Annotated in this window: 204 protein-coding genes, 12 tRNA genes and 2 pseudogenes (1 of these 218 only partly in view); 109 read left to right on the forward strand and 109 right to left on the reverse strand. The window is 61.8% G+C overall.

The window, feature by feature from the left end; translation table 11 throughout:
• On the reverse strand, nucleotides 1-125 hold the beginning of the coding sequence (locus CN933_RS04480; protein WP_010969471.1) for an NADP-dependent isocitrate dehydrogenase. The gene continues 1,090 nt to the left of window position 1, outside the view; only the first 125 of its 1,215 coding nucleotides appear in the window; it begins with the start codon at nucleotides 123-125; the stop codon falls past the left edge of the window.
• 308 nt (nucleotides 126-433) lie between these two features.
• Between CN933_RS04480 and CN933_RS04485 the strand changes: the two genes are divergently transcribed.
• From CN933_RS04485 to CN933_RS04525, 9 genes are all read left to right on the forward strand, one after another.
• Nucleotides 434-2,449, forward strand: a complete 2,016-nt coding sequence (locus tag CN933_RS04485) for an FUSC family protein (protein WP_018095099.1) — start codon at nucleotides 434-436, stop codon at nucleotides 2,447-2,449.
• Between the two features lie 50 nt (nucleotides 2,450-2,499).
• Complete coding sequence (locus CN933_RS04490) at nucleotides 2,500-3,330, forward strand: RNA methyltransferase (protein WP_018095098.1); 831 nt, start codon at nucleotides 2,500-2,502, stop codon at nucleotides 3,328-3,330.
• On the forward strand, nucleotides 3,317-4,153 hold the full coding sequence (gene murI / locus CN933_RS04495; RefSeq protein ID WP_018095097.1) for a glutamate racemase: 837 nt from the start codon (nucleotides 3,317-3,319) through the stop codon (nucleotides 4,151-4,153). The genes CN933_RS04490 and murI overlap by 14 nt, the downstream gene beginning before the upstream one ends.
• 167 nt (nucleotides 4,154-4,320) lie before the next feature.
• Nucleotides 4,321-5,835 (forward strand): ATP-binding protein, encoded by a 1,515-nt coding sequence (locus tag CN933_RS04500; RefSeq protein ID WP_018095096.1) that lies wholly within the window; start codon nucleotides 4,321-4,323, stop codon nucleotides 5,833-5,835.
• Nucleotides 5,836-6,088: 253 nt separating this feature from the next.
• Entirely contained in the window at nucleotides 6,089-6,706 is a 618-nt protein-coding gene (gene rpsD, locus CN933_RS04505; protein WP_003533017.1) for a 30S ribosomal protein S4, read from the forward strand.
• 144 nt (nucleotides 6,707-6,850) lie between these two features.
• Nucleotides 6,851-7,798, forward strand: coding sequence for a glutaminase (locus CN933_RS04510; RefSeq protein WP_018095095.1), 948 nt, complete (start codon nucleotides 6,851-6,853; stop codon nucleotides 7,796-7,798).
• 149 nt (nucleotides 7,799-7,947) lie between these two features.
• On the forward strand, nucleotides 7,948-8,832 hold the full coding sequence (gene ttcA, locus CN933_RS04515; RefSeq protein WP_018095094.1) for a tRNA 2-thiocytidine(32) synthetase TtcA: 885 nt from the start codon (nucleotides 7,948-7,950) through the stop codon (nucleotides 8,830-8,832).
• On the forward strand, nucleotides 8,829-9,653 hold the full coding sequence (locus tag CN933_RS04520) for an inositol monophosphatase family protein (RefSeq protein ID WP_018095093.1): 825 nt from the start codon (nucleotides 8,829-8,831) through the stop codon (nucleotides 9,651-9,653). The genes ttcA and CN933_RS04520 overlap by 4 nt, the downstream gene beginning before the upstream one ends.
• Nucleotides 9,654-9,953: 300 nt before the next feature.
• Nucleotides 9,954-10,649, forward strand: coding sequence for a class I SAM-dependent methyltransferase (locus CN933_RS04525; RefSeq protein ID WP_018095092.1), 696 nt, complete (start codon nucleotides 9,954-9,956; stop codon nucleotides 10,647-10,649).
• Between the two features lie 101 nt (nucleotides 10,650-10,750).
• On the opposite strand, the gene CN933_RS04530 is transcribed toward CN933_RS04525, so the two are convergent.
• From CN933_RS04530 to CN933_RS04570, 8 genes are all read right to left on the reverse strand, one after another.
• On the reverse strand, nucleotides 10,751-12,067 hold the full coding sequence (locus CN933_RS04530; protein WP_018095091.1) for a multidrug effflux MFS transporter: 1,317 nt from the start codon (nucleotides 12,065-12,067) through the stop codon (nucleotides 10,751-10,753).
• 57 nt (nucleotides 12,068-12,124) lie between these two features.
• Entirely contained in the window at nucleotides 12,125-13,372 is a 1,248-nt protein-coding gene (locus tag CN933_RS04535; protein WP_018095090.1) for a multidrug effflux MFS transporter, read from the reverse strand.
• A gap of 342 nt (nucleotides 13,373-13,714) precedes the next feature.
• On the reverse strand, nucleotides 13,715-14,050 hold the full coding sequence (gene grxD, locus CN933_RS04545; RefSeq protein WP_018095088.1) for a Grx4 family monothiol glutaredoxin: 336 nt from the start codon (nucleotides 14,048-14,050) through the stop codon (nucleotides 13,715-13,717).
• A gap of 166 nt (nucleotides 14,051-14,216) precedes the next feature.
• Nucleotides 14,217-14,459, reverse strand: a complete 243-nt coding sequence (locus tag CN933_RS04550) for a hypothetical protein (protein WP_018095087.1) — start codon at nucleotides 14,457-14,459, stop codon at nucleotides 14,217-14,219.
• Between the two features lie 7 nt (nucleotides 14,460-14,466).
• Nucleotides 14,467-14,700, reverse strand: coding sequence for a BolA/IbaG family iron-sulfur metabolism protein (locus CN933_RS04555; protein WP_003531391.1), 234 nt, complete (start codon nucleotides 14,698-14,700; stop codon nucleotides 14,467-14,469).
• Nucleotides 14,701-14,823: 123 nt separating this feature from the next.
• Nucleotides 14,824-17,055: a phosphoribosylformylglycinamidine synthase subunit PurL gene (gene purL / locus CN933_RS04560; protein WP_102761313.1), complete on the reverse strand. Its 2,232-nt coding sequence runs from the start codon at nucleotides 17,053-17,055 to the stop codon at nucleotides 14,824-14,826.
• A 182-nt stretch (nucleotides 17,056-17,237) separates the two neighbouring features.
• Complete coding sequence (locus CN933_RS04565; protein ID WP_018095085.1) at nucleotides 17,238-17,825, reverse strand: acyloxyacyl hydrolase; 588 nt, start codon at nucleotides 17,823-17,825, stop codon at nucleotides 17,238-17,240.
• 90 nt (nucleotides 17,826-17,915) lie between these two features.
• Nucleotides 17,916-19,334, reverse strand: a complete 1,419-nt coding sequence (locus CN933_RS04570) for an aminotransferase-like domain-containing protein (RefSeq protein ID WP_018095084.1) — start codon at nucleotides 19,332-19,334, stop codon at nucleotides 17,916-17,918.
• An 82-nt stretch (nucleotides 19,335-19,416) separates the two neighbouring features.
• Between CN933_RS04570 and CN933_RS31775 the strand changes: the two genes are divergently transcribed.
• Nucleotides 19,417-19,659, forward strand: a complete 243-nt coding sequence (locus CN933_RS31775) for a DUF1127 domain-containing protein (protein WP_234841310.1) — start codon at nucleotides 19,417-19,419, stop codon at nucleotides 19,657-19,659.
• Between the two features lie 160 nt (nucleotides 19,660-19,819).
• On the opposite strand, the gene CN933_RS04580 is transcribed toward CN933_RS31775, so the two are convergent.
• The 4 genes from CN933_RS04580 to purC all read right to left on the reverse strand — a co-directional run bounded on the left by CN933_RS04580 (nucleotide 19,820) and on the right by purC (nucleotide 22,111).
• Nucleotides 19,820-20,227 carry a hypothetical protein gene (locus CN933_RS04580; protein WP_018095082.1) on the reverse strand — a complete coding sequence of 136 codons (408 nt, stop codon included), beginning with the start codon at nucleotides 20,225-20,227 and terminating at the stop codon, nucleotides 19,820-19,822.
• Nucleotides 20,228-20,332: 105 nt separating this feature from the next.
• Nucleotides 20,333-21,004 (reverse strand): phosphoribosylformylglycinamidine synthase subunit PurQ, encoded by a 672-nt coding sequence (gene purQ, locus CN933_RS04585; protein WP_018095081.1) that lies wholly within the window; start codon nucleotides 21,002-21,004, stop codon nucleotides 20,333-20,335.
• Between the two features lie 81 nt (nucleotides 21,005-21,085).
• Nucleotides 21,086-21,328, reverse strand: a complete 243-nt coding sequence (gene purS, locus CN933_RS04590) for a phosphoribosylformylglycinamidine synthase subunit PurS (protein ID WP_003531405.1) — start codon at nucleotides 21,326-21,328, stop codon at nucleotides 21,086-21,088.
• 18 nt (nucleotides 21,329-21,346) lie between these two features.
• The gene (gene purC, locus CN933_RS04595; protein WP_003531407.1) at nucleotides 21,347-22,111 is read right to left on the reverse strand and encodes a phosphoribosylaminoimidazolesuccinocarboxamide synthase; all 765 of its coding nucleotides are present in this window, start codon (nucleotides 22,109-22,111) and stop codon (nucleotides 21,347-21,349) included.
• A 229-nt stretch (nucleotides 22,112-22,340) separates the two neighbouring features.
• Between purC and CN933_RS04600 the strand changes: the two genes are divergently transcribed.
• Nucleotides 22,341-22,655 (forward strand): DUF1476 domain-containing protein, encoded by a 315-nt coding sequence (locus CN933_RS04600; protein WP_018095079.1) that lies wholly within the window; start codon nucleotides 22,341-22,343, stop codon nucleotides 22,653-22,655.
• Nucleotides 22,656-22,720: 65 nt separating this feature from the next.
• On the opposite strand, the gene CN933_RS04605 is transcribed toward CN933_RS04600, so the two are convergent.
• Genes CN933_RS04605 through CN933_RS04635 form a run of 7 tightly spaced genes read right to left on the reverse strand, consistent with a single transcriptional unit; the run spans nucleotide 22,721 to nucleotide 29,169 of the window.
• Complete coding sequence (locus CN933_RS04605; protein ID WP_018095078.1) at nucleotides 22,721-23,779, reverse strand: 4-oxalomesaconate tautomerase; 1,059 nt, start codon at nucleotides 23,777-23,779, stop codon at nucleotides 22,721-22,723.
• A 23-nt stretch (nucleotides 23,780-23,802) separates the two neighbouring features.
• Entirely contained in the window at nucleotides 23,803-24,309 is a 507-nt protein-coding gene (locus CN933_RS04610; protein WP_018095077.1) for a tripartite tricarboxylate transporter TctB family protein, read from the reverse strand.
• Nucleotides 24,306-25,295: a tripartite tricarboxylate transporter substrate binding protein gene (locus CN933_RS04615; RefSeq protein ID WP_018095076.1), complete on the reverse strand. Its 990-nt coding sequence runs from the start codon at nucleotides 25,293-25,295 to the stop codon at nucleotides 24,306-24,308. Before CN933_RS04615 ends, CN933_RS04610 begins: the two co-directional genes overlap by 4 nt.
• On the reverse strand, nucleotides 25,292-26,836 hold the full coding sequence (locus CN933_RS04620) for a tripartite tricarboxylate transporter permease (protein WP_018095075.1): 1,545 nt from the start codon (nucleotides 26,834-26,836) through the stop codon (nucleotides 25,292-25,294). The genes CN933_RS04615 and CN933_RS04620 overlap by 4 nt, the downstream gene beginning before the upstream one ends.
• A gap of 1 nt (nucleotide 26,837) precedes the next feature.
• Nucleotides 26,838-27,722 carry an NAD(P)-dependent oxidoreductase gene (locus CN933_RS04625; RefSeq protein ID WP_018095074.1) on the reverse strand — a complete coding sequence of 295 codons (885 nt, stop codon included), beginning with the start codon at nucleotides 27,720-27,722 and terminating at the stop codon, nucleotides 26,838-26,840.
• A gap of 41 nt (nucleotides 27,723-27,763) precedes the next feature.
• Nucleotides 27,764-28,438 (reverse strand): 4-carboxy-4-hydroxy-2-oxoadipate aldolase/oxaloacetate decarboxylase, encoded by a 675-nt coding sequence (locus tag CN933_RS04630; protein WP_018095073.1) that lies wholly within the window; start codon nucleotides 28,436-28,438, stop codon nucleotides 27,764-27,766.
• Nucleotides 28,435-29,169, reverse strand: coding sequence for a PIG-L deacetylase family protein (locus CN933_RS04635; protein ID WP_020487475.1), 735 nt, complete (start codon nucleotides 29,167-29,169; stop codon nucleotides 28,435-28,437). The genes CN933_RS04630 and CN933_RS04635 overlap by 4 nt, the downstream gene beginning before the upstream one ends.
• A 112-nt stretch (nucleotides 29,170-29,281) precedes the next feature.
• Here CN933_RS04635 and CN933_RS04640 point away from each other — a divergent pair, with 112 nt between their 5' ends.
• Complete coding sequence (locus CN933_RS04640; protein ID WP_018095071.1) at nucleotides 29,282-30,520, forward strand: LysR substrate-binding domain-containing protein; 1,239 nt, start codon at nucleotides 29,282-29,284, stop codon at nucleotides 30,518-30,520.
• Between the two features lie 26 nt (nucleotides 30,521-30,546).
• Here CN933_RS04640 and CN933_RS04645 read toward each other — a convergent pair whose 3' ends face one another.
• Nucleotides 30,547-31,101: an RBBP9/YdeN family alpha/beta hydrolase gene (locus CN933_RS04645; RefSeq protein WP_018095070.1), complete on the reverse strand. Its 555-nt coding sequence runs from the start codon at nucleotides 31,099-31,101 to the stop codon at nucleotides 30,547-30,549.
• Nucleotides 31,102-31,265: 164 nt separating this feature from the next.
• Here CN933_RS04645 and CN933_RS04650 point away from each other — a divergent pair, with 164 nt between their 5' ends.
• Nucleotides 31,266-32,078, forward strand: a complete 813-nt coding sequence (locus CN933_RS04650) for a DUF2189 domain-containing protein (RefSeq protein ID WP_018095069.1) — start codon at nucleotides 31,266-31,268, stop codon at nucleotides 32,076-32,078.
• A gap of 63 nt (nucleotides 32,079-32,141) precedes the next feature.
• On the opposite strand, the gene CN933_RS04655 is transcribed toward CN933_RS04650, so the two are convergent.
• The 7 genes from CN933_RS04655 to CN933_RS04685 form a co-directional block, all read right to left on the reverse strand.
• Nucleotides 32,142-32,447 (reverse strand): PilZ domain-containing protein, encoded by a 306-nt coding sequence (locus CN933_RS04655; RefSeq protein WP_018095068.1) that lies wholly within the window; start codon nucleotides 32,445-32,447, stop codon nucleotides 32,142-32,144.
• 150 nt (nucleotides 32,448-32,597) lie between these two features.
• Complete coding sequence (purB, locus tag CN933_RS04660) at nucleotides 32,598-33,905, reverse strand: adenylosuccinate lyase (RefSeq protein ID WP_018095067.1); 1,308 nt, start codon at nucleotides 33,903-33,905, stop codon at nucleotides 32,598-32,600.
• 63 nt (nucleotides 33,906-33,968) lie between these two features.
• Nucleotides 33,969-34,526, reverse strand: coding sequence for a hypothetical protein (locus tag CN933_RS04665; RefSeq protein ID WP_018095066.1), 558 nt, complete (start codon nucleotides 34,524-34,526; stop codon nucleotides 33,969-33,971).
• Nucleotides 34,526-35,263, reverse strand: a complete 738-nt coding sequence (locus CN933_RS04670) for a DUF2259 domain-containing protein (protein ID WP_018095065.1) — start codon at nucleotides 35,261-35,263, stop codon at nucleotides 34,526-34,528. Before CN933_RS04670 ends, CN933_RS04665 begins: the two co-directional genes overlap by 1 nt.
• A complete protein-coding gene (gene rpe, locus CN933_RS04675) occupies nucleotides 35,260-35,940 on the reverse strand; it encodes a ribulose-phosphate 3-epimerase (RefSeq protein WP_018095064.1) in 681 nt (226 codons plus the stop codon). The genes CN933_RS04670 and rpe overlap by 4 nt, the downstream gene beginning before the upstream one ends.
• 62 nt (nucleotides 35,941-36,002) lie before the next feature.
• Nucleotides 36,003-37,010, reverse strand: a complete 1,008-nt coding sequence (locus CN933_RS04680) for a P1 family peptidase (protein WP_018095063.1) — start codon at nucleotides 37,008-37,010, stop codon at nucleotides 36,003-36,005.
• Nucleotides 37,007-38,095, reverse strand: a complete 1,089-nt coding sequence (locus CN933_RS04685) for a branched-chain amino acid ABC transporter substrate-binding protein (RefSeq protein WP_026168606.1) — start codon at nucleotides 38,093-38,095, stop codon at nucleotides 37,007-37,009. Before CN933_RS04685 ends, CN933_RS04680 begins: the two co-directional genes overlap by 4 nt.
• A 159-nt stretch (nucleotides 38,096-38,254) precedes the next feature.
• Here CN933_RS04685 and CN933_RS04690 point away from each other — a divergent pair, with 159 nt between their 5' ends.
• From CN933_RS04690 to CN933_RS04720, 7 genes are read left to right on the forward strand one after another with little or no spacing between them, the layout of a single operon-like run.
• Entirely contained in the window at nucleotides 38,255-38,782 is a 528-nt protein-coding gene (locus CN933_RS04690) for a flavin reductase family protein (protein ID WP_018095061.1), read from the forward strand.
• 24 nt (nucleotides 38,783-38,806) lie between these two features.
• Entirely contained in the window at nucleotides 38,807-39,736 is a 930-nt protein-coding gene (locus CN933_RS04695; protein WP_018095060.1) for an AAA family ATPase, read from the forward strand.
• A gap of 5 nt (nucleotides 39,737-39,741) precedes the next feature.
• On the forward strand, nucleotides 39,742-41,004 hold the full coding sequence (locus CN933_RS04700; protein ID WP_018095059.1) for a vWA domain-containing protein: 1,263 nt from the start codon (nucleotides 39,742-39,744) through the stop codon (nucleotides 41,002-41,004).
• A 55-nt stretch (nucleotides 41,005-41,059) separates the two neighbouring features.
• On the forward strand, nucleotides 41,060-41,392 hold the full coding sequence (locus CN933_RS04705) for an XdhC family protein (RefSeq protein ID WP_018095058.1): 333 nt from the start codon (nucleotides 41,060-41,062) through the stop codon (nucleotides 41,390-41,392).
• Between the two features lie 3 nt (nucleotides 41,393-41,395).
• Entirely contained in the window at nucleotides 41,396-42,103 is a 708-nt protein-coding gene (locus tag CN933_RS04710; protein ID WP_018095057.1) for an XdhC family protein, read from the forward strand.
• The gene (locus tag CN933_RS04715; protein WP_018095056.1) at nucleotides 42,100-43,716 is read left to right on the forward strand and encodes an NTP transferase domain-containing protein; all 1,617 of its coding nucleotides are present in this window, start codon (nucleotides 42,100-42,102) and stop codon (nucleotides 43,714-43,716) included. Before CN933_RS04710 ends, CN933_RS04715 begins: the two co-directional genes overlap by 4 nt.
• 3 nt (nucleotides 43,717-43,719) lie before the next feature.
• A complete protein-coding gene (locus tag CN933_RS04720) occupies nucleotides 43,720-44,037 on the forward strand; it encodes a TfoX/Sxy family protein (protein ID WP_018095055.1) in 318 nt (105 codons plus the stop codon).
• A gap of 15 nt (nucleotides 44,038-44,052) precedes the next feature.
• Here the strand turns inward: CN933_RS04720 and CN933_RS04725 are convergent, their stop codons facing one another.
• The 5 genes from CN933_RS04725 to CN933_RS04745 all read right to left on the reverse strand — a co-directional run bounded on the left by CN933_RS04725 (nucleotide 44,053) and on the right by CN933_RS04745 (nucleotide 48,930).
• Nucleotides 44,053-44,460 (reverse strand): NUDIX hydrolase, encoded by a 408-nt coding sequence (locus CN933_RS04725; protein ID WP_018095054.1) that lies wholly within the window; start codon nucleotides 44,458-44,460, stop codon nucleotides 44,053-44,055.
• A 10-nt stretch (nucleotides 44,461-44,470) separates the two neighbouring features.
• A complete protein-coding gene (locus CN933_RS04730) occupies nucleotides 44,471-45,970 on the reverse strand; it encodes a DEAD/DEAH box helicase (protein WP_018095053.1) in 1,500 nt (499 codons plus the stop codon).
• A gap of 199 nt (nucleotides 45,971-46,169) precedes the next feature.
• Nucleotides 46,170-47,495, reverse strand: a complete 1,326-nt coding sequence (locus CN933_RS04735) for a M23 family metallopeptidase (protein WP_026168605.1) — start codon at nucleotides 47,493-47,495, stop codon at nucleotides 46,170-46,172.
• 122 nt (nucleotides 47,496-47,617) lie between these two features.
• Nucleotides 47,618-48,445: a ferritin-like domain-containing protein gene (locus CN933_RS04740; RefSeq protein WP_026168604.1), complete on the reverse strand. Its 828-nt coding sequence runs from the start codon at nucleotides 48,443-48,445 to the stop codon at nucleotides 47,618-47,620.
• A gap of 17 nt (nucleotides 48,446-48,462) precedes the next feature.
• Nucleotides 48,463-48,930, reverse strand: coding sequence for a peroxiredoxin (locus CN933_RS04745; RefSeq protein WP_018095051.1), 468 nt, complete (start codon nucleotides 48,928-48,930; stop codon nucleotides 48,463-48,465).
• A gap of 385 nt (nucleotides 48,931-49,315) precedes the next feature.
• Here CN933_RS04745 and CN933_RS04750 point away from each other — a divergent pair, with 385 nt between their 5' ends.
• Nucleotides 49,316-52,732: a YhdP family protein gene (locus CN933_RS04750; protein WP_180980692.1), complete on the forward strand. Its 3,417-nt coding sequence runs from the start codon at nucleotides 49,316-49,318 to the stop codon at nucleotides 52,730-52,732.
• A 48-nt stretch (nucleotides 52,733-52,780) separates the two neighbouring features.
• Here the strand turns inward: CN933_RS04750 and tyrS are convergent, their stop codons facing one another.
• The gene (gene tyrS, locus CN933_RS04755) at nucleotides 52,781-54,034 is read right to left on the reverse strand and encodes a tyrosine--tRNA ligase (protein WP_018095049.1); all 1,254 of its coding nucleotides are present in this window, start codon (nucleotides 54,032-54,034) and stop codon (nucleotides 52,781-52,783) included.
• Between the two features lie 144 nt (nucleotides 54,035-54,178).
• Between tyrS and CN933_RS04760 the strand changes: the two genes are divergently transcribed.
• Nucleotides 54,179-55,327, forward strand: a complete 1,149-nt coding sequence (locus CN933_RS04760) for an anhydro-N-acetylmuramic acid kinase (RefSeq protein ID WP_018095048.1) — start codon at nucleotides 54,179-54,181, stop codon at nucleotides 55,325-55,327.
• Nucleotides 55,328-55,414: 87 nt separating this feature from the next.
• Complete coding sequence (locus CN933_RS04765; RefSeq protein ID WP_102761314.1) at nucleotides 55,415-56,611, forward strand: GGDEF domain-containing protein; 1,197 nt, start codon at nucleotides 55,415-55,417, stop codon at nucleotides 56,609-56,611.
• Nucleotides 56,612-57,071: 460 nt separating this feature from the next.
• Here CN933_RS04765 and CN933_RS04775 read toward each other — a convergent pair whose 3' ends face one another.
• A complete protein-coding gene (locus tag CN933_RS04775; RefSeq protein WP_018095045.1) occupies nucleotides 57,072-57,749 on the reverse strand; it encodes an alpha/beta hydrolase in 678 nt (225 codons plus the stop codon).
• 217 nt (nucleotides 57,750-57,966) lie between these two features.
• Between CN933_RS04775 and CN933_RS04780 the strand changes: the two genes are divergently transcribed.
• The 7 genes from CN933_RS04780 to sufA all read left to right on the forward strand — a co-directional run bounded on the left by CN933_RS04780 (nucleotide 57,967) and on the right by sufA (nucleotide 65,025).
• Nucleotides 57,967-59,133, forward strand: a complete 1,167-nt coding sequence (locus tag CN933_RS04780) for a cysteine desulfurase family protein (RefSeq protein WP_026168603.1) — start codon at nucleotides 57,967-57,969, stop codon at nucleotides 59,131-59,133.
• A 154-nt stretch (nucleotides 59,134-59,287) separates the two neighbouring features.
• Entirely contained in the window at nucleotides 59,288-60,757 is a 1,470-nt protein-coding gene (gene sufB, locus CN933_RS04785) for a Fe-S cluster assembly protein SufB (protein ID WP_003531481.1), read from the forward strand.
• A gap of 77 nt (nucleotides 60,758-60,834) precedes the next feature.
• Nucleotides 60,835-61,590: a Fe-S cluster assembly ATPase SufC gene (sufC, locus tag CN933_RS04790; RefSeq protein WP_003531483.1), complete on the forward strand. Its 756-nt coding sequence runs from the start codon at nucleotides 60,835-60,837 to the stop codon at nucleotides 61,588-61,590.
• A gap of 22 nt (nucleotides 61,591-61,612) precedes the next feature.
• Nucleotides 61,613-62,890 carry a Fe-S cluster assembly protein SufD gene (sufD, locus tag CN933_RS04795; RefSeq protein ID WP_018095043.1) on the forward strand — a complete coding sequence of 426 codons (1,278 nt, stop codon included), beginning with the start codon at nucleotides 61,613-61,615 and terminating at the stop codon, nucleotides 62,888-62,890.
• Between the two features lie 12 nt (nucleotides 62,891-62,902).
• Complete coding sequence (locus tag CN933_RS04800) at nucleotides 62,903-64,147, forward strand: cysteine desulfurase (protein WP_018095042.1); 1,245 nt, start codon at nucleotides 62,903-62,905, stop codon at nucleotides 64,145-64,147.
• 10 nt (nucleotides 64,148-64,157) lie between these two features.
• Nucleotides 64,158-64,538 carry an SUF system Fe-S cluster assembly protein gene (locus CN933_RS04805; RefSeq protein WP_018095041.1) on the forward strand — a complete coding sequence of 127 codons (381 nt, stop codon included), beginning with the start codon at nucleotides 64,158-64,160 and terminating at the stop codon, nucleotides 64,536-64,538.
• 94 nt (nucleotides 64,539-64,632) lie between these two features.
• Complete coding sequence (sufA, locus tag CN933_RS04810) at nucleotides 64,633-65,025, forward strand: Fe-S cluster assembly scaffold SufA (protein WP_018095040.1); 393 nt, start codon at nucleotides 64,633-64,635, stop codon at nucleotides 65,023-65,025.
• Between the two features lie 82 nt (nucleotides 65,026-65,107).
• On the opposite strand, the gene sthA is transcribed toward sufA, so the two are convergent.
• From sthA to phaC, 5 genes are all read right to left on the reverse strand, one after another.
• On the reverse strand, nucleotides 65,108-66,511 hold the full coding sequence (gene sthA, locus CN933_RS04815) for a Si-specific NAD(P)(+) transhydrogenase (protein ID WP_018095039.1): 1,404 nt from the start codon (nucleotides 66,509-66,511) through the stop codon (nucleotides 65,108-65,110).
• 141 nt (nucleotides 66,512-66,652) lie between these two features.
• On the reverse strand, nucleotides 66,653-67,441 hold the full coding sequence (gene radC, locus CN933_RS04820) for a RadC family protein (protein WP_018095038.1): 789 nt from the start codon (nucleotides 67,439-67,441) through the stop codon (nucleotides 66,653-66,655).
• Entirely contained in the window at nucleotides 67,438-68,277 is an 840-nt protein-coding gene (map, locus tag CN933_RS04825; protein ID WP_003537051.1) for a type I methionyl aminopeptidase, read from the reverse strand. Before map ends, radC begins: the two co-directional genes overlap by 4 nt.
• 28 nt (nucleotides 68,278-68,305) lie before the next feature.
• A complete protein-coding gene (gene sfsA / locus CN933_RS04830) occupies nucleotides 68,306-69,025 on the reverse strand; it encodes a DNA/RNA nuclease SfsA (protein ID WP_018095037.1) in 720 nt (239 codons plus the stop codon).
• A gap of 20 nt (nucleotides 69,026-69,045) precedes the next feature.
• A complete protein-coding gene (phaC, locus tag CN933_RS04835; protein WP_018095036.1) occupies nucleotides 69,046-70,881 on the reverse strand; it encodes a poly(3-hydroxyalkanoate) polymerase subunit PhaC in 1,836 nt (611 codons plus the stop codon).
• A 211-nt stretch (nucleotides 70,882-71,092) separates the two neighbouring features.
• Here phaC and CN933_RS04840 point away from each other — a divergent pair, with 211 nt between their 5' ends.
• The 4 genes from CN933_RS04840 (at nucleotide 71,093) to recJ (ending at nucleotide 76,074) form a co-directional block, all read left to right on the forward strand.
• A complete protein-coding gene (locus CN933_RS04840; RefSeq protein WP_180980693.1) occupies nucleotides 71,093-71,398 on the forward strand; it encodes an SHOCT domain-containing protein in 306 nt (101 codons plus the stop codon).
• 123 nt (nucleotides 71,399-71,521) lie between these two features.
• Nucleotides 71,522-72,739, forward strand: coding sequence for an LL-diaminopimelate aminotransferase (locus CN933_RS04845; RefSeq protein ID WP_010969423.1), 1,218 nt, complete (start codon nucleotides 71,522-71,524; stop codon nucleotides 72,737-72,739).
• Between the two features lie 80 nt (nucleotides 72,740-72,819).
• The gene (locus CN933_RS04850; protein ID WP_018095034.1) at nucleotides 72,820-74,142 is read left to right on the forward strand and encodes a homoserine dehydrogenase; all 1,323 of its coding nucleotides are present in this window, start codon (nucleotides 72,820-72,822) and stop codon (nucleotides 74,140-74,142) included.
• A 129-nt stretch (nucleotides 74,143-74,271) separates the two neighbouring features.
• Entirely contained in the window at nucleotides 74,272-76,074 is a 1,803-nt protein-coding gene (gene recJ / locus CN933_RS04855) for a single-stranded-DNA-specific exonuclease RecJ (protein ID WP_018095033.1), read from the forward strand.
• A gap of 73 nt (nucleotides 76,075-76,147) precedes the next feature.
• Here recJ and CN933_RS04860 read toward each other — a convergent pair.
• The 6 genes from CN933_RS04860 to CN933_RS04885 form a co-directional block, all read right to left on the reverse strand.
• A tRNA-Glu gene (locus tag CN933_RS04860) sits at nucleotides 76,148-76,223 on the reverse strand.
• Nucleotides 76,224-76,405: 182 nt separating this feature from the next.
• Nucleotides 76,406-76,480, reverse strand: a tRNA-Glu gene (locus tag CN933_RS04865).
• 57 nt (nucleotides 76,481-76,537) lie between these two features.
• Nucleotides 76,538-76,613: transfer RNA gene (locus CN933_RS04870), tRNA-Glu, on the reverse strand.
• 217 nt (nucleotides 76,614-76,830) lie between these two features.
• Nucleotides 76,831-76,906 (reverse strand) — tRNA-Glu (locus CN933_RS04875).
• 161 nt (nucleotides 76,907-77,067) lie between these two features.
• Entirely contained in the window at nucleotides 77,068-78,381 is a 1,314-nt protein-coding gene (locus CN933_RS04880) for a YcbK family protein (RefSeq protein ID WP_018095032.1), read from the reverse strand.
• A gap of 383 nt (nucleotides 78,382-78,764) precedes the next feature.
• The gene (locus CN933_RS04885; RefSeq protein WP_018095031.1) at nucleotides 78,765-79,205 is read right to left on the reverse strand and encodes a VOC family protein; all 441 of its coding nucleotides are present in this window, start codon (nucleotides 79,203-79,205) and stop codon (nucleotides 78,765-78,767) included.
• A gap of 196 nt (nucleotides 79,206-79,401) precedes the next feature.
• Here CN933_RS04885 and CN933_RS04890 point away from each other — a divergent pair, with 196 nt between their 5' ends.
• From CN933_RS04890 to CN933_RS04915, 6 genes are all read left to right on the forward strand, one after another.
• Entirely contained in the window at nucleotides 79,402-79,980 is a 579-nt protein-coding gene (locus CN933_RS04890; RefSeq protein ID WP_003530922.1) for a cold-shock protein, read from the forward strand.
• Nucleotides 79,980-80,471, forward strand: a complete 492-nt coding sequence (locus tag CN933_RS04895; protein ID WP_018095030.1) for a DUF192 domain-containing protein — start codon at nucleotides 79,980-79,982, stop codon at nucleotides 80,469-80,471. Before CN933_RS04890 ends, CN933_RS04895 begins: the two co-directional genes overlap by 1 nt.
• A gap of 80 nt (nucleotides 80,472-80,551) precedes the next feature.
• Nucleotides 80,552-80,628 (forward strand) — tRNA-Pro (locus tag CN933_RS04900).
• A 52-nt stretch (nucleotides 80,629-80,680) separates the two neighbouring features.
• Nucleotides 80,681-80,986 carry an ETC complex I subunit gene (locus CN933_RS04905; RefSeq protein ID WP_003530925.1) on the forward strand — a complete coding sequence of 102 codons (306 nt, stop codon included), beginning with the start codon at nucleotides 80,681-80,683 and terminating at the stop codon, nucleotides 80,984-80,986.
• Between the two features lie 17 nt (nucleotides 80,987-81,003).
• Nucleotides 81,004-81,080, forward strand: a tRNA-Arg gene (locus CN933_RS04910).
• Between the two features lie 365 nt (nucleotides 81,081-81,445).
• Nucleotides 81,446-82,690 carry a calcium-binding protein gene (locus tag CN933_RS04915; protein ID WP_018095028.1) on the forward strand — a complete coding sequence of 415 codons (1,245 nt, stop codon included), beginning with the start codon at nucleotides 81,446-81,448 and terminating at the stop codon, nucleotides 82,688-82,690.
• Nucleotides 82,691-82,860: 170 nt separating this feature from the next.
• Here the strand turns inward: CN933_RS04915 and CN933_RS04920 are convergent, their stop codons facing one another.
• The gene (locus tag CN933_RS04920) at nucleotides 82,861-83,655 is read right to left on the reverse strand and encodes a class I SAM-dependent methyltransferase (RefSeq protein ID WP_018095027.1); all 795 of its coding nucleotides are present in this window, start codon (nucleotides 83,653-83,655) and stop codon (nucleotides 82,861-82,863) included.
• Between the two features lie 95 nt (nucleotides 83,656-83,750).
• On the opposite strand from CN933_RS04920, the gene CN933_RS04925 reads away from it, so the two are divergent.
• A complete protein-coding gene (locus tag CN933_RS04925) occupies nucleotides 83,751-83,915 on the forward strand; it encodes a hypothetical protein (protein WP_018095026.1) in 165 nt (54 codons plus the stop codon).
• 188 nt (nucleotides 83,916-84,103) lie between these two features.
• Nucleotides 84,104-84,544 (forward strand): YybH family protein, encoded by a 441-nt coding sequence (locus CN933_RS04930; protein WP_018095025.1) that lies wholly within the window; start codon nucleotides 84,104-84,106, stop codon nucleotides 84,542-84,544.
• A 545-nt stretch (nucleotides 84,545-85,089) separates the two neighbouring features.
• Here CN933_RS04930 and CN933_RS04940 read toward each other — a convergent pair.
• Nucleotides 85,090-86,256, reverse strand: a complete 1,167-nt coding sequence (locus CN933_RS04940) for a choline transporter (protein WP_018095024.1) — start codon at nucleotides 86,254-86,256, stop codon at nucleotides 85,090-85,092.
• Between the two features lie 181 nt (nucleotides 86,257-86,437).
• Nucleotides 86,438-86,920 carry an Lrp/AsnC family transcriptional regulator gene (locus tag CN933_RS04945; RefSeq protein WP_018095023.1) on the reverse strand — a complete coding sequence of 161 codons (483 nt, stop codon included), beginning with the start codon at nucleotides 86,918-86,920 and terminating at the stop codon, nucleotides 86,438-86,440.
• A 99-nt stretch (nucleotides 86,921-87,019) separates the two neighbouring features.
• Here CN933_RS04945 and CN933_RS04950 point away from each other — a divergent pair, with 99 nt between their 5' ends.
• The 10 genes from CN933_RS04950 to CN933_RS04995 all read left to right on the forward strand — a co-directional run bounded on the left by CN933_RS04950 (nucleotide 87,020) and on the right by CN933_RS04995 (nucleotide 98,920).
• Nucleotides 87,020-88,519, forward strand: coding sequence for an aminotransferase class V-fold PLP-dependent enzyme (locus CN933_RS04950; protein ID WP_026168600.1), 1,500 nt, complete (start codon nucleotides 87,020-87,022; stop codon nucleotides 88,517-88,519).
• On the forward strand, nucleotides 88,506-89,381 hold the full coding sequence (locus tag CN933_RS04955) for an MBL fold metallo-hydrolase (protein WP_018095021.1): 876 nt from the start codon (nucleotides 88,506-88,508) through the stop codon (nucleotides 89,379-89,381). Before CN933_RS04950 ends, CN933_RS04955 begins: the two co-directional genes overlap by 14 nt.
• A gap of 423 nt (nucleotides 89,382-89,804) precedes the next feature.
• A complete protein-coding gene (locus CN933_RS04960; RefSeq protein WP_018095020.1) occupies nucleotides 89,805-91,673 on the forward strand; it encodes a TRAP transporter large permease in 1,869 nt (622 codons plus the stop codon).
• 48 nt (nucleotides 91,674-91,721) lie between these two features.
• Entirely contained in the window at nucleotides 91,722-92,732 is a 1,011-nt protein-coding gene (locus CN933_RS04965; RefSeq protein ID WP_018095019.1) for a TRAP transporter substrate-binding protein, read from the forward strand.
• Nucleotides 92,733-92,840: 108 nt separating this feature from the next.
• Nucleotides 92,841-93,644 carry an SDR family NAD(P)-dependent oxidoreductase gene (locus CN933_RS04970; RefSeq protein ID WP_018095018.1) on the forward strand — a complete coding sequence of 268 codons (804 nt, stop codon included), beginning with the start codon at nucleotides 92,841-92,843 and terminating at the stop codon, nucleotides 93,642-93,644.
• Nucleotides 93,645-93,647: 3 nt separating this feature from the next.
• Nucleotides 93,648-94,496, forward strand: a complete 849-nt coding sequence (locus CN933_RS04975) for an IclR family transcriptional regulator (RefSeq protein WP_018095017.1) — start codon at nucleotides 93,648-93,650, stop codon at nucleotides 94,494-94,496.
• The gene (locus CN933_RS04980; RefSeq protein ID WP_018095016.1) at nucleotides 94,493-95,662 is read left to right on the forward strand and encodes an acetyl-CoA acetyltransferase; all 1,170 of its coding nucleotides are present in this window, start codon (nucleotides 94,493-94,495) and stop codon (nucleotides 95,660-95,662) included. The genes CN933_RS04975 and CN933_RS04980 overlap by 4 nt, the downstream gene beginning before the upstream one ends.
• Nucleotides 95,659-97,308, forward strand: coding sequence for an acyl-CoA synthetase (locus CN933_RS04985; protein ID WP_018095015.1), 1,650 nt, complete (start codon nucleotides 95,659-95,661; stop codon nucleotides 97,306-97,308). The genes CN933_RS04980 and CN933_RS04985 overlap by 4 nt, the downstream gene beginning before the upstream one ends.
• Nucleotides 97,305-98,066, forward strand: coding sequence for an SDR family NAD(P)-dependent oxidoreductase (locus CN933_RS04990; RefSeq protein WP_018095014.1), 762 nt, complete (start codon nucleotides 97,305-97,307; stop codon nucleotides 98,064-98,066). The genes CN933_RS04985 and CN933_RS04990 overlap by 4 nt, the downstream gene beginning before the upstream one ends.
• Nucleotides 98,063-98,920 (forward strand): PCC domain-containing protein, encoded by an 858-nt coding sequence (locus CN933_RS04995; protein ID WP_018095013.1) that lies wholly within the window; start codon nucleotides 98,063-98,065, stop codon nucleotides 98,918-98,920. The genes CN933_RS04990 and CN933_RS04995 overlap by 4 nt, the downstream gene beginning before the upstream one ends.
• A gap of 16 nt (nucleotides 98,921-98,936) precedes the next feature.
• On the opposite strand, the gene CN933_RS05000 is transcribed toward CN933_RS04995, so the two are convergent.
• Together CN933_RS05000 and CN933_RS05005 are read right to left on the reverse strand one after the other, a co-directional pair.
• On the reverse strand, nucleotides 98,937-99,200 hold the full coding sequence (locus CN933_RS05000) for a hypothetical protein (protein WP_018095012.1): 264 nt from the start codon (nucleotides 99,198-99,200) through the stop codon (nucleotides 98,937-98,939).
• A gap of 155 nt (nucleotides 99,201-99,355) precedes the next feature.
• Entirely contained in the window at nucleotides 99,356-100,003 is a 648-nt protein-coding gene (locus tag CN933_RS05005) for an outer membrane protein (protein ID WP_018095011.1), read from the reverse strand.
• Between the two features lie 261 nt (nucleotides 100,004-100,264).
• Between CN933_RS05005 and CN933_RS05010 the strand changes: the two genes are divergently transcribed.
• Nucleotides 100,265-101,266 (forward strand): GlxA family transcriptional regulator, encoded by a 1,002-nt coding sequence (locus CN933_RS05010; RefSeq protein ID WP_018095010.1) that lies wholly within the window; start codon nucleotides 100,265-100,267, stop codon nucleotides 101,264-101,266.
• Nucleotides 101,267-101,480: 214 nt separating this feature from the next.
• On the opposite strand, the gene CN933_RS05020 is transcribed toward CN933_RS05010, so the two are convergent.
• The 3 genes from CN933_RS05020 to CN933_RS05040 all read right to left on the reverse strand — a co-directional run bounded on the left by CN933_RS05020 (nucleotide 101,481) and on the right by CN933_RS05040 (nucleotide 103,831).
• Complete coding sequence (locus CN933_RS05020) at nucleotides 101,481-101,792, reverse strand: hypothetical protein (RefSeq protein WP_018095009.1); 312 nt, start codon at nucleotides 101,790-101,792, stop codon at nucleotides 101,481-101,483.
• Between the two features lie 325 nt (nucleotides 101,793-102,117).
• A complete protein-coding gene (locus tag CN933_RS05030) occupies nucleotides 102,118-102,525 on the reverse strand; it encodes a DUF1236 domain-containing protein (RefSeq protein ID WP_003530981.1) in 408 nt (135 codons plus the stop codon).
• A 904-nt stretch (nucleotides 102,526-103,429) separates the two neighbouring features.
• A complete protein-coding gene (locus CN933_RS05040) occupies nucleotides 103,430-103,831 on the reverse strand; it encodes a DUF1236 domain-containing protein (protein WP_018095005.1) in 402 nt (133 codons plus the stop codon).
• A gap of 217 nt (nucleotides 103,832-104,048) precedes the next feature.
• On the opposite strand from CN933_RS05040, the gene CN933_RS05045 reads away from it, so the two are divergent.
• A complete protein-coding gene (locus CN933_RS05045) occupies nucleotides 104,049-104,348 on the forward strand; it encodes a hypothetical protein (protein ID WP_026168599.1) in 300 nt (99 codons plus the stop codon).
• Nucleotides 104,349-104,421: 73 nt separating this feature from the next.
• Here CN933_RS05045 and CN933_RS32510 read toward each other — a convergent pair whose 3' ends face one another.
• The 6 genes from CN933_RS32510 to CN933_RS05075 form a co-directional block, all read right to left on the reverse strand.
• Nucleotides 104,422-104,661 (reverse strand): hypothetical protein, encoded by a 240-nt coding sequence (locus tag CN933_RS32510; RefSeq protein ID WP_018095003.1) that lies wholly within the window; start codon nucleotides 104,659-104,661, stop codon nucleotides 104,422-104,424.
• Between the two features lie 452 nt (nucleotides 104,662-105,113).
• Nucleotides 105,114-105,377: a hypothetical protein gene (locus tag CN933_RS05055; RefSeq protein WP_018095002.1), complete on the reverse strand. Its 264-nt coding sequence runs from the start codon at nucleotides 105,375-105,377 to the stop codon at nucleotides 105,114-105,116.
• 39 nt (nucleotides 105,378-105,416) lie between these two features.
• On the reverse strand, nucleotides 105,417-105,560 hold the full coding sequence (locus tag CN933_RS05060) for a hypothetical protein (protein WP_164866908.1): 144 nt from the start codon (nucleotides 105,558-105,560) through the stop codon (nucleotides 105,417-105,419).
• Nucleotides 105,561-105,739: 179 nt separating this feature from the next.
• Nucleotides 105,740-105,919: a hypothetical protein gene (locus tag CN933_RS05065; protein WP_018095000.1), complete on the reverse strand. Its 180-nt coding sequence runs from the start codon at nucleotides 105,917-105,919 to the stop codon at nucleotides 105,740-105,742.
• A gap of 19 nt (nucleotides 105,920-105,938) precedes the next feature.
• Nucleotides 105,939-106,244, reverse strand: coding sequence for a hypothetical protein (locus CN933_RS05070; RefSeq protein ID WP_026168598.1), 306 nt, complete (start codon nucleotides 106,242-106,244; stop codon nucleotides 105,939-105,941).
• Between the two features lie 378 nt (nucleotides 106,245-106,622).
• Nucleotides 106,623-106,868 carry a membrane protein gene (locus CN933_RS05075; protein ID WP_018094998.1) on the reverse strand — a complete coding sequence of 82 codons (246 nt, stop codon included), beginning with the start codon at nucleotides 106,866-106,868 and terminating at the stop codon, nucleotides 106,623-106,625.
• Nucleotides 106,869-107,048: 180 nt separating this feature from the next.
• On the opposite strand from CN933_RS05075, the gene CN933_RS05080 reads away from it, so the two are divergent.
• Nucleotides 107,049-107,345 carry a hypothetical protein gene (locus CN933_RS05080; RefSeq protein WP_018094997.1) on the forward strand — a complete coding sequence of 99 codons (297 nt, stop codon included), beginning with the start codon at nucleotides 107,049-107,051 and terminating at the stop codon, nucleotides 107,343-107,345.
• A gap of 124 nt (nucleotides 107,346-107,469) precedes the next feature.
• Here CN933_RS05080 and CN933_RS05085 read toward each other — a convergent pair.
• A tRNA-Lys gene (locus tag CN933_RS05085) sits at nucleotides 107,470-107,545 on the reverse strand.
• A gap of 240 nt (nucleotides 107,546-107,785) precedes the next feature.
• Here CN933_RS05085 and CN933_RS05090 point away from each other — a divergent pair.
• Both CN933_RS05090 and CN933_RS05095 read left to right on the forward strand, forming a co-directional pair.
• Complete coding sequence (locus CN933_RS05090; RefSeq protein ID WP_026168597.1) at nucleotides 107,786-108,529, forward strand: cytochrome c biogenesis CcdA family protein; 744 nt, start codon at nucleotides 107,786-107,788, stop codon at nucleotides 108,527-108,529.
• 198 nt (nucleotides 108,530-108,727) lie between these two features.
• The gene (locus CN933_RS05095; RefSeq protein ID WP_018094996.1) at nucleotides 108,728-109,690 is read left to right on the forward strand and encodes an AEC family transporter; all 963 of its coding nucleotides are present in this window, start codon (nucleotides 108,728-108,730) and stop codon (nucleotides 109,688-109,690) included.
• Here CN933_RS05095 and CN933_RS05100 read toward each other — a convergent pair.
• Complete coding sequence (locus CN933_RS05100; RefSeq protein ID WP_018094995.1) at nucleotides 109,658-110,869, reverse strand: UbiH/UbiF family hydroxylase; 1,212 nt, start codon at nucleotides 110,867-110,869, stop codon at nucleotides 109,658-109,660. The two genes, CN933_RS05095 and CN933_RS05100, sit on opposite strands and share 33 nt — an antisense overlap.
• Before the next feature lie 344 nt (nucleotides 110,870-111,213).
• On the opposite strand from CN933_RS05100, the gene pcsA reads away from it, so the two are divergent.
• The 9 genes from pcsA to CN933_RS05155 all read left to right on the forward strand — a co-directional run bounded on the left by pcsA (nucleotide 111,214) and on the right by CN933_RS05155 (nucleotide 121,185).
• Nucleotides 111,214-111,939: a phosphatidylcholine synthase gene (gene pcsA, locus CN933_RS05110; RefSeq protein ID WP_018094994.1), complete on the forward strand. Its 726-nt coding sequence runs from the start codon at nucleotides 111,214-111,216 to the stop codon at nucleotides 111,937-111,939.
• 53 nt (nucleotides 111,940-111,992) lie between these two features.
• A complete protein-coding gene (locus CN933_RS05115) occupies nucleotides 111,993-112,970 on the forward strand; it encodes a quinone oxidoreductase family protein (protein ID WP_102761316.1) in 978 nt (325 codons plus the stop codon).
• A gap of 144 nt (nucleotides 112,971-113,114) precedes the next feature.
• Nucleotides 113,115-114,701 carry an ABC transporter ATP-binding protein gene (locus CN933_RS05120; RefSeq protein ID WP_102761317.1) on the forward strand — a complete coding sequence of 529 codons (1,587 nt, stop codon included), beginning with the start codon at nucleotides 113,115-113,117 and terminating at the stop codon, nucleotides 114,699-114,701.
• The gene (locus tag CN933_RS05125; protein ID WP_102761318.1) at nucleotides 114,691-115,785 is read left to right on the forward strand and encodes an ABC transporter permease; all 1,095 of its coding nucleotides are present in this window, start codon (nucleotides 114,691-114,693) and stop codon (nucleotides 115,783-115,785) included. Before CN933_RS05120 ends, CN933_RS05125 begins: the two co-directional genes overlap by 11 nt.
• Complete coding sequence (locus tag CN933_RS05130; RefSeq protein WP_018094990.1) at nucleotides 115,785-116,705, forward strand: ABC transporter permease; 921 nt, start codon at nucleotides 115,785-115,787, stop codon at nucleotides 116,703-116,705. The genes CN933_RS05125 and CN933_RS05130 overlap by 1 nt, the downstream gene beginning before the upstream one ends.
• A 46-nt stretch (nucleotides 116,706-116,751) precedes the next feature.
• A complete protein-coding gene (locus CN933_RS05135) occupies nucleotides 116,752-117,822 on the forward strand; it encodes a BMP family ABC transporter substrate-binding protein (protein ID WP_018094989.1) in 1,071 nt (356 codons plus the stop codon).
• Between the two features lie 176 nt (nucleotides 117,823-117,998).
• Nucleotides 117,999-118,748: a FadR/GntR family transcriptional regulator gene (locus tag CN933_RS05140; protein WP_018094988.1), complete on the forward strand. Its 750-nt coding sequence runs from the start codon at nucleotides 117,999-118,001 to the stop codon at nucleotides 118,746-118,748.
• 428 nt (nucleotides 118,749-119,176) lie between these two features.
• Nucleotides 119,177-120,469: a hemolysin family protein gene (locus tag CN933_RS05150; RefSeq protein WP_018094987.1), complete on the forward strand. Its 1,293-nt coding sequence runs from the start codon at nucleotides 119,177-119,179 to the stop codon at nucleotides 120,467-120,469.
• A 125-nt stretch (nucleotides 120,470-120,594) separates the two neighbouring features.
• The gene (locus CN933_RS05155) at nucleotides 120,595-121,185 is read left to right on the forward strand and encodes a hypothetical protein (protein ID WP_018094986.1); all 591 of its coding nucleotides are present in this window, start codon (nucleotides 120,595-120,597) and stop codon (nucleotides 121,183-121,185) included.
• A 59-nt stretch (nucleotides 121,186-121,244) separates the two neighbouring features.
• On the opposite strand, the gene CN933_RS05160 is transcribed toward CN933_RS05155, so the two are convergent.
• Genes CN933_RS05160 through CN933_RS05180 form a run of 5 tightly spaced genes read right to left on the reverse strand, consistent with a single transcriptional unit; the run spans nucleotide 121,245 to nucleotide 126,708 of the window.
• Nucleotides 121,245-122,465, reverse strand: coding sequence for a molybdopterin molybdotransferase MoeA (locus tag CN933_RS05160; RefSeq protein WP_018094985.1), 1,221 nt, complete (start codon nucleotides 122,463-122,465; stop codon nucleotides 121,245-121,247).
• A complete protein-coding gene (gene moaC / locus CN933_RS05165) occupies nucleotides 122,465-122,959 on the reverse strand; it encodes a cyclic pyranopterin monophosphate synthase MoaC (RefSeq protein ID WP_018094984.1) in 495 nt (164 codons plus the stop codon). The genes CN933_RS05160 and moaC overlap by 1 nt, the downstream gene beginning before the upstream one ends.
• Nucleotides 122,959-123,774, reverse strand: a complete 816-nt coding sequence (gene trpC, locus CN933_RS05170; RefSeq protein ID WP_018094983.1) for an indole-3-glycerol phosphate synthase TrpC — start codon at nucleotides 123,772-123,774, stop codon at nucleotides 122,959-122,961. The genes moaC and trpC overlap by 1 nt, the downstream gene beginning before the upstream one ends.
• 9 nt (nucleotides 123,775-123,783) lie before the next feature.
• Nucleotides 123,784-124,797 carry an anthranilate phosphoribosyltransferase gene (trpD, locus tag CN933_RS05175; protein WP_018094982.1) on the reverse strand — a complete coding sequence of 338 codons (1,014 nt, stop codon included), beginning with the start codon at nucleotides 124,795-124,797 and terminating at the stop codon, nucleotides 123,784-123,786.
• 18 nt (nucleotides 124,798-124,815) lie between these two features.
• On the reverse strand, nucleotides 124,816-126,708 hold the full coding sequence (locus CN933_RS05180) for a peptidylprolyl isomerase (protein ID WP_018094981.1): 1,893 nt from the start codon (nucleotides 126,706-126,708) through the stop codon (nucleotides 124,816-124,818).
• A gap of 351 nt (nucleotides 126,709-127,059) precedes the next feature.
• Here CN933_RS05180 and CN933_RS05185 point away from each other — a divergent pair, with 351 nt between their 5' ends.
• The 5 genes from CN933_RS05185 (at nucleotide 127,060) to CN933_RS05205 (ending at nucleotide 133,505) form a co-directional block, all read left to right on the forward strand.
• Complete coding sequence (locus CN933_RS05185) at nucleotides 127,060-128,706, forward strand: Na/Pi cotransporter family protein (protein ID WP_018094980.1); 1,647 nt, start codon at nucleotides 127,060-127,062, stop codon at nucleotides 128,704-128,706.
• Between the two features lie 153 nt (nucleotides 128,707-128,859).
• Nucleotides 128,860-130,230, forward strand: coding sequence for a bifunctional UDP-N-acetylglucosamine diphosphorylase/glucosamine-1-phosphate N-acetyltransferase GlmU (gene glmU / locus CN933_RS05190; protein WP_018094979.1), 1,371 nt, complete (start codon nucleotides 128,860-128,862; stop codon nucleotides 130,228-130,230).
• 243 nt (nucleotides 130,231-130,473) lie between these two features.
• A complete protein-coding gene (glmS, locus tag CN933_RS05195) occupies nucleotides 130,474-132,300 on the forward strand; it encodes a glutamine--fructose-6-phosphate transaminase (isomerizing) (protein WP_018094978.1) in 1,827 nt (608 codons plus the stop codon).
• Complete coding sequence (locus tag CN933_RS05200; RefSeq protein ID WP_018094977.1) at nucleotides 132,297-132,794, forward strand: GNAT family N-acetyltransferase; 498 nt, start codon at nucleotides 132,297-132,299, stop codon at nucleotides 132,792-132,794. Before glmS ends, CN933_RS05200 begins: the two co-directional genes overlap by 4 nt.
• A gap of 18 nt (nucleotides 132,795-132,812) precedes the next feature.
• Complete coding sequence (locus CN933_RS05205) at nucleotides 132,813-133,505, forward strand: DUF502 domain-containing protein (protein WP_018094976.1); 693 nt, start codon at nucleotides 132,813-132,815, stop codon at nucleotides 133,503-133,505.
• A gap of 18 nt (nucleotides 133,506-133,523) precedes the next feature.
• On the opposite strand, the gene recG is transcribed toward CN933_RS05205, so the two are convergent.
• Entirely contained in the window at nucleotides 133,524-135,629 is a 2,106-nt protein-coding gene (gene recG, locus CN933_RS05210; protein WP_018094975.1) for an ATP-dependent DNA helicase RecG, read from the reverse strand.
• Between the two features lie 116 nt (nucleotides 135,630-135,745).
• Here recG and CN933_RS05215 point away from each other — a divergent pair, with 116 nt between their 5' ends.
• Nucleotides 135,746-136,051 (forward strand): FAD assembly factor SdhE, encoded by a 306-nt coding sequence (locus CN933_RS05215; protein WP_003537695.1) that lies wholly within the window; start codon nucleotides 135,746-135,748, stop codon nucleotides 136,049-136,051.
• A 2-nt stretch (nucleotides 136,052-136,053) separates the two neighbouring features.
• The gene (gene mfd / locus CN933_RS05220) at nucleotides 136,054-139,569 is read left to right on the forward strand and encodes a transcription-repair coupling factor (protein ID WP_018094974.1); all 3,516 of its coding nucleotides are present in this window, start codon (nucleotides 136,054-136,056) and stop codon (nucleotides 139,567-139,569) included.
• A 72-nt stretch (nucleotides 139,570-139,641) separates the two neighbouring features.
• Here the strand turns inward: mfd and CN933_RS05225 are convergent, their stop codons facing one another.
• From CN933_RS05225 to CN933_RS05245, 5 genes are all read right to left on the reverse strand, one after another.
• Entirely contained in the window at nucleotides 139,642-139,863 is a 222-nt protein-coding gene (locus tag CN933_RS05225; protein WP_018094973.1) for a hypothetical protein, read from the reverse strand.
• Entirely contained in the window at nucleotides 139,860-140,654 is a 795-nt protein-coding gene (gene xth, locus CN933_RS05230; protein ID WP_102761320.1) for an exodeoxyribonuclease III, read from the reverse strand. Before xth ends, CN933_RS05225 begins: the two co-directional genes overlap by 4 nt.
• 4 nt (nucleotides 140,655-140,658) lie before the next feature.
• Nucleotides 140,659-140,835, reverse strand: a complete 177-nt coding sequence (locus CN933_RS05235; RefSeq protein ID WP_018094971.1) for a hypothetical protein — start codon at nucleotides 140,833-140,835, stop codon at nucleotides 140,659-140,661.
• 176 nt (nucleotides 140,836-141,011) lie between these two features.
• Nucleotides 141,012-142,250 (reverse strand): alpha/beta hydrolase, encoded by a 1,239-nt coding sequence (locus CN933_RS05240; RefSeq protein WP_026168595.1) that lies wholly within the window; start codon nucleotides 142,248-142,250, stop codon nucleotides 141,012-141,014.
• A gap of 100 nt (nucleotides 142,251-142,350) precedes the next feature.
• On the reverse strand, nucleotides 142,351-143,793 hold the full coding sequence (locus CN933_RS05245; RefSeq protein WP_018094969.1) for a DUF1254 domain-containing protein: 1,443 nt from the start codon (nucleotides 143,791-143,793) through the stop codon (nucleotides 142,351-142,353).
• A gap of 258 nt (nucleotides 143,794-144,051) precedes the next feature.
• Between CN933_RS05245 and CN933_RS05250 the strand changes: the two genes are divergently transcribed.
• Nucleotides 144,052-144,981, forward strand: a complete 930-nt coding sequence (locus CN933_RS05250; RefSeq protein ID WP_026168594.1) for an AraC family transcriptional regulator — start codon at nucleotides 144,052-144,054, stop codon at nucleotides 144,979-144,981.
• Nucleotides 144,982-145,069: 88 nt separating this feature from the next.
• On the opposite strand, the gene CN933_RS05255 is transcribed toward CN933_RS05250, so the two are convergent.
• Complete coding sequence (locus CN933_RS05255; protein ID WP_018094967.1) at nucleotides 145,070-145,735, reverse strand: DsbA family oxidoreductase; 666 nt, start codon at nucleotides 145,733-145,735, stop codon at nucleotides 145,070-145,072.
• Nucleotides 145,736-145,817: 82 nt separating this feature from the next.
• Entirely contained in the window at nucleotides 145,818-147,632 is a 1,815-nt protein-coding gene (locus CN933_RS05260; protein WP_018094966.1) for an extracellular solute-binding protein, read from the reverse strand.
• A 319-nt stretch (nucleotides 147,633-147,951) separates the two neighbouring features.
• Between CN933_RS05260 and CN933_RS05265 the strand changes: the two genes are divergently transcribed.
• Nucleotides 147,952-148,581, forward strand: coding sequence for an invasion associated locus B family protein (locus tag CN933_RS05265; RefSeq protein ID WP_018094965.1), 630 nt, complete (start codon nucleotides 147,952-147,954; stop codon nucleotides 148,579-148,581).
• 163 nt (nucleotides 148,582-148,744) lie between these two features.
• Here the strand turns inward: CN933_RS05265 and hspQ are convergent, their stop codons facing one another.
• From hspQ to CN933_RS05280, 3 genes are all read right to left on the reverse strand, one after another.
• Entirely contained in the window at nucleotides 148,745-149,074 is a 330-nt protein-coding gene (gene hspQ, locus CN933_RS05270; RefSeq protein WP_003528052.1) for a heat shock protein HspQ, read from the reverse strand.
• A 180-nt stretch (nucleotides 149,075-149,254) separates the two neighbouring features.
• Nucleotides 149,255-150,664, reverse strand: a complete 1,410-nt coding sequence (gene glnA / locus CN933_RS05275) for a type I glutamate--ammonia ligase (RefSeq protein WP_018094964.1) — start codon at nucleotides 150,662-150,664, stop codon at nucleotides 149,255-149,257.
• An 82-nt stretch (nucleotides 150,665-150,746) separates the two neighbouring features.
• Entirely contained in the window at nucleotides 150,747-151,085 is a 339-nt protein-coding gene (locus tag CN933_RS05280; protein ID WP_003528058.1) for a P-II family nitrogen regulator, read from the reverse strand.
• A 346-nt stretch (nucleotides 151,086-151,431) separates the two neighbouring features.
• Here CN933_RS05280 and CN933_RS05285 point away from each other — a divergent pair, with 346 nt between their 5' ends.
• Nucleotides 151,432-152,916: a bifunctional ADP-dependent NAD(P)H-hydrate dehydratase/NAD(P)H-hydrate epimerase gene (locus tag CN933_RS05285; RefSeq protein ID WP_018094963.1), complete on the forward strand. Its 1,485-nt coding sequence runs from the start codon at nucleotides 151,432-151,434 to the stop codon at nucleotides 152,914-152,916.
• Between the two features lie 121 nt (nucleotides 152,917-153,037).
• Here CN933_RS05285 and gpt read toward each other — a convergent pair whose 3' ends face one another.
• Together gpt and CN933_RS05295 are read right to left on the reverse strand one after the other, a co-directional pair.
• Nucleotides 153,038-153,535, reverse strand: coding sequence for a xanthine phosphoribosyltransferase (gene gpt / locus CN933_RS05290; protein ID WP_015007526.1), 498 nt, complete (start codon nucleotides 153,533-153,535; stop codon nucleotides 153,038-153,040).
• Nucleotides 153,536-153,704: 169 nt separating this feature from the next.
• Nucleotides 153,705-154,466, reverse strand: coding sequence for a competence/damage-inducible protein A (locus CN933_RS05295; RefSeq protein ID WP_018094962.1), 762 nt, complete (start codon nucleotides 154,464-154,466; stop codon nucleotides 153,705-153,707).
• Nucleotides 154,467-154,627: 161 nt separating this feature from the next.
• Here CN933_RS05295 and wrbA point away from each other — a divergent pair, with 161 nt between their 5' ends.
• The 3 genes from wrbA to CN933_RS05310 all read left to right on the forward strand — a co-directional run bounded on the left by wrbA (nucleotide 154,628) and on the right by CN933_RS05310 (nucleotide 156,126).
• The gene (gene wrbA / locus CN933_RS05300; protein ID WP_018094961.1) at nucleotides 154,628-155,227 is read left to right on the forward strand and encodes an NAD(P)H:quinone oxidoreductase type IV; all 600 of its coding nucleotides are present in this window, start codon (nucleotides 154,628-154,630) and stop codon (nucleotides 155,225-155,227) included.
• 355 nt (nucleotides 155,228-155,582) lie between these two features.
• A complete protein-coding gene (locus tag CN933_RS05305) occupies nucleotides 155,583-155,825 on the forward strand; it encodes a DUF2188 domain-containing protein (protein WP_003528075.1) in 243 nt (80 codons plus the stop codon).
• 82 nt (nucleotides 155,826-155,907) lie between these two features.
• Nucleotides 155,908-156,126, forward strand: coding sequence for a hypothetical protein (locus tag CN933_RS05310; RefSeq protein ID WP_018094960.1), 219 nt, complete (start codon nucleotides 155,908-155,910; stop codon nucleotides 156,124-156,126).
• A 44-nt stretch (nucleotides 156,127-156,170) separates the two neighbouring features.
• Here CN933_RS05310 and CN933_RS05315 read toward each other — a convergent pair whose 3' ends face one another.
• A complete protein-coding gene (locus tag CN933_RS05315; protein WP_018094959.1) occupies nucleotides 156,171-156,410 on the reverse strand; it encodes a hypothetical protein in 240 nt (79 codons plus the stop codon).
• Nucleotides 156,411-156,617: 207 nt separating this feature from the next.
• Between CN933_RS05315 and CN933_RS05320 the strand changes: the two genes are divergently transcribed.
• The 4 genes from CN933_RS05320 (at nucleotide 156,618) to CN933_RS05335 (ending at nucleotide 158,287) form a co-directional block, all read left to right on the forward strand.
• A complete protein-coding gene (locus CN933_RS05320; RefSeq protein ID WP_018094958.1) occupies nucleotides 156,618-156,878 on the forward strand; it encodes a hypothetical protein in 261 nt (86 codons plus the stop codon).
• 172 nt (nucleotides 156,879-157,050) lie between these two features.
• The gene (locus tag CN933_RS05325) at nucleotides 157,051-157,440 is read left to right on the forward strand and encodes a YciI family protein (protein ID WP_018094957.1); all 390 of its coding nucleotides are present in this window, start codon (nucleotides 157,051-157,053) and stop codon (nucleotides 157,438-157,440) included.
• A gap of 268 nt (nucleotides 157,441-157,708) precedes the next feature.
• Complete coding sequence (locus CN933_RS31780; RefSeq protein WP_018094956.1) at nucleotides 157,709-158,014, forward strand: hypothetical protein; 306 nt, start codon at nucleotides 157,709-157,711, stop codon at nucleotides 158,012-158,014.
• A gap of 190 nt (nucleotides 158,015-158,204) precedes the next feature.
• Nucleotides 158,205-158,287, forward strand: a tRNA-Leu gene (locus CN933_RS05335).
• 468 nt (nucleotides 158,288-158,755) lie between these two features.
• Here CN933_RS05335 and CN933_RS31785 read toward each other — a convergent pair.
• From CN933_RS31785 to CN933_RS31460, 4 genes and pseudogenes are all read right to left on the reverse strand, one after another.
• Complete coding sequence (locus CN933_RS31785) at nucleotides 158,756-159,004, reverse strand: hypothetical protein (RefSeq protein WP_050563090.1); 249 nt, start codon at nucleotides 159,002-159,004, stop codon at nucleotides 158,756-158,758.
• Nucleotides 159,005-159,173: 169 nt separating this feature from the next.
• A pseudogene (locus CN933_RS32330) lies at nucleotides 159,174-159,662 on the reverse strand (hypothetical protein); the annotation flags it as partial.
• A gap of 4 nt (nucleotides 159,663-159,666) precedes the next feature.
• The gene (locus tag CN933_RS05345; protein ID WP_026168593.1) at nucleotides 159,667-160,308 is read right to left on the reverse strand and encodes an HD domain-containing protein; all 642 of its coding nucleotides are present in this window, start codon (nucleotides 160,306-160,308) and stop codon (nucleotides 159,667-159,669) included.
• Between the two features lie 13 nt (nucleotides 160,309-160,321).
• Nucleotides 160,322-160,630 (reverse strand): hypothetical protein, encoded by a 309-nt coding sequence (locus CN933_RS31460; RefSeq protein ID WP_018094954.1) that lies wholly within the window; start codon nucleotides 160,628-160,630, stop codon nucleotides 160,322-160,324.
• 110 nt (nucleotides 160,631-160,740) lie between these two features.
• Here CN933_RS31460 and CN933_RS32335 point away from each other — a divergent pair, with 110 nt between their 5' ends.
• The gene (locus tag CN933_RS32335; RefSeq protein ID WP_348627588.1) at nucleotides 160,741-161,145 is read left to right on the forward strand and encodes a DJ-1/PfpI family protein; all 405 of its coding nucleotides are present in this window, start codon (nucleotides 160,741-160,743) and stop codon (nucleotides 161,143-161,145) included.
• A gap of 37 nt (nucleotides 161,146-161,182) precedes the next feature.
• Nucleotides 161,183-161,476, forward strand: a complete 294-nt coding sequence (locus CN933_RS32340; protein WP_343203860.1) for a helix-turn-helix domain-containing protein — start codon at nucleotides 161,183-161,185, stop codon at nucleotides 161,474-161,476.
• A gap of 25 nt (nucleotides 161,477-161,501) precedes the next feature.
• Here CN933_RS32340 and pdxR read toward each other — a convergent pair whose 3' ends face one another.
• A complete protein-coding gene (gene pdxR, locus CN933_RS05355) occupies nucleotides 161,502-162,917 on the reverse strand; it encodes a MocR-like pyridoxine biosynthesis transcription factor PdxR (RefSeq protein ID WP_102761321.1) in 1,416 nt (471 codons plus the stop codon).
• 88 nt (nucleotides 162,918-163,005) lie between these two features.
• Between pdxR and CN933_RS05360 the strand changes: the two genes are divergently transcribed.
• From CN933_RS05360 to CN933_RS05370, 3 genes are read left to right on the forward strand one after another with little or no spacing between them, the layout of a single operon-like run.
• Nucleotides 163,006-163,428 (forward strand): cupin domain-containing protein, encoded by a 423-nt coding sequence (locus CN933_RS05360; protein WP_026168592.1) that lies wholly within the window; start codon nucleotides 163,006-163,008, stop codon nucleotides 163,426-163,428.
• A gap of 11 nt (nucleotides 163,429-163,439) precedes the next feature.
• Complete coding sequence (locus CN933_RS05365; RefSeq protein WP_018094951.1) at nucleotides 163,440-163,889, forward strand: carboxymuconolactone decarboxylase family protein; 450 nt, start codon at nucleotides 163,440-163,442, stop codon at nucleotides 163,887-163,889.
• 45 nt (nucleotides 163,890-163,934) lie between these two features.
• Nucleotides 163,935-164,579 carry an HD domain-containing protein gene (locus tag CN933_RS05370; protein ID WP_018094950.1) on the forward strand — a complete coding sequence of 215 codons (645 nt, stop codon included), beginning with the start codon at nucleotides 163,935-163,937 and terminating at the stop codon, nucleotides 164,577-164,579.
• Between the two features lie 322 nt (nucleotides 164,580-164,901).
• On the opposite strand, the gene CN933_RS05375 is transcribed toward CN933_RS05370, so the two are convergent.
• Nucleotides 164,902-165,300: a winged helix-turn-helix transcriptional regulator gene (locus CN933_RS05375; RefSeq protein ID WP_018094949.1), complete on the reverse strand. Its 399-nt coding sequence runs from the start codon at nucleotides 165,298-165,300 to the stop codon at nucleotides 164,902-164,904.
• Nucleotides 165,301-165,387: 87 nt separating this feature from the next.
• Between CN933_RS05375 and CN933_RS05380 the strand changes: the two genes are divergently transcribed.
• Nucleotides 165,388-166,551: an alkene reductase gene (locus CN933_RS05380; RefSeq protein WP_018094948.1), complete on the forward strand. Its 1,164-nt coding sequence runs from the start codon at nucleotides 165,388-165,390 to the stop codon at nucleotides 166,549-166,551.
• A gap of 64 nt (nucleotides 166,552-166,615) precedes the next feature.
• Here CN933_RS05380 and CN933_RS05385 read toward each other — a convergent pair whose 3' ends face one another.
• Nucleotides 166,616-167,524 carry a LysR family transcriptional regulator gene (locus CN933_RS05385; protein ID WP_018094947.1) on the reverse strand — a complete coding sequence of 303 codons (909 nt, stop codon included), beginning with the start codon at nucleotides 167,522-167,524 and terminating at the stop codon, nucleotides 166,616-166,618.
• A gap of 121 nt (nucleotides 167,525-167,645) precedes the next feature.
• On the opposite strand from CN933_RS05385, the gene CN933_RS05390 reads away from it, so the two are divergent.
• From CN933_RS05390 to CN933_RS05400, 3 genes are all read left to right on the forward strand, one after another.
• Nucleotides 167,646-168,410 carry an SDR family oxidoreductase gene (locus CN933_RS05390; protein WP_018094946.1) on the forward strand — a complete coding sequence of 255 codons (765 nt, stop codon included), beginning with the start codon at nucleotides 167,646-167,648 and terminating at the stop codon, nucleotides 168,408-168,410.
• Nucleotides 168,411-168,589: 179 nt separating this feature from the next.
• A complete protein-coding gene (locus tag CN933_RS05395; RefSeq protein ID WP_018094945.1) occupies nucleotides 168,590-169,228 on the forward strand; it encodes a TetR/AcrR family transcriptional regulator in 639 nt (212 codons plus the stop codon).
• Nucleotides 169,229-169,269: 41 nt separating this feature from the next.
• Nucleotides 169,270-169,989 carry an SDR family oxidoreductase gene (locus CN933_RS05400; protein WP_018094944.1) on the forward strand — a complete coding sequence of 240 codons (720 nt, stop codon included), beginning with the start codon at nucleotides 169,270-169,272 and terminating at the stop codon, nucleotides 169,987-169,989.
• Nucleotides 169,990-170,844: 855 nt separating this feature from the next.
• On the opposite strand, the gene CN933_RS05410 is transcribed toward CN933_RS05400, so the two are convergent.
• Nucleotides 170,845-171,435: a hypothetical protein gene (locus tag CN933_RS05410; protein ID WP_018094943.1), complete on the reverse strand. Its 591-nt coding sequence runs from the start codon at nucleotides 171,433-171,435 to the stop codon at nucleotides 170,845-170,847.
• 86 nt (nucleotides 171,436-171,521) lie between these two features.
• Complete coding sequence (locus tag CN933_RS05415) at nucleotides 171,522-172,976, reverse strand: TrkH family potassium uptake protein (protein WP_026168590.1); 1,455 nt, start codon at nucleotides 172,974-172,976, stop codon at nucleotides 171,522-171,524.
• A 160-nt stretch (nucleotides 172,977-173,136) separates the two neighbouring features.
• Here CN933_RS05415 and ilvA point away from each other — a divergent pair, with 160 nt between their 5' ends.
• Both ilvA and CN933_RS05425 read left to right on the forward strand, forming a co-directional pair.
• Entirely contained in the window at nucleotides 173,137-174,384 is a 1,248-nt protein-coding gene (gene ilvA / locus CN933_RS05420; protein WP_018094941.1) for a threonine ammonia-lyase, read from the forward strand.
• Nucleotides 174,385-174,461: 77 nt separating this feature from the next.
• Complete coding sequence (locus tag CN933_RS05425) at nucleotides 174,462-174,782, forward strand: HlyU family transcriptional regulator (protein ID WP_018094940.1); 321 nt, start codon at nucleotides 174,462-174,464, stop codon at nucleotides 174,780-174,782.
• Between the two features lie 94 nt (nucleotides 174,783-174,876).
• On the opposite strand, the gene CN933_RS05430 is transcribed toward CN933_RS05425, so the two are convergent.
• Together CN933_RS05430 and CN933_RS05435 are read right to left on the reverse strand one after the other, a co-directional pair.
• The gene (locus tag CN933_RS05430; RefSeq protein WP_018094939.1) at nucleotides 174,877-176,850 is read right to left on the reverse strand and encodes a bifunctional 2',3'-cyclic-nucleotide 2'-phosphodiesterase/3'-nucleotidase; all 1,974 of its coding nucleotides are present in this window, start codon (nucleotides 176,848-176,850) and stop codon (nucleotides 174,877-174,879) included.
• Nucleotides 176,851-176,969: 119 nt separating this feature from the next.
• Nucleotides 176,970-177,431 (reverse strand): Lrp/AsnC family transcriptional regulator, encoded by a 462-nt coding sequence (locus CN933_RS05435; RefSeq protein ID WP_018094938.1) that lies wholly within the window; start codon nucleotides 177,429-177,431, stop codon nucleotides 176,970-176,972.
• Between the two features lie 156 nt (nucleotides 177,432-177,587).
• Here CN933_RS05435 and ald point away from each other — a divergent pair, with 156 nt between their 5' ends.
• Nucleotides 177,588-178,706 carry an alanine dehydrogenase gene (gene ald / locus CN933_RS05440; protein WP_018094937.1) on the forward strand — a complete coding sequence of 373 codons (1,119 nt, stop codon included), beginning with the start codon at nucleotides 177,588-177,590 and terminating at the stop codon, nucleotides 178,704-178,706.
• Between the two features lie 41 nt (nucleotides 178,707-178,747).
• On the opposite strand, the gene CN933_RS05445 is transcribed toward ald, so the two are convergent.
• From CN933_RS05445 to CN933_RS05465, 5 genes are all read right to left on the reverse strand, one after another.
• Complete coding sequence (locus CN933_RS05445) at nucleotides 178,748-179,215, reverse strand: DUF1203 domain-containing protein (protein ID WP_018094936.1); 468 nt, start codon at nucleotides 179,213-179,215, stop codon at nucleotides 178,748-178,750.
• 102 nt (nucleotides 179,216-179,317) lie between these two features.
• Nucleotides 179,318-179,881: a GNAT family N-acetyltransferase gene (locus CN933_RS05450; RefSeq protein ID WP_018094935.1), complete on the reverse strand. Its 564-nt coding sequence runs from the start codon at nucleotides 179,879-179,881 to the stop codon at nucleotides 179,318-179,320.
• 5 nt (nucleotides 179,882-179,886) lie between these two features.
• The gene (gene sseA, locus CN933_RS05455; protein ID WP_018094934.1) at nucleotides 179,887-180,750 is read right to left on the reverse strand and encodes a 3-mercaptopyruvate sulfurtransferase; all 864 of its coding nucleotides are present in this window, start codon (nucleotides 180,748-180,750) and stop codon (nucleotides 179,887-179,889) included.
• Between the two features lie 52 nt (nucleotides 180,751-180,802).
• Nucleotides 180,803-181,552, reverse strand: coding sequence for an alanyl-tRNA editing protein (locus CN933_RS05460; RefSeq protein WP_018094933.1), 750 nt, complete (start codon nucleotides 181,550-181,552; stop codon nucleotides 180,803-180,805).
• 7 nt (nucleotides 181,553-181,559) lie between these two features.
• Nucleotides 181,560-182,600 carry a cysteine synthase A gene (locus CN933_RS05465; RefSeq protein ID WP_026168589.1) on the reverse strand — a complete coding sequence of 347 codons (1,041 nt, stop codon included), beginning with the start codon at nucleotides 182,598-182,600 and terminating at the stop codon, nucleotides 181,560-181,562.
• 312 nt (nucleotides 182,601-182,912) lie between these two features.
• Between CN933_RS05465 and CN933_RS05475 the strand changes: the two genes are divergently transcribed.
• Nucleotides 182,913-183,794, forward strand: coding sequence for an SDR family NAD(P)-dependent oxidoreductase (locus CN933_RS05475; RefSeq protein WP_018094932.1), 882 nt, complete (start codon nucleotides 182,913-182,915; stop codon nucleotides 183,792-183,794).
• A 32-nt stretch (nucleotides 183,795-183,826) separates the two neighbouring features.
• Nucleotides 183,827-184,009 (forward strand): annotated as a pseudogene (locus tag CN933_RS05480) (VapC toxin family PIN domain ribonuclease); the annotation flags it as partial.
• A 74-nt stretch (nucleotides 184,010-184,083) separates the two neighbouring features.
• On the opposite strand, the gene CN933_RS05485 reads toward CN933_RS05480, so the two are convergent.
• Both CN933_RS05485 and CN933_RS05490 read right to left on the reverse strand, forming a co-directional pair.
• The gene (locus CN933_RS05485; protein ID WP_018094930.1) at nucleotides 184,084-184,410 is read right to left on the reverse strand and encodes an SMR family transporter; all 327 of its coding nucleotides are present in this window, start codon (nucleotides 184,408-184,410) and stop codon (nucleotides 184,084-184,086) included.
• Nucleotides 184,407-184,751: an SMR family transporter gene (locus tag CN933_RS05490; protein WP_026168588.1), complete on the reverse strand. Its 345-nt coding sequence runs from the start codon at nucleotides 184,749-184,751 to the stop codon at nucleotides 184,407-184,409. Before CN933_RS05490 ends, CN933_RS05485 begins: the two co-directional genes overlap by 4 nt.
• A gap of 463 nt (nucleotides 184,752-185,214) precedes the next feature.
• Between CN933_RS05490 and CN933_RS05500 the strand changes: the two genes are divergently transcribed.
• Both CN933_RS05500 and CN933_RS05505 read left to right on the forward strand, forming a co-directional pair.
• Complete coding sequence (locus CN933_RS05500) at nucleotides 185,215-185,598, forward strand: VOC family protein (protein WP_102761322.1); 384 nt, start codon at nucleotides 185,215-185,217, stop codon at nucleotides 185,596-185,598.
• A 162-nt stretch (nucleotides 185,599-185,760) separates the two neighbouring features.
• The gene (locus CN933_RS05505; protein WP_018094927.1) at nucleotides 185,761-186,150 is read left to right on the forward strand and encodes a cupin domain-containing protein; all 390 of its coding nucleotides are present in this window, start codon (nucleotides 185,761-185,763) and stop codon (nucleotides 186,148-186,150) included.
• 74 nt (nucleotides 186,151-186,224) lie between these two features.
• Here the strand turns inward: CN933_RS05505 and CN933_RS05510 are convergent, their stop codons facing one another.
• Nucleotides 186,225-187,145 carry a LysR family transcriptional regulator gene (locus CN933_RS05510; protein WP_102761323.1) on the reverse strand — a complete coding sequence of 307 codons (921 nt, stop codon included), beginning with the start codon at nucleotides 187,143-187,145 and terminating at the stop codon, nucleotides 186,225-186,227.
• Nucleotides 187,146-187,242: 97 nt separating this feature from the next.
• On the opposite strand from CN933_RS05510, the gene CN933_RS05515 reads away from it, so the two are divergent.
• From CN933_RS05515 to CN933_RS05540, 4 genes are all read left to right on the forward strand, one after another.
• On the forward strand, nucleotides 187,243-188,034 hold the full coding sequence (locus CN933_RS05515) for an SDR family NAD(P)-dependent oxidoreductase (protein WP_018094925.1): 792 nt from the start codon (nucleotides 187,243-187,245) through the stop codon (nucleotides 188,032-188,034).
• Between the two features lie 13 nt (nucleotides 188,035-188,047).
• Entirely contained in the window at nucleotides 188,048-188,350 is a 303-nt protein-coding gene (locus CN933_RS05520) for a putative quinol monooxygenase (protein ID WP_018094924.1), read from the forward strand.
• A 54-nt stretch (nucleotides 188,351-188,404) separates the two neighbouring features.
• Nucleotides 188,405-189,247, forward strand: a complete 843-nt coding sequence (locus tag CN933_RS05525; RefSeq protein ID WP_018094923.1) for a type 1 glutamine amidotransferase domain-containing protein — start codon at nucleotides 188,405-188,407, stop codon at nucleotides 189,245-189,247.
• Nucleotides 189,248-189,784: 537 nt separating this feature from the next.
• Nucleotides 189,785-189,958, forward strand: a complete 174-nt coding sequence (locus tag CN933_RS05540; protein WP_018094921.1) for a DUF3606 domain-containing protein — start codon at nucleotides 189,785-189,787, stop codon at nucleotides 189,956-189,958.
• Nucleotides 189,959-190,334: 376 nt separating this feature from the next.
• Here the strand turns inward: CN933_RS05540 and CN933_RS05550 are convergent.
• Nucleotides 190,335-190,409: transfer RNA gene (locus CN933_RS05550), tRNA-Asn, on the reverse strand.
• Between the two features lie 142 nt (nucleotides 190,410-190,551).
• Between CN933_RS05550 and CN933_RS05555 the strand changes: the two genes are divergently transcribed.
• Nucleotides 190,552-190,833, forward strand: coding sequence for a membrane protein (locus CN933_RS05555; RefSeq protein WP_018094919.1), 282 nt, complete (start codon nucleotides 190,552-190,554; stop codon nucleotides 190,831-190,833).
• A 48-nt stretch (nucleotides 190,834-190,881) separates the two neighbouring features.
• On the opposite strand, the gene CN933_RS05560 is transcribed toward CN933_RS05555, so the two are convergent.
• Nucleotides 190,882-191,229 (reverse strand): hypothetical protein, encoded by a 348-nt coding sequence (locus tag CN933_RS05560; protein ID WP_018094918.1) that lies wholly within the window; start codon nucleotides 191,227-191,229, stop codon nucleotides 190,882-190,884.
• Nucleotides 191,230-191,625: 396 nt separating this feature from the next.
• Here CN933_RS05560 and CN933_RS05565 point away from each other — a divergent pair, with 396 nt between their 5' ends.
• Nucleotides 191,626-192,705, forward strand: a complete 1,080-nt coding sequence (locus CN933_RS05565; protein ID WP_018094917.1) for a calcium-binding protein — start codon at nucleotides 191,626-191,628, stop codon at nucleotides 192,703-192,705.
• Between the two features lie 47 nt (nucleotides 192,706-192,752).
• On the opposite strand, the gene CN933_RS05570 is transcribed toward CN933_RS05565, so the two are convergent.
• From CN933_RS05570 to CN933_RS05595, 6 genes are all read right to left on the reverse strand, one after another.
• A tRNA-Cys gene (locus CN933_RS05570) sits at nucleotides 192,753-192,826 on the reverse strand.
• 219 nt (nucleotides 192,827-193,045) lie between these two features.
• Nucleotides 193,046-193,762 carry a transcriptional repressor LexA gene (lexA, locus tag CN933_RS05575; RefSeq protein ID WP_018094916.1) on the reverse strand — a complete coding sequence of 239 codons (717 nt, stop codon included), beginning with the start codon at nucleotides 193,760-193,762 and terminating at the stop codon, nucleotides 193,046-193,048.
• A gap of 222 nt (nucleotides 193,763-193,984) precedes the next feature.
• Complete coding sequence (locus tag CN933_RS05580) at nucleotides 193,985-194,149, reverse strand: hypothetical protein (RefSeq protein ID WP_013844460.1); 165 nt, start codon at nucleotides 194,147-194,149, stop codon at nucleotides 193,985-193,987.
• Between the two features lie 192 nt (nucleotides 194,150-194,341).
• Nucleotides 194,342-194,417 (reverse strand) — tRNA-Ala (locus CN933_RS05585).
• 268 nt (nucleotides 194,418-194,685) lie between these two features.
• Nucleotides 194,686-194,775 (reverse strand) — tRNA-Ser (locus tag CN933_RS05590).
• A 194-nt stretch (nucleotides 194,776-194,969) separates the two neighbouring features.
• On the reverse strand, nucleotides 194,970-195,182 hold the full coding sequence (locus CN933_RS05595) for a hypothetical protein (protein WP_018094915.1): 213 nt from the start codon (nucleotides 195,180-195,182) through the stop codon (nucleotides 194,970-194,972).
• 451 nt (nucleotides 195,183-195,633) lie between these two features.
• On the opposite strand from CN933_RS05595, the gene CN933_RS05600 reads away from it, so the two are divergent.
• Genes CN933_RS05600 through CN933_RS05615 form a run of 4 tightly spaced genes read left to right on the forward strand, consistent with a single transcriptional unit; the run spans nucleotide 195,634 to nucleotide 199,678 of the window.
• Entirely contained in the window at nucleotides 195,634-196,677 is a 1,044-nt protein-coding gene (locus CN933_RS05600) for a septal ring lytic transglycosylase RlpA family protein (RefSeq protein ID WP_026168586.1), read from the forward strand.
• Nucleotides 196,678-196,733: 56 nt separating this feature from the next.
• Nucleotides 196,734-197,888, forward strand: a complete 1,155-nt coding sequence (locus CN933_RS05605) for a D-alanyl-D-alanine carboxypeptidase family protein (protein WP_018094913.1) — start codon at nucleotides 196,734-196,736, stop codon at nucleotides 197,886-197,888.
• Nucleotides 197,889-197,945: 57 nt separating this feature from the next.
• Complete coding sequence (gene tmk, locus CN933_RS05610) at nucleotides 197,946-198,650, forward strand: dTMP kinase (protein WP_018094912.1); 705 nt, start codon at nucleotides 197,946-197,948, stop codon at nucleotides 198,648-198,650.
• Complete coding sequence (locus tag CN933_RS05615; protein ID WP_018094911.1) at nucleotides 198,647-199,678, forward strand: DNA polymerase III subunit delta'; 1,032 nt, start codon at nucleotides 198,647-198,649, stop codon at nucleotides 199,676-199,678. The genes tmk and CN933_RS05615 overlap by 4 nt, the downstream gene beginning before the upstream one ends.
• On the opposite strand, the gene CN933_RS05620 is transcribed toward CN933_RS05615, so the two are convergent.
• Nucleotides 199,673-199,978 carry a pyrophosphohydrolase domain-containing protein gene (locus CN933_RS05620; protein ID WP_018094910.1) on the reverse strand — a complete coding sequence of 102 codons (306 nt, stop codon included), beginning with the start codon at nucleotides 199,976-199,978 and terminating at the stop codon, nucleotides 199,673-199,675. The two genes, CN933_RS05615 and CN933_RS05620, sit on opposite strands and share 6 nt — an antisense overlap.
• Between the last annotated feature and the right edge of the window lie 190 nt (nucleotides 199,979-200,168).

Genomic DNA, 200,168 nt, shown 5'->3' on the forward strand with positions numbered 1-200,168 from the left:
TAATATTCGAGATCGAGGTCGAGATAAGGATGGATCAGCTTGTCCTTGATGAACTGCCAGATGATGCGGGTCATCTCGTCGCCGTCGAGTTCGACGACCGGATTGGCGACCTTGATCTTTGCCATTGATATGCCTCGTAGCTTGCGGAGCACCGCGTGCGGCATTCCGACGGTGGGAGAAATCCAGAGCCCTATAGCACTGTGAGCCAGCAAGGCAAAGCATGCTTGGCCGAAACTTTGGACCAAGGCGGCGAGCCCGGAATCGGCCGGTCGCGCCCGGTCTTCAGACCGGGGGGCCGGTCATCTCACCGCTTTGAAAAGACCGCGCGAAAGGCTATTTCAGAAATCGAGCGGCGGCGTGCTTCAACTGTTTTTTGCGTGTCGCCATCCCAGAAACGCTGCACGCTGCGGGCGTGCGGACAGGCAGAGGCGCCATGACGTTCAGGCTTCGCTTGCGGGACTGGCTGCTGGCCAATGATCCGGCCTTTTCCCGGCTGCGGCAGGCGTCCCGGATAACGGCGACGGTGGTGATCTCGGTCGCTCTGCTGATCGCCTTCCATTTCATCGCCACACCGCTGCCGCCGGCCGCCTATGGGCTTGCGATAACGCTTTCGATCGAAGGCGGCCTGGCGGTTCGCGACCGGACGGCCTCGGAACAACTGGTCACGCGTATTCTGGCGGTCGTCACGGGCGTTGCGATGGTCACGCTCGCCTCTACGCTGGAGCGCTACCGGCACGTTTCCGATCTCGTTTTTCTCGTGGTGATCTTCGTAGCCGTCTATGGCCGCGCCTTCGGTCAGCGGTGGTTCGCCGTCGGCATGTTCGCCTTCATGTCCTATTTCACCGGAGCCTATCTGCGCCCGTCGCTGGATCAGTTGCCGGCGCTCGTTCTCGGTGCCGGAATCTCGGCGGCGACCGCGCATCTTGTGCGAACCGTCCTTCTTCCGGACGACCGCTACCGTGATCTTCTGAGGGCGATCGCGAGCGTCCAGCAGAGGGTGGATGAAATCCTTCATGAGATCGCAGCGGCTGCGCGCAGGCCCATTCTCAAGGCTGCCGATCGCCGCAGGCTGCACGCGCTGGAGGAGAGGTTGAAGGAAGCCGTGTTGATGGCGGAGAGCTTCATTGCGACGGACAACCGCCGCCCGGCGCCGGAACCCGGCGTCGTCTCTGCGGACCTCGCCATCGGGCTCTTCGACATTCACCTTGCGGCCGAGAGCGTGATCGTGCTCAGCCTTCAGGCAATGCCGCCTGCGATAGTTGTCGACGCAGCCCTGGCGAAAAATTCGGGCGAGATAGAACGGGGAATGCAGTCGCTGGGCGAGGCGAATGTCAGGCAGCTCGAGGCGGCCAGGGCTCTGCTTTGGCTTCATACGGTTCGAGATCGCCTCGATCGCAGTCTGGGCGCCCTCAAGGAGGCGGACCTCGACGAACCGCATCCGGTTCCATCTCCTGAGCCCTCGGCGGCAACGGCTCGCTTTTCCATGGCCGACCCGGCTTTACGGAGCGCGATCCAGATTACCCTCGCCTCGGGCATCGCAATGGTGTTCGGCTTGATGCTTTCGCGCGAGCGCTGGTTCTGGGCGGTTCTCGCCGCGTTCCTCGTCTTCACCAATACGCGCTCCCGCGGTGATACCGCAGTGAAGGCCTTGCAGCGGTCGGCCGGCACATTGGCGGGCATCGTCGTCGGACTCGCGGCGGCAAGCGCGATCGGCGGGACTGTCTATATAGTCCTGCCCCTCGGTGCGGCCTGCATCTTTCTGGCCTTCTATTTCCTCCCGGTCTCCTACGCGAGCATGACTTTCTTCGTCTCGGTCGTCCTCTCTCTCGCCTACAGCCTGCTCGGCGTTTTGACGCCGCAGCTTCTGGAGCTGCGTCTCGAGGAGACCCTTGTCGGCTCGGTCGCCGGCGCGGCGGTGGCTTTCGTCGTGTTTCCGACGAAGACCCGCACGACGCTCGATGGGGCGATCAGAAATTGGTGCGACAAGCTCGCCGAATTGCTGGAGGAGGCAAGGAGGGGAACGTCCGGCCTTGATCTCGTCACCCGGTCGCAGGCGCTCGACCGCGCCTACAGGGACCTGGCCGCTGCTGCCAAACCCCTCGGCGTCTCCTGGCAGCTCGTCACCCGCCCGGGGCATGTGCGCCAGACCCTGGCGGTGTTCATGGGCTGCACCTATTGGGCGCGCATATTCGCGCGAAAGATGTCGCAGGCCGCGGAAAGCCCGGATGACTTCGCGGCGCAGATCGCGGAAAATCTGAAGCTCGCAAGCAAGGTGCGCGAAACCGGAGCGGACTATTTCTACCGGTCCCGGAGCGTCGCTGCGCCGGTCGAGCGTCATCTGCCGGTATCGCGCGACGACGCAGGCCTTGGACTGGAGATGGTTGCCGTTTCGCTCGAGCGTCTTCATTCGCCGCGCGTGCGGCCCGCTGGGCAGGAGCGCGGGCTTTAAATCCGCGTCCATATATGCGAGGGAAGCGCCGAACAGAAGGCACACAGGCGATGGCAGGCACAAACAGCGAACGCGAACTTTTGACGGAAGGTCCGGCGATCATTCTCGCCTTTCCCCAGCTCGGCGAGAATATCGGCATGGTGGCGCGCGCCATGGCGAATTTCGGCCTGTCCGAACTGCGCCTCGTCAGCCCGCGCGATGGCTGGCCGAGTGAAAAGGCACGCTCCGCCGCCAGCCGCGCCGATCACGTGATCGACGGCGCCAAGCTCTACGAAACGCTCGAAGAGGCGCTCGCCGACCTCAATTTCGTCTACGCGACCACCGCGCGCGACCGCGACGGCTTCAAACCCGTGCGCTCGCCGATCGTCGCCGCCCGGGAACTCCGTCACCGGTTCAAGGAGGGCGAGAAGGTCGGCATCATTTTCGGCCGCGAGCGCACCGGACTGACCAATGCCGAGGTCGCGCTTGCCGACGAGATCGTGACCTTTCCGGTCAATCCCGCCTTCGCTTCGCTGAACCTCGCCCAGGCAGTGCTGCTCATGTCCTATGAGTGGCTGAAGACCGGCATGACCTCCGAGGACGAGACATCTTTCCAGGCGAGCCAGCAGCGCCCGGCGACGAAGGAGCAGTTGCATGGGCTCTGCGAGCATCTGGAAGAGGCGCTCGACGCGCGCAACTATTTCCGTTCCGCCGACAAAAAGCCGAAATTGGTCGAGAATCTGCGCGCGGTTCTGACCAGACCATCCTTTACCGAATCGGAAATCCAGGTGCTGCGCGGCGTCATTTCTTCGCTCGACCGTTTCACGCGCGAAAATCCGCGTGGCTCCGCAGCTCCGCCCGGGCATAGCAGGAAAGAACAGAGCGGCGGTGACAAAGACTGAGCTGAAGCCCATTCTCGTCTTCGACAGCGGGATCGGTGGCCTGACGGTGCTGCGCGAGGCGCGCGTGCTGATGCCGGAGCGGCATTTCATCTACGTCGCCGACGATGCCGGTTTTCCCTATGGCGGCTGGGAGGAGGGCGCTCTGAAGGAGCGGGTGATCGCTCTATTCGGTGGGCTGCTTGCCGAGCATGATCCGGAAATCTGCATCATCGCCTGCAATACGGCATTCACGCTCGTCGGCGCGGATCTGCGCGCCGCCTATCCGCAGATGACCTTCGTCGGCACCGTTCCGGCCATCAAGCCTGCGGCCGAGCGCACCCGTTCGGGCCTCGTTTCGGTGCTTGCGACTCCGGGCACCGTGAAGCGCGCCTACACCCGCGATCTCATTCAGTCCTTCGCCTCGCAATGTCACGTCAGACTGGTCGGCTCGGAGAACCTCGCGCGCATGGCGGAAGCCTATATTCGCGGCGACGCATTGGGTGATGAGGCGGTTTTCGCCGAGATCGCGCCCTGCTTCGTGGAGGCGGAGGGAAAGAGAACCGATATCGTCGTGCTGGCCTGCACCCACTATCCTTTCATGGCCAATGTTTTCCGCCGGCTGGCGCCCTGGCCGGTAGACTGGCTGGATCCGGCCGAAGCGATCGCGAGGCGGGCGCGTTCGCTGGTGCCGCTGCCGAACGGGTTCGAGCCATTGAACGGCGAGGACCCGGCGATCTTCACATCGGGCAACCCCGATTTCGCGACACGCCGTCTGATGCAAGGCTTCGGCTTGAGAGTTGTTGCGGCTGCCGCAACTGCGGACAGGCGCGAAGCGGTCACCTGAATCGGCGCACGACATTGCTGCGCATGTCCGAGAGCGGCATTCGAGCGCCAACTATTCCCTGTGGGTTTCCATAATCGGCGGCACGTTCGAGCGCGATCCATGCTAGGTGTTGCCCGTTTTGGCGACCCGTCCGCGGCCGCGAATCAACCCGTCAAGAAGAGGTAAGGATGAAAGTCGGCATCGACATGGGAACGACGTCCGAAGGGACCTCGGCCTCGCTCGATATCGAAGAGCTTCTGGCGACGCGTCTTCTCGTGCAGGGCAATTCCGGCTCCGGCAAGTCGCATCTGCTCCGCCGTCTGCTGGAACAATCCGTGCCCTGGGTGCAGCAGTGCATCATCGATCCGGAAGGCGATTTCGTCACGCTTGCCGACAAGTTCGGCCATGTGGTGATCGAGGGGGAGCGTACCGATGCGGAGCTCATCGGCATCGCCACCCGCATCCGCCAATACCGCGTTTCCTGCGTGCTTTCGCTCGAAGGGCTGGATGTCGAGCAGCAGATGCGCAGCGCCGGCGTGTTTCTGAATGCCATGTTCGATGCGGACCGGGAATATTGGTATCCCGTTCTGGTGGTCGTCGACGAGGCGCAGATGTTCGCACCGTCCGTCGGCGGCGACGTTTCGGAGGAAATACGCAAGGTTTCGCTCGGCGCGATGACCAATCTCATGTGCCGCGGCCGCAAGCGCGGGCTTGCCGGCGTCATCGCCACGCAGCGCCTCGCCAAGCTCGCCAAGAACGTGGCGGCAGAGGCCTCGAACTTCCTGATGGGACGCACCTTCCTCGACATCGACATGCTGCGCGCCGCCGATCTGCTCGGCATGGACCGGCGCACCGCCGAGATGTTTCGCGACCTGAAGCGGGGCTCCTTCGTGGCGCTCGGTCCCGCGCTTTCCCGCCGGCCGTTGAGGGTAACGATCGGTTCGGTCGAGACCTCGGCACGGTCGATGAGCCCGAAGCTGATGCCGCTGCCCGAAGCGCCGCAGGACGTGGCGGACCTGATCTTCACGCCCGACCCGGAGGAATTCACCCGCCCGGTCGTCCGCCGCACAGCGCCGCAGCCGCGCCCCGCGAGCGATATTCTCGCGGAGCTGTCGCGGCCAAGGCCCGAGCCCGCAGCGCCCGTGGAGGCCAAGCCGGTGCAACCGGAAATCTCGGCGGAGGAGCGGGATGCGCTGATCGGCAGCCTCTTTGCCGAAATCGTTGCAAATCCGGAAGCCGCGTTCAGGCCCGATGCGGAGCTCTACCAGGACTTTCTCGTGCGCTGCCGCATTCGCCGCGTCCCCGGACCCGCGCTCTCCTTGAGCGCATTCCGCCGCAAGATGGCCGTTGCCCGATCGGGCATCGATGCCGAGACGGCGGAAAGCGAGGATTGGGCCTCGGCGATTGGGCTGGCCGACCGGGTGACGGAAGACCTGCAGGCGGTTTTCCTGATGTTGGCACAGGCGGCCCTGCGCGGGCTGCCTTGTCCGTCGGACGCTATGATCGCCCGTGCCTACGGAACGCATTCGGCCCGTCGCGCACGGCGATTGCTCGGTTATTTCGAAGAGCAGGGGCTCGTCGTGGTGCATGCGGATTTCTCCGGCAAGCGCATCGTCGCTTTCCCCGACCTCGGCAAGGAAACGGCTCCGGGCGACGCCAATGCCCCGGACACGGGCGATTCAACGCGCGCGGCCGCCGAGTGAAATTGCATTCGGAAGTGCGGCTGAATTTGCCATTGTTCCTGTCATATTCCGTTGACAATTCGCCGCCCAGTGCTTAAAGACCCGCTCAACGCCGGGCAGTGATGCCCGGTGTTTCATTTGACATGTCCCGTGGTTTCTCCGGCAGCGTGATCGTGAGAAGCCTGTCAGAGCCCCAAAAATGGGTTCAGAGGAGGGCGTGTTTCCTTGATCCGGTTTGGCAGCAAACCGGTGTAACACTTTGAAAGGAAATGCGATGAGCAAGCGCGAGTCGTCCAAGTACAAAATTGACCGCCGTATGGGCGAAAATATCTGGGGCCGTCCGAAGTCCCCGGTGAACCGTCGCGAATATGGCCCGGGCCAGCACGGCCAGCGCCGCAAGTCCAAGCTTTCCGACTTCGGCGTGCAGCTGCGCGCCAAGCAGAAGCTGAAGGGCTACTACGGCGATATCCGTGAAAAGCAGTTCCGTGCGATCTTCGCCGAAGCATCGCGCCGCAAGGGCGACACCCCGGAGAACCTGGTCGGCCTGCTCGAATCGCGCCTCGACGCGATCGTTTACCGCGCCAAGTTCGTTCCGACCGTTTTCGCCGCGCGCCAGTTCGTCAACCATGGCCACGTCAAGGTCAACGGCGTTCGCGTCAACATCGGTTCCTACCGCTGCAAGCCGGGCGACGTCATCGAAGTCAAAGAAAAATCCAAGCAGCTCGTTACGGTGCTCGAAGCCGTACAGCTCGCCGAGCGTGACGTTCCTGATTACATCGAAGCCGATCACAACAAGATGGTCGCGACCTTCGTTCGCGTTCCCGCGCTCTCGGACGTGCCGTACCCGGTCGTCATGGAGCCGCACCTGGTCGTCGAATTTTATTCGCGTTAATCAGGCCCGCCTGAACGAATTGGAAAGCCGCCCGGAGACGGGCGGTTTTTTTTGTACGAAGTTGCCGGACGAATCCCATAGACTGGAGGCGGGCGCAGGACGGAGTGTCCTGAACGAGACCGCTTCCGAAGTGAGAAGTGCCGTATGCGTGAGCCGAAACCGCAAGAAGACCTCCAGGCGATCATCGACGACATCTTTCTGGAACTGACGCCGCGCCTCGGCGAAGGGAAGGTTGCGGATTATATTCCGCAGCTAGCACGCGTCGATGCCCGCCACTTCGGCATGGCGATCGTCACAACGGGCGGCAAGGTCTATCGCGCCGGCGATGCGGAGATGCCGTTCTCCATTCAGAGCATCTCCAAGGTGTTCACGCTCACGCTGGCGCTGGGCAAACACGGCGAAAACATCTGGAACCGGGTTGGGCGCGAGCCTTCGGGCTCGGCCTTCAATTCGATCGTGCAGCTCGAGCATGAGGGCGGCAAGCCGCGCAACCCCTTCATCAATGCCGGCGCGATCAGGATAAGCGATCTCATTCTCGCCGGCCACACGCCGAAGGAGCTGATCGGGGAGATCGTTCGCTTCGTTCGTTATCTCGCGGATGACGAGGACATCGTGATCGATCATGAAGTCGCACGCTCGGAGACCGCGACCGGTTACCGCAACATAGCGCTTGCGAATTTCATGCGCTCCTTCGGCCGGCTCGATCATCCGGTCGAGCACGTGCTCGGCGTCTATTTCCATCATTGCGCGCTCGCGATGACCTGTAGCCAGCTCGCCAAAGCCGGTCTGTTTCTGGCCGCCGGCGGCACCAACCCGCTGACCGGGCATTCGGTCGTGTCGCGCCAGCGCGCGCGGCGCATCAATGCGCTTATGCTCACCTGCGGCCATTATGACGGCTCCGGGGATTTTGCCTACCGGGTCGGTCTGCCGGGGAAGAGCGGCGTCGGCGGCGGCATCATGGCGGTGGCGCCGGGCAAGGCGTCTATTGCCGTCTGGTCGCCGGGGCTCAACGAATACGGCAATTCGCTGCTGGGGTCGCTGGCGCTCGAAATGCTGGCTGCGCGTACGGGTTGGTCGGTGTTCGGGCCGTAAGCGCGCGGAAAGCCGCCGCCCCTGTACCCTTCACAGGACGCCGGGGGCCCACACGCCCGTTTTTTCTTGATCTTCCCGGCCGGACGGGGCAAGTGCTGCTTCAGAAAACAGAGCGCAACCTGCGCTCTGCACAATCCGAGATTGCCGCCATGGAAGTCGCACAATCCTCCCCCGACGAGACAGGCAGCGTCATTGCCGATGACGCCGCATTCGAAGGTGCGGCCCATCCGCTTTTTTCGCGCATGCCGTCCTCCGTCTCCTTCAACAAGCTGCGCAAGCGCCTGCTCAGGCAGGTGCGCCAGGCGCTCGACGATTTCGGCATGCTCAAGGGCTCCAGACGCTGGCTTGTCGGCGTGTCGGGTGGAAAGGACAGCTACAGCCTGCTGGCGCTGCTGATGGACCTGCAGTGGCGGGGTCTGCTTCCCGTCGAAATCGTCGCCTGCAATCTGGATCAGGGGCAGCCGAATTTTCCGAAGCATGTCCTGCCCGACTATCTCCGGTCCATCGGCGTCGAGCACCGCATCGAATACCGCGACACCTATTCGATAGTGAAAGAGAAGGTGCCGGCGGGCGCGACCTATTGTTCGCTCTGTTCACGGCTTCGGCGCGGCAATCTTTATCGCATCGCCCGGGAGGAGGGCTGCGACGCATTGGTGCTTGGCCATCATCGGGAAGACATCCTCGAGACCTTCTTCATGAACTTTTTCCATGGCGGGCGCCTGGCGTCGATGCCGGCAAAGCTTCTCAACGACGAGGGCGATCTGATGGTCCTGCGGCCGCTTGCCTATGCGGCGGAGGACGATCTGGCGAAGTTCGCCGCGGCCATGGAGTTCCCGATCATCCCCTGCGACCTCTGTGGTTCGCAGGATGGGCTCGAGCGCAACACAATGAAGGCGATGCTTGCGGATATCGAGCGGCGCATGCCGGGCCGCAAGGACACGATGCTGCGCGCGCTCGGACACGTGAACGCCTCGCATCTGCTCGATCCCAAGCTTTTCGACTTCCAATCCCTCTCTCCGGAGCCCAAAGAATGAGCCATTCCGTCGACATCGCCGCACTTGCCAACCTGCTGCAGGAAGCGGCGGTAAAGGAAATCCTCCCGCGCTTTCGCAATCTTGGCTCCGGCGATGTGCGGATGAAATCGGAAGCGATCGACCTGGTGACGGAAGGCGACGAGGCCGCCGAGAGGCTGATCAAGGCGAATATCGACGCGATTGCGCCGGGGGCCGTGTTCATCGGCGAGGAATCCGTCGCCGCCGATCCGGCGCTCCTCGACAAGCTCGCCGGTGCCGATCTCGCGATCGTCGTCGATCCGATCGACGGCACCTTCAATTTCGCGGCCGGCCTGCCGCTCTTCGGCGTGATGGCGAGCGTCGTCGCCGGTGGAGAGACCGTCGCAGGGATCATCTACGATCCGCTCGGCAACGACTGGGTCATCGCCGAGCGAGGCTCCGGCGCGTGGATGTGCCGGCCCGACGGGACGCAGGAGAGACTGTCGGTCACAGCCGGGGTCACCGTCGACAACATGGTGGGCGTCGCATCGGCCGGGTTTTACGCGCAGGCCGAGCGCCGCATTGTCATGGGCAATATGGCGAAGGTCCGGATGGCCACGAGCTATCGCTGCGCGGCGCATGAATACCGAATCTTTGCCGGCGGTCATCTGCACTTCCTGATGTATCAGAAGCTTATGCCCTGGGACCACCTTGCCGGCACCCTGATCGCCGAAGAGGCCGGCGCCTATGCGGCCCGTTTCGACGGTTCGCGTTATCTGCCCGCGCACACGAACGGCGGGCTGCTTCTGGCGACCGACAAGGAGAGCTGGGAGGAGTTGCGGCGCGAGGTCTTCACCGTCTGATCTGAAAAGCCCTTTCGAATGACAGAGGCCGCCCGGTTTTCCGGGCGGCCTCTGTCGTTAGACCCGATGCACGGAAAACCGCTACACGGTATTCGACACCGTGTACAAGCTCTGGCGGATCACCCTGAACAGGAAGGTTGGATACGTCGAAAGGCGCGGAAGAATGCTAGAAGCTCTGCCAGCGAATTTTGAGACTCAATTTGATCAAAGCCGAACGCATGGCCTTGATTGGCGTATCAATGATATCAGAAGCCGATAAGTGATCGTCTTCGGACGAGGTCTTTGGCGCCGGAGTAAACATTGTCTGAGAATGATTATGATGCGTTTGCAGCGGCCTATGACGCTGACAACGAGAACAATGCCTGGAATGCCTATTACGAGCGGCCAGCCATTCTTTCGATGGTTGGAGATGTCACCGGGCTTCGGGTGCTTGACGCAGGGTGCGGCGGCGGAGCCCATGCTGCGGCGCTCCTCGACCGAGGGGCAATCCTAACCGGTATCGACTCAAGTGCCGGACTGCTCGAGATCGCACAACGCCGCCTTGACGGCCGGGCGCGATTGTTGGTGGCGGATCTGAACGAACCGCTGCCCTTCGACGATGGTTGCTTCGATTTGATCCTTGCCTCCCTTGTCATGCACTATCTGCCAGACTGGGCACATCCCCTTTCGGAATTCGCCCGTCTGCTGCCCCAAGGCGGCCGCCTGGTTTTCTCCACGCACCACCCTTTTATGGATCACGAGTTGGCGGGTCGCGAGAACTATTTCGAGACCTATAGCTTCAGCGAAACGTGGCAGCGTGGCGGGAAGGCCATCACAATGCGCTTCTGGCATCGTCCACTTCACGCCATGGTTGATGCATTGAGGGCAGCGGGGTTCCAACTCGAGTCGCTGAACGAACCTCAGCCCGATCCTGGTGCCCACTCACGCTTCCCAGAGGCATATCAGACCCTGGCGACCAAGCCGCGATTTCTCTTCTTTTCGGCGGTGAAAGCGTGAGGGCCACTCTTGTGGGGCAAAGCCAATGTCAATCGCTCGCGAAGCAGACAACAAAAGCAGTGCCCTCCTGGGTGGGCACTGCTTGCCATCAATCGGGGGCTCTAAAGGTGTCCGCCGCCGCCGTGTTCGTGCGTCCCATCGCTGTCGCCCGGATGGGTGAACAGCTTTCCATTTTCCGCCCAGAGCGTTGCGAGGATGGTCAGCACGCCGAACAGGGCGTAACCGCCGAACAGCGGCTGTAGCGTCCCGTTGAAGAGCTGGCCGACGGCACCGCCGATCAGCGCACCGCCGGTGGTGGAGACGAAACCGGTGACGGCGGTTGCCGTGCCCGCCAGATGTCCCATTGGCTCGAGGCTGATGGCGGTGAAGTTGGTGGCGATGACGGCGAAGAACATCAGCAATAACGAAAACAGGAGATAGCTGATGGCGAAGGCCGGAGTGCCCGCGAGCGACAGGACGTAACCGGTCGCAGCAAAGAGGGTGAAGAGGATCATAGCGGCATGCGAGATGCGGCGCATGCCGAAACTGCGCACGAAATACCCGTTGGCGAAGTTCGCGACCGCTATCCCGCCCGCGGTGCCCGCAAAGGCGATAGGCATCCAGTCACTGAGGTTGTAGACCTCGCCGAAGACCTGCTGAACGCTGACGACATAGGCGCAAATGACGGCGGTAAACAGGGTCATTCCGATCATGTAGCCGCAGGTGATGCGGTTCGTGAGCACCGTGCGGAAGCCGGAAAGGACCGCTCCCACCGAAAGCGGCAGACGTTCCTCCTTCGGCAGAGACTCCTTCATCCGGGTCAACGCCCAGACGAACAGGGCGGTGCCGACGACGCCGATCAGGATGAAGATCCAGTGCCAGTCGGCATAGGCGATCACCACTTGGCCAAGTGTCGGAGCGACGATCGGGACGATCATGAAGACGATCATGACATAGGACATGACGCGCGCCATGTCGCGGCCGCCGAAACAGTCGCGGACGATCGCCATGGTCGTGATGCGGACGGCGGCACCGCCGATCCCCTGGATGAAGCGGAGAAGGAGCAGCGTCTCTATGCTTTCGACCCAGGAGGCGGCGAACATCGACAGGCTGAAGAGCGCAAGGCCGCAAAGGAGAACTGACCGGCGCCCGAAGGCATCCGAGAGGCTCCCGAAGAATATCTGGGAGAGGCCGAAGCCGAGGAAGAAGACGCCGATCACGAGTTGCGTATCGTTGGCGTTGGCAACGTTGAGCGTCTGGCCGATGCTTGGCAGAGCCGGCAGCATGCTGTCGATCGCGAGCGCAATGCTCGCGGTCATGACCGCAATGGTGACGATGAATTCGACAAGGCCCATTCCGAGGCGCGCGGCGCCCGAAGCCTGATCGGCATGGCCCGATGATTGTTCACCAAGCGAAGATTGTTGGGAAACCGAAGTCATGTTCAAAACATCCAAAATGGATTGGGAGGAAAAATCGGTATACTGGAGCCGATCCGGCTAGCCTGCCGGATTGTGCGGTTTGAAGAGCTTGCCGCCCTCTGCGATCAGCACGCAGACAAGCGCGACGAGTGCGACCGTGAAGAAGCCGACCGCAAGGGGCGTGACGCTGTTATCGAATGCCTGGCCGATGAACGCGCCGATGATTCCGCCGCCGATCGTCTGCGTGAAGCCGAGAACGGATGAGGCGGTGCCGGCCACGTGGCCGAGCGGCTCCATCGCCATGGCGTTGAAGTTGGCGGCGATCAGCCCGAACTGGAACATGGTGGCTGCATGAAGGAGCATGAAGACCGGCAAAGGCAGCGGCCCGATCAATGAAGCCGACATCCAGATGAAACTTGCCAGAGTGAAGCCGAGAAGCGCGGCATGCGACAATGCCCGCATGCCGAACGTCCGGACAAGTCGCGAATTGGTAAAGGAGGCGACCGCCATCATGCCGGCGAAAGCGGCGAATACTGCCGGAAACCAGACGCCCAGGCCATAGACGCCGACGAGAATCTGTTGCGCCGAGTTGATGAAACCGAAGAGACCGCCGAGAAGGGCCGACGTCGCGAGCGTATAGAACAGCGCCAGCCGGTTCGTCAGCACGATGCGGAAGCCCGCAAGTATGGACGAGGCCGTGAAGGGGCGCCGGTTGGTGGGGGCCAAAGTCTCACGAAGGCGCAAGGCGACCGGAAGCGCTACGGCAACCGCGAACATTGCGATCACGACGAAGATCATGTGCCATTCGGAAAAGAGCATGATCAATTGTCCGATGCTCGGTGCGATGACCGGGACGATCATGAACACCATCATTACCAGCGACATGATCTCGGCCATCTGCCGCCCGCCATAGACGTCGCGCACGATGGAAACGGTGATGACGCGGGTTGCCGCCGCGCCTATGCCCTGGACGAGCCGAAGGAACAGGAGTGTCGTGAAGGTCGGTACGAACACGATCGCGAGGGCGCTGACGCCGTAAAGGGCCAGCCCGCCCAACAAGGGTGCCTTTCGCCCGAAGCGGTCGGACAGGGGGCCGAAGAACAGTTGCGCGAACCCCATGCCGAGCAGGTAGGCGGTTATGACGTATTGCCGATGGTTCTCATCTGCCACGCCGAGGCTCGCGCCGATTTCCTGCAGCCCGGGCAACATGATGTCGATCGAGATCGCATTGATGGACATCAGCATGGCCATCAATGCAATGAACTGGACTTTCGTCAGCCCGGAGAGGGTGGCGGCTTGGTCTATGGGCCTTGTCATTTCATACATCCTGCCGGCTGCCGCTTTCCCGCAGCCGGTTCTTTGCCACGCCGAGCCAGTGCGTGGCATGTTTCGCAATGATTAGGATCTGCTGAATAAATTCAGTCTTTTGTTGTGTCGGATCGAAAAGGACGCAGTACTCGCCGGCGCAAATCGAAGGAGGCCGCACCCCTGGGCAGGGCTGCATACGAGACCGCGCGCCCGGTCGTCCATGACGCCCATGATCGGCGTGAATTTCGCCGCCCGCTCATGAAGCGTATCGAACATTAGGCGCGCGGCATATTGCTTCGGAATCAAAAAAGGCGGTTACCCGCCTTTTCCGATCATCGCAAAGATGCGGTTCGGAGGGTGTCAGGCGGCGCCCTTGACGGAAATACCCTGTCCCTGAAGAAGCGTCTGCAACTCGCCCGCCTGGAACATCTCCCGCACGATGTCGCAACCGCCGACGAACTCGCCCTTTACGTAAAGCTGCGGAATGGTCGGCCAATTGGAATAATCCTTGATGCCCTGACGCAGATCGGCATCGGCGAGCACGTTGATGCCCTTATAGTCGACGCCGACGTAATCCAGGATCTGCACCACCTGGCCGGAGAAACCGCACTGCGGAAACTGCGGCGTTCCCTTCATGAAAAGAACGACGTCGTTGCTCTTGACCTCGTTATCGATGAAATCGTTGATTCCGCTCATCTTGTCTTCCTTCCTGCGCCGGTTTCAAGGACCGGATGTCGATTGGGGTCTAGATAGCACGCATGGACGTGGTTTTCACCACCCAATCGCAAAATTATTGATGGTCCCTCAAAGTTCGGCTTCCGCACCACTATCAGCGGGGGAACGAGGGCTAGGCCATCGGGATCTAGGCCGAGCGGCGGCGCAGTTTGCTCCGGGAAGCCGCGGTCCGGCGACAGCTCACCTGCTTTTTTGCCGGTTTACGCAAGGCCGCCTCGACGATGTCAGCCAGTATGCCGCCAGACTTGGCTTTCCTGCTTCGCCGTTTCGCCCGCTTGGCCGCGGTTCCGGCCGCTCTGGTTTTCTTGAGGATCTCTTTCAACGCGCTGTCAACGACCCCGCTTACGAGCTCCTTGATCAGGTCGGCCATTTCCGTCTTACTCCGGCGCGCTGGTTTGAAGGGCGAGCGCATGCAGAATGCCGCCCATGTTGCCCTTCAAGGCGTTGTAGACCATCTGGTGCTGCTGCACGCGCGTCTTGCCACGAAACGCTTCGGCCACGACTTCGGCGGCATAGTGGTCGCCGTCACCGGCCAGATCACGAATCGTGACCTTTGCGCCGGGAATCCCGGCCTTGATCATGTCTTCGATATCGCCTGGTGCCATGGGCATGATACGCCAACTCCCTTGTAATTTTGCGACGCGGCCGCATTGCCGCCGCCCGCTATGAACTAAAGGGAACACGATTCAGGGGCCGAAGGCAAATGCTGTTTCGGCCGTCTGCCGGCCGGCGGGTCAATTGTCCGGTGCGAGATCGCCACCCATGTAATTGGGGAACCACGCCTCATGTGCGGAACGCAATTCATCGACGGATACGGGCCTGGCGTTTCCGAGGTGCACCGCATTTCCGCCTGTCCTGCCGATCACCGGCAGCGCAACGCCGGCGGCTTTTGCACGCGCGGCCACCGTCTCGGCCGAACTCTCCGCGACGGTTACGACATATCGGCCCTGGTCTTCGCCGTAGAAGACCGGGATCGGGTCGTGTTCCGCAGGTGCATCGATCGTCGCGCCGATGCCGGAAGCGATGGCCATCTCGGCCACGGCGAGCGCAAGTCCGCCCGAGGAGCAGTCGTGCACGGCCGTGACCAGGCCGTCCTCGATCAACCCGCGAACGAAATCGCCGACCTTGCGTTCATGGCCGAGGTCGACATGCGGCGCCGGACCGTCGGTGCGGCCATGAATGTCGCGCATGTAGACCGACTGGCCGATGTGCGTTCCCCAGCTCTGCGGAGCACCGGCGAGGAGGATGGTCTCGTTCGCCGCAGCAAAGCGAATCCGCGCCATCTTCGACCAGTCGCGGACGAGGCCGACGCCTCCGATGGTAGGGGTCGGCAGGATCGCCTGGCCGTTTGTCTCGTTGTAGAGAGAGACGTTGCCGGAGACGATCGGGAAGTCGAGTGCCTGGCAGGCCTCGCCGATGCCTTTGATCGCATGGACGAGCTGGCTCATGATCTCCGGCCGTTCGGGATTGCCGAAGTTCAAATTATCTGTGGCGGCGAGCGGCAGCGCGCCGGTCGCAGTCAGGTTGCGCCAGCACTCGGCAACCGCCTGCTTGCCGCCCTCGAACGGATCGGCTTCGACATAGCGCGGCGTAACGTCCGAAGAAAAGGCAAGTGCCTTGGTCTCATGGCCCTCGACGCGGATTACGCCGGCGTCGCCGCCCGGAAGCTGCAGCGAATTACCCTGGATCAGCGTGTCATACTGCTCATAGACCCAGCGGCGCGAGGAATTGTTGGCGGAACCGACAAGCTTCAGAAGCGCATCGGACACATCAGCCTGCGGAATGTCGTTGGTGGCGAGCGGCGAGGGTGTCCTTGCCGGCGTCCAGGGGCGGTCGTATTCCGGCGCCTCGTCTCCGAGTTCCTTGATCGGCAGGTTCGCGACTTCTTCGCCCTGGTGCAGAATACGGAAGCGCAGGTCGTCGGTGGTCTTGCCGACGATAGCGAAATCGAGGCCCCATTTGACGAAGATGGCCTTGGCTTCCTCTTCTTTTTCCGGGCGCAGCACCATAAGCATGCGCTCCTGACTTTCCGAAAGCATCATCTCATAGGCCGTCATGCGCTCTTCGCGCACCGGCACCTTGTCGAGATCGAGTTCGATGCCGAGATCGCCCTTGGCGCCCATTTCGACGGCCGAGCAGGTGAGGCCGGCAGCGCCCATGTCCTGGATCGCAATGACCGCACCGGTCTGCATCAGCTCCAGGCAGGCTTCGAGCAGGCACTTCTCGGTGAAGGGATCGCCAACCTGAACGGTCGGGCGCTTCTCCTCGATCGACTCGTCGAACTCGGCCGATGCCATCGTCGCGCCCCCGACACCGTCGCGTCCGGTCTTGGCGCCGAGATAGACGACCGGGAGGCCGACGCCTTCCGCCTTCGAGTAGAAGATCGCGTCGGTCTTGGCGAGCCCCGCAGCGAAGGCATTGACGAGAATGTTGCCATTGTAGCGCGCATCGAACTCGACTTCGCCGCCGACCGTCGGCACGCCGAAGGAATTGCCGTAGCCGCCGACGCCTGCGACGACGCCCGAGACGAGGTGGCGGGTCTTCGGGTGATCCGGTGAACCGAAGCGCAGCGCGTTCATCGCCGCTACTGGACGCGCACCCATCGTGAAGACATCACGCAGGATGCCGCCGACGCCCGTTGCCGCTCCCTGGTAGGGCTCGATGTAGGAGGGGTGGTTGTGGCTCTCCATCTTGAAGACGACGCAGTCACCGTCGTCGATGTCGACCACGCCGGCGTTCTCGCCCGGGCCCTGGATGACGCGAGGCCCCTTGGTCGGGAGCGTGCGCAGCCATTTCTTCGAGGATTTGTATGAGCAATGCTCGTTCCACATGGCCGAGAAGATGCCAAGCTCCGTAAAGGTCGGCTCGCGCCCGATCAGGTTCAGGATGCGTTCGTATTCGTCGGGCTTGAGCCCGTGCGAGGCGATCAGGTCCGGGGTGATGGGGCGGGTGTTGGAAATCGTCATCGTCGACCGTCAAATCCTTCGGGCGGCGCGCAACCCTCGCTTCGAAGGGAAGGCGCGTGCGTACCGCAACGTAACAGGGGCGCTTTGCGGCTTCTTTAGCCTATGCTGCGGCGCGGCGCGACAGAAAAATACGGTCGATCAACAGGGCGGCAGCCCGGATTTCAGTCCGTCGGACCGGGACTCTAGAACTGATAGCCGAGCATCAGCCCCGCGCGCGTGAGCCCGTCGTTCGGGCCGTCGCAGAGGTTGGCATTGGACGCATGCTCGACCGTGGCCGAGAGATTCCAGTGATCGTCGAAACGGTAGCCCACGGCTGCATATTCGCGAAACAGCAGCCTGCAGCCGAGTTTCGGTCCGTCCGATCCATCGTCATTGAGATCGCCGTCATGCACCGTGCCGCCGGCGCCGAGCTCGATGAAAAAGCGCTCGGTGATGTCGGCATTCCAACTCAAGCCGGCGTAGATTTCGTTTACGCCGCTGGACGAGGTCGCGACGGACGCGCCGGCATGGATCCGCGGCCGCAGGATTTTCTCGACAAGGCCGCTTGCGCTGCCGGCGCCGAGCGGATCGAAGAACAATGTAGCGGAGGGGAAGACCCCGTCTTCCTGATTTGAGCCATTGCCGATCGAGGTCGTAGCGCCGAACCGCAATTCATCGAAGACACCTTCTGCTGCACCGGCCTGAGAACCGATGAGTGCGCTCGAAAGCGTCAGGGCTGCTGCAACGAATGTAAACGGTCCCCGACCTGCAAACGAGCGGAAATCCTTCATGCCCAAACCTTCCAGTGCGAATCAATTCTGCGGGATAAAAAGCAAGAATAGATTGCCGAGGCTTGTGCGAAAGTCACCTCTAAAAAGTAATCAATCGAAACTGTCGTATCCGGCGCGCCCGCTATCGAGGAGACGGCGCAGTATTTCGAAGCCTCTTCGTACCTCGGATCGTTCGATTGGCGAGGAGAAACCGACGCGGATACGGTGAAAAACCCGGTCGGAGCGTCCGGCCTTGAATTCATCCTCGTCGTCGATGAGCACGCCCTCCTGCAGGGCGGCCTGCTTGAAGGTTCCGGAAAGCCAGGGCTCGGGCAGCTTCAGCCAGAAAAACGGAATCTTCGGATGCGAGTTGAAATCGAAGCCTGTGAAGATCTCGCGCGCCAGAGCTTCGCGTGCGCCTATTTCCTCGACGCCGCGATTGCGCAATACCGACGCCGATCCGGAGAGGACCAGACGGGCGCAAAGCTCCGCGAGAATGAAAGGCAGGCCGCCGCTCACCATCTTGTGGGCTACGCGGATGCGCTGGCTGAAATGCGGCGGGCAGGCGACCCAGCCGCCGCGCACGCCGGCAGCAACGGACTTCGAAAGACCGCCGACGAGGAAGGTTCGCTCGGGCGCAAGCTCCATCAGCAATGGCAGCGGGTCGCCGGTCATGGAACCGTAGAGATTGTCCTCGACCAGCCAGACGCCGTATTTGCGCGCGATGTCGGCGATTGCCTGGCGCCGGTCGAGCGGCATGACCGCCACCGTAGGGTTCTGCGCGCCGGGCATCAGAAAGGCGAGTTTCGGGTGCTGCTGGGCACAGACACGCTCGAAATCTTCCGGCCGCATTCCGAATTCGTCGCTTTCCACCAGCGCGATCCGCCGGCCGATGAGGCCCGCGCTGCGGCTGATCTGGGAATAGGTCAGCGTCTCGAAGGCGATGCGGTCGCCCGGGGAGGTGACGGCCGAGATCACCGCGACGACTGCGGCATGAGCCCCAAGCGTCGGGACGACCGTTTCCGGCCCAGGCCGGAAATTGCCGCGTGCCAGCCATTGAGATCCAGCCTCGAACCAATGATCCGGAAAGTTGCGGGCATAGCTCGCAATGTCCCCGTGATGCTCGCGGCTGATGTCTCCGAGCAATTGCGCCAGGATGTCGCCCTGTCCGATATCAGGAGCGGCGGTGCTGTCGAAGCGGAGCTTGCCGGCTGGAGCTATGAGCGGGCGCGTCCCTGAAAGCGACGTCGTCAGCGGATCCGACTGCTCCGGCGGCCGGCTTTCCGGATGATCGAGAACGTAGGTGCCGCGGCCGACCTCGCCGCTGACCAGGCCACGCTCGCGGACAATGCCGTAGGCGCGCCCGATCGTGCCGATCGTGACCCCTACATCGAAAGCGAGATTGCGCTGGGGCGGCAGCTTCGTACCCGCGGGCAGGGTGCCGTTGCCGATCGCCTCTTCGATCTGGTCGGCAATACGCGCGTAAAGCGGCCCGTGACCTTGTTCAATGTCGGGAAGCCAAGTTGTCATAGTGACAATTCTCTATATTGCGCGACATATCATGTCAATTATCTCAATGGGAACAGATTCAATGTGAGCAATGGTGGTGACAATGGGTGCAATTGATGCAATTCAGCCCCGGGAGTGCAATGCGCGGCCACCGGCCCGCTTCGGCATTGATTCACGAAGTGGCGCGGGAAACCTGTTGTCGCGGCTTTGGCAACTTTATTGCAAACTGGCGTCCAAGAGGCGCAGCCGTCTGGCGCTCGACGAACTGAGCACGCATCTGCTCGACGATATCGGTGTGAGTGAAAAAGAGGCGCGGCGTGAGTCGGCCGTCCCTTTCTGGCGGTAGGTGTCCGGCGATTGCTTCCTCCCTGTCCCGTCACACGAGATGAGAGCGGCGCCGCGTCTGCGGCGCGGAAGAGTCTTTCCAGTCCAATGACTTGGCCTGGCCGGACTCCTCCGTGAGAGCATCGCCCCCGCGGAAGGGCGCGTTGCCGAAGATGGTCGGATCAGCTGCAGCCTTTGCCGCCGGCGGCCCAACGGCGCACGTCCGCGGCGATGCGCGTCCCTACGGGCTCGCTCATCAGCGGGCCGAACGCCTGCAGGCGGGCTGGTTGACCCTCGGCCTCGACCACGGCAAGCGGGCGCGATTCCGGTGATTTGCGCGGGACAATCAGGATGCGCGGGCGTCCGGAGAAGGAGTTGAGTTCGGGGGCGAGGCGATAGGCTTTGAACGCCGCATCGCCAGACTTGAACCAACAGCCATTCGCGCCGAGAGCGATGCGTTCCATGGTCGGCAGCGCGGCGGAACTCGCGGCCGGTGCGGCAGGGCGCCCCGACTGGCAACCGGCGACAAGCGTCAGGCTGGCGGCAACGCAGGCGAGCGCAAGGGAACGTCCGTTAACAATGGATGACATAGGAGGTCTCACGGGAACTGGTGGCGAATGCCGCCTTCCAGCGGCGACCGGAGCAATTTCATAAGTACGAAGCGATTTTCCGCCCGTAGTGCTACATGACAAAACTTAAGCAGCAATTACGTCCAGCGCCGAGGCGAAGAGTCCTCGGCCGTCCGCGCCGCCATGGGCGGACTCGATCAGATTTTCCGGATGCGGCATCATGCCGAGCACATTGCCCTTCGCGTTCAGGACGCCGGCGATGTCGTTGACGGAGCCGTTCGGATTGGTGCCTTCGGCATAGCGGAACACGACCTGGCCGCTGCCTTCGATTGCCTTCAACGTTTCCGCATCGGCGAAATAGTTGCCGTCATGGTGGGCGACAGGGCTGCGGATTACCTGACCCTTGGCGTAGGCGCGGGTGAAAGCGGTGTCGGCGTTGACGACTTCCAGCTTCACCTCGCGGCAGACGAACTTCAGCGAGGCGTTGCGCATCAGCGCGCCGGGCAGGAGGCCCGCTTCGACGAGGATCTGGAAACCGTTGCAGACGCCGAGGACGCGCACGCCTTGCTCCGCCTTGGCCTTGATCGCCTGCATCACCGGCATGCGTGCAGCGATCGCGCCGCAGCGCAGATAGTCCCCATAGGAAAAGCCGCCGGGAATGACGATCAGATCCACATCCGGGATTTCGGTCTCGGTCTGCCAGACGGTGACAGGCGCCTTGCCGGAAATCTTCGTCAGCGCCGCGATCATGTCGCGGTCGCGATTGAGACCAGGAAGCTGAACGACGGCGGACTTCATGACGTACCTATCTTGCCTTTGCACCCGGCATATAAGGATTTCCGGGGCTGTTTCAACGCAGTGCAATGGCCGCCCCCGCCGTCAGGCGAGGGAGATGCTGTAGTTTTCGATAACGGTGTTGGCGAGCAGCTTTTCGCACATGGCCTTGAGGTCGGCTTCAGCCTTGGCCTTGTCGGCGGTTTCGAGCTGCAGATCGAAGACCTTGCCCTGTCGCACCTGGCCGATGCCGTCAAAGCCGAGAGCGCCGAGAGCGCCTTCGATAGCCTTGCCCTGCGGGTCGAGAACACCGTTCTTCAGCGTCACGGTTACGCGTGCCTTGATCACTTTTGCTTATCCCCGAGATTACTTGACCAGCACCGGACCCGAACCGCGCGGCGGCTCGTTTTCATTGATGATGCCGAGGCGGCGGGCCACTTCCTGATAGGCTTCGACAAGTCCGCCCATATCGCGGCGGAACCGGTCCTTGTCCATCTTTTCCTTCGTCTCTATGTCCCAGAGACGGCAGCTGTCGGGGGAAATCTCGTCGGCCAGGACGATGCGCATCATGTCGCCCTCATAGAGGCGGCCGCATTCGACCTTGAAGTCGACCAGCTGGATGCCGACGCCGAGGAAGAGGCCGGAAAGGAAATCGTTGATGCGGATGGCGAGCGCCATGATGTCGTCGAGTTCCTGCGGGCTCGCCCAGCCGAAAGCCGTGATGTGCTCCTCGGAGACCATCGGGTCGTCGAGGGCGTCGGCCTTGTAATAGAATTCGATGATCGAGCGCGGCAGGACGGTGCCTTCCTCGATACCGAGGCGCTTGGCAAGAGAGCCGGCGGCAACATTGCGCACCACGATCTCCAGCGGGATGATCTCCACTTCCTTGATCAACTGCTCGCGCATGTTGAGGCGGCGGATGAAATGGGTCGGGATGCCGATCTTGTTCAGATGCGTGAAGATGTACTCGGAAATGCGGTTGTTGAGTACGCCCTTGCCGTCGATGACGTCATGTTTCTTCTTGTTGAAGGCGGTGGCGTCGTCCTTGAAGAACTGGATCAGCGTGCCCGGTTCCGGACCCTCGTAAAGGATCTTGGCCTTGCCCTCGTAGATACGGCGGCGACGATTCATGGATCTGTCTCTGTGGTTGTTGGCGCTCTTGGGAGGCGCATTGGGAATTTTCTCAGCGGGTCCATATCCGAAAAGAAGACAATTAACAATCGGCGTGTCTTTCCATCCCCGGATTAGATTAGGCTATCATGAAAGTCGCCGAAGGCGAAAAGGCGCATTGCACTTTCGAGAGCCTTTTGGTTTATGGCGATAGTGCTTCGGGCAGCATATTTTTCAGGGAGATCGATTGATGACGACGATGCAGGACCGCGAGAAGGCTTTCGAGGCGAAGTTCGCGTTGGACGAGGAATTGAGGTTCAAGGCCACCGCCCGCCGCAACAAACTGCTTGGCCTTTGGGCCGCCGGTCTTCTCGCCAAGTCCGACCCGGAAGCCTATGCGAGCGAGATCGTTGCCGCGGATTTCGAAGAGGCCGGGCACGAGGACGTCGTGCGCAAGATCAAGGCCGATTTCGACGCGGCTGGCGTTGCAATATCCGAGGACGACATTCGCGTCCGCATGATTGAATTGCTCTCGGAAGCGGTTGCACAGCTACAGAAAAACTAAACGACACCTGCATGCCGCCGCCCGGCAGAGACCGGGCGGTGTTTCTTTGAGCGGCGCCCCCGCTGTCATGCGAAGACGCGACCATCGAAGAGTTTTCGCGCGGTTCGTAGAAACGAGCATTCCTCCACGCTGCCGGCGTTGTCGAGCCGAAGCAGGATTTCCATGCGGCCCGTCGGGTGCTCGACGGCCAGGGTTTTTTCCTCGCCCTCCGGCAAGGTGGCGAGGGACGCTGCGGGACTGTTTGGCAGCAGGCACGCCGTGGCCACGCTGAGCGCGCCAAAGACGCCGATCGAAGCATGCACGCGGTGGGGAATGAGGCTGCGGGTCATGATGGCGCCGCCATTCACCGGAAGGGCGACCAAGGTCATCTTGGGGACCGACTTTTTCGTGACGTCGCCCAAATTCATCAGCGGTCCTGCGGCGAGGCGGATGCGCTCGATACGCGCCTTGACAGCCTCGTTCGCCTCGAGCTCTTCGCGGCTCTCATATCCCGTCAGGCCGAAATCCGCCGCCCGCATGACCACGACCGGCATTCCGTTGTCGATCAGCGTGCAGGCAACACCCTCGATCTCGTTTACGGCCGAGCCGGTCGGCAGCAATGCGCCGCAGCTTGATCCGGCGGCGTCCGTGAAGGTCAGATAGACGGGGGCGGCGGGAGTCGGCACCCCGTCGATCGACGCGTCGCCCGTATAGACGGGTCGGCCTTTCGCGGTGCGGATGCGCGCGACAGCAGACTGGGACGTGTTCTCCATGTAGATGCGGATGGCGGTTTCGCCTTCCGCGGCTTCGACCAGCCCGCGCTCGACGGCAAAAGCGCCGACACCGGCAAGGATATTGCCGCAATTCTGGCTGTCGCTTACCAGTGCCTGATCGACGAAGACCTGGAGAAAGAGAAAATCTACGTCGAAACCGGGCCGAGCCGAGGCGCGGACGACGGCTACTTTGCTTGTCAGCGGATCGGCCCCTCCTATGCCGTCGATCTGGCGCGGGTCGGGCGACCCCATGATGCGCAGCAGGAGCCGGTTGCGCTCTCCAGCGTCGGTCGGAAGATCGTCGGCGAGAAAATAGGCGCCTTTCGACGTGCCGCCTCTCATCATCATGCACGCGATACCGTCTGGCGTCATGTGTTCACTCCTGTCAGGCCGTTTCAAGGAAGAGGAAGCGCGAGCAGCTTGCCGAATACCAGATAGGCGATCGCCCAGAAGCCGGCCCCGGTTGCTGCGGCTCGGACGAGCGGCTTCTCGCCCGGAAAGAGCAGCGTCGCCACGCCCGCGCCGATTCCGAGGCAAAGAGCCAGCCCCATCCAGTTCGCGCCGAGACACACGGCGACGAAGAGGGCCATCAAGCCGCTGACGCGCGCAATGTCGAGCCTGCCGTGCGTTCCGCCGAGATCGACGCCCCTCAGGACCTGAACGAGATAGACGGCCGACACCGCCGTACCGAAGACAGCAACCTGAATGGGCAGCGAACCCGGCCCGACATCGCCTCGTGAATGTCCAGCCGGCAGACCGAGGCTCAACAGCAGGAAGCCCGCGTTCCAGCCGATGCACACAAGAGCCGCGACGAGGTTTTGCCAATAGTGCCCGTGCGGTGCCTCCCCGCCGTGCCCGGCGGAGAGGTCATGTTCCGGAGCACCCGATGCGTGACCGCTCATTCGACGTATCCGTTGGCCTTGAGGAATTCGACCTGGTTGGCGAGATCGCTCTGCGCCCGTTTGGTGAAATCCTCTTCCTTCCAGTCGGGGCTATCCTGGAACTGCTCGGTCTGGAACTTCTTCCAGTCCTCGGATGCAGTCACTTTGTCCACTGCAGCCTGGATGGCGCCGACGGTGTCGTCGGGTGTTCCCGCCTTTACCGCGATACCGCGCCAGACCGCCCCCTCGATGTCGTAGCCCTGCTCTTTAAACGTCGGTACGTGGGGCAGGAATGCGCTACGCTTGTCGGTCGAAACGCCAAGCAGCTTGATTTCGCCGCCTTTGACCTGCGCAAGGCCGGTCGATGGCGTCATCATGGCAGCATCGAGGTGCTTGCCGAGAAGGCCGAGCGTCACCTTGCCCGACGCGTCATGCGGGATCCAGCCGCTTTCGAAGCCGCCCTTCGTCATGAGCTGGTACAGCATGTACTGATGAAAGCCTCCGGGCGCATGGCCGCCGACTTTCAGGCCGTTCGGATTGTCCTTCATGTATCCGATGAAATCGTCGACGGTCTTGAATTGGCTGTCGGAAAGCACCGCAAGCGAAGACGGCTCCGATTGCATGGCCCGAAGCAGGCGGAAATCCTCGAGTTCGAAGGGAATGAGGCCTTGGGCGATGCCGAAGGTCAGTGTCCCGGTGAGGACGAGGATGTTGTAGCCGTCGGCCGGCTGCGTCATGATCTGCGAGACGCCGACGGCGCCGCTGCCGCCCGGCCTGTTGTCCACTTTCACCGTCCACCCTGCCTCCTTTTCCAGGAGTTCGGCGAGCTTGCGGCCGTAAGTGTCGAGCGCTCCCCCGGCACCCGCCCAAACCACCAGCGTCACCGGCTTTTCCGGAAATTCCGCGGCGAGGGAGTTCGCCGGTGCTGCAAATCCCGACAGGACGACGGCCAGCCCCACAGCCGCGCCTGCCATGCGCGCGCCGAACGTTCTTCTTGTAATACTCATGTCTTCTCCTCCAGTTGGATGCTTTCAACGGACAGTGCAGTCCGCGTTTCTTCGGTCCGCGCACTGGCGCGGCGCGCCTGGATCCGTCGCCAAAGCGGCGTCAGCAGGCTGACGAGGCTCAGGATGAGGAAGATCAGGCTGATCGGATCGGTGACGAAGATCGTGTAGTCGCCTTGCGAGGACACGAGCGCGGTACGATAGTTCGACTCCACCAGATAGCCGAGTACCATAGCCAGAATGACGGGGGCGACCGGGAAGCGGAGCTTCTTCATGAGATAGCCGACGACTCCGAAGCCGAGCATCAGGTAGACGTCGAACATCAGGTTGCGGATGGCGAAGGCGCCGAGAACGGCAAAGGCCATGATGCCGACGGCGATCACCGCGTCGGGCAGCCGCATCACCCGGGCCATGAGCGGCAGGAAAAGAGAGCCCGCGGCATATTGCACCAGCGACGCGATGATCGTTCCGAAAAGGATCGCATAGACCAGTGACGGCGCCTCGTTGAAGAGCTGCGGACCGGGATGCAGACCGTGCATGATGAGTGCGCCGACCATGATCGCGGTCGTCGGGGAACCGGGAACACCGAGCGCAAGGAGGGGTACGAGTGCGCCGCCGACTGTGGCGTTGTTGGCGGCTTCAGGTGCCGCGATGCCGTTTGCGGAGCCATTGCCGAACTCTTCGGGATGACGGTCCCGGGCGCGGGCATAATCGCGGGCGACCCAGCACGCGATGTTGCCGCCGACACCGGGAAGAATTCCGAGCACGGTGCCTATGGCCGAACCGGAGAGCATGGAGCGCCAGGTTTCCTTCCACAGCGCCGCTGACATGAAGACGTGGCCGACCTTGTCCTTGATGGACGGCGCCGACACCACGCGGCTCTCGACCATCGCGAGCGCTTCCGACACGGCGAAGAGGCCGATGAGTGCCGCCAGAAACGGTACGCCCTCATAGAGCTGGAAAAGTCCGAAGGTGAAGCGCGGCGTGCCGGCGATCGGATCTATGCCCACCGTCGCCAGCGCAAGACCGAAGGCGGCACAGGCAAGACCCTTGACCAGCGAACCACCGGACAGTGCCGCGACCGAGCTCAGGCCGAACACGCCGACGGCGAAGTACCCGGCCGGTCCGAATTTCAACGCCAGCGAGGCGAGCGGCATGGCCAGCAGCAGCAGCGCAAGCCCGCCGAGAACCCCGCCGACGGTGGAGGCAGTCAGCGAAATCGCGATCGCCTCGTTCGCCTTGCCCTGTCGAGCCATGGAATAGCCGTCGATCGCGGTCGCCGCAGCGGCGGCCGTGCCCGGGGTCGACAGGAGGATAGCGCTGATAGAGCCGCCATATTCGGCTGAGGTATAGAGCGAGATCATCAGCAGCATGCTGAGCTCGGGGCCGAGATTGTAGGTGAACGGGATGAGCAGGCTCAATCCGATCGACGGGCCAAGTCCGGGCAGGGCGCCGATGACGATCCCGAGCAGGGCCCCGGTGACGAGTACGGCAACGCCGGAAAGGCTGAAGATGACGCCGAGCGACTGTAAGATACCGTCCATCTCAACTGTCCTTCGCCAGGCGGCGTGCGAGCACCGGTACGAAACCGCGATAGCCGTCATTTACGGAGAGCCCCTGATCCTTCATCGCCGCATGAGCGGCAGCGATCGTCTCGCAGGCAGCCCGCGACATGGGGGCGCTCAGTCCGAGCGATTCGATCGTCTCGGCTGCTTCGGTCATCTCTGTCACGCGACGGGCGCCGTGCTCGAAGGTCCGGGACAGGTAATAGTCGGCCACATTACGCCAATCGAGGCCGGGAAAGGTCTCCTGGACCGAATCAAGAATGCGCTCGGTAACGCCGGCCCGCTCCGCCGAGGACAGAGCTTCGATCAGCAGGGCCTCGACACCTTTGATCATCACCGAACGGATCATCTTCAGCGACGAAGCCTGGCCAGGGGTATCGCCGACCGCTTCGAGGTTCATGCCGAGCGCGTTCAGGCGCCCCGCCACCTCGACGGCACGCTTGCCCGCAACGAGGATCGGAACCTTCTCGGCATAGGGTGGCACGCGCGCCATGACGGCGCCTTCCACGAAGCTGCCCTTCCCGGTAGCGATCGCGCCGGCTGCGAGGGCCTTGGTGTCCGGCCCGACGGAGTTGAGGTCGATGAAGACCGCCTCGCCGGAAAGATGCGGCGCCGCCGAGGCGGCGACGGCCTTCGTCGCGGCACCGACGACGAGCGACAGCACGACATCCGCGGAAGCAATGCCGGCCACGTCGTCGAGCGGTTCGACACCGAGTTCCGCCGCTCTTGCCCGCAGGGCGTCGGAAGCAGCCGGGTCGTTGAAGCGCAAATCGTAAGCGGCGAGCCGCGCGGCGTTCCGGCCGCCAAGCCCGCCGGCGATGGACTGCGCTGCCTCGCCGAAGCCGATGAATGCAATCGTGGTCATTCGTCCTCCCTGCGGAAGTGGCTCCTGCGCCATCTCCCGCTTCAATCGATGTATTTCAGTCCTTTGGCTGCGAGTGCGCCGCGCATGTCGTAGATGTCCAGTCCCAGTTCGCCGGCGGCCAGCCGCTCACGCGTCTTGCGCTCCTTCTCAAGCCTCGCGCGCGAGGCCGCGACCGCTTGTTCTGCCTGCGCTTTCGGTACGACCATGACCCCGTCGTCGTCGGCGATGACGACATCGCCGGGTGCCACGGCGGCGCCTGCACAGACGATCGGCACGTTGACCGAACCAAGCGTCGCCTTCACCGTTCCCTGTGCCGAGACGAACCGTGACCAGACGGGAAAGCCGATTTCCTCCAATTCACTGACATCCCGTACCCCGGCCTCGATGATCAGACCGCGCACGCCACGCACCATAAGTGAGGTTGCAAGCAATTCGCCGAAATAGCCGGCGTCGCACAGCGAGGTCGGTGCGACCACGAGAATGTCGCCTTCGCGGCACTGCTCGACCGCCACATGGATCATCCAGTTGTCGGCAGGCGGTATCGAGACCGTCACCGCCGTACCCGCCACGCGCGCCCCGCGCCAGATGGGGCGCATATAGGACTGCATCAGGCCGGTGCGGCCCATCGCCTCGTGGACCGTCGCAACGCCGCACTCCGCCAGGGCGTCGACAAGGCTCTGACCGGTCCGCTCGATATTCCGGTGAACGACGCTCATCCCAGCGCTCCATGTCCGAGTGTACCGGTGACATGCGGAAACACGGCCTCGTAGGCCTCTCCATAGGTGATCTTGTAGTCGGAATTGCGCGAGGCCTGGACGCCTCGCTGGAGGGCGACACGGGTATAATATTCCCAGAGATGCTCTTGTCCCTCCATGCACTTGATCGCCGCCAGTTTCTTCTCCCAGACATCGGTGATGTCGAGCAGGAAGTTCGGCTTCCAATTGCATTGTTCCGGCTGGTGCGGCTCGAAGAGATAGACAGGCGGGGCGCCGAGTACGGGCGTGCCGGGCTTGTGCCCATGCGCCTGGGCTATGACACGCGCATGCTGCGCGAACTCGGTCGCCATCGGGTGATCGAAGTTATAAGGGTCCTGCCGCGAGTGCGTCAGCATGAACTCCGGGCGTATTTCGCGGTAGAGGTCCACCAGCCGATCGAAGGCTTCCGGCGTCACCTGCATGGGGTAGTCGCCGAGATCGTAGAACAGGATATCGCGAACGCCGAGCGCCTTCGCGGCGTTTTCCGCCTCGCGCCGACGGTCCGCCTTCACGGCCTCGAGAGTCATTCCCGACTTTTTCCAGAGCTTCGCCGACTCGCCGCGCTCGCCGAAGGACAGGCAAACGACTGTGACTGCATAACCCTGTCTTGCGTGGGCCGCGATCGCGCCGCCAGCCCTCCAGACGAAGTCGGCCGAATGCGCGCTGACGACGAGTCCGGTCTTTTGATGCATATCCATGCTCCTTCATTCTTCGGAGTGGACACTGGCATCCGACAGGGCCCCGGTGCTAATACGAAAGCCGAGCCGAGCTATAGTTTTTTTCGAATCTGCCTCTGGAGCACAGTTGATCGCAATGGATATCAACATCCGGCATCTGCGGGTCTTCATGCAGGTCTGCGAGACGGGCAGCCTCAACCGGGCGGCCGCCGAGCTGCACATTTCACAACCCGCCGTCTCGGTGGCGCTCGCGGGGATCGAGCGCCGCTTCGACGCGAAACTCCTGTCGCGCTATGCTGCCGGCAGTCAGCCGACGGCGGCCGGCGAGGTTCTCTTGACGCGGATACGCCGCATGGAGAACCAGATCGCATTGGCGCTGGCCGAGCTCTTCGGCTTGAGTTCGCAGCGCGATCCGACGCTGGTCGCCAAATGTATCGCGCGAATAACCTTTCGGCAGATAGAGGCGCTGATCGCCCTTGCCGGCAACGGTTCCATCACCGAGGCGGCGCGCGGCGGCGGCGGCTCGCCGGCGGCGCTGCACCGGGCATTGCATGACCTGCAGACCAATATCGGCAGGGCCATCCTCATGCGCAGCCCGGCCGGCGTGGCGCCGAATACACTAGGCCGCCGCCTCGCGATGCGCTGGCAGGTGGCCCTCACCGAACTGGAGCAGGCGCTGGATGAAATCCGCGAAATCGAAGGGCGCATGGAAGGGCGGATCAAGATTGCAAGTCTTCCGCTTGCGCGCACCCTGTTGATTGCGCGCGCCGTCAACCCCCTTATGGCGGAGCACCCGAATGCCCGGGTGGAAGTCGTGGATGGCTCCTACGAGGCTCTGTCGCAGCAGTTGCGCACCGGCGCGAGCGACATTCTGATCGGAGCGCTGCGTTCGGGCAGCGACCTCGAGGGGCTGCGGGCGGAGCCCCTTTTCGAGGACCCCTACGCGGTGGTCGGACGATCCGGGCACCCGCTTCTCAACAGCAGCGGAAAGGGTGCATCACTTGACCAGCTCGCCGCCCAGCAATGGGTCGCCCAGCGTCCCGGCACGCCTATCCGGGCCGCATTCGATGCGCTTTTTGCTGGTTGCGGGGACGCGCCAAGGGCGAGTATCGAGACGAGCTCGCTCGTTCTCACGCGTGCCATCATTCTGGAAAGCGACCGGCTGTCGATGCTCTCTCGCCGCCAGATCGCCATCGAGGAAAGAGAAAATCTCCTTGGTTGCATTCCGGTCGCCGATGAGGTGCGCAGCCGGCTCCGGACGCGGACGATCGGTGTCACCGTTCGGGAGAACTGGCTGCCGAGCAGGCTTCAGAAAACTTTTCTCGAATACCTGCGGGTGGCGGCAGCGGGTCTCGGCCAGGCGTGAGTTGCGATGTCGAACGATAACGTGTCCTACGCCCGCAGGCGGCTCATGAACTGGGCGAAGACCATCGAACCTTCCGGCCAGGGGCCGTGGCCGGATTCCGTATTGATGTGGCCGGCGTCGCCGGCATCGACGAGCAGCGATCCCCAGGCGTTTGCGATATCGCCGGCGTGCTCGTAGGAGCCGAAGGAATCGTTGCGGCTGGCCACCATGATCGACGGGAAGGGCAGGCGATCGCGCGGATAGGGGCCGAAGGTCATCAGGTGCTTCGGCCGGATATTCGGGTTGGCGACGTCCGGCGGGGCAACCAGGAATGCGCCGGCAATCTGCCGCGTGCAATGAGGCAGTGCGTGGATCGCCGTGGCAACGCCGAGCGAATGCGCGACAATGACGACCGGCTTCTCTGCGGCATTGACCTCCTCGATCATGCGCGCCACCCAATCCTCCCGCACCGGCTTCGACCATTCTGCCTGCTCGACGCGGCGCGCGGTCGACAGTTTACGCTCCCATCGGGTCTGCCAATGGTTCGGGCCCGAGTTGGTGTAGCCGGGAACGATGAGGATATGTGTTTCGGAAACCTTCATGATCGTCGCGATTTGAAGTCGAAAAAGGCCGAAGTCAAGGCGGAGGCGACAGAGGCGGCATTTTCTGTATAATCACACTCACAGTCGCGGTTCGACAGCGGCCCATCTTTTAACACCACTGTCGCGGGTCCGTGGCTGCTCTGGTTCGTTGAGGAGTGTGAGCCATGACAACCTTCCATGTTCTGTCGGGGGCAGATCCGACCGTCGCGCATCCCGGCATACGAAAGATTGGCATTGCGGATGTGTTCGACGCGTTGCGTCTCGGGCTGGATGACTTCCGGGAAAAGCCGTCGCATTATGTTTTTCTGTGCCTCATATATCCAATCGCCGGCGTCGTGCTGATGACGTGGAGTGCGGGAGCGAACATGTTGCCGCTGCTCTATCCGCTCGCTTCCGGCTTTGCCCTCATCGGGCCTGTTGCTGCCATCGCCCTCTATGAGGTCAGCAGGCGTCGCGAACTCGGCATGGACGCGCGGTGGCCGCACGCAATGCGGCTGCATCGCCATCCGGCAATCCCGTCGATCCTCGCGGTTGCCGCTGTCCTCTTCGTCATCTTCGTCGTCTGGCTGCTGGTCGCCCAGGGTCTTTATCTAACCATCTTCGGTTCGACGCCTCCGGCTTCGATCTCGGAGTTCTGGACCAGTGTGACCACCACCGAGCAGGGGTGGAATCTGATCCTGGTCGGCAATCTTGTCGGCTTCGTCTTTGCCGTCGTCGTGCTGTCGATAAGCGTCGTCACCTTCCCGCTGCTCCTCGATCGCGACGTCGGTGCGCTGACGGCGATGGAAACATCGGTCAGAGCGACGCTCGCCAATCCGGTGCCGGTGGCCCTGTGGGGCTTGATCATCGCAGCCGGACTGGTGATCGGCTCCATCCCGGTCTTCGTCGGTCTTGCCGTCATCATGCCGATCTTCGGCCACGCGACGTGGCATCTCTACCGCAAGCTGGTGGAACAACCGGCCGGTCCGGCGCGATAGGTCTCCCGCTCGAGCGGGGAGTTGGGAGCGACCGCCTCAACATCCCGCTCGGATCGCCACTGATCAGCGAAAGAACTTGTAATAGGATGAGATCTGGGCTGCCGTGTTCGAGGACAGGTTCAGCTTGATGCCGATCCTGTCGCCGCGGACCCAGCGCACCATGCCGGAGAGAAAGCCGAGCTCCTCGCTCCTGATCGTCACTTCCTGACCGGTCCGCGCGCCGATATCGAAGAGCAGCCTGAAGCAGATGCCTTCGTCGGAAAGATCGACCACAATCCCGTTGGTCGAACCCGTCTTGCAGGTGACGGTCCCGGTTATCTTCGTCTTTTCGCGCGAAGAGGCGCGCTGAAGGCTGTCCTTGTAAACCATGGTTTTCTCGAAACCTGATTGCGACAGCTGTAAGCTTCACATGGAGCACCTAAAGGACCGCTAAAGACTTCGCCCGCATTTGAACGAAGGACGTCAAATGCGGGCATGGAAAAACGTGCGCCATTCCGGGATCAGCGGTTTCCGTCCCACCTAGACGGAACCGAAAACCCGCCGGAAGATCGTGTCGACGTGCTTGGTATGATAGCCGAGGTCGAATTTCTCCCGGATGTCCTCTTCGGAAAGAGCTGCACGGACTTCCGTGTCGGCGAGCAGTTCTTCGAGGAAGTCCTTGCCCTGTTCCCAGACCTTCATGGCATTGCGCTGTACGAGCCGGTAGGCATCCTCGCGCGAAACACCGGCCTGGGTGAGGGCGAGAAGAACACGCTGGGAGTGAACAAGTCCGCGGAACTTGTTCATATTCTTCAACATATTGTCCGGGTAGACGAGAAGCTTGTCGATGACGCCGGTCAGCCGGGCCAGCGCGAAATCGAGCGTGACCGTCGCATCCGGACCGATCATGCGCTCGACCGACGAATGCGAGATATCGCGTTCGTGCCACAGGGCGACGTTTTCCATGGCCGGAACGACGAAGGCGCGGACCATGCGGGAGAGTCCCGTCAGGTTCTCCGTCAGCACCGGATTGCGCTTGTGAGGCATGGCGGAAGAGCCCTTCTGGCCCGGCGAGAAATATTCCTCCGCCTCCAGGACCTCGGTGCGCTGCAAATGCCGGATCTCGGTTGCGAGACGCTCGATGGAGGAGGCGACGACGCCGAGCGTTGCGAAATACATCGCGTGGCGATCGCGCGGGATCACCTGAGTCGAAACGGGTTCAGCCTTGAGGCCGAGTGCTTCTGCCACATGTTCCTCGACGCGGGGATCGATATTGGCGAAGGTGCCGACCGCTCCGGAAATGGCGCAGGTCGCGATCTCCTCGCGTGCAGCGAGAAGGCGCTGTTTGCAGCGGTCGAACTCCGCATAGGCAAGCGCGAGCTTGACGCCGAAGGTCGTCGGCTCGGCGTGAATGCCGTGCGAACGGCCGATGGTCACCGTGTCCTTGTGCTCGAAGGCACGCCGTTTCAGCGCCTCGAGCAGCTTGTCGAGATCGGCGAGCAGGAGATCGGTCGCGCGGACGAGCTGAACGTTGAAGCAGGTGTCCAGCACGTCGGAAGAGGTCATGCCCTGATGGATGAAGCGGCTGTCGGGGCCGACGAATTCCGCAAGATGGGTGAGGAAGGCAATGACATCGTGCTTGGTGACGGCTTCGATCTCATCGATGCGGGCGACGTCGAAGGTTGCCGCGCCGCCCTTTTCCCATATGGTCTTTGCAGCTTCCTTGGGGATCACGCCGATTTCGGCCAAGGCGTCGCAGGCATGCGCCTCGATCTCGAACCAGATGCGGAACTTGGTTTCCGGCGACCAGATGGCCACCATTTCCGGCCGGGAGTAACGGGAGATCATGGGCTTCAAGCTTTCGTCGAGAGTGGAGGATGGCTGTGCCTCTATCAAAGATGGCGGTGAAGCTCAACGCCGTTGCCGCGCGTCCGATCGCGCGAGCAGCAGACTCGTTGCCACGAGCGCGACGGCACCGAGCGGCAGATAAAGGCGAACGCCGAGGACCAGAAACTGGTAGAAGGCGGCCAGCGACGTGAACGCGAACTGGAACATCCAGGTGCGAGTCCCGGTCGTCGCATGCCACTGCGCATAGAAAGCGCGGTAGTCGAGGGCGAACAGGAATGCCGTCGTTCCGATCGTGCCGGCGGTGAGACACAGGAAAAAAGCTGAAAAGCGTGTCTCGACCGGTCGGTTCTGCGACAGGCAACGGGCGGCAAATAGCGAGAGCGGCCATGCGATGAGACCGCCCCACGCGTAAAGCGCGAGGATGCTTTTCAGGTGGAAGGTGGCGTCATTTTCCCGCCACCAAAGTGCAAGCCACGCCGAGAGCGCCATCGCGAAGCCCCAGCAGAGCGCGCCCAGGATCGCTTCCCGCAGGCTCGGAACCGAATGGGAGAGACGGAAGCGCTTGGGCCGGTCCGGGGCTGCGACGAGCACCTTTGCCCGGACCGCGGCCTTCCCCTCCATCAACCGGGAATCCGCACCGGTACCGCGATCCAGCGGCCGTCGGTGGTGCCTTCGAAGCCGAGCGACTCGACCAGGATCATCACTGCATGGACCTCGGAGCCATCGGTCTTGACATGGGTCACGACGCCGCCGATGCGGTAGCCCGTCGGGCAACGTCGGCTCAGTGGGATCCGCTGATCGTCTTCGAGTATTTCCGCTGCGGGTTTTCCGGCCTTCTCGGTCATCGTCAGACGGAAGCCCTTTACCTCTTTCAGAAAGCCCTCGCAAATCCCTTCCGGCTCGAAGACCTTCTCTTCGAGCTTCAGCGTATAAACCTTGCGGAAGGGTGCATCGGCGGGAAATGAGGAATAGGTCAGCGTGCGCGGCTCTGCATCGAGCTCGGTCACAGGATTATAGGCGGCGATCACTCCCGGCGTGTGGTGGAGACGATAGGCATCGATGAGCGGCGCAGAGCGCCTGTGGGCTTCACCGCGCGCCGTGTGCAGATCGGCTCCGTCCTCTTCCGCAACGGCGCGCACGGGCGCGCCTGGCAGGAAGGCGTCGGTATTGGTGTCGAGAACGTAAATCGTAGAATAGGGAAAGCCGGAGCCGTCCTGGATACCGTATTCCTCGAAGGCGAAGACATCGCCATCCGATGAAAAGCCGATCGGTTGAAAGGCGGCATAGTCGCCGACCGCGGCACCCGATGCGGCAAGCATCGCCACCATGATGCCGGCAGTGGCTGCGCGCGCCTTCATCCGCGTGCCTTTTCCGCCTGTGTGCGGAGCACTTCGATGGCGCTTCGATACGCATCGACGGAATCGCCCTTGAAGATGGCGGAGCCGGCGACCAGCACATTGGCGCCCGCTTTCGCTGCGACGCCGGCCGTATCCGGCGCGATACCGCCATCCACCTCGATCTCGATCGGGCGACTGCCGATCATTGACTTGATCCGCCGGATCTTCTCCTCCGTCGCGCCGATGAACTTCTGGCCGCCGAAGCCAGGATTGACCGTCATCACAAGAACGAGATCGACGGTGTCGAGGACATATTCGATGGCGCTTTCCGGCGTCGCCGGATTGATGGAGACGCCGGCTTTCTTTCCGAGCGACCTCACAGTCTGCAGCGAGCGGTGCAAATGCGGGCCTGCTTCGGCATGGACTGTTATGATGTCGCAACCGGCCTTCGCGAAGGCTTCGAGGAAGGGATCGGCCGGCGCGATCATCAGGTGGCAGTCGAAGGTTGCCCGGGTGTGCGGGCGCAGCGACTTGATGACGTCGGGCCCGAAGGTGATGTTCGGCACGAAATGTCCATCCATGACATCGAGATGGATCCAGTCTGCGCCGGCCTCGGCGACGTCGCGAACCTCCTGGCCGAGTTTGGAGAAGTCGGCCGCCAGGATCGACGGGGCAATGCGAATTGGGTGGGTCATCATCGGGCTCCGGCTCTTTCCCGCGCCATAGCATTCTCGGGCCTCCCGAACAACCGGCGCGAAGATCAGGAGCGTGAGGACCAGGCAGGTATCAGATCGTCTCCGGCATCTCGTGCATCATGGACGCCGCGCGCGATCGCACGGGCCATCGTGGCGGCTGCCGCGGCGCTGAGATCGATGAAATCCTGAAGCAGCGGCGTCTTTCCGCTCGTGCCCGTCGAAAGCGCGAAGACCAGATCGCCGTCAAGGGGCGTATGAGACGGCCATAGGGCACGCGAAAAGCCGTCATGGGCCGCGATCGCCAGACGCTTGGCTTCCGCCTTGGTGAGCAGCGCATCGGTGGCTATGACTGCGATGGTCGTGTTCGTCCCCGACGCTTGCCGCTCCCGAAATTTGAAGCGCGGGGTAGCGGCGTCCTGCGGCCAGGGCGTGGGCTGGCCCAGCCCGCCGAACTCGTCGTCCATCTCGAAGGGTGCAGCCCAGAAATGAGGTGTGTCGCCGACGGTCGCGGAGCCGACGGCATTCACGGCCACGAGGGCGCCGACAGTGATCCCATTGGCCAGCACCGTCGACGCGGAGCCGATACCGCCCTTGAAGGTCGCGGTAAGCGCGCCCGTGCCTGCGCCGGTGCTGCCGGTGCCGAAGTCCGCCGATACCGCATGCGCCGCTTCGTAGCCGAGATCGCGATACGGAGCGTAGCGTCCCCAATCCTTGTCGCCGCCATTTGCCAGATCGAAGAGGATCGCCGCGGGCACGATCGGCACACGATGCGGGCCGACGGCGAAACCGCGCCCCATCTCGCGCAGCGCCGCCTGAACGCCCGAGGCGGCATCGAGGCCGAAGGCCGAGCCACCGGAGAGCACGATCGCGTCGACCACCTGGACCGTATTGTGGGGCGCAAGCAGCTCGGTCTCGCGCGTACCGGGAGCGCCACCGAGAACCTGAACGGCGGCCGTCGCCGGCGGATCGCAAAGCACGGCCGTAACCCCGGATTTCAGCCTGACATCCTCGGCATTGCCGACCAGCAATCCGGGCACGTCCGTGATGAGATTTCTGGCCCCTTTCCGCATCATTCCTTATTGTCCGTAGCGGTTGCATCGACGAAACGCCCGTCCTGCCATCGCATCAGCCTGTAAGGGGTTTCGGCAAGCTCGTGCGCATTGTTGAACCCGATCGGCCCGAGCACCGTCGGATAGGGTCCTTTCGTCAGGGCATCGGCAAGCGAGCTGCCGTCTTTTGCCGCCTGGTCCTTTGCCTGCTCGAGGAGCGACACTGCGGCAAAGGCGGGCAGAACATATCCCTCGGGCTCGATCTTGGCGGCGCGCATGGCCTTTGCCACCGCCGCAGCCTCCGACGATCGTGCGGGGTCGGGTATCGTCATGGCAAGGACGCCGTTCTCGAGCGGCACGTCGAGATCGGCAGCGTTCAGCGTGTCGCCGCCAAAAAGGGTTATCGGGACGTTTTCCGCTTTCGCGTCACGCGCAATCACCGCCGTATCGTTGCGATCGCCTCCGGTGAAGACATGCGTTGCACCGCTCTTCGCCAGTCGCCGAACGAGGCTCACCTGCTGCTCCTGCGAGGGGCGGTAGGTGTCGGTGAAAACGGGCGTTATGCCGATCTCGGCCAACCCGTTGCGCACGCTCTCGACAAGCTCGCGGCTGTGGATCGTCCCGTCGTCGATCAGAGCGAGCGGCCTGCTTTTCCAGTTCGCGACGATGGCATCGGTGATCGCCGCCGCTTCCGCCTTGCCGCCCGGCGCCAGGCGATAGAACGGCCACTCCTTCTTGAGTGCGTCCTCCATGAGGATGTCGGAACGGACGCTGACGGTGATCGCCGGAATGCCGGCTTCGGCCAGGGCCGGCAGCGCGGCCTCAAGGCTCTCGGTGCACAGAAAGCCGATCGCCGCTTCGGCGCCGCTCGCAAGCAGGGCCTTCGTCAGCGCCTCGCCGCCGGCAGGATCGCAGGTTTCGCTGATCGGGATCACCTGGCTTCCGCGGTCGCCGGCCTGGAATACTGCCCCGGCAGAAATCTGCCTGCCGAGGGAGGCGAAGGGCCCTTCCTCGGGAGCCACGACCGCGACCTTTACGCCGGCAGCGAAAGCAGGACCGGTCAGGGCAAGTGCAGCGACAAAGAGGCTCGTGGCGATTGATCTAGGCATGTCATTTCCCGCTATCGACCGCCATGTTTTAAGGATGTGGGCGCGCCGGTCAAAGGAAAAGATCGAGGCATAACGAGGCTTTGTCGCCGCATCGATTGCAAGCGCCGCTGATCCGCAAGATTCTCGCATCGCCGGGTTTCATATTTTCCGCGAGAGTCTATGTATGTGCGAGATATCGTTCCGGAGCGAGATGTGTTGGAGAAGACCCGGCTGGACCCGATAACCTACCGTGATGCGATGAGCCGCATGTCGTCGCATGTGCAGCTGATCACGGCGGCCGATGGCAAGGAGCGGCGTGGCGTCACGATCACCGCGTCCTGCTCGGTATCGGACGATCCGCCGACAGTGCTCGCTTGCCTCAACGCAGCCAACCGGCGCAACGACATCTTTTCGCGTGGCGGCAGTTTCGCGCTGAACCTGCTCGGCTCCCAGCATCACGCCCTGGCTCACGCCTTTTCTGGCCGCGACCAGCTCGACATGGAACGACGTTTTGCCCTCGGCCGGTGGACGCAGCGCACGACCGGTGCACCCATCCTCGTCGAGGCGATCGCTGCCTTCGACTGCCGCCTGATCGAAGTCAAGGAAGTGGCCACGCATCTCATCCTTATCGGCGAGGTCGTGGATGTGCAGCTTGGCCCGAAGCAGCCACCGCTCATTTATGTAGACCGCGGATATCACACGCTATAGGTTTTCGTCCACGCGGGAGGAAGCATGGCGAGACAGGTGACAGGAAAGCTGCCTCAGTCCATCGACGAGACGAGGGCGATGCTGGAGGCGCAGGATTATCTCGCCGGAACCGCGCTGGCGACCGTTCTCTTCCTGGCCCTCAGGATGAAGCGCCCGCTATTCCTCGAAGGCGAGGCCGGCGTCGGCAAGACCGAGATCGCCAAGGTGCTGGCGCGCGCCCTCGACCGGCCCCTTATCCGGCTTCAGTGCTACGAGGGACTTGACGTCGCCTCGGCCGTCTACGAGTGGAACTATCCCGCCCAAATGCTGGAAATCCGCCTGTCGGAAGCGGCGGGCACCGTCGACCGCCAGAGAGTGGAAAGCGACATCTTTTCCGAGCGGTTCCTCATAAGACGGCCGGTGCTGCAGGCGATATCAACGACGGCCGGGCGGGCGCCGGTGTTCCTGATCGACGAGCTCGACCGCACCGACGAAGCTTTCGAGGCCTTTCTCCTGGAGGTGCTTTCCGATTTCCAGGTCACAATCCCCGAGCTCGGGACGATCAGGGCCGACGAGCCGCCGATCGTCATCATCACCACCAACCGGACGCGCGAAATCCACGACGCCTTGAAGAGGCGCTGTCTCTATCACTGGGTCGACTACCCCGGGGCGGCGCAGGAACTGGAGATCATCCGCCGCAAGGTCCCGGGCTGCAACGCGGCGCTTTCGCGCGAGATCGTTGCCTATGTTCAGAGGTTGAGGGCGCTCGACCTTTTCAAGAACCCCGGCGTCGCGGAAACGATCGACTGGGCCACGGCACTCACGGAGCTCGACGCGCTGGCGCTCGATCCCGAGACGGTAGCCGATACGCTGGGGACGCTTCTTAAATATCAGGACGACATCGCCCGGATCGAAGGTGCCGAAGGCCGCCGCCTGCTTGCCGAGGTGAAGGCCGAATTGCTGGCGCAGGGCTGAGCAGGATGACCGCGGGAGCCCATGCGAATGATGGAAGGCTCGCCGATAATATCGTCTTCTTCGCCCGTGCCCTCAGGCGGGCGGGACTGCGGATCGGTCCGGCCGCCATCGCCGATGCGATCGGTGCCGTGAAGCTGATCGGCATCGGCTCCCGCGGCGAGTTCTATGCAGCGCTCCAATGCACCTTCGTCAAGCGGCATGAAGACCAGGCCGTATTCGACGAGGCTTTCCGGCTGTTCTGGCGCTCGCCGGATCTGGTGAACAAGATGATCGCGCTCATGTCGCCCATTGCCATGCCCCGCTCCGGGGAGGATCGGCGTCGGCGCGCCGGCGAAGAACGCGTCCGTGATGCGCTTCTTGCCGGCCGGGACGGCGCGCAGCAGCCAAGCGAAGCGCCGGAGGTGGAGGTCGACGCACGCTACACGGTCTCGGGCCGCGAACTCTTCCGCAAGGCGGATTTCGGCCAGATGACGGCCGCGGAGATCGCGGAGGCAAGAAAGGCATTGTCCGCAGTCCTGCTGCCGCTCGACCGGGTACGCACGCGCCGCTATCGACGGTCCCACCGCCCGGTGCGGATCGATCCGCGCTCCACCATGCGAGATGCCATGCGGTTCGGCGGGGACTTCATCCTGCCGCGCTTTCGCGAGCCGCGGCTCGTCCATCCGCCATTGGTCGTGCTTGCGGACATTTCCGGATCGATGAGCAAGTATACCCGGATATTCCTGCACTTTCTGCACGCCCTCACCGAACAGCGCCATCGTGTCCGTACTTTCCTTTTCGGGACGCGGTTGACGAATGTCACGAGGCAGATGCGCAACCGCGACCCCGACGAGGCGCTGGACGACTGCATCGCGGCAGTCAAGGACTGGTCGGGCGGCACGCGTATCGGAGAGACGCTTCACGAGTTCAACCGCCGTTGGTCGCGCCGGGTGCTCGGGCAGGGGGCCGTTGTCCTCTTGATGACCGACGGGCTCGAGCGCGACGATACGGCCGAACTGGAGATCGAGATCGATCGACTGCACCGTTCCTGCCGCCGTCTCGTCTGGCTCAATCCGTTGCTGCGTTTCGACGGTTTCGAGGCGCGCGCCCGAGGTGTCAGGGCCATGCTTCCGCATGTCGACGAGTTCCGCCCGATCCACAACCTCGAATCCGTCGCCGATCTGGTGAAATCGCTGTCCGGGCGCGGAGCGCGCGACGCCGATCCGCGGCGCTTCCTGAACCATGGACGGCCGGCCGTTGACCGCGCGCCGGCGAATGCGTCACAGTGATGTGACTTGATCCGATGCAGGATCATCGCCTGAGTGCAATTTTCGGAGTTGCAGCATGCAGAACGAGCCGAACATCCTCGATCCTCTGGAGGTGGCCGAGACCTGGCACGGTCAAGGTCGCTCCGTGGCTCTCGCGACCGTGATCGAAACCTGGGGTTCCGCGCCCCGTCCCGTCGGCAGCCATCTGGTGATCGACGGCGAAGGCAATTTTCAGGGTTCCGTTTCCGGCGGCTGCGTCGAGGGCGCGGTTATTGCGGAGGCTGCCGAGGTGATTGCGTCCGGTACGCCGCGGGTTCTCGAATTCGGAGTGGCCGATGAGACGGCTTGGCGCGTCGGCCTTTCCTGCGGTGGCCGGATCCGCGTCTATGTCGAACGAATTGACGGCTGAACGATGGAACTGAGCACACTGCAGACACTCAATCTCGCCCGTGCGTCGCGGCGCGCCGCCGTCGTCGTCGGGGATCTTTCGGACGGCAGCAGTCAGGCTTTTGTCGAAGGCGATCGCATTCCCCCCGAATGGGCCGCGCCCGTCTCCGAAGCGCTGCACTCGGGCCGGCCCCGTCTTCTGAAGGTCGAGGAAAGGGCGTTTTTCATCAACGTTCATCTGCCGCCCCCACGTATCGTCGCGATCGGCGCGGTTCACATTTCGCAGGCATTGGCGCATCTGGCGCCGGTCGCAGGTTTCGACATGGCGGTCATCGATCCGCGTACCGCCTTTGCAACGGCCGAGCGTTTCCATGGCGTCGAGCTTCTTGCAGACTGGCCCGAAGACGTTCTGCCCGCTCGACCGCTCGACCGCTATACGGCAGTCGCCGCTCTCACGCATGATCCGAAGATCGATGACTATCCGATCAGGGCGGCGCTGGAAGCGGGATGCTTCTATGTCGGCGCGCTTGGCAGCCGCAAAACCCATGCGGCTCGGACCGAACGCCTGCAGGCGCAAGGGGTGCAGGGGGAGGCGATCGCACGTATAAAGGCCCCGATCGGCCTCGATATAGGTGCCGCGAGCCCGGCCGAGATTGCGGTTGCCGTGCTGGCGGAAATCATCGGGGCGCTGCGGCGTCGCGACGTGAACCTGCCGGTGGAGGGGGCGAAGTGAGGTTCGGACCCGTGCGGCTTGCCGATGCCGAAGGCGCTCTCCTGGGCCATTCGGTAAAGATCGGTACAATGAAACTGGCGAAGGGGCATCGCCTGAGCGCCGACGATGTCGCGGCACTTGCCGAAGCGGATCTTACGGAGGTCATTGTCGCGAGGCTCGAGCCGGACGATCTGGCGGAGGACGAAGCCGCGGCGCGCATAGCTGCGGCGATCGCCCCGGATCATCTGCGATTCTCGCGGGCTGCCACGGGCCGGGTCAACGTCTATGCTACCGTTGCCGGTCTTTTCGTTGCCAATCGCGCCGTCGTCGATCAGCTGAACCGTATAGATCCGGCGATCACGCTCGCCTGTCTTGCCGATCATGTTGCCGTCGACGCAGGCGACATGGTGGCTACGATCAAGATCATCCCGCTGGCCGTCCAGCAAGCGCTCGTGGAGCGAGCGCAGGCGCTGCTTCGGGCGGATCTGGCCTTCGAAGTCAAGCCGTTCACGCCCCGGCGCGCGGCCCTGGTGGCGACCGAGCTGCCTTCGTTGAAGGGCCAGGTGATGGACAAGACGCGCGCCGTTCTCACCGCAAGGCTCCTGCAATCGGGCAGCCGCCTCGATAGCGAGCAACGCGTGGCTCATACCACCGAAGCGGTCGCCGCCGCGATCTCGGACGCTGCCGTTTCGCATGACATGATCATCGTCTTCGGCGCTTCGGCCGTGGCTGATCCGGACGATGTGATCCCTGCCGCCATCCGGCGCGCGGGCGGAGTCGTAGAACACGTCGGGATGCCGGTCGATCCGGGCAATCTGCTCGTGCTCGGGCGGCTAGGGGATATTCCGGTCCTGGGTGCTCCCGGATGTGCACGAAGCCCGCGAGAAAACGGCTTCGACTGGATTCTCGACCGGTTGATCGCGGGCGAGTGGCCGAGCAATGCCGATATTACCGGGCTCGGCGTCGGCGGGTTGCTCAAGGAAATCCCGACGCGTCCGCAGCCCCGGGAAGGCACCGGCGGCAAGCGGCCCGGTCCCGTCGGGATCGTGGTGCTCGCAGCCGGCCAGGCAAGCCGGATGGGGCCGGACGGCCGCCACAAACTGCTTGCGGAGTTCGAAGGCATCCCGCTCGTGCGCCGGTCGGTGGAAACCGCCATCGCCGCGGTTCCGGGCAGAGTGATCGTGGTAACAGGGCATCGGGAGGCGGAGATCCGGGCGGCACTCGCGGGGCTGCAGCCCACATTCGTCTCGAACCCCGATTACCGGAGCGGGATGGCCGCTTCGCTGATTGCCGGTCTCTCCGCCCTCGACGCCGACTCCGGCGGGATGCTCGTCATGCTTGCCGACATGCCGGGCATCACTTCGGCACACCTGGCGAAGTTGATCGCTGCCTTTGAAGCCGAATCCGGCCGTGCCGTGGTGCGTGCCGTCGCCGACGGGCAGCGCGGCAACCCGGTCATTCTGCCGAAGGAGACCTTCCATGCCGTCCGGCAGCTCGTCGGCGACGTCGGGGCGAGGCACATCGTCGAGCGATGCGGCTTGCCGGTGATCGACGTCGAACTCGGTGCTGCGGCGCGTCTTGATCTCGACACGCCGGAGGCGATAGTGGCTGCCGGCGGGCTATTGAGGGATTGAGCGATGGACAATGCGGCAATCGAGGAGATTTTCGAAACACTCGGCCCGGTCAAGATTCGCCGCATGTTCGGCGGCAAGGGCATCTATTTCGACGGCATCATTCTTGCTTTGGAAGTGAACGGCGAAATTCTTTTGAAGGGCGATGCCGAATCGGCGCCGGCGCTCGAGGAAGCAGGCGCGCGGCAGTGGGCCTATGAAGGCAAGGGCAAGCCGGTGAAAATGCCCTATTGGAGCATCCCCGAGCCGGCTTGGGACGACCCGGATGAAATGGCGCGCTGGGTTGGACTTGCCTATGCGGCCGCGCTCAGGGCGAAAAAGTAGGGTGAGTGGCGGGGTTCAGGCGAGCGCCCGCACCGCATCAGCCGCAAAGCGGGATAGAGGCTGGGGCAGGGCGCTCAGGTCGAACCAGCGGATGTCGGAGAGTTTGTCCGGCTCGGTGAGACGCGGCTCGCCGGAGAAATTTTCCGTCACATAGATCAGCGAGATCCAATGTTGCCGATCGGCTTCGATCATCTGTTCGCTGATGCATAGAAAGCGGGTCGAATGGATGGAAAGGCCACTTTCCTCCTCCGCCTCGCGTCGGGCCGCATCCTGCGCGAGCTCCATATGATCGACTTTACCGCCGACGATGCTCCAGTGACCGGCCTCCGGCGCCTTCAGGCGTCGGCAAAGGAGGATCTTTCCATCCCGCAGGATTGCCAGACCGCAGCCGAGACCGGGGAAATCGATGCCGGGCAGTGCCATCAGCGGAGAATCAGGCCTTGCCCATGATCAGCATGAAGGCCGGAATGTCGTCACCGAAACCGACCGGCGTCGGACCGTCGTCATGATCCCGGCGGTTGCGCTGGCGACGGTCGCGATTGTCGTCATTGGCTGCATTCTGCGCGCGGCCGGGACGGTCGCTACGGCCGTTATGACGATCCTTGCTGTCGGCATTGCGTTCGATCTTCACCGCGTCGACCCTTTCCGGGACTGTTTCGAGTTCTTCTGTAATATTGCCTGAAGCCGTGACAGGCTTGCGATCGGCGTGAGCCTTGCCGGGACGCTCCCTCTTCCGATCCTTGCGCCCGTCGCTGCTGCGGTCGCGACGGCTGTCGTGGCTCTCCATCGGCTCGGGCAATTCCGAAAGGTCGCCGTTGTACCATTCGACCTTCTGGCCGATCAGTTTCTCGATGGCATCGGAAAACTTCGTCTCGCGCTTCGTGATGATCGTGAAAGCGGCGCCGGAGCGGCCAGCACGGCCCGTTCGGCCGATGCGGTGGACATAGTCTTCAGCGTGGATCGGCACGTCGAAATTGAAGACATGGCTGACGTCGGGAATGTCGAGCCCTCGCGCCGCGACGTCGGAGGCGACCAGCAGCTTGATGTTGCCGTCCTTGAAATTGGCGAGCATGGCCATGCGTGAACGCTGATCCATGTCGCCGTGCAGCGCGCCGACCGAAAAGCCATGGCGATCGAGCGAGCGGAAGAGTTCGGCGACATCCTTCTTGCGATTGCAGAAGATGATCGCGTTCTTCAGGTCCTCCTGGGACCGAATGAGTTCACGAAGCACCGCGCGCTTCTCGTAATCCTTGCCGTTTGCGGCTACGAAACGCTGCGTAACGGTTATGGCCGTCGAGGACCGGCGCGCCACCTCGAGCCGCTCCGGATTCTGCAGGAAGCGATCCGCAAGCTTCTGGATTTCGGGCGGCATGGTCGCGGAGAAGAACAAGGTCTGGCGCGTGAAGGGAATGAGCTTCGCGATTCGCTCGATGTCGGGAATGAAGCCCATGTCGAGCATGCGGTCGGCTTCGTCGATGACGAGGATTTCGACTCCGGTCATCAGGAGCTTGCCGCGCTCGCAATGGTCGAGCAGGCGGCCGGGCGTGCAGATCAGCACATCGGCGCCACGCTCGAGCTTGCGGTCCTGCTCGTCGAAGGAAACTCCACCGATCAGAAGCGCGATGTTGAGCTTGTGATTCTTGCCGTATTTGTCGAAGTTCTCTGCAACCTGCGCAGCGAGTTCGCGCGTCGGCTCGAGGATCAGCGTACGCGGCATGCGTGCGCGTGCGCGTCCCTTTTCCAGAAGGGTCAGCATCGGCAGCACGAAGGATGCGGTCTTGCCGGTTCCGGTCTGGGCTATGCCGAGAATGTCGCGGCGCTGAAGCGCCGGCGGGATGGCACCAACCTGAATCGGTGTCGGTATCGTGTAGCCCGCATCGGTAACTGCGGAGAGAACTTTCTGGCTCAGGCCAAGGTCAGCGAAATTGGTCAAAGGGGAAACTGTTTCCGTTCCGGTTCTGATGAACTCTGATCGATCGTTGGAAAATGCAACAGCATGTGGCGGCGCTCATACGACCAAAGGCGCCGAAAGTCAAGAAATCCAGCACCTTGAAACACTGGAAGTTGAATCCGCCCGATTCTCATGCTTTTCGCGTCAGGCGCGGGAGAGGTAGCGGCCCGCACGCCCGTTGTCAATCGAGATAGCCGGCGAGCTCCGTTCCGGCCCTCAGGAAGCGCGCCGGATCGACGGCGTGCCCGTTCAGGCGAACCTCGTAGTGAAGATGCGGTCCCGTCGACCGTCCGGTACTTCCCGACTTGGCAATGACCGCGTCTGCCTTCACCACATCGCCGGCATCGACCAGGATGGCCGACAGATGTGCATAGCGGGTCGAGACGCCGTTGCCGTGATCGATTTCGATCATGTTTCCATAGCCGCCCGCAGACCCTGCGGCCGTTACGGTGCCATCGGCGGTCGCGCGGACTCGCGTGCCGGTCGGTGCGCGAAAGTCCGTCCCCGCGTGCAGCGCCGGGCGGCCGAGAAATGGATCCAGCCGATTTCCGAAGCCGCTGGAGACATCGGCTGCAGGCGCCGGGCTGGCGAGAGGAAGTCTTTTTGCTGCCTCACGGGTCTGCTCGAGCTCCAGGAGAGCAGTGTCGAGACCGACCAGGGACCGATCGAATACGTCTCCGTTCTGCGGTTCGACGAAGGGACCGCCGACACCGGCTTCCGCGGCCGTATCCGTGGCGAGCGCTTCGTCGGCTGCGGGAAGCGTGAAACCGGTATCCTCCACGATCGCCCTGATCGTCGCGGACGTCCTTAGTGCGCTGTCCGTCATCTGCCGGAGATGCGCCATCTGTTCGCGCTCCACACCCTTAAGCGAAAGCGTAACATTGGAAAACACCCTGTCGGCCCGGTCGGAAGCGCTTTCGCCATCCACATTCGCGGAAGAGACGGGTGCATAGCCGAGGACGGCGGAGCGGGGAGGCCGATCATCATCCTTGCCGGCAATACCCATGATCGTCTCGATGGCCTTGACGCCGCTCCGAGCTTCTGCGCGCCCGTCATAGGCCAGCGGTTCCGTCGCCGGCAGAGTGTTTTGCTGTCCGGCATGATTAAGGGCCGTACCGTTTTCCGGGAGTGCGCCGAACTGGCCGCTTCTCGAGGTCAGTGCCAGCTGCCGCTGCAGAAGCTTCTCTACCTTCTGCTCGACAACCTGCTGATCCAGCAATTGCCGGCTCGTGACACGGTCAACCTGCGCTCGCAGTGCAGCGATCCGGTCCTCGTATTCATGCTGCATGCGCGCCTGCCGTGCGATCGTTCCGCCGATCAGGTCGTCGCGAAGCACCAGATATGTGGTTGCGGCAAGATATCCTGTGCCGAACATTCCCAGGAAACAGATGGCCAGGGTCGCCATCCATGGGCGGACAGTCATGTGCCGGACCCGGTCGCCGCTCGCCAGGATCAGGACGTGACTTTGCCTGCGTTTCCCGAAGGCGTTTACCGAACCAACAGACACCACATCACCCCCGCCGATGCGCCCCGGTTGCGCGTCAGTAGACGCGCTGCGCCGTAGTTCGCGTTGCTCGACGGCAATTACACTTTGTTAGGGTTAATAAAGCGTGTGTGCGAGGCGCTATCTCAGATGTTGGTGGAGGCGGTCATCGATCGGTAGAAGGAGGGGGTCAATCCCGCTTCCGCCCGGGCAATGTCGTTGAACGGGGGTTTGAGCGGTCCGCGGAAATTCGCCCGCACCAGCGTTTGAAAGGTTGCGGCGGGGTCCTTCTTCTGCCGTGCGCAGAGAAAGCGGAACCATTTCGCTCCGACCGCGACGTGGCCCTTCTCGTCTTCGTAGATGACGTCGAGGACGGCAGCGCTCTCATCGTCGCCGGTCTCCCGCATCTTCGCACGCAGTGCCGGGGTCACATCAAGGCCACGGGCTTCGAGAATCAGCGGAACGACGGCCAGGCGGGCGGTCAGGTCGTTGCGCGTGTCGTGCGCCGCCTGCCAGAGGCCGTCATGGGCGGGAAGGTCGCCATAATCTGCGCCGAGGTCGTTCAGCCGTTGCCGTACCATTCGAAAATGCTTGGCCTCTTCGAAGGCAACCTGCATCCACCCGTCAAAGAAGGAATTCGGCACCGGCTCGGATGCAAAGCGTGCGATGATGTCGAGGGCCAGATCGACCGCGTTCAGTTCGATGTGGGCGATAGCGTGAAGCAGAGCGATGCGCCCTTTCAGCGAGCCGAGCGAGCGCCGCTTGACCTGGGTCGGTGGCGTCAGAACGGGTCTTTCCGGGCGGCCGGGCCGTTCGGGCACGGCGCGGTCCAAGGGCGAGCGCAGGGACAGCGTTCGCGCCTGCCAGCGCCGCGCCGCCTCCTGCGCAAGCTCGGTCTTGACGGCAAGATCGGCGGCGCGGATCGCTTCGACGGCGGCGCCGCGCAGGCTGTGGAATTGCGGAAGTCGCGTCATGGTCTTGCCGTATCCGCTCAAAGCGCCTTTGCGGCGGCCAGAACCTCGTCGGCGTGGCCGGGGACTTTGACCTTTTCCCAGACGCGGCTGATCACGCCCTGCCGATCGATAAGGAAGGTGGTCCGCTCGACGCCCATGTATTTGCGGCCGTACATGCTCTTCTCGACCCAGACGCCGTAGGCGTTTGCCACAGCCTTGTCCTCGTCGGCGCCAAGGGCGACCGTGAGGTCGTGTTTTTTTGTGAAACGATCGTGGCTCTTGGCCGAATCTGGCGATATGCCGACGAGCGCAATCCCCGCTTCCTGGAATTCCTCCTGCAGAGCAGAGAAGGCGATAGCCTCCTCCGTGCAGGCTTTGGTATCGTCCTTCGGATAGAAGAACAGAACGATCGGCTTTCCGCGCAGCGCAGCGAGCGCGATCGAACCGCCGCCATCACGAGGAAGTTCGAACTCCGGGGCGATATCGCCTTGTCCCAATCCTGCCATGATCAAACCTTTCTTACGTCACGTTTTGTGGGCATTCCGCGGTTAATGCATGTCCCAAAATCGTGCAGCGTCTTCGGGATCGAATGCAGCGCGCTTGAGGCATATCGGAGATCGCCGAAGTCCGTCCAGAAGAGTTGTGATAGATTTGACAGGTGCCGGACGGCTTCGTAGCTACTGTATGATCCTTTAACTCGGATTCGAGTGGAGGTGAAATCGTGCTGGCTCAATGCCATAAGCGATCTTGCGCGAAAGGGGAAATGGCTAGTCTTCTCGCTCCCGCGAGAGACGAAGCATGGTGATTTGGTTGGACGAGTATCGATCTAAATGGGGCGAATGAAAGACCCGGCCATCGCTCACGTGGCAGCGGCCCGATGGGAAACACGCAATGGGGCGATCAGGTCGGACGCTCGGGCCGATGACTGAAATCCGCGGCGAAAAAGTCGACTTTCGCAGAGAGGACATCGTCGCGCTGCACGCGTTGCCCTCGGCCCAGGCGCACGACCCGGTCATCGTGCACACGCCGCGCCCGGGCGGGGCGTGGCGCTTCTGCGCACGGCTTTTCCTGTGCTGCTCCCTCCTTGTCTTCATCGCCGTTGCTTCGCTCGTCGCCATCATAGAAAGCGGGGTCGTCGACGGACCGTTGAATGCCCGGGCACGTAATGCGCTCAACGCCGCGCTCGGCCAGGGTTACCGCGCCGATGTCGAAAGCACGGTCATCCGCTTGACGGGCGGCGGCGCAATTGCGCTCAAGGCGCGCGGCGTGACCCTGAAGGAGAGCGGTTCGGGCCGGCACCTCGCCAAGCTCGGTGCGATCTCGATCGCCCTCGATCCCTTCGCGCTGGCGACCGGCCGCATCGACGTCTCGAGGCTCGAAGCGGAGGGAGGCGAACTCGACACCGGCCTCTTGCCGCGCGGCGAGCCGATCGATCTCACCGCCATCCGCATCGCCGATGTGGGTAACGCGCTTGAGGAGCTGTTCGCGCAGGGCGACCGGATGTCACGGTTGACCGCGGGGCGGGCGACGCAGACCGTCGTGCTCTCGGATTTCAGCCTGAAAGTCAGCGGCGCCCGGGGGCGCGTTGTTCCCGTCGATATCAGGACGCTGGAATTCAGCCACGATCCGGACAGCTCGATGCGCGTTGACGGTACGATCGCGGTCGACGGGACAGAGTCGGTGCTGACGGCAAAGGCTCTCGGCAAAAATGGGCGCATTGCTGCCTTCGAGGCCCGCCTCGACGCGCTCTCGCTTTCGCCGTTCCTCTATCACGGAAAATCGGCCAGGGAGGAGGCCTTCGGCATCGAGACCACCGCCGATGTGATGCTCAACGCGTCTCGCGCGACGGACGGCAGGAAGCCTGCACTTACGGCAACGGTCAAGACTTCCAAGGGCTCCTTCCACGCCGGCGGTCTCGTCTCGACTCTCAATTCCTCTGACCTGAACCTCTCCTACGATTTCGAGCGGGCCTCCGTCGAAATTCTGTCGTCGATGATCAGGATCGGCCGTTCGAGCTTCCCTTTTACCGGCGCCCTGATCGATCTCGACAAGATCGCCGGCGCCGATCGCAAGGGCTTTGCGGTCGATCTTCTGCTCAAGAACGCCAGTTCCGATCCCGAAGACATTCAGGAGCGGCCGCTTGCATTTGACGCCAAGGCGAGCGGCCGATTCGAGTCCGACGCGCACCGGCTGATCTTCGATCAGCTGGCAATATCGAGCCCGCTCGGTTCGATGGCGGGCTCGCTCTCGGTCGCCTTCGGCAAGACGTCGCCAAGGATCAGTTTCGCCGCACTCAGCGACAGGCTGCATGCCCGGGCGGTGAAGCAGCTATGGCCATGGTGGCTCGCGAAGGGGGCTCGCCGCTGGGCGATCGGCAATCTCTTCGGCGGGACGGTGAGCGATGCACGCATCGAGGTCTCGATACCAGAGGGGCGCATCGCCAGCAGCGGCGGTGAGTTGAGGCTCGACGAAAAGGAGCTCAACATCAACTTCGCCATCGACGAGACGCGCATCAACATCGCCGGCGAGATCCCGCCGCTGCGCGACACGGCCGGGCACTTCAGCCTGAGCGGCGAGCGCATGTCCGTTGCGGTCCGGAAGGGCGCCGCCTTTTTCCCGTCCGGGCGGTCCGTCGCCTTGAACGGGGGGGATTTCGTTATCGCCGACGTCTATGAGAAGCCGCTGATGGCGGAAATGAAGATCGAGGTCGCCGGACAGGCGGACGCCATAGCGGAGCTCGTTCGCTACAAGCCCATCCAGGCCCTTCAGAAGACGCCCTTCGCGCCGGAGGATTTCGCCGGGCCGATGACGGCACTGGTGGGCGCACGGTTTGGCCTCATATCCGACCAGATGCCGCCGCCGCCGCTGTGGCAGGTGGAGATGCAGCTTGAGGACGTCACGATAAAGCGGCCCATAGCGGGACGATCGATCGCCAATCTCGACGGTAAGATGCGGATCGACAACGAGCGTGCGGTGCTTCAGGCGAATGCCCTCATCGACGGTGCGAAGATGCGTGTCGCGCTCACCGAACCGGTGGACGGCTCGGCCGGTGTGACGAGAACGCGAGAAATCTCGGGGACGCTCGACGATGCGGCGCGGGCGAAAATCGCCCCCGCGCTGTCCGGCATCGTCAAGGGGCCCGTCGGCATCGACGTGTCGCTTGCGGAAGACGGCAGTCAGGCGGTGAAGGCCGACCTCGGCAAGGCCGTCCTGTCGCTTCCCTGGATCGGCTGGAGCAAGGGGGCGGGCATCGCCGCACAGGCGGCGTTCACAATCCGGCCCGTCGGCAGCACCACGGAAATAAACGACCTCCGGCTCACCGGTGAGGGTTTTGGCGGCACCGGCGAATTGCGCGTCGACGAATCGGGTCTTGCAGCGGCGCGGCTGCGCGGCGTGCGCCTCGCAAGCGGAGACGATTTCGCCGTCACGGTCGGGCGCAGCAATGGAGGCTACTCGGTGGACCTGACCGGCACTGCGGCTGACATCCGGCCGGCGCTCGCCCGCGTGAAGAGCGGATCGGGCTCGAAAGGCTCGGGCAATGTGAAGATCAATGCGCGGCTCGATCGGGTTACCGGCTTTAACGGCGAAGTGCTCTCGAATGTAAACCTGGCCTATTCGAGCCGCGGTCAGCAGATCGACGATGTCGATCTTTCTGCGTTGACTGCAAGCGGTCAGGCCGTCGTCGCCAGACTGGTGAAGGCCGGGGCGGACAACACACTGGAACTGACGACAAGCGATGCCGGGGCTTTCGCGCGCTTCATCGATATCTATCGCAATATGCGCGGCGGCCTCCTCAATCTGCGACTGCGTGATCGCGGCGCCAATTCCTGGCGTGGGACCGTGGATATCCGCAAGTTCTCGCTCGTCGGGGAGCAGAGGCTGCAATCGATGGTCTCGACGCCGGCGGGGCAGGACGGGCGCAGCCTCAATGAGGCGGTCAGGCGCGATATCGATGTGAGTACGGCTCAGTTCGAGCGCGGTTACGCGCAACTCCTGCTGGATCAGGGCGCGATCCGCGTCGGCAGCGGGGTCGTCCGCGGCGTCGACGTCGGCGCGACGTTCCAGGGTACCGTCCGCGACTCCAACGGCCGCATGGACATGACGGGAACCTTCATGCCGGCCTATGGATTGAACCGGCTCTTCGGCGAGCTGCCGCTGATCGGTGTCCTCCTCGGAAATGGCCGTGACCGCGGTCTGCTCGGCATCACGTTCAAACTCACCGGTCCGTTCAGTCAGCCGAATCTGACGATCAACCCGCTGTCGATCATAGCGCCGGGCGTCTTCCGCAACATTTTCGAGTTTCAATAAAAAGGCCGGCGCTGCGGCCGGCCAGGTTCCCATTGCCTTGTCACCCGCTCACACGGGCCGAACGAGCAGGTGCTTCTTCTTGCCGAGCGAGAGCTTGATGACGCCGTCGCCGGTCACGTCGCCGCTTCCGATGATGCGGCGTTCGTCGCTGACCTGATCGTCATTGATCCGGACGGCGCCGCCCTGAACATGGCGGCGCGCCTCGCCGTTCGAAGCGGCCAGACCGGCGCGGACCAGAAGCGTCAGCAGGCCAAGCCCCGATTCGAGTTCGGGAGCCGGGACCTCGACCGAGGGCAGGTTCTCGGCAAGCGCACCTTCCTCGAAGGTCTTGCGCGCCGTCTCGGCGGCCTGCTCCGCCGCCGCCCGCCCGTGCAGCATGGCGGTGACCTCGGTTGCCAGAACCTTTTTGACCTCGTTGATCTCGGAACCGCCGAGCTTCGACAGCCGGTCGATTTCGGCCATCGGCAGCGTCGTGTAGAGCTTGAGGAAACGGGCGACGTCGGCGTCCTCGGTGTTTCGCCAGTACTGCCAGAACTCGTAGGGTCCGAGCATATCCGGATTGAGCCAGACGGCACCGCTCAAGGACTTGCCCATTTTCGCGCCGGAGGCAGTGGTCAGCAGCGGCGAGGTGAGGGCGTAGAGCTGCGGCGTTCCCATCCGGTGGCCGAGATCGATGCCATTGACGATGTTGCCCCACTGATCCGAACCGCCCATCTGGAGCCGGCATCCGGTGCGCTCGTAAAGCTCGACGAAGTCGTAGGCCTGCAGGATCATGTAGTTGAATTCAAGGAAGGACAGCGACTGCTCGCGCTCGAGCCGCATCTTGACGCTGTCGAAAGACAGCATGCGGTTCACCGAGAAATGCCGGCCGACGTCGCGCAGAAATTCGAGGTAGTTGATGCCGAGCAGCCAGTCGGCATTGTTGATCATCAGCGCGTCCTTGGGGCCGTCGCCGTATCTCAGGTAGTTCGAAAAGACCGTTTTGATGCTCGCTATGTTGGCGGCGATCGTTTCGGGCGTCATCAATTGCCGCGCCTCGTCCTTGAAGGACGGGTCGCCGACCATGCCCGTGCCGCCGCCCATCAGCGAAATAGGACGGTGTCCGGTCGCCTGCAGCCAGTGCAGCATCATGATCTGGATGAGCCCGCCGGCGTGCAGGCTCGCGGCCGTGGGGTCGAAGCCGATATAGGCGGTCACGGTTTCCGTCCGGAACAGCTGGTCGAGGCCGGCATCATCCGATGTCTGATGGATGAAACCGCGTTCGCTGAGAGTATGAAGGAAATCGGACTTGAACTCGGACATAACCTGTCTCTTTCGGCTGGGTAGAACGTGTGCGCCGGGCCTTTATCACTGTTTCTTCGAAAGTGCACGTTTTTGCTTGGCGGGTGTTTTGCTATGAACGCAGACGCGGGTAGGAAGCGGCGCGCGTTCGGCGGAGGATAATGCATGGGCAAGGTATTGGCGGCGATCGGCCTGATGAGCGGCACGAGCATGGACGGCATAGATATCGCAGTCGTGCGAACGGACGGTGACACCATCGTCGATCGCGGCCCGTCCGCCGGATATGCCTATGATCCGCAGTTCCGGGAGCGCCTGAAACAGGGCCTCGAAGATGCCCGGTCGATTGTCAAACGAGAAGAGCGGCCGGGTACTCTCGCAGACCTTGAGCGCGACCTGACGTTGCGGCACGCAGTGGCCGTCCGGATGTTTCTTCAGGAAAACAATATTTTACCCGATAATGTTGATGTAATAGGTTTTCACGGTCAAACCGTCCTGCATCGCCCTGACCAAGCGTTGACGGTACAGCTTGGCGATGGCGATCTGCTGGCGCGGGAGACCGGGCTCGACGTGGTCTATGACATGCGGGCCAATGACATGGCCCATGGAGGCCAGGGCGCGCCACTCATTCCCGCCTATCACGCCGCCCTGGCGCGCGGTCTCTCCGAGATCGGGGAGTTCGCCACTCCCGTCGTCTTCGTCAATATCGGCGGCATTTCCAATCTCACCTACATAGGCGCAGGCGAAGAAATCGTCGCTTATGACAGCGGACCCGGCAATACGCTGATCGATCAGTGGGTAGAGGCTCACGCCGGCATTCCCTACGATCAGGGCGGCATGATCGCGAGCGAGGGCGGCGTCCTGCCGGAACTCGCCGACCGTTATCTTTCTCACCCGTTCTTCAGTGCTGAGAAACGCCGCTCGCTCGACCGTAACGACTTCGCGCCTCCGGCGGCAAGCGATGCCAGCCTTGAGGATGGCGCGCGTACCCTCGCTCATGTGACGGCTGCCGGCATCGTCCGGTCCGCACGCCATCTTCCGGCAAGTCCGGCAACCTACATTGTCTGCGGCGGCGGCCGCCTGAATTCCGTAATCATGAGCGACCTTCGCGCGCTTGCGGAAGCGGAGGGCGCGCGCGTGCTTGCCGCGGAAGCGGCGGGTCTCAACGGGGATTCGATGGAAGCGGAGGCCTGGGCCTACCTCGCCGTGAGATCGCGGTACGGATTGCCTTTGACCTATCCGGGGACGACCGGCGTCAGCCGCCCGGTAAGCGGAGGTCGGCAGGCCGCAAAACCCGCACAAGCCGAGTCGGCTTAATGATTTCTTCGCGCGCCTTCGCTAACCTACGCCACGACAGCGGAGAGCCGTGGGCTCGTTGACCGCGGAAGGACTTTCGGAACTTCGATGGGTGGTGCACTTTCACTTCTGGCGGTGAATTTCGTCATTGCCCAGATATTCGCGGCGGCTTTTCTCGTCATCGCCGCGAAACGCCGTCCGGGGCGGCCGGCAGCCTGGTGCGCCGCTGGATTTGCCATAGCTTCTCTGGCTGCGATTTGTGAAGCCGTTGTGCCGTTTACGCCTGTACCCAAGCTGTTCGCCGTCGGGGCTTTCGCAAGTGTCCTTGCCGGCTTTTGTCTCCTGCGTTTCGGCCTCGGGCTCTTTTATGGCGTACCGTCAAAGCCGCGGGCCCTTGCGGCTTTCTTCGCCGCTTCGGTAATCCTCGATCTGTTTATCTACGATCTTCCGCGCGGAACGTTGCGGCACGCCTTCTTCTACCAGGCACCGTTCTTCCTCATCCAGGCCTGGACCGCAGCCGCGGTTATCCGTTCCCGGCGCCGCTCCTACGCGGACTGGATCCTAATTGGCTTCCTCGCGATGAATGCGCTCCATTTCCTCGTCAAGATCTATGCGGCCGTCGCCGCGGGGGCGGGCGCCACGGCTTCGGACTATCTTCAGAGCCCCTTCGCCTTGATTTCGCAGGCGTTCGGCGCCGCGCTGATCGTCGGGACCGGCGTCGCGATGTTGGGCGTCATGGTCAAGGACATCGTCGACAAGGCACGCGCCAGCTCCGAGACCGACGCCCTTTCGGGTCTCCTGAACCGGCGCGGCTTCATCGAGCGCGTCGCCCCTTTGCTGCCGACCCGCAACGCCGAGGGTCCGGGCGCGCTGATCCTTACGGATCTCGACCGGTTCAAGGGCGTCAACGACACCTACGGCCACCACACGGGCGACGAGGTAATCCGCCAGTTCGCGCGTGTGCTTCTCGAACTCATGCCCAGCCGTGCTGCGGCGGCACGCCTCGGCGGCGAGGAGTTTGCGGTGTTTCTTCCCGGCGTGGGCCTGAGCGATGCGCGTGTCGTTGCTCAGGGAATGCGTGCCGCCACCGCCTCAACGCCTATCCCCGGGCTCCCGGAGACGGCGACGATCACCGCAAGCTTCGGTGTGGCGGCGATCGAACCGGGAGAGCCGCTGGAAACGGCGCTACAGAGGGCGGATAAGGCGCTGTACGCTGCCAAAGCCGCGGGGCGCAATCGTGTCGAATCCGCAGAGCCGTCCGCGCGTGTCGTGACCCCCGCTGTTTCCCAGTGGATCAGGCATTAGATCGCCACTGCTTACGACGAAGCTTCGCCTAGGGGATAACGAAAGACTAAGGCCTGTAGAGATTCGGGCCACCGCCGCCGCTTGTTTGATTTCCTCATTCCTGTGCTTGTCACAGGAATCCAGCCAGCCCAAGTCCTTGGGCTGAAAGAACGCCTCCCGCGCCGCATACGCGGCGCTGCTGGATCCCTGTGACGAGCACGGGATGAGGCAAAAGGAGAGATTGCAGTCCTCCGATACGCCTCCTACAGCGCCGCGCGTCTTATGAGAAGCGCACGCTCGGTACTCAAGGAATTCAAGCGCATTGCCATGCGTGCCGACAAAACCGACCAGAGCTTCGACGCCATTATCCATCTCGCACCGTCATAAACTCAAAATGAATCTCAACAGGCACTAGACGCACGGCAAGCGACAGCCCGGGAAACGTGCGGGATTCCCGGGCTGCCTCATGGAATGGTGCGGTTCAGCGGATGCGCTTTGCCGCGGGCTCGGGTACCAGTTCGCCGTTGAGCCGGCGGTCGAGATAGTCTTCGCATTCGGCCATGAGGGTCTCGACCTGGCCGTTGAAGAAGTGGTTGGCGCCCGGTACCGTCTTATGCGTGATCAGGATGCCCTTCTGCGTCTTGAGCTTCTCGACGAGCCCATTGACGTCCTTTTCCGGCGCGACCTTGTCGGAATCGCCGTTGATGATCAGACCGGAAGAGGGGCAGGGCGCCAAGAAGGAGAAATCGTAGATGTTCGGCTGCGGTGCCACCGCCATGAAGCCCTCGATTTCCGGACGCCGCATCAGCAGCTGCATGCCGATCCAGGCGCCGAACGAGTAGCCGGCGACCCAGCAGCTCTTGGAATCGGGGTGCAGGCTCTGTACCCAGTCGAGCGCGGACGCGGCATCGGAAAGCTCACCGGCACCATGGTCGAATTCGCCCTGGCTGCGGCCGATGCCCCGAAAATTGAAGCGCAAGGTGGTGAAGCCGCGCTTCTGGAACATGTAGAAGAGCTGGTACACGATCTGATTGTTCATCGTGCCGCCGAACTGCGGGTGCGGATGCAGGATGATCGCAATCGGTGCGCTCTTCTGCTTCGAAGGCTGATAGCGGCCTTCAAGGCGACCGGCCGGTCCGTTGAAAATGATTTCGGGCATTGGCTCTCCGGGAGTGCTTTGGTTCAATTCCGTCGTTCTTGGTGCCGATCTGTCTTGACTAAACCAGTCAGCTTTTCTAGAACCTACTTTAGAACCGTTCAAAACTTGGGTGCGGACCTCCGCATAAGCTTCGTCTCTTAAGGCAAGCGGCGCGGAAAATTCAAGGAAAATGCAACGGGCCGTTCGAAGCGGTCGCAGCAGCCTAGCGAAGGAATCGATGTCGGGATCGCGCATCTACATGGACTGGAACGCCACGGCGCCGCTTCTGCCGGAAGCGCGCGAGGCGCTCCTGTACGCGCTCGATCAGCTCGGCAATCCCTCTTCGGTCCACGGCGAAGGGCGTGCGGTGCGCGCCCTTGTCGAGAGCGCCAGACGCGATGTTGCCACTCTGTGCGGCGCGCAACCCGCAGCGGTCGTCTTTACCAGCGGCGCGACGGAAGCGGCGAACATGGTGCTGACGCCGCAGTTGCGCATGGGGCGCACGCCGCTCAAGGCAGGCAAGCTCTATGTTTCGGCGATCGAGCATCCGGCCGTGCGCGAGGGCGGGCGTTTCGCGCGCGAGGATGTTTGCGAGATACCGGTGACAAATGCCGGGATCGTCGACTGCGCAGCGCTCGACGATCTGCTTCAGGCCCATGACCGTGAGACCGGTCTGCCGATGGTGGCCGTGATGCTTGCCAATAACGAAACCGGCATCATCCAGCCGGTCGCCGAGGTTGCGGCGATCGTGCGCGCACATGGCGGTATCCTGGTCGTCGATGCGGTCCAGGCGGCCGGCCGTCTGCCGCTTTCGATTTCATCGCTCGGTGCTGACTTTCTGATCCTGTCGTCGCACAAGATCGGCGGCCCCAAGGGAGCGGGCGCACTCGTCGTCCGCGGCGAGATCATGATGCCTTCTCCACTGATTCGCGGCGGCGGACAGGAGAGGGGCCACCGTTCGGGGACCGAGAATGCAGCCGCGCTTGCGGGCTTTGCGGCTGCAGCACGCGCCGCGGCTGGGAATATCGACGGGCGCATGGCCGCCATAGCCGCGCTGCGCGACGGCCTCGAGGCGGAAATGCAGTCCTGCGCCCCCGATGTGGTGATCCACGGGCGCGACGAGCCCCGCCTGGCAAATACCTGCTTCTTCACGCTTCCGGGGCTGAAAGCCGAGACCGGGCAAATCGCTTTCGATCTCGAGGGCGTCGCCTTGTCGGCGGGCTCGGCCTGCTCGTCCGGAAAGGTCGGGCAAAGTCACGTCCTGACCGCCATGGGCTACGATCCCCGCCAGGGTGCGCTCAGGATTTCGATCGGCGAGGCGACGACGCAAGCGGAAATCGAGCGCTGCGCGGCAGCATTCGCGAAAGTGGCGGCGCGGCGCCGCTCGGCCGGACAGGCGGCGTGAAGCGGAGAGCATTGAATGAAATTGCGGAAAAGCAATTTTCCGCTTGGCAAATGGGGTGAAAAGCGCCTTTTAGCCATTACATAAGCGGTGCGCGAATACTTGCATCGTATTGACAAGCTGCCGGACCTTGGATCCGGCGAGATTGGAGAACGACATGCCTGCCGTGCAGGAAACCATTGATCAGGTCCGCCAGATCGACGTGGACCAGTATAAATACGGCTTCGAGACGACGATCGAGATGGACCTTGCTCCGAAGGGGCTGTCCGAGGATATCATCCGCCTGATCTCGTCCAAGAAGAACGAACCGGAATGGATGCTCGAATGGCGCCTCGAGGCTTATCGCCGCTGGCAGACCATGGAGGAGCCGACCTGGGCGCGCGTCCGCTACCCGAAGATCGACTTCAACGACATCCATTATTACGCGGCGCCGAAGGGCACGACCGGGCCGAAGTCGCTCGACGAGGTCGACCCGGAACTCCTCAAGGTTTACGAGAAGCTCGGCATTCCGCTGAAGGAACAGGAGATTCTCGCCGGCGTCGAGAAGTCGAAGATCGCCGTCGATGCGGTGTTCGATTCGGTCTCCGTCGTCACCACCTTCAAGGAAGAGCTGAAGAAGGCCGGCGTCATCTTCATGTCGATCTCCGAGGCGATGCGGGAGCATCCGGACCTCGTGCGGAAGTATCTCGGTACGGTCGTGCCGCAGTCGGATAACTTCTATGCGACGCTGAACTCCGCGGTCTTCACCGACGGCTCCTTCGTCTATGTGCCGAAGGGCGTGCGGTGCCCGATGGAGCTTTCGACCTATTTCCGCATCAACGAGAAGAACACGGGCCAGTTCGAGCGTACGCTCATCATCGCCGACGAAGGCGCCTATGTCTCCTATCTCGAAGGCTGCACGGCGCCGCAACGCGACGAGAACCAGCTTCATGCGGCAGTGGTCGAACTGATTGCGCTCGACGATGCCGAAATCAAATATTCGACGGTGCAGAACTGGTATCCGGGCGACAAGCAGGGCAAGGGCGGCATCTATAATTTCGTGACCAAGCGTGGCGATTGCCGCGGCAAGAACTCGAAGATCTCCTGGACCCAGGTCGAGACCGGGTCGGCGATCACCTGGAAATATCCGTCCTGCATCCTGCGCGGCGACGGTTCGCGTGGCGAGTTCTACTCGATCGCGGTTTCCAATGGTCACCAGCAGATCGACTCGGGGACGAAGATGATCCACCTCGGCAAGAACACGTCGAGCCGCATCATCTCCAAGGGCATTGCAGCCGGCGTTTCGGAAAACACCTATCGCGGTCAGGTCTCGGCGCACCGCAAGGCCGAGAACGCCCGCAACTTCACCCAGTGCGATTCGCTTCTGATCGGCGATCGGTGCGGTGCGCACACGGTGCCCTATATCGAGGCGAAGAATTCGACTGCGCAGTTCGAGCACGAGGCGACGACGTCCAAGATTTCCGAGGACCAGCTTTTCTACTGCCTGCAGCGCGGCATTCCGGAAGAGGCGGCGATCGCTCTGATCGTCAACGGCTTCGTCAAGGAAGTTATCCAGGAATTGCCGATGGAATTCGCCGTCGAGGCACAGAAGCTGATCGGCATCTCGCTCGAAGGCTCCGTGGGCTAAGGCCCGTCCGAATACCGAACCGGCGCACGGAATTTGTGCGCGATAGAAGATTTCGTTTCCCAAGAGGACGAACACACATGCTTGAAATCAAGAACCTGCACGCACGCATCGCCGAGGACGGCACAGAGATCATCCGCGGCCTGAACCTGACCGTGAAGGCCGGCGAAGTCGCGGCCATCATGGGGCCGAACGGTTCCGGCAAGTCGACGCTCTCCTACATCCTGTCGGGGCGCGAAGATTATGAAGTGACCGAAGGCGACATTCTTTATAACGGCGAAAGCATCCTGGAGCTCGACGCTTCGGAGCGAGCCGCGAAGGGTATCTTCCTCGCCTTCCAGTATCCGGTCGAGATCCCGGGTGTCGCCACCATGCAGTTCCTGAAGGTGGCGATGAACGAACAGCGCAAATACCGCGGCGAAGAGGAACTGACGACGCCGGAATTCATGCGCCGCGTCAAGGAAGCTGCCGCCGAGCTGAAGATCGCGCCCGAAATGCTGCGCCGTCCGCTCAATGTCGGCTTCTCGGGCGGCGAGAAGAAGCGCGCGGAAATCCTGCAGATGGCTCTGCTCGAGCCGAAGCTCTGCGTTCTCGACGAGACCGACTCCGGCCTCGACATCGATGCGCTGAAGATCGTTGCCGATGGCGTCAACGCACTGCGCTCGCCTGATCGCGCTGTCGTCGTCATTACGCACTACCAGCGCCTGCTCAACTACATCGTTCCGGACACCGTCCACGTGCTCTACAAGGGCCAGGTCATCAAGTCCGGCGACAAGACGCTGGCGCACGAACTCGAGGCCAACGGCTACGCGGATATCATCGAGGCGGCAGCCTGACGCCTGTCGAAGGAGTGTTCGAATGAATATGCAACAGGCCATCAAGATGACGGCGGCCGAAACGGCGCTCGTCGATGCCTATACGGCGCAGATCGGTGATCTGCCGGGCGACGGCTCCGTGCTGTCGCTTCGCGACACGCTGGTCCACGAGTTGAAGACGGCAGGTCTGCCGACGCGCCGCGTCGAAGCCTGGCACTATACCGACCTGCGTACGCTGCTGCGGGCGGTGCCGGCGGCCGATCCGACCGCGTTTGCCGAACGCGTCGAGCCGGTCGTCCCGGGTTCGTCCGTTCTGTCCGTGCGCAACGGCCAGGCGGATATCAAGAGCGTTCCCGAAGAGCTGACGGCGCGCTCCTATACCGAGAGCCTGCTCGATGGCTCGGCGGTAGCCGGGCTCTCAGTGCTCGGCTCGGATGATGCGATCGGCCGAATCAATGGCGGCCTCGTGCGCGGCGGACTGGAAATCACCGTCGCCGCCGGCGCGCAGATCGAAGCTCCGATCGAAATCCAGGTGGTTCAGAGTCATGGTCAGGCGCATACGCGCTTTCCGGTCTCCTTCGGCGCCGGCGCGAAAGCGACCGTAATCGAACGTCATCTTTCGACGAATGCGGAGCCGAGCTTCGTTTCCTCGGTAAGCGACGTGACGCTCGCAGACGGCGCCGACGTGATCTGGATCATCCTGCAGCAGCAGGGTCCGGCGGACACGCATCTCGGCCAGATCCGCTTCGATCTCGGCAAGGACGCGAAGCTGCACCTCTTCGTCATCAACGCCGGCGGCAAGCTGGTCCGTCAGGAACTGCATGGCCGTGCGAGCGGCGAGGGCTCCGACCTGACGCTGCGCGGCATCAACCTGCTCGGCGGGGACAGCCACACGGATCTGACGTTCACGCTGAGCCACAACGTGCCGCACACGACGTCGAGCGAGATCATCCGCAACGTCGTCTTCGATCGGGCGAAGGGCGTGTTTCAAGGCAAGATCCTGGTCGCCCAGGACGCGCAGAAGACCGACGCCAAAATGTCGTGCAACACGCTGCTCTTGTCCGACGACGCCGATTTCTCTGCGAAGCCGGAACTCGAAATCTTTGCAGATGACGTGCAGTGCGGCCACGGTGCAACGGTCATCGATATCGATCACACGCAGCTCTTTTACCTTCTCGCTCGCGGCATTCCGGAAAACAAGGCGCGCGCCATGCTCGTCAATGCTTTCGTCGCCGAGATCGTCGAGGAACTGGAAGACGACGAGGCACTGGTCGAGGCGCTGGAAGGCATAGTCGCGGCCTGGCTCGAAAAGCACGCCTGATTGGATAGAGACATGGAACATCCTGCGCCGCCGGTAGCGGCATACGACGTCGAAGCGGTCAGGAAGGATTTCCCGATCCTGTCACGGACGGTCTATGGCAAGCCGCTCGTCTATCTGGACAACGGCGCGTCGGCGCAGAAGCCGCAGCTCGTCATCGACGCCGTTGCGCATGCCTATTCCAACGAATACGCCAACGTCCATCGCGGCCTGCATTTCCTGTCGAATGCCGCGACGGAAGCCTATGAACAGGCGCGCGAAAAGGTTCGCCGTTTCCTGAATGCGCCGTCGGTCGACAACATCATCTTCACCAAGTCCTCGACGGAGGCGATCAACACGGTCGCCTACGGCTATGGAATGCCGCAGCTCGGCGAGGGGGATGAGATCGTCGTCTCGATCATGGAGCATCACTCCAATATCGTTCCCTGGCACTTTATTCGCGAGCGGCAGGGCGCGAAGCTCGTCTGGGCGCCGATCGACGACGACGGCGCGTTCCACATCGAGGACTTCGTCAAATGCCTGACGGAGCGGACGAAGCTCATCGCCATCACGCACATGTCGAACGCGCTGGGCACCGTGGTCCCGGTCAAGGAGATCTGCCGCATTGCCCGCGAGCGCGGCATTCCGGTGCTTGTCGACGGCAGCCAGGGTGCGGTGCATATGCCCGTCGACGTCCAGGACATCGATTGCGACTGGTATGTGATGACCGGTCACAAGCTCTACGGTCCTTCCGGCATCGGCGTGCTCTATGGCAAGACCGAACGGTTGAAGGAAATGCGCCCCTTCATGGGTGGCGGCGAGATGATCGAGGAAGTGACGGAGGACGGCGTCACCTACAACGATCCGCCGCATCGCTTCGAGGCCGGTACGCCGCCGATCGTCCAGGCGATCGGGCTCGGCTATGCGCTCGATTACATGGAGAAGGTCGGCCGCGAGGCGATCAGGGCTCATGAGGCGAGCCTGACGGCCTATGCCCGCGAGCGCCTGTCCTCGATCAATTCGCTGAGGGTTTTCGGCGACGCACCCGGCAAGGGGAGTATCTTTTCCTTCGAGATCGCCGGCATCCATGCCCATGACGTGTCGATGGTCATCGACCGTGCCGGCATTGCCGTGCGGGCCGGAACGCATTGTGCGCAGCCGCTCTTGAAACGGTTCGGCGTCACCTCCACATGCCGGGCGTCCTTCGGTCTCTACAACACCACGGCCGAAGTCGATGCGCTGGCGGACGCGCTGGAACACGCACGCAAGTTTTTCGCTTAGGGAGACGGACATGGGTCTCGAGCAAACACAAGAAAAAGTCGACGTCCGCGAAGGCATCGTTCATTCGGCCATTCCGCCGGAGGAACTGGCGCGCCTCAGCGACGACATCATCGCGGCACTCAAAACCGTCTATGACCCGGAAATACCCGCGGACATCTTCGAACTCGGTCTCATCTACAAGATCGACATCGAAGACGACCGTATGGTGAAGATCGACATGACGCTGACCGCGCCGGGCTGCCCCGTTGCCGGTGAGATGCCGGGCTGGGTCGAAAATGCCGTAGGCGCCGTCGAGGGCGTTTCGGGCGTCGAAGTGTCGATGACCTTCGATCCGCCGTGGACGCCTGACCGCATGTCGGAAGAGGCGCAGGTTGCGCTCGGCTGGTATTGAGCACCTGCCGATATTGATCCGTCGGCACGCGGGCATTACATTCAGTCTGGAAGCGCCGGGCCTTTAACCCGGCGATACGAAGGAGATGGAGCCTATGGGCTTTGCCGTTATGAGCCTGACCGATGCCGCCGCCAGCCGGGTCCGGTCGATCGTGGAAAATGCCGGAGGCGAGGCCAAAGGCATCCGCGTCAGCATCAAGAAGGGCGGTTGCGCCGGCATGGAATATGCCGTCGATCTCGTGAGCGAACCCAATTCGAAGGACGACCTGGTCGAGCACCAGGGGGCGAAGGTCTGGGTGGCCCCAGAGGCCGTGCTTTACCTTCTGGGCACGCAGATGGATTTCGAGACCACCACGCTGCGCTCGGGCTTCACCTTCAACAACCCTAATCAAACTTCTGCCTGCGGCTGCGGCGAGTCGGTGGAACTGAAGCCGGCCGATCTCGCGGCACTTGCCGAGCGCGGCGACGCGGTGGTCCGCGCCAGCTGATTCCGTACCCTATCAGCCCCTCATCCAGCCTGCCGGCCGCCTTCTCCCCGTTTTGACGGGAAGAAGGGACTTAGTCCCGCCGTCACTCCGTCTTGATCTCTCCCATGCGGTTCCATGCGTCGAGGCCGGCGATCTTGTAGGCTTCGGCCAGGGTAGGGTAGTTGAAGGTATTCTCGACGAAATATTCGACGGTGCCCTTCAGGTTGAGGACGGCTTGGCCGATATGGACGAGTTCGGTCGCACCTTCGCCGATGATGTGGACGCCGAGCAGCCGCCTCGTCCTGAGCGAGAAGATCATCTTCAAGAGTCCCGAATCCAGGCCCATGATGTGCCCGCGCGAAGTCTCACGGAACCGGGCGATGCCGCATTCGTAGGGAATTCCGCGCTCTTTGACCTCTTCCTCGGATAGGCCGCAGGTGGATATTTCCGGCACGGCATAGATGCCGTAGGGGAAATATTTCTGCGGCTCCTTGGCGATTGCGCCGACCGCAACACGGGCCGCGATGCGGCCCTGTTCCATCGAGGTCGAAGCGAGGCTCGGAAAGCCGACGACATCGCCGGCGGCGTAGATATTCGGAACGGTCGTCTGGAACGTTTCCGGATTGACCTTCAGCCGACCGCGGGCGTCGGCCTCGAGACCTGCCGCAGGAAGGTTGAGCGCATCCGTCGCGCCCATCCGGCCGGCCGCGAAAAGCACCATGTCCGTCGTGATCTTGCGGCCGTTGTCGAGGCTAAGCAGCACCTTGCCGTTGTCGAGCCGCTCCACTTTCTCCGCCTTCTGGCCCAAGTTCAGTTTCATCGCGCGGTCGCGCAACTGATAGGTGAAGTCCTCGACGATCTCCCGGTCGATGAAATCGAGCATGGTGGCCTTCGGGTCGATGACCGTTACCTGGATGTCGAGGGCGCTGAAGATGGTGGCGTATTCGATGCCGATGACGCCGGCGCCGATCACCACAAGCGAGCGGGGCAGTTCACGGATGTCAAGCAGTTCGTCACTGTCTACGACTGTCCTGCCGTCGAAAGGCATGTAGTCAGGCCGAAAGGGCTTCGTTCCCACGGCAAGCAGGATACTGGTGCCGGAAACGAGCATGCTCTCGTCGTCATCTTTGGAGATCTCGAGCGTCGTCGGCCCGACGAAGCTCGCCCTGCCACGGATGTGCTGTACGCGGTTTCGCGCGAACTGGTGTTCGAGCACCTCCACCTCGTGGTTGAGCGTTATGATCAGACGACGGCGCAGATCTTCGGCGCTGATCTCCTGCTTGACCCGATAGGAGCGGCCGTAGAAGCCGCGCTCGCGCCAGCCGGTCAGGTTGAGCGCCGTTTCACGCAGCGTTTTCGACGGAATGGTACCGGTGTGGACGGAAACGCCGCCGACCCGTTTTCCCTGTTCGATGACGAGCACCTTCTTGCCAAGCTTCGCGGCCTGGATGGCGCCCCTGCGCCCGGCCGGACCACTGCCGACAACGATGAGATCGTACTGGTTCATGAACGCTTCCCCTGCTCGCGTGAGAATCGTTGTGCGATGCGGTATCTTTCGCGCAGGCACAGCTATATCGTCAATCGCACCGTTTGATGACGTGCAATGCCGCAGCGCCCTGTTCTGGATGCGTCTGCTGCATATTTTCCATCAGAACAATCGAAGCCCTTTGAGGCTGACGTGGCCGTCTTTGCCGATGATGACGTGATCGTGAAGCGCGATGCCGAGCGGCTTGGCGGCTTCGGCGATGAGCTTGGTCATGTCGATGTCGGCGCGTGACGGCGTCGGGTCGCCGGAGGGATGGTTGTGCACCAAAATCAAGGCGGTAGCGGAAAGTTCTAAAGCGCGCCTGACCACCTCGCGGGGATATACGGGCGTGTGGTCGATCGTTCCTTGCTGCTGAACCTCGTCGGCGATCAGCGTGTTGCGCTTGTCGAGGAAAAGGATGCGGAACTGCTCCTTCGTCTCATGCGCCATCGCCGCGTGGCAATAGTCGATCACGGCGCTCCAGGAGGACAGAACCTGTTTGTTGCGCAATTCGCTCCTGAGCATGCGGTGGCTGGCGGTCGCGACGAGCTTGAGATCGAGCGCGACGGACTCTCCGACGCCTTTGACTTCCTGAAGGAGGTGCAAGGGAGCGCCGAAGACGGCCGCCAGCGTGCCGAAGCGGTCGAGCAGCGCCTTGGCGATCGGCTTGGTATCGCGGCGGGGTATGAGGCGGAAGAGGATGAGCTCGAGGAGTTCGTAATCCGCCAGCGCCGCATCACCGTGTTCGCGGTAGCGGGCTCTCAGGCGGTCCCGATGGCCGTGGTAGTGCGTATCGGTTGCCGGCGCCGGCGCGGTTGCGTGGCTCTCGTGGGTCGGCTTCTGCGGGAAAAACCGGCGTTCGTCCGCGGCGTCGAAAAGGTCGTCGGGTTCGGCGGGCGGGGTCTTCGTCACGCGTCGCCCGCGACGTGAATGCCGGGCTTGAAGAGACCGGCCGGTGAGAGCGTGAATATCTCGCAGCCGTCCGCCGTCACGCCCACCGTGTGTTCGTATTGGGCCGACAGGGACCGATCGCGCGTAACCGCCGTCCATCCGTCCGAGAGGACCTTCACATGCGGGCGGCCAAGATTGATCATCGGTTCGATCGTGAAGATCATGCCTTCCTTGAGCTCCGGCCCGTCATTGGCGCTGCCATAGTGAAGGATATTGGGCGCGTCGTGAAAGAGCCGGCCGACGCCGTGACCGCAGAAGTCGCGAACCACCGAACAACGCTCGGCTTCCGCATAGGCTTGGATCGCCTCGCCGATTGCTCCCGTGCGCGCGCCCGGGCGGACCGCCGCTATTCCGCGCATCAGGCATTCATGCGTTACGTCCAGCAGGCGCTCGGCGGCACGCTTTATCTCGCCGACGGGATACATCCGGCTTGAATCGCCGTGCCACCCATCGACCACATAGGTCACGTCGATGTTGACGATGTCCCCTTCGCGCAGCGGCTTGTCGTTGGGGATGCCGTGACAGACCACGTGATTGATCGAGGTGCAGGAGGATTTGGTGTAGCCGCGATAATTGAGGGTTGCGGGGAGTGCGCCGTGGTCCATGCCGAACTCGAAGACGAAGCGGTCGATCTCGTCCGTGGTCACGCCCGGACTCACGCGCGCGACGAGCTCGTCCAGGCAGCGTGCGGTCACCTGACAGGCCTTGCGCATGCCTTCAAACCCCTCCGGCCCGTAAAGTCGAATGACACCGGTGTTCTTGTAGGGAGCCGCGTCGGCCTCGATGTAAGTTACCATTCCAGATTTCCGTTGTTTCAGGCGATTTTCATAAAACAGCAGGGACCGGTTCGTCCACTACGATCGGTCCTGCCGCCAGGATTTGCGCCGGCGATACCGCGCATTTGACCGCATAGGCCTCGACGCCGCGTGCGCTCGCCCTTTCGAAAGCACGAGCATAGACCGGGTCGAGCTCACGGCATATGCGGAAGCGACTGCAATCGCCTCTCTGGATAAGATAGAGCATGATCGCGCGGTGTCCCGCCTCGACCATATCGCCCAGTTCCTCGAGATGTTTCGCACCGCGTTGGGTCGGGCTGTCCGGGAATTCGGCGAGACCGCGGACGCGGCTGAAATGGACGTTCTTCACCTCGACATAGGCGAGGCCCTTTTCCGCATCACTGAGCAGAATATCTATCCTGGAGTTGCGGCCGTATCTCTGCTCGCGCCGGAGCGTGCCGTAGGTGTGAAGATCGCCCACCTGTCCGGCCATGATCGCCTCTTCGGCGATCCGGTTCGGCAATCCGGTGTTGATGCCGACCAGCGTGCCGTCCGCCTCGACGATCTCCAGCATGTGGCGATACTTGCGTGTCGGACTGTCGTGTTCCGAGAGCCAGACCGGCGAGCCCGGTGTGGTCAGGCCACGCATCGAGCCGGTATTCGGGCATGAACCCGTGATTGCCGTTCCATCGGCCAGAATAGCGTCGAACAGGAAGCGTTTGTAACGCTGCACAAGCGTCGCAGGGACGAGCGGGCGAGGGAAATTCAAGGGGATTGCACTCTCTGCGGTCAGGCGCGCACGCGCACGTAGGAGCCGGGCGCTTCTTCGATGGAATTGAGCGGACCTCCGGCCTTGCGCGCCGGGATCCTGCGTTTGTCGAGCCGTTCGACCCAGCCCTGCCAATGCGGCCACCACGACCCGGCCGTTTCCTTCGCCTTACCCATCCAGGTCTCGAAGTCGCCCTTCGGCGCGCCTCCCGTCCAGTATTGATACTTGCTTCGGGCAGGAGGGTTGACGACACCGGCGATGTGCCCGGAGCCGGAGAGCACGAAGGTCACCTTGCCGCCGAAGCTGCTGCTGCCGAGGAAAACCGACTTTGCCGGCGCGATGTGGTCCTCTTTCGTCGCGAGATTGTAGATCGGAATCTTTACGTCGCCGAGGGAGACGCGGCGGCCGGCAAGCACCATCTCGCCCTTGGAGAGCCTGTTCTCGAGATAGCAGTTGCGCAGATAGAAAGAGTGGTTGGCCGCGGGCATTCGCGTTGAATCGGAGTTCCAGTAAAGCAGGTCGAAGGGCAGGGGATCCTGGCCCTTGAGGTAATTGTTGACGAAATAGGGCCAGATCAGTTCCGAAGCCCGGAGCATGTTGAAGGCAGACGCCATCTTCGAGCCTTCGAGGTAGCCGGTGGCGCTCATATTGGCTTCGAGGTGGCGGATCTGGTCGTCGTCCACGAAGACCTTGAGATCGCCGGCGTGGGTGAAATCCACCTGCGTGGTGAAGAGCGTCGCGGAGCGAATGCGGTCGTCGCCTTCCGCGGCATGGAGCGCCAGGGTGGCGGCGAGCAGCGTCCCGCCGACGCAATAGCCGATGGAATTGACTTCGCGTTCGCCGGTTGCCTGTTCGATAATATCAAGCGCGAAGCCTATGCCTTCGCGTGCATAGGCTTCCCAATCCTTGGAGGCATGGCGTTCGTCCGGGTTTACCCAGGAGATGACGAAGACCGTGTGGCCCTGGTCGACCGCCCATTTGATGAAGGACTTCTCCGGGTTGAGGTCCAGCACGTAGAATTTGTTGATCCAGGGCGGGCAAATGAGCAACGGCCGCTTCAGCACGGTCTCGGTGCTCGCCTCGTATTGCAGCACCTGGCAGACATCGTTCTGCGCGATCACCTTGCCCGGAGTGATCGCGATGTTCTCTCCGATGGCGAACTTGCTGGTGTCCGTCTGGCGGAGCCGAAGCTCGCCGCGCCCGGCGGCTATGTCTTCCGCCAACATCTGCATGCCTTTCACGAGATTGGCGCCGCTCGAAGCCACCGTTTCGCGATAGAGCTGCGGATTGGTCGTGATGAAGTTGGTCGGGGAAAGCGCGCTGGCAATCTGGCGAACGTAGAAGGCCGCCTTGTGGCGGGTATGATCGTCAAGGCCCTCGGCGTCCTTGACCATGCGCTCCGCCCAGTCTGAGGTGACGAAATAGGCCTGGCGGATGAAGTCGAAAAACGGATTCTTCACCCAGTCTTCGTCGGCGAAGCGCTTGTCGTTGCGCTGAAGGTTGGCCGGCTCCTCCACGGCCTCGCCGGCCATGCGGTGGAGCGTCCGCGACCACATATCGAAGAAGCTGCCGAGAAGATGAGTCTGGGCTTCGAGTGTTCGCCGAGGGTCGGAGAGCCAGTATTCCGAGACCTTGGAAAGCGTCTTGACCATATCGGAGACGGGCTCGGCGAAACTATCCGTCTTCTCGCCCGCTTCGCGCGGGGCGAGCCATGCAGAAGCGGCTTTTCCGAGCTGCTCTGCCGCACGAGCCATGTTGATGGCCAGGCTTTCGGGATCCTTGACGATGTAGGGCTCGACAGATTTCGGGTCGAAGCCGGCAAAGCCCGTAGCGCCCTCAGCCTTCTCTGCTGTCACCCGGCGTCCTCCACAGCATCTTGTTTGTTTTGTATTTTTACATTCTGCCCGAAAATGATTACAAGGGCTACTGCATGTTCCCGTGATCGTAGCCGGTCGAAGGACAAAAACATGCAGCAGATCAAAGTGCTACAGCGACCTTTGTGCGTCCCGGGAGACGCGCGGCGCTGTAGCGCATCGTTGCGCCGCAGAAACAGAGGTCATCGCCAGCATGCTTGCCGTCGGAAAACAGCGTTCGCTTTCTTGGATGTCCGCACTGATTCTCGCAGGCGTGCTCGCGGGCTGCAATTCGACGGCGGACCTTGCCACCTATCCTTCCGTTTACGGTGAAAAGCCCGCCGCCATGCAGCAGATGACCAATGAGGAGGCGCTGAACATGCAGGGGCAGTTGACCGCACTTGCCGGGCAGCGCCGGTCCGGCGCGATCTCCGAAGCCGAGTACCGGCGTCGCCTGAAGGAATTGCAGCTTCTGGCCGAGCAGCACGGTGCCGACACGCTGAAACAGATCGAGAATTAGCGCTTGCCTTTCTCGTGTTTTGGCCGCAAAGCGTTGAATGGCCGCGATGGCGGCCGTTCACCCCGCGCATGTCGAGCGAAGAGCCCAAGGGCTGCAAAGACGCGCGCCAAATGAGGTCTGGAGATGGAAGAGTTTCATAAAGTCCGGCGTTTGCCGCCCTACGTTTTCGAACAGGTCAACCGTTTGAAAGCGAGCGCGCGAGCGGCCGGTGCTGACATCATCGACCTCGGCATGGGCAATCCGGATCTTCCGACCCCGCAGTCAATCGTGGACAAGCTGTGCGAAGTCGTCCAGGACCCGCGGACGCATCGTTATTCGTCATCGAAGGGCATTCCCGGGCTGCGCCGTGCGCAGGCCGCCTATTATGCACGCCGCTTCGGCGTCAAGCTCAATCCCGAGACGCAGGTCGTCGCGACCCTCGGCTCCAAGGAAGGCTTCGCCAACATGGCGCAGGCCATTACCGCACCCGGCGACGTCGTCCTCTGCCCGAATCCGACCTATCCGATCCACGCCTTCGGATTCCTGATGGCAGGCGGCGTCATCCGCTCGATTTCGGTCGAGCCGGACGAGAGCTTCTTTCCGCCGCTCGAGCGTGCGGTCCGGCACTCGATCCCGAAGCCACTGGCGCTGATCCTCAACTACCCGTCCAATCCGACGGCGCAGGTCGCAACGCTCGATTTCTACAAGGATGTCATCGCCTTTGCGAAGAAGCACGACATCATCGTGCTGTCGGATCTCGCCTATTCGGAAATCTACTTCGACGACGCACCGCCGCCTTCGGTTCTGGAAGTGCCGGGTGCAACCGATGTGACCGTCGAATTCACGTCGATGTCGAAGACCTTCTCCATGCCCGGCTGGCGCATGGGCTTCGCCGTCGGCAACGAGCGACTGATCGCGGCGCTGACGCGCGTGAAGTCCTATCTGGACTATGGCGCATTCACCCCGATTCAGGTAGCTGCAACGCAGGCACTGAATGGTGACGGCAGCGATATCGCCGAGGTGCGCGCCATCTACAAGCGGCGCCGCGACGTCATGGTGGAAAGCTTCGGCAAGGCCGGTTTCGAGGTTCCGCCGCCGCCGGCGACGATGTTCGCCTGGGCGAAGATTCCCGAGAAGTTCCGCCATCTCGGCTCGCTCGAGTTCTCCAAGCTTCTCGTCGAGAAAGCGGATGTCGCCGTTGCTCCGGGCATCGGCTTCGGCGAGCAGGGGGACGACTATGTTCGTCTCGCTCTGGTGGAGAACGAACACCGGATCCGCCAGGCCGCGCGCAATATCAAGCGCTTCCTTTCTTCGGCGGACGAGACGATGCACAACGTCATCTCGCTCAACGCACATCGGTAAGGAGCCGGGCTGTGCCCGTTTCCGCACCCAAATTGCCCCGCCTGGTCTGGCGGGGCGCCTCTACGTGTTAGGAACTTGCTATGGCAGATGCCCTCAAAATCGGCATTGCGGGCTTGGGGACCGTCGGTGCCTCGCTCGTGCGGATTCTCCAGGATCGTCATGAGACGATGGCGACCACATGCGGCAGGGCGATCGAGATTACGGCCGTAGCGGCAAGAGACCGGGCGAAGGATCGGGGCGTGAAGCTCTCGGGCATCGCCTGGTTCGACGACGCAGTTTCCCTGGCGTCGGAAGCAGACATCGATGTCTTTGTCGAACTGATGGGCGGCGCCGGAGACCCGGCCTATTCTTGCGTGAAGGCGGCGCTCACCCGCGGCGTCCATGTAGTGACCGCCAATAAGGCGCTTCTTGCAGCACATGGTGTCGAACTGGCGGAAATTGCCGAGAAGCATGGCGCGCTTCTGAATTACGAAGCTGCGGTCGCCGGCGGCATTCCCGTCATCAAGGCGCTTCGCGAGTCGATGACCGGCAACACGATCTCGCGCGTCTACGGCATCATGAACGGCACATGCAATTACATCCTGACGAAGATGGAGAGGGAGGGTCTCTCCTTCGAGGAATGCCTCAAGGAGGCTCAGCGGCTCGGCTATGCCGAGGCCGATCCGGCCTTCGACATCGAGGGCAACGACACCGCGCACAAACTCTCGATCCTGACGAGCCTTGCCTTCGGCACCGCGATTGCTGCCGACGACATCTATCTCGAGGGCATCACCAACATCTCGATCGAAGATATCCAGGCGGCTTCCGACCTCGGTTACCGCATCAAGCTTCTCGGAGTCGCCCAGCGGACCGATAGCGGCATAGAGCAGCGCGTCCATCCGACCATGGTACCTCACGACACCGTCATCGCGCAGGTCGACGGGGTGACCAATGCGGTTGCGATCGAATCCGACATTCTTGGAGAGCTTCTGATGGTCGGCCCGGGTGCGGGCGGGGACGCGACCGCCTCGGCCGTGCTCGGCGATATCGCCGACATCGCCAAGAGCCGACCCGGCGCGCAGCACGTGCCGGCATTCGGCCGTCCGGCGAAGGCGCTGTTGCCCTATAAGCGCGCCCGGATGCAGAGCCATGAGGGCGGCTACTTCATCCGGTTGAAAGTGGTCGACCGCACGGGCGTCTTCGCCAATGTGGCGAAGCACATGGCGGAGAACGACATCTCGCTGGAATCGATCATGCAGCATTCCAAGCACTATGCCGACCCGGCCGAGCCGAAGACGATCATCCTCGTCACGCATGCGACATCAGAGGCTTCCGTGCGCAAGGCGATCGTCTCGATCAAGAGCGAGGGCTATCTCGTCGGCGAGCCGCAGGTTATCAGGATCGAGCGTCCGAAGGCCTGGTGACCGCGCATCCTCATCAAATCTGTTGAGAAGCCGCTGCGACCGGCGACTTGCGGGCCGAACTGCACCCCCGCCGGTTTTTCAGTGCCGAAATCTTCGCTAAGAACGGAGGGACTTCGGACGGGTAGACAGATGGACGTTTTGGCGGATCCGATCCAGCGGGCATTTCTCGGCGTTGAACGCTCGGTCAGCGGTCAGCGCTGGGTATCGCGCCTCGATCAGGCGGGCCAGAACCGTGCCCTGGCCATCAGTCAGATCCACGGCTATTCCGAACTCATCGCGCGCGTGCTTGCCGGGCGCGGCGTCGGACTGGACGACGCGTCGGCCTTCCTCGAGCCCACGTTGCGCGCACTGATGCCTGACCCCGACACCCTGACCGACGGCCGCAAGGCGGCCGAGCGGCTCGCGGATGCCATTCGTCGCCGCGAGAAGGTGGTGATCTTCGGGGATTACGATGTCGATGGTGCGGCCTCGTCCGCGCTCATGGCGCGTTTCCTGCGGCATTTCGATATCACCGCCGAGATCTATATTCCCGACCGCATTTTCGAGGGCTACGGTCCGAACCCGCAGGCGATCGATCAATTGATCGATCGGGGCGCCGAACTGATCGTCACGGTCGACTGCGGCTCGACGAGCCATGAAGCCCTGGCGGTGGCGGCAGAGCGCAGGACCGATGTCGTGGTCATCGACCACCATCAGGTCGGCTCGGTGCTGCCGCCGTGTCACGCCCTGGTGAATCCCAACCGGGAGGACGACCTGTCGGGGCAGGGCCATCTCTGCGCGGCGGGCGTCGTCTATCTTGTACTGGTCAATACATTGCGCGTGCTCCGCCTCAGGGGCGACCCGCGCGCGGCATCCTTCGACCTCCTGTCGCTGCTCGACCTGGTGGCGCTTGCGACCGTCTGCGACGTGGTGCCGCTCAAAGGCCTCAACCGGGCCTATGTCGTCAAGGGCCTGCTTGCTGCGCGGCACATGGGCAATGCGGGTCTCGCCGCACTCTTGCGCAAGGCGGCGATCGGCGGACCCGTGACGCCCTATCATCTCGGCTTCCTGCTTGGCCCGCGGATCAATGCCGGCGGGCGAATCGGCGACGCCGCGCTCGGCAGTCGTCTGCTGACCCTCGACGATGCCGCGGCGGCGGAAATCATCGCCACCCAGCTCGATGAACTCAATCGCGATCGCCAGGCGATGGAGGCGGCGATGCTTGCGGAGGCAGAAGCCGAGGTACTGGCGGAATACGGAACGGGCGAGGGCGCGTCGGTGATCGTCACTGCCCGACAGAACTGGCACCCTGGGATCGTCGGCCTCATCGCGGCACGCATCAAGGAGAAATTCCGCCGGCCGGCTTTTGCGATTGCGTTCGATCCGAACGGCCGCGGAACCGGATCCGGCCGTTCGATCAACGGTTTCGACATGGGGCGGCTCGTCCGTGCGGCCGTCGACAATGGCCTGCTGGTCAAAGGCGGGGGACATGCAATGGCCGCCGGGCTGACGGTCGAGCGCGGTAAGCTCGGCCAGCTTCGGCAATTCTTCGAAGAGCGCGCCGAAGCTGCCGTTCGCGATCTCGTCGCGGTCCAAACGCTCAAGGTCGATGGTGCACTGGCAGCGGCCGGGGCGACCCTCGACCTCGTCGATCTTCTCGACCAGGCGGGACCTTATGGCTCCGGCCATCCGCAGCCGCTCTTTGCCTTCCCGCAACATCGACTGCGCGATAGCCGCCAGGTCGGGGCCAACCACGTGAAGGTGACGCTCGAGGGGCAGGACGGCAGCCGCATGGAAGGCATTGCCTTTCGCGCGACGGAGACGCCGCTCGGCGATTTCCTGCTCGGCAACCGCGGCGCCACCGTTCATGTCGCGGGTTCCGTGTCAGCGGATCTGTGGCAGGGGACACGCAAGGTTCAACTGCGCGTGACGGACGCGGCGAAAGCGAATTAAACGCCGAGGCGGCGCCAACGGGTGTAGCCGAATCAGAGGCTTACGGACTTTTCTTAAAGACTTTGAAAAGGAATGGCACGCCCAACGGGAATCGAACCCGTGTTTCCGCCGTGAAAGGGCGGCGTCCTAGACCGCTAGACGATGGGCGCCTGCTGCAGCGATTTTGTGCGTCTGAAAGGCGCACGCGCTGTAAGACAAGGCGGCTTATAGAGAGCGCTTCGGATTCTCGCAAGAGACCGCGGGCGGTAATTTCGATTTTTCCTGGGAAAAGATCGGGTGCAGACGCAAGCGCTGTTCGGAAGCGAAATGATGCGCGCGCAGGGTGAGGAAATGGTACGCCCAACGGGACTCGAACCCGTGTTACCGCCGTGAGAGGGCGGCGTCCTGACCGCTAGACGATGGGCGCCTGCTGGTGACGATCAGCACCATACTATGAAAAAGATGAAATAGAAAAGAGGTGGAATGGCACGCCCAACGGGAATCGAACCCGTGTTTCCGCCGTGAAAGGGCGGCGTCCTAGACCGCTAGACGATGGGCGCCTGCTGCAGCAAGCCTGGTGCCTCTGAAAAGACGCAAGCCGCTGTAAGACAAGGCGGCTTATAGAGAGGGCATCGGATTCATGCAAGTGATCAGAGGCGATTATTTTGCTTTTTCGGCAAGAGATCCGCGCAGGTCAACTCGATCCTATGGTGACGCAAAGCAAAGACGTCCCATCCACATACAAGGCGAAGTATCCACAAGTATAAGAGGAGAAAATGGCACGCCCAACGGGAATCGAACCCGTGTTTCCGCCGTGAAAGGGCGGCGTCCTAGACCGCTAGACGATGGGCGCCTGCTGCAGCAACCTTTGTGCCTCTGAAAAGACGCAAGTCGCTGTAAGACGAGGCGGCTTATAGAGAGGGCTTCGGATTCCCGCAAGTGGCAGTTTTCATTTTTTCCGGGAAAAATCACTGCTGATCACGATGGGCCTTGTTAACAGGGAGCGATCGCCGATCAGCCTTTGCGACGGCGACAGCGCCAGTTCCAGTCGCGCTGGGGACCGATGTCGATATGGACGGAGTTGGTATGGCAGTAGGTGCCGACGCCGCCCCGGCCGGGAACGTTGCGCAGGAAATTCGCGAGCTCCCACTTGCTGACGCCCGCCACCTGGATGTCCGCCGCCTCGCAGCGCGTATGAAGGGACTGGCGCTTGCGGTTGACCTTGATGGCGCGCAGGCCCGATGTGACCATGACTTTGCGGCCGTAATGACCTTCGACCGTCTTCAGGATGTCGAGAAGCTGCGGTTTGAAACAGCCCGTTTCCACCTTCTCCGTTTGCAGGATGAGGCCGCTCGGCGTGAGTCGGGCAAGGCCCGAGAGGTTCGCCACTTCCACGGGCGCGTCGTCCTCGTCAGCCTCGTGCGCTTCGTGTTCCATGCTGAAAAGCGGGTTCATGTTGACGCCGGGCAGTGACGTATAGGCGAGGGAAGCGACCCGCGGCTGTCCTGCATTGCTTGCGGTAATCGTTTTCTTCTCGCCTGCCGGCACAGCGCGTGTCGATTCGGCCCGCGGCTTTTCCCTGCGTTTCGGCGCAAACAGGCTTGCGAGGGTCCAGGTCTTCTTCGTCTCTTGAGTCTCTTTCTCACCGTGGTCGGAGCCCGCCGGCTGGGTGGCATCCGCCGGCGTCCGCGAGGCGACTTCGACCGGCTGCAGGGCCGCTGCCGTCGCACCTGATAATGCGGCCTGCGCGCTCAAAGGCAACGGAACGGCCGCGGGCGTATCGCTTTCGCCGGTGGCTGCCGGAGTTGCAGCAGCAATCGCTTCGTTTGTCGCGGGAGCTTCGCCTGCCGCGCCCTGTTGCGGTTGAATCACCGGTTGAGCCTCGGACTGTCCGTTGCTGAAGAGACTGTTGGCCTTGGCATTCATCGTCGGCGATGCGACGGCCGACGGTGCTGCCGTCGGCTGGCTGCTTGGGTCCGGCCGCGCCTCGGCGGACGGTCCTGCCGGCGATTGCCCGTAGATGCTCGATGTTGTCGCGCGCAGCGCAGTGCCCTGCATGGCCAGACCGGGCTGCATGGCGGCGCTGTTGTGGCCCGCTTCACCGTCGGGCACCTGCGCCGTCGCGCCGGCACCAGCTACTTGCTCATCCTGCATCGTCCCCTCGGATGCGCCCGGCGCTGCTTCCGCCACCTGTCGGGAATTGAGCGGGCTGATCGTCTCATTGTCGGCGACTGCCGACACACAGCCAGCCAGTGCCAGAAGCGATACGGAAAATGCTGCGGCGCGTCCGATCGTCAGGAGACTGTATCCTGGTTCCAGATGTTGCAACGCCTTTTCCCCGCTCTCCGTGCATGCGGGTTGCTTTGCACCGCGCACACAACACGTTCCGATTCCGGATACGCTCCGGAACGGCACAACAATTTCACGCGGAGGGCGCTAGGCTCCCCACGGGAAAGGTCAGGCAAGTATAGGGCTATCCCCGCAAGTGACGACGAAGCAGAGCCCCGTTTCAACGTCTGCGCGGCAAGGTAATGAACGCCGCGTGTTTTGTAAACCTGCACCAACCTATTTCAGCTTCGCAAAATAAGCCCGGCAGTAGCCGGGCCTGAAGATCATCCGCTGTTCTATTGATCCTCTTGCGCCGACCGGTGCCGCGCCGCTCGGCAGGGCCGGCGACGGCTGACGATTAGCCGGTGGCAATTGTGCGAGGCTTACCAGACACCCGTATTGGCCATCGAAGCCCAGGGTTCCTGAGCCGGCAGGTGTTCGCCTTTCTGGAGGATTTCGATCGAGATGCCGTCCGGCGACCGGACGAAGGCCATGTGGCCGTCGCGCGGCGGTCGATTGATCGTAACGCCGTTGTCCATCAGATCCCTGCAGAACGCGTAGATGTCGTCGACCTCATAGGCGAGGTGGCCAAAATTCCGCCCGCCGGCATATTCCTCGGAATCCCAATTATAGGTGAGTTCCAGGCAGGGCGCGGCTTCCCCCTTGGCGCGGTCGAGATCGCCAGGCGCCGCGAGAAAAACGAGCGTGAAGCGGCCTTTCTCGTTGTCGTATCGGCGGATCTCCTGGAGCCCGAAAAGCTTGCAATAGAAATGAAGAGCCTGGTCGAGGTCTTTGACGCGAACCATCGTATGCAGATACCGCATTGGAGAATATCCCTGTTTGGTGGAAGATGGCGTATAGTGGGGCGACGGCAAGCCAGACGCAAGGCTGCATGCCTATAAACGTCTCAGGTCAAAATATGTCGAGGGGCTTGCACACGCGCAGCGGGACGATGTTATTCTGGCCCATAAGAATCAGTTAACCGTATCGAAGTGTTGCGCGTAACGAGGGGCTGCGAGAATGGCTGACAGGACATCTTCGAAAGACGTCATCCATAATGGCGAATTCGGTAACGACGCCCTTGATCTCATCGAAATTACCGGGGTCATAAAGTGGTTCGACGTTGCCAAGGGATTCGGCTTCATCGTTCCGGACAACGGCATGCAGGACGTTTTGCTGCATGTGACCTGCCTCAGACGCGACGGATATCAGACCGTTCTGGAGGGTGCCCGGGTCGTCGCTCTCATTCAGAAGCGGGATCGTGGCTACCAGGCCTTCCGCATCCTCTCGATGGACCAATCGACGGCCGTTCACCCCTCCCAGCTGCCACCGGTCAGAACGCATGTTCAAGTCACACCGACGAGCGGCCTCGAACGTGTGCTCGTGAAGTGGTTCAACCGAACCAAGGGATTCGGCTTCCTGACGCGCGGGGAGGGCACCGAAGACATTTTCGTGCATATGGAAACGCTGCGCCGCTTTGGCCTGACGGAGCTGAGGCCCGGCCAAGTGGTGCTCTGCCGCTTCGGGGACGGAGAAAAGGGCCTGATGGCTGCGGAAATCCATCCCGACGGGCCGACGCCGACCACGCGGTCGCACTGATGCCCGGAGTCGTCGGCATAGCTGCAAGAAGCGCCCTGACGGCGCTTTTTTTGTTGTCGCTGCTCGTCGCCTCGGCCATGGCCGAGGTTTCCTTTGCCAAGGAGCGGGTGCGGCTGATAACGGCGAGCGGACGCACGCATGACCTTACTGTCGAGCTCGCGACCCAACCGGATCAGCGGGAGCAGGGGCTGATGTATCGCCGGCAGATGGCGCCGGATCACGGCATGCTGTTCGATTTCGGCGAGACGCGGCCGGTGATGATGTGGATGAAGAACACCTATCTGCCGCTCGACATGCTCTTCATCGCGCGTGACGGCGTCATCCGTACCATTCACGAGAACGCGGTTCCGCATTCCGAAGCCATTATCGATTCCAGGGAACCGGTGGCCTACGTGCTCGAGCTTAACGCCGGAACCGTGAAGCGACTCGGCATCAGCCCCGGGGACAGGCTCGAAGGTGCGGGACTTCCGGCCGCGGAGCGGGCGAACTGAAGCATCCGCCGGCTCCGCGCCAGCCTCGAAATTTGCTGTTGCAGCCGCAGGGCGAAGCGTGTATCTCCGCCTTCGTGGTGCGGAGTGTAGCGCAGTCTGGTAGCGCATCTGGTTTGGGACCAGAGGGTCGGGAGTTCGAATCTCTCCACTCCGACCATCCAATCACGTGAAAACATTGATCTCTTGGTCAACGGGAGCTGTTAAGAACAATGTCCGCGAAGATCTATCGCCCCGCAAAGACAGCAATGCAGTCCGGCAAGGCCAAGACGCATCTGTGGGTGCTGGAGTTCGATCAGGAAAGACCGCGCACGATCGACCCGATCATGGGCTACACGAGTTCCGCCGACACCCGGCAGCAGGTTCGCCTGACCTTCGAAAGTGCTGAGCAGGCGATCGCCTATGCCGAGCGCAACGGCATCGAGTATCGCGTGATCGCGCCCAAGGATGCGGCTCGCAAGAATGTTTCCTATTCGGACAATTTCCGTTTCAACCGGATGCAGCCCTGGACCCATTGAGGCTCACGTGCTGAGACGGCCCCTTAGCTCAGCTGGATAGAGCACCTGCCTTCTAAGCAGGTTGTCGCAGGTTCGAGTCCTGCAGGGGTCGCCAAACCACCCTCTAAGTCATTGATTCTAGTTCAGGTGCGACCGGTCGGGGTCATAGGTGTGACCTGCATTCTGTTCGCAAGGCGTTCCGAGGCTGCCTTGGCGCTTTTTTTCCGCTTCTTTCGTGTAGATCTCGGCCATTGCGAGCCGAGCCCAGCCATACATCGCCATCAACTCATGAGCCGTCGCGCTCTCGTCGGCGGCTATAGGACACTGTCCCCAAATCAGGACTGGCCATATCAACCAAGTGGTCTAGTCCATCCGCCCGAATGGTCTCTTTCGGTTTGAGGCCTTAGAAGCTTGGCAGGTAGCGCTATGCTTACTCACGTCGTGAGAGCGCTCTGCCGTAGCCCACCCGAAGGAGATGAAATGCTTTTACGCGGAACAAGCTTGGCCGACATCATCCGGGGTCTTTTTGGCAACAACGAGATTTGGGGTTATGCAGGCGACGATCATCTCTACGGCGGGCAGGGCGATGATAAGCTCTACGGTGGCGATGGCCACGATAATGTCGAGGGCGGCGCCGGCAACGACTATCTCTACGGCGGTCTCGGCGACGATAAACTCTACGGTGGCGATGGGAACGACTATATCGAGGGCGGCGCTGGGAATGACTATGCCGAAGGCGGCGATGGCGACGATCGATTCAAAGGTGGGGCTGGGAACGACACGTTCTTTGGCGGACGAGGAAACGACATTGCCGATGGTGGAGATGGCAACGACACGTTGCATGGCGGTGAAGGCCATGACCACTTTTTGGGTGGCCGTGGTAACGATGTAATCTACGGTGGCAATGGCGAAGAGTATATCGATGCTGGTGATGGTGACGACATCATCTTCGCTGGCGCGGGAAATGACGGCTTCAATAACCGCGTGAACCCCGCAACTGGGAAATTGACGCAGCAGGCGGTCAGCGGCGGCGCAGGCAATGACATAATCTATGGCGAAAGCGGCGATGACGCTCTTAAGGGCCAGTCGGGGAACGACCGTATGTATGGCGGGAGCGGAAACGACTTCGTCGATGGCGGTAACGGTGACAATTACCTGGATGGCGGCGACGGCGATGATGTGTTGGATTCGGAAGGGGGAACCGATGAGGCATATGGCGGTAGAGGCAATGACAGAATTTCCGTGGGGGCGGGCAACGATCGGGCGTTCGGGGATGACGGAGATGACATTCTGACAGGCGGCGCCGGCGACGATGATCTGCGTGGCGGCAACGATCATGATCGCCTGGTCGGCGGGGCGGGAAATGACACCCTCTATGGAGACGCTGGCGAAGACACAATCTCTGGCGACGGAGGAAGGGACGTACTCTGGGGCGGAGCCGACGCCGACCGCTTTGTCTTTCGAGGGCCGACGGTATTGACTGATCGGGATTCGGTGATGGACTTTCAGGATGGTCTCGACATGTTTGTCATCGAGAAGCTTGGGGTTAAATTGTATTCCAATACTGGGGCGGCAGGTACGATCTACGCGTACGATACCGCTGGCGGTGACGTGCTGGTGAAGGGCTTTGATTCCGGTGGACGCGAGTTTTCAATTCTCGTTGACGATCAGAACGGCGTTATCACCGCTACCAGTTTCTCGAGGGCAGACTTCATCTTCGCATAAGCACTCAAAAGGGGTGCCGCCAAAGCGGCCCTCTTTCGATCCCGTCTGTGACGCATCCTGGATTTCTCCAGCATTGACAGGGTCCCCGCCGAAGTTCGTTTACGGCAACGAGAATGGCTGGATAGCTGGGCTCTCTAACAATCCGTCCGATTGCAAGGGCGCGTGACCTGTCACGCACTACGTTCGGCCCGGATCATGAGCAGGAATGCGGCCAGATCGCGCCATCTGATGAAACGAGGTGCGAGCTCGCATGCCTCAGCCGTCGGCTGCGGCTCGCGGACTTCGACGATACGAAATCCGGCATCAGCGACGCCGTTGAGATATTCGCCGATAGTGCGGGGAAAGCGTGGCACCTCAAACGGCACGACGTCATCGTCGCTCGGACGGTCGCCAAAGCGCCATTTTTCGACGAAATCGGTTCGGTCGAAATAGCGCGACACCACCAGCCCCGTCGCCCTCCCGTCGCCCTCCTTCTGCCATCGCAAGCCGGGAGTAATGAAACAGGGGTGCAGGATGCTGAAGGCGACAAACCCTCCGGGGCGCAGCAACCTGAATGCCTCCCGCATGGCGGCTGGGAAGTCCGGCCCATCCATCAATGCCATGGTTGAGACGACGGCATCGAAGGAGGCATCCTCGAAACCGGTGTTCTGGCTATAAGATTTAATCGCGTAGTGGATGCCGAGCGGCTGCTGCTCTTCAATAGCGCGAGCATGGCGGATCATCTGCTCCGAAAGATCGATGCCGGTCATGCGAGCGCCCATTGCGGCGAACCGTCTCGTATTGGAAGCTTCGCCGCAGCCGAAGTCGATCACGTCCAAGCCGCTGATTGAGGGAAGGAAGTCCAGGAATGCCGGGAGCGTGAATAGGTCTCGATAGGTATCGTAACCCTGTCGAACATCATGTGCCCATTGATCGGCATTGTCGTTCCATCGGGCCGCAACGTCCGCCTCCGATAACTGGGTCACGCTGTGCTCCTTTTTGGGGATACGATTTGTCCATGTTTGTTTCGAGCGAGCCGGCAACAGTATGATACTACGTCCACCGCTGAGAAGAGGACCAAATGAGCGACGACAAGATCATCAAATTTGAGCGCCGGAAATCGAAGCCGCAGCCGAGAGCGGTCGCTCCAGTGCGGCGAAAGGCGCTTACCTGGCTTGCCGTTATAGCCGGGCTGGTCCTGGTGTGGGCGTACTACCAATTCATCGCGCCGCCGAGCATGCCATAAGTGGCTCTTCGTTGGGGCAGGCTTCGACCTCATCCGGTCACAAAGGAAGCCGACGGCCCGGCGACCCTGCTTCGAAATCAGCCCAATCATCGCTACCCGAATGGGTGGGTTAACACCCCGGCAATCGGAGCGTATTCTTTGTAAGACGGCATCTACATTCCATGCCGCCATCCTTTTGGGAGGATGCCATGGCTAGACTTCTGACTGCCATGTTCGTCGCGTTGGGCATTTGCCTCTTTTCGCTCGCCTCTGCCAAGGCCGACCCCGGCGACGACGTAAAGGCCGCCTACTCGGCGTGGGACGCAGCATTCAACAATGCGGACGCAAAAGCCATCGCGGCGTTCTACACGGACGACGCTATTTTCTTGCCTGCCACCCATGACGTGATCAAGGGGCCTGCCGGCGTCGAGAAATTCTTTGGCGGAATCTTCGGCATGGGCGTGACGGGTCACAAGCTTGAATTGATCGAGGCGCAAGGCGAGGGCAACCTGCTGATCGGCACAGCGAAATGGTCGGCCAAGGGCAAAGACGCCAAAGGTGCCGATCAGCCATGGGCTGGGGTGGCAACCCATGTCTTTGAGAAACAGGCAGACGGCAGCCTGAAACTCAGAGTGCACACCTTCAACTGACAGATCCACGTCTCCCGGGAAGCCAAGAGGGATCGTGAACTATCCTGCAAATGGCCTTCGGCTTCTTTGGGGCCGCCGGCAGCCACGACGGGTTCCGACCGCCGGGGCGATGATCGACCCGGTAGGCGGCGCCTCCGGGTCCCGCTCGACGGCAAGTATGCTCATCACGATAGAGATGAGCACGAGTATGAGCACCAGAAAGGCGAGTCCCGCTTTATCCATCCCCCATCATGGCAAGCTGAATGCGAGCAAACCGGGGCAAACATCGACGAAGAAGGTCACCGATGCCTGTCACGGTTAATTTTATTTGAATCAGGCCTGTTCCCGCGCAACCGGGCATCTCGACACCGGACGGTACACAGTTTTCCCGCGAATGCTCCGGACGGCTGCGTTCCGTCCGGCCGATCGTGCCACCCGCGGCATTCGGGAATGCAGCGTCAGTTTTCAGTATCTCCGCCTTGTCGCCGCAGCTGGGTACCTGACGCTCTTCCAGCAGTTGCGCGAAAAGCACGGCCGAGCAAATCTCTCCTGGCAGGGCCCTGGCCTTAGGCTGCCGCGCTCCGCGCCTCGTGCAATGCCGCCCGAACATGAACGTGGTGGCGCAAAATGAGCGCATAGATCGCCGCGTAAATGCCGATCACGATCACGCCCACCCATTCGATCCTGAACGGCGTGAACTGGTAGGCCATTACCAGGCCAAGCTGAAGAAGGAAGTGCAGCGGATAGTATGCTCTCGCGCCGAGCCGCGACTTCGTCCAGCCGAGGTTGAGGCCGTAGAGACGGATCAGGGAGTCGAGCGAATTCACGACGAAGATGATGCCGACCGTGACCATGAACCAGTTCAACCAGGTCGGAATGACGATCTGCTGCTGGAAATAGATGTAAAGCACCGCGAACCACACTGCCAAGGGGATCGAAGGCAGGAGGACCATTGCAACCGCCAGCCGCCATGTCCTCAGCCCTCCGACGAACATGGAAACGAACTGGCCGATCATGATGCTCCAGGAGAACCACCAGAAGAGGTAGAACTCGTGATATTCTGTGATCGGACTGACGAAGCGGTTCAAGTTGGCAAAATAGTCCGACAGCAGGCCCACATTCGATACGAGCCCGCTGAGGCCTGTATTGCTGTAGAAAAAGGCTGCTGCCAAAAGGGCCGCGAGAGCCAGGGTCACGAACATCCATGTCGAGGTGACCGCCAGCCACTTCATGAAATTGACGTTGCTGCTGGAATAGACGGACGCCGCGATGACGGCGACGACGATAGCCCAGCGCGCCGGCATCGAGATCCCCTCGATATAGCTCGGCAAGGCCGTGAGGAAGAGATAGCAGGTGAACGCGCATGTCGCGATGACCGTGAGATTGTAGACCCATTTGACGGCCGCGATCTCGAAGATCTTGAGTCGCGGTTCGAGCACCACGAAATAGAAGGCCGAGAGGAAGTACATCATCCAGACCAATGGTCCCCACATGCCGAACTCGATGGCGAGCGGATTGGTGAAGCCATAGGCGCTATCGGCCGCATAGGCGGGAAACTCGGTCAGGGGGAGCATGACCAGGCCCATATCGAGACCAGCCGTGAACAGCAGCGCCACGAAGGTGTATATGCCGACGGGAGTTTGCCCGCGGCAGTAGACATTGCCCCAGCGGACGATCACGAAGACGGCGCTGAGAAGGACCGCCGCATAGGCGGTGCTGATGATGTAGCTCACGGCAGATCTCCCCCTCTTGTCGTCCCGCCGCATCCGATCGGCGGGAGCGGCATGAGGCCACAAGCATGGCGGTTTCAAATGTCCACGAACGACGCGGCGCTAATCGTGAACGACGCGCACCGTGGCCGTTTCGAGCCGCAAGCGATCAAAAATGGCCCTGAAAGTCCGCAATTCGAGAGGCTCACCGGAGACGTGTCAAATCCACAGGACGGTTGTTGATGATCGCTTCCATCGAAAAAAAGCCCGTCACCGTGGCGAGGTCGAAATTTGTGATGAGCTTCTGATAAAAGGCGTCATAGCCGGACATGCCTCTGGTGACGACTTTGATCAGGTAGTCCCATTCTCCGCCGATGCGGTAAAAGTCGATCACTTCGGGAAGTCTCTCGACATGTGCCCTGAAGCCGTCGCTCCACTCCTTGGAGTGATGTCGGGTGCGAATCATCACGAACACGATGAGATCGAGGCCCAACGCGCCGATATCTATATCGCTATGGGACCCGCGGATCATTCCGATCGAGTGAAGCCGCTGAAGACGGCGCCAACAGGCATTTTGCGACAGCCCTACCTTCTCCGCCAGCTCGCGCTGCGAGAGGTTCGAATCCTTTTGCAGAGCCGCGAGGATCTTCAGATCGAATCCATCGACTTTGGCTTGAGACTCGATCATGTGACACAAAATCCGGGAGGAACTGCAGAAAATAGGTGAACATTTCGACGGTGCGGCAGAATACAATCGATGTCAACATTCAAGCCTCGGGAGGTGATCGTGCAAGCTGTCCGCCATGAGCCGAAAGATAACGTCACGCCTCTCGAGCGGTTTCGCCGAGGGCTGGACCGCGGCGATCTTATAAACTTCCTGCGGGATGATCTGGTCGGGGCCACGTCGCGGATCGAAGGCCCCTACGGCATCAGGAACCTGATCTATGCCGACTATGTTGCATCCGGACGGGCGCTTGGAACGGTTGAACGCTTCATCCTCGAGGAAGTCCTGCCATTTTACGCCAATAGCCATACCGAGGCTTCCTACTGCGGCGGGTTCATGACCCGCATGCGAAGGGAGGCGCGGGCGTTGATCGCCGAGTGCTGCGGAGCGGACGAGAGGCATGCGGTCATCTTTACCGGATCCGGCGCGACTTCGGGGCTGAACCGCCTCGTCAAACTGTTCGGCGTCACCGAAGCGATCGCGGCAGGGAAGACCGTGCGGGTCATCATCGGTCCGTATGAGCACCACTCCAACATACTTCCCTGGCGCGAAAGCGGTGCGGAAATCGTCGAGCTGACCGAATCGCCCGAGGGCGGCCCGGACCTTTTCCTTCTGGATCAGGCTCTGCGAAGCGGATCTTGCGACCTGACCATCTGTACATTGTCCGCGGCCTCGAACATCACGGGAATCACCAGCGACGTCGCCGCGATTACCGACTTGGTGAAATCGGCCGGGGCCAAGATGATCTGGGACTATGCAGGTGCCGGACCCTATGTACCGATTTCGGTGTCGCCGAGCGGTTCTGCGGAGATCGACGCCATCGTTCTCTCGCCGCACAAGTTCATCGGCGGCCCGGGCGCTTCCGGCATTTTGATCGTTCGGCGCGACGGTCTGGCCACGAGCAAACCCTCCTGGCCGGGCGGCGGAACGGTGAAATTCGTCTCGCCGGAGACGCACGACTACAGCGACAGCCTCGAAGCGCGCGAAGAGGCGGGGACACCGAACGTCGTCGGCGACATCCGGGCGGCCCTCGCCTTTGTCGTCAAGCACGCCATCGGATTGGAGGAAATGGCGCGGCGCAATCGCCAGCTTACGGTTCGTGCCTTTTCCGCATGGAAGGATGTCCCGCAATTGGAGATACTTGGTCTTCCGGCGCTGGACCGGCTACCGATTTTTTCCTTCCGTATCCGCGACGGCAAAGGGGGGTATATGCACCAGCAACTCGTTACTCGCATGCTGAGCGACCGGTTCGGCATTCAGGCCCGTGGCGGTTGCGCCTGCGCCGGGCCCTATGTTCACAGGCTGCTGTCGATCGATGCGCAGCAGTCAGAGCAGATGCGCCAAGCCATTCTCGCCGGCGACGAAATAAAGAAGCCCGGCTTCACGCGGCTGAATTTCAGCGTTCTGCTCTCGGACGAAAAGGTGAAATTCATCCTCGATTCCGTCGCGAAACTGGCTGCCGACGCTCCTGCGTTCGAACGGGATTACGACTTCGATCCGGCACGTGCGATATTCTTCCCTCGTGTAGCGGCCGAGAAGGGAAGGGCACATGCACAGGCCTGATGTAGCCGCCTTTTACGACGCGGCCACGTGCAGCATTCAGTATGTCGTGGCCGACCCCGAAACGGGAAAATGCGCGATCATCGATCCGGTGCTCGACTTCGATCAGAAATCGGGTTCCACCGCGACGACGAACGCCGACGCCATTCTCGATCATGTGGCCAAGCAGGGTTTGAGTGTCGAATGGATACTGGACACCCATCCGCATGCGGATCATTTCTCGGCGGCACGCTACCTCAAGGATCGAACGGGGGCGCCCACTGCCATCGGCGAGCACGTGAAAAGCGTGCAGCAGATCTGGAAACAGATCTACAATTGGCCGGATTTCGTTTGTGACGGTTCGCAATGGGATCGGCTGTTTCGCGACGGCGATATGTTCGAACTCGGGAATCTCGAAGCCCGCGTACTGCACTCGCCTGGGCATACGCTGGCGTCGATCAGCTATATCATCGGCGATGCGGCCTTCATTCACGACACGTTGTTCATGCCTGACAGCGGGTCCGCCCGCGCGGATTTTCCCGGCGGCAGCGCCGAGAGCCTGTGGAACTCGATCGAGGCCATTCTTGCCCTTCCGGGCGAGACCCGCCTCTTCACCGGACATGACTATCGGCCAGGCGGCCGTGAAGCTCTGTGGGAAAGTACGGTGGCGGAACAGAAAGCCAATAATACGCATGTCGCCGGAAAAACACGGGCGGATTTCGTCAATCTGCGGGAGGCGCGCGACAGGACCTTACCGATGCCCAAGCTGATTCTGCATGCCCTGCAGGTCAATATTCGCGGCGGAGAACTGCCGGTCGCAGAGGATAATGGCCGCCGCTACCTCAAGATACCGCTGAACGCCTTTCCCGGTGCCGTCTGGGAATGACGAGGACAGGGACGGCCTTCGTCCGCCGCAAACCGGGCGAAGGGGACCCGCGGCAGGGCTCCACACGCGGGTGCTCGATCCGTGCAAATGCGGTGGCGAGGCGATTCGCACCAGGCGACCACGGGGCTTACGCTTGTTCCGCGACGGCACGATGAGGTTCACATTATGGACCTCGCTGCACGAGGAATATATCTCATATTCAACGGTTTAGTTCAGCGTGTTGCTTGATGGTTTCCTTTCACCTACAAAATGGACCTGATCGAACGTTTGCTTTGGAGGGCGACGGACGATCTGGAATGTCGATCCGATGCATCCATTTTCTTCGGACGACACCTCCGGGAGGAGCTTTGACGTCGTTCATCCCGCCGCGATTCGCGCGGCTGGCGCGCAAGGCGATCGAACGGTTCGTAAGGGAGGAAGCCGATGACCACCACGACGGAGGGCGTGTCCGAATTCGCCGTGCTCGCCGAGACGATGGAGGCCCGGCCGGGTTCGCGGCTGATGCGCCCCGTCGAAGCGCTATCCGCCGCTCTGCTTGTGGCGATCATCGCCATGCTGCTCTCCGGCGTAGCCTTTCGCTACGGCCTGTCGAGACCGATCGTCTGGATCGATGAAGCCGCATCCATCGCCTTCCTGTGGCTGGCCATGCTCGGTTCGGCGATTGCGATCGACCGTTGCGAGCATCTGCGGCTGACCATTCTTCTCAATGCCCTCGGCGAAAGGGCCCGGCAGTTCACCGAAACGCTCGGCATGGTCGCTATCATGGCGTTCCTTCTCGTCCTGCTGCCGGCAGCTTACACCTATGCCGCTGGCGAAATGGACATCACTTCGTCGGCCTTGAACATCCCGGCGGGCTATCGTGCCGCGGCCATTGCAGTCGGCATGGTCCTGATGGTGCTGCTGGCCGTCGCTCAACTGATCAGAACCGCCAAGCCGTTCGACGTGGTGCTGGCCGTGGCAGTCGTGCTCGCGGTCGCTTTGGTGCTCTGGTTGCTGACGCCTGCGCTCAGCTCGTTCGGCAACGGCAACATTCTGATCTTTCTCGTCGGCGGTGCTGCCATCTGCCTCGCGATGGGCGTTCCGATCGCCTTCTGCTTCGGCATCGCGACGCTTCTGTTTCTCGCCTTCACGACGTCGATGCCTCTGGTCGTCATGATCGGCCGCATGGACGAGGGGATGTCCAGCCTCATTCTGCTGTCGGTCCCGGTCTTCGTGCTTCTCGGCTGCATTCTGGACGCGACCGGAATGGGCAAGGCGATCGTAGATTTCCTCGCCTCCATGCTCGGCCACGTCAAGGCCGGCATGTCCTACGTTCTGTTGGGCTCGCTCTTTCTCGTGTCCGGCATTTCCGGGTCGAAAGTCTCGGACATGGCGACGGTTGCCCCGGCGCTGTTTCCGGAGATGAAGCGCCGGGGCCACAAGCCGAAGGAGATGATAGCGCTGCTCGCGACCGGGGCCGCCATGGCCGACACCGTACCGCCGAGCATCGTGCTGATCGTTCTCGGCTCGGTGGCCGGCGTTTCGATCGCCGCTCTGTTTACCAGCGGTTTTGCCATCGCTCTCGTGTTGCTGGTCGCGCTTGCCGCGCTTGCACGCATCAAGGCCGCCCGAGAAAATGTCGACGGCGTCGTGCGCCCGTCGCTGAAACACATCGGCGGCACGGCGTTGATCGCGGCGCCGGCCCTGGTACTGCCGTTCATCATCCGCAGCGCGGTCGCGAGCGGCGCGGCGACCGCGACTGAGGTCTCCACCATCGCGGTCGTCTACGCCTTCATCATCGGCACTGTCCTTTATGGCGGCATCGGCATGCGCCGGACCTACAGGATGCTGGTCGAGACCGCCGCGATGAGCGGTGCGATCCTTCTGATCCTCGGTACCGCCGCGGCGATGGCCTGGGCGCTCACCCAGACCGGGTTCGCCTTCGAGCTCACCGATATGATGAGCGGCCTGCCGGGTGGATGGTTCACCTTCATGCTGGTCTCGATCGCCCTGTTCATGCTGCTCGGCTGCGTGCTCGAAGGCCTCCCTGCGATCGTGCTCCTGGCGCCGATCATGTTTCCGATCGCGCGTGCGATGGGGATCCATGACGTCCACTATTCCATGGTCATCGTCACCGCGATGAACGTCGGACTGATGGCACCGCCGATCGGCATCGGCTTCTACATCGCCTGCAAGATCGGCAACGTTTCGCCCGACGAAGCCATGGGAGCGATCTGGCCCTATATCGGCGCGATGGTGCTTGGCCTCTTGTTGATCGCCGCCGTGCCCTGGTTCTCGCTCGCATTGCTGTGAGCCTGCCATCCCATATTCATCATCGACGATCAGGAGGAGAACAGAGCGATGAAAATAACCCGTAGAACGATGCTGCTCGGCACTGGAGCAGTTGCGCTTGGGGCTTCGATCCGCACCAAGGCCCATGCCGCGGACTTCACCTATAAGCTGGCAAACAACCTGCCGGTCACCCATCCGCTCAACATTCGCCTGAAGGAAGCCGCCGACAAGATCCTGGAGGAGACGGGCGGCCGCCTGAAAATCAACATCTTCCCGAGCAGTCAGCTCGGCAACGACACCGAAACGCTTTCGCAGCTTCGCAACGGCGCAACCGAGTTCTTCTCGCTCTCGCCGCTGATTCTCTCGACCCTGGTGCCCAACGCCGCCATCAGCGGCATCGGCTTCGCCTTCCCCGACTACGACACGGTCTGGAAGGCGATGGACGGAGAGCTGGGCGCCTATGCGCGCGGCGAAATCGAGAAGAAGGGCCTCGTGCCCATGGAGAAGATCTGGGACAACGGCTTTCGCCAGATCACCAGTTCGACCAAGCCGATCAACACCCCGGAGGACCTCAAGGGGTTCAAGATCCGCGTTCCGCCGAGCCCGCTCTGGCAATCCATGTTCACCGCCTTCGGGGCTGCACCGACCACGATCAATTTCGCGGAAGTCTACACGGCGCTCAGCACCGGCACCGTCGACGGCCAGGAAAACCCACTGGCAATCGCCTCGACCGCCAAGCTCTACGAGGTGCAGAAACATTGCGCCATGACCAACCATATGTGGGACGGTTTCTGGATGCTGGCGAACAAGCAGGCCTGGGAAACACTGCCGGAAGACATAAGGGAGATTGCGGCCAAACATCTCAACGAGTCGGCCATCGCACAGCGCACCGATACCGCCAAGGTGAACGACACGGTACGCGAGCAGCTCACCCAGAGTGGCATGACATTCACCGACCCGGACAAGGCAGCTTTCCGGGAGACGCTGAGATCGGCGGGTTTCTACGCCGAATGGAAGGGAAAATTCGGCGACGAGGCCTGGGCCATTCTCGAAAAGGCCGTAGGCACCAGCCTCGGCTGACCACCTGAGCACGACGAGGCGGGCGGCCGTTCACCCGGCCGTTCGCCGACCGATGCAGCGACGCGGCGCGTTCTTCCACGAGCGCATGGCGCCTTCCGAGGTTTCGAATTGGCAGACCGTCTCAAGGGAAAATCGGCAATCGTCTTCGGTGCGGGTTCCTCCGGCCCCGGCTGGGGTAATGGCAAGGCTGCCGCCGTGCTTTATGCGCGTGAGGGCGCCAAGGTCGTCTGTGTCGACGTCGACAGGGAGGCAGCCGAGGAAACGGCGGCAATCATCGCGGCGGAAGGCGGCCAGGCCCTAGCCGTCGCCGCAGACGTCACCGCTCTCGCATCTGTCGAAGCGGCGGTGGCGGCCGCACGGCAGGCATTCGGTACCATTTCCATTCTGCACAACAATGTCGGCGTCACGCATATGGGTGGACCGGTCGAGTTGTCGGAAGCACAGTTCCAGCAATCCGTGGATCTCAATCTCGGCTCGGTGTTCCGCACCGCCAAGGCTGTCATCCCGCACATGATCGAAGCCGGCGGTGGCGCCGTCGTCAACATCTCGTCGCTCGCCGGCATCCGGTGGACCGGCTATCCCTATTTCGCCTATTACGCGACGAAGGCGGCGGTCAACCAGGCGACGGTCGCGATCGCGGCTCAATATGCGCAGCACGGAATCCGCGCGAACTGTGTCGTCCCCGGCTTGATCGACACGCCTCTGATCTACAAGCAGATCTCCTCGCAATACGCCTCCGCCGAGGAAATGGTGGCAGCCCGCAACGCGGCGCTTCCGGGCGGGCGCATGGGCGATGCCTGGGATGTCGCCAATGCAGCGCTTTTCCTTGCCTCCGACGAAGCGAAATTCATTACTGGCGTTTGTCTGCCGGTCGATGGCGGCCAGAGCTGCACGATCATGGGGGTCCACTGAAACATGGGCGATGCGGCCGACAGGGACATGACCGGTTCGCAAAGTGTCGATCGTGCGGCCAAGCTCCTGTCGCTGGTCGGCCGCCAGATGGACGGCATGTCGCTAAGCGCCGTCGTGGAGCAGAGCGGCCTCAACAAACCAACGGTTCGCCGCCTCCTGCTTGCCCTGATCAGGGCCGGCCTCCTGGAGCAGGACGACCGCGATCGGCGCTACTATGTCGGTGAAGAAGCGTATGTGCTCGGCACCCTCGCATCGAGCCGGCACGGGCTCCTGCGCCTGTCGACGGAAAGCCTGCATCGCCTGGCGCAGAAGACCAGCGACTCCTGCTTTCTCTCCGTACGCCGCGGAGCGTCGTCGGTCTGTCTCCACCGGGAGGAGGGGAGCTTTCCGATCCGCACCCACGCACTCCAGGCGGGCTTCGTGCACCCGCTGGGCGTCGGCGCCGGCTCTCTGGCCATGCTTGCGGCTCTTCCCGACGAGGAGGTTTCGTCCGTTCTGGACCAGAATGCCGCCGTGCTCGAGGAGCAGTTTCCGATGCTCGGGCCGGACGAACTGCGCCGCCGCGTCGAGCTTGCCCGCGCTCAGGGCTATGCGGTCAATCCCGGCCTTATCCTCACCAACTCCTGGGGTGTGGGCGTCGCAATCCGCTATCCCGGCGGCGGCGTCGCCGGGGCCATCAGCATTGCCGCCATCGACAGCCGCATGCAGGAGCCGCGGCAGAGCGAATTGGCAGCTCTTCTCAGGCAGGAAGCTTCACGCATCGAGAGCAAGCTCGCCGAGCAGTTCCGTGACCGCGGGACGCGACACATAGCCTCCATTGCAAGACCTCTCAAAAGGAGATTGTCCAGATGACCAAGGCGCAGATCGTAGGCTGGGCCCACTCCCAGTTCGGCAAGACCGACTACGCGGACACAGAGGCGCTGATGGCCGCGGTCGCGGCGCCGGCACTTGCCCATGCCGGTCTTGCCGCCTCGGATGTCGACGGCATCTTTGTCGGAGTCATGAATGGCGGCTTCTCCAAGCAGGAGTTTCAGGCCGCACTTGTCGGCATGACCGACGAGGCGCTTGCTCACGTCCCGTCCGTGCGGCTTGAAAATGCGTGCGCGACAGGCTCGGCGGCGATCTATACGGCGATGGACTTCATCGAGGCCGGCCGCGGCCGCATCGCGCTCGTCATCGGTGCCGAGAAGATGACCGCCGTTCCGACGGCAGCAGTTGGCGATATCCTTCTGGGCGGCAGCTACCGGAAAGAGGAAGGCGACGTGGAAGGGGGCTTTGCCGGCGTCTTCGGCCGCATAGCACAGCATTACTTCCAGCGTTACGGCGACCGTTCCGAGGAACTTGCGATGATCGCGGCCAAGAACCACGAAAACGGCGTAGCCAACCCTTACGCGCATATGCGAAGGGATTTCGGTTTTGCGTTCTGCAACACCGTTTCGGAAAAGAATCCGATCGTCGCGGCCCCCTTGCGCCGCACCGACTGCTCGCTCGTCTCGGACGGGGCGGCCGCCCTCGTGCTCGCCGACGCGGACACGGCTGCGACGCTGCAGCGGGCAATCGCCTTCCGGGCCCGCAGCCACGTCAACGACGTGTTTGCGCTCAGCCGCCGGGACATGCTGGAATTCGACGGGCCACGGCGGGCCTGGAAAGCGGCACTTTCCGTGGCCGGCGCCACGCTGGACGATCTCTCCTTCGTCGAGACGCATGACTGCTTCACCATAGCCGAGATGATCGAATACGAGGCGATGGGACTGACCGCACCCGGCGAAGGCTACCGTGCGATCCGCGACGGAACCACCACCAGGAGCGGAAGCCTGCCGGTCAACCCCTCCGGCGGCTTAAAATCCAAGGGTCATCCGATCGGCGCGACGGGGGTCTCGATGCATGTCATTTCCGCCATGCAGCTTATGGAGGAGGCGGGTGAAATGCAGATCCCCGGCGCCGTTCTCGCCGGCATCTTCAACATGGGCGGCGCTGCCGTCGCAAACTATGTCTCCATCCTGGAACGGGCGAAATGACGAGCAACGAACCGCAGGGCGGCGTCACCCCCGTTTCGACGCGAGTCATGAACCTCGGCAATTTCCTTTCGCAGGCAGCGAGACGCAATCCGGACGAGATCGCCCTCGTTCACGGCGATCACCGGTGGCGCTGGAACGAGCTGGAGGCGCGGGTCGACGCCATGGCATATGCGCTCGTCCATGAGTTCGGCGTGCGCAAAGGAGACCGGATTCTCGTCCACTCCGCCAACTGCAACCAGATGTTCGAGTCCATGTTTGCGGCGTTCAGAGCAGGTGCGGTCTGGGTTCCCACGAATTTCCGCCAACTGCCGGAGGAGGTCGCCTATCTGGCTCAATCGAGCGGTGCCAGGCTGGTGATATTCCAGGCCGCCTTCGAGGCCCATGCCGAAGCATGTCGAGCTGCGGGCGAGCAGATCGGATCATGCATCCCGATCGGCGCGTCACGGGTCGGCGAAGACTATGACGCGATCGTTGCGCGCAATCTTGGAAAGTCGATTTCGCCCGTTGCCGTCGATCGCGATGATCCATGCTGGTATTTCTATACGTCCGGCACCACCGGCCGCCCCAAGGCTGCCGTGCTGACGCACGGGCAAATGGCCTTCGTCATCAATAATCATATCGCCGATCTCTTTCCGGCTACGACCCATCGCGACCGGTCGATCGTCGTTGCGCCGCTGTCGCACGGCGCCGGGATCCATCAGCTGTGCCAGGTCGCACGGCGCGCAACCACGATCCTCTTGCCGTCCGAGAAGCTCGACATACCGCAGTTCTGGGCCCTCGTCGAAAAATGGAGGGTCAACAACCTCTTCGCCGTACCGACTATCGTAAAGCTGCTCATCGAGGATCCGTCCGTCGACCGGTACGACCACTCGTCGCTGCGCTATGTCATCTATGCCGGTGCGCCGATGTACCGTGCCGATCAGAAAAAGGCGCTGGAAAAGCTCGGCGCCGTCCTGGTGCAGTATTTCGGGCTCGGCGAAGTGACGGGAGCGATCACCGTCCTGCCTCCCGCCTTCCACAGCGCGGAGGACGGCCCGGATGCGCGTATCGGCACCTGCGGTTTCGAGCGGACGGGCATGCAGCTGCAGATCCAGGACGACGACGGCAACGAAGTCCCGGCGGGCGCGACCGGCGAGATCTGCGTGATCGGCCCGGCGGTTTTTGCCGGCTATTATCGGAACCCCGAGGCCAACGCCAAAGCGTTTCGCAACGGCTGGTTTCGTACCGGCGACCTTGGCCATGTCGATGCGCAAGGCTTCCTTTACATCACCGGCCGCGCCTCCGACATGTTCATTTCGGGCGGGTCCAACGTCTATCCGCGCGAGATCGAGGAAAAGCTCCTGATGCATCCGGATATCAGCGAGGCGGCGATCGTCGGCGTTCCCGATCCGGTCTGGGGAGAGGTCGGCATCGCGGTTTGCGTCGCACGTGACGGTGCCTCGGTCGACGCGGCGGCTCTGAGGGAATGGCTGGACGGGAAGATTGCCCGCTACAAGCTTCCGAAGAAGATCGTGTTCTGGTCCGAAATGCCAAAATCGGCCTATGGCAAGATCACCAAGAAGCTGATCCGCGAGGAACTCGAACGGCGCGGCGAACTGGACATCGGTTCCGTTGGCATCGGGGAGCGCAGGAGTGCTGCCCCATGAGCGATGGAATGAAATCCGTACTCGTCACGGGAGGAGCATCCGGTATCGGCCTCGAAATAGCGAGGCTTCTCAACGATCGCGGCTGGAGGGTCTATCTGGTGGATCGCAATGCCGATGCGCTGGCGGACGCATGTCGCGCGATCCCGATCGATCCCGCGCAGGCAATCGCCTGCAGCGTCACGGATGAAAAGGAGGTCGCATCGGCCATCGAGACCGCGGCGGCGAGGGCACCGCTGCGGGCGGTCATCAATTCGGCGGGCATCGCGATCGACAGGCCTGCCGTCGAGACGAGCGTCGACGATTTCCGCCGCATTCTGGACGTCAATCTGACCGGCACGTTCATCGTCTGCCGTGAGGCGGCGCGTCATTGGCTGACGACGGCCACGCCCGGTGCAATCGTCAACATCTCCTCCGTATCGGGTCTTGTCGGCAACAAGGGACGCGCCGCCTACGGCGCCTCCAAAGGCGCGGTCAATCTGCTCACTTACATTCTCGCGACCGAGCTCGGACAGGATGGAATTCGCGTCAATGCCATCGCTCCCGGTGCCATCGACACGCCTTTGTCGCGTGCCGTCCATACGGATGACGTGCGTGCGCAATGGCACGAGCGCATCCCCCAGCGCCGCTACGGTTCTTCGGGCGAAATCGCGGCCAGCGCGGCGTTCCTGATCTCGGAGGAGGCGAGCTATATCAACGGCCAGGTGCTGGCGGTCGATGGAGGATTCGTCAACGCCGGTCTGGCTTTGAAAGGACGATGATGCGGAGCCTCCGCCAACCCGGCGTGCCGTTCACGCCGAGGGTGATCTCTCTCGGGTGCCACGCCGAGAAGACGCGATTGACCTTCAAACCGGGCCGGAGCGTGCTCGAAGCCGTCCACGAGGCGCTCGCTGAAAAAGGCTGCGACAGCGCGATCGTAGAGGTCAGGGGCGGTGCGTTTGCGCCGCTTGCCTATGTCGCACCGACTCTCTCGCATGACGGTCTTCATGCCGCCTGGTACAGCGACATACATGCGCCTAATGGCCGCGCGCCCATCGAAGATCTGGTCATGACATTCGGCCGGCGCGACGGGGAGCCGTTCCTGCACGGCCATGGTGTCTGGCGGCACGAGGACGGTTTCCGCGCGGCCGGGCACGTGATGCCGAAGGATTCGCAATTCGCCGAACCGGTGGAGGCGGAAGCCTGGATACTGTCGGGCGCCATCATGGATCAGCTGGAGGACAGCGAGACCCGATTCCGTCTGTTCACGCCTGTGCCTCATGCCGCCGCACCGGCCATCACTCCGCGGCGCGCCGTTCTCTGCCGGTTGAAGCCGAACGAACCGATCCATTCGGCGATCGAGCGCACGGCAGCCGAGCACGGAATCGAACGGGCGACGTTGCACGGCATCGGCAGCCTCGTCGGCTGCACGTTCGCCGACGGCCAGGTCATGGAATCGGCCGCTTCGGAATTGCTCATTCGCAAGGGGACGCTTTCACCCGAGCGGAGCGGACAGGCCAAAGCGAAGCTCGACATCGCGATCGTCGATACGGAATGCACCATTTTCGAGGGTGAGATAGCCTACGGCGTTGACGCCGTTTGCATAACGTTCGAGGTGCTGATCGTCGAAGAGTGACGGTCGAGGGCGAGCCTCACTCCTTCTTCGCTGTGTTTCGCCGCTCGAGCAATTGCTGGAAAATATCGGCCTGCCGGTCTGCCGCCGAGCGTATGGCGGCAAGGTGGTCGAGCATCGCGCCGAAGGCGACGAGGAGGAGGCCGCCGGCAATCGCCGGAAAGGCCCAGGGGAGGACGGCGACGAGGGTCCTCACGTCGGGAGAGGGAACCAGTGTCATCGCCAGCAAAACCAGCGTTCCGATGACGATCGCACCGCCCAAGAACTCCAGAAATCTTCCCATCCTTCCTCCCCGTATGTTTCGGCGTGCGCGGTTACATCCCGTCCCGGTTCCGCAACCCCGTCTCCTGATGCCTGCTGCGTCCTCATGGCGGAGCCGATATGCCTCCAGAAAAAACCCGGCGATTGCCGGGTCATTGATCGAAACTCCTGCGGCGATCAGAATTTCACGCCGACGCCGACGGTAAACTGGTGTTGGTCGAGGTCGACATCGACGCCGCCCACATCCTTGTCTCCGAAATCGTTGTAACGATATTCCGCGCGTCCGAAGACGCTGTCGGTGAAGCCGTAGTCGACGCCTGCGCCGATGGTCCAGCCGTTGAAGGTTTCCTTTTCCTTGGACGCGCCGGCGACATCGACGAAGCCGCGCGTTACAGCCCAACCGCCTGTGCCGTAAATCAGCGTCCGGTCGTTTACGGTGTAGCCGAGGCGGGCGCGCACGGATCCGGAAACATCCGTCCCGGTTTCGGTGTTGGACCCGAAGACGGTGACGGTCTCATCGTTCCAGTTATAGCTGACATCGCCCTCGACGCCGACGACCCAGTCGCCATGCTGATAGTTGTAGCCGGCGAAGGCGCCGAAGAGGCCGCCGCTGAATTTTTCGGAGGCGCTGCCGCCCGGGACGCTGAGGTCGCTGTTCAACCAGCCACCCCCGCCCTGCAGGCCGAGATAACCGCCCGTCCATACGAAGCTGGATACCGCCTCGACCGTCGGCGCCGGCTCCGGTGCCTGTGCCAAATCGGCTGCATGGGCCGCTCCCCCGAGCAGCGAAGCCCCGAAGACTGCAACAAGCACATTTCTGATCATCACAGATGCCTCCTGTTGTTGCGGCAGAGATTAGCAACATATCGGGAGCGAGTCTGCGAAAAACAACGCCCTCGAACCGCCCGTTCCAGGGGAAAGAAAGAGGGCCGGCGGTTCGTCCGGCCGGCCCTTCCGAAAGTAGCGGAAAAAGGGGAACATCATCTCCGAGCGGGCCTGCAAATGCCCGCGAAGAGATCGATTGCCGGTCGATAATGCCCGAACGCTCGTTTGCCATTTGACATACTGCGCATAAAATTTGACGTTATGCGCATGATTGCGAACCGTTCTGCACAATCGCCGATTGAAGTCGTGGTGGTCGTCCTGCCCGAATCGTCGATCATGTCCTTTGCCTCGGTCCTCGATCCGATGCGCGCGGCAAATCGAGTGGCGGGGCACGAGGTCTTCCGCTGGCGGCTTCTGTCCGCCGACGGCCAGGCGGTGATGCTGACCTGCGGCGTGCCGATTGCCGTGGACGGAAGTTTCACCTTGCCCGTCGTGGGAGATCTTCTTCTCATCATCGGCGGGTTCAATCTTCACAGGCACGCCGGCAAGCGCTTTCTCGCGACCCTGCAGGAATGTGCGCGACATTTCGACATCGTCGCAGGCGTCGAATCCGGGTGCTGGCTGCTCGGCCGTTCCGGGCTCATCAATGGCCGCAAGGCTACGGCCCATTGGGAGGAGCTCGAAGATTTCAGCCAGGCTTTTCCGGAATTGGAGGTGATCGGCGACCGTTTCGTGATCGACGGAAAATACTGGACCTCAGGCGGCGCGTCGCCGACCTTCGACATGATGCTGCATCTCGTCTCGGAGAGGCTCGGGCCTGCACTGGCGCTCGATGTTGCGAGCATTTTTGTCTACGACCAGATGCACGGCCCGACGGATGTCCAGCCTTTCGTCTCGCTCGGCCGCATAGAGGCACGCGACCCGGAGCTTGCCGCGGCCATCAGGCTCATGGAGCGCACGCTCGAGCGTCCGATGACCGTCGCGGCGCTGGCGCGCCGGCTTTCCGTCTCGCAGCGCAAGCTCGAAACGCTCTTCGCCAAAGGCCTCTCGACGAGCCCCGGCGCCTATTACCTGCGCCTCAGGCTGCAGGTCGCCCACCGGCTTGTACGTGATACCGGAATTCCGATGCGTGACATCGCCCTGCGTTGCGGATTCGACAGTCTCTCCGCCTTTTCGCGCGCCTATCGCCGCGAATACCGGACGAGCGCATTGAAAATGCGCAGTGCACGTGGCGCAGGCGTTACACCGGACGCATCAGGCTGAGGTCTGTTGAAATTCGGATAGCCCCCGCGGCTTGTTTTCCTCATTCCTGTGCTTGTCACAGGAATCCAGCCAGACCAAGTCCTTGGGCTGAAAGAACCCTTCCCGCGCCGCAGACGCGGCGCTGCTCTCATCCCTGTACAGCGCCGCGCGTCTTACGAGACGCGCAACGGCCGCTGTAGTGATCGAGAGGGGCAATCGACTTGCGCCAAAACGGTCACCTTCGTGCGTGTCCGGTCGACCCGGCAAGTGAGCAGGCCTCTTCGAATTCCTTGACCGTCTCCGGTTCGTTGTCCTCCGGCAGCACGGCATCAGCCATGTCGGCGCGGTCAGCCGAAGCGGCTGCATCGCCTTCGTAGACATAGGACTGGATGTAATAGGCCAGTTCACCCTTCCATACGTTCCTGCCGTCTATCTGCCGGCAAGCCACGGCAGTTTCGAAGTCGGACTGGAGATCATCGACCGTCGCGGTGGCCGAGACGAGACTCGAAGGCGCCGCGAGTGAGGCAATCAACAAAGCGGTAAACATGGTGGCAGCCCTCCGGAAGCGAACCTATGGGGAAACGGCGGGATGATTCCTTGGTTCCCCTCGATAGAGGGCGATTCCGATTCGGAAGGAAGCAGCAATTTTACACGAATCAGTTTTTGCTGAAAAGCGATGTGTATGTGCCACACCATCTCGAAATGCGCGGAAACGAGTGCGTGAGCATTTCCGCGCACCGAAGAAGCGCGGAAATGCTCTGGACCACGATGATTACAGGCCGTGTCGACCAGGATCATGAACATGATCTATAAGTGTGAGCGGGATGCGGTTGAAAAGCGCATAGACTTTCCTCATCCCGCTCCAATGCCTCTTACTGAACGACCTGGACGACCGTGTAGGTTCTTGGGTCGACGATCACGCGTTGGTTGTTGACCACGGCGAACGCGTAGGAGGGGTTCTCTGGAACGGGCGTCAGCGCCACGGTCCGCGGTAGCGGACGACCGACGGCGATCCGCTCCTGCAGCACAACGGTATCGGCGGGAACCGGCTGCTGTCGCACATAGGTTACGACCTGCTGCGGCGGAGGAGCGATAACCGCGCCGGCGACGAGGCCGACCGCGCCACCGATGGCAGCGCCGACGGGACCGCCAACAATAGCGCCGGTAACGGCTCCGCCAGCGGCACCCGTCACCGCACCTTGGTTGGTGTCGTTTGCAATAGCGGGCGCGGCAAAGATGCCCGTTGCGATCGCGGTAACAATGAAGATCTTGGCGTTCATCTATCGTACTCCCTTGATATACGATGATAGAACGACGAATCGTCCAATTTGTTCCTGATCTTACTGAAGATTGAGCATCGATATATAGTACCGATACGTTACCTTGGTGAAATATACCGTGACGGCGGGCGAGTTGCAGCCACGACCCGGCGCCTGGGGAAAGCCCCAGAGCGACGCTGCCCGAAGGGACTACTGGGACGCCGCTCTGGGGCCACTCGCGGGGTCCGCCGTCCAGCGGCGGCTGGCTTTGGACCTCCCGATCTCTCTGCAACAATCGCGGATGGATTTGTTGCAGCCTTCCATGCGAACAATATCGCAACCGGCAGCCCAGCGTATCGGACCTTTGGCCGGCCAAGAGCCTTATGACCCAGGGACCAAAGTCCGGCAGATCAGTGATTTGTCTGCGTCTACGGCCGCATCCGCCGCAACCGCGCACGCATCGAAGCCGCGGCGGGACGTGGAGTTACGGCGATAAAAAAGCCCCGCTCGATGGCGGGGCAGGCACGCATCCGCTTGGCAAACGAAATGCGGGGAAAGATGTAGCTCCAATGCAGCTACGACGCGGACGCTATCTCTGAGCCGAACGGGTGGGAAGGTCTGAATCTCGGTTTCCGGTACGCCGCTGCGAATAAATCCGCGGGAATCCCTGGTGAAGCTGCGAAAAGCCGGGATCGGCTGGCCGCGCCATGGAACGATCTTCTCAGTTCAGCTCAAGCCGAAGAACGACAAGATCGCTATCACGATCACAACGAGGCCGACGAGGTAGATAATCTGATTCATCGATCAACTCCTTTCTTCACGAGTGAACGGCCACGCCGCGGGTAAGTTCCAGGCCGGCGATAAACGCGGGGCCGGCCTGGGGCCTTAAACCGAGCCTGCGAGGGCCGCTCTCACCGCCGTCAGGTCAGTTGATGACCTGAACGACCGTGCGCGATTTCGGCTCTACGATGACACGCTGCTCATTGACCACCGCATATGCATAGGTCGGATTCTGCGGGACCGGCGTCAGCATAACCGTTTCGGGAACAGGCTTGCCGACCGCGATCGGCTGCTGAACGACGACCGATGGCGGTGCCGGCTGCTGCTGAACATAAGTGACCACTTCGGGGGGAGGCGGCGTAAGTGCGCCGCCGAGCGTGGCGCCAACCACCGCGCCGACCCCGGCCCCGATCGGGCCGCCGAGAATGGCGCCGGTGGCGGCACCGCCGACCATGCCGGTTGCCGCGTTGGTACCCTCGGCTTGCTGCGCGACAGCACCGCTGGCGATGAGCGCGACAGTCGCAGTAATAAATACGAGCTTCTTCATAGCATTTCCTCTCGTTGAACTCGTCACTCAACGGGGAAATAAGCAAGCGGTTCCACTCCTTGGACTTTAGTCCGACTCAATGTCGGACGATTTCCCGATTAATCGTGCGGACTTCGGGGATATATTTCCTTGATAGTGAATTTTCTTGAGTAAGGCTCGTTCATCAGCGGTTCAGGCATGATGGCCCAAGCTCATAGGCAGCGAGAAGGAGTCGATGATGAAAAAGCTCTTATCCGCCCTCACAGCCTTAGTCCTGACTGCGCCTTTTTCCCTTCCGGCAAGCGCCGCACCGATATTCGTGCCTGCGCCGGAGCAGGTGAAGACCGACGCTGTCGAGCAGGTCAATCACCGCCGCCATCGCCATTGGCGCACGCAGCGCCACTGGAACAGACGCTACGCTTCGCGTTCCTGCCGCTACTACGGCAGGTGCTATCCCCGCCATTACAGGCACTATAGCTATCGAGACTATCACCGCTACCATCGGCGGCCGGGCGTGACGATCTATTTCAATTTCTAGAGACGGTTCACACGGATGCTAGTCCTTCCTCGAAGCGCATTCGGGGAGGGATTTCTTTTGCGGCGGATGGATGTCATCGGTGCCAACGCGCACCACGAGCATTCCTGCGAAACTTTGCAAGCGATCGTCTGAGTTTCGTCATGTTCTGAGCGACTTGCTCGATCGTGAGCAAGTGCTTTTCATTCTCCAACACGATGGCAGTCCCACATCTCCTGCAAGGGAGTTCGTCGTTCGCTTTCACCCAAGCGACGGGCTTACTGGTCTCATGGCCGCATTCGGGGCAGGGGATACCGATCTCTTCATTATCGAACATAGCAGCACTCCGGTTGAGTGCGAATCACAGCACAACCTATTTCGAGGCGCAATGCTTACTCTCTGACTAAAAAGGGCTAGAAACGGTGGTCGCGACCGCATCCTTATGGGGCATGAGGGAGAGCCAACAGTGCGGTGTGCGGGTGCGTCAATCGGCTGCCCGCGCAGTACCAATGGCCACGAAAAAGCCCCGCACGATGGCGGGGCAAGCCCTCATCCAGTTGCCTTCATTGGACTCGGGGACGCAGCCGGAATGCAGCTGCGCAGAGACGCTATCTGCGGTTTCATCAGCGAGAAAGGTCTGATTCCGCGATTCCGGTACGCCTCTTCAAAATACATGGGCAGGTAAAGCGCTTTTGCACATTTACATCAAGCGCGATTTTCCGCCTACTGATCACATCAGCGGCATCGGCCCGATACCAATCAGAATATCCACGCGCGCGGAACGCAGTGTCAATGAACGGTGCGGATCGACTGATCGAGAAAGCTGCGTATTCCGTCGCGATGGACGGTCGCCAGAAATTCCTGGAAAGCATCGCGGTCGGTAGCGAACAGATCATCCCAGACGGTCGAATATCCCTCTTGATCGACGACCTCGAGCGTCCAGTCCGCGTTGGTGCCGGCCGGGCGATATATGCCGATGGTGACCATGATGTCGTCGTCGACAAATTCGCCGGAGAACTCGGAAAACTCGTACTGCTGTTCGTTTTCGGTCATCGATCTCTTATAGCATGTGGGAGTGCCGAGGGGCAGCCTTCATGACGTCACCCCCGTATGGATGCAGGTATATCTGTTCGGGTCCCAGGTGCCGTCCTGACAGGGGACATCGGCAATGCCGGATACGAGCAGGAACAGCAGCAGCACTGCGATCAGAGTGGCCGCCAGGGCGAGTAGTCTCATGGCGCGCACGTTACGCTTCAATATTGCTTACTCCAGACCACGCCATGCTGATCTTTTCAGCGTTCAACTGAAGACAAATAGCAGCCAAACGAGCACAAAGGCGGAGATGATGATCACTGCCACCGCAATCAGTTCAACTCTTCGTCCCATCTTCTACGGCCATTCGGAAAATCATGTTGCTAACTTGGGGCAAACAGCAGAACCACAGCGATAACGGTCAACAACGGCCCCATCCAGCGAAAATGCCTTGTGAGTTGAACGAGCCACGGCGCTTGAGTATTCGTCTGGACGAAGCCAAAACCTGCCGCTGTCATCCAGAGACCGGCGCCAAACATGATTATCTGATCGATATTGGCCATTGTCACAGGTTCGAACGTGTTACTTGGTCGGCTTCACAAGCGAGATGACCCGCGGCTTAGACGGCGCGTCCAGCCATTCGATCCACGTGTCACGTTCCTCGATCGTGTCGAAAAACCGCCAGAGCTTATACTCTTCTTCGGTGGTGTCCAGCATCTCGCCAACGGTCACGAGTTCCAGGGGCAATGTCACCTCGTTGCCGTCGAACCGAACGAAATAGAGCCCCTCTGCAGCGAGTCGGATCACTTGACCGGTGGAGTAACTCCCATCGGCGGCGTCGACCGTAAAGTACATGCCGGTCAAGGTTTCGAAAATTTTGCTGCTCATCGGTTTCACATGCCAGTTCAGGAAATGGGAATCAGAGGTTCGCCCAGGCCGCCGGCAAACGCAAGAGATCACCACGATAGACTCGGCGCCGCGTCGACAGATCAAAGCGACGACCACGGAGGCAGCGATGGACGCGCGCGCTGGAAGGTACTTCAGGTGGCTTCTGTGGAACATCTGCATCGCCGCGTTGACGGCGGCACGAGCCATTGGTCAAACCTCGCCATGGCAGGCAAGCGCTTCAACAACAGCCGCCGCGAGCGCGACTGGCTGAGTTACGCGTCCTGGCGACGCAAAGCGTTTTAGGACCAATCAGAGCTACAGTTTCCAATGGCAGCGCGGTCACCATCTGCGCCCGCACCAGGAGCGCCGGCCGGTAATCTACCGCCAGTAACTCCGCCCGTTGTCGATTGACGATCGGCCCATAACGTAGCCGATTGCGAAGGCGAGGGCGCCGACTGTGAGCGCCAGGCCGGTTGCTGTGTATGGGTGATCTGCGGCGCCGGCCACCACAGCGTTAGCCTCGCGGCTCACTGCGTCGGTGGCTGTCTTCGCTACCTTTCGGACACCAGTGGGCGGTTCGGTCGGTGTCCCGGTGAAGCCGGCGCTCAGTTCGTCTTTGGCCATGTTGTTTCTCCTGCTGGGGAAGGAGGAACCGACGACCGGCGGGGAGGTTCCGGATATCAGTGAACCGACCGGATCTGCGCATTGCGTAGATTCGATTTAGCAGGACACCATCAACGCACCCATTCATCAGCAGTTCAGCCTCCACGGTGCAATCTCATCCGCACCGAGGAGGATCCCTTCATGAGAAAGTTTTTGTCGGCCCTCACAGCCGCAGTTTTGGCTGCGTCCTTCGCCTTGCCTGCGAGAGCCGCGCCGAGCTTCGTGCCTAGGCCAGAGCAGGTGAAGACGGGCGCGGTTGAGCAGGTCGACCACCGACGCAACTGGCGAGACAGCCATTGGAACAGGCGGCACGCTTGGCGTTCATGCCGCTACTACGGCAGGTGCTTCCCACGCTATGACTACACCCAGAGCTACGGCTACCGCGACGATTACCGCTACAACCGTCGACCGAGCGTCAATATTTACTTGAATTTCTAGCGGCTCGCCGACGCGGGCTTAATGCAAGGCTGTGATTCTGGTGCCGACGCCAAGTTGGCCGGGTGGCGGAAGGCGGGGGTAAAGCTAGAAAGATCATGCAAAGCGTTGTTTAATTGTCTTTTTATGGTGAGCGCGCAGGGATTCGAACCCTGGACCTACTGATTAAAAGTCAGTTGCTCTACCGGCTGAGCTACGCGCTCCCATGCCGGGCTTGCAGGCCCGGCGGAGTGGCCGGACATATGCACGCAGGCTTTGCGCCGGTCAACCCAAAAATTGCACTAAACCGTCATTATGGGTTCGAAGCGAGCGGCCCTGTGCGCGGCCGTCCCCGTCGGTGCGGCCATGGCTCGGTGCGTCAAAATGATCGCCAAAAGGTGATTGGTTTCGCTCCATACATGCGGGTAAGAAGGCGGCAAGTCGAGTGCCGGAGTTCTGATACCTTGTCGATTGCAGATATTTCCATCTGGACCGCCGTTCTGGCAGGTGCTCTGTCCTTTCTCTCGCCCTGCGTCCTGCCCCTGGTGCCGCCTTACCTGTGCTATATGGCAGGCGTTTCCGTCGACCAGTTCCGGGACGGAAATGCCGTGGCAACCGCAAGCACGCGCAGGGCCGTCCTGCCGGCGGCGCTGTTCTTCACGCTCGGCTTTGCGACGGTCTTCGTGGCGCTCGGGGCGGGCGCCTCTTCGATCGGTCTTTTGCTCAGGCAGCATCTCGATCTTCTTTCGCGCATAGGCGGGATCATCATCATCGTCATGGGATTGCATTTCCTCGGGGTCTTCCGGATCGGCCTGCTTGCCCGCGAGGCACGTTTCCAGGGTGGCAAGCCGGCGACCCTGTCTGGTGCCTATGTCATGGGTCTTGCCTTCGCCTTCGGCTGGACACCGTGTATCGGCCCGGTGCTGGGCACCATCCTGGGTGTTGCCGCCGCGCGCGATACGGTCGCCGACGGCGCTGCTCTGCTGGCGATCTATTCGCTCGGGCTCGCAGTACCGTTCTGGATCGCGGCGGGGTTTTCCAGTGCCTTCATGCGTTTCCTTTCGCGTTTTCGCCGCCATCTGGGGCTCATCGAAAAGCTGATGGGCGCTCTGCTCGTCGCCGCCGGCCTTGCTTTCCTCTTCGGCTTCGTCAGTTCCGTCGCGATCTGGTTCCAGCAGACCTTCCCAATTCTCTCCCAAATCGGCTAAGCACGCCCAGCTACAGCTTCCGGACGGAAAACGTCACCCACTTTTCCCGGAAGCGCTGAGTCTTAGAACAACGCACTTCCGGACGGAAAACCGCTAGGCACTTTTCCTGGAAGCGCTGAGTCTTTAAACAACGCACTTCCGGACGGAAAACCGCTACACACTTTTCCTGGAAGCGCTCCAGCAGCGGCGAGGGAGATCATGGCGGAAATCACGGGTCTGGTGCTGCCGTTCTTCGGCCTCATCTTTCTCGGCTACCTGACGGCGCGCCTCGTCGACCATCCGGGCGAGGCGATGGGCTGGCTGAACACGTTCATCGTCTACCTGGCGCTGCCGGCGCTCTTCTTCAAGCTGGTATCGCGCACGCCGGTGGAGGAGCTTACCCGTGCCGATTTCATCCTGACCAGCGTAGGCACGACCTATGTCGTCTTTGCGCTGATCTTCGCCATAGGGCTGTTCCTTCGCCGCAATACGGTTGCCGAGGCGACGATGCAGGGCTTCGCCGGTGCTTATGGCAATATCGGCTACATGGGGCCCGGCCTGGCGCTGCTGGCTCTCGGGGAGACGGCGGCCGTTCCGGTGGCGCTGATTTTCTGCTTCGAGAATGCAGCGCATTTCACCGTCGCTCCGGCGCTGATGGCGGCTGCGGGTGGCAGCAAGCAGAAGCCTGCAGTCCTCGCGCTGGGCATTGCGCGCCGGATAGCCTTTCATCCATTCATCCTGTCGACCTTTGCCGGCGTCGCCGCGGCTTTTCTCTCTTTCGAGGCCCCGCTGCCGCTGCAGCGGCTGATCGACTACCTGGCGCAAGCGGCGGCGCCTTGCGCTCTGTTTGCGATGGGGGTCACGCTTGCGCTGCGCCCGCTTAAGCGTATTCCCGCGGAGATCGGTTACATCGTTCCGGCGAAGCTCGTGCTTCATCCGGTGCTCATGTATCTGGCGCTCAGCCTTGGCGGTGCCTACGACCGCATCTGGGTACAGACGGCAGTGCTGCTGGCTTCGCTGCCGACCGCAACAAATGTGTTCGTGATCGGCCAACAATACGGCGTCTGGCAGGAGCGGGCATCGGCGACGATCCTCATCACGACGCTGCTCTCCGTCGCGACGGTCACCGGGCTGTTATACCTCATACGCTCAGGCGCTCTTCCGGCGGATCTGTTCCCGTAAGCCCTCCTTGAACGCCTGCAGCGCGCTGCCGGGATGAATTCCCTCGCGCATCAAAAGTCCGCGCAACGGGCCCGCAGAGGAGAGGAGATGCAGGCCGGCCGCACGCAAGGCCTGCACAGGCAGGAAATTCGAGAGCAGCGAACGGTTGAGCAGGTCGACGCTCGCCGTACGGCTGAGAATATCGGCGCGCCGCCGTCCATCGAAGCGGTCGCCTGTGTCTACCGGCAGGCGGCTGCCGGTTGGCCGGCCGACGAGATCGACAAGGGTCATGATGTCGCGAAGACTGAGGTTCAGCCCTTGGGCCCCGATCGGCGGAAAGGCATGGGCGGCTTCGCCGACGAGCAGGACGCGGCCCTTGCCGAAACGACGGGCAGAAAGGCCGGAAAGCGGAAATGATTGCGGCATTCCCTCTGTCGTGACTTTGCCGAGAATCGACTGCATCCGATCCTCGATCGTGCGCGAGAGGACATCCGGTGCAAGCGTCAGCATCTCCTCGGCATCGCGAGGCTTCCGCACCCAGACGAGGCTCGAGCGATTGCCGGGAAGCGGCACCTGCGTGAACGGACCGCTTTCCGTATGGAACTCGGTCGAAACGTCCTGATGCGGCAGTTCATGGCTGAAATTCAGGACGATAGCGGCCTGCGGATAGGACCAGGTGCGAACGCCGATCCCGGCCGCCTCCCGCACGGCCGAGCGTCGCCCGTCGGCGCCGACCACCAGATCGGCAGTGATCGAGCGGCCATCGCCAAGGCCGATCCGAATCTCTGCGCCGTCGATGTCTATTCTCGTTGCAGCGGCGGTCGCACGCTCGAGCGTCGGCAGTTCCGCTTCGTGCCTTTCCAGAATCTCGAGGAAGGGGGCGTTCGGAATGTTGTAGCCGAAAGCCTCGAGGCCTACTTCGGAGGCGCGGAAATTGACCGGGGGCGCCCGAAAAAGCCGCCTGGTCCCGTCGAGGATGTGGATGGCGACGAGCGGTGCCGTCAGCGGCTCGACCTCATCCCAAAGATCGAGCTTCCTCAAATATTCGATCGACTGGTCCATGAGCGCGGTAGTGCGGCCGTCGGCGATGGCAGGCCGCGGGCCGACGAGCGCAACGCGGTGACCTTCGCGTGCAAGAGCGATGGCCGCCAGAGAGCCGGCAAGCCCCGCGCCGATTATTGCGATGTCATAGTGATCCATGGCCGACAGGACCTCCCGTGCGGTTGCCCGCTTTCGTCTCAATATTGCAGCCTGAAGTGCCCGCGTTCATCCGAAGTCCTTCAGCGTGCTGGTTCATGCCCGCAGCTTCGGGCGACATGCATTAGTTCTAGCCGCTTACCCCATTGAAATAAATGGGCAGAATCACCGCAGGGGCATGCGCCGCATGTCCACAGGACAATACCGCCTCAAAGCGGCGAACGGTTGGAATTTGCTGGCGATGCTCGGCAAAGGGTGCATATTACGGCCAAAGTGGTGCCGGTGCTGAAAGAGCGGCTGACTGGCGGCGCAGAGGGACCGGGACAAGGGACAGGGCGGCTTCGCACATGAAGTTCTTCAATTACAGACGCGTTCCTTACGCGGAAATCCGCGCCTTTTCCGTGCATATCCTTACAGCGTCCGGATCGTTCCTGGCCTTTCTCGGCGTCGTCGCTGCGGCAGAGCGCCGCTTCGTCGACATGTTCTGGTGGCTCGGTCTGGCCTTGCTCGTCGACGGCATCGACGGGCCGATCGCCCGCAAGGTCCAGGTGAAGGAGGTGCTGCCCAACTGGTCGGGCGATACGCTCGACAACGTCATCGATTACGTGACCTATGTGCTGCTGCCGGCCTTCGCGCTCTACCAGAGCGGCATGATCGGAGAACCCTGGTCGTTCGTGGCCGCCGGAGCGATCGTGGTTTCGAGCGCGATCTACTATGCGGATATGGGGATGAAGACGGACGAGTATTTCTTCTCCGGATTTCCGGTCGTCTGGAACATGGTCGTCTTCACCCTTTTTGTGATCCAGGCGAGCGAAGTCACTGCATCGATTGTGGTCTTCCTCTCCGTGATTTTGACGTTCCTGCCCATCAACTTCCTGCATCCGGTGCGTGTGAAGAGGCTGAGACCGCTCAATCTCGGCGTCTTTCTAGTCTGGTCGGTGCTCGGCATGTATGCGTTGCTCCTGCATTTCGAGACCCCGCCCTGGGTTGTGGTGGGCGTCGTGGCAACCGGGCTTTACCTCTACGTCATCGGTTTCATACTGCAGATATTCCCGAAACTCGGGCGTGCCTGAGCGCGATCGGTTAGGCTCGGCCCGAAATCATCGCAATCGATTAGGAGTTGGACATGGCACAGGCGATCGTCGTTCGCGAACTTGGCGGACCGGAAGTTCTGAAGATGGAGGGCGTGACGCTTGCGGCGCCCGGACCCGGCGAAGTGCAGATCCGGCAGGTGGCGATCGGCCTCAACTTCATCGACGTCTATTTTCGCACCGGCCTCTACAAGTCGGCGACCGGACTTCCCTTCGTTCCGGGCAAGGAAGGCGCCGGGGTAGTGACTGCGGTGGGCGATGGGGTCAGCATGTTTTCGGTCGGCGACCGCGTCGCCTATGCATCCTCTGACGGCGCCTATGCCAGCGAGCGCAACGTAGACGCCTCGCAACTCTTGAAGGTGCCGGACGGAATCAGCCTGGAGACGGCGGCTGCGATGATGCTCAAGGGCATGACCGCGCAATACCTTCTCAACCAGACCTTCAAGGTAGGCTCGGAGACGACCTTGCTCTTTCACGCCGCCGCGGGCGGCGTCGGGCTCATTGCGGGGCAGTGGGCCAAGGCACTTGGTGCGACGGTGATCGGAACAGCCGGATCGCAGGAGAAGATCGATCTGGCTCTTGCCCATGGCTACGACCACGTCATCAACTACCGCACGGACAATTTCGTGGAGCGCGTCAAGGACTTGACCGGAGGGCGCGGCGTCGATGTCGTCTATGATTCCGTTGGGCGCGACACCTATCCGGCCTCGCTCGACTGCCTGAAGCCGCGCGGCCTCTGGGCCAGCTTCGGCAATTCCTCCGGGCCGGTGGATGCTTTCAACATCGGTATCCTGGCGCAGAAGGGCGCGCTCTATGCGACGCGCCCGACGCTCTTCACTTATGTCGCGACCCGGCCGGCCCTGGAGGCATGTGCAAATTCCCTGTTTGATGTTGTGCAAAGCAACAAAGTGCGTATCAATATCAATCAGACCTATCCGCTCGCCGAAGCAGGTCGGGCGCATACGGATCTCGAAACAAGAAAAACAAGTGGAACGACATTGCTGATTCCCTGACCGAAGCCTTACGGCGCCGGCGTCTTATCGGACGCGAAGGTCGCCGTAGTCTTCACGTGGCTGCAGGTTCTTGTCGATTGATCGGGTACGATCAAAGGAACGTGCAGTAAGGCGAGCGGGGATCGAAGAGGGGAAGAGGGCAGCGTGCCTGAAAAGGGACAAACCGCGAGCGGCCCGCTGCTGGCCGTTCGCAACCTTACGAAATTGTTCGGCTCGTTCGCGGCCTGCAATGCAATCGATCTGCAGATAGAACCCGGAGAAATCCACGCGCTGCTCGGCGAGAACGGCGCGGGAAAGTCGACGCTGGTGAAGATGCTGTTCGGCGTGCTCGCGCCGAGCGCCGGCGAGATCATGTGGCAGGGGTCGAATGTTCGCATCGGCAGCCCGAGCGACGCCCGCCGGCTCGGCATAGGCATGGTCTTTCAGCATTTCTCTCTGTTCGAGGCACTGACGGTCGCCGAGAATATCGCCCTTTCGATGGACAGGTCGGTTTCGCTTGCCCGGGTTGCCGAGGAAGCGTCACGGCTGTCGCGCATCTATGGCCTGCCGCTCGATCCGAAGGCGCATGTCGCCGATCTCTCGGTCGGCGAAAGGCAGCGGATCGAAATCGTCCGGGCTCTCCTGCAGAACCCGCAGCTCATCATTCTCGACGAACCGACTTCGGTGCTGACGCCCCAGGAAGCCGACCGCCTTTTCGAGACGCTGCAGAAATTGCGATCGGAGGGGCGTTCCGTCCTTTATATCAGCCATCGTCTCGAGGAAGTGCAGCGCATCTGCGACCGCGCGACGGTGCTGAGACACGGCAAGGTAACCGGCGCCTGCGATCCGCGCGCGGAAACGCCCGCCTCTCTTGCACGCATGATGGTAGGCAGCGACGTTGCCGTCGTGACGCCGGAGGGAACGAGCACCAGAGGCGACGTGCAGTTGGAGGCGCGGCATCTTTCCGTCGCGGCGCGCACGCCCTTTGCAGTCTCCTTGAAGAACATCTGTCTCAAGGTCAGGGCAGGCGAGGTGCTCGCGATCGCCGGTGTGGCCGGCAACGGGCAGAGCGAGCTCTTCGATGCGCTTTCGGGCGAATATCCGGTCGCCGACGACAATGCCATCCAGATCCGCCAGCGGCCGGTGGGGACGAGGAACATCAATGCCCGCCGTCTGATGGGCGCCGGTTTCGTGCCGGAGGAGCGCCATGGGCACGCCGCGGTCTCGGCGCTGTCGCTCTCCGACAATCTCGTGCTCGCGCGCAGCCAATCGGATCGCCGGGCTTTTCTCGGCGGCGGCGCACTGAAGATCATCCGCCACGGCGCCGTCCAGGCGGCGACGAAGCGGATTGCCGAGGCGATGGACGTGCGCAAGAGCGGCGAGGATCCGCCGGCCGGATCACTCTCCGGCGGCAATCTGCAGAAGTTTATCGTCGGACGGGAACTCGACTGTCAGCCGGCCGTGCTCGTCGTCAACCAGCCCACTTGGGGCGTCGACGCCGGAGCGGCGAGCCGTATCCGTCAGGCCCTGGTCGATCTCGCAAAAGCGGGATCCGCTGTCCTTGTCATCAGTCAGGACCTCGATGAAATATTCGAAGTGGCGACCGAGATTGCCGTCATAAGCGACGGGCGTCTCTCCGACCCCTATCCGGCCCGTGAACTTTCGCGCGAAAAGATCGGCCTGTTGATGGGTGGCATGTATGGCCGATCGGAAGGCGGGGCGGAAGGTACGGGAGCAGCGCATGCGGATTGAACTCGAAAAGCGCGCGAAGGCCTCGACGCTGTTTTCCATCCTCTCGCCGTTCATCGCTTTTGCGCTGACCATCATCTTCGGCGGCGTGATGTTCGCATTGCTCGGCAAGAATCCGGCGACGGCGCTCTACAGCTACTTCGTGGAGCCGCTGAGCGAGGTCTGGTCGCTGCACGAACTCGCGATCAAGGCGGCGCCACTGATCCTGATCGGCGTCGGGCTCTCCGTCTGCTTCCGCTCCAACAACTGGAACATCGGCGCAGAAGGGCAGTTCATCATGGGCGCAATCGCCGGCTCGGCCCTCCCGGTACTCTTCTACGATTGGCAGTCGCCGTTGATACTGCCGCTGATGATGCTTCTCGGCATGCTCGGTGGAGCGCTCTTCGCCGCGATACCGGCCTTCCTGAAAGCGCATATGAATACGAACGAGATCTTGACGAGTCTGATGCTGGTCTATGTGGCCCAGCTCTTTCTCGACTGGCTCGTGCGTGGCCCTTGGCGCAACCCTCAAGGTATGAACTTCCCGGAAACGCGAACGTTCGGCGCGGACGCTATCCTTCCCGAAATGCTCGCCTCGGGGCGTACGCATTGGGGTTTTGCCTTCGCGATCATCGCGGCGGTGCTGGTGTGGTTCATGATGCGCTATACGTTGAAGGGATTCGAAATCACCGTTCTCGGCCAATCAGAGCGGGCAGGGCGCTTTGCCGGCTTTTCCTCGCGCAGGATGATCTGGTTCTCGATGCTGTTTTCCGGCGCGCTGGCGGGGCTCGCCGGCATTTCGGAAGTGAGCGGAGCCATGCAGCAGCTGCGTCCTGTGATCTCGCCCGGTTACGGCTTCACCGCCATCATCGTCGCGTTCCTCGGCCGGCTCAATCCGCTCGGAATCGTGGCCGCCGGTCTCGTCCTGGCGTTGACTTATCTCGGCGGCGAGGCCGCGCAGCTTTCGATCGGCGTATCCGACAAGGTGACGCGCGTCTTCCAGGGGCTGCTGCTGTTCTTCGTGCTGTCGTGCGACGCGCTCATTCACTATCGCATCAGGCTGGTGTGGGATCGCTTCGCAGCGGTCAAGACGGAAGAGGCGCACTGATGGGCATAGTCGAAGCAATCCTCTTAAGCGTCATCACGGCTGCGACGCCGCTGGTCCTCGCCGCCCTCGGCGAGCTCGTCGCCGAACGGTCCGGCGTGCTCAACCTCGGCGTCGAAGGCATGCTGATCATGGGAGCTGTCTGCGCCTTCGCGGCGACGCAGCTCAGCGGCTCGCCCTATGTTGGAATTCTTGCCGGCATCGCTGCCGGCGCCGTGTTTTCGCTGCTGTTCGGCTTCCTGACGCTGACGCTCGTTGCCAACCAGGTAGCGACCGGCCTGGCGCTGACGCTCCTCGGGCTCGGCGTTTCCGGAATGGTCGGAGAAAGTTTTCTCGGGATGCAGGGTATCAAGCTGCAGCCGATCGCAATTCCGCTCCTGTCGAAGATACCGGTCGTCGGACCGCTTTTGTTTCGGCAGGACGCCATATTCTATGCGTCGGTCGCGATCGTGGTGGGCGTCCATCTGTTTCTGTTCCGGAGCCGTGCGGGTTTGAAGTTGCGGGCGGTGGGCGACAGTCACGCCTCGGCCCACGCCCTCGGCGTGAACGTCATTCGCACACGCTACCTGGCCGTTCTGTTCGGCGGCGCCTGCGCCGGACTTGCCGGCGCGCAATTGTCGCTCGTCTACACGCCTCAATGGGTGGAGAACATGTCGGCCGGCCGCGGCTGGATCGCGCTGGCACTGGTGGTTTTCGCCTCCTGGCGGCCCTGGCGCGTCGTCGCCGGAGGATATCTCTTCGGAGCCGTCTCGATAAGCCAGCTTCATGCGCAGGCTTTCGGCATCGGCATTCCGTCGCAGTTCCTGACTGCGCTTCCCTATCTCGCAACGATTGTCGTACTCATTCTCATATCGCATAACCGGCGTATGACCCTGATCAATACGCCGGCATCGCTCGGCAAGCCGTTTGTGCCGGACCGGTGAAGAACAACAGCCAGACGGACATTTCTCAAACCGACAGAGGTCAAAAATGAAAAAACTACTCGTCGCCCTCGCAACCACCGTCGCCGTGCTCGGTATCGCGCCGGCTGCAAGCGCTCAGGAGAAGGCAAAGATCTGCTTCATCTATGTCGGCTCGAAGACAGACGGCGGCTGGACCCAGGCCCACGACATCGGCCGCCAGGAGCTCGAAAAGGAGCTCGGCGACAAGATCGAAACGCAGTTCCTGGAAAACGTGCCGGAAGGTCCGGACGCCGAACGCGCGATCGAGCGCCTGGCGCGTTCCGGCTGTGGTCTGATTTTCACCACGTCCTTCGGGTTCATGGATGCTACGATCAAGATCGCCGGCAAATTCCCGGATGTGAAGTTCGAGCACGCGACCGGCTACAAGACCGCGCCGAACGTGGCCACCTATAACAGCCGTTTCTACGAAGGCCGCTACATCCAAGGCCAGATCGCCGCGAAAATGTCGGAAAAGGGCGTTGCCGGCTACATCGCCTCGTTCCCGATTCCCGAGGTGGTGATGGGCATCAACGCCTTCGTCATCGGTGCCCGGGCGGTCAATCCGGACTTCAAGATCAAGGTCGTATGGGCGAACACCTGGTTCGATCCGGGCAAGGAAGCGGACGCCGCCAAGGCGCTCATCGACCAGGGCGTCGATATCATCACTCAGCATACCGACACGACCGCGCCGATGCAGGTCGCAGCCGAGCGCGGTATCAAGGCTTTCGGTCAGGCATCCGACATGATTGCCGCCGGCCCGCAGACGCAATTGACTGCGATCGTCGATACCTGGGGCGCCTACTATGTGAAGCGCACCAAGGCCTTCCTCGATGGAACATGGTCGACGACTTCGAGCTGGGACGGCCTGAAGGACGGCATCCTGACCATGGCGCCCTACACCAACATGCCCGATGACGTGAAGGCGATGGCGGAAGCGACGGAGGCGAAAATCAAGTCCGGCGAACTGAAGCCGTTTACCGGTCCGCTCAACAAGCAGGATGGCAGCCCGTGGCTGAAAGAGGGCGAGACCGCCGACGACGCGACGCTGCTCGGCATGAACTTCTATGTCGAAGGCGTAGACGACAAGCTGCCGCAATAATCGAACGCCCGAACACGGCAATTGCAACCCCGCGCCTCGTGCGCGGGGTTTTCTATAGTCCGACGGCCTGCCTGCAACTCTCCGCAGGCCTTTCAGGAATCGTCTATTCGATCTAGTGTTGATCGTCGCCGGCAAGAATCACGCTGACGATGAGGAGTTTCCCTGGGGAGGAGTGGTTGAAGAGCGTGCTTGAGACCGTGATATCCGGCACGCCGAAGCGGACGAGCCATGCACAGGTCGTGGATCAGCTCGGCAAGGCGATCGTTTCGGGCGAGTTCCCGGTCGGCAGCATTCTCCCCGGAGATCCTGAACTGGCGCTCCGTTTCCGCGTCTCGCGGACGGTACTGCGCGAAGCGATGAAGACACTTGCCGCCAAGGGCATGATCGTTCCGCGCGCTCGGATCGGCACGCGCGTCACGCCCCGAAAGGAATGGAATCTCTTCGACAGCGACATTCTCACCTGGCATTTCGCCTGCGGCGTCGATGAGGACTTTCTCTACCATCTGAGCGAGGTACGGCTTGCCTTCGAGACCCATGCTGCGGCACTGGCGGCAAGAAACGCGTCGGATGCGGAAATCGCGGGGATGATGCGGCTCGCCGTCGCCATGGGCGAGGCGAATCACACCCCCGAGAGTCTCGCCGTGGCGGACCTCAAGTTCCATCTCTCGGTCATCGAAGCATCCGGCAATCCCTTTCTGCGTACCGTCGGGGGCTTGATCGAGGCAGCCCTTGTCGGCGTGTTCAAGCTCAGTTCGCCGACAGCCGAGAAGGGCGGCATCGACGAAGTTGCGCGCAACCATATCCGCATCGTCGAGGCGATCGGCAAACGCGACGAGGCGGCTGCACGCCTTGCGATGGAGCATGTGATCAAGGTAGGGCGTGCGCGCATCCGTCAGGCGCTAAGCGGCGGCGGTGCAGAAGCCTGACCGAAGGCCGTCAAACACATTGACAAGACAGCGGCATTCTAGGGCCTGTTGAGATTCGGGCCACCGCCGCCGCGTGTTTGACTTCCTCATTCCTGTGCTTGTCACAGGAATCCAGCCAGACCAAGTCCTTGGGCTGAAGAAGGCTTCCCGCGCCGCAGACGCGGCGCTGCTGGATCCCTGTGACGAGCACATGAGGAGAGGTTGCAGTCCTCCGAAAAATTCCTGCAGCGCCGCGCGTCTTATGAGACGCTTCCCGCTCTAACTTACGTTCATGCTTTTAGGTCGAGCCGACCTCAGAACATCGTGATCCAGGCTCCGGCGCCCGGCCGTGAATTCCTGCTGGTGGCCTTGCCCGACCATGCGGCTTAGCCTATCTGGGAAGCGGGCAGTCGCGCGGCCGCCTGTTCTTCAACGGTGAACCGGAGACTATGTTCGAGCTTCTTGTCATTTTCATTCTGCTCTTGATCAACGCTTTCTTCGCGTTGTCGGAAATGGCAATCGTCTCGGCAAGCAAGCCGCTGCTTCGTCAGATGGTGAAGCAGGGTAACCGGCGCGCGGAGGCCGCGCTGACGCTGGCCGAGGATCCGGGCAAATTCCTGTCGACGGTGCAGGTCGGCATCACCCTTGTCGGCATCCTCGCGGGCGCCTATGGCGGCGCGACGATCGCGGCAAAGATTGCGCCGTTCCTGAACGACATCGGCTGGATCAGCCCTTACGGCGACACCGTCGCGGTCGCGCTCGTCGTCACGCTGATTACGTTTCTGTCGGTGGTCATCGGCGAGCTCATCCCCAAGCAGTTGGCGCTTCGAAATCCCGAAGGGCTGGCCATGTTCGTCGCCGGTCCGATGGCGCTGCTTTCCCGTATCGTAGCGCCGGTCGTCTTTATTTTCGAAACGGCGGCCTCTATTGCGATGCGGCTCATGGGCATGAGGCCGGAGGATGCCGATCGCGTCACCGAAGAGGAAGTGCAGGCGATCATGGCGGAAGGCGTCGAAAGCGGCGCCATCGAGAAGAGCGAGCACGAGATGCTGCGGCGAATCATCCGCCTCGGCGATCGCAACGTCAAATCGATCATGACCCACCGCACAGAGGTCGGTTTCATCGACGTTCACGACAGCCTGGAGACGATCGGGCAGAAGATCCGGCAATTCGGCCACTCGCGCTACCCGGTGATCGACGGCCCATCGGGTGATGTCATCGGCGCGGTCCTTACCAAGGAGATATTGAATGTTGCGCCGGCCGCGCCCTTCAACATCCGCGATTATGTCCGCGAAATTCTTACGCTGCCGGAGACGGCCTCCTGTCTGAAAGCTCTCGAAGCCTTCAAGTCGTCCAGCATCAATATGGCGATGATCGTCGACGAATACGGGAGCACGGAGGGGATCATCACCACCGCCGACATCCTGGAGGCAATCGTCGGCGTCATCCCGTCGAATTATGATAATTCCGAACACGCCCTCATTCGCCAGCGCGACGACGGCAGCTATATCGTAGACGGACGGACGCCGATCGATGAAATTCACCTCCAGATCGGCATCGATGGAATCGAAGTGGACGGCGATTTCGAAACCATCGCCGGCTTCCTGGTGCAGCAGTTGCGCAAGACTCCGGAGGAGGGCGACACTGCCGAGGCCCACGGCTATCGCTTCGAGGTGATCGACATGGACGGCCGACGCATCGACAAGATCCTCGTCAGCCGGGCCGGTGAAACACTTTCATGACGCGGTTTTCCGCGACATCCCGCGTCTCAACTCATCAGAATCGATCACATTCATGATTTCAGGTCGATTCGACCTAAAATCACCGCGATCCGCCTGGAAGTAGTCGAGGTGAATGCGCGCGGGCGATGCAGATGGCGGCGAAGGCGGAAAATCGTAACGGACGCGGGAGGCTCTGGAGGAGAGTCGCGTGGGGCGCGGCCGCAGCGCTTATGCTGCTGCCCTTGCTCGCGATGCAAGTCACGGAGGAAGTGGTTTGGGATGTCGCCGATTTCGCTGTCTTCGGAGCCATGCTGATCGCCGCAGGCGGCGTCTACGAGGCGTCGGCAAGGTTCGCTGCCGGCAACGCATACCGCGCAGCCGTCGGCCTTGCGCTGGCGACAGCATTCCTCCTGGTGTGGGTGAATCTCGCCGTCGGCATCATCGGGACCGAGGATGACCCCGCTAACCTCCTCTATGGCGGGGTGCTGGCGTTTGGCATCCTCGGCGCCTTCATCGCGCGCTTTCAGCCGGCCGGAATGGCCCGCGCTTTCTTCGCAACGGCGCTCGCGCAGGCGCTGGTCGCCGCGGTGGCGGTGGCCGCAGGGATGGGTTACCCGGCAAGTCCGCCGCTGGAAATCCTTGGCGTCAATGCCTTGTTCGCAATGCTCTGGCTCGCATCGGCCTTGTTGTTTCGGAAAGCGGCGCGGGAAAAACCTCCCGCGGGCAGGGCACCGTAGCTCAGCACTCCAGCCTTCCTCGGCGATCTCTAGAGCATTTCAATTTGGTCCAACGCAAGTCAGGCGGAATCTCTTAGCCTGAAAACCCTGCATGGCTCTCCGCTCGCAGCTTCGGGAGCACCCGGTCGCCGCACGATCAACCCGTCGGACTGCGCGAAAACGCTGACCATGGACGAATCCTGCCGCGGGAACGGATGCGCCACGAGCGAACCGTCCGCCTCGAGCGTGAGGCGGGCACGTATATAATCCTGGCGCCGGTCATTGGCCGGCAGCGCTGCGGCAAGCCGTGCATCGACCAGTCTCGAACGGGGCGGCAGATGCGAAAGCTTGCGCGTCAAAGGCTCGAGGAAGAGGAGGGCGCAGACGAGGCTCGAAACGGGGTTTCCGGGAAGGCCGAGCACCGTGATGCCGTCGAGATCGCCGACCATCAGCGGTTTTCCCGGCCGCATGGCGATGCGCCAAAAGTCCAGCGTCATGCCGCAGTCGAGAAGCGTCGACTGGACGAGATCGTGATCGCCGACCGAGGCTCCTCCGAGTGTTACCAGCACGTCCACCTGGGCTGCCTGTGCCTTGGCGACGGCGCTGGCGATCGCCGTCCGATCGTCGCCGACAATGCCGAGATCAAGAACTTCGGCCCCATTGTCGCGGGCAACCGCAGCGATCCCGAAACTGTTGGAAGCGATGATCTGGTCGGGGCCGAGGGAACTTCCCGGCGGCAACAACTCGTCGCCCGTGGCGATGATTGCAACCTTGGTTCGCGCAAAAACCGGCAGGTCCTGATGATTCATGGCGGCCGCGAGCGTCAGGCGCCCGGCGTCGATCGCGCTGCCGGCGGAAAGCGCGACGTCACCTGCCAGGAAATCCTGGCCCGCCAAACGGATGTGGCGGCCCTTTGCCGGCGCAAACAGGGTGCGGATGCGGCCGTCCGGCAGTTTTTCCGTGTCTTCCTGAATGATGACGGTATCAGCGCCTGCAGGTACCGGCGCGCCGGTAAAGATGCGTACGGCCTCCCCGCCTTTCACTTCGCCGCGAAAACGGTGTCCTGCGGCCGACTGGCCGATAACGGAGAGCTCCGCTCCGACTTCGGCGATATCCTCGTGGCGGACGGCATAACCATCCATCGCGGAATTGTCGAAAGGGGGGTGGGTCAGCTTGGCCGCCACGTTCTCGGCGAGCACCCTTCCGAGGCATTCATGCAGCGAAACGCGCTCCGTCCGTTGCAGCGGATTGGCCCTGGCCAAAATCCTCTGAAGTGCTTCCTCGACCGAAAGAAGCGACATCAGCGCATCTCTCCCCCGCCGTGATAATCGCCGGAACGCCCGCCCGACTTGCTGACCAGCCGCACGCCGGAGATTTCCATTTCCCGGTCAGCGGCCTTGGCCATGTCGTATATCGTCAGGCAGGCTACGCTGACGGCGGTCAACGCCTCCATTTCGACACCCGTCCGTCCGGTCAGCTTCGCCATCGCTTCGACCCGCAATCCGGGAAGGGCGTCATCCGGCGTAATATCGACGGACACTTTCGTCAGCATCAAGGGATGGCAGAGCGGAATGAGGCTGGATGTCTGCTTGGCGGCCATGATGCCCGCCAGCCGGGCGGTCGCGATCACGTCGCCCTTCTTGGCATTTCCTTCGCGAATGAGTGTCAGCGTCTCCGGCTTCATCCTGACGAAGCCCTCCGCGACAGCGATACGGACCGTCTCGGCCTTGTCGCCGACATCGACCATGCGGGCTTCGCCGGCGCTGTCTATATGGGTGAGGGTCGGCCCGCTCATCACTCTGCCGCCAGGATATTTGCCGAGCCGGTCAGCAGCGCGCGCGTCGCCGCCTCCACGTCGTCCTTCCTCATCAGGCTTTCACCGACCAGGAAGGTCGTAATCCCGCTCTTCTCGAGGCGCCGGCAGTCTTCGTGGGTGAAAACGCCGCTTTCGCCGACCAGGAGACGGTCTGAGGAAACCATTGCCGCGAGCCGTTCGGAGACGGCGAGGTCGACCTCGAACGTCCTGAGATTACGGTTGTTGATCCCGACGAGCGGCGATGACAGGCGAAGTGCTCGCTCCATCTCCTCCGCGTCGTGTACTTCGACGAGGACATCCATGCCGAGTGCAAACGCGGCTTCTTCCAGCCGGCGCGCATCATCGTCGCCAAGCGAAGCCATGATCAGCAGTATGCAATCGGCGCCCCAGGCGCGCGCTTCGAAAACCTGATAGGTGTCGAACATGAAGTCCTTGCGCAGAGCCGGGAGCGGGCAGGCCTCGCGTGCCTTCGTCAGGAACTCCGGCGCACCCTGGAAGCTCGGCGCGTCGGTCAGGACGGAGAGGCAGGCAGCGCCGCCCGCGGCATAGGCCTTCGCCAGTTCCGGAGGGTCGAAATCGGGCCGGATCAAACCCTTCGAGGGGCTCGCCTTCTTGATTTCGGCGATCAGCCCGAACTGGCCTTTTTCCCGCCGGGCCAAAAGCGCGGCGTGGAAACCGCGCGGCGCCGACTGATCGGCGGCCCGCGCCTTCAACTCTTCGAGCGGAACGCGCGCTTTCGCAGCGGCGATCTCCTCTCGCTTATAGGCTTCGATGCGGCGCAGGATGTCCGTCATGTCTTCTCCTCAAGCCGCGTTCGAGACGGTGATCAACCGCTGCAAGGCGACCTTGGCACCGCCGCTCGAAAGCGATTGCCGGGCCAGCGCCATGCCTTCGGACAGGTCCCTGGCGCGCCCTGCTATCATCAACGACGCGGCGGCATTCGCAAGGGAAATGTCCCGGTAGGCATTTTCCGCGCCGTCGAGAACGGCCTGCAACGCAGCGGCATTGTGGGCTCCGTCTCCGCCCTTCAAGGCATCGAGCGACACGCGTTCGAGGCCGAAATCGGCCGGCGTCAGCTCGAAGTTGGTGATCGTGCCGTCCTTGAGCGCCGCCACTTTGGTCACGCCGGTGGTCGTGATCTCGTCGAGCCCTTCGCCATGCACGACCCAGACGCTTTGCGAACCGAGATCGCGGAGCACTTCCGCGAGCGGGTCGACCCATTGCGGCGCATAGACGCCGACGAGCTGCTGCCTGACGCCGGCGGGGTTGGCGAGGGGGCCGAGCAGATTGAAAATGGTTCTCGTTCCAAGTTCCACCCGCGTCGGGCCGACGTGGCGCATTGCCGAATGGTGCTGCTGGGCGAACATGAAGCCGAGACCGGCTTCGGCAATACAGCGCGAGATTGTCGCGGGTCCGATATCGAGATTGACCCCGAGGCAGGAGAGCGCATCGGCCGTTCCGGACTTCGAGCTGAGCGCGCGGTTGCCATGCTTGGCGACCGGTACACCGGCACCCGCGACGATCAGCGCGGCGAGTGTGGAAATGTTGTAGGTACCGGCACCGTCGCCGCCCGTGCCGACGATGTCGATCGCACCGTCAGGCGCTTCCACGGGCAACATGCGTGCGCGCATGGCGCCGACCGCGCCCACGATCTCGTCGACCGTTTCGCCACGCACCCGGAGCGCCATCAGAAAACCGCCGATCTGCGATGGCGTGGCGGCTCCGGACATGATGATCTCGAAGGCCGCGCGCGCATCCTCGCGACTCAGTGCCTCGCGCGCTGCGACTTTCGCGACGAACGGTTTCAAATCACTCATGGGTTTGCTTCTCCGTCGTCACCGTTGCGCCAGGGCCGTTTCGGCAAGCGACTGGTTGATCGAAACGCCGTAGGCGGTTTGCAAGGTGGAGACCATCTGATCCAGGATGTCGTCACCGCTCGCGCGCGCAATCGCTTCGATCTGGCTGCTGTCGTTGTCGAGGGCGTCGGCAGGCGCTTTCTCTTCGACCGATGTAACCTGCATGAGCACCTGGCCATCGCCGCCGATCCCCGGGGCATTGGCGACATGGCCGTTCGGGCCGCCGAAGGCCGCGATCACCGCGGCAGGACTCAGACTCGCATCGTTGGTCCCGCGGGTCAGCCCGGTCTTGGTCTCGACGACAAGGCCGAGTTCGCTTGCGATATCGGCGAGCTTGGCGCCCTTCTCGATACGTTCCTTGAGTTCCTTCGCCTTGGCGGCCAGTGCCGCGCGCTGCTGCTCCGCAGTCCAGTCGGCGGCCACTTCGTCGCGCACTTCGTCAAGCGTCCGGTCCCGGGCCGGAATGATTTCCTCGACATCGAACCATGCGGAGCCGTCGCGCCCGATATTGACGGCAAGGGTATCCGTTCCGACATCAGCCTTGAAGACTTCCTGGAGAAGGGCGCGCGGTTCCGGAAGGTCCTTAACTTCGTCGCCGTTTTGATCCTTGCCGGAAGCGTCGACCGCGTCGACCGTGACGAGCTTGAGCTTCAGCTGTTCGGCGATCTCCTTGACGGTCACGCCGCCGGCGCGTTCATCTTCGATCTTGTCATGAAGACCGACGAGCTGCTCGCGGGCGGCGTCGAGGGCGATTTCGTTGCGCAGTTCTTCCTTGACTTCGTCAAAGCTGCGAACCGCATCGGGCCGGATGTTGGTTACGCGCAGGATGACCGGGCCGAATGCACCTTCGACGACGGGCGTGGTGCCGCCATCCTGGGCAACGGCAAAGGCTGCATCGGCAATCTTTGCGTCCGGCATGCGCTCCTTGGTGAAGTCGCCGAGGAGTACATCTGCCGACGTCTTGCCCTCGGCCTTGACCAGATCGTCGAAGGACGTGCCGGCCGCAAGCTTGGCGGCCGCGGCGTCGGCGGCCTCGCGCGACGGGAAGGTGAGCTGCTCGACCGTCCTCGTTGCCGGCGTGCGGTAGCTCTCCTTGCGCTTCTCATAATCGGCGCGAAGCTCTTCCTCCGTCACGGCGTCGGGTGCGGCCAGGTCCTCGGGCTCCAGCTTGATGTAGCTGATCTTGCGGTATTCCGGAGCGCGATAGTTCGCCTTGCGGCTTTCGAACCAGGGCGCGAGCACCTCGTCGCCCGGCGTTTTGACCGCATCGATATTTGCGTTGGAAAGCAGCAGATAGTCGATCGTGCGCGTCTCGTGACGGTAATTGCCAATGGCGTCGACGAGTATCTTGGGCGCCGTGTAACCATCCGTGAGCGCATCGACGATCTGAGATCGAACCGCGACCTGGCTGCGGTTGTTGATGTAATCCTGCTCGGTCAGCCCGGCATTGCGCAGCACGCTCGAAAATGTCAGCCGGTCGAACTGCCCGTTGACGCCATGGAAGGCCGGGTCTTCGCCGATCAGCCGCGCAAGCCTGTCTTCCGAAAGACCGAGATTCATGTCGGTAGCGAGCTGGTCGAGGGCGGCACCGGCGACGAGCTGGGCGTAGACCTGGTTCTCGACGCCAAAGGCTTGTGCCTGCTGGCGCGACAAAGGCGTACCGAGCTGGCGCGAGAGCAGGGCGATCTGCCGTTCGTAAGCCAGGCGAAAGTCGCTCGCCGATACCTTGATGTCGCCGACGGTAACGACCGCATTGGGAGTGCTTGGCACCATCAACGTCTGACCACCCCACACCATGAATGAGAGGATGAGAAGGGCCAGCAGGCCTTTGACGACCCGGGTCTGGGCAGCGTTTCTCAGGGAGTCGAGCATGGGGGCAGAAAACCTCGTTGGGATGCGTCGGCATTACGCCGAATGAATTCGTTCCTTAGAACAAACCAGAGAGGAATTGAAGGCCGGTTCGTCGCAAATTGCCGCCGGCGGAGTTGAACTTGCCACCCCATCGCCATGACAGCGCGCATCAGGGCTGCCGGGGCATTCAAGAGCAAAGGCTGCAAAAGGCGCTAACGACGAAGGCAATGTCGGAATTTGTTAGCCGGCAACTTAAAGTGAGCTGCAAATTAGGCGTTGGAAGCGCGCCCCGGTGTGGCAAACTGATGGGAATCGTTTTTTGATACTCCACCGAGATTTTCGATCCGCCGGCCATTACGGGAAATCACCTCCATGCAGTCCACGATCGTGATGGTCAATCTCTTTGGTGCAGTTGCGCTGCTGCTCTTCGGCCTGTCGCTGGTCAAGGACGGGGTGACACGTGCCTTCGGGGCGCGCCTGCGCGCAGGCCTTGCGCGCGGAACGAACGGTCCCTTCCGGGCTTTTGCGACGGGGCTCGTCGCAACGCTCGGGCTGCAGAGCTCGACGGCCACGGCACTGATGACGGCCTCGTTCGTCGAGAAGGGGCTCATCCGTTCGCAGATGGCGCAGATCGTGCTGCTGGGCGCCAATGTCGGCACGGCGATGACGGCCTGGATCGTCGCACTCGGCATCGGATGGCTTTCGCCGCTGCTCATCCTCGCAGGCGTGGCCACACACCGCCTGAGCCGGTCGAGCGCGCGCCAGGGCGCCGGCTACGCGCTCGTGGGCATCGGTCTGATGCTTCTGTCGCTCGAACTGCTCGGCACGGCGACCGAGCCGATGCGCCAATCCCAGGCTCTGGGAGCGTTTCTCGGCATGCTCGACAACGCCTTGCCCGTGGCGATGATCATTGCGGCCGGTCTTGCCTTCGCGTCGTCGTCCAGCCTCGCCGTCGTCATGCTGGTGCTGTCGCTTTCATCCGCCGGCGTGCTTTCTCCCGTATTGACGGTCGCTCTGGTGCTCGGTGCCAATCTCGGTGGCGCGATCCCGCCGGTCATCACCACGCTCGGCTCCCCGCCGGCGGCCCGCCGGGTCACGCTGGGCAATCTCGTGGTGCGCGGCATCGGCTGTCTCATCGCCCTTCCGGCGGTTGGCGCCAGCGCCGACTTCCTGCAGAGCCTGCCGTTGCCGCGGCAGAACCTGCCCGTCGACGTTCACCTGCTGTTCAATCTGGTGCTGGCGATGATTGCCTGGCCCTTTGCGGGGTTGCTCGCCCGCACCATGAATCGGTTCTTCCCCGATGACGAAGCGGCCGAAACCGGGCCGCGCTACCTCGATGAGGCGGCGCTCGATACGCCGGTGATGGCTCTTTCCGGCGCCACGCGAGAGGTCCTGAGGGTGGGCGACCTGATCGAGGTCATGCTGTTGCGGACCTCCGAGGCGTTCAGCAAGAATGATGTCAACGAATTGGGCGATATCGAGAATATCGAGCGGCAGGTCGACCTCCTGCAGCAGGAAGTGAAGATCTTTCTGTCCCGGCTTGGCCGCGATGGCTTGAACGAGGAGGACGGGCGCCGTTCGATCGTGATCATCGACTATGCCATCAATCTCGAGCACATGGGCGACATCATCGAAAAGGGTCTCTGTGAACAGATCGCCAAGAAGGTGAGGGGCGGCTTGCGGTTCTCGGAGGATGGCTATCAGGAGCTGAAGGGCCTTTTCAACCTCACCATCGACAATCTGCGCATCGCGCAGACCATCTTCGTCACCCGCAATGCCGACCTGGCGCGTCATCTCATCGAGGTCAAGGTCGACGTGCGGCATATGGAGAAACGCTCCGCAGAGCGCCACCTGGAGCGGTTGCGTGACGGCCTTCTGGAAAGCCTGCAAACCAGTTCGCTGCACCTCGACATGCTGCGGGACCTGAAGCGCATCAACGCGCACATCGCCTCCGTCGCCTATCCCATTCTGGAGGAGAGCGGCCTGCTCACCGAAAGCCGTCTGCGGCCGCCGGGCTGATATCATACGGTTTGAACCGGATTAACGCGACGTGATTGTGCGAATTATGGTTCTCGCAATATGTTGCTGATAGGAACGCGCAAAAAGCGCGCGGGCAGGCGCGAGACGCCGCGTCGGAAAAATGTCCCGAGAGGGTATCAAGGAGATCAGAGTATGGAACGGACTTGCCTGGCGATCATCCTGGCGGCTGGCGAGAGCACGCGGATGAAATCGGCCATGTCGAAGGTGCTGCATCCGGTTGCCGGGCGACCGATGATCGCCCACGTCGTCGACGCCCTGGCGAGTGCATCGATCTCCGATGTGGCGCTGGTCGTCGGGCGCGATGCGGATGCCGTATCTGCAGCGGCGGCTACCGGCGAAGTGGCCGTCACGTCCTTTCTTCAGAAAGAGCGACTTGGGACCGCCCACGCCGTGCTTGCTGCCCGAGATGCGATCGCTAGAGGCTATGACGACGTTCTCGTTGTTTTCGGAGACACGCCGCTTATCACCGCCGCACCCTTGAAGGCTGCCCGCGACGGGCTTGCGGCCGGAGATGACGTCGTGGTGATTGGCTTCCAGGCGGCGGACCCGACCGGATACGGGCGTCTCATCGTGAAGGATGGAGCGCTGGTCGCCATCCGAGAACACCGGGACGCCTCCGACGAGGAGCGCCGCATCACCTATTGCAATGGCGGGCTGATGGCGATCGACGGCCGCAAGGCCCTCGATCTCCTGGACCGGATCGGCAACGCCAATGCGAAAGGCGAATACTACCTGACCGATCTCGTCGAGATCGTGCGGTCCCTCGGTGGCCGTGCAATCGCTGTCGAAGCGCCCGAAGAAGAACTCACCGGCTGCAACACCCGCGCCGAGCTTGCCTATATCGAGCGCCTCTGGCAGCAGCGCCGTCGTCACGAACTGATGCTGGCGGGCGTGTCGATGATCGCACCCGAGACCGTCTTCCTCTCATGGGACACCACACTTGCCCAGGACGTTCTCCTCGAGCCGAACGTCGTCTTCGGGCCCGGCGTGCGCGTGGAAAGCGGTGCGGTCATCCACGCCTTCTCCCATCTGGAAGGCGCTCACGTCCGTGCCGGCGCTACGGTCGGACCTTTCGCGCGCCTGCGCCCGGGCGCCGACCTCGGAGCGAAGTCGAAGGTCGGCAATTTCTGCGAGGTGAAGAACGCGGAGATCGGTGCCGGAGCCAAGGTCAATCACCTCACCTATATCGGCGACGCCTTCGTCGGCGCCGGATCCAATATCGGCGCCGGTACCATTACCTGCAACTACGATGGCGTGAACAAGCATGTCACCCGCATCGGCGCGAACGCCTTCATAGGCTCCAATTCGTCGCTCGTCGCTCCGGTTTCGATCGGCGACGGGGCGCTCGTGGCGTCCGGAAGCGTCATCACGGAAGACGTGCCGGAGGATGCGGTCGCTTTCGGCCGTGCGCGCCAGGACATCAAGCCCGGCAGGGCGCCCGTATTGCGCGAGCGCTACGAGGCGGAAAAGGCAGCCAGGAAGCGGGCAAAGGCCGCGGAGTAGACGCATTAAATATTGAAACTGAAAGTGAAATCAAAACGGATTGCGTCGCGACGCAATTTCGCTACCAAGGCTTTCAACGGGCACCTGCGGCGCCGCGCGTTTGTCAGACGCGCAATGATCGCTGCGGCATTTTAGGGTTGCTGCATATTCCTGTCCTTGAGCCGGTACGACTCGAGGAAACATGCAGTGGTCGTTACTTTTGAGCTGATACGCCGCAGGGCGTGAAGAGACGCGGAGAGGGATATGTGCGGGATTGTTGGCATCGTCGGGAATCAGCCGGTATCGGAGCGGCTGGTCGAAGCATTGAAGCGCCTGGAGTATCGCGGCTATGATTCGGCCGGCGTCGCGACGATCGACGGGGGAAAGCTGCAGCGCCGGCGCGCCGAGGGCAAGCTGGTCAACCTCGAGAGCAGGTTGAGAGAGGAGCCTCTGGCGGGCACCATCGGCATCGCCCACACGCGCTGGGCAACCCATGGAGCACCCACGGAACGCAACGCCCACCCGCATTTCACCGAAGGCGTCGCCGTGGTTCACAACGGCATCATCGAGAATTTCGCCGAGCTCAAGGACGAGCTTGCAGCAGCAGGCGCCGAATTCCAGACGGAGACGGACACCGAGGTCGTCGCGCACCTTCTGGCAAAGTTTCGCCGGGACGGCCTTGGGCGGCGCGAGGCGATGCATGCCATGCTGAAGTGCGTCAAGGGCGCCTACGCACTGGCCGTCCTTTTCGAAGACGATCGGTCGACCATCATGGCGGCGCGCAACGGACCGCCGCTGGCGATCGGCCACGGCAACGGCGAGATGTTCCTGGGTTCGGACGCGATCGCGCTTGCGCCCTTCACCAATGAAATCACCTACCTCATCGATGGTGACTGGGCCGTCATCGGCAAGACCGGCGTCCATATCTTCGATTTCGACGGCAATGTCGTCGAGCGTCCGCGCCAGATTTCGACGGCTGCTGCCTTTCTGGTGGACAAGGGCAACCATCGCCATTTCATGGAGAAGGAGATCTATGAGCAGCCGGAGGTCATCGCCCATGCTCTCGGGCACTATGTCAATTTCATAGAGAATCGTGTCGTTCCGATTTCCGACGCCATCGATTTCGGCAAGATCCCGAGCCTGGCGATCTCTGCCTGCGGCACCGCTTATCTCGCCGGCCTGATCGGCAAATACTGGTTCGAGCGCTATGCCCGCCTGCCAGTCGAAATCGACGTCGCATCCGAATTCCGCTACCGCGAGATACCGCTGTCGCCGCAGTCGGCGGCTCTTTTCATCTCGCAGTCGGGCGAGACCGCCGACACTCTGGCGTCCCTGAGATATTGCAAGGAGCACGGCCTCAAGATCGGCGCGGTCGTCAACGCCCGCGAATCGAGCATCGCGCGGGAATCCGACGCGGTCTTTCCAATCCTTGCGGGCCCCGAGATCGGCGTCGCCTCGACCAAGGCCTTCACCTGCCAGCTTGCGGTTCTGGCCGCACTCGCCGTCGGCGCGGGCAAGGCCCGCGGGACGATCAGCGACGAAGAGGAGCAGGCGCTCGTAAAGAGCCTTGCCGAAATGCCGCGCATCATGGGGCAGGTGCTGAACAGCATCCAGCCGAAGATCGAGAGTCTGTCGCGCGAACTGTCCAAATGCCACGACGTGCTCTATCTCGGCCGCGGCACCAGCTTCCCGCTGGCAATGGAAGGGGCGCTGAAGCTCAAGGAGATTTCGTATATCCACGCCGAAGGTTACGCCGCGGGCGAGCTGAAGCACGGACCGATCGCCTTGATCGACGAAAACATGCCCGTCATCGTCATCGCGCCGCATGACCGCTTCTACGACAAGACGGTATCGAACATGCAGGAGGTGGCCGCGCGCGGCGGCCGCATCATCCTGATAACCGATGAGAAAGGTGCGGCCGCGTCGAAGCTCGATACGATGCACACGATCGTGCTGCCGGAAGTCGACGAGATCATCGCGCCGATGATCTTCTCATTGCCGGTCCAGCTACTCGCCTACCATACGGCCGTCTTCATGGGGACCGACGTGGACCAGCCGCGCAACCTCGCCAAATCGGTGACGGTCGAATGATCATCCGACCGGAAACCGCGGGCGATGCCGAGACGATCCGGCAGATTACCGAGGCGGCTTTCGCCGGGCAGCCCTATAGCGACCAGACGGAGGCCCGGATCATCGACCGACTGCGCTCCGAGGACGCGATGACGCTTTCCCTCGTTGCCGAGGAAGAGGGCGAGGTGATCGGTCACATCGCATTTTCGCCTGTCACGATCACCCCGTTCGCGGTCGGCTGGTACGGGCTCGGCCCCGTGTCGGTGCGGCCGGATCGGCAAGGACGCGGCACGGGGAGCGCACTTGTGCGGCGCGGGCTCGACATGCTGCGCAAAGCCGGGGCTTCAGGCTGCGTCCTCGCGGGCAATCCGGCCTTCTATGATAGATTCGGGTTCCGCAACGAGCCTGCTCTTGTTTTTCCGGGTTGTGCGCCGCAATATTTCATGGCTTTACCCTTGTCGGGAGGGCTGGTTTCCGGCACCGTCACTTATCATCCAGCCTTCGGAGCGGACTGACGGATCGATGGCAACGGCATGACGGAAAGTTCCAAAAGCGGCATCATCGCGGCCCGGCTGCGCAACTACTTTCTCACCGGGCTTATCATCTGCGCGCCGCTGGCGATCACGGTGTGGCTGGTCCGCTCCTTTATCGAGTGGGCCGACGGTTGGGTGAAACCGTATCTGCCGAGTTTCTATAACCCCGATAATTATCTGCCGATCGCGATCCCGGGGTTCGGGCTGCTCGTCGCCGTGGTGGCCATCACCCTGGTCGGTTTCCTGACCGCGAATCTCGTCGGACGTTCGATCATCAACTTCGGTGAGTCGCTCCTCAACCGGACGCCGCTCGTCCGCTCCATCTACAAGTCGCTGAAGCAGATCTTCCAGACCGTGCTGCAGGACCAGTCGTCCTCGTTCAAGAGGGCGGGGCTGATCGAATATCCAAGCCCCGGGCTGTGGTCGCTGGTCTTTATCGCCACCGATGTGAAGGGCGAGATCGCCGCCAGGTTCGACGAGCGCGGCATGGACATGGTGACGGTCTTCCTGCCTCCGACGCCGATCCCCACCGCCGGCTTCCTGCTCTTCGTGCCGCGCGACAAGATCATTCCTCTGCAGATGAGCGCCGAGGATGCTGCGAAGCTGCTGATCTCCGGAGGCCTCGTTGCGCCGGATTACAACCCGCTGGCCAATGCGCCCCCGCGTGCGATCAAACAGCAGGAGAGCGTATGAGGTTCCGGGAGTTGACGATCAGCCGGCCCGCAGGAACCGGATCGCCTCGTCGCGCCGGAAGAGATAGAGCAGCGTCCTGAGCGCCTGACCGCGTTCCGACGTCAGTTCCGGATCCCTGTCTATGACATAGGCGGCATCCTTGCGCGCCATCTCCAGGAGGTCGGCATGCGACTCGAGGCTTGCGATGAGGAAACCCGGCGTGCCGGACTGCCGCGTGCCGAGAAGCTCGCCTTCGCCGCGCAGCTTCAGGTCCTCCTCGGCGATCAGGAAGCCGTCTTCGCTTTCACGCAGGACCGAAAGACGCGCGCGCCCCGCTTCGCTGAGCGGGCTCTTGTACAAAAGGATGCAGGTCGAGGCTTCGTCGCCGCGCCCTACGCGGCCGCGTAACTGGTGCAGTTGCGCAAGGCCGAAGCGTTCGGCGTGCTCGATGACCATGATAGTTGCATCCGGCACGTCCACGCCCACCTCGACGACCGTCGTGGCCACGAGCAAACGGATTTCACCGTTCTTGAAGGCGAGCATGACGGCGTCCTTGTCGGGCCCTGCCATGCGCCCATGCACCAGGCCGACATCCTTGCCGAACCGTCGAGCAAGGCTCTGGTAGCGCTCATCGGCGGACATGGCGTCGGTCTCCTCGGACTCCTCGACGAGCGGGCAGATCCAATAGGCCTTCTTGCCCTGCCGGAGCGCTGCGTCGAGCCTTTCCACGATCTCCTCCGTACGTTCGTTCGGTATCGTGACGGTCTGGATCGGCTTGCGCCCTGCCGGCTTCTCGGTGAGCTTCGATACATCCATGTCGCCGAAGGCGGCGAGCACGAGTGTTCTCGGAATTGGCGTCGCGGTCATGACGAGCATGTGCGGAGAGATACCCTTGGCCGTCAGCCGCAGCCTCTGATGCACGCCGAAACGATGCTGCTCGTCGACCACGGCGAGGACGAGCTGGCGATAGATCACGGCGTCCTGGAAGAGTGCGTGCGTGCCGATGACCATCTGCGTCTCGCCGGAGGCAATGCGTTCCAGTATCGCGTCCCGTTCCTTGCCCTTCGTCCTGCCGGTGAGGATATCGATCGTGATGCCCGCCGGCGCGGCCATTCGCGAAAGCGTGGCGTGGTGCTGCCGCGCGAGAATTTCCGTCGGCGCCATCAGCACGGCCTGGCCGCCGGATTCCACCGCCGCCAGCATCGCCATCAAGGCCACGGCCGTCTTGCCGGAGCCGACGTCCCCCTGCAGCAGCCGCAGCATGCGGTCGGCTCCGGACATGTCGGCAAGGATCTCGTCGACGGCCGCCGACTGGCTTTTCGTCAAGGAGAAGGGCAAGGCGGCGATTACCGGACCGCTCAACCGGCCGGTCGGATGAATCGGTGTACCGGCGACTTTGCGCAATCGCTGGCGAACCAGCGAGAGCGAAAGCTGCCCCGCCAGGAACTCGTCATAGGCGATCCGGCGGCGCGCGGGCGCCTGTGCGTCGACATCGGTTTCGTCCCGCGGTTCGTGCAGGCGCTGGAAGCTTTCTTTGGCGCTCTTGAAGCCCTGTTGGCGCAGAAGTGCCTCATCCAGCCATTCCGGCAGGTCCGGGACGCGTGCCACTGCCGCCTCGATCGACTTGCGAAGGGGCCTCGAGGTCAGACCCGCCGTCAACCCGTAGACAGCCTCGACGAGCGGCATGTTCTCCGATTCGGCCGCGCGGACCATGTAGTCCGGGTGGACCATGGAAGCGCGCCCGTTGAACCAGTCCACCTTGCCGCTGACGATCACCGTCTCATCGATGGGCAGGGCCTTCTCGAGCCAGTTGCCCCTGACGCGAAAGAAGGTGAGCGCCAGTTCGCCGGTCTCGTCGTGGAGAAAGACGCGATAGGGCGCGTTCGATCTGCCGCCGGGAGCCGGTTGGTGCCGGTCGACACGTCCGGTGATGGTGACGATCGACCCATCAGGAGCATAGGCGATTCCGGGTTGGCGGCGACGATCGATCAGCGAATGAGGGATATGGAACACAAGATCGACCACGCGGCAGTCTTCGACCGTCTCGCGCCCGAGCAGGCGCGCGTAAAGTTCGCCGGTCTTCGGGCCGATGCCGGGCAAGGTGTCGAGTGGCGAAAACAGCGGATCGAGCAGGGCAGGGCGCATAGCAATGAAATTGCGACGATAATTCCGCCTTTGGCAAGGCTGACAACCCGCTTTCCAGCGTTTATAGAGCCCATGATCTCGATCCGCCGGAGCGGCGGAGGCAGGAAGGACATCCCATGACCGGCATTTCGCGCACGAGCGCCGATCTCGACCCGCGTCGGCGCAGGATTCTTTTCCGTGCGTGGCACCGCGGCATTCGCGAGATGGACCTGATCCTCGGCCAGTTCGCCGAGGCGGAGCTCGCCACCTTGTCCGAGGCGGAGCTCGACGAACTCGAAGCGATCATGGGGGAGGAGGACAACGACCTCGTCCGCTGGATCACCGGAGAAAAACCGCTGCCCGAGCGTTATGCGACGGAACTCTTCTTCCGGATCGCTGCCTATCGCCCGGATTTCGACCCGGTTCGCCACGAAACGAAGTAGACATGACGATGATACCTGGCCTCGACCCTAGGAAGATACTTGCGGCGACGCGGGAAATTACCATCGGCCCGGTTCCCACAGGCGCCGAGGCGCTCGTTCTTGCCGAGCTTGCCCGGGCCGGGGCACCCGTCGCCTATATCCTCTCCGATGGCCAGAAGGTCGCCGACCTGGAACAGGTGCTCGGTTTCGTTGCTCCAGACATACCGGTCCTGACGCTGCCCGGTTGGGACTGTCTGCCTTACGACCGCGTCTCGCCGAGCGCCGACACCTCGGCGCGCCGGCTCGCCGCGCTGAGCGCGTTGATCGCCCACCGCAGGAAACCGCATCCGGCGATCGTGCTCGTCACCATCAATGCAGCGCTGCAGAGGATCTCACCGCAGGATGTGATCGAAAGTCTCGCCTTCACGGCACGGCCCGGCAACCAGATCCGCATGGACGACCTTGCCGCCCGGCTCGAGCGAAACGGCTTCGAGCGGGTCCCGACCGTGCGCGAGATGGGCGAATTCGCCGTACGGGGAGGCATCCTGGATGTCTATGTACCCGGCAGCGGCGAGCCTTTGCGCCTCGACTTCTTCGGCGACACGCTCGAGGCGATCCGGTCCTTCGACCCCGCAAGCCAGCGCACGATCGGGCAGGTCCGGTCCCTCGACCTCAATCCGATGAGCGAGGTATCCCTGACGCCCGAGACGATCAGCCACTTCCGAAAGCAGTATCTTTCTCTCTTCGGGGCGGCGACGCGCGACGACGCGCTTTATCAGGCCGTGTCGGAGGGACGACGCTATGCCGGCATGGAACATTGGCTGCCGCTTTTCTACGATCGGCTCGAAACGGTCTTCGACTATCTCGACGGCTTTCGCATCGTCACCGACCACCTGGCGCGCGAGGCCGCGGCAGAGCGCTCGAAGCTCGTTCTCGACTATTACGACGCCCGCCTCGCTTCGGCTTCGCCGGGCAAGTCTCAGGTCACCCAGAGCACGCCCTACAAGCCCGTGCCGCCGGACATGCTCTATCTCACTGCGAAAGGCTTCGGCGAAGCCCTGAATGATCGCAATGCGATCCGCCTTTCGCCCTTTACCGAACACGAGGGCGAAGCGCGCCAGGTCGTGAACATCGAAGCGCGTCAGGGCCTGCGTTGGGCCAAGCCGGCGGGCGAGGCCGATACCGATGGCACCCGCACCAACGTTTTCGATCAGGCCGTGAAGCATATCGCCGAGAAGCGGGCAAAAGGCGCCAAGGTCATCGTGTCCGGCTGGACCGAAGGCTCGCTCGACCGGCTGCTTCAGGTTCTGGCCGAGCATGGTCTCGCCAATATCCGTCCGGTCAAGGCGCTCGCGGATATCGGTTCGCTGAAGCCGGGCGAGGCCGCATCCGCGGTTCTAAGCCTCGAAGCGGGATTTGAGACGGGTGATCTCGTCGTCATCGGCGAGCAGGACATTCTCGGCGACCGTCTGGTTCGCCGCTCCAAGCGCCGCAAGCGAGGCGCGGATTTCATCGCGGAAGTGACCGGTCTCGACGAGGGGAGTTATGTCGTGCACGCCGAGCACGGCATCGGGCGCTTCGTCGGCCTCAGGACGATCGAGGCCGCCGGCGCGCCGCATGACTGCCTCGAGCTCGTTTATGCGGACGATGCCAAGCTTTTCCTCCCGGTGGAAAACATCGAGCTCCTGTCGCGCTATGGCTCGGAAGGAACCGATGCGGTCCTCGACAAGCTCGGCGGTGTCGCCTGGCAGGCGCGCAAGGCCAAGCTCAAAAAGCGGCTGCTCGATATGGCCGGCGGCCTCATCCGCATTGCTGCCGAAAGACATACGCGCCATGCGCCGGTCCTTGCGGCACAGGACGGTGTCTACGACGAATTCGCCGCCCGCTTCCCCTATGACGAGACCGAGGACCAATTGAACTCGATCGATGCCGTCCGCGACGATCTCGGCCGCGGCCGGCCCATGGACCGTCTCGTGTGTGGCGATGTCGGCTTCGGCAAGACGGAGGTGGCGCTGCGGGCCGCTTTCATCGCGGCGATGAACGGCGTGCAGGTCGCCGTGGTCGTGCCGACGACACTGCTTGCGCGGCAGCACTACAAGACCTTCTCCGATCGTTTCCGCGGCTTGCCGATCCGAATTCAGCAGGCCTCGCGGCTGGTCAGCGCGAAGGATCTGGCGCTCACGAAGAAAGAGGTCGCCGATGGCAAGACGGACATCGTGGTCGGCACGCACGCGCTGCTCGGCTCGTCGATCAAATTCGCCAATCTCGGCCTGCTCATCATCGATGAGGAGCAGCATTTCGGTGTCAAGCACAAGGAACGCCTGAAAGAGCTGAAGAGCGACGTGCACGTTCTCACGCTCTCGGCGACGCCCATTCCGCGGACGCTGCAGCTTGCCCTCACCGGAGTGCGCGAACTGTCGCTGATCACGACGCCGCCGGTCGACCGCATGGCGGTGCGCACCTTCATTTCGCCCTTCGATGCTTTGGTGATCCGTGAAACTTTGATGCGCGAGCACTACCGCGGCGGCCAGAGCTTCTATGTCTGTCCGCGGGTGAGCGATCTTCCGGAAATCCATGATTTCCTGAAATCCGACGTGCCGGAACTGAAAGTTGCCGTGGCACACGGGCAAATGCCGGCGACCGAGCTCGAAGACATCATGAACGCCTTCTACGAAGGGCGCTACGATGTGCTCCTCTCGACGACGATCGTTGAGTCTGGTCTTGACGTGCCGACCGCCAACACCCTGATCGTGCATCGTGCCGATATGTTCGGCCTTGCCCAGCTCTATCAGCTGCGCGGTCGAGTAGGGCGCTCCAAGGTCCGCGCCTTCGCGCTCTTCACGCTTCCCGTCAACAAGACGTTGACCGGGCCGGCGGAACGACGCCTGAAGGTCCTTCAATCGCTTGACACGCTCGGAGCCGGGTTCCAGCTCGCCAGCCACGACCTCGACATCCGCGGAGCGGGCAACCTGCTCGGCGAGGAACAGTCGGGTCACATCAAGGAGGTCGGCTTCGAGCTCTACCAGCAGATGCTCGAGGAGGCGGTTGCCGAACTCAAGGGCGAGGAGGAGATCCACGATACCGGCTGGTCGCCGCAGATATCGGTCGGAACCCCGGTGATGATCCCGGAGGAGTATGTGCCGGACCTCAATCTGCGGCTCGGCCTTTATCGGCGCCTGGGCGAGCTGACCGACCTCAAGGAGATCGACGGCTTCGGTGCGGAGCTGATCGACCGTTTCGGGCCGCTGCCGACGGAGGTACAGCACCTCCTGAAGATCGTCTACGTCAAGTCGCTCTGCCGCACGGCGAATGTCGAAAAGCTCGATGCCGGACCGAAGGGCGTCGTGGTCCAGTTCCGCAACAAGGAATTTCCAAATCCCGCGGCACTCGTGGGCTACATCGCGAAACAGGGAACAATCGCCAAGATCCGCCCGGACCAAAGCATCTTCTTTCAGCGCGACCTCGCAACACCGGAGAAACGGCTTTCCGGCGCAGCGATGGTGATGACGCAGCTTGCAGCGCTCGCTAGAGCCGGATGAGGAAAGGTGTACGCGGTTGATCGCGACCACCAATTTCGTAAACCCGTTCCGGACGGCGACACCGTGCTGCGATCAATCGTCCGCGGCGGGCCAATTGTTGGACGGTTCTTCGATGACCTGTTCGCTGACGGAGTCGGCGGGATCGGGGTCTCGCTCGTAGGCGAGCCGAAGCTGTCCGATCTCGTCAAGAATGGCGGCGTAGACATCCTGTTGGCGCGCGCCGACAACGACGGCGGCGTCGACCAGTTTTTCCAGTTCGAGGCGCAGCTCGGCACGCCAATCTTTCATCGTCATCGACCTTCCTCCTCAGCTCCATCTGAAAGTTCGATCCAGGCCGGCGCGTGATCGCTTGTGTGCTCCCATCCCCGGACATGCTTGTCGACCCCCGCAGCCGAAAGCCTTTTGGCGACATCCGGGCTGAGCAGGAAGTGGTCGATGCGAAGGCCGGCATCCCTCACGAAGGCATTTCGGAAGTAGTCCCAAAAGGTGTAGACGCGCTCGCCGGGATGAAGCTGCCGGAGGGCATCCGTCCAGCCCTGTCCAAGCAGGCGATGATAAGCGTCTCTGACCTCGACGCGGAACAGCGCGTCGTTCACCCAACGCTCCGGTTTGTAGACATCGAGTTCCGTCGGCATGACGTTGTAGTCGCCAGCGAGGATCACCGGCACGTCGAGTTCCAGCAGTTCTGCCGCGTAGGCCGTCAGCCTGTGGAACCATGCCAGCTTGTATTCGAACTTCGGTCCCGGATAGGGATTTCCGTTGGGCAGATAAAGGCAGCCGATCACGATGCCATCGATGGCTGCCTCGATATAACGGCTGTGCGTATCGTCCGGATCACCAGGCAGGCCCTTGCGCGTCGGCATTGGCTCCCTGTCTCTGGCGAGGATCGCCACGCCGTTCCAACTCTTCTGGCCGTGCCAGATCGCCCCGTATCCGGCAGCCTCGATGGCCTTGACGGGGAACTTCGGGTCTGGTGCCTTCAGTTCCTGAAGGCAGACGACGTCGGGGGACGCCTCCTCCAGCCACCGAAGCAGGACTTCCAGACGGCCATTCACCCCGTTGACGTTATAGGTGGCGATCTTCACGGAGCTAGTTCTTGCGATCGCCCTTGTCGCCCTGGCCGGGCTTGGCATCGTGTTTCGCCTTCTGTTTCCTGTCCGACGACAGGGAACGGCCGACATCCACCGATTGTTTGAACTTCCCGCTTTCGTCGCGCCGCACGTAGCGCTTGTCGGTCCCGGTATCGATGAGTTCGCGCTTCGACATCACTGCCTCCGTTCCTCAGCTTGCCCGACAGAACGCACGGAAAGCCGAAAAGTTACAAACCACTGGCCGCCGCGACATAAGCTTTCCTGTGATCCGGCTTGTCTGCCGTGGACCACATGGGGTTGCAGTATGTGGATCCCGCTTGGCGCTCCCCAGCACGCAATGTCGGCCGTGTTTCATCTCACGCCGGCGAATGAGTCGACGTGATGAACGTAATTCCGCCGCGTGTTCTGATCGACGAGGGCAGCGGGAGCGGCAACGACCAGTCCTGCGGCCGTTCCGACGGAATGGGCGGCCCCGGCGGTCGCCGCGACGATATGGTCCCCGAGCCCCAGGCGACTGTCGGTCAAGGTCTGGCCGCTGGACAGGCGGCTACCGATCAGTCGTACGATTTCGGGGGACTCCGCGAACTTGGTATGGTGCAGATTGTCGCCTGCCTTGATTTTAGTGAGGTCGACGACGGTGATCCCATTCGCCGCCAGCTCCTCCTTGTAGGGCGACTGCTCCGGATCGATCGCTCCCAGCCGGGAGACATTTCCCCATACGCGACGCGAAACGGCGAGCGCACGGTCGTCACGCGAGACGAAGAGGGTGAAGCGCGGCCGTTGCTTGCCCATGTCGGCGATCTGCGAACCGAAGACGTCGACATCGACGTCCGGCGCCGCCAGCATGACATTCCTGAACTTTGCCGGCAGCCCGTCGTTGCGGATGGCCATCTGGCGCAAGGACTCCAGCGCCAGCCAATTTCCCATCGAATGGGCCAGGATCGAGACTTCCTTGACCTGGGGATCACGCGCCAGATACTGGAATAACCGTTCTACTGCGTTGCGAGTATAGTTGGTGCTTTCGCGATCATAGCCATAGGCCAGCAGACTCCCGCGTGACGGCCATGTCGCGAGCACCGGGACACTGCGCGCGCCCGAGTCATGGACGATCTGCGCGAAACGGAAAACCGCATCCTCGAAATGGTTGTTGAACCCGTGGATAAAGACAAGGACACTGCCGTCCGGGCTCTTGCGCACCTGGCTGTTCAACCATTTTTCGGCCGCACCGCGGTCGATTTCCTCAGCCTTCAGTGTTGCGAAATCCGTCTCGGGATTCGGTGGAAGCTTGCGCGGCCAGGCGACTTCGCCGGCCTTGCGGACCGTGTCGGACGGAATAGACACGGTGATGTCTGCGAATGTCGGGCTAAGCGCGCGCTCGCCGCTGAACATCTCGCCCGGTTTTTCCGCCCTGCCTCGGGTGGTGGTGACCAGCATCTCGACTTGAGCGGCCGACGGATTGGCCGCTACCGGCTCGAGCACCCCTGTCGGGCGGCCCGCACATGCGGAGAGCAGCATCAGGCACAAGACGCACGGCAAAGACGGCCATGATGGTACGCCGCCCCTGGCGTTCCGGTTAAGGTGCCGCGCCAAATCGATTACTCCTGTAAAATACCGTATCCACGCCGGCAGGAAGAGGAGCGGCGATCGAACAATTCGCCGCTCCCAGGTTCTCAAGCGCCCAATACAGACATCAACTCACCTTCTTCACGGGCGGTATCGTCCAGGAACCGTCGATAATGGAGGGATTGCCCTCGTCAGGCCAATACAGGCGCATCATGAGGATAAATTTTCCCTTGGGGGCCGGCAGCCAGTTTGATTCCATGTCCGGTCCCGGGGATTCATGCTGAATCAGCAGGTCGATCGAGCCATCCGGATTGGCCTTGAGCGGTTGCCGAGCGCTGATCGAATAGCGATCGAGCGGATTGTCGACGAAGAAGTACTCCGCATCATACATGGTCAAGGACCAGAAACCCGAAACCGGCGGCGTAAGCCCCTTCTTGAAAGTCAGGACGTATTTCTCGGATCCATCGTATGCCCGCTTGATCACGCCGCTGTCGGACTTCAGCGAGGTGGGGTAGATCGCATCCTGTGGCCGGTTTGCCCCAAGCCCGATCGCGGTGATCAAGGCACGCTGGAGATAATTTGTGCCGTAGATGCCTGTTTTCGTGGTGAAGCCCCAGCCGTCGATGTCCTGAACGTCGCCATCGCTGAATTTGAAGTGCATCATGATGCGCGCAAAACCGACCTCGGGGACGCGCTTTGCGAAGGCTGGATCGAACTTGGTCTTGTCGAAATCCCGGCCGGGAACAATGCCCAGTTCAGCAAGCTTGGCCACCATGGGCGCATCTGCGTCGGTGGGCGGATTCCGTTTCAAGAGTTCAGCGAACAGCGTGAAGTATTCGACGGCGTCCATATTGTTGACCTGCTCGCGAACGGCGGTCTTCATGTCGATCGCCGGATCGACCTTGCCTGGGGGCGCTTTCCAGTCCTTTCCCCAGGCGCTCAAGGGGTAGAGCTTCACTTCATCCTGCAGCTTGTGGACTTCGGCGTAGTCTTCTGGGGTTCCGGTGCAGTAGATGCGCCCGAGCAACCAGACGATACTCGTCGGAGACTTGTATTGCTTGACCCCTTCCGGGAGCGCGCCTTCCCATCCGGGACCGGTAACCACGAAGGTCTGTGCGCCCGTGCCCGTGGTCCGCTTTCCGGGAACGTCGAACACGGTCGTCCAGCCATCCAGCATCGGAAACAGGGCATAGCGATCGTTCAGGTCGGGCAGGCTGACCACCCACGGTTCATCACCGACGTCGAAGAATGCGGTCGTATAGAGCGTATCGGCGTTGGGCGCCGTCACGTCACGGAACTTGGCGTCCGGATATCGGCGCAGCTTGATGATATGCCCCATCGGGCCCCGGGTTCCTTCGGTCTCGGCGACGTTGGTGATCACACGCCTGGTGATCTCCATGGTCACAAGAGGATAGGCATAGATGTAAGCCTCCACGGCCGATGCGAACTCGTCGAGACCCTCCGGCAAATTCGCGACCAGCCCATCGCGGGCGGTCGCCGGCGAACCTATGGAGCCCGCCGCCATCAGGCCGAGACCGGCCACCGTCAATTCACGGCGCGTAATATTCATTGTACCCTCCGATAATATCGATTTGTGACGAAATGCTTCAAGTTCGGTCGATGCAGATCACGGCGTAACGGCCGCCATAAGGTAATAGACCCCGCCAAAACGCCGGAGAAATCTTGCTACGACAACTTAATCGCGAAAGATTTCCAACGAAGTTGCATACTGCTATAGTGCGTGTATTTCGTCTTGCCTTTTCATGCCAAGTTTGGTCCCCGAATGTTGAATCCTGCACCCTCGATCAGGATCAGGGCTTTCCTGCCAATTGCGCCCTATCTGGCCCAACGCGGTGTCTCGGCGATCGAATTCTGCGATCGCCTCGGCATCTCGCCGAACGTGTTCCAGAACGCAGACGGCTGGCTTCCCCGCGCCCAGTGCTTTCACATGGCCAACGAGCTGGCGAAGGTTGCGGCGGATCCGTTCGCGGGCGCGCATGTCGGCTTCATGACTGAACTCCGCGATCTCGGCGTGTGGGGACAATCGGTTCTCGCGGCAAGAGACGTGGCCGCCGCATGCGCGCTCGCGACCGTCAACGTGCCTACCATCCACCGCGGATCGGAGGTACGCTTCATGACGGAAGGCAAAACCGCTCGAATTGTCTTCCGCTTCGCGGACCGTTACGAGTTCGATCCCCGGCAGTTCATCTTCGGCAGCCTGGCGGTACTTCGCAAAGTGCCGCTTATGGCCGGCGAACCCTCCGCGATAAGGGTTCGGCTGACAGCTTCGAGAATGCTCGGAAACGCGGCGCTGGAGGAGTGCTTGGGGTCCAACATCGAAACGGGATGCGACCACGACATGATCGAGTTCGATCGGGAGTTGCTCGACCTACCTCTCAAAACCGCCGGAACTCGGCCTTCGAAGGCGACAGAGGCCCTAGCTTCCGCGGTAGAGGCGGCGAAGATGCTCAGCGAAAGGCTGTCCGATGGTCATGCGCTTGGACTGGAGACCGTCGCGAGAACCCTTGGCATGTCGGCTCGGTCCCTGCAGCGGCGCCTCAAGTTTTGCGGCGTCGATTTCGAGGAGTTGCTTGATGACACGCGCCGCAGTGAGGCAATCCGGTTGATCTGCGAAGGTGTTCATAGCATGACCGACATCGCCTTAAGGGTAGGCTACAGTGATTCCGCGCATTTCACCCGCGCGTTCAAACGCTGGACGGGAGTAGCGCCATCCCGCTTCCGGACCGATCGGAAATGACCGGTTGTGGCTAACCGCGCGGAAAAGAAGGTTCTCCCGATACGGTGAAACGCCGCCGTTCCACGCGGAATTTGCTCTCTACGCAAGCTCAGTGAGCCGGATGCTCGGCTTTCATCTGCGCGATCTCGCGCAAAGCGCTGGTCAGCACCTCGACCGACTGCGCCCCCATGACCGCATATTGCTGCTCGATGATGAAGCAGGGAACGCCGGTCACGCCGATTTCCCGGGCCATGCCGATTTCCTGCCTTACGGCGTCCTTATCGGCGTCTGAAGCGAGGAGGGCCGCGATAACCGGCCTTTCGAGGCCCGCCTGTTCGGCGATGTGGAGGAGGACGGCATGGTCGCCGAGGTTGCGACCCTCTTCGAAATTCGCCTTGAACAGCAGGCTCACCACCTGGTCCTGCGCCGCTTCGCCGCCGGTCGCGGCCCAGCGGATCAGCCGGTGCGCATCGAGCGTGTTCGGGCTGACCTTGACGGCATCGAAATCGAAGGCGATGCCGTCTTCCACACCGAGGCCTTCGAGCATCCGGTGCGCCTCGTCGACCGCGGCCTGACCGCCGAGCTTGGCCGCCAGGTGCTCTTTATGGTCGACGCCTTGCGGCGGCAGATCGGGATTGAGCTGGTAGGGACGCCACTGGATAGCGACGTTGATCTCGCCGGCGACATTGGCGATCGCCTGGTCGAGGCGATTCTTGCCGAGATAGCACCAGGGGCATACGACGTCCGAGACGATATCGATATTGACGGTTTCCATGGTGCCGGCCTTTCGCTTTACCAAAACTGCGACATAGGCCGGCCGGAAACATCTTTCAATGCATCAGCGAACGGGTGCCGGCCTACTGAACACGCTCGTCCCACCAACTCGGCAACTGATAACCGTAAAGCGGTACCGTCGTCGGCCGGCCGATATGCTTCCACCGGGCAATCCATTGCGCATCGAGATGGTAAAGCGGAACAAGATAGGAATTGTTGACGAGGAGCCGGTCGTGCGCACGAACGGCGGCGGTGAAGTCCTCGGGGTTGCGCGCCTGCAGGATGTTGTTGATCAGTTTATCGACGTCCTTGTCGGCGACGCCGGCGAAGTTGTCGCTGCCTTGCCGGTCCCGAGTCTGCGAACTCCAGCGATTGATCTGTTCGAGACCGGGGGAGAGCGACGAGGGGAAGGATTTGATGATGACGTCGAAATCGAAGGATTGGCTGCGCAACTGATATTGTGAATCGTCGACGGTGCGAACCCTCGCTGCGATGCCGAGCGGCGCGAGAAATCGCTGATAGGCAAGCGCAACCTTCTCCTGGCCGGCATTCTGGCTCATGATCTCGAAAGCGAGCGGCGTACCCTTGGCGTCGACCATCTTGCCGTCCTTGATGGAGTAGCCCGCTTCGCGAAGAAGCGTCACCGCTTCCCGGAGCACGTTGCGATCGCGACCCGAGCCGTCCGTCACGGGGAGCCGGTAGGTGCCGTCGAGGATCGCCGGATTGATGCGCTCCCTCACGTCCCCCATGAGGTCCAGTTCACGATTGTCAGCCGCCACCCCGAGGAAGGAAAGTGTCGAATTCTGCCAATAACTCTGCGTACGCGTATAGGCGCCGTCGAAGAGATTCTTGTTGACCCATTCGAAGTCGAAAACGAGAGCGAGCCCCTGCCTGAGCTTGATGTTGTCGAACATCGGCCTGCGCGTATTGAAGACGAAGCCGAGCATGCCGGACGGTGTCTTCGGCTTGAACGTTTCCTTGATCACGTCGCCGCTGCGAACGGCGGGAAAATCGTAGGCGCGGGCCCATTTCGTTGCGCTGCCCTCGGCGTAGATGTCCACCACACCCTTCTTGAAGGCCTCAAACAGGGTGTTCTCCTGCAGGAAATATTCGACGGAGATCTCATCGTAATTGTCGAGGCCCACCTTCGAGGGCAGATCCTTGGCCCAATAGTCGGGGTTGCGGCGATAGACGATCCGTTCGCCAGGCCTGACTTCCGCGACCCGGTAGGGACCGGAGCCGAGCGGTGGCTCCAGGCTCGTCCGATCGAACGTCTCGACGTCGATCGCATGCTTCGGCAGCACGGGCGAAAGTCCCAGCAACAGCGGAATCTCGCGATCGGCCTCCTCGGTGAAGGTGAAGCGCACGCCACGTTCCCCGACCTTCTCCATCTTCGCAACCTTGGAGAGGCGGTTGCTGAAGGGTGCGCGCCCTTTGTCGCGCAACAATTCGAAGGTGAAGATCACGTCTTCGGCGCTCACCGGCCGGCCGTCGGCCCAGCGCGCCTTGGGATTGAGGTTGAACTGGATGAAGGTGCGGTCATCGTCCCATTCGACGGTTTCGGCGAGCAGGCCGTACATCGTGAATGGCTCGTCCTGCGAGCGCTGCATGAGGGATTCGTAGACCAGGTTGCCAAAGCCCGGGTCCCACATGCCGCGCGCGGTCGTGCGCATGCTCTTCAAAATGAAGGGATTGAGGCTGTCGAACGTGCCGACGACCCCGTAGGCGACCTTCCCGCCCTTCTTTACCTGCGGGTTGACATAAGGGAAGTGCTTGAAATCGGCAGGCAAGGCGGGTTCGCCATGCATGGCGATCGCATGCACAGGCGCGGCCAGAGCGCCATTGGCAAACATGCTGGCTGCCAGGAGCATCACCAGGCCGGAAACAACTGCGCGCAACTTCACCTCCCGTGGGGATTCAACAGGCCGATTCCGCGCAAGGTATCAATGCGGGAGCGCATTTCCAACCGGCGCCGGGTCGGGAAAAGAACAAAGCAGGCTCCTGCCACATCCCTCGCCGGTTCGAAAGGGCCGCTCAAAGCAAATGATTGCACAAAATCGCAACAAACACTGGATAAACCGCACGAGCCAATGTAACAGGTGTTTCCGGAATCGGGGCCATTCAAATGCCTCATTTGGCCAACAGGACAACGGCGGCTGACGATACTCACTCTGCGGAACTCTGTTCCGTGACCGGATTTCAGGAGACGGAATCACAATGATCTTCAAGTCGAACTTCACCACACGCGCGGAATTGGCAGCGCTGGCGCTTTCTTTCGCAGCAGCCGGTGCGCCGAACGTCGCATCCGCGCAGCAGGCGGGAGGCAAGCCGCCGCAGGGTTGGTTCAAGGTCTGCACCAAGCAGGAAGACAACGATGTCTGCATCGTCCAGAACCTGCTCACCGCCAATAACGGCCAGCTGGTGACGGCCGTCGGCCTCATTACCGTCTCCGGCAAGGTCAATCGCAAGGTCATGCAGGTTTCCGTACCGTCCGCGCGCATGATCCCGCCCGGCGTTCAGATGCAGATCGACGGTGGCAAGGGCGTCAAGCTCGACTACGCGATCTGCATGCCCGACAAGTGCGTTGCCGAAGCGCCGCTCTCCGACGCGCTTATCGCGCAGCTGAAGAAGGGCAACGAGGTCGTCTTCACCTCCGTCAACTTCCAGCGCGCTCCGAACCCCATCAAGATGACGCTCGAAGGCTTCACCGGCGTTTTCGACGGCGAACCGATCGAGCAGTCCCAGCTTGAAGAGCGTCAGCGCCTGCTGCAGGAAGAGATGCAGAAGAAGGCAGAAGACGCCCGCAAGAAGCTGGAAGAGGCGCAGAAGGCTGCCAAACAGCAGTAATCGTCAGCTTCTCTGAACAGGTAAAACGCCCGGCTCGGTTCACACCGAGCCGGGCGTCTTCGTACCTGCTTCCGCCGGCGAAGTTGCGGCCACTCTGCGCATTTTCAGCCCGGCGCCGAGCGGATGCGGTAGCTACCCGCACGCACCTTTTGCTCATTCCGCTCTAATGCTGATAGGTGGCCTTCGGCTTGTAGTGTCCGGCGTCGGCCTTTTCGAACAGAGCGTCCACCTGGGGGTGCCGGATCGGCCTGTCGCTGTCATCGGAAACGAGGTTCTGTTCCGAAACATAGGCGACGTATTCGCTTTCATCGTTCTCAGCAAACAGGTGATAGAAGGGCTGGTCCTTTTCGGGCCGGATCTCCTGCGGAATCGCATTCCACCATTCTTCGGTGTTCGCATATTCCGGGTCGACGTCGAAGACGACGCCGCGGAACGGGAACATCCGATGGCGAACCACCTGTCCGATCTCAAACTTGGCGTTTCTTTGTTTCATGACGCAACACATCCTTTCAGACAGTTATCTGGGTTGTCGCATATGGAACATCAAGAGGTCCGGTCCTCCGGTAGCGAGGCTTCCATCGGCGTCGAACTGAAAAGGCGGGCTTCGGATGAAACCCGCCTTCCTCGTTTCATCTTGCATGGACAGAACCTGTGAGGGCCGTCCGCTCCGCCATCAGACGGAATAGTACATGTCGTACTCGACCGGGTGCGGCGTCATTTCGAAGCGCATGACTTCCTGCATCTTCAGTTCGATGAAGGAGTCGATCTGGTCATCGTCGAAAACGCCGCCGGCGGTCAGGAACTTGCGGTCCTTGTCGAGGCTTTCGAGCGCTTCGCGCAAGCTGCCGCAGACGGTCGGGATCTTCTTCAGTTCCTTCGGCGGCAGGTCGTAGAGGTCCTTGTCCATGGCCTTGCCGGGGTGAAGCTTGTTCTTGATGCCGTCGAGACCGGCCATCAGCATGGCGGCAAAGGCGAGGTAGGGGTTCGCCGTCGGATCGGGGAAGCGGACTTCGACGCGCTTCGCCTTCGGGTTGGTGCCGAAGGGGATGCGGCAGGAGGCCGAGCGGTTGCGGGCCGAATAGGCAAGCAGAACCGGTGCTTCATAACCCGGGACGAGGCGCTTGTAGGAGTTCGTCGACGGGTTGGTGAAGGCGTTCAGGGCCTTGGCATGCTTGATGATGCCACCGATGAAATAGAGGCAGGATTCGGAAAGCCCGGCATATTCGTCGCCGGCAAAGGTAGGCTTGCCGTCCTTCCAGATCGAGAGATGCACGTGCATGCCCGAGCCGTTGTCGCCGAAGATCGGCTTCGGCATGAAGGTCGCGGTCTTGCCATAGGCATTGGCGACCTGGTGCACGACATATTTGTAGATCTGCATCTTGTCGGCGTTGCGCACGAGGGCATCGAACTTGACGCCGAGCTCGTGCTGCGCCGCTGCCACTTCGTGGTGATGCTTTTCCACCGTCACGCCCATTTCGGACAGCACGGTCAGCATTTCGGAGCGCATGTCCTGGCTGCTGTCGACCGGCGGAACCGGGAAATAGCCGCCCTTGACGCGGGGGCGGTGACCGAGGTTCCCCGTCTCGTAGTCCGTGTCGTCGTTGGAGGGAAGTTCGGAGCTGTCGAGCTTGAACCCGGTGTTGTACGGATCGGCCTTGTACTTGACGTCGTCGAAGACGAAGAATTCCGCTTCCGGACCTACGAAGATGGTGTCGCCGATGCCGGACGCCTTGAGGTAGGCTTCTGCCTTCTTGGCCGTGCCGCGCGGATCGCGGTTATAGGCTTCGCCCGAAACCGGATCGAGAATGTCGCAGAAGATGACCATGGTAGACTGGGCGAAGAACGGGTCCATATGCGCCGTTTCCGGATCGGGCATGAGCACCATGTCGGATTCGTTGATAGCTTTCCAGCCGCCGATCGAGGAACCGTCGAACATGACGCCGTCGGCGAACATGTCTTCGTCGACGCAGACGACATCCATCGTCACGTGCTGCAGCTTGCCTTTGGGGTCGGTAAAGCGCAGGTCTACGAATTTGACGTCGTTTTCCTTGATCTGCTTCAGAACTTCATTCGCAGTCGTCATTTGTTGCAATTCCCTGTGTGATGACGAGGATTGGAAAAACGGGGCCGGACGGCCCCCGGATCGGTGAGATCGCCGGACGCGATCAGATGGCGTCGAGACCGGTTTCGCCGGTGCGGATGCGGATCACTTCTTCCACATTGGATACGAAAATCTTGCCGTCGCCGATGCGGCCGGTTTGCGCGGCATTGCGAATGGCTTCGATCACGGCCTCCGCATTTTCATCCGCCAGCACCACTTCGACCTTCACCTTCGGCAGGAAGTCGACGACGTATTCTGCGCCGCGGTAGAGCTCCGTGTGTCCCTTCTGCCGCCCGAAGCCTTTGGCTTCCGTGACGGTGATCCCCTGCAGGCCGACCTCCTGAAGGGCTTCCTTCACTTCGTCGAGCTTGAAAGGCTTAATGATCGCTTCGATCTTTTTCATGAGAAAATGTCTCTCCGCTTCTCCCTTTAAAGCAGGTTCTGCCCGCTTGGCCTCACACTATGCACGTAGCGTGCCACTTTTGTAGCGGAATGACGCGCAGATTGCGAAATTTCCAGTGGTAACGCGATAGGTGCCGATGGGGCAGTGGCTTCTGCAGCGGCATTCTGCCTATTTTTTATGAGGTTTTGCGTGTTCGACCCCGTTGTGCGACGAAGGACCGCTGCGTTTCGTGGTCGAAGCATGTTATTTGAGCACTTATAGTGTGCAATTGCATATTTTTTAGTCACGTCACTTTCCGTCAACGCTGCTCTTGTCTTGCGCTTTCGGTCGGGCTTAGATCGTTTCCATGCTTCACGCGCTTTCGAATATCCTCGTGACCCCGGCGGAAATGACAGAGGTCGACAAGGATGCCGCGCGCTCGGGGATCGACAGCTTCTCGCTCATGCGTTCGGCGGGGACGGCCGTATCGGCCGCCGCCTTGCGGCTTTACCCGGAAGCATTGCGCTTTGTCGTGCTTTGCGGCCCCGGCAATAACGGCGGCGATGGCTATGTCGCCGCGGCGGCGCTCGCCGAAACCGGCGCAAACGTCGCCGTCTTCGCGCTCGGGGACGCGGCGATTCTGAAGGGCGACGCCGCGCGGGCGCGCGATGCCTGTGCGCTGGTGGCCGGACCCCTCGACGCCTACGCACCGCAATCGGGCGACGTCGTCATCGACGCACTTTTCGGGGCGGGGCTTGCGCGCGACGTGCCGGAGGAGGCGAGAACGATCATCGAGCAAGTGAATGCGAGCGGAGTACCGGTCCTCGCCGTGGACCTGCCATCCGGCATCGACGGGCGTACGGGCGAAATCCGGGGCTTGAGCTTCGTTGCGGCTCACACGGTGACGTTCATGGCGGCCAAGCCCGGCCATCTGCTGATGCCGGGCCGCGCCCGCTGCGGCACGCTTGAAATCTTCGATATCGGCATTCCTGCAAGGCTCGTTGCGGACAGAGCCGGCGATCTCACCGTCAACACGCCCGCGCTATGGGAGCGACACCTCGGCGCGCTGGATCCCGCGACCCACAAATACAAGCGCGGCCATCTCGCCGTGCTTTGCGGCGGACCGGTTTCGACCGGGGCCGCGCGGCTATCGGCCGCCGCGGGCCTGCGCGCCGGTTCGGGGCTGGTGACGCTTGCTTCTCCCACGGAAGCGCTTGCCGTCAACGCGTCGCACCTCACCGCCATCATGCTCAAGGAAATCAGCAACACTGCCGGCCTTGCCGCCTGGCTCAAGGACAGACGCCTGAATGCCTTCGTTCTCGGACCCGGCTTCGGGATCGGTAAAAAGGCGCGGGATTTCGTGCTCATGCTCTGCGGTCGCGCGCTGGTGCTCGATGCCGACGGGATAAGTTCGTTTCGAGAGGGCAGGGAGCAGCTTTTCGACAGGATCGCGGCAGAGGGTGGCGAGGTGGTGATGACGCCGCACGAAGGGGAGTTCGCCCGGCTCTTCCCGGATATCGCCGAGGATGCGGCGCTGTCCAAGATCGAGAAGGCGCAGGCCGCAGCAAGGCTCAGCCATGCCGTGATCGTCTATAAGGGTGCGGATACGGTCGTTGCCGCGCCATCGGGCCGGGCCGCTGTCAATGTCAACGCGCCGCCCTGGCTCGCGACGGCAGGTTCGGGCGACGTGCTTGCGGGGATCATCGGCGCTCATCTGGCACAGGGAATGCCTGCCTTCGAGGCGGCAGCGGCCGCAGTCTGGCGCCATGGCGAGGCGGGCGTCGGGGCCGGCCGCGCGGCAACGGCCGAAAGCCTTGTCGAGTGCATAGCGCCGCTTGGAGAGAATGCTTAGAACGCCGAGCGTTGTGCCAGGAGAACACTTCCAGGAAAAGCGTGTAACGTTCCGTCCCGAAGTGCGCACTTTAAAGCGCTAAGGTGTTTTATTACGCCGATGAACAGTGAAACGATCTGCGCTAGCCGCGCGTGCCCTTGGCGATCGGTTCCTGGTAGGTGAAACCGAGGTCCCAGGGGAAGTAGATCCAGGTATCCTGGCTGACCTCGGTCACGAAAGTATCGACGAGGGGGCGACCTTTCGGCTTTGCGTAGACCGCGGCGAAATGCGCCTTCGGCAGCATCGCACGAACCTCGGCGGCAGTCTTGCCGGTATCGGTCAGATCGTCGACGATGAGAACGCCTTCGCCCCCATCCTTCGCGATCTCAGGTGAGATGCTCTTGAGCACCTTCATCTGACCCTGCGTGTCGTAGTCGTGATAGGAGGCGATACAGACCGTTTCGATCATCCGGATGTTGAGTTCCCGGCTGACGATAGCCGCCGGAACAAGGCCGCCGCGCGTGATGCAGACCATCGCGCGCCATTCCTGTCCGTTGTCGGCCAACCGCCAGGCCAGGGCGCGGGCGTCACGGTGAAACTGATCCCAGGATACAGGAAAGGCTTTCTCGGGAAGAGACATGGCGGACTCCGGCTCTCTTGCGCTCTCGGCGATAGGCGTTGCTGCAGTTCGACGGCCACGCCGCCGACACTTGTTCATGCCTGATGCAATAGCGGCAATGAAGCCGAAAGTGCAAGAGCCAGTGCGGCCGCGAGCACCGCGATCTGCAATGATTTCGCGGCCGCGGAGTTCAGGGCTGGTTTTTCTCGCGCGAGCTGCCGATCGCCTCGATCATCGCGATCACCCCGGCTTCGGCGGCGCCAAGGACCGCGGCATCGCGAGCCCGGATCACGATATCCGTCGAGAAGCTCTTGCCGTCGAATTTCGGATAGGAGCCGATGCTCGTTTCGGGATGGTTCTTCTGCACCTCGGTCAGCGGCGCTCCGATGTCGCCCTCGCCATAGGGGGAGCGAACCGTACGGGATAGGACGGGCGTGCCGGCCTCGAGACTCGGCAACAGCGCGTCGAGCATCGCCTGGAACACCTGGGGCACGCCGGCCATGACATAGACGTTCTCGATGGCGAAGCCGGGCGCGGTCGATACCGGATTGGGAATGTGGGTCGCGCCATCAGGCATGCGGGCCATCCGCTTGCGCGCTTCGGTGAACTCCATGCCGCGGCGCTCGTACATCGCGCCAAGCAGCTCCATTGCCTTCGGCTCGTGAATGCACTCGACCCCGAAGGCCTTCGAAATCGCATCGGCAGTGATGTCGTCATGGGTCGGACCGATGCCGCCGGACGTAAACACGTGGCGGTAGCGGCTGCGCAACGCATTGACCGCCTCCACAATCGCGTCCTGATCGTCGGCGACGATGCGCACCTCGCGCAGATCGATTCCGACCATCGTCAGCATATCGGCAAGGTGGCCGATGTTCTTGTCCTTGGTCCGGCCGGAGAGAAGCTCGTCGCCAATGGCGAGCATGGCGGCGGTGACGATCGTGGGGCTGGTCATTGGCGCTCCGGGCGTATTCGGATCGCGAACGCGATCTCGTCGGTGTTGAAAAAAGCTGAACAGTCTGTCGACCATCCCTGCACTGGCAGTGGTATGTGTTTTGATAAATCCTGCCGGCCGCGGCGATCAAGCGGAATTGCCGGACAACAAGGAGTATCGTTTTGGCTAGAGTACTGGTTCTTTACTATTCGGCCTATGGGCATATCGAGACGATGGCCTATGCGGTCGCGGAAGGTGCAAGATCGGCCGGCGCCGAAGTGGTCGTCAAGCGCGTTCCGGAACTCGTGCCGGAGGACGTGGCGAAGGCTTCGCATTTCAAGCTCGACCAGCCGGCACCGGTCGCGAGGGTCGAGGAACTGGCGGATTACGATGCGATCATCTTCGGCGCGGGCACCCGCTACGGGACTGTCGCTTCGCAATTGCGCAACTTTATCGACCAGACCGGCGGCCTCTGGGCAAAAGGCAAGCTCGTCGGGAAGGTGGGCTCCGCGTTCACCTCGTCGGCGACCCAGCACGGCGGCCAGGAATCGACGATTCTTGGCCTCATTCCCACGATGATGCATCACGGCATGGTGGTCGTCGGACTTCCCTATGCCTTCCAGGGTCAGATGGGCATTGAGGAAGTCAAGGGCGGCTCGCCCTATGGCGCCTCGACCATTACCGGCGGCGACGGTTCGCGGCAGCCGTCCGCGGTCGAACTCGAAGCGGCTCGCTTTCAGGGTGCGCATGTCGCGCGGATTGCAGCGAAGCTTGCAGACTGACGATCTTCAACGTTCGTGCGCGGCTCCCGATCGAGCCGCGCGCTTTTTTAGCGGGCGATTCGCATCACAACTCGCCCATCGGCGGGGTCGCCGAACATCGACCGAGAAGCATTCGCAAATGTGGCCCAATGGGGCAATTTTGTGTTAACATCGCAGCATTCGGCATCAGAAATGCCCGACGGCGACGTGCGCTTTTTAGGTAGCCACGGTCGCTACAGCACTTGAATGGCTGCGGCGCTTCTCAAACCGGCTCCGATTCAGGGAAGCATGCGGCAATAAGGAGGAGCATAAGGGGCCCGCGCGGCGCGGCCCGTCGAGGGCAGGGACTGTCCTTGAACATCCATGGGAGTGAAGGATGGTGCAGATCACTTATTTCATCGTTCCACACGATGGAGGCTGGGCCTACAAGGCAGCCGATGCATATTCAGAGCCCTTTCCCAGTCGCGAGATGGCGCTAGCGGCCGCCAAAGCTGCAGCAGCCGAGCAGCAGGTCGGTGGCGACGACGAGGAGATCAGCTTCCAGGATGAGAAGGGAAACTGGCATTTCGAGCATGCCGACGGCGGCGATCGACCGGAAGCGACCGTAGAGGATGGCTGACGATGCTGCGTTGGCGGCAAGTGACGCGGGGCAGTTGTCCTTGGCTATGACCGGCACAGCCGGCGACTGAATGGAGAATTCCATGCATTACAATGTTCAGATCTTTACCTGGACTGCACGCCTGGGCGTTCACCAGGTCGGATCGGTCATCGAAATAGACGCGCCGAACCCCAAGGCGGCGGCGATTTCGCTGTTGGGATTGCGGCTCGAGGAGACTGGCGAGTCGTCAAAGCTGGCGGTCAGGGTGTGGAAGGGAGAGGACGCCACGAGAGCCGACTGCGACTGTTTCTACTATCATTGAGCCGGTCATTGACCGGCTCCTCGCCGCACGGCCGGGATTTCTGTTCAGGCCAATCTCTTTTGTGCGATGGCCTGGCTGACGAAGGCTTGCCCGGCTCGCAGAAGAAGTCCCTCATCTGTCGTGCCAGCCTGATATTCCCGGATCAGCATCCTCCCGAACCGTCGAGCCTGCGCGCTCTCGCGGGGCCATCGATGTTCGCGACACAGCATGTCGAACACACGCTGCAGCGTGTCCAGGTCTTCAGGAAGCAAGGCGATGCCGCCGAACGCTTGCAGTGAACGCACGCCCCACCCTCCTAGTCATCATCAGGGATGCCATTGAGCCCTGCATCATCTTGCCATTGACATGCCGCGATTGAACCCCTGGCGAATCAGGGGTTGCGAAATTTCTTGGGCAGACGCCATCCCCCATCCTTCAACGGACCGGCCAGGCCATGAGGAACCTTCAGAAATGTCCGGGGTTGATCTGGCAAGACCGAAAGGAGCGAGCCCATGAGCGATCCCAAACATGACGATCTGACCGACCAGCCGATGCCGTCTCCCACATGGAAACCGGAACCGAAAGAAATGGACATGGAGCAACAGCCCCTCCCGGACCAGGGCGCAGAGTCCGGCACCGAGGAGGCAGACAAGCCGCCGGCCAGAAGTGGCCAGACCACAAAGAAAGAGAAACCGACCGAAGGCGCAGGATCGGACAATCCGATCCATCACACCGGCCGTGTTCCTCCAAAGGTGACCAAAGGCGAGCTTTGAGCACGTCGAGCGGCTGACGCAGCTGGACTTGCCCGCGCGCTTCGGAAACGATCTAATCGCCTCGATTCACGAGGGCATTTCATCGGGGTCGCTTCGCATCCCGCGTGACTGCAACGGCGTGCATGTCGTTGTGCCTGCCTGGGCGGCGTATGGGGAGATTGTAGAGGGATCCATGTTCTACGCGATATTGGCCTATCACGAGGAAGAAGTGGTCGAATCCTGGACCGGGGAGGCAGATGCCAAGCTGATGGACGATCTGCTGCAGGTCAATGATCGCCTCGTCCGGGAGAAGCGATTGGGGCCGGCCGCACGGCTTGGCTCGACCAGGGACGCCGTGACGCTGCGGGGCGAGGGTGCCGGCATGATCATCGACGGTCCCTTTGCCGAAACCAAGGAGCAGTTGCTCGGCCTCTACGTCGTCGACTGCCCGAACCTCGAAGCCGCCGTCGAGACGGCGCGCGAATTGCGCCGCGTCAATCCGACCGCCGTCTACGAGATCCGGCCGATTTCGCTCTATCTGCCCGGTGCCGCGCTCTCGGCCTCCGACGAGAGCCCGACCTGATTTTCGCGCGGCATGGTCGGTAATCGTAGGGAGCGGTTTTCGTCGACCTTCTGCTCACGCTGCGTGCCTCGACCGAAACGGCAAGCTACGCGACGCGCCTCCTGGGGCGTGCCGGTGCGGCGTATATGCGTTCGAAAGCAGGAACTCAGGATTGAGCCAGGTCCCCAACCGCTCTCTTTGGTTCTATATCATACCCCATATGTTCAACGCCGGGCTGCGATGGCAATCTCTACGGGTGTAATGGATGCAACCCGAAGGAGAGGCGTTCATGCCCGAAGTACCACACGAACCACTATCAACGAGCGATGAAGACCGGCGAGAGTTTCTGAAAAATTGCGGTCGTTTCGCCGTTGTGACACCTCCTGCAGTGACAATGTTGCTTTCCACCAGCCTGACGTCAAACGCAATCGCCAAGTCCGGCGGCGGCGGTGGCGGGAAGGTTAAAGGCAACAACGGCTGGGGTAACGGCGCAGATCCAAGGAACCCCGGCAGCTCCCATGGCAAGGGCGTAGCTCGCGGCGGCCGCGGCGCTGGACAATCACAAGAAAGCTCGAAGACCGGCCGAGGTCGGTAAGCCAGTCCATTTACGCTTCGCGATGAAATTGGTGTCGCTTCTTGCGCCGTGCGTCATTTCAGACGCACGGCGCTTTCGCATGATGTGAAATTCTGGCGTTGCTCAGCGATCTCGCTGGGATTGTCCGGAAAACGCCGTTCGCAGAACATTGCCTTGACTGAATCGACTAAGTATTTGATTTAGGCTGCGGGCGGACGTGGCGAAACTGGTAGACGCAAGGGACTTAAAATCCCTCGGGAAACCGTACGGGTTCGATTCCCGTCGTCCGCACCACGTTGATTTTGTTGGGAAAATCGAAAATATCACTGCACGCGTCGCTAAATACAAAAACGCGTTTGGCCCTACATTTGGTCCTTTCATTGCCGTATTGGCCCGCGCGGTTTGTCCCGCGGGAACATAATACGATAATTACGGAGGCGAAACGATCATCTGCTCGGCCGTTGTCGCAAGCCGCCACCGGACATAGACTCCGCTTTGGGGGACTGCGGAGGTTTGACGCCACGTGCTAGATGGCTAGTTTGCGCCAAAAGCGGTCATCTCGAACATGGTTGGCGATGACCAAAATGGGGCCGGAAGCAGACTGTCGACTTTCGGCAGCACTGGCGTAGAAGCGGACGAGCAAACCGCTTTTGCAACCTCCGCTTCTGCCCGCCAGGGCCGGCCTCTCTAATAGCTCCATGCCAATGCCAAGTGATCAACGACGTTTCTTACCTTCTTCAGCAGAGACGAGAAGCTTCGATGTTATCTACCCGCTTCCCATGGGGCGCCGAGCAAAAGCTTGCTGAAGTCCCGCCGCTTGAAGGTTACGTCCTTATACGCCATGACATCCGCAAGGCCCGTACCTTGTGTCGTCTCCGGACGATGTTGCAACCCGCGGTACAACGCATCCATGAATCTCTCGGCGAAGTCGCTTGGATGAGGATATGCCGCTTCGATGGCGTCTCGCTCGCGCCCGCTGAAGGACTCCTGACCAAATGCCACGAGATTCATGCTGGCGCCTTGGCGAGCAGTGCTGCGATCGGAGAGAGGTGTTCGGATATTCCGTTCGTCGTGTGGAGCGCCACAGCAAGCCAGACCCTTTCGGAGGCCGCGTCGGCACCCCGTGCCTTCTCAGGAAGTCGCGCGCGGCGTTTGCCCCGTCCACTTCAAAACGTGAATGACTCTCGCGATAGGCCGACGTAAGACCGAAGTCATGGAAGATCGACGCCACATAAAGGAGTTCCGGGTGGTACTGGACGCCCTTATGCCTTCCGGCGAGCGCGGCCCAAAGAAAAACACGTGTCGAATGCTCGAACAGCAACTCCCCTTCGGCCTCCCCAACGAGTTGAGCGGCATCCCGAGCGAGCCTTGTTCGGGAATGGCGACGCCTTCGATGGCCGCGGCCGCCAGTTGCGGGTTTGCGCCGCTTGCTGGCACGGACGATTGCGCGGGTGCGGCAGGGGTTGTGACAGCCGTCGCTGCGAGCAGCCAGGCAACGGCTACGGCTACGGCGTAAGTAGCAAGAGATTTCATGGTCTGTCTTCCTTTCCAGTACTCGATGGCCGGTGTGTTTGGTTTCTTTCGGCTGGCTGCGCGCTCTTGGCTGGCTCAAAGCCGCCACGGCGCCAGTCTCCGTCAAGTAAACCTGAAGCCTTCGCAGCCGGGTCATTCAGCTACTTCGGCCATGCAGAGCCAAGGATGATCGAGCAGAAATTCCCTCTCTTGAAGCTCGGGTCCTTCAGAGCAAGCACGTCTGCTTTGACATTGCCGAAGGTGATTTGCGGCTTCTTCCTGATGCCTTCCGCAAAATGGTCGATGATGTTTTCCTTGAAGCTCTCTTCGCGCGGATGGCAGGAGCAGACCTCATGGCGGTGCTCGTGCGAGAAGTTGTGGTAGTTGATGCCCAGGACGTCCATCTCCACGCCTGCGGTGACAAGGGCGATCGTGGAGCGCATATGCTCCGGTATACCAGGCGTGGTGTGCAGCGCGATGGCGGTCCACGCGGCCTCGATGTCGTGTTCAGCTAGTCCGTAGCTCCTCATGAAGTCGCGCGCGGCATTCGCTCCGTCGACTTCAAAACGCAGATCGGCACTCGAGTATCTCTCCGTCAGCCCCGTGTCGTGAAACATGGCTCCGAGATAGAGAAGCTCGGGGTCGTACTTCAACCGCTTGCACTCGCCGGTCAGCGCGCCCCAGAAGAACACCCGACGGCTGTGGTTGTAGAGAAGATCGTCCTCGGTATCGCGGACAAGTTCGGTTGCGGCACGCGCTATTGCGCTGTCGGGCACGGATATTCCAGCTATGACCTCGGTCATCGTCATGCTCCTTTCAGTCATGGCTCCGCCGTGGCGCGAAACTGGCGCACATGGGAGGTTTCGTTGCAATTGGTGGAAGCGGGCCGTATCGTCCTTGCGGCTTCGGAATCTTCCAGCTCTCTTCTACCGCTTTCCCAGGACGGAGCGCAAAGACCAGCAGTCGCCAGATCAGGACAAGCTCACCCCCTTTCTTGCCAGGCACCGTCAATTGGCCATTTAGAAAGTCGGTATCGTTGCAGATGAAGGCGTGCAGGCTCTGGACGTGGCCGGCCCCGTCGATGCATTCGCCGAAACGAACATCTACGTGCAGCCGGAAGACCATTACGAGATCATTCTCGTGGGGCCGCATTGTCAGCCAATACGTGCTTCGAATAATATGCGGATGATTGCAGGCGTCGCTTTCCTGACGTCGATGAAGCCTTCGATATCCTGCTGGTTGCAGGTAGCCCTGACCTACCCAATCGAACTCCTGATCCGAAATTGGCGGACTGGCTTTCCGTCGCATCTCAGCAAGCCGCGACCTTCGGCTCTATCTGCACAGGGGCGTTCACGCTCGGGCACGCCGGGCTGCTGGACGGCCGCCGGGTAACGACGCACTGGCAGAACGCTGGTTCTCTGGCGACCATGTTTCCGGCTGCACAGGTTGAGCCCGACGCCATCTACGTACGTGACGGCCGCCTTGTGACCTCGGCTGGCGTGGCGGGTATAGATCCGGCGCTGGCACTGGTCAGGGAGGCACATGGCAGCGACGTGGCGGTCGCGAAGCGGCTGGTTGTCGTTGCGCAGCGGCAAGATGGTCAGTCTCAGTTCAGCCCGTTCCTTGTGGCCCCCCGCTGATCCGACGTCGCCAGTCACCAAGATCCAGCAGCATGTGATGGCACACCTGCGTGAACGGCACACCCTGGAATCTCTCGCGAACCTGGCTGGCATGAGCACACGCAGGCTTGCCAGGCACTTCGTGCAGGCGATGGGCTGCACCCCACACGAGTTCGTGGAGCGGGCCAGAATCGACGCCGCGAGGAATTTACTGGAGGGTAGCGATCTTCAGCTGAAGACAATCGCCTACGACTGCGGCTTCGGCACCGCTGACAGGATGCGAGCCGTTTTCGCACAGCGTCTCGCGGTCACGCCGGCTCAGTATCGCGGCAGCTTCCGGAGGTCAGAGTGAAGCACCGACAGCAAGCAGAAGCCGACTAGGCCCCCGTGCGTTCAGCAAGCTCCAGAAGCCGACGACAAGCTTCGGCAAGATTTTTTTGAGGCGCTGTCGCCACCCCGAGCAGAAGGCCTGACTGAGCGTGTTCTGGCGATGCGAACCAAGGAGAAAGAGGGGCTGGGAAGAGACCGAATGTCAAAGCTTCACTCACCACCGCGACGTCGGAGACATTGTTCCGCAGTTTGAGCATGACCGCGAGACCGGGCGTGGTGACTTCGACGACGCAGTCCGAATTTGGCAGTGAAGCAAGTACCGCCTGCCGTCGCGAGACGTAGAGCCGCTTCATGCGGCGGATGTGTCTCAGATAGTGGCCCTCCCTGATGAACTCCGCGACCGCCATCTGCACTGCAGGACCTGGCGCTGGCGCCAAGCAGGCCGCCGTCTCCGCGAACAGCGGCACAAGCGCCGGAGGCGCAATGACGAAGCCGAGTCGGAGCGTCGGGCTTATAGTCTTGCTGAAGGACCCGATGTGGATGACGCGTCCGGCTCGGTCGAGTGAGGCGAGCGCCGGAGCAGCTCTACCGGTTAGTTGCAGTTCACTCAAGTAATCGTCTTCCACGACCCATGCATCATGTGCTGCTGCCCAATCGAGCAGAAGCAGACGCCGGTCGAGCGACAATGTATGGCCGAAGGGTGCCTGCTGTCCCGGTGTGACAATCGCGAGCCTGGCGCTGGGGCACGAGCGCATAGCGTACTCCACGTCGATTCCCTGCGCATCGACCGGGATTGGCGCAATGGATAGACCTACTAGTTCCACGCCTCTTCTCGACCACGGAAAACTAGGCTCCTCCAACCAAGCGGCATGTCCGGCCAGCTTCAGGGCGCCGAGTGCAAGCCCAAGCCCTGCGGCATAGGCGTTTGTGACTATCACTTGGTCGGGTGAGCAGTTCATGCCGCGGGCTAGGGCCAGAAAGGAAGCGATCTCCCGTCTTAGCTCGAGTTCCCCGCGCGGATCTGGATACAATAGTGGCGCACTCGCTCCGGTACGCGCGGCTTGGCCATGCAGACGAGCGAACAGTGTTGCCGGGAAGACATCTGTCGCAGGCACGCCCATTTGAAACAACGCCGGTCCCTGCGTCATCTCCAGATACGTGTTCATGAATGGACCGCCATCCACCTGCCGCCGGCCATCTGCAACCACGCTGGGCCGCTGCGCCACGCGTGTGCCGCCCGACCTTGAAGCCTCGATTAACTGGGCTGCAGCTAGCTTGTCGTAGGCGGCTCGGATGGTTCCGCGCGCGACTCCGAGCTCAGCTGCAAGGTCCTGCCAGGATGGCAGACGCACTCCCTGCTCCAGAACGCCGGTCTCGATCGCCTTCTTGATCCCAGCGTGGATCTGTTCTGACAGCGAGGCTTGCCCTGAGCGGTCGACGGAAAGGTGAAGTCTGGTTTTCATGGTTCATAGTACAATGTTTCTACAGGTTCTTGGTTCTTTTTTTTGTGCCACGGCAGCGCATCTTCAGGCCGTCGAAAGGAGCAAGTCCATGAATATGAACAACCTGTTGCCCGCCTTCGCGGCACTGTCCTGCATCATGGCGTCGCATGCATTGGCGCAAGATCCGCGGTCCGAAACGGTCACTCCCAAATTCCGGGAGGCTATCGCGAACGTACCGGGCAGGTCGCTTGTCGCCGTCGAAGTTGACTACGAGCCTGGTGCCGCTTCCCAGCCGCATAGCCATGCCAAGTCAGCCTTCATCTATGCCTACGTCCTTTCTGGCGAGGTGGTGTCGAAGGTCAACGACGGCCCGGCTCGCATCTACAAGGCCGGAGAAGGCTGGTCGGAGCCACCGGGCGCCGTCCACTCCATCAGCCGCAACGCGAGCTCGACGGAGCCAGCCAGGCTGCTTGCTATCTTCGTCACCGATACCTCCGAAACGAAACTCACTTTCCCCGTAAAGCAGAACTAAGGAGAACCGACATGACACAGAGGCTTGATTACAACCAGATCGCACCAACTGGAGCGAAGGCACTAGGCGCGGTGTATGGCTACGTCACCCAAAGCGGCCTGCCGGGAGAACTCGTCGACCTCGTCTATCTGCGCGTATCGCAGATCAACAACTGCGCCTACTGCCTCGACATGCACACCCGCGAGCTTATCAAGCGGGGCGTCAACACAGAGAAGTTGGCCCTCTTGCAGGCCTGGGAAGAGGGCGGCAACCTATTCTCCGAGACGGAGCGTGCGGCTCTCGCATGGGCGGAGAGCGTTACCCTCGTCGCGCAGACCGGCGTGCCTGACAGCGCCTACCAGGCGGCGCGGAAGGTCTTCGACGAGAAGCAGCTTGTCGACCTCACCATCGCGATCAGCCTGATGAACAGCTATAATCGCATGGCAATCAGCTTCCGCAACACGCCACAGGCAGTGCGGTAAGTCGGCCGAAGGCCGGTCCCAACCAACCCATGAATGGAGGGTGCCATGATCCCGCTGGAGATAGCCGACATACGCATTCCTGACAGCAAGCTCGTGGGGGATGTGACTCAGCTTATACGCGACACGGAGAGCAAGCTGCTCTTTCACCACTCGTGTCGCGTCTACTTCTGGGGGGCGATGAGCGGGAAGCGTAAGGGGCTGATCTACGATCCTGAACTGCTCTACGTCGCCTCTATGTTCCATGATCTTGGTCTGACGGATCAGTTTGCTGATAGCCACCTACGCTTCGAGGTGGATGGGGCAAATGCCGCGCGTGACTTTCTGCGCGCGCGCGGCATCTCCGAGGGCGACATCGAAACGGTGTGGAACGCGGTTGCCTTGCACACGACACCTGGCATTCCGGAATTCATGCGGCCGGAAATCGCCCTGCTACAGGCCGGAGCCGGAATGGACGTCGCCGGAAGTGGATTCGAACATTACACAGAAGGGCAGCGTAATGCGGTCGTAGCGGTGTTTCCTCGCGAAGCCGACTTCAAGGACGAGATCATCAACGCGTTCTACCACGGCATGAAGCACAGGACTGAAACCACGTTCGGAACCTTCAACGACGATTTCCTGGCGGCGAAGGACCCGCAGTTCAAGCGGGTGAACATGTGCTCGGTAATCTGTAACTCGCATTGGGAACACTGAACGTCCATAGATCGTGAGGCAGTCGTATCGTGGCGCGCGCTGCCTTGTGCCGTGCCTGCAACCCCGACCCATTTATGCCTGCAGGTAAAGCCGCCCGGCCGAATGTCTTCCCCCTCCGAGCCGGCGCGCCGAGAGCAGGAACGCGCAACAGCTTTCTTCAAGTCTCCGGATAAATTCATTGCAGCGCTCGTAGAACGGGCGCACTGATGAGGCGCGCCCTGCGAGCGCTTGAACTCGTCCGGGTTGTATATCGTGCATGCATCTTGTCGACGCGGCGTGCGTGGCGCTGGATCCATCCGTGGGTTCCAGCTACGATCAACTTCTAACGTTTCGCGCTGTGAGGCCGGACAGCGCGACCTCGAACGACTGCCTCGCATGGCAGAAGCCGGCCGTCCTCACCGAGTTCCTTCGCGTGATGAACTCCCCAATCGATTAGGGCCGTGAGGATCGGTCGGAGGCTTTCGCCCAGAGTCGTGAGTACGTACTCCACGCCCTGCCGGCCGTCTGCGCTCGGGCGCCTGCTCACCATTCCATGTTCTTCGAGCGCCCGCAGCTGCTCGAGCAGCACCTTTTGAGCGATGCCGACAATGCGGTTCTCGAGCTCGCAGGTGCGGTGCGGGCCGTCGAGAAGCGCGTAGAGAATGACAGCCTTCCAGCGCCCGGAGAGAACCTTCAAGGCGCGCTCGACCGGCAAGCCGGGGAGTCGATTGATAATCTTCATTTCAGGACCACTGACCAAACGGTGTGTAGATGGTGACGACGCGTCAGAAGTAAACCTTCCATCCAAAGCAGATGGAAGGAAGAGCTCATGGTAGATCTGTTTGATCCCCACTCGCTTGGCAGCGCGGTTTTGCTGAGGAACCGCATCGTCATGGCGCCGATGACCCGAACACGCACCTCCGACGGCGATGTTCCCAACGATCTGATGGCAACCTACTACAGCCAGAGGGCGAGCGCCGGCCTGCTCGTGACTGAGGCGGTCGACGTCGCACCCTCGAGCAAGGGCTATGCAATGACTCCCGGACTCTACACGGATGCCCAGCTCCATGGCTGGCGGCGGGTGACCGATGAGGTGCACCGTAAACAGGGCAAGATCTTCGCCCAGATCTGGCATGTCGGTAGAATGTCGCATTCATCACTGATGCCAAACGGCGAGGCTCCATGGGGCGTCACCGAAGAACCGGCCGCGCATTCGGATGTGTTTGCCCACGGGCCGGATGGCAAGCTGGGCTACATCCGCGCGGGTACCCCGAGGCGTCTTGAGACGGAGGAAATCTCCGCCTTGGTCGCAACATTCGCGCAGGCGTTCGTCAACGCCGACAAGGCCGGTTTCGACGGCGTCGAGCTCCATGCCGCCAATGGCTATCTTTTCGAGCAGTTCATGAACTCCGTCCTCAATTCGCGCGACGACCGGTACGGCGGCGGCCGAGTGGAAGACCGCACACGGTTCCTGCTGGAAGCCGTCGACGAGGCAGTACGGGCATTGGGGCCGGGACGCGTGGGCGTTCGGCTGGCACCCTACGGCACGTTCAACTCGATGCCGGTTGACCCGCGCACAGAAGAGACATTGTTGTATGTTGCCGAGGAGCTGGGGCGCCGAGGCGTCGCCTATATGCATCTGGTCTACGAGCTTATGCCCTCCGGCAACATGGAGAGCGCCGAGTTCAAGAAGCACTACATAGATCATGACGTGCTTGCCAGGGTACGAGCCGCCTTTCCTGGGTCGATCATCTGGTGCGGCGGCTTTACCAGTCGGCAAGATGCGCAGTCGGCGCTCGCCACCGGCTTAGTTGACCTCATCGCCTTTGGTCGACCCTATATCGCAAACCCGGATCTAGCCGAGCGCCTGAAGCACAACTGGCCCTTGGCCGAAGCCGACAGATCGACCTATTACACGCGGCGTGGCGAAATTGGCTACACGGACTTCGCCACTTATCCCGGTGCCGAGGCCAGGAAGACCGGCGCCGCGTAGGATCCGGGAGGTAAGCAACCACCTTTCGAGGCACTATCATCCGATCCGGAGCAAACAGCCCCATCTAAGCGCCGCTGGGCTCCCAATAAGGCGGGTCGCCGAATGCCTTCTTCAGGTGTTCGGCGATCGCACGAAGCTTAGCCGATGGATTGCGCCCCTCTGCGTGCGCCATGTAGATAAACTCTTCCTGCGGCCTGTATCCCACGTCGACTTCGGCGAGTTGCCCCGCGGTGATTGCAGGTCCTGCAATGAACGCTGGAAGGAGCGCTATGCCGAGGCCGGCGATCGCGGCGTCGCGGATCATGTCGCCATTGTTTATCCCAAGTGCGGCTGTTGCTCTCACCAGACTCGCACCGTCCTCCGTCTCGAAGCGCCAGTCGGCAACGCCACGATTGGTGTAGAATATTCCGCGATGGCGTTCGAGGTCGGTCAAGCTTGCGGGCGTCCCATGCCGCGCGAGGTATTCGGGCGAGGCCGTTAAAAGACGACGGCTGCGCGCCAGCTTCCACACAACGAGCCGGGAGTCGGCGATCGCGCCATGCCGAATGACAGCATCGTAGCCGCCGGACGAGACATCGACGCGCCTGTCGTCGATCTCCAGCGTCAGCACGATCTTCGGGTGCTTCGCGAGAAACGGGAAGAGCGCAGGCCCCAGATGCATTCGCCCGAACGTCACTGGAGCAGCAATCCTCAGAGGCCCCGCAAGTGTCCCGCGCCGCTCGGCCATGGCAGCGCTCGCATCATCAAGCTCGCCCATTACTCGCCGTGCTCGATCGAGAAAATCGATGCCGTCTTCGGTGAGAGTCAGTTTGCGCGTCGTACGTCGAAGTAACGGCCCACCTAGCGATTTCTCCAGATCCGCCAATCGGTCGCTGACGACCGATTTGGACAGGCGAAGGCGCCGCGCAGCCTCGCTGATAGAGCCGCCTTCAACCACGGCAATAAAAGCAGCAATCGCCTCGATCCTGACCATTGTTCGATGAATCCGTAATCCAGTTCCTGAATCGGCACACTAATCCGGACAATCGGAAAGCGCCATCTCCAGTGAGTAGAAGGCGCGGCAGAGGCCGCCGCTATGCAAGCGGAGAAGAAGAATGGACCGATTAGCTGGCAAGGTCGCCATCATTACAGGGGCAAGTTCCGGAATCGGGCGGGCCACAGCGCAGCTCTTTGCAGCCGAAGGCGCCAAAGTAGTCGTTGGCGCGCGCCGCCAGGCTGAGCTCGATCATCTGGTGGAGGGCATCAGGGTAGCAGGCGGCGAGGCCGTCGCTGTCGCCGGCGATGTCCGCGAAGAAGCCACGCATATGGCTCTGCTCGAAGCCGCAGTTACGAACTTCGGCCGCCTCGATATCGCGTTCAACAACGCCGGCATTATCGGCGAAGCCGGCCCGAGCACTTCAATTTCAGAAGCGGGGTTTAGTGAGACCGTCGGGATCAACCTCGTTGCGTCCTTTCTCGGGGCCAAACATCAGATTGGCCAGATGCTGAAAAACGGCGGCGGCTCGGTGATCTTCACCTCCACCTTTATCGGATATAGTTGCGCGTTTCCCGGAGTGGCCGCCTATGCCGCGAGCAAATCCGGCTTGATCGGTCTGACGCAGGCGCTCGCGGCCGAGTTCGGACCGCACGGCGTCCGTGTGAACGCCATCTTGCCGGGCGCAGTCGACACCGACATGTACCGGGAAATGAACGATACACCTGAGAAGCAGGCGTTCATCACGAACCTGCACGCTCTCAAGCGGGTGGCTACGCCAGAAGAACTCGCTCGCTCGGTGCTGTACCTTGCCTCTGACGAAGCGAGCTTTGTGACGGGCACCGCATCGCTGATGGATGGTGGGGCTTCAATCACCCGCACATGACACCATAACCTCCCGGCTGTCCCGTCGGCATTGACCCTGCGAGTCAGCCTCGTTCCCCCCATCCGCGCATTGAGCAAACATGGGCGCCTGACTACTTGACATTATGGAGCAAATGCTCCACTTTCGCCAAAGAATATGGAGCACATGCTCCATATCGCACGTATTTTCTGGATGGGCTGATGGCAAGACCACGCGAATTCGACGAGGAGGCGGTCCTCAATGCGGCGAGCGACATTTTCTGGACCAGGGGTTACAAGGCGACGTCGACCAGGGAACTGACCGCCCGGACAGGTCTGACGCCTTCCAGCATGTACGCCGCCTTCGGCGACAAACGCGGACTCTTCCGGCGCGCTCTCGACCATTATCTCAACCGGCTGCGCGAGAAGATGGCGCATCTCGAAGCGACAGCCTCGCCAGGACAAGCGATCACCGGGTTCTTCGAGGACACGATCGAGCGATCCTTGGGGGACGCCCTGCAGCGAGGCTGCATGCTGGTGAACTCCGCTCTGGAGGCCTCGTCAGAGGACGCTGAATTCCGCAGCAGCATAGCGCGTGAGTTGAATCTGATCGAAGAATTCTTCCGCAGCCGCGTCACAGCTGGGCAGGAATGCGGAGACATTTCCCGTGCCCACTCGGCCAAGGATGCCGCGCGTCAACTGCTGGCGGTGCTCTCGGGCGTGCGGGTTCTCGCGCGGGTCCGCCCGGAAAGGCCGCTGCTAACGGGCGCGGTCGGACAGACGCTCGCACTGCTAGGCCTACCGCCGCTCGCAGCGCCTGCCGCCGCGTCGATAAGAGAATCTAAGCACCGCGCTTCCTAGTCGACGCCGCTTTTTACCATCAAACTGCTCAGGAAATTACTATGACCGAACGGACATTTCTCATTACTGGCGCAAGCAAGGGCATCGGCCGTGCGCTCTCGAACCGGCTCGCTGCCGCTGGCCACCATGTCGTCGGCATCGCTCGCGGTCAGGATCCCGACTTCCCCGGCACGCTTGTCTCGATCGACCTCGATGACAGCAAGGCGTCGGGTCAGGCCTTCGCTGATCTCGCGCAGCGCTATTCCTTCGACGGCGTCGTCAACAATGTCGGGTTGGCCCGGCTGCACCCGGTCGGCGAAATCGACCTCGCTGATGTGGAGGAGATGCTGCGCGTCAATATTCATCCGACAATCCAGACGGCGCAGGCAATTCTCCCCGCAATGCGGGCGAAAGGTTGGGGCAGGATCGTCAACATCACCAGCCTGGTGACTACCGGGACCCCGCTGCGCAGCGGCTATGCGGCCGCAAAGGCGGCGGTCAACAGCCTTACGCGCACCTGGGCGGTGGAACTGGCAGAGACCGGCATTACGGTCAATGCGGTGGCGCCGGGCCCGGTGGAAACGGAGATGTTCCGGCGCAACACGCCGGCCGGAAGCGAGGCCGAGGGGCGGTTCCTGTCGATGATCCCGATGCGGCGCCTCGGTAAGCCGGAGGAGATCGCCGCGGCCATCGCCTTCCTGCTCTCGGACGACGCGGGCTTCATCACCGGGCAAACCCTGTTCGTGGACGGCGGTGGATCGGTCGGGAGGAGCGCGGCCTAAAGTATCCGATCATCATAGCTAAAAAGGAAAATCAGGCTCCACGTGGTGGCACTGGCCTAGGGAGGGAGTCATTGAGACGCGGTCATCTGACTTTTGCCGTGCGATAACAAGTCCAAGAACAAGAAGCGGACCGGCTGCTTGCAGGCGCCTGACCGAGTTGATCGAATGGCTGAATGGCGGGCGCAAACCTGCTGTGTCCGCGCAACGAATTGGCACTCCGCTTCGGGCCGACTGCCGCCATGTCGCTGAGGCGCCGTAGTAAGCCACCACTGGACAACGCCCAATACGCTTAAATAATGGTAGTTTATGGAAGACGATATCGCCCTAGCGCACAAGCATAGTGCTAACCATCGAGCGGAAATCGAAACGAGTTCACTCTGTGGCTGCTTCTACTGCTGCTCAACCTTCCCACCTAACGAGATTGATGATTGGGTGGACGATGACCGCACCGCTCTTTGCCCACGCTGCGGCATTGATTCCGTCATCGGTGACGCCTCCGACTTCCCCGTGACGACGGTCAATTTCCTGACACGGATGAAACAATATTGGTTCTAGACGTCCGCTTAGGGCCGAGTTGCGCCATGGCGCGAGCAGGTTCGGATGGCTGCAATGGGGTGGAAACGGGTGTTTCGACTCCGGCTCCGGAATGGTGGGCGGTCGCGCCGAGATCAGCGGCGGCCGGTTAGACGGGGTTAAAACCGGGCTATTGCCCACCAACTCGAAAACTACGCGCGACTCACCCGCGCGGGCCCCGGCAGTCCGTCCCGTCGTCCGCAACAGAACCGCCAGATTCTCCCACCAGCCAAGTGCTCCGCCCTCCGATTCCGGCGTGCTACTGGCTGAGACCGGCAACTCTCAAGAGCCGGAGATCTCGAACGGCTGATCGACGCTTGCGCTTCTGCCGCTGTTGGTGTCGTTGAAGCGGTAGCGCAGCACATAGTTCCCGGATGGCGCCCCGGCGACGTCGATCCTCAGCGTCGCATAGATTTCCTGGTTGCGCTGATAGCCCTTGAAGGTGAAGTCGCCGAACGCCTTCTGGCTGGCGAGCACCTCTCCCTTCGGGTTCAGGATGTCGAAGTCGACCGTGAAGCGTGTCTCGAGCTTGCCCTCGTCGCTTGCTTCCTTCCAGGTAAGTCCCACGGGCTCGACATAGGATATGAGCGTTTCGCCGGCTTCGAATACGGGGTCGGGCCGCGGCTCGTACATTGCAAAGCCCGCCGGTGCTTCTGTGACGAAAACCGCCTTGCCGATGGAGAAGGGAAGGGTCTGCGAAAAGTCGCTCACGGCCTTGCGCAAGGTTTCCTGCGCGCCGGCGGCATCGCCGGAGCTCGCCTGCTGTTCGGCCTTCGCCGCGGCGTCGGCAAGCGGACCCGCCTCTGCCTGCGTGTCGGCAAGCATGACGGTGGCGTTCGTGAGGGCCGCCAGCAGGAGCAGGTATTTCGGCATCGCGCTTTTCCAGAATGCCCGATCGCTCTGAGCTTTCGGTATTTGGCACCCCAAGTCAAGGCAAGGCTGAAGCCGGGCGGCGGCTGTTACTGCTTCCAGAAGATCGGAGTGAGCACGACGAGGACGGTCAGGACCTCCAGACGCCCGAGCAGCATCATCAGCGACAGCAGATAGAGCTCGGGATCCTGGAGTGTCGAGAAATTGCCCGCAGGGCCGATAAGGCTGCCGAGGCCGGGGCCGACATTGGAGAGGCACGTGATGACGGCCGACACGGCCGTGACGAGATCATAGCCAAGGGCGCCCATGACCAGACTGCCGAAGACCCAGAGCAGGATATAGGTGATGAAGAACAGCAGGATGGCGCGCTGCACGTCCGCGTCGACCGTATTCTTCCCGTACCGGACCGCATAAATCGCATTCGGGTAGACGAGCTTGTTCAGGGCAGACCGAATGGCGTTGAAGAGAACGACGAACCTGTAGGCCTTCATGCCGCCCGCCGTCGAGCCGGAACAACCGCCGATGAAGGTGCATATGAACGCGACCATGACCACGAATGGTCCCCAAAGATTGTAGTCTTCGCTCGCATAGCCCGTGGTCGACAGTATCGACGTGATATTGAAGAAGGCATAGGTAAGCGCCAGGTGGAACTCGACGCCGTTCGCGAGCCGGTGATAGGCGGCAACCGCGACCGAGAATGCCGTGAGATAGCCCAGAAATACGATGATCTGAGGATCGCGAAGCGCGTCCAGCCGTCCGCGCACGACGAGCACGATCAGGATGGAGAAGGGCAGGCTGCAGAGCGTCATGAAGAACGTGCTGACCCAGAGCAGGGGAATGCTGGAAAAGTAGCCGAATGATGCATCGTGAGTCGAAAAGCCGCCCGTGGCGACGGTCGTCATCGCGTGGTTGATCGCGTCGAACCTGTTCATCCCGAGCATGGCGTAGCAGATCGCGCACAGCAGAGTTATCGATACGTACACGACGAGGAAGGCGCGGCCGAAGCTTGCGAGCCGGGCAAAGGGTTTGTCGCTGGTGTCGGAGGATTCCATCTTGAAGAAGGACATGCCGCCGACACGCAGATAGGGAATGATAAACAGGCCGAGAACGACGATGCCTATGCCGCCGAACCAGCTCAGGAGCGACCGCCAGAGCAGGAGGCCGGGCGGCGCATCATCGAGCCCGACGATTACGGTCGAGCCGGTCGTCGTTACCGCCGACACGGACTCGAACAGGGCCTGGGCGAAATCCAGATTCACCGAGGAAAGCCAGAGTGGAATGGCGCCGACGATCGAAAACACGATCCACAGGACGTTCACCACCAGGAAGCCGAATTTCTTCGAGAAGGGCGGAGGACCTGCGCGTGTCGCCATGAACGTCGTCGACGAGATTGCGCCCGTCATGAAGGCCGTCACGGCAAAGACCTGCCAGTCCGCATGGCCGTAATAGAGATCGACCAGAGCCGGAATCAGCATCGCGCCGGAGAGATAGAGCCCCAGGATCGCCGCGAGATGGACAGCATGCCGGATCAGATTCGCGTTCAAGCTCTTGATTTCCTGCAAGCGGTTTGTCGGTGGGCCGGCGATCGCCCGAAGCGGGCGCGATAGTGCCGTGCGTGACCGATTCGTGTCAAATCGATGGTCTCCGGCGCGGCAATGTGCAATAGCGACTGCAATCGGCAAACTCAACGGGTGAAGTCACGTGATGAAGCAGGATGTTGAAAAAGCGGCAGCGGCAATGCGCGAAATCTTTCCGCCGACGCCGCTTCAGCTCAACGAGCACCTGAGCGCGCGCTATGGGGCGACCGTCTTCCTGAAGCGCGAGGACCTTTCGCCGGTGCGCTCCTACAAGATCCGCGGCGCCTTCAATTTCTTCCGCAAGTCGCTCGGCTCCGGAGCGGCCGGGAAGACCTTCGTTTGCGCGTCCGCAGGCAATCACGCTCAGGGCTTTGCCTTCGTCTGCCGTCACTTCGGCGTTCCCGGCGTCGTCTTCATGCCGGTGACGACGCCCCAGCAGAAGATCGACAAGACGCGCATGTTCGGGGCCGAATTCATCACGATCCGCCTCGTCGGCGATATATTCGATCAATGCTACAAGGCGGCGCGCGAGCATGTGGAAGCGATCGGCGGCGTCATGGTCCCGCCCTTCGACCATGAGGATATCATCGAAGGCCAGGCCACGGTTGCAGCGGAGATAGCCGACCAATTGCCCGCCGGCCTCGTCGCCGATCTCGTCGTCCTGCCCGTCGGCGGGGGCGGCCTGGCCGCGGGCGTGACCGGCTATTTGGGCGACAGCCTCTCGGCCGATCGCTTTCTGTTCTGTGAACCGGAGGGGGCGCCGAGCTTCAGGCGCAGCCTGGAACTCGGCAGCGTCGTTACGCTCGACCAGGTGGACAATTTCGTCGATGGCGCGGCGGTTGCACGGATCGGCGACCTGAACTTTGCTGCGCTCCGGAGATTTTCGCCGGAGCAGGTGTTGCTGCTGCCGGAGAATGCGATCTGCCTGACGATCACCGAAATGCTCAATGTCGAGGGCGTTGTTCTCGAACCGGCCGGCGCGCTTGCAGTCACCGCACTGGAAGCGCTTGGCCGCGACAGTCTCGAAGGCAAGATCGTCGTAGCGGTCGTTTCCGGTGGCAATTTCGACTTCGAGCGCCTGCCGGACGTGAAGGAGCGGGCCATGCGCCATGCCGGGCTCAAGAAATACTTCATCCTGCGGATGGCGCAGCGCCCGGGCGCGCTTCGCGATTTCCTCGGTCTCCTGGGAGAGGAGGACGACATCGCCCGGTTCGAATATCTGAAAAAATCGGCCCGAAACTTCGGCTCGGTGCTTATCGGTATCGAGACGAAGCACGCCGAGAATTTTCCCGTCCTCAAACAGCGTTTCGATGCAGCGGGGCTGCGCTACCAGGATATCACCGAGAACGAGATGCTGGCCAACTTCGTCATTTGACAAGGCGGCAAGTGGCCGGCGCCGGGTTCACCAATTTTCGCTTTGACAGGGCCGGCGAGCACAGCTAACTGTGAGACATGGCATCGTTTTTCTCGAAATTATTCGGTCGCTCCGGCGGCTCTGAAACGCAGGCGCAGCCTGCGGCAGGCAAGTCCGAGAACTATGCGGATTGCGTAATCCGCGCGACGCCTCAGCGCGAGGGGTCGCAGTACCGGCTTGCGGGCAGCATCGAAAAATCGATGCCGGACGGTGCAACGAAAGTCCGCAGCTTCATCCGGGCAGATCTCTTCACCTCCGAGCAGGACGCCATCGACTCGGCGCTGCGCAAGGGACGGCAGATCATCGACGAGCAGCGCGCGGCCCTTTTTTCCGACGACGCTCAGTCCCGGCCAGTCTGACGTCCGGTACCTGTGACGAGCACAGGGATCACGCAATCAAACAAGCCGAGCCGGATGAGGAAAAGCATGTTCTGCTTTCCGCCCGCATCGCGAGTCAAAGCTTGATCCTGAACCGGGCGAAACCGTCGCTGCCGTCGCCTGCATCCTCGATCTTCACCGCCTTGACCTCTGCCAGGAATCGACGCGCGTTCGGACCGCTATCGAACAGCACGCTCGTGTCCTTCTGCGGCGCAAATGTCCAGTTCGCGTCCGCAGAGGGGTTGATCGTTCCCTGTTCGACGATGTAGCGCACGATGACGTCACGGTTGGTGTCGGGCGCGACGAAGACGACCTTGTCGCCGGTGATGCCCGGAAAATTGCCGCCGCCGCCGGCACGGTAGTTGTTGGTCGCTACGACAAATCTCTGCTTGGGATCTATCGGCTTGCCATCGAACTTCAGGTCGCGGATTCGGCTGGCCGCCGGGTTCGCCACGTTGCCGTCCTTGTCGTATTTCGCGGGCTGCGACAGGTCGATCTGGTAGGTGACCCCGTCGATCACGTCGAAATTATAGGAAGGGAAGTCGCCATTGATCAGGCTTGCATCGGCTGATCCCGGGGCAATCCGGTTGAAGATGCCGGCGGACATTTCGAGCCAGTTGCGCACCTCGTCGCCGGTGATGACGACCGCCTGCACCGTATTCGGATAGAGGTAGAGGTCGGCAACGTTCTTGATGGCGATGTCGCCTGCTGGAACATCCGTATAGTACTCGGCGCCGCCGCGCCCGCCGGCCTTGAACGGCGCCGCGGCGGAGAGGACCGGCAGGTCGCGGTGCTCGGTGTCCTTGAGCATGTCGCGGATATACCAGGTCTGGGCCTGGCTCACGATCTGCACCGACGGATCGTCCGCGACGAGCGCGAAATAGGAGTAGAGCGGGGCCGAGGTTTTGCCGACGGGGGTGCGGACATAGGCGAGCGTCGCTTCGTGGTCCTTCTGCGCGGCTGCCAGCACTTCCGGCTTGTCACCGACCTCGGCGATCACCTTCTTTTCTTCCCGGCGAAAGATGGGCCTCGCCTCGCTTGTCGAACCGATCACACGCCACTCACCCCCGTCGCGTTCGAGCAGGAGATCGATGAGGCCGAGATGCGATCCCCAGAAGCCGCCCATGACGCCGGGCTTTCCGGAAATCAACCCTTTGGCATTGTCGACGCCCGGAGTTCCGTCGAACTTGGGTCCCGGAAAATCGAGGTGGCTGTGGCCGGTGACGATGGCGTCGATACCTTCGATTGCCGCCAGCGGTACGGACGCGTTTTCGAGATTTTCGGCATAGGCCTGCTGCCCTATGCCGGAATGGGACAGAGCGACGACGATGTCGGCACCTTCCTCACGCATCTGCGGCACCCAGGCTTGCGCGGCCTTGACGATATCGCGCGCATTCGCCTTGCCTTCCAGGTTCTTGGCGTCCCAGGTCATGATCTGCGGCGGCACGAACCCGATGAGGCCGATGCGGATCGGATGTTCCTGACCGGCCCCGTCCTTAACTTTCCGATCGAGGATCACATAGGGCTTGAGAAAGAGCTTGTCCTGGCGCGGGGCGGCGGCCATGGCGCCATTGGTCAGATTGGCGCAGACGGTCGGAAAGTTTGCGCCGTTGATCACATTGAACATGAAGTCCAGGCCGTAATTGAACTCGTGATTGCCCAGCGTGCCGCAGTCGTAGCCGAGTACGTTCATCGCGGCGATGACCGGATGCATGTCGCCTTCCTTCATGCCGCGCTTGTAGGCGATGTAATCGCCCATCGGATTTCCCTGAAGAAAATCGCCATTGTCGACGAGGATCGCGTTCGTCGCCTCGGCGCGGATGGCGTCGACGATCGAAGCGGTGCGCGCCAGGCCGAGCGTATCGTTCGGCTTGTCGGCATAGTAATCGTAGGGAAAGACATGGACGTGCAGGTCCGTGGTTTCCATGATCCTGAGATGCGCCTGGTTTGCAGCGGCGCGGGTCGCGAAGGGATGCAGCACGACACATGCCGACGTGGCGGCAAGACCGCCGAGCAGGGTCCGGCGCGAAATGGGATGCAAAACGGTCATCGGTGATCTCCCCTCGAAAGCGCGTTCAGATAAGCGTAACTATGGCGGAATGGCCGGGCTACGCAAAGCGGCTGATTTTTGCAGACAGGGTTGCCGCCGCGTCTCGGCGGATCACGGTCTCAGATGCCGACATTGGGGCGGTCGATGACCTCGCGCAGCGAAAAACTCGAATTGATCTTTACCACATGCGGCAGCGCCGAAAGCCAGTCGCGATGGATGCGTTCATAGTCCTCCAGATCCTTCGCTGCCACGCGCAGGATATAGTCGTATTCCCCGGACATCAGGTAGCAAACGAGCACATTGGGGCAGAGCTTCACCGCGGCTTCGAACTCCGCAAGCGTCTTGGCGAACTGCCCGGAGAGCGAAATATGCACGATGACCATGATCTTGTAGTCGAGCGCCTTGTGGGCGATGCGCGCATGGTAACCGGCGATCGTCCCGGACTTTTCGAGAATATCGACCCGCCGCGAACAGGCGGACGGCGAGAGGCCGACCCTTCCTGCGAGGTCGGCGTTCGAGATTCGGCCATCCTGCTGCAGAATGCGCAGAATCGAACGATCGATAGCATCCAAGCCAGCCATTCGCACCTTCTTTCGAATAGTCGCTGTTTTGCGCAATAACTCCCGAAAGCAATGCATGGATGAGCACGTCTTTGCAAGGACATTCGGAATGCCATCTGCTTTGCTGGACCCCTCATCAGCGCGGCAAAAGCCCACAGATAGGAGAGGAACGCAAACATGCGTGTCGGTTGCCCGAAGGAAATCAAAAACCATGAATACCGTGTCGGCCTTACGCCCGGATCAGTACGGGAATATGCAGCCCACGGCCACGAGGTCATCGTGGAAACAAAGGCCGGGGCAGGGATCGGGGCGGATGACGACTCCTATCGCGCAGCCGGTGCGAGGATCGTACCGACAGCCAGGGAAGTCTTCGAAAAGGCGGATATGATCGTCAAGGTCAAGGAGCCGCAGCCCTCCGAATGGGCGCAACTGCGCGAAGGCCAGATTCTCTATACCTATCTTCATCTCGCACCGGACCCGGAACAGACCCAGGGACTTCTCAAGTCCGGCGTCACGGCGGTCGCCTACGAGACCGTGACGGATGAGCGCGGCGGGTTGCCGCTGCTTGCGCCGATGTCCGAGGTCGCGGGACGGCTGGCGATCCAGGCGGGCGCGACCTCGCTCCAGAAGGCAAATGGTGGCCGCGGAATCCTGCTCGGCGGCGTACCGGGCGTTCTTCCGGCCAAGGTCGCGATCATCGGCGGCGGCGTCGTCGGCCTGCATGCGGCCAAGATGGCTGCGGGTCTCGGGGCCGACGTTTCGATCCTGGACCGGTCCCTGCCGCGTCTGCGCCAACTCGACGATATCTTCAACGGCCGTGTCCATACGCGCTACTCGACGATCGATGCCTTGGAAGAGGAAGTCTTCTCCGCCGACATGGTCATCGGAGCCGTGCTCATTCCCGGCGCTGCTGCGCCGAAGCTCGTCACGCGCGAAATGCTGTCCGCCATGAAAAAAGGCGCTGTCATTGTCGATGTCGCGATCGACCAGGGCGGCTGCTTCGAGACGTCGCATGCGACGACGCACTCCGAACCAACCTATGAGGTCGACGGCATCGTGCACTACTGCGTCGCGAACATGCCGGGGGCCGTGCCGATCACGTCGGCGCACGCCCTCAACAATGCGACGCTCCAATACGGACTTCAGCTCGCCGACCGCGGCCTCAAGGCGATCGCCGAGGACCGGCATCTGCGCGCCGGCCTCAATGTCCACCGAGGCCGCGTAACCAACGCGGCCGTGGCCGAAGCGCTCGGCTACGACGCCCACGCTCCCGAGGCCGTCCTTCACGTCGCCTGACACGCTGAACCGCCCGGCGCCGTCAAGCGCCGGGCTCCCACTCAGGCCGCTTCGATGCGGCACTGGTAGCAGTTGTATTTTCCCGAGCGAACATGCACGAAGGCGACGTCCGGCCGTGCCAGCAATTCCTCGGCCCGCTGCTCGAGGTACTCGGCATCGACGGCCCCGCCGGTACCGTAGACGATGCGCTCATCACTCCCGTAGCCACGCAGAAGATAGCTCTTGCTGGACGCGAGAATCGGCGGCACGGAGGCTCCGTCGTGAACCGCGCAATTTTCGGCATGCATGAAGATCGGTCCCGTTTCGGCATAGGCCTGGACCGACGAAAACGGCCGGTAGGCCAGAACGAGATAAGGCTGGCCTTCATCGACATTACGAAGACAGTGCCGGCACGGCACGCCGTCGCCGTCCGAAATGCGCCGCTCGGGCCGGTGGCCATAGGCATCCCGCCCGCCTTGTCTTAGCCGCTCCGCTTCCTCGACGGGCATTGCAACGTAATTGAGTTTCATGGCGCTTCTCCCGATTGGCTGAATTCAGGAGAAAGATGCGCACTGGCGTCAGGGAACGACACCCGATACTTGCCGAACTTAGATCTAAGATTCCGAAGCCGTTCAGAGCTTCTTCGCGAAGGTGAGAAGTTCCTCGTCGCTCAGCGGCTCGACCACCGTCTCCCGCGTCGCGACCGGAGAAAAGCCGAACTGCTGGTAAAGCTGCAGCGCCCGGGGATGATCGAGATTGTTCGTCGTGACCGTGACCTTGCGCGGGTTCATGGCCCAGGCCGCAAACAATGTCTGCAGCAAGAACCACTTACCGAGTCCCAGGCCGAGCGCGTGCTCCATGAGCCCGAAATGGGTGAGGTCGATGACGTCATCGTCGAGTTGCCGGAATTCGAAGAAACCGGCCGGCGCACCGTCCACATAGAGGACCATGACCGTCGTTCGCTTGTCGTGGAGGATAGCCGCCAGATCGTCGTCGCTCATGCGCAGGCGCTCCGCCCAGTGCCAGCGCTTTCCGACACGCAGATAGAGAAAGCGGTAATAGGCGAGGGGAATATCCGAAACGCGCAGGATCGCCGTATGGATGTTGATCGGCATCGGCAGACTTTGCTTCGGCGGCGACGTCATTTCGAGTTCGGTCACGTGCGCCGTGATCGCGGCAGGCTTTGACCTTGGCATGGCTCTCACTCTTTACCGATTGCAACCGGAGTATCCGGCCGGCTACCCCATTCCGACCAGGAGCCATCATAAAGCGTATTGTCCTCATGTCCCAAGGATTGAAGCGCAAGCGTGATGATGGCGGCGGTAATGCCGGAGCCGCAGCTCGTGACGACCGGCTTCGTCAGATCGATGCCGGCATCCGCGAAAGTCCGGCGCAGCGCATCGAGATCCTTGAACCTGCCCTTTTCGGAGAATACGCCCGAAGGCAGGCTCCTTGCGCCCGGCATATGGCCCGACCGCATGCCTGCCCGCGGTTCCGGTTCCTCTCCGGCAAAGCGCCCGGCGCTGCGCGCATCGGCAATCTGCGAGAGCCGGTGCTCGACCACATCTCTCATGCGCTCGAACGAGGTGACCGCGTTCGGGTTGAAGACTGCGTTGAAAACCTGCGGGCTGAATTTCGGGACCTCGGTCGTCGTCGGCCGGCCGTCCGCTTTCCAGCCGTCCATTCCGCCATCGAGAACGAAGACGTTTTTGGCGCCCATGATTCGGAACATCCACCAGACTCTCGGAGCGGTGAAAATCCCCGGGCCGTCGTAGACGACGATCGTGTCGTTCTCGCTGATTCCCATTGCGCCCACGGCGTCGGCGAATGCCACGGGAGAGGGCAAGGTGTGCGGCAGCGCGCTCGACCGATCGGCGATCGCGTCCTGATCGAAGAAGACCGCACCGGGAATGTGCGCGGCGGCGTATTCGGCTTGCCCGTCGCGGTTCTGCGCCGGCAGATACCAGGAGGCATCGATTATCTTGACCGACGGATCATCGAGGCGCTGTTCAAGCCAATCCGCAGAAACGACAAAGCGGCTCTTGTTTTCGTTATCACCATTCATCGTCGTCACTCCACTGGCTTTCTCATGTGAAAGAACAATTTCCCTGCCCGCACTAAACTGCAACCCCATCTTCGGGCGTCGCGAAGCGTATACGGAAACGCCTGTTTTCCTTGCCCTTCTTCTCGATCTTGGCGATGTGGATCGCGCCCACTTCCTGCGTCTCGGAAACATGCGTTCCGCCGCAGGGCTGGCTGTCGATCGATGAATTCTCGCCGATGCAGACGAGACTGACCCGGCCAAGCCCCATCGGCGGGCGGACGTTCTTCGACTTGACAATGCCCGGATTGGCGGCCAGCTCCTCGTCGGTGATCCACTGCACGTAGACCGGATGGTTCTCTTCGACGAGTTTCATCAGCGCTGCCGTGACCTCGTCCTTGTCGATCGTTTCGCTCATATCGAAGTCCACACGGCTTTCCTCCTCGCCGACGGCTGCGCCGGTGATCGGGAAGGGGCAGACGACCGACAGCAGGTGGCAGGCCGTGTGCATGCGCATCAGCCGGTAGCGGCGCGGCCAGTCGATGTGCAGCACGAGCTTCTCGCCGACCGCCGGCGTGGGCGCGCCGCCGACAGGCATGTGAGCGATGACGTCCTTGGTCGCGCCATGCCGGGTTTCGACGATGTCGATGCGGCTGCCGTCTTCGCGCTCGAGGAAACCCGTGTCTCCCGGTTGCCCGCCGGATGTCGCATAAAAGCAGGTCTGATCCAGCTGGATGCCGCCGCCTTCCAGGATTGCCGTCACACGTGCTTCGCAGGTCGAGAGGTAAAAATCGTCTCGGAAGAGGGCGGTGACGGTTCCGGTCATGGCAATCCTATCCAGCGGGTTCGTATGGCACTGCTATGTTCGAGGTCGTCTTCAGCCAGTCCGGAACCGGCAAACCCTTGGAGGTCAGGAAGTCCGGATTGAAGAGCTTCGACTGATAGCGGTTACCATAGTCGCAAAGGATCGTCACGACCGTGTGTCCCGGCCCCAGGTCACGGGCAAGCCGCACGGCTCCGGCGATGTTGATGCCGGTCGAGCCGCCGACGCAGATACCTTCCTGTTCGATGAGATCGAACACGTAGGGTACCGCTTCAGCATCGGGAATCTGGTAGGCGAAGTCCGGCGTGAAGCCTTCGAGGTTGGCGGTGATTCGACCCTGACCGATGCCTTCGGTGATCGAGCTGCCGCTCGACTTGAGCTCGCCATGGGCATAAAAATTGTAGAGTGCCGCCCCTTCCGGGTCGGCGATGCCGATCTTGATCGCCGCATTGCGGGCGCGCAAACCTTCCGCCACACCGGCAAGCGTGCCGCCGGAGCCGACGGCGCAGATGAAGCCGTCGACCTTGCCGTCGGTGTCCCGCCAGATTTCAGGCGCCGTCGTGTCGACATGCGCTTGCCGGTTGGCGACATTGTCGAACTGGTTTGCCCAGATGGCGCCGTTGGGCTCTGTTTCGGCGAGTTGGGCCGCCAACCGGCCGGAGATCTTCACGTAGTTGTTGGGATTCTTGTAAGGCACAGCCGGAACTTCGACCAGTTCGGCCCCAAGCAGGCGCAGCGCGTCCTTCTTTTCCTGGCTCTGGGTTTCGGGGATGACGATGACGGTGCGGTATCCGAGTGCGCTACCCACAACGGCAAGGCCGATCCCCGTATTGCCGGCCGTACCTTCGACAATCACGCCGCCCGGTCGCAACTGCCCGGCCTTCTCGGCCTGGCGGATGATCCAGAGCGCCGCCCGGTCCTTCACGGACTGCCCGGGATTGAGGAACTCCGCTTTGCCGAGAATGTTGCAGCCGGTCGCTTCGGAAACGGCCTTTAGCCGGATCAGCGGCGTGTTGCCGATTGCTTCGAGCACGGACGGAAGAACAGGCATTTTGAAAACCTCGCGCTAGACGGAACGGGTGCCGGCATTAGCCAAGCACTAACCTCGGTCGACGGCAAGCCGATAAACATTTGGTTTCATGGGTAGGATTGCCGAAATATTGGCGTGTTTTCGGCTCACTCTGTCTTACAGGCAAGGAATAGCGTTTCGCAGCTTTCCTGTCCCGGGCAAAAAACGTCTCTGCCGTCAATCGACGGGCGGGAAGCGGAGATTGCGGGGCAGGCGCTTGCCGTCCGGAGAGGTATGGGACCGGCCGCCTATGCGGCGCCCCGGTGAGAACCCCCGTCGACGAGCGAGGAAAAGATGACAGCCGTATTCGCCGCCCGCCCCGAACATGGATTGGCATGGGTCACCGGCGCGAGTTCCGGAATCGGTCGAGCCGTGGCGCTTCGATTGGCCGAGGAAGGCTATTCGGTGGTGGTCACGGCGCGAAGTCACGAGAAGCTGGTAGATCTTCAGCACGAGGCAGCCGGAGCAGGGCGGATGATCGTTCTCGATGGAGACGTCACCGATCCGAAGGACATGGAGCGGCTCTTGGCAAAAATCGAATACGAGCACGGGCAGGTGGCACTCGCCGTGCTCAACGCCGGCGTCGTCCTGCCGGTCCGTGGCGACGACCTGCACCGAGACGCCTTCGACAGAAGCTTCGCGGTCAATCTCAACGGGGTCGTCAACTGCCTCGTTCCGCTTGTCGAACATATGAAGGCCAAGGGACATGGACAAATCGCGATCATGTCGTCGGTGGCCGGCTATGGCGGCCTGCCGATGGGCGCCGCCTATGGTGCGAGCAAGGCGGCACTCATCAACATGGCGGAGAGCCTGAAATTCGATCTCGACCGCATCGGCATCCGCCTGCAGGTCATCTGTCCCGGCTTCGTGGATACGAAGGCCGTGCCGAAAGGCGGATTCCCGAGACCCGCGCTGGTGAGCACGGAGGAGGCGGCGGAGCGGATATGCGCGGGGCTGAAGTCTTCGCGTTTCGAGATCACCTTCCCGAAACGATTTACGTACTTGGTCAAATTGCTGCGGATCCTGCCCTATGGGCTTTATTTCGCGCTTCTCGATCGCCTGGTACCGGGGAGGGCAGCCGTCGCCGCGCCTCCGAAGAACAAGCGCTCAGGATCCGACGGACAGCCGTCAGGCGGTGTCAAGCATCAGCACCGCCCTCGACCCCTGCAATCTTGACCCGACATCCCATGCCCGGCCAAGGTCCGCGCCGTGAGATCGTGGTTGATCGAGCGGATGCCGGTTATCTGGCGCTTGCCACCTACCGGACGACGAAGGGGGACTTCTCCGATGCGCTGATCGCCCACGGCGGGCGCTTGGCAGGCTGCGCCGAAACGCTGACCTTCGACAAGCCGGCAGCCGATCATGCCGGAATGCGCCTCGTAAACCGATGATTAGCTGCTGGTGCCGGCAGGCAGCCCGTCGCTTCGCCCCTGAGGAAGAAGCGCTCAGGCTCAGAACAGCCGCGTCAGGCGGTGTGAAGCACCAGCACCGCGCCGAAAATCAGTGACAGTCCAAGCCAGCCGATCGGTTTCAGCCTCTGGCCGAAGAAAAGGCGGCCGCAGATGGCCGTACCGAAGATTCCGGTTGCACCGAGAATGGCATAGGCGATCGCCAGGTCCATATCCTTGATCGCTTCCGCCAAAAGCGCGAAGGCCGCAAGCACCAGGAGGATCGAAAGGGCACCCCAGCCGCGGCGGGCAAAGCCGTTCGATTTCGTCGAGGCGAGGTTCGCTGCCACATCGAGCACACCGGCGGCGACCGCGAATGCGAAGGAGAGACCCGACGCGCTCATGCGGCGGTTTCCGCCGCATCGCTCCTGCCGGCATTGAGGAGAAGTATCCCAGCTACGGCCATCGCAAGGCCCAGCATTTCGCGACCGGAGAGCGCATGGCCGAAAACGAAAACAGAGACGAGCGTGATCACGGCAACGCCCGATCCTTCCCAGACGGCATAGGCGACGCCGACCGGAATGGTCTTCACCGCTCGCGCCAGGAAGACGTAGGAGAGCGCGATCGAGGCATACATGACGATATGCCCCCAATAGGTGCCGGAGCCGGATGCCGCCTTCATCACGGTCAGGCCGACGACCTCGGTCGCGATCGCAAGGACCAGGAAAAGCCATGCGATACGCATGAGGAAACCTACGAGAAAAATCAGCCCGAAAAAATGAAAGCTGGCTCGCCGGGCAGGATGAAACCGCGAATTACGAATTCTCGATTCCACTAGCCGTGTCAACGCCAAAGACGCCCGAAACCAGCACTCAGAGAGCGAGCTGTCGCTTTGGCGCGAGAACGAGGCATCGTTCGAACGCGAGATCTCACCGCCGTCGGCGTTCCTCGCTGCTATCCAAGCACGATGTGCCAGGAATGCTTGCTCGTGAAAGTCTGCTATGGCCTCTATCGCTCGACTGAACTCGAAGCGGCCGTATGCGATCTCGGCAGCGACCGTTGGGCCGGGAGGCGAATAGCGGACATTTGGCATCGCCGATGCAGCCTCATTTGTTTGTCACCTCTGGATAATTGCCGAGACCACCCTCTTCGGTGTCGGAACCGAAGCAGGTCATGCGTCCTTTGGACGTCAATCAAGGAGACATTCCATGAAAGCACTCAACGACAAGTCTTCCTCGGCCATTGTCGCGGTGAGCGACATCGATCGGGCGAGGCGTTTCTACAGTGATATACTGGGGCTTGAGCTCAACGACGAAGGCATGGAAGGCGTGCTGGTCTACAAGACGGGTGCGACGTATCTGGTCGTCTACAGTTCGGAATTTGCCGGCACCAACAAGGCCAATGCCGTGGTGTGGGACTGCGGACCAGACATCGACGCCATCGTTGCCGACTTGGGTTCCAAAGGTGTGACGTTCGAGCGCTATGAGATGGAGGGTGTGTCATACAAGGACGGGCTCCACGATGCGAACGGGTTCAAAATGGTCTGGTTCAAGGATCCCGACGGCAACATCCTCCATCTGAACAGCGCATGAGCTGCTTCACGACTTAAGGAAGGGACGATGAAGTAGCGCACTTTGCTGCGCCATCCGGAGATTGGAACCGAGATGCAGGGCAATTCGGTCGCGGCCTGGATACGCCGGCTGACTTCATACTGAACCGTGAGATACAGAGATGGACAATTGGCGAGAGATGACATGACGCGCAAAGATTTCGACGTCAGTTCGGTCAGGCCAAGCGGAAGCGCGCCTGCTCAGGCAACGCTTTTTGATCCGGGTGCTGAAGGTCCCTGGCGCGGCTCTTTGCCGGGCGACGCACTCGGAGCACCGGTGACCGTGCTCGCCTACGGCACCAACCGCACTGGCGAAGGCCCACGCCTTCACGTGCATCCCTATGACGAGGTGTTTGTCGTGATCGAGGGTCGGGCCCGTTTTTTCGTTGGAGACACTGTTCTCGACGCGACTGCCGGTCAGGCTGTGTTTGGCCCGGCGGGCATCCCACACCGGTTCGAAAATCTCGGACCAGGGCGCTTACAGACCATAGACGTCCACCATTCGCCGCATTGGATCCAGACCGACCTCGACTAGACGGCCCCGCACTACCACCTAGCGCCTAGGCGTTATAGGCGACATCATGGCCGCATGGTGGGACGCTCAGATGGTTACGACCCGCCCTTCAGGAGGGGTGACTCTTCCAATGCCTCGATCATGTATTCAATGAAGGCTCGAACCCGATGCGGCAGTGGTCCACCGCCAACGTAAATGGCGTGGATCAGTTCGAGATCACCTGGATTGCAGTCCTCGAGCAGAGGCACGAGCCTTCCGGCGGCGATGTCGGCGGCGACGTGAAACAGCCCGAGCCGTGCAACGCCGGCTCCGGCCAGCACCACCTGCTTCATCGTCTCACCGTTATTGACGACCAGGCTTCCGGTGACCGCCTGGGCGATCTCCCGGCCGTCCCACCGGAAGGGCCATGAGGGCCGCTCGCGGCGAAAGTTGAAGGTCAGGCAGTCATGACGCTCAAGGTCGGCGGGCGTCTGGGGTTTTCCTTTGCGTTCCAGGTACGAAGGCGCGGCGCACACCACTCGTCTGCTCTGACCGAGCTTTCGCGCGATCAGGCCGCTGTCCGGCAGGTTGCCCATGCGAATGGCGACGTCGGTCTTTTCCGCGACGAGATCGACGATACCGTCTGCGAAGCTGAGATCAACGATCAAATCGGGGTTCCGCGCGATGAAGGCGGGCATCGCCGGCGCCACGAACATGGTGCCGAACGGAATGGTGGCGTTCACCCGAAGCCGGCCACGAACGGCGCCGCCCGACGCTTCCTGATCAGCATCGTTCAGAGCCTGCAAGATCTTGAGCGCGGCGTGATGATAAGCCTCGCCTTCTTCGGTCAGCGTTAGCGCGCGGGTCGTGCGCATCAGAAGGCGCGTGCCAAGTCTTGCCTCCAGACGCGCGATCAGCTTGCTGACTGCCGATGGCGTGATGTCGAGGCTGCGCGCGGCTGCCGAGAAGCCGCCCTCCTGCACCACCCGCGTAAACACCTCCATCTCGCCAGAGCGTTCCATCAAAATGCGCGGCACTGATGATCTCCATTCACAGGTGCATGTCCAGCGGCGGCAATAGTTCCTCGGGCTCTCAGATCATAGATTGCATTCGGACACAATCAGGAGCCACGTCATGGATTTGCAACTGACCGATAAAACCGCGCTCGTTACCGGCGCCACCGCTGGTATCGGGCTCGAAATCGCCCGCGCGCTCGCCCGCGAAGGCGCGAATGTGATCATCACCGGTCGCGACCGGCCGAAGCTCGACAAAGCCATCACCGACATCAAGACGTCGGGCGGGGAATCCGTTGCCGGCGTTCTCGCAGACGCTGCCACCACTGATGGCACAGCGACCATCGCCAAGGCCGCCCCGTCGGTCGACATCCTGGTCAATAATCTTGGCATTTACGAAAGCAAGGACTTCGGCGCCATCACCGATGCTGACTGGAGCCATCTCTTCGAGGTTAACGTGATGAGCGGCGTACGCCTGTCGCGCGCTTACCTGCCTGGCATGCTGGAGCAGAACTGGGGTCGGATCATCTTCATCTCAAGCGAGTCCGGCCTCGCCATCCCGCCCGACATGATTCATTACGCGACCACCAAGACCGCGCAACTCTCCGTCTCGCGCGGCTTGGCGCAATTGACGCGCGGCACCAACGTCACGGTGAACGCGGTGCTGCCGGGGCCGACCCGTTCGGAAGGCATCGAGACCTTCCTGCGCAGCCAGGCCACCGATCCTTCCGCTCCGATCAAAGAGATCGAGGCAGAATTCTTCGCCACTGCGCGCTCCGCTTCGATACTGCAGCGGATGGTGGAGGCAGAAGAAGTGGCAAACCTCGTCACCTATCTCGCCAGCCCGCGTTCGTCGGCCACCAACGGCGCAGCACTGCGCGCCGAGGGTGGCCTCGTCAATACGATTGCCTGAGAGAGCGTGTCCGATGTCGAATTCTCCGCTCACCGTCATTGCCATGACTACCGCCAAAGCCGGCAAGGAGGCGGCCCTTGGGGCTGCCCAGGAAAAGCTCGTCGCCGAGACTCTCATGGAGGACGGCTGCCTGCGCTACGAACTGCACCAGTCCCTCGATGACGGCCGCATTCGCATCTTCGTCGAAAGCTGGGAGAGCGAAGCACAATGGCGTGCCCACATGGAAGGCGCTGCCATGCAGCGGTTTCTGGCCAGCGGCGTCGGCGACTATTTCGCCGATTTCTCGCTGCATCGGCTGGCGAAGATCGCCGGCTGACACAGCCGCAGCACACTCCTGACAACGCAATTTTCAAGCATCCGGAGACAGACGATGAAATACCTGCGTCGCCTCGCCATCACCCTTGCCCTCGGTTTCAGCGCCGCCAGCGCCCATGCAGCAAACGTGCTGGTCGTTCTTTCCGATTCAGACCATCTCGACCTGAAGGACGGCAAGGTCTTCCAGACCGGCTTTTACCTCAACGAACTGATGCAGCCGGTCGAGGCGCTGCTCGATGCCGGTCACGAGATCACCTTCGCCACCCCCAAGGGCACGGCGCCGTCCATCGACAAAACCTCTATCGACAAGATGTATTTCGGCGGAGACGAAGCTGCGATGAAGGCGAGCGAAGCGCAGCTTGAGGAAATCGGCTTGCTGTCTGACACTGCCTCGCCCGTAATCAGTCTCGCGCGGGTCGAGCAGATCGGCTACGACCATTTCGACGCGGTCTATGTCCCTGGCGGCCATGCCCCGATGCAGGATCTTCTTGTCAGCCCTGAGCTCGGCAAGTTGCTGACGCATTTCCATGAACAGGGCAAGACGACCGCGCTCGCCTGCCATGGGCCCATCGCGCTCATCTCGACCCTGCGGGACCCGAAGGCTTTCACCACACAGCTCGAAACCGAAGGCGCAGCGAAAGCAGACCGTGAATGGATCTATGCCGGCTACAACCTGACTGTGATCAGCAATGAGGAAGAGGAACTGGCAAAGGGATTGCTCGGCGGCGGCGCGATGAAGTTCTATCCGCAGGATGCTCTCACGCAAGCAGGTGCTCGCTATAGTCAGTCCGATGCGCCCTTCAGCGCGCATGTCGTCACCGATCGGGAACTGATCACGGGCCAAAATCCGGCCTCGGCCCCCGCCGTGGCGCAGGAACTCCTCGAGCGCTTGAAGTAAGAGGCGACATGTCCGGCCAGCACGAGGCCAGCCGGCGAGACCGCGCTCAGTTGCGGTGTTGATGCGGGGCTCATCGAATGCAAAAGCCCGGCGCAGCAGGAATGCCGCGCCGGACCTCGAGTTGAATTGAGCAAAGAGGACATCTGAAGCTGAGAACATCGAGGCACTGATTGAGCCGTGGACGTCCCTGATACGGATAGTGAAATGCTACCGGTCGACGGCGCGCCCCGGACAACGACATCACCCAGAGACGCGTCATAAGCCCGCCCTTGCCGAAGCGTGATCCGCTCCTATTCTTCATCTAAGTACATGGAGAAATAGAGTGGCAGATAATGACAAGGAGCCGGATCGTGACCGCGATGTCGTTTCCACTGAGGGGCATGGGGTCGCAAGTGATGAGAAAAGTGCGGCCTATAGGAGAAGGATGGTGCAGGAGGCCCTCCGTGAAGGAAACCCTGCCGGGGTGAAAGCGAAGGACTATCTCAGCAATAGATGGTTGTCCGGCGGCTCGTGGTAGACCGTCGATGAGAGGAAAGCATGGCAGATAATCCGAAGAAGAAAGGCCGCGACGGCGAGCTCGTTTCCGAGCAGGAGCACGAGGTGGCCTACCTCATGAGAACGGCGAAGGTGACGCGGCAGAAGGCGTTGACGGCGATCCGTGAAGCTGGGCCGAACCGCGAAAAAGTGATGGAATATCTCGGCAAGAAATAACGCTCAAAAGAGCGTCGCCTGCTGGACCTCCTTTGTCTTCGGCTCAAAGGGAGGTCGCGTTCCGCCTTTCGTGGCGTTCGTCTCCTGATCCGCGCCTTCTCCCATGCCGCGTGATAGTTCGTGTGCAGCTCGGCACGCGGCGATAATAGCGATAGATGCCGCTTGCGGCGTTTCTCATTGCGTAACGCGGAATATCTTCGGACCCTATGAATTCCCCGTTTGCCGGCCTGTGTGGTCCGCAAAGCAGCCAAAATGTAACCAAAAAGCAAGCCAGCACCGAACCTTTTAGAGGCTTGGTGCATTTACATGATCGGTTAAGCACTTGAAAATACTCAAAGAAAAAGCCCCGCACCGTGAGATGCAGGGCTTTGGAAACTGGCTCCCCGGGCCGGATTCGAACCGGCGACCTATCGATTAACAGTCGAGTGCTCTACCGCTGAGCTACCAGGGATCATCTGCGCCGCAGAAGTGAGGCTGCTAATACAAATGCTTTTCCGATTTGCCAAGCGGTTTTTCAAAAAAAATGTCGGTAGGCGGTTGCCGCCCTGTGGAGAAGGCACCAACTGTGGGGTCATTGGTACGGAAGAAGAGTGATGGCGAAGAAGCATTTTGGCATCGATCCCAGGACGCGTGAGATCGTGCTCGGCAAATGGCGGATGAGCCTGCCCAACTCGCCGGCATTGCGCGTGCTCATCGGCGTTCTGCTCGTCTTCGGCGGTCTGCTCGGTTTTCTGCCCATCCTGGGCTTCTGGATGGTTCCTCTGGGCCTGCTCGTGCTTTCGCACGATATTCCCTCGATGCGCCGACGGCGGCGCAAGCTGGCCGTATGGTGGGCCCGATGGCGCAGCAAGCCGAACTCGTCCGGCAGATCCTGAGAGGTGGGCCTCGCGAAGAGTTCCGCCAGCATCCGGATGCAGCGCATTTCAGTCGGCGGAATTGCGCGGCTTTCGACGTCGTTTGGGCAGGAGGGCGACAATGACGCAGGCGAGGACCAAAGCGACCGGCCAGAAATCGGTGGCCTGGTCCCAACTCCACCTCCACATTTCATAGCCCTCCAGGTGAGGCGGCGGCAGCTTTGCGCTGATCTCGAAATCACGTTTCTCGCGGCCGTGGAAGTGTCCGATGGCGAAGGCGAGGCCGATGATCAGCGCCAGCCTTCTCGGCGCAATCGCCATGAACAGGAGGGCGACGACTGCTGCAATACAGAAGCCCTCGACCACATGCCCGAGCCAGTCGAAGTGGCGCTGAATGTAGCCCCAAGGAATATCCATCACGTCGCGCTTCGAGTGCCGCCTCCCGATGAGGCCGGCCGAGGGACCGCTATATCACAACCGCCGATCACGAGACCACACGATCCTCGAGGTTTCGCCCTTCGCGGACGTCTTCGGGAGCGTGGGCGAGCTCGTCCTTCTTCCAGTATCCGGGCGCTGAGTGTGGTCGCAAAGTACAACTTGTAGTTAATCCAAAGTGGTCAATAGACAGGAACATCACGTTCGGCAACATTGGAGCGCTTTCAGGAAAAGGGTGTAACGGTCTTCCGTAGGAAGTCCGTATTTTCATAGCGTTAGCTCGTCACTCCGACGGGGCCCGACGAAGTCGGCGCCGCGAAGGCCGTCCGGGTTTCCCAAGACGAGCATCGCTTACTGTACAGCACTGTGGAGAGAAAAATGGCGCATCTGATCGGTGGCATCGCCCCTTGGCTCGGGCTGGACAACCACATCTTCGGAACGAACGATCCGGACATTATCTTCGGAGACCCGTTCACGACCGGCAATAGCCTGGGAGTCTCCGAAATCGGCGGCTTCCTGTCTTCGGGGCAGGGTGGCCGCGACAGCCTTGACGGCCTTGGGGGCAACGACACGCTCTTCGGCGACGCTTGGACGATCTCCAATCAGGGGCGTGGTGGCGACGACCAGCTCGACGGCGGCGCCGGCGACGACACGCTGTACGGCGATGCCTTCCAGATCGATGCGATTGATTCCGCTATCGTCGCCGGAGGGAATGATCGTCTCTCGGGCGGCAAAGGCAACGATACACTCTATGGCGATGGCTACAATTGCCTCAGAGGACGTGGTGGAGACGACTGGCTCGACGGCGGCGCCGGAGACGATACTCTCTCGGGCGACGCTTTCTCCCTGGGCGATTTTTTCGTTGGCGGGAACGATCGACTCCAGGGCGGAGAGGGCCATGACAAGCTCTACGGCGATGGCCTCGACCAGGGCGTCGTGGAATCCGGGATTGGCGGGAACGACCACCTCTATGGTGATTCGGGCAATGACTTTCTCGTTGGAGACATTCTTTTCTCACGTGGCGGCAGTGGCGGCGACGACCTGCTCGACGGAGGCAAAGGCAATGACGTCCTGTATGGCGATGCAGAGGTCGGCGTGGACACCGCGGGTGGGAACGACCTCTTGATCGGCGGCACCGGTAACGATCAGCTCTGGGGCGATGGTCGACTGACCGCAGCCTTCGCGGTCGAGACCGGTGCCGATCAGTTCCTGTTTTCACGAAACAGTGGTCGGGATGAGATCTTCGACTTTGAATTGGACAAGGACGTCATCCAAATCGCTGGCTATGGCTACGACGACTTCGCTGATTTTTTGCCCAACATCGGCAACGATGCTGACGGGAACGCTGTCCTGCAGTTGAATGGTACCGTCGATCAGGTCACTCTGATCGGCATCCACGCCGCCGACCTCAGCGCTGCCAACTTCGTCTTTGCGGGCGCGGATTTCGCCTTCGTCTGACGGAGGTAAGATTTGTCGGCAACAAAGCTGAATAGCGGTGGATTTTTTGGAGGCCTCGCCCGGAATTGAACCGGGGTACAAGGATTTGCAGTCCTCTGCGTCACCACTCCGCCACGAGGCCTCTACGATTTGCGATTTTTCAAATCGTGGCGCGGATTTAGAATGATTGCCCGCAATCCGCAAGAGGGTACATTTGGAATAGGGTCTTTTTTATTCTGTATAAATAGGGCTTCGGTTCTGTGGAGGCGTGGCCATAGCGCCCCAAGGCGCAATGGCCCCACTTCTAACGCTTTGAAATTGCGTACTTCCGTGGGAAACACCTGCACACCTGGTCGGGAGGCTAGTGGTACCGCCGGATGAGGCCGACAAGCCTGCCTTGGATCTTGACCCGATCCGGACCGAATATCCGCGTCTCGTAAGCCGGATTGGCGGCTTCGAGCGCAATTGAGGCGCCCTTGCGACGGAAACGCTTCAGAGTTGCTTCCTCGTCGTCGATCAGGGCGACGACGATATCCCCGGGGGTGGCAGTGCTTCCGTTCCGGATGATCACCGTATCGCCATCGAGGATGCCGGCCTCGATCATCGAATCACCCTTGATCTCGAGAGCGTAGTGCTCGCCGCTGCCGATCATTTCGACCGGTACGGAAATATCGTGCATGTTGTTCTGGATTGCGGAAATCGGCACGCCGGCGGCAATGCGGCCCATGACCGGAACAGCGACCGACGCGATCTCGGCCGGGGGCGCCGGTTTCGGTGCGGGGGGCGGGGCCGCAGGCTTGCCCAGACTGCCTTCGATCACGCTCGGCGAAAAGCCGCGGCGGACCTGCGAAACACCGGCATAGGCCTCCGGCAGCTTGATGACTTCGAGGGCTCGAGCGCGATTCGGTAGCCGGCGAATGAACCCGCGCTCTTCGAGTGCGGTGATCAGACGATGGATGCCCGATTTGGAGGCAAGGTCGAGGGCATCTTTCATCTCGTCGAAGGACGGCGGAACCCCGGATTCCTTCATTCGTTCATGAATGAACAGAAGCAATTCCTGTTGCTTGCGGGTCAGCATGGCGTCACTCCAGAATCGCGAAACAAATCAAGAACAGAACCTATCTGTTCCATATGTGTTCCGCAAGTGCCTAAAATTCCGTGAATACCGCTTGCTGCTGAATGCCTGCCCGCTTCCGATCCGGCGTGTCGTTGGCGATCGCTCGGAATGTCGGGGCAGGGGGCGATACGCTCTCGCATGTTTGGCTTACAGCGGCCGCCCCAGTCGCTCGCCTATGCCATGCTAATAGGCAAGCCGCAGTCCGCCCGGCGTAAGAACGTCGAATTCAGGCTCGGGATAGGGCCCGTACCACTGGGTATAGGTCGTGTTGGTCGAGCCTGTGCTGGCGCACCCCGAAAGGGCGAAGAGGGAAAAAATTACGGCTGCCACCAAAGATTTAACAGGCATGTTTTTCTCCACTCGCGGGAGTTGCCCAGACCTCGAACGGGTCAGACTAAAACTTTCTCTCAAATCAGCTTTTTTGGCAAGCGCGCCGAGCCGCGGCATCGCCCGGGCTCTGGCAACCTGACGTCCGGCATCGGTGGAAGTTACCTCAGGTAAGACCTGTCACCTAGGTGTCCGGGTTGGACAAGAGGGGAATGGTGGAGTCGAAGGGAGTCGAACCCTCGACCTCCGCAGTGCGATTGCGGCGCTCTCCCAACTGAGCTACGACCCCACTGGTCACTCGTTGTATAAGATTTTTCGGCCCCGCGCGCCAGTGCATTCCGTCTTCCGGCTTCACCCTTGCTGCCCGGTAGGGCACGCTGCAATTCATCCACCCGAATATCGCCCCTTCGCGATGGAGTCCCAAAGCAGCTTCTTCCGCTCCGGCAGGTGACGCAAAGCGTCGGAAGGGCAGGGCAGCCACGAGCCTTGCGGGTGGGGAAGACGGCCATCAGTGACGAGAAGCTGGGAATTCCGGCGTGCCCGGATCAATTCTGAAATGGCGGAAGAGGTGGGATTCGAACCCACGGTGCGCTTTCACGCACGCCGGTTTTCAAGACCGGTGCCTTAAACCGCTCGGCCACTCTTCCGGGTGATTGCGGAGCTTCGTGAAATTCGTTTCCGAGTTCTCGATTGACCGGCGATCGCTACCGGGTTTGCTGCCCATTCACCAACGGCTGGCTTTTTAGCAGCTTTGATCACAGCGTCAACTTGCTCTGGAGCATTTGCTTGCATTCGAGGCGTGCCGCGCCGCATACGCCCGTGGCACGGTTGTGGGCTATCGTCACGGGCGGAGTCCGCTGTCCGGCGCCGCAGGCGGACTTTCGTCGCCTGCCCGGGCGACGTAGGCCGCGACGTCCCGGCTTCTGCCGTCCAGGAGCGCCGCTCCGGCAAGCAGATAAACGGCAATCGCCAACATCGACAGGAGCATTATGCCTAAGGGCAGGCCGGTTGCCGCCCGTCGCTCCGGCGGCCCATAATCGTATCTGTCGTCCATTGCGATATCCTCTCGGACGTTGGGCCGGAGCACGGGGCAGCACGCCAACCGGGGACGGAGCCTCAGAGTTGCACCGACGGGAAGCTTCGGCCAGCTCTGAGGCCGCCGCACCCCGCGGCCGACGAGCCGCGTGGGTGCTTATTGCGATATGTGTCGGCAGGGGAACCCGGCAACGGGTTTCGGACCTTTGGCGCGCTCTATCGGACTATGGTCCAGCGGCTCATTTACGTTCCGTAAACCATAGCGAGCGTTTTTTAGCGTCCGTTCGTCCTCCGGTTCGCAATTTCGCCTTGTTGTTGTCATGATTGTTCGGCTGTTCCGTTTCGGGACGGCGAAGTTCTCGCGGGGGAACTACTGCACGATTGCGACGATCGTTGCGCGTTCGGTCGGATGCGTGAGCGCTGCAGGAGCGGATTTCGGGTGCGGCTTTGCGAATGATCTTGTGGGACAGATGACATCCAATAACGGTGCGGCATATCTTGTGAGGGGGCTCCGTCTCGCAGCGGTTCCGTTGCTTTGCGCGGTGCTTGCGGCCTGCGGATCGACGACGTCGAGCGTCAAGAAGACCAAGTCGCGGAGCAAGGAATACTTCGCCGAGTCCGTCTATGGCGTCAAAGCCAGCCCCAGAGTCGCTACCGGAAACAACATTCCCAAGGGCGGTGGCCGCTACCAGGTAGGCAAACCCTATCAGGTCAAAGGCAAGTGGTATCAGCCGAAGGAGGATTTCGGCTACAACAAGAGCGGGATGGCCTCCTGGTACGGGTCTGCCTTCCATGGCCGGCTGACGGCCAATGGCGAGGTCTATGACAAGCATCACCTTTCGGCCGCTCACCCGACGTTTCCGCTGCCGAGCTATGCGCGCGTGACCAACCTGGAGAACGGCACGTCCGTCATCGTGCGTGTCAATGATCGCGGCCCCTATGAATACGGCCGGATCATCGACGTCTCTTCGAAAACCGCCGACCTGCTGGACATCAAGCGCAAGGGAAGCGCCAATGTTCGCGTTCAATATGTCGGTCGTGCGCCGCTCGAAGGCAATGACATGCCCTACCTCATGGCTTCGTACGTCAGGAAGGGCGACCGTGGCCCGAGCGTTATGCCGGAAGGGCAGATCGCCTCAGGCGTTATGGTGGCTTCCAACGAGCCGCTGCGCGACATGGTTCCGAATCTCCGCGCCGTTCCGGTTCCGAACAGATCGACGCTCGATGCCGGCGTGCCGGTGAACGCGCTCGCAAAGCCGGCGCAGGCCTCGGCGGCACCAAGCGCCTTCGACGAATTCGTCGTTCTGCCGCAGATCGGCCCCATGCCGACGTCGCGCCCGCAATTGATCCCGCTGCCGGATGGCAGCATGGCCTATGCTGCGGCCTATGTCGAAGTTCGCGTCAGCGACAAGCCGTCGCCCTTCGAGGCGATCATGGTCGATCGCAACCCGCTGACCCCCGATTCCATTCTCGCCTATGCGAAGCGCCAGTACCGAAACGCCGACTCGCGCTGACGCCGGTTGAAGAGGGCTTTCCGCGCTGATATGCCCATGCAGAACCGGAGTTTCTCATGCGCATGAAGTGGCTTGCGGTCGTAGGTTTCCTCGCGGCCATCGTTTCGGGGCAAGCGGTCGCGCAGACGCCCGCCTTCGACACCAAAGCGAAGCAGATCTATCTCGTCGATGCCGAGACAGGCACAGTGCTCTTTTCACGCGACGAGGATGCACCCGTCCCGCCTGCCTCGCTCGCCAAACTCATGGCGATGGAGGTGGTTTTCGAAGCCTTGGATAAGGGCGACCTGACGTCCGAGACGAGTTTCGAGGTTTCTGAACATGCGTGGCGTACAGGCGGGGCCCCCTCCGGCACTGCAACGATGTTCGCCGCGATCAAATCCAGGATTCGCGTTGCCGATCTCATCCAGGGCGCAACGGTGCAACTCGCCAACGATGCGTGCATTGTCCTGGCTGAGGGAATGGCTGGCAGCGAGGCTGCTTTTGCCGAACTGATGACCAAGCGGGCCCGCGAGCTGGGGCTGCCGGTCGCCACATTCAGGAATGCCACGGGGCTGCCGCATCCGGAAAACAAGATCACGATGCGCGAACTCGTCGCCCTTACGCGGCACCTGTACGAGGCGCACCCGAATTACTATCGGCTCTATTCGCAGCCGGAATTCGAGTGGAACAAGATCCTTCAGCGCAACAAGAACCCTCTGATCGCCGCGAATGTCGGCGTCGATGGATTGGCGACCGGCTTTGCGGAGGGTTTCGGCTTCTCGCTCGCCGTCTCGATGCAACGGGGCGACCGCCGGGTCTTTCTCGCGATGGGGGGCCTCGAGAGCGAAAAGGAGAGAATCGACGAGAGCCGCAGGGTCCTGGATTGGGCGATGACCGCTTTCGAGAAACGGCGCATTTTCGCAGATGGTGAAACCATCGGAGAGGCGAGCGTCTACGGCGGTGCGGATTCCCGGGTGGCGCTCGTGGCGGGCGGCCCGGTCGACGTTCTGCTGCCGGTAAAAAATCCCGAACGGCTGACGGCACGCATCGTCTACAAATGGCCGCTCAACGCACCCGTCGCTGCCGGTCAGCAGGTCGGCGTCGTCAAGCTCTGGAACGGGGACAAGCTGCTGCGGGAAGTTCCCGTGAAGACGGCGAGGGCGGTCGAGTCCGGAACGCTCACGAGCCGGGCGCTCGACGCGCTGCAGGAACTGCTGTTCTTCTGGCTGTGACAAATGCGCTTTGCGACGGTTCCTTCCGCGGGACCGATCGGCTAAACAGAGACGATAATGCACGCCGATCCGGGAATTGAAGTGTCGCTGACCAAGGGTTTGTTCATAACATTCGAGGGGGGAGAGGGGGCCGGCAAGTCGACCCAGATGCGCCTTCTTGCGCAAGCGCTGAGCTCGCGCGGCTACCGCGTGCTCACCACGCGCGAGCCGGGAGGCTCCGCGGGTGCCGAAGCCGTTCGCCACGTCCTTCTTTCGGGCGCGGCGGAGTCCTTCGGAGTCCGGATGGAGGCGATCCTCTTTGCGGCCGCCCGCAGCGACCACGTCGAGGAGGTGATCCGGCCGGCGCTCCAGCAAGGAACGATAGTCCTTTGCGATCGGTTCATGGATTCCTCGCGCGTCTATCAGGGCGTGACCGGCAATCTGGAACCGGCCTTCGTCGAGACCATGGAACGCGTTGCGGTGAACGGTGTCATTCCCGACTGCACCATCATTTTCGATCTTCCCGCCTCGGTCGGGTTGGAGCGCGCCCGCCGCCGCGCCGCAAACGACAGTCCCGACCGATTTGAAAAGGAACAGTTGGCGACGCATGAAAAGCGGCGCGAAGCCTTTCTCGATATTGCCGCGGCCGATCCGGAGCGATGCCGCGTCGTCGATGCCAACCGTCCGCCGACCGCGATCGCTGCCGAAGTATTGAGTCTGGTCGAGGCGCTATTGCCGCTTGAGGGCAAACCGCAACCCTCGAATGCGGAAGCGACGTCATGACCCCGGAACAGCCAGGTGTGCTGGAGGGCGCGCTTGCTCCCGTGATGAACAGCAAGCTCTTCGGTCATCGGGAGGCGGAAGCCTTTCTCGCGCAGAGCTACCGGTCCGGAAAGGGTCATCACGCGATCCTGATCGAAGGGCCGGAGGGGATAGGCAAGGCCACACTCGCCTTCCGCTTCGCCAATCATGTCCTGAGCCATCCGGATCCGGCAGACGCCCCCGAAAGGCTTGCCGACCCTGATCCCGCCTCTATCGTCACGAGACAGCTCGGTTCGGGCGCATCGCACAATCTCCTGCATCTCGCGCGCCCAGTGGACGAAAAGACGGGCAGGACGAAGGGCGCGATCACGGTCGACGAGGTTCGCCGCGCCGGCAAGTTCTTCGGCCAGACGTCGGGCACCGGAAACTGGCGCATCGTCATCATCGATCCGGCCGACGATCTCAACCGCAACGCCGCCAATGCCATTTTGAAGATGTTGGAGGAGCCGCCGCGCCGTTCGCTTTTTCTGGTGCTCACCCATGCGCCGGGAAAACTCCTGCCGACCATCCGCTCGCGTTGCCTGCCTTTGCGGCTGAAGCCTCTGGACACGGAAGCCCTGCGCCAGGCGCTTGCGCATCTCGGGCTCGATCTCGCGGGCCTGAATGCAGAGCGCGTTCTCGCCGCCGCTAACGGCAGCGTTTCTGAGGCGCTGAAGCTCGTCAACTATGGCGGGCTGGATATAGCCGAGGCTTTCGAAGACATTCTGGCGGGGCAGGGCCCGGCTGTCCGCAAGAACATGCACAAGCTGGCCGACGTGCTTTCGGGCAAGGACAGCGAAACGATCTTCGATTTCTTTTCGTCGCTGCTGTCGGGGCGCATCATGCGGATGGCACGCGAGGCGGCGATCGCCGGCGACGTCGGCGCGGCCGAACGGTTCGCCAGGCTGTCCAGCACTGTCGGCGAACGCCTGACGCTGAGCGCGGCCTATAACCTCGACCGCAAGCAGACGGTTCTTTCCCTCCTCGATGATCTCAAGGAAGCTCTATAGGTCGGGAGCGAACTTCCATTTTCGCTCGATTGCCGCAGCCAGGTCTATATCGTTGTGGTGGGCGAAGAGCAGAACGTGGCCGAGGAGATCGGCCGTTTCGTCGGCGATCGACTGGCGCAGCGTCTCCGGGGAGACCTGCCGGTCGCGCCCCCGTCCTGTGGCGTTGTTCCAGGCCTGCGTCAGCTCCCCCATTTCCTCCTGCAGTTTCAATATAAACCAATCCGGATCACGGCTGATCGAATGCATCGCCGCATAGCCCGCCGGCGCTTTCTCGAATTTTCGTCTGAGTTCGTTGAGCACACACGACTCCCCCGTTTGTTTTTGTTTTGTTCCAGACGATCTTTCGTGTCAATCCCGTCTGATTGCGCATTTCGCAAAAGCCGGACAGGGATTCCGCTTAGTCGCGGACACTTGTTTCACTAAGTCGCGGACAGTTTGGCGGCGGTGGCCCTCGGGTGCCTGGTTGTCTTCATGGGTGATTGATTTCGCC

Origin of the sequence: Sinorhizobium sp. M4_45, assembly GCF_002885915.1 — a bacterium.
GTDB lineage: Bacteria > Pseudomonadota > Alphaproteobacteria > Rhizobiales > Rhizobiaceae > Sinorhizobium > Sinorhizobium meliloti_A.

Bases quoted from the DNA above. Each gene is read 5' to 3' on its own strand.
- CN933_RS04485 (WP_018095099.1), top strand. From the start codon at position 434: ATGACGTTCAGGCTTCGCTTGCGGGACTGGCTGCTGGCCAATGATCCG.
- CN933_RS04490 (WP_018095098.1), top strand. From the start codon at position 2,500: ATGGCAGGCACAAACAGCGAACGCGAACTTTTGACGGAAGGTCCGGCG.
- CN933_RS04500 (WP_018095096.1), top strand. From the start codon at position 4,321: ATGAAAGTCGGCATCGACATGGGAACGACGTCCGAAGGGACCTCGGCC.
- rpsD (WP_003533017.1), top strand. From the start codon at position 6,089: ATGAGCAAGCGCGAGTCGTCCAAGTACAAAATTGACCGCCGTATGGGC.
- CN933_RS04510 (WP_018095095.1), top strand. From the start codon at position 6,851: ATGCGTGAGCCGAAACCGCAAGAAGACCTCCAGGCGATCATCGACGAC.
- ttcA (WP_018095094.1), top strand. From the start codon at position 7,948: ATGGAAGTCGCACAATCCTCCCCCGACGAGACAGGCAGCGTCATTGCC.
- CN933_RS04520 (WP_018095093.1), top strand. From the start codon at position 8,829: ATGAGCCATTCCGTCGACATCGCCGCACTTGCCAACCTGCTGCAGGAA.
- CN933_RS04530 (WP_018095091.1), bottom strand. From the start codon at position 12,067: ATGACTTCGGTTTCCCAACAATCTTCGCTTGGTGAACAATCATCGGGC.
- CN933_RS04535 (WP_018095090.1), bottom strand. From the start codon at position 13,372: ATGTATGAAATGACAAGGCCCATAGACCAAGCCGCCACCCTCTCCGGG.
- grxD (WP_018095088.1), bottom strand. From the start codon at position 14,050: ATGAGCGGAATCAACGATTTCATCGATAACGAGGTCAAGAGCAACGAC.
- CN933_RS04550 (WP_018095087.1), bottom strand. From the start codon at position 14,459: ATGGCCGACCTGATCAAGGAGCTCGTAAGCGGGGTCGTTGACAGCGCG.
- CN933_RS04555 (WP_003531391.1), bottom strand. From the start codon at position 14,700: ATGCCCATGGCACCAGGCGATATCGAAGACATGATCAAGGCCGGGATT.
- purL (WP_102761313.1), bottom strand. From the start codon at position 17,055: ATGACGATTTCCAACACCCGCCCCATCACCCCGGACCTGATCGCCTCG.
- CN933_RS04565 (WP_018095085.1), bottom strand. From the start codon at position 17,825: ATGAAGGATTTCCGCTCGTTTGCAGGTCGGGGACCGTTTACATTCGTT.
- CN933_RS04570 (WP_018095084.1), bottom strand. From the start codon at position 19,334: ATGACAACTTGGCTTCCCGACATTGAACAAGGTCACGGGCCGCTTTAC.
- CN933_RS31775 (WP_234841310.1), top strand. From the start codon at position 19,417: ATGGGTGCAATTGATGCAATTCAGCCCCGGGAGTGCAATGCGCGGCCA.
- CN933_RS04580 (WP_018095082.1), bottom strand. From the start codon at position 20,227: ATGTCATCCATTGTTAACGGACGTTCCCTTGCGCTCGCCTGCGTTGCC.
- purQ (WP_018095081.1), bottom strand. From the start codon at position 21,004: ATGAAGTCCGCCGTCGTTCAGCTTCCTGGTCTCAATCGCGACCGCGAC.
- purC (WP_003531407.1), bottom strand. From the start codon at position 22,111: ATGAATCGTCGCCGCCGTATCTACGAGGGCAAGGCCAAGATCCTTTAC.
- CN933_RS04600 (WP_018095079.1), top strand. From the start codon at position 22,341: ATGACGACGATGCAGGACCGCGAGAAGGCTTTCGAGGCGAAGTTCGCG.
- CN933_RS04605 (WP_018095078.1), bottom strand. From the start codon at position 23,779: ATGACGCCAGACGGTATCGCGTGCATGATGATGAGAGGCGGCACGTCG.
- CN933_RS04610 (WP_018095077.1), bottom strand. From the start codon at position 24,309: ATGAGCGGTCACGCATCGGGTGCTCCGGAACATGACCTCTCCGCCGGG.
- CN933_RS04615 (WP_018095076.1), bottom strand. From the start codon at position 25,295: ATGAGTATTACAAGAAGAACGTTCGGCGCGCGCATGGCAGGCGCGGCT.
- CN933_RS04620 (WP_018095075.1), bottom strand. From the start codon at position 26,836: ATGGACGGTATCTTACAGTCGCTCGGCGTCATCTTCAGCCTTTCCGGC.
- CN933_RS04625 (WP_018095074.1), bottom strand. From the start codon at position 27,722: ATGACCACGATTGCATTCATCGGCTTCGGCGAGGCAGCGCAGTCCATC.
- CN933_RS04630 (WP_018095073.1), bottom strand. From the start codon at position 28,438: ATGAGCGTCGTTCACCGGAATATCGAGCGGACCGGTCAGAGCCTTGTC.
- CN933_RS04635 (WP_020487475.1), bottom strand. From the start codon at position 29,169: ATGCATCAAAAGACCGGACTCGTCGTCAGCGCGCATTCGGCCGACTTC.
- CN933_RS04645 (WP_018095070.1), bottom strand. From the start codon at position 31,101: ATGAAGGTTTCCGAAACACATATCCTCATCGTTCCCGGCTACACCAAC.
- CN933_RS04650 (WP_018095069.1), top strand. From the start codon at position 31,266: ATGACAACCTTCCATGTTCTGTCGGGGGCAGATCCGACCGTCGCGCAT.
- CN933_RS04655 (WP_018095068.1), bottom strand. From the start codon at position 32,447: ATGGTTTACAAGGACAGCCTTCAGCGCGCCTCTTCGCGCGAAAAGACG.
- purB (WP_018095067.1), bottom strand. From the start codon at position 33,905: ATGATCTCCCGTTACTCCCGGCCGGAAATGGTGGCCATCTGGTCGCCG.
- CN933_RS04665 (WP_018095066.1), bottom strand. From the start codon at position 34,526: ATGGAGGGGAAGGCCGCGGTCCGGGCAAAGGTGCTCGTCGCAGCCCCG.
- CN933_RS04670 (WP_018095065.1), bottom strand. From the start codon at position 35,263: ATGAAGGCGCGCGCAGCCACTGCCGGCATCATGGTGGCGATGCTTGCC.
- rpe (WP_018095064.1), bottom strand. From the start codon at position 35,940: ATGATGACCCACCCAATTCGCATTGCCCCGTCGATCCTGGCGGCCGAC.
- CN933_RS04680 (WP_018095063.1), bottom strand. From the start codon at position 37,010: ATGATGCGGAAAGGGGCCAGAAATCTCATCACGGACGTGCCCGGATTG.
- CN933_RS04685 (WP_026168606.1), bottom strand. From the start codon at position 38,095: ATGCCTAGATCAATCGCCACGAGCCTCTTTGTCGCTGCACTTGCCCTG.
- CN933_RS04690 (WP_018095061.1), top strand. From the start codon at position 38,255: ATGTATGTGCGAGATATCGTTCCGGAGCGAGATGTGTTGGAGAAGACC.
- CN933_RS04695 (WP_018095060.1), top strand. From the start codon at position 38,807: ATGGCGAGACAGGTGACAGGAAAGCTGCCTCAGTCCATCGACGAGACG.
- CN933_RS04700 (WP_018095059.1), top strand. From the start codon at position 39,742: ATGACCGCGGGAGCCCATGCGAATGATGGAAGGCTCGCCGATAATATC.
- CN933_RS04705 (WP_018095058.1), top strand. From the start codon at position 41,060: ATGCAGAACGAGCCGAACATCCTCGATCCTCTGGAGGTGGCCGAGACC.
- CN933_RS04710 (WP_018095057.1), top strand. From the start codon at position 41,396: ATGGAACTGAGCACACTGCAGACACTCAATCTCGCCCGTGCGTCGCGG.
- CN933_RS04720 (WP_018095055.1), top strand. From the start codon at position 43,720: ATGGACAATGCGGCAATCGAGGAGATTTTCGAAACACTCGGCCCGGTC.
- CN933_RS04725 (WP_018095054.1), bottom strand. From the start codon at position 44,460: ATGGCACTGCCCGGCATCGATTTCCCCGGTCTCGGCTGCGGTCTGGCA.
- CN933_RS04740 (WP_026168604.1), bottom strand. From the start codon at position 48,445: ATGACGCGACTTCCGCAATTCCACAGCCTGCGCGGCGCCGCCGTCGAA.
- CN933_RS04745 (WP_018095051.1), bottom strand. From the start codon at position 48,930: ATGGCAGGATTGGGACAAGGCGATATCGCCCCGGAGTTCGAACTTCCT.
- CN933_RS04750 (WP_180980692.1), top strand. From the start codon at position 49,316: ATGGGGCGATCAGGTCGGACGCTCGGGCCGATGACTGAAATCCGCGGC.
- tyrS (WP_018095049.1), bottom strand. From the start codon at position 54,034: ATGTCCGAGTTCAAGTCCGATTTCCTTCATACTCTCAGCGAACGCGGT.
- CN933_RS04760 (WP_018095048.1), top strand. From the start codon at position 54,179: ATGGGCAAGGTATTGGCGGCGATCGGCCTGATGAGCGGCACGAGCATG.
- CN933_RS04765 (WP_102761314.1), top strand. From the start codon at position 55,415: ATGGGTGGTGCACTTTCACTTCTGGCGGTGAATTTCGTCATTGCCCAG.
- CN933_RS04775 (WP_018095045.1), bottom strand. From the start codon at position 57,749: ATGCCCGAAATCATTTTCAACGGACCGGCCGGTCGCCTTGAAGGCCGC.
- CN933_RS04780 (WP_026168603.1), top strand. From the start codon at position 57,967: ATGTCGGGATCGCGCATCTACATGGACTGGAACGCCACGGCGCCGCTT.
- sufB (WP_003531481.1), top strand. From the start codon at position 59,288: ATGCCTGCCGTGCAGGAAACCATTGATCAGGTCCGCCAGATCGACGTG.
- sufC (WP_003531483.1), top strand. From the start codon at position 60,835: ATGCTTGAAATCAAGAACCTGCACGCACGCATCGCCGAGGACGGCACA.
- sufD (WP_018095043.1), top strand. From the start codon at position 61,613: ATGAATATGCAACAGGCCATCAAGATGACGGCGGCCGAAACGGCGCTC.
- CN933_RS04800 (WP_018095042.1), top strand. From the start codon at position 62,903: ATGGAACATCCTGCGCCGCCGGTAGCGGCATACGACGTCGAAGCGGTC.
- CN933_RS04805 (WP_018095041.1), top strand. From the start codon at position 64,158: ATGGGTCTCGAGCAAACACAAGAAAAAGTCGACGTCCGCGAAGGCATC.
- sufA (WP_018095040.1), top strand. From the start codon at position 64,633: ATGGGCTTTGCCGTTATGAGCCTGACCGATGCCGCCGCCAGCCGGGTC.
- sthA (WP_018095039.1), bottom strand. From the start codon at position 66,511: ATGAACCAGTACGATCTCATCGTTGTCGGCAGTGGTCCGGCCGGGCGC.
- map (WP_003537051.1), bottom strand. From the start codon at position 68,277: ATGGTAACTTACATCGAGGCCGACGCGGCTCCCTACAAGAACACCGGT.
- CN933_RS04840 (WP_180980693.1), top strand. From the start codon at position 71,093: ATGCTTGCCGTCGGAAAACAGCGTTCGCTTTCTTGGATGTCCGCACTG.
- CN933_RS04845 (WP_010969423.1), top strand. From the start codon at position 71,522: ATGGAAGAGTTTCATAAAGTCCGGCGTTTGCCGCCCTACGTTTTCGAA.
- CN933_RS04850 (WP_018095034.1), top strand. From the start codon at position 72,820: ATGGCAGATGCCCTCAAAATCGGCATTGCGGGCTTGGGGACCGTCGGT.
- recJ (WP_018095033.1), top strand. From the start codon at position 74,272: ATGGACGTTTTGGCGGATCCGATCCAGCGGGCATTTCTCGGCGTTGAA.
- CN933_RS04885 (WP_018095031.1), bottom strand. From the start codon at position 79,205: ATGCGGTATCTGCATACGATGGTTCGCGTCAAAGACCTCGACCAGGCT.
- CN933_RS04890 (WP_003530922.1), top strand. From the start codon at position 79,402: ATGGCTGACAGGACATCTTCGAAAGACGTCATCCATAATGGCGAATTC.
- CN933_RS04895 (WP_018095030.1), top strand. From the start codon at position 79,980: ATGCCCGGAGTCGTCGGCATAGCTGCAAGAAGCGCCCTGACGGCGCTT.
- CN933_RS04905 (WP_003530925.1), top strand. From the start codon at position 80,681: ATGTCCGCGAAGATCTATCGCCCCGCAAAGACAGCAATGCAGTCCGGC.
- CN933_RS04915 (WP_018095028.1), top strand. From the start codon at position 81,446: ATGCTTTTACGCGGAACAAGCTTGGCCGACATCATCCGGGGTCTTTTT.
- CN933_RS04925 (WP_018095026.1), top strand. From the start codon at position 83,751: ATGAGCGACGACAAGATCATCAAATTTGAGCGCCGGAAATCGAAGCCG.
- CN933_RS04930 (WP_018095025.1), top strand. From the start codon at position 84,104: ATGGCTAGACTTCTGACTGCCATGTTCGTCGCGTTGGGCATTTGCCTC.
- CN933_RS04945 (WP_018095023.1), bottom strand. From the start codon at position 86,920: ATGATCGAGTCTCAAGCCAAAGTCGATGGATTCGATCTGAAGATCCTC.
- CN933_RS04955 (WP_018095021.1), top strand. From the start codon at position 88,506: ATGCACAGGCCTGATGTAGCCGCCTTTTACGACGCGGCCACGTGCAGC.
- CN933_RS04960 (WP_018095020.1), top strand. From the start codon at position 89,805: ATGACCACCACGACGGAGGGCGTGTCCGAATTCGCCGTGCTCGCCGAG.
- CN933_RS04965 (WP_018095019.1), top strand. From the start codon at position 91,722: ATGAAAATAACCCGTAGAACGATGCTGCTCGGCACTGGAGCAGTTGCG.
- CN933_RS04975 (WP_018095017.1), top strand. From the start codon at position 93,648: ATGGGCGATGCGGCCGACAGGGACATGACCGGTTCGCAAAGTGTCGAT.
- CN933_RS04980 (WP_018095016.1), top strand. From the start codon at position 94,493: ATGACCAAGGCGCAGATCGTAGGCTGGGCCCACTCCCAGTTCGGCAAG.
- CN933_RS04985 (WP_018095015.1), top strand. From the start codon at position 95,659: ATGACGAGCAACGAACCGCAGGGCGGCGTCACCCCCGTTTCGACGCGA.
- CN933_RS04990 (WP_018095014.1), top strand. From the start codon at position 97,305: ATGAGCGATGGAATGAAATCCGTACTCGTCACGGGAGGAGCATCCGGT.
- CN933_RS04995 (WP_018095013.1), top strand. From the start codon at position 98,063: ATGATGCGGAGCCTCCGCCAACCCGGCGTGCCGTTCACGCCGAGGGTG.
- CN933_RS05000 (WP_018095012.1), bottom strand. From the start codon at position 99,200: ATGGGAAGATTTCTGGAGTTCTTGGGCGGTGCGATCGTCATCGGAACG.
- CN933_RS05005 (WP_018095011.1), bottom strand. From the start codon at position 100,003: ATGATCAGAAATGTGCTTGTTGCAGTCTTCGGGGCTTCGCTGCTCGGG.
- CN933_RS05010 (WP_018095010.1), top strand. From the start codon at position 100,265: ATGCGCATGATTGCGAACCGTTCTGCACAATCGCCGATTGAAGTCGTG.
- CN933_RS05020 (WP_018095009.1), bottom strand. From the start codon at position 101,792: ATGTTTACCGCTTTGTTGATTGCCTCACTCGCGGCGCCTTCGAGTCTC.
- CN933_RS05030 (WP_003530981.1), bottom strand. From the start codon at position 102,525: ATGAACGCCAAGATCTTCATTGTTACCGCGATCGCAACGGGCATCTTT.
- CN933_RS05040 (WP_018095005.1), bottom strand. From the start codon at position 103,831: ATGAAGAAGCTCGTATTTATTACTGCGACTGTCGCGCTCATCGCCAGC.
- CN933_RS05045 (WP_026168599.1), top strand. From the start codon at position 104,049: ATGAAAAAGCTCTTATCCGCCCTCACAGCCTTAGTCCTGACTGCGCCT.
- CN933_RS32510 (WP_018095003.1), bottom strand. From the start codon at position 104,661: ATGTTCGATAATGAAGAGATCGGTATCCCCTGCCCCGAATGCGGCCAT.
- CN933_RS05055 (WP_018095002.1), bottom strand. From the start codon at position 105,377: ATGACCGAAAACGAACAGCAGTACGAGTTTTCCGAGTTCTCCGGCGAA.
- CN933_RS05060 (WP_164866908.1), bottom strand. From the start codon at position 105,560: ATGAGACTACTCGCCCTGGCGGCCACTCTGATCGCAGTGCTGCTGCTG.
- CN933_RS05065 (WP_018095000.1), bottom strand. From the start codon at position 105,919: ATGGCCAATATCGATCAGATAATCATGTTTGGCGCCGGTCTCTGGATG.
- CN933_RS05070 (WP_026168598.1), bottom strand. From the start codon at position 106,244: ATGAGCAGCAAAATTTTCGAAACCTTGACCGGCATGTACTTTACGGTC.
- CN933_RS05075 (WP_018094998.1), bottom strand. From the start codon at position 106,868: ATGGCCAAAGACGAACTGAGCGCCGGCTTCACCGGGACACCGACCGAA.
- CN933_RS05080 (WP_018094997.1), top strand. From the start codon at position 107,049: ATGAGAAAGTTTTTGTCGGCCCTCACAGCCGCAGTTTTGGCTGCGTCC.
- CN933_RS05095 (WP_018094996.1), top strand. From the start codon at position 108,728: ATGGCGGAAATCACGGGTCTGGTGCTGCCGTTCTTCGGCCTCATCTTT.
- CN933_RS05100 (WP_018094995.1), bottom strand. From the start codon at position 110,869: ATGGATCACTATGACATCGCAATAATCGGCGCGGGGCTTGCCGGCTCT.
- pcsA (WP_018094994.1), top strand. From the start codon at position 111,214: ATGAAGTTCTTCAATTACAGACGCGTTCCTTACGCGGAAATCCGCGCC.
- CN933_RS05115 (WP_102761316.1), top strand. From the start codon at position 111,993: ATGGCACAGGCGATCGTCGTTCGCGAACTTGGCGGACCGGAAGTTCTG.
- CN933_RS05125 (WP_102761318.1), top strand. From the start codon at position 114,691: ATGCGGATTGAACTCGAAAAGCGCGCGAAGGCCTCGACGCTGTTTTCC.
- CN933_RS05130 (WP_018094990.1), top strand. From the start codon at position 115,785: ATGGGCATAGTCGAAGCAATCCTCTTAAGCGTCATCACGGCTGCGACG.
- CN933_RS05135 (WP_018094989.1), top strand. From the start codon at position 116,752: ATGAAAAAACTACTCGTCGCCCTCGCAACCACCGTCGCCGTGCTCGGT.
- CN933_RS05150 (WP_018094987.1), top strand. From the start codon at position 119,177: ATGTTCGAGCTTCTTGTCATTTTCATTCTGCTCTTGATCAACGCTTTC.
- CN933_RS05155 (WP_018094986.1), top strand. From the start codon at position 120,595: ATGCAGATGGCGGCGAAGGCGGAAAATCGTAACGGACGCGGGAGGCTC.
- CN933_RS05160 (WP_018094985.1), bottom strand. From the start codon at position 122,465: ATGTCGCTTCTTTCGGTCGAGGAAGCACTTCAGAGGATTTTGGCCAGG.
- moaC (WP_018094984.1), bottom strand. From the start codon at position 122,959: ATGAGCGGGCCGACCCTCACCCATATAGACAGCGCCGGCGAAGCCCGC.
- trpC (WP_018094983.1), bottom strand. From the start codon at position 123,774: ATGACGGACATCCTGCGCCGCATCGAAGCCTATAAGCGAGAGGAGATC.
- trpD (WP_018094982.1), bottom strand. From the start codon at position 124,797: ATGAGTGATTTGAAACCGTTCGTCGCGAAAGTCGCAGCGCGCGAGGCA.
- CN933_RS05180 (WP_018094981.1), bottom strand. From the start codon at position 126,708: ATGCTCGACTCCCTGAGAAACGCTGCCCAGACCCGGGTCGTCAAAGGC.
- CN933_RS05185 (WP_018094980.1), top strand. From the start codon at position 127,060: ATGCAGTCCACGATCGTGATGGTCAATCTCTTTGGTGCAGTTGCGCTG.
- glmU (WP_018094979.1), top strand. From the start codon at position 128,860: ATGGAACGGACTTGCCTGGCGATCATCCTGGCGGCTGGCGAGAGCACG.
- glmS (WP_018094978.1), top strand. From the start codon at position 130,474: ATGTGCGGGATTGTTGGCATCGTCGGGAATCAGCCGGTATCGGAGCGG.
- CN933_RS05200 (WP_018094977.1), top strand. From the start codon at position 132,297: ATGATCATCCGACCGGAAACCGCGGGCGATGCCGAGACGATCCGGCAG.
- CN933_RS05205 (WP_018094976.1), top strand. From the start codon at position 132,813: ATGACGGAAAGTTCCAAAAGCGGCATCATCGCGGCCCGGCTGCGCAAC.
- recG (WP_018094975.1), bottom strand. From the start codon at position 135,629: ATGCGCCCTGCCCTGCTCGATCCGCTGTTTTCGCCACTCGACACCTTG.
- CN933_RS05215 (WP_003537695.1), top strand. From the start codon at position 135,746: ATGACCGGCATTTCGCGCACGAGCGCCGATCTCGACCCGCGTCGGCGC.
- mfd (WP_018094974.1), top strand. From the start codon at position 136,054: ATGACGATGATACCTGGCCTCGACCCTAGGAAGATACTTGCGGCGACG.
- CN933_RS05225 (WP_018094973.1), bottom strand. From the start codon at position 139,863: ATGACGATGAAAGATTGGCGTGCCGAGCTGCGCCTCGAACTGGAAAAA.
- CN933_RS05235 (WP_018094971.1), bottom strand. From the start codon at position 140,835: ATGTCGAAGCGCGAACTCATCGATACCGGGACCGACAAGCGCTACGTG.
- CN933_RS05245 (WP_018094969.1), bottom strand. From the start codon at position 143,793: ATGAATATTACGCGCCGTGAATTGACGGTGGCCGGTCTCGGCCTGATG.
- CN933_RS05255 (WP_018094967.1), bottom strand. From the start codon at position 145,735: ATGGAAACCGTCAATATCGATATCGTCTCGGACGTCGTATGCCCCTGG.
- CN933_RS05265 (WP_018094965.1), top strand. From the start codon at position 147,952: ATGATCTTCAAGTCGAACTTCACCACACGCGCGGAATTGGCAGCGCTG.
- hspQ (WP_003528052.1), bottom strand. From the start codon at position 149,074: ATGAAACAAAGAAACGCCAAGTTTGAGATCGGACAGGTGGTTCGCCAT.
- glnA (WP_018094964.1), bottom strand. From the start codon at position 150,664: ATGACGACTGCGAATGAAGTTCTGAAGCAGATCAAGGAAAACGACGTC.
- CN933_RS05280 (WP_003528058.1), bottom strand. From the start codon at position 151,085: ATGAAAAAGATCGAAGCGATCATTAAGCCTTTCAAGCTCGACGAAGTG.
- CN933_RS05285 (WP_018094963.1), top strand. From the start codon at position 151,432: ATGCTTCACGCGCTTTCGAATATCCTCGTGACCCCGGCGGAAATGACA.
- gpt (WP_015007526.1), bottom strand. From the start codon at position 153,535: ATGTCTCTTCCCGAGAAAGCCTTTCCTGTATCCTGGGATCAGTTTCAC.
- CN933_RS05295 (WP_018094962.1), bottom strand. From the start codon at position 154,466: ATGACCAGCCCCACGATCGTCACCGCCGCCATGCTCGCCATTGGCGAC.
- CN933_RS05305 (WP_003528075.1), top strand. From the start codon at position 155,583: ATGGTGCAGATCACTTATTTCATCGTTCCACACGATGGAGGCTGGGCC.
- CN933_RS05310 (WP_018094960.1), top strand. From the start codon at position 155,908: ATGCATTACAATGTTCAGATCTTTACCTGGACTGCACGCCTGGGCGTT.
- CN933_RS05320 (WP_018094958.1), top strand. From the start codon at position 156,618: ATGAGCGATCCCAAACATGACGATCTGACCGACCAGCCGATGCCGTCT.
- CN933_RS05325 (WP_018094957.1), top strand. From the start codon at position 157,051: ATGTTCTACGCGATATTGGCCTATCACGAGGAAGAAGTGGTCGAATCC.
- CN933_RS31780 (WP_018094956.1), top strand. From the start codon at position 157,709: ATGCCCGAAGTACCACACGAACCACTATCAACGAGCGATGAAGACCGG.
- CN933_RS31785 (WP_050563090.1), bottom strand. From the start codon at position 159,004: ATGAATCTCGTGGCATTTGGTCAGGAGTCCTTCAGCGGGCGCGAGCGA.
- CN933_RS05345 (WP_026168593.1), bottom strand. From the start codon at position 160,308: ATGACCGAGGTCATAGCTGGAATATCCGTGCCCGACAGCGCAATAGCG.
- CN933_RS31460 (WP_018094954.1), bottom strand. From the start codon at position 160,630: ATGGTCTTCCGGCTGCACGTAGATGTTCGTTTCGGCGAATGCATCGAC.
- CN933_RS32340 (WP_343203860.1), top strand. From the start codon at position 161,183: ATGGCACACCTGCGTGAACGGCACACCCTGGAATCTCTCGCGAACCTG.
- pdxR (WP_102761321.1), bottom strand. From the start codon at position 162,917: ATGAAAACCAGACTTCACCTTTCCGTCGACCGCTCAGGGCAAGCCTCG.
- CN933_RS05360 (WP_026168592.1), top strand. From the start codon at position 163,006: ATGAATATGAACAACCTGTTGCCCGCCTTCGCGGCACTGTCCTGCATC.
- CN933_RS05365 (WP_018094951.1), top strand. From the start codon at position 163,440: ATGACACAGAGGCTTGATTACAACCAGATCGCACCAACTGGAGCGAAG.
- CN933_RS05370 (WP_018094950.1), top strand. From the start codon at position 163,935: ATGATCCCGCTGGAGATAGCCGACATACGCATTCCTGACAGCAAGCTC.
- CN933_RS05375 (WP_018094949.1), bottom strand. From the start codon at position 165,300: ATGAAGATTATCAATCGACTCCCCGGCTTGCCGGTCGAGCGCGCCTTG.
- CN933_RS05380 (WP_018094948.1), top strand. From the start codon at position 165,388: ATGGTAGATCTGTTTGATCCCCACTCGCTTGGCAGCGCGGTTTTGCTG.
- CN933_RS05385 (WP_018094947.1), bottom strand. From the start codon at position 167,524: ATGGTCAGGATCGAGGCGATTGCTGCTTTTATTGCCGTGGTTGAAGGC.
- CN933_RS05390 (WP_018094946.1), top strand. From the start codon at position 167,646: ATGGACCGATTAGCTGGCAAGGTCGCCATCATTACAGGGGCAAGTTCC.
- CN933_RS05395 (WP_018094945.1), top strand. From the start codon at position 168,590: ATGGCAAGACCACGCGAATTCGACGAGGAGGCGGTCCTCAATGCGGCG.
- CN933_RS05400 (WP_018094944.1), top strand. From the start codon at position 169,270: ATGACCGAACGGACATTTCTCATTACTGGCGCAAGCAAGGGCATCGGC.
- CN933_RS05410 (WP_018094943.1), bottom strand. From the start codon at position 171,435: ATGCCGAAATACCTGCTCCTGCTGGCGGCCCTCACGAACGCCACCGTC.
- ilvA (WP_018094941.1), top strand. From the start codon at position 173,137: ATGAAGCAGGATGTTGAAAAAGCGGCAGCGGCAATGCGCGAAATCTTT.
- CN933_RS05425 (WP_018094940.1), top strand. From the start codon at position 174,462: ATGGCATCGTTTTTCTCGAAATTATTCGGTCGCTCCGGCGGCTCTGAA.
- CN933_RS05430 (WP_018094939.1), bottom strand. From the start codon at position 176,850: ATGACCGTTTTGCATCCCATTTCGCGCCGGACCCTGCTCGGCGGTCTT.
- CN933_RS05435 (WP_018094938.1), bottom strand. From the start codon at position 177,431: ATGGCTGGCTTGGATGCTATCGATCGTTCGATTCTGCGCATTCTGCAG.
- ald (WP_018094937.1), top strand. From the start codon at position 177,588: ATGCGTGTCGGTTGCCCGAAGGAAATCAAAAACCATGAATACCGTGTC.
- CN933_RS05445 (WP_018094936.1), bottom strand. From the start codon at position 179,215: ATGAAACTCAATTACGTTGCAATGCCCGTCGAGGAAGCGGAGCGGCTA.
- CN933_RS05450 (WP_018094935.1), bottom strand. From the start codon at position 179,881: ATGCCAAGGTCAAAGCCTGCCGCGATCACGGCGCACGTGACCGAACTC.
- sseA (WP_018094934.1), bottom strand. From the start codon at position 180,750: ATGAATGGTGATAACGAAAACAAGAGCCGCTTTGTCGTTTCTGCGGAT.
- CN933_RS05460 (WP_018094933.1), bottom strand. From the start codon at position 181,552: ATGACCGGAACCGTCACCGCCCTCTTCCGAGACGATTTTTACCTCTCG.
- CN933_RS05465 (WP_026168589.1), bottom strand. From the start codon at position 182,600: ATGCCTGTTCTTCCGTCCGTGCTCGAAGCAATCGGCAACACGCCGCTG.
- CN933_RS05475 (WP_018094932.1), top strand. From the start codon at position 182,913: ATGACAGCCGTATTCGCCGCCCGCCCCGAACATGGATTGGCATGGGTC.
- CN933_RS05485 (WP_018094930.1), bottom strand. From the start codon at position 184,410: ATGAGCGCGTCGGGTCTCTCCTTCGCATTCGCGGTCGCCGCCGGTGTG.
- CN933_RS05490 (WP_026168588.1), bottom strand. From the start codon at position 184,751: ATGCGTATCGCATGGCTTTTCCTGGTCCTTGCGATCGCGACCGAGGTC.
- CN933_RS05500 (WP_102761322.1), top strand. From the start codon at position 185,215: ATGAAAGCACTCAACGACAAGTCTTCCTCGGCCATTGTCGCGGTGAGC.
- CN933_RS05505 (WP_018094927.1), top strand. From the start codon at position 185,761: ATGACGCGCAAAGATTTCGACGTCAGTTCGGTCAGGCCAAGCGGAAGC.
- CN933_RS05515 (WP_018094925.1), top strand. From the start codon at position 187,243: ATGGATTTGCAACTGACCGATAAAACCGCGCTCGTTACCGGCGCCACC.
- CN933_RS05520 (WP_018094924.1), top strand. From the start codon at position 188,048: ATGTCGAATTCTCCGCTCACCGTCATTGCCATGACTACCGCCAAAGCC.
- CN933_RS05525 (WP_018094923.1), top strand. From the start codon at position 188,405: ATGAAATACCTGCGTCGCCTCGCCATCACCCTTGCCCTCGGTTTCAGC.
- CN933_RS05540 (WP_018094921.1), top strand. From the start codon at position 189,785: ATGGCAGATAATCCGAAGAAGAAAGGCCGCGACGGCGAGCTCGTTTCC.
- CN933_RS05555 (WP_018094919.1), top strand. From the start codon at position 190,552: ATGGCGAAGAAGCATTTTGGCATCGATCCCAGGACGCGTGAGATCGTG.
- CN933_RS05560 (WP_018094918.1), bottom strand. From the start codon at position 191,229: ATGGATATTCCTTGGGGCTACATTCAGCGCCACTTCGACTGGCTCGGG.
- CN933_RS05565 (WP_018094917.1), top strand. From the start codon at position 191,626: ATGGCGCATCTGATCGGTGGCATCGCCCCTTGGCTCGGGCTGGACAAC.
- lexA (WP_018094916.1), bottom strand. From the start codon at position 193,762: ATGCTGACCCGCAAGCAACAGGAATTGCTTCTGTTCATTCATGAACGA.
- CN933_RS05580 (WP_013844460.1), bottom strand. From the start codon at position 194,149: ATGCCTGTTAAATCTTTGGTGGCAGCCGTAATTTTTTCCCTCTTCGCC.
- CN933_RS05595 (WP_018094915.1), bottom strand. From the start codon at position 195,182: ATGGACGACAGATACGATTATGGGCCGCCGGAGCGACGGGCGGCAACC.
- CN933_RS05600 (WP_026168586.1), top strand. From the start codon at position 195,634: ATGACATCCAATAACGGTGCGGCATATCTTGTGAGGGGGCTCCGTCTC.
- CN933_RS05605 (WP_018094913.1), top strand. From the start codon at position 196,734: ATGCGCATGAAGTGGCTTGCGGTCGTAGGTTTCCTCGCGGCCATCGTT.
- tmk (WP_018094912.1), top strand. From the start codon at position 197,946: ATGCACGCCGATCCGGGAATTGAAGTGTCGCTGACCAAGGGTTTGTTC.
- CN933_RS05615 (WP_018094911.1), top strand. From the start codon at position 198,647: ATGACCCCGGAACAGCCAGGTGTGCTGGAGGGCGCGCTTGCTCCCGTG.